Below are 229917 nucleotides of genomic sequence, written 5' to 3'. Positions count from 1 at the left end.
GCTCGAAGTCGGTCACGACGTTGGTACCCGCCGTCACCTTCGCGGAGCCGACCTGCGGGACGTACCCGTTGGCCGTCGCGATGATCTGCGCGGTGCGCTCCGACTTGTCGAACCAGTACTCGTACGTGCCGTCGGCCCCGGTGACCAGGGTGACCGCCGAGAAGCGGCCGTTGAGCTGGACCACCGCGTCCCCGAGCGACACGACGCCGTCGGGCGTGAAGCCGCCAACGGTGCCGGAGAGCTTGCCCCAGCTCTTCGGCGGGTTGATCTTCATGGACACGTCCACCGACGGGGCGTCGTAGGGCGTGGCGGCGTCGGCCACCAGCTTGCCGGTGAACGTGCCCGGCTGGGACACCACACCGTTCAGGGCCGCCGTGATGGTCTTGCTCTGGCCCGGTGCGAGCGTGAACTCGGCAGGAGTCGTCGTCACCCAGTCCATGCCGCCGCCGGCAGTGTCACCGGAGACGTTCATGACGATGTGCATGTCGGGCCAGCCGATGGAGTCCGTCGTCGCCGGCTCCGGAAGCGAGCAGTCGGTGGCGGAGAGGTACGACGGCGCGCTCTGCCCCGCACCGTTGGACCCGATGTAGAAGACGCCACCGTTCGCCTGCTGGTTGGCCGAGACGACCTCGACAACGAGCGTGGAGCCGGCCGGCACCTCGCCCGCCACCGGCACCGAGATCATCGTCAGGGTCGAGGCCGGGATGGCGACGTCGGCCGTCCCGATCTTGGTCAGGTTGGCGAACGTGAGGGCGCCGTCCAGGGTGTGGAGGTTGACGGTCAGGGTCTGCGCCGTCGCCTGCTCCACCCCGAAGGAGACCTCCGAGACGTCGAAATCACCGTCGATGCCGAAGTCGCTCAGCGTGAACGTCCGGAAGAAGTGGTTCTCCGTCGTCCCCGCCAGGCCACCGCACGAGGCCGAGCTGAGCTCGGCGATCTCCTGCGACGTCGAGTGGGTGATGGTCGTGGCGTTCGGCGACACCGGGATGGACTCCGGCGTCACGACCTTGCCCGTGGTCCCCTTGCCCGCGGCCTGGAGCCGCGTACCCGAGGCACCGAGCGACCCGCCGACCTTCGCCGACGGCTTCGTGGACCTGGCGACGGTCGCCTCGCCCTGCGGGTGCTGGATGACGGCGGCGCCCTCGGCCCCCAGGATGTCGAAGCCACCACCGGTGCCGACCAGCTCGACGTCGGCCGGCGCGGTGCCCTCGTTCTTCACCGTGAACCGCTTGGTCGTGGAGCTGCCCAGCGGGAGCGTGGTGCTGATCGAACCGGTGCTGACGGCGAGCTTGCCCGCGGCGAGCGCCGCGTCGAACGTGCCGGTGCCCTCCGGCTCGAGGGTGACGGTGCCGGACTCGGACTCGTAGTCCGGCGCCGTGACCTCCACGGTGTAGTCGCCGGGAAGGGCGATGGCCGAGTAGCTGCCGTCCTCGCTCGACGTGGCGGTCCGGGTCACGCCATCGGCGGTCGCCGTGACGGTGGCGCCCTCGACGGGGTCACCCGTGTTGAGGTCGGTGACGGTGCCCTCGAGGAACGCGAGGACGGGTGCCGTGTAGGTGATGCTCAGGCCCGCGGAGACCGCGGGAGTGTTGTTGGAGTACTGCATGCCGACGGTGCCGGACTCGTTCTCGATACCGATCGACGCCGAGCTGCCCTTGGCGGTGTCGGTGTCGGTGGTCTCGCCGTAGCCGTAGATCACCGTGCCGTCCTCGACGAGCGTGACGGAGAAGCTCAGCCGGTCGGTGGCCGGGCTGTACTTGCGCACGTTGCGCCACTCGACGACGTACGCGTCCTTGCCGTCGACGGTCGTCGTGCCGGTGTACAGGCCGGCGGCCGCGTCGAGGTTGAGGTCGTCCCAGAACGGGTACAGGGCGGCGTTCGGTGCCGCGCTGCTCGGGATGGCGCCGTTCGCGTAGCTCGTCGTGCCGGCCAGGAAGTTCAGGTGGCCGTTCGAGGTGACGAACGCGCTGTCGTAGCTCACGCCGTAGAAGGGGAAGCTGAACGGCAGGTCGAGCGAGGTCTGCACGTCGTCGCCGGTGAGGGTCGACTTGGTGTCGCCCTGCAGGTAGTCGCCGGTCGACGTGGCGCAGGAGTAGCCGAAGTCGTCGGTCACCGCGGTGATCTCGACGGGCACGTCCTTCGCGCCGTCGACCACGACGTCGGCCTCGTAGGTGGAGGCGCAGCCGCCCATCTCCACGGTCAGCGGGTAGGTGCCCTCCGGGACGTCGGCGAAGGCGAAGGTGCCGTCCGCGCCGGTGGTGGTGTCCTCGAAGTGGCTGCCGAGGCTGACCGGGGCGCCGGCTACCGGGTCGCCCGACCCGGCGAACGTGACGGTGCCCGTCACGGCGTGCGACGGGGCGGCCTCGAGCGTGATCGGCACGTCGACGGTGCCGTCCTCGGTGACGGCCGCGGGGGCCGGCGTCGAGGGCAGGAACCCGAAGGCGGATGCGGACACCGTGTAGTCGCCGGTGGCGACGCGCGCGCTGAAGGTGCCGTCCTCGTCGGTGCTGACGGTGCGGTCCCGCTCACCGTCGACCGTGACGTCGGCCCCGGCGATCGGGGCGCCTGCGGCATCGGTCACGGTGCCGTTGACGTACCCGGTGGCGCCGATCGGGGCTGCGTCGATGAGTGCGGCGACGTCGAGCTTGCCCTCGCCCCACACGTTGTTGTCGTCGGCGGTACCACCGCAGGTGGTGTCGTTCGTGTCGACGGCGGACTCGTTCAGCAGGGCCTGCGTGCCCTCGATGTCACCGATGAGGGCGGGGGCCGCGCTCCACAGCAGCGCCACCGCACCCGCGAGGTGCGGGGCCGCCATGGACGTGCCGTTGAAGGCGGCGTAACCGTCACCCGGGACCGAGGAGCGCACGTTCACGCCGGGGGCCGAGATGTTGGGCTTGACCAAGCCGTCCTCGCCGGCGCCGCGGGACGAGAAGCCGGCGATGGCGCCGTTCACGTCGAACGCGCCGACCGAGTAGGAGCCGGTGTTGGCGCCGGGGGACGACGTCGTCGTGCATCCGGGGCCGGAGTTGCCGGCGGACCAGGTGCCGAAGATGCCTGCGGCCTCCCAGGCCGCTGTGGTGTCGGTGTACCAGTCGTCGATGGCGCCCGCGGCGGTGAGGCCCCACGAGTTGTTGACGATGTTGGGTCGCTTCGACGGGTCGGGGTCGCTGCCGTCGGTCTTGGTCGGGGCGACGATCCACTGCCCGGACGAGAGCAGGGCGGCGTCCGAGCAGCTGTCACAGCCGTTCGTGGCGATCCAGTCGGCGCCGGGTGCGACACCGATCTGGTTGCCGTTGCCGTCGTCGCCGACCATGGTGCCGATGGTGTGCGTGCCGTGACCGTTGTCGTCGAACGGCAGCTCGGCCGAGCCGGAGGTGTCCTGCCAGTTGTAGTCGTTCACGACCGTGCCGTCGGCCTGCTTGCCGCGGTACTGGTCGGCCAGGGCCGGGTGGTCGTACTGCGCGCCGGTGTCGATGTTCGACACGGTGATGCCCTCGCCCGTGTAGCCCATCTCCCAGACCTCAGGGGCGTTGATGGCGTCAAGGCCCCACTCGACGGCAAGGGTGCCCTTGTCGCTGACGTCGGTCCGCTTGACCGGCTCGACCAGGTTCAGCTGCACCGTCTCGCTGATCCGCTGGACCTCGCCGCTCTTCGCGAGCTTGTCCGCCAGCGCCAGCGTGCCGTCCTGGACGAGGATCCGGTTGCTGATCCAATAGCTCTCGTAGTCGGCGCCTGCGGCCTCGAGCTGCTTGATCAGACTCGCCTGGGACGCCTCGGCGGTGCTGGTGAGAGCGTCGTAGACACGCTGCCCCCGCTCGTCCCAGTTCGTGACGCCCCGGGCGTCGGTCAGGTCTGCCTCGTCCGCCATCTCGACCCAGAAGTCGGCGGTCTTGCGCTCGGCCAGCATCTCCCTCGCGAAGTCGGTGAACTTGTCTTCGGGGTCGGCTGCCACGGCCTTCGTGGTTGTCGCCGCTGTGGCCGGGGACGTTCCTGCGAACGCCACCGGGGCGACGCTCAGCGCTGATGTCGCGACAAGCGCGAAAACCGCTGTGGCGGTTGTCGAGCGTTGTGCGAGAGCAGTTCGACGATGCATGAACCCTCCATTACCCGGCGCATCCACGACTCCGGATGCGCTTGCACGGACCACGGTCGTGGGCCATCCCCAACCGTCGTTCGCACAGGTCACGGCAACAAGGTCCGTTCACGGTCAGGTGACGGTCACTTCTCGGTCAAAACACGGTCGGGTGTGAGGTGGCCACTCGTGTCAACAACCCGGGCGGAACTTCACCCGTTTTCGGCCATAATTCACCCCTTACGGGTGATCTGTGGCGTAAAAATGCCAACCGGGCGGGAATGTGTCATTTCCGGCACGCAACGCGCAGGTAACGAAAAATTGACCTCATTGGTACGGGCCGAGGACAAACTGGCGCGCGCTGGCTGGTTTCACCCCGGTAAGTACCCGAACGGCCCCATCCACGGAGGGTGACGCACGTGACGCTCGACCCCGCACCAGGTTCCGCTCCCGGCCTCGTCGTCTGCGTTGGCCTTCCCTCGGACCAGATCATCGAGATCGCCCATCTTCTCCGTGGCCGGGCGACGGTGCTCGCCACACCCGACGCGGAAGGCGCTCGCGCCGTCCTCGGCAGCCAGGCGGCACCCCGGCGCCCGGCCGACGCAGGCCCGCGTGTCCTCGGCGCGCAGCCCGAGCGGTACGACAACCCCGGCCCGACGGAGGACCGGACCTACGGTCGGCAGCTCCCTGAGTACTCCACCGACCGGTTCCCCGAGAGCGACAACCTCACCGAGGCTCCGCTGCTCGCCGCGGCCGAGCGGACATCGACAGCGCTGTCCTCTGCCTCGCCCGCACCGGTGCCCGGCGTGGCCGACGCCGGGGCCGCTGGACGTCGCGGACGGTTCCGGCCGGCGTCGGGCAGCGTGCTGGCCCAGCCGGTGCTGCACACGACCGTCCCGACGTCGCTCCGGCCGGCGGCCGGGTACGCGGCAACCGCCACGACGGCCCGGGCCACCGCGCGAGGCGCCGGCTCGGTTCCCGAACCGGCCCTCGGCGGCGGTGCCGGTGTCGTGCGGGACCGGACCGGCAGCGTTCCCGCCGTCAGCCGATCGATCCCGATGACCGCCCCGCCGACGCTGGAACCGCTGGTGGCCGGGCCGCTGCTCGTGGACCTGGCCGGCCGGGAGGTCATCGCGCTGGGCCGTCGCGTGTATCTGTCGGCGCGGGAGTTCGACCTGCTCGCGACCCTCGCCCTGGAGGCGGGCCGGGTCTGGTCGTTCGCCGAGCTCACCGCACGTGTCTGGCAGCTGCCCTACCTCGGCGACTCCGACCCGGTGACGTCGGCGGTGAAGCGGCTGCGCAAGCGGCTGGCGCCGGTCCGCGACGTCGAGGTCGCCTCGGTGCGCGGCGTGGGCTACCGGCTCAGGGTGCGGGTCTGAGGTGCAGGCTCAGGGACGGCCGGGCCGGGCCGGGGCGCAGGATCACGCCCCGGTCACCAGCCAGCGGTCACCCCGCGCACGCCATCCCGTGGTGACGGCGCGCGCGGCCATGAACACGCCGGCGAACGCCAGCCAGAGCCAGGCGAGACCCCGTGCGCCATCGGGTGCCCAGGCGGAGACGGCGAGCGCGAACGGAACGTATACCACCAGCGTCGCCATGCCGGCCCAGGCGAGGTAGCGGCCGTCGCCCGCGCCGATGAGGACGCCGTCCAGCACGAAGACCCAGCCCGCCATCGGCATGAGCACGCCACAGACGGCAATGCCGAGGGCGATCGCGACGCGTACGTCGGGGTCGGGCGAGAACAGTGGCGCGATCAACCAGCCGGTCGCCGCCAGGACCAGGCCGATCGCTGCCCCGGCGCCGACGCCCCACTGCAGGCAGCGGCGCAGCACCAGGCGCACGTGCCCGACGTCGCCGGCGCCGAGCCCGTGGCCGACCAGGGCCTGCGCCGCGATCGCGAGCGCATCGAGCGCGAACGCGGCAAGGCCCCACAGGGAGCTCACGACCTGGTGCCCGGCCAGCGCGACCGCGCCGAGATCGGTCGCCACGACCACGGTGAGCAGGATCGCGGCGCGCAGGCTGAGGGTGCGGATCACCAGCGGCACGCCGGCCCGCGCACCCGAGAGGATGCCTGCCCGGTGCGGACGCAGGCTCGATCCGTGGGCCCGGGCGCCCCGCACCACTATCACCCCGAGCACCACCGCCATGAGGATCTGGGTGATGGCCGTCCCCAGGCCCGATCCGGCGATCCCCATCCCCGCGCCGTAGACGAGCGCGAGGTTCAGGCCCACGTTGAGCAGCGCGCCGGAAGCTGCGACGACCAGCGGGGTGCGCGTGTCGCGCAGCCCGCGGAGGACGCCGGTCGCGGCCTGGACCACGAGCATCCCGGCGAGGCCGGGCGCCGACCAGCGCAGGTAGGTCACGGCGTGCCGCGCGACGTCACCGTGCGCGCCGAGGGCGGTCACCGTGAGCGGGGCGGCGAGCAGCAGGACAGCGACGAGGACTGCGCCGATCCCGAGCGCGAGCCACATCCCGTCGATGCCGGACTGCAGCGCCTCCCGCTCCTTGCCCGCACCGGTGAGCCGGGCCACCGACGCGGTCGTCGTGTACGCGAGGAAGATGCACAGCCCGACGAGCGTCAGGAGCACGTTGCTCGCGAGCGAGAGACCAGCGAGCTGGGCCGTGCCGAGATGCCCTACGACCGCACTGTCCACAAGCACGAAGACGGGTTCGGCGACGAGCGCCCCGAGGGCAGGTACCGCGAGGGCGAGGATCTCCCGGTCGAAGGACCGCCGAAAACCCGGAGTGTGGCGCGGCTCGCCCAACTTTCTTTCCTCCACAGGCTGGGGGTGACGTTGATGCAGGTCAGAGGGGATGGTGATGTTTTACACAGGGGTTATCCACAACTGGGGACAGGGTTGTCCACCCACTGTGCACAGCCCTGGGCCACCTTTCCACATGGATGTGCACAGGCTCGTCCACAGGTCTCATTGCGTTCGGGTCCGCAGGGGCTTAGCGTCAGCGGGACCTACCACCCGGCCGACCGGGGCGAGGCTGTCGCACACGACACAAAGGCGTGTCGGCCCCGAAGTCCCGGGGCGTGTGGGTGGCGGGGAGTAGAACAGGTGTAGGACGTCGATCGAGCGCACGCGCAGCGTGCGCCCCGATGTCACGAGACGTGGAAAGCAGGAGGTGCGGATGTCGGTCGAGGAGCTGGAGTCGAGCTATTCGGGACGGCCGGGCCTCGATCGCACCCCGCCGCAGGACATCGCCGCGGAGATGAGCGTGCTGGGCGGCATGCTGCTGTCCAAGGACGCGATCGCCGACGTGATCGAGCAGATCCGCGGCAACGACTTCTACCGGCCGGCGCACGAGGCGATCTACGACGCGATCATCGACCTCTACGGTCGCGGCGAGCCGGCCGACGCCATCACGGTGCTCGCCGAGCTGCAGCGCCGCGGCGAGCACGCGCGCGTCGGTGGTGCTCCGTACCTGCACGACCTGATGGCCGGCGTGCCGACGGCGGCGAACGCGGGCTACTACGCACGGATCGTCCGCGAGCGCGCCATCATGCGCCGCCTCGTGGAGGCCGGCACACGCATCGTGCAGATGGGCTACGCCACCGACGGCGGCGAGGTCGACGACGTCGTCAACAACGCGCAGGCCGAGGTCTACGCGGTGACCGAGCGCCGGGCGTCGGAGGACTACCTGCCGCTGGCCGACATCATCGGGCCGACCTTCGACGAGATCGACGCCGCCCAGGGCCGCGGCGAGGGACTCACCGGTGTGCCGACCGGGTACTCGGACTTCGACCGCCTGACGAACGGCCTGCACGGCGGCCAGATGATCGTCGTGGCTGCCAGGCCGGCCGTGGGCAAGTCGGTGCTGGGAATCAACGTCGCCTCTCATGCGGCCATTCACCACAACCAGGCCTCCGTCATCTTCTCCCTGGAGATGAGCCGCAACGAGATCGTCATGCGTATGCTCGCGGCCGAGGCCCGGGTGCCGCTGACCAAGATGCGTAGCGGCAACATGGACGACGGCGACTGGCAGAAGCTCGCCGCCACCATGGGCAAGGTGTCGGACGCCCCGCTGTTCATCGACGACTCGCCGAACATGTCGCTGATGGAGATCCGCGCGAAGTGCCGGCGGCTCAAGCAGAAGCACGACCTCAAGCTCGTGGTCATCGACTACCTCCAGCTGATGTCGTCCGGCAAGCGTGTCGAGTCGCGTCAGCAGGAGGTCTCCGAGTTCTCGCGGTCGCTCAAGCTGCTCGCGAAGGAGCTCGAGGTGCCCGTCATCGCCATCTCGCAGCTGAACCGTGGCGCTGAGCAGCGCAGCGACAAGAAGCCGCAGATGTCGGACCTTCGTGAGTCGGGCTCGATCGAGCAGGACGCCGACGTCGTGATCCTGCTCCACCGTGAGGATGCCTACGAGAAGGAGTCACCACGCGCCGGCGAGGCGGACTTCATCGTCGCCAAGCACCGTAACGGCCCGACCGACGTGATCACCGTGGCGTTCCAGGGGCACTATCAGCGGTTCGTCGACATGCAGGTGTGACCGACCCTCGAACTCCTTCCGTCCCACCGCTTACTCGCACGCATCAGTCCGCGGCGGCGGGACGCGCGGCGTCCTGGTGCTCGAGGCCTTCACTCAGACCGGCGTCTCGGCGATCGTGGTCTCGTCCTTCTGGTCCGCGGCTCGCGCGCGCCGCCGGTCGAGCGCGGCCATGACGGGCGTCGCGCCGATGCCGTGGATGATGATCGAGCCGACGACCACCAGGCCTGCGATCCCCCAGATCCGGCCCTCGCCAGGAAACGTCGAGTGCTCAAGGGCGTACGCCACGTAGTACAGCGTGCCGATGCCGCGCACCCCGAAGAACGCGATGACCGCGCGGTCCCTCGAACCAGTCCTCCCCGGCGTGAGCGAGAGCCAGCCCGCGAGCGGCCGGACCACGAGCAGGAACACGAGCGCCAGCCCGACGTCGAACCACCCCACGTCGTCGAAGAGTCCTCGGGCCACGGCGCCGCCGAGCAGCACGACGACCGCGACGGTCAGCAGGCGCTCGATCTGCTCGACGAACTTGTGCAGCACCGCGTGATAGCTGTGCTCCCGCTCGACCGTCCGCACCGTGCATGCGCACACGAAGACCGCGACGAACCCGTACCCCTCGGCGAGCTCGGCCGCTCCGTAGGCGAGGGACGTCGCCGCGAGCGCCACGAATCCTTCGGCCTTCTCGGTCAGGCCCAGTCGATCACCGACCTTTGAGAAGAAGATGCGCCCGAGCAGCCAGCCGACGGCGATCCCGATGAGTACGCCCACGCCCAGCCGCCACGCGACATCGACCAGCAGCCACTCCGCGGCCCAGCCGCCCGGATGGATGCCGGCGGCGCTCACGGCGATGGCGAGGTAGGTGAACGGGAACGCCAGCCCGTCGTTCAGTCCGGCCTCGGAGGTCAGGGCGAACCTGACCTCGTCGTCCTCTGCCTCTGCCTCCGTGACGGGCTCACTCACCTGGACCTCGGACGCGAGCACAGGGTCGGTCGGTGCGAGGGCGGCCGCCAGCAGGAGCGCGCTCGCGGCACCCAGGCCGAGGGCCGCCCATCCGAGCAGCCCGACGGCGAGCATGGACAGCGGCATCGCGATGGCGAGCAGCCGCCACGTCGTCGACCACGAGCGCCACCCGAGTGGCCGGTTGAGCGCGAGGCCCGCCCCCATGAGCGAGACGATCACGCAGATCTCGGTGAGGTGCAGGGTGATGGTGCCGTGCTGGAGCGGATCAGGGTCCGGCAGACCGGGCAGCGCCAGGAAACCTACGAAACCGGCAAGGAGGAACACCATCGGCATCGAGATCGGTGCCCGACCGAGGACCCGCGGGAGCAGAGCGGCCGCAAGTGTGGCGAGGCCGAGCGCGACGAAGAGGCCCCCGGAGCTCTCGAACTCGATCATCTGTCGGAGCGTAGTGCGGGCTCAGCCACACGCACGTCGACGCTGCGCGAGCGCGCCTGGCCGGAGCAGCACCACCACGCCTGCAGGAACAGCGACTCGATGCCTGGTCAGTCGAAGTACGCGCAGTAGCCGAGAGCCTCACGCTCAACTCGGTTGAGCCCGTGAGGTGAGCTGCCGCAGGGCACGGAGCCGCTGGCGTCCTCCCCGTTCCACGAGGTGATGGTGAACTCGGCGGACTCGTCGCCGTCGAAGGTGACGGGCAGGCCCCCGCACCGCACGACGCCGGGCAGGCTCCGCAGCTCACTGGTCGTCCACCAGGCGTAACCGCTGGCCGGGAGGTTGCCTTGGGCCGTGGCGAAGCGGTCGTACCCGTCGTCGATCTGCTTGATGAACGTGAACGCTCGGTCGTGCTCAGCACGGGGCAGCAAGGCCCGTGCGACCTCGGGTCGCAGGAGTGGGGCGGTTACTCTGCCCTCGGGCAGGCCACCATCCTCGAACGTGCCTTCCTGCACGCCGTCATCAGTGCTCACGGACGCCACGAACAGCACGGCCACCGTCCGGGACGACTCCTCGCCCCACTCGATGGTCAGGTCCTCGGCCGGGCAGGCTGCGGGCTCGGTCTCCAGGCCGACCAGCCTGCGGATCTGCTCGCTGCCCGGCAGAGCCACCTTGCCTATCCCAGGCACGGGCACCGGGCCCGCGAGGGCGAGCACGAGGGCAACCGCCACCGCCGTCGTCCCTGCGGCCGCTGCCTGCCAGGAGCGTCGCCGCCGCAACGCGCGCCTGCTCCCCTCCAGCACCTCGTGCGTGTCGAAGTCCCGGCCCGTCATCGAATCGGCCCCAGCGCGCAGGCGAGCGACCACGTCGGTGTCGTTGATGCTCATCGCTCATCCTCCTGGAAGATCTCGCGCAGGCGGGCGATCCCGCGTGCGTTGGCTGACTTGACGGTGCCCAGGGCCACGCCGAGCTCGCGAGCCGTCTGTACCTCCGTGAGGTCGAGCAGGTGCCGCAGCACCACGACCCGGCGCTGTGAGAGAGGGAGCAGCGCCAACGCGCGCACCACCTCGTCGCGGACCACCACCCCGTCCGCGTGCCCAGGCACCGACCCGGCCGGGACGGCGTCGGACACCACCTCCCGGCGCGAGCGCCGCCACCTGTCCACGCGCAGGTTCAGCAGGATGCGCCGCGCGTAGGCGCGGGGCTCACCGGCACGGGCCTTGCGCCACGCACGGTACGTGCGCTCGAAGGTCTCCTGAACCAGCTCCTCGGCACGGTGCACGTCGCCGGCCAGGAGCAGGGCCGTCTTGTGGAGGTACGGGCCGGAGTCACGGACGAACGCCGTGAACTCCTGGTCCCGCGTGAGGGCCACCTCGACCCGGACCAGTGGGTCATCACTCAGCTGAGCTGACATGTCCACGTACCCTCCCTCGTCATGTCCCCCACCACGCACCACCGTGGTCAAAAGGTTCCACAGCACCGCGCTCTCGACACGCGGGCACGCCACCGCGCGACTCGATCCGGACCGCAATAGCGTCGGCACGTCCGGCGTCCGCCGGATCCTGCACAAGGAGGACAGGCGATGGGACTCTTCGGCCGCCGCACACCGCGCCCCACCCGCCCGGGCGTCGAGCCTCGACCACCGGCCGAGCACGCACCCGCGCCCGCGCCCGCCGAGAGCGGCGCGTCCCGGCTCTGGTCTGACGGCTTCGGTCGTGTCGGCACGCGGGCGTTGCAGATCCTCGCGGTCGTCGCGGTCATCGTCGTCTTCGGGTTCGTGGGCACGCGCCTGACGCTCGTGGTGATCCCCGTCCTGATCGCGCTCGTGCTGGCGGCGGCGATCTACCCGCTGGTCTCGCTGCTGCGCCGCCGCGGTCTGCCGTCGCTGCTCGCGACGTGGATCGCGCTCCTGGCCCTGGTCGCGCTGCTGTCGGCGATCGTGTGGCTCGTGGTCCTGGCCGTCGTGGACCAGTGGGACGAGCTGCAGAGCCAGGCACTCGACGGCTTCGACTCCCTGCAGTCGTACATCCAGAACCTGCCCTTCAACATCACCGAGGAGCAGATCGCGTCGGTGCGCGAGTCTGCCGTCGGCCTGCTGCAGTCGGACACCGTGGGCTCCGGTGCCATCGCGGGCGTCTCCCAGACCGCCGACTTCGTCGCCGGGTTCTTCATCATGATCGTCGTGCTGTTCTTCTTCCTGAAGGACGGCCCGGCGATGTGGGAGTTCCTGCTGCGGCCCTTCGAGGGCCACCGGTACGAGCGAGGGCAGCGCGTCGGGGCCGCGACCATCCGGACGCTCGGCGGCTACGTGCGCGGGACGGCGATCGTGGCGTTCGTCGACGCCGTCGGCATCGGGATCGGCCTCGCGATCGTGGGCGTCCCGCTCGTCATCCCGCTGTCCGTGCTCGTCTTCCTGCTCGCCTTCATCCCCCTGGTCGGCGCGACGGTGGCCGGTATCCTCGCGGCGCTGGTCGCGCTCGTGGCGGTCGGGCCGGTCCAGGCGCTCATCGTCGTCGCGATCGTCGTCGTCGTGAACCAGCTCGAGGGCGACTTCCTCCAGCCGGTCGTCATGGGCCGGACCCTGCGCCTGCACCCGCTCGTCATCCTGTTTGCGCTGACCGCGGGGACGGTGCTCGTCGGCATCACGGGCGCCGTCCTCGCCGTACCGATCGCCGCCTCGATCTGGCGCGCCATCCAGGTGTGGGACGGGCCCGACCTGCCTGCACGGTTCGCGCGGCAGAAGCGCTCCGAGACCGTCTGACCCGCGCCGGCCTCAGAGCTCACGGATGTAGCAGAGCATGCGGTAGTCCTCGCCGGGCTGGATGTTGGTGAAGCCGTGTCGCTCGTAGAACCGCCGCGTGTCCACGTCCACCTCGTCGACGTTGATGTGGATCTCGCCGCAGTGCCGCGACCGGACGAGGTCGACAGCGGCACGCAGCAGCGCCGTGCCGAGGCCTTGGTCGCGCAGGCGCGGCTTGACGTAGAGCTCTTCGAGCTGCGCGAGCGGCCCGTCGTAGTAGGGCGTCGGGCGCAGGGTGAGGAAGGCGAAGCCGGTCGGGTCGTCACGACTGCCGGTGAGCAGGACGACGACGTCGTCGCGGTCGAGCAGGTGCGTGAAACGGCCGGCGAACTCGTCCGCGCCCGGCCCGTCGACGGCGAACTCCTCGTTGAACTCCCACAGGAGCCTGCCCACGACCGCGGACTCGGCGGAGGTGGCGCGAAGAACTGGATCGCTCATCCGGCCAGTGTGCCGCCAAGAAGCTTCCAGTGGCCCTCGGACACGACCTCGACGGACCCGTCGGCCACCACGAGGGCGGTCTCGTCGTCGATCGCGTACGCCGGTCCGTCGATCCCGGCCGCCCACTTCTCGGCGGCGGCCATCGTGTTGTACGGCAGCATCGGGTGGTCGACGTGCGGAAAGATCGAGAAGTCGACGATCCCGAGCGTGGCGTCGTCGCCCGACGGCGAGGCCCACTCGACGAACCACTCCCCGATGCGCGGGGTCATCACCATGCTGCCTGCGCTCATCCCCACGTAGACCGTCTCGGTCAGCGACGGCAGGAGGTCCGCGAACCCGGACTCCCGCATCCAGTGGTTCAGGTAGAGGGCGTCGCCGCCCGCCACCAGGAGGACGTCCGCCTCCCGGACCTTGGGGACCCAGAGCCCCTCGTCGATCGAGGGCAGTGCGGTCAGCTCCAGCACGCCGACCGACTTCCAGCCGAGCCCGGTCATGTCGTCCGACTCTCCGGTGATGAAGTCCCTGGCGTTGCGCCCCGGGCCGACGGCCGGGTGCCCGTACAGCGCGGTCGGGATGCAGAGGGCGTCGCAGTCGGCGACCGGCCGGCCCAGCAGGTCGAGCAACGCGTCGTGGATGCTGGCGTTCCTGACGCCTGCGGAGGTGAGCAGCAGCCGCATGATTCTCCGGTTCGGGTGGGGAAGAGTTCGACGACCGGTAGACGGCGGGGCGCCGCGGGAATCATCGCTGCCGCGTACCCGACTCTGGTGCGCTAACCGTTTAACCTCCTTCGGCCCGTCCGACGTTTAACGATAAATTCGCCGCACCGTCGGGCTTTGTCCTGCGGACTCCGTCCCCGGCAGCGCGGCTGGGGACCCTGGTGAAGGGAGCGACACCATGCGACACCCCACTCCGTCCCGAGGCTGGCGGGCCCTGCTGGCGGCCTCGGCTGTCCTGCTCGCCCTCGGCGGGCTCAACGCACCCGCCTCCGCACTCCCCGAAGAAGCCGCTCCGGCGGCAGCCACCGCCGGCTGCGGCCAGCCAGCGGGTCTGGGCACCGGCAACCACACCGTCACCAGCGGCGGGCAGTCCCGCACGTTCCGCCTCGACGTACCCGCCGGGTACGACCCGAGCCGGCCGTACCGCCTCGTCGTGGGGCTGCACTGGTGGCACGGCACGTCGCAGGACGTGGTGAACCAGGGCTTCTACGGCCTGAAGCCGCTCGCGAGCAACAGCACGATCTTCGTGGCCCCGCAGGGCATCGACAACGCCTGGCCCAACACCAACGGCCGGGACGTCACGTTCGTGGACGATGTCCTGCGCACCCTCGACTCCGCGTTCTGCATCGACACGGGCCAGCGGTTCGCCACCGGGTTCAGCTACGGCGGCGGCATGAGCAACGCCCTGGCCTGCGCGCGGGCCGACGTGTTCCGCGCGGTGGCGGTCCTCAACGGCGCCCAGCTGTCCGGATGTGCCGGCGGCACCCAGCCCGTCGCCTACCTCGGCTCCCACGGTGTCACGGACAGCGTCCTGAACATCTCGCAGGGCCGTGCGCTGCGTGACCGCTTCCTGCGGAACAACGGGTGCCAGGCGCAGCAGGCACCGGAGCCCGCCGCGGGCAGCGGCACGCACACCAAGACCAGCTACACGTGCCGCGACGGCTACCCGGTCGTGTGGATCGCGAACGACAGCGACCACCAGTGGGACGCCCGGGACCGCGGGCAGTCGCAGTCGCACGTGCCGGGTGAGATCTGGCGGTTCTTCACCTCCCTGACGTCGACGACGCCGACGCCGACGCCCACCGGTGACTGCACGGCGACGTACCGCACCGTGAACTCCTGGCCCGGCGGCTTCCAGAGCGAGGTGACCGTCCGGGCCGGAGAGGCGCCGACGACGTCGTGGAGCGTCAGCTGGCGCTCGTCGGGTGAGCGCGTGGACCAGGTGTGGAACGGGACGGCGACGGCGCAGGGCGACCAGGTCGTCGTCCGGAACGCGGCCGAGAACGGCCGGCTTTCGGCCGGTGGCACCACGACCTTCGGCCTGCTCGGCAGCGGCACGCCGCCGACACCCGCGCTGACGTGCACGAGCTCCTGAGGGGCTGAGCCGGCCGCCGGCCCGCTCGTGGAGCGGGTCGGCGGCCATCAACCCTTGCGCGGTCCGCCCAAGAGCTCAGAGCCGCGCGAACCGGGCACGTGCGAAGGAGTAGAGACCGAACGCACCGATCCCCAGCCCGACCACGAGGAGGAGCGCCGTACCGAACGGCTGCTCGCGCATGGCGCGTAGTGCCTCGTCGAGCCCGCCCGCCCGAGACGCGTCCGTCGTCACCGCGGCAGCCACGATAAGCCCGCCCACGACGCCGAGCGCGATGCCCTTGGCGATGTAGCCCACCTGGCCCAGCCGCTCCACCACCGGTCCGACGGAGCCGCCGCCGGTCCCGGCGAGGTCGCGCAGGAACTTCTTCCGCCAGCCCTTGACAACGTGGTACACACCGACGCCGACGATGACAAGGCCTACGGCCCCCACCAGCCAGGGGCCGCCCGGCATGCGCAGGACATCGGCCGTCATGCTCTCCTCGCTGCTGCCACCACCGGAACCCTGTGCGTACCGGGCACTGCTGGCCGCCAGGACTCCGTAGAGCACACCCTTGGCCAGGCTCTTGAGCCGCGCGCCGGCCTGGTTCTCCGCACCCGGCACACCAAGGGCGGCCGTCGCGAGCTGCCACAGCGCGAGCGCGGCGAAACCCACGGCTACCGCCCAGAGCAGGAACTCACCGCCGGGCGCCTGGGCGATCGCGCTGAAGGCGCCCGACTCGTCCGCCTGGCCCGTGGGCTGGCCCAGCGCGAGCTGGACAGCCAGCCAGGCGACCAGCACGTGCAGCACACCCGAGGCGGCGTAGCCGCCGCGTGCCAGGGCGTGCAAGGCATCGCTGTTCTGAGCACGCCGAGCAGCGTTCGCCGGTGAGTTCTTGGGCACGCGCACACCTCCATTGGGCCGCACAGATCGCGACGTGGTACACCGTCGCGCATTTCACCGCAACTCGCACGTTGCGGAAACCAGGGCAGCGCCACCTGGGCCTCCTCGTACGGCCCGACAACCCCGCGTCAGCCCACCTGGTCCGCGTCGTCGTAGCCCATCCCGCTGCCGCACGCCGCCAAGACCTCACCGTCTGCGATCAGTCGCACGTCGGTCCACACCTGCGTCCCCAGGGCACCCAGATCGCCGTCGGATTCCTGAAGCTCGACGTCCGCGACATGGACGTCCCCGTCCGGCGAGATATTCCTGGTGTGCGTGTACGAACCGTCCGACGAGGGGTCGTCGTCGACGCCACCCGTCCCGACGTCCCAGGACCTGGAGATCATCGGCTCCCCGTCCTCCGACGACGGCCGGGCATCGATCTCGACGCGGTAGTGGACGTCGCGCACCGACGGGTCGCTCGCCCAGGTGACCGTCGCGCCCGGGTGTGCGGTGCGGGTCGCCTTGACGGTCCACATCCGGCGCTCCCAGTCCTCCCACACGGACCCGTCGAGGGCTATCTCCCCGGTGGTCAGATACGGGGCTCGGCCGTCCAGCTCGCACACCACGACGCTCTCCGGAGCCGACGAGGCGCCGCCGTGGATAGGAAAGCAGTACCCGAGCCCCAGGACGACGGCGACCAGGGCAGCCGAGTACACGGCGAGGCCCTGCTTCCGCGGGAGGTCGGGAAGCTGCTGCACCACGACGGTGCGGACGATACCGTCGGCGAAGGTCTGCCGCTTCCGGTGCCACAGCGGCCGCAGGTAGCCGATGAGCAGGACGGCATCGAGCAGGTGCAGCACCCAGCGCGCCACCGTCGTCCACAGGCCGGCCGGCGCGGAGGACTCCTCGCGGACCACCCTGATGCCGACCACCAGCTTGCCGGGCGTCCAGCCGGTCAGGGCCTGGAGCACCAGGAGAACCGCGACCGCACCGAGCGGTATCAGGATCCGCGGGTCCGAGGGCCAGCCCTCGTCGGCGTCCGCCCAGAGCACCGGGGTGAGCGTGGGCAGGAAGTACCCGCTACCGAACGCCAGCCAGGTGACTCCGGCCAACATCGCGTCGTCGAGGAGCGCCGCGACGACGCGCTGCCCCCAGGTCGCGTATGCGGGCGCGACGGCCGCATCGATCACAGGCTCGGCGTCCGGTACGAGGCCGGCCCTGGACACGCCGGCCTCGTCGGGCCGGGAGCCTTCGCTGGTGAGCATGGTCGGATCATGCCAGCGCGGGCGCCCGCGGCCCAGGAAAGACAGAGACAGCGAGCCGCCGTCGAGCTCCGGGTCAGCCTGCCGCGGTCGCATCGCCGACCGTCGCCCGCGCGAGGCTCGCCAGCAGCTCCGCCGCGGGGCGCGGCCGGACCAGCCACAGCAGGTGGCTGGACTCGAGGGTGTGCACGTCGTACCGGTTGTCGGGGGTGAGCGCGTCGGCCTCGCGGATCATCCGGTCCTGCATCGCGACCGGGATGCTCGTGTCGCCGCTGAGCCGCACGTAGGTCCTCGGGATCGTGCCCCAGGTCGCGGCCTGGACCCGGTCCGCAGAGGTGCCCGCGTCCAGGTTCTCGTCCGGCTGGAAGGTGTTGAGGAAGGTGAAGAACTCGTCGTCGGTACCGTCGGCGAGGAACGCCTCCTTGAGGCCCGCGAGCGCAGCCGGGTCCGCGGTGCGGAAGTTGGCGCGCAGCAGGCCGACGGCGGCCGGGTCGGCTGCCAGCACGCCGGCGAGGACCCCGGCGTCGACGGATGCCATCTCGGGTTCGGCGTAGTACTCGCCCACCCCGAGATCGACCGGCGCCCACGCGGAGACGTACACGATCCGGTCGATCAGGTCCGGACGGGCGTTGCCGACCGCGGTCAGCGTGGCGCCACCCCGGCTGTGACCGACCAGGATCACCGGGCCGTGCTCCTTGGCGCGCTCCAGTGCCTCGATGACCCGGGCCGCGTTGTCGGCGAGGGTGACACCCTTGATGCTGCCCGGCGCGGTCGCCAGGCCCGCGAGGTCCTGCGGTGCCTGGTACGCGGCCGGATAGGTCGCCGCGAAGCCGTGCCCGGGCAGGTCGACCGCGGCCGAGCGGTGGCCGAGCAAAGCGAGCTCCGCCTGGAGCGGCGCGAACGAGAACGAGTTGGCGAAGGCGCCGTGGACCAGGACGTACGTGGGGGACATGGGGCCAGATGTTACCGAGTCCGGCACCCTCGCCCGGCCTACCGGCCGAGCGCCGCCTCGAAGCCACCGCCGTCGGCGAGCCCGATGACGTTGCCCGCTGGATCGGTGAACCAGGCGCCGTCGCCTCCCTCCATGAACCCGCGCACGATGCCCTTCTCGTCCTGCTCGAACCCCTCGTAGCGTTCGAACTTCACGCCCTTGGCGGTGAGCTCGTCCACCACGGTGTCGACGTCGTCGACGGTGAGGTGCAGGACCGTGAACGACGCCGGCGTGTGGTTCTCCTTGGCGTACACGAACACCGAGGTACCCCCGTCGAGGTTGAGTGCAAGGCCCGCACCCTCGGGGAGGGCCGTCACCCGCAGCCCCAGCGTGTCCGCGTAGAACGCGCGGGCCGCGTCGATGTCGTTCGCCGAGAAGCTCGGGTACACGTTGCGCACAGTGACCATCGCTGTCTCACTCCCTCGTGACCGGCGGTGACCGCACCGCAGGGCGCGCCGCGGGGCGTCAGTCACTTCCAGAGTCCCACCGTGGGCCTCGACCGCAAGGCAGTCGGCCCCCCGCCGGCCAGACATCACCCTCGGAGCGCCACGCCGGTCACTGGCCGACGCGGCCGTCGATCCGCTCGCGCAGGATGTCGGCGTGGCCGCAGTGCCGGGCGTACTCGACGATCTGTCCCACGAGCGCATCGCGAAGCTGCAGGTCCGCGCCCTCCGGTCCGAAGTCGGACGCGCCGGCGTTCCACGTGCCGAGGTCGGGGACGCCGTCGAGGTAGCGGTCCGTTGCGTCCATCTCGGCGTGCCAGGTCCGCCAGGCGTCCTCGACGACCGCCGGGTCGGCGACCGCGCCGTTCCACTCCGCGTCGCGGTCCTCCTCGGTGCGGTACAGGTCGGGGGCGTCCTCGCCCGCCATCACGCGGCGCAGGTGCCGCTCGCCGTCGGCGAGGTGCCGCACCAGGCCGAGCAGGGACATGGTGGACGGCGGGGCCGACCGGCGGGCGATCTGCTCGGCGTCGAGACCCCCGCACTTCATCTCCAGGGTGAGCCGATAGTAGCGGAGGTAGTCGAGGAGCAGACCGCGCTCGTCGGACGGGGTCTCGGTCTCGCGCGGGTCGTCGTCGGGGTCGGCCCACATGTCGGGGAAGACTGTGGACTGCGTCCAGCGCGTCGTCAGGGCTTCTTCGGCCTGCTCCTGTGGGTCCATACGAGCATCGTGGACCCATGCCGGAGCAGACCGCCACGGAAAATCGGGCCCGTGCTGTCGCTCAGGCCTGGTAGCGGAACGCGTCCCACGCGCCGAGCAGGTACTGGATGCCGAGCGCTCGGTCGTAGAGGCCGTACCCGGGACGGGGCTTGTTCGTGGTGTTCTCGTCCCAGAGGTGGCGTCCGTGGTCGGGCCGGATGTAGCCCTGGTAGCCGGCCTCCGCGTACGCCTTCATGATCCCGGTGGTGTCGACGCTGCCCTCGACGGCGCGGTGGGCGACCTCGGTGAAGTCGCCGTTGTCGAAGTGCTTGATGTTGCGCACGTGCGAGAAGTGGATGCGGTCCATGAAGGTCCGCACGGCGTCGACGGCGTCGTGTTCCGGGTTGGCGGAGAAGCTGCCCAGGCACAGCGTCAGCCCGTTGTACGGGCTCGGGTTCAGGTCGAGCACCCGGGCCAGCCCTTCCTTGGTCGAGACGACGCGCGGCCACCCGAAGACGTCGAAGGGCGGGTCGTCCGGGTGCACACCGAGCTTCACGTCCGCCTCCTCGCAGGCGGGGATCACCGCGTCGAGGAAGTACTTGTAGTTCGCGTACATGTCCTCGTGGGTCACGCCCTCGTACGCCGCGTTGAGCTCGCTGAAGCTCGCCAGCCGCTCCGGCTCCCAGCCGGGCAGGGTCAGCCCGTGCGTGTTCGCCTCCATGTCGGCGATGAGGCTCTCGGGCGACATCTTGTCGACCACTGCCTTCTCGTAGTACAGCGCGGTCGAGCCGTCGGGCAGCGGGTGCCACAGGTCGGTGCGCAGCCAGTCGAAGACGGGCATGAAGTTGTAGCAGACGACCTTCACGCCGGCGCGGCCGAGCCGCTCGATGGTCGTGACGTAGTTCGCGATCGCCTCGTCACGGCTCATCCCGAGAACGGTCCGGCCGAGCTTGATCGACTCGTGGACGTTGACCGACTCGACCACCTCGGCGTCGAACGTCCGCGTCACGCCCTTGGCGCGGGCCTCGTCCGACAGGCCGGTGATGCGGGCGACCTCTGCGTCGATCTCCGCCTGCTCCCAGACCTCACCTGCCTGCTTGTGGTGCAGGCTCCACACGATGGTCTCCACGCCAGGGATCTGTCGCACATGATCCAGGGTCACTGTGTCGTTGCCCTCGCCGTACCAGCGGAAGCCCATCTTCACGGCCGCACTCCTCGTCGTCGTCCTTGTATGTCCAATCTTGTATACATCATGCCCGCCCCGCGGCGCGGGGCGGGCACGTGTTTCACAGGGTGGTGAAGCGCAGCCGCATCCGGACGGGCGCAGCGTGGAGCTGAGCGTTCGCCAGGACGCCCGGGCCGCACGCGGCGCTGCCGACGCCGTGCTGTGCCGCGTCGAGGTGCAGCCACAGCCTGCCGTCCGGCACGAGCTCGTGCGGGTGGGCCGCACGGTCCAGCGCCTCGTCGGACCAGGGGCGCAGCGACAGCTCGATCCCGAGCTGCGACCGGGCGCCCACCGTCACGTCCCCGGCGTCGATCCGCAGGCCGGTCCCGTCCGTGAAGGACAGGACGGCGCTCGTGACGCCCCGGCGCGCGCCGTTCTCCTGCGGGTGGGTGTACCGGGTCTGCCAGTCCGCGACGGTGTGCTGCCACGAGCCGCCGAGCGCCGCCTGCCTCGAGTCCGCGTACGACTCGTCCGGCCCGAGGCCCGTCCAGCGGACGCCGGTCTCGGCGGCCGCCAGCTCGTCGAGCGCGAGCACCACCCCGAGGCGAGCGACGTTCTCGGGCCAGCGGCCCTCCGGCCGGATGTCGACGAGCAGGTCGACCGCGTCCGGCGCGTCGGTGACGGGCTGCCAGCGGTAACGCGTGGCGAAGCCCGCACGGGTCGCCGGGCCGGCGATCCTGGCGTCGATCTCGAGCGCCCCGTCGGCGCTGACGCCGACGCCGTTCTTGCGCTCGGCGAGCAGGTGCAGGCCCGCGCCGCGCCACTTCTCCTCGTCGGCCGACCCCTGCCACTTCGCCGGACGGCGGTCGTTGTCGGTCGGCGCACGCCAGGCGTCGACCCGGAAGCCGTGCACCGTCCGGCCGGCGAGCTCACGGAGGTCACCGCGACCGTCGAACCGGGCAGGGCCGGCGCGGAACCCGCCGTCGGCCTCCGTGGACACCCGGCCCGCCGGAGCGGTGAGCGACGCCGGCTCGACGAGGAGCAGCTGGCCGGCGCCGAGCTCGAAGCCGGGCTCGAGCCACGCCTCCTCAAGCGCCTCCGCCTTGTGCTGGACGGCGCGCACGGTCCACCAGACCGGGGCCTCGCCCGGCTCGGGAAGCACGAGGTCGGACGGCGGCCGCACCACCGTCTGGGTCCCTGCCTCCAGCACCAGGTCGAGGGTGCCCGTCGCGAGCGCTTCCGCACCGCGGTGCAGCGTCCAGCCGATCTCCGCGTGGCTCGTGTCGCGGAACGCGTAACGGTTACGCACCAGGAGCGTGCCGTCCGGCTGCGCGTCGATGCGGATCGGCGCGAACACGGCCGCCGTCTCCAGCAGGCCGGGTGACGGCGTGCGGTCGGGCAGGAGCAGGCCGTCGGCGATGAAGGTCCCGTCGTGGAACCGCTCGCCGAAGTCGCCGCCGTACGCCGCGAACTCGACCCCGTCGGCGTCGGTGCGGGTCAGGCCGTGGTCGATCCACTCCCAGATGAACCCGCCGAGCAGGCGCGCGTGCCGGTCGAAGGCCGCGTCGTAGTCGGCGAGGCCGCCCGGGCCGTTGCCCATCGCGTGCGCGTACTCGCACAGCACGAACGGCATGGCCCGACGGCGGGCGTCGGCGTCGGCGCGCTCCAGCGGCGGCTCGATGCCCTGGCCGATCAGCTCGACCTCCGCGCTGTCGGCGTACATCCGCGAGTACACGTCCACGTGGTCGCTCGAGTAGTCGCCCTCGTAGTGGATCGGCCGGCTCGGGTCGAGCGCCCGGACGGCGTCGACCATCGCCGGGACGTTGCGCCCGCCGCCCGCCTCGTTGCCCAGCGACCACATGATGATGCTCGCGTGGTGCGCGTCGCGGCGCACTGTCCTGGTGACACGGTCGACCAGCACCTCGGTCCAGGCCGGGTCGTCGGTGGGGTTGCCGGCCCAGCTCTCGCCCAGGAACCCGTGCGTCTCGAGGTCGTTCTCGTCGATCACGTAGAGGCCGTACCGGTCGCACAGGTCGAGGAAGTGCGGGTGGGGCGGGTAGTGGCTCGTGCGGACGGCGTTGATGTGGTGCCGCTTCATGAGCAGCACGTCCTCGAGCATCCGCTCGGGCGTCACCGCACGGCCACGCAGCGGGTCGAACTCGTGCCGGTTGACACCGCGCAGCTTGATCGGCCGCCCGTTGACGAGGAACACGCCGTCCTCGATGGAGACGGTACGGAAGCCGACGGCGAGCGTCACCGTCTCGGTGTCCGTCGAGACGACGACGTCGTAGAGCCGCGGCTGCTCGGCGCTCCACGGCTCGACGGCGACCTGCAGCTCCTCGCCGGCCGCGCCCTCGATCCCGAGCTCCGGAACCGCCACCCGTGCCGCTACCGCCCCGGAGGAGGCCACCACCACCGCGGCGTCCACCCGCAGCGTGCCGACGCCGGTCGTGTGGTCGTAGCCGGCGTGCACGCGGACGTCGTCGAGCGCGCCGTCCGGCCGGTGCTCCAGCGTGACGCTGCGGAAGATCCCCGAGAGCCACCACTGGTCCTGGTCCTCGACGTACGACATGGCCGACCACTTGGTCACGCGGACCGCGAGCAGGTGCTCGCCGCCGTCACGCAGCTTGTCGGTCAGGTCCACCTCGGTGGGCAGGCGGGAGCCGTGCGACGTGGCCAGCAGCTCGCCGTCGAGCGCCACCTGGAACCAGGAGTCCACGCCCTCGAAGCGCAGGAGGGTGCGGCCACCGTCCGGCCAGTCCGCGGGCAGCCGGAACGTCGTGCGGTACTCGCCGGTCGGGTTGTCGTCGGGCACGTGCGGCGGGTCGACAGGGAACGGGTAGAGCACGTTGTTGTACTCGGGCACGCCGTAGGGCCACGCATGCGGAGCCTCGGCGAGCTGCCAGTGCCCCGGCACAACCAGCCGGTCCCACTCGTCGCCGCGCTCGGCGCGGTCCACCCCCGTCTCCGGATGCGGGAACAGGCGGAACCGCCACTCCCCGTCGAGCGACAGGGTCGCCGCGCTGGAGGCGCCGGCCGGCGGGCGGAATCGTGGGGCGACGACACCGTCCGGCGTTGCGACGGACTCGTGGGTGGTGGTCATGACTCCTCCAGGCGGAGAGGGTGGGGAAGCGGGCAAGCAAGAGCGCCGGTCGAGACGGTACCCCGCGCGGCCGTGCCAGCGGGCGCCCGGAGCCAGATGATGGACAGATGGCCAGTCTTCTGCATGCCGTCCGATCGGCGGTCGCCCCGCTGACGCGCACGCGCGCGTTCCGCGCCGTCGGCCCCGTGCTGCTTCCGCCTGCCGAACGGGCGCTCGCCTGGCTCTCCCGAGGGCGGCTGCAGGTCAGCGCCCTGCTGGTGCCATCGCTCGTGCTGCACACGACGGGTGCGCGGTCGGGAGAGCCGCGCGACACCTACCTCATGTACACGCCCGACGGTCCCGGGCGGGCGATCGTCGCCGGGTCGGCGTTCGCGCAGGGGCGACACCCGGCGTGGACGTACAACCTGCTCGCGCACCCGGAGGCGAGCATCAGCGTGGCCGGACGGCGGATCCCGGTCCGCGCGACCCTCATCGGCGACGACGAGCGGGATGCCACCTGGGCCCTCATCGAGTCGCAGTGGCCGGGCTACCGCGGGTACGAACGGGACTCCGGGCGGGTGGTGCGGCTGTTCCGGCTGCAGCTTGCCGACCCTGCGACGCGCGAGGAGCGCACCGCCCGGGGATGACGCGGCGGACATAGCCTCGGATCCATGGCATACGACCTCGCACTCGCGGACGAGATCCGGACCGTGCTGGACGGCGCGCCCGAGGTCACCGAGCGGCGCATGTTCGGCGGGCTCTCGTTCATGATCAACGGCAACCTCGCGGTGGCGGTGCGTGGCTCGGAAGGGATCCTGGTCCGTGTCGGACCCGAGGCCGCCGAGGAGCTGGAGCGCACCACCGCCGCGACACGTGCCGTGATGGGCGCGCGCGTCATGGCCGGCTGGCTGGCGATCGGGCCCGACGGCCTCGGAACCGAGGAGGAGCTGGCCGGCTGGGTGCGACGCGGCGTGGACCACGCCCGGTCGCTACCGCCGAAGTAGGTGCCGGTCGCCGTTGACCATGCACCTGCTGCCAAGAACGGGGTCCGTGTGGCAGCAGGTGCATGGTCAACGGCAGAAGGGCTCAGCCCTGCCGCTCCACCATCTCCCCGATGACCCGTGCGCCCTCCGGGAAGGCCCCGGGATTCGGCCCGGAATAGTTGAGTCGCAGATAGGCACCGGTCGGTTCGGCGGGAAACCACTCGTCGCCCGCGGCCACGATGACGCCGGCCGTCTCGCAGTCGCGGACCAGGCGTGCGACGTCGGTGGTGTCCGGGAGCCGCACCCACAGGTTCAGGCCGCCCTGCGGCACCACCTCTACCCGGGCGGTCGGCGCGTGCTCCCGGAGCGCGCCGAGCAGCAGGTCCCGCCGGGCCGCGAGCTGCTGGCGCAGGCCGCGCAGGTGGGTGCGCCAGGCGGGCTGGGTCACGACGTCCAGGGCCACGGACTGCAGCATGCCGCTCACGTACATGGCCTCTGCCTGCGCGTCCGCGAGGATGCGGTCGCGGGCCGGGCCTCTGGCGACGAGCCCCGCGACGCGCACTGCCGGCGAGACGCTCTTGGCCAGCGAGCGCAGGTACACCACGTGCCCGCCGTCGTCGCGGGCGGCGAGCGGGACGACGTCGTGGGTCATCCCGAAGTCGTGCGCCCAGTCGTCCTCGATCACGAAGGCGCCGTGCTCGCGGGCCAGGCGCAGCACCTCGTCGGACAGGCCGGGCGACCAGCGGGCGCCGGTCGGGTTGGCGTAGCTCGGCTGTGCGTAGAAGGCGCGCGCCCCGGTCCGGTCGAAGGCACGTGCGAGCTCGTCGGGGTCCGGGCCGTGCGGGCCGCTGGGCACCGGTACGAGCTGCACGCCTACCTGCTCGGCGGCGAGGATCGCGCCCCAGTAGGTCGGTGACTCGACGAGGAGCGGTCGGCCGGCGCCTGCCAGGGCGCGGAAGACCGTGCTGAGGCTGGACTGGCTCCCGGGGAAGACGACGACGTCGCTCGGCGTGGGCGGAGCGATCCCGGCGGGCGCCGCACTGCCCAGCTCCGCGGCGAACCACGCCTGCAGCTCGGGCAGCCCCGCGGCGGGCGAGCTGGTGACGGCGGCGTCGCTGCGGGCGGCCCGGGTGAACGCGGACCGCACGAGTCGTTCGGGCAGCAGCTCGCGGTCCGGATAGCCGGAGTGCAGCGCTATCACGTCGTTCGGGGCGGTGTGCAGGGCCCGGGAGAGCTGCTGGACGGGCCTGGTGCGTGGGCCGAGGGCCGCCGTCTGCCAGCCGTAGTCGTGGGGGCGCGGCACGCGCACCGCCCGGACGAACGTACCGACGCCCGGCCGCGTCTCCACCACACCCTGCGAAGCGAGGGTGTGCAGCGCCTTCTGCACCGTGACAGGGCTTGCCCCGTACTGCGTCACGAGTGCCCGGCTGGACGGCAGCCGGGCGCCCGGGACGGCGTTGGCGATCCACTCGTGCAGGCCGGCGACAATGCGAGCACTGCTATCGTCATACATGACAGCCAACAGTAGCGCTACTCTCGACACTGCACCGCCGCTATCCCCGGCGCGGGCCGGCCTCTGGTGGGGTCTCCTCGGCGTCGCGGCCTTCTCGCTCACCGTCCCCTTCACCCGCATGGTGGTCGACGGCGGGGGCATGTCACCGTTGTTCGTGTCCTGCGGCCGGGCCGTCGTCGCGGCGGCGCTCGCGGCGCTCGCCCTGGGGGTCACCAGGCAGCGCCTACCCCGGGGCAGGCAGTGGGCGCGGCTCGCGATCGTCGCGGGCGGCGTCGTGTTCGGCTTTCCCGTGCTCACCTCGTTCGCGCTCGCGACGGCGTCGGCGAGCCACAGCGTCGTCGTCATCGCGGTGCTGCCGGCTGTGACGGCGGTGCTGGTGGTGCTGCGTGTGCGCGAGCGTCCGCGGGCGTCGTTCTGGGTGACGGCGGCGCTGGGTGCGGTAGCGGCGGTCGGTTTCGCCGCCGTGCAGGGCGGCAGGCTCGGCGGGCTGCACGGGGCGGACCTGCTGCTGATCGGGGCGGTCGTCGCGTGCGCCATCGGCTACGCGGAGGGCGGGCTGCTCGCCCGCGAGCTCGGCGCCTGGCAGACCATCTCGTGGGCGCTCGTGCTCGCCGCCGCGCCGATGGCGTTGCTCACCGGCATCTCGCTGGTGCAGGACCCGCCGACGGGAACCCCGCTCGACTGGGCGCTGTTCGGCTACCTCGGGGTGGTCAGCATGTTCCTCGGCTTCTTCGCCTGGTACCGGGGGCTCGCGATCGGGCCGATGGCGCAGGTCAGCCAGGTCCAGCTGGTCCAGCCGGTGCTCAGCATCTGCTGGGCGGCGCTGCTCCTGCACGAGCAGGTCACGTGGGCGACCGTGCTCGGCGGGGCGGCGGTCATCGCCTGCGCGGGCACGGCTGTCCGGTCGCGTCTGCGATAGCCGAGCGGCGCCGAGCACCGCCCGGCGTCGGGCAGACTGAGGGCACCACCCGCCTCGCCTCCGGAAGGTTCCGCATGCCCGCGATGTCCCGTCTCGGCCGCCTGTTCGCCATCGTCGCCTGGATCGAGGCGTTCACCTGGGCCGGGCTCCTGGTCGGCATGTTCCTCAAGTACGTCACGGAGACCACCGAGGCAGGGGTATGGCTGTTCGGCCGCCTCCACGGCGGCGCGTTCGTGCTGTTCGTCGGGGTCACGCTGTTCGTGGCGGTCAAGCTGCGCTGGGGCTGGTTCCGCACGCTCGTGGCCCTCGCCGCCTCGGTCCCGCCGCTGACCACCCTGCTCGCGGAGTGGTGGCTCAAGCGGACCGGCTACCTCGCCGACCCGGCCGACCGCGAGGCGGCGACACCGACGGCGGCTGAGCTGCAGCCCACCAGCTAGTTCCCGGTCAACGTCGGTACGCGGCTCGCCCGAGATTCCGTACGGGCTTGAACCTCACGCCACGTGAGGGTCGACGCTGACGTCATGACCGATACATACCCCGCTTTCGACATGGGCCCCGTGCCCCTTCCCGCGCTGGACGCCGAACCTGCCGAGCTGTTCCGCGGCATCTACGGCATGCCGATGTTCGTGACCACGCCCACCCAGGACATGGCCGCCTCCGTCAAGTTCTGGACACACGGCCTCGGCTTCTTCGAGCTCTTCGCAGCTCCGGGCCGGGTCACCCATCTGCGCCGGTGGGCGTTCCAGGACGTCCTGCTCGTCCCGACGGAGATCCCGGCGGAGATCCCCGCGGAGATCCCGGCCGGCCCGCCGGCGGTGACGGTGACCTTCTCGTGCGTGCTGAGCCAGGTGGACCAGATCGCTGCGGCCTGCGAGGAGCTGGTGCCCGGGAGCACCACCGGTCCGCGTCAGACGCCGTGGAACACCATCGACCTGGAAGTGGTCACCCCCGAGAACGTGCGGGTGATCATGACCGCTGCCCGGCCCTACGACCCGGACAGCGCCGAGGCCCAGAGCCTGCGCGACGAGCTGGGCATCGAGGGACCCTCGGCGTGAGGCCGTCCCGGTGACCGCAGCGGCTGCGAGACTTGCCGTGATGACGCACCGGAGCACGACGGACGCGGTGCCGCCGGACGGCTTGACCGTCGGCGGCGCCGCGTCCGTCGTGGGCGTCACCGTCCGGACGCTGCACCACTGGGACGAAGTCGGGCTGGCCGGTCCGTCCCAGCGCACGTCCGGCGGGCACCGGCTCTACGACGCCGCCGACGTCGCCCGGCTCCACCGCGTCCGCCTCTACCGCGAGCTCGGTGTCCCCCTCGCCGAGATCGCGGAACTGCTCGACGCGCCGACCCAGGACGCGGAGGAGTCGTTGACGAGGCAGCGAGACCAGGTGCGCGAGCACATCGCGCGCCTGGAACGTTCGGCGGACGCCCTGGACCGGCTGATCGAGGCCCGCCGCTCCGGCATCCTGCTCCCGCACGACGAACAGGTGGCCATCTTCGGCAGCGCCTGGCAGCCGTCCCGGCAGCTCGAGGCCAGGGAACGCTGGGGCGACAGCGAGCAGTGGGCGCAATACGCCGAACGGGCAGCGGACCGGAGCCCCGAGGACTGGCGACGCATCATGGCGGACGTCGAGGTGCTGCACACCGACCTGGCCAAGGCTCTGCGCGACGGCGTGCTGCCGGGAAGCGAGCGAGCGAACGCCCTTGCCGAGCAGCACCGGGCGTCGATGGGGGCGTACTTCGACTGCACCCACTCGATGCACGTCTGCCTGGCCCGCTCCTACGCCGAGGACCCGGGCTTCCGTTCCTTCTACGACGACGTCGAGCGGGGTCTCGCCGAATGGCTCCGCGACGTCGTGAACGCCAACGCCCTGGCCCACGGCGTCGACCCGGAGACCGCGACCTGGGCGTGAGCCGGGTCCGCACGGGCGCCTACGCAGCGGAAGCGGTCCGTCCGCCTGTGGCAAAAAGCACGTGTACCGCGCGGGGTCCGTGTCGTAGCATCGACGGGTCGGCTGTGCGGCGATCTTGCCCGGCCGGACTCAGGGATCACACGAGGAGCGAGAGATGCGGGAATTCACCGCGGGATGCGGGGCGGCCGTCGCGGCCTGCTCGGGCAGTTCCCGAACCCGCGTCACCCCTCTCTGAATCACCTGCGACAGCACCGACCGCTTCGGCGGTCGTGTGCGCTGTCGCCGGACGCCGGAGGGCGGGCGCCGCGTCGTCCCCTGCCCTGCCGCCTGCCGGCCCGGTGACCGAACGAATCGGTGACCGAGGCGTTGTCGCGCTCCTCGCGACGGCCGATGCCCGGCCGGTGGCCTCCGAACGACCGGAAGCCGATACCCCATGAATCCTCTGACCGAGAAGCAGATCCGCGCGTCCTTCCTGAACGCGAGCAAGCGGGAGGCCGCCCAGGCCACCCTCCCCGACCTCGACACGCTCGACTGGGAGCGCCTCGACTACCTCGGGTGGCACGACCGCAAGGCGCCGCTGTCCGCCTACGTGGTGCTCGAGCTCGACGGCGAACCGACCGGCGTGCTGCTGCGCGCCGCCGAGGCCAAGTCGAGCAAGCGCACCAAGGGCGTGTGCGCCTGGTGCGAGGACGTCGTCGTCACCGACGACGTCTCCCTGTACGTCGCCCGCAGGGGCGGCGCCTCGGGACGCAACGGGAACACGATAGGCACGCTGATCTGCACCGAGTTCGGCTGCTCGCGCAACGTGCGGCGCATGCCGACGTTCACCGAGGCGGGCAACGACCCGGCCATGCGTGAGCTGATCACCGACCGGCGCATCCTGGGTCTGCGCGAGCGGGCCGCACGGTTCGTCGCAGAGGTCGGCAGCACGCGCTGACGAACACGTCGGGCGCACAGGTCCCGTAGGCCTGTGCGTCCGACATGCGCGGATGCGGACGGTCGGACGGCGCCGGGGCGCACCATCGCCGCTTCATGCGGCCGAACCGGCCCCGGTCCGCAGGCGCGCGGCGGCCGCGACCGCGGCCTCGCACCACACGACGGCCGGCCGGTCGACGGCCCCGTGCACCACTATCTGGCGGCACAGCTCGCCCAGGCCCTCGGTCGCCGCCCGCTCCGCGTCGACTCCCGGGTACATCCGGCGCACGGAGAAGACGACGGCCCGGCGATGCGCCGCCCACTCCGAGGGGTTCGAGGCGAGGCCGTAAATCCTGGTCCTGGTCTGCTTCATGCACTACAGACGCACCAGGGGCACGGATGTCACAGCACTTTACGGAGGAGTTGTCGGTGTCTCGCAGTAGCCTCACGGCGTGCCCCTCTCCGACCGCGAGCCACGCCTCGACACCGCCGACCCGGCCGCCCTGTTCACCGCCTACCTGGACTACTACCGGCACGCCGTGGACCGCAAGCTGCGCAGCCTGTCCGACGACGACCTGCGCGCCTCCCGGCTCCCTTCCGGCTGGTCGCCGCTCGATCTGCTGATCCATCTGGTGCACATGGAGCGGCGCTGGTTCCGGTGGGGCTTCCTGGCGGAGCCGGTGGACCGCCCGTGGGGTGACCACCCGGGTGAGGACCCGGACGGACCGTGGGCAGTTCCCGACGGCGTCGGCCTGGAGGAACTGCTCGAGGCACTGCACGCGGGCGGCACGGTGACCGGCGAGGTGCTCGCGACACACTCCCTGGACGAGCACGGCGCAGTCGGCGGCCGGTTCACCGAGGACCCGCCGACGCTCGCCTGGATCTGCTTCCACGTGCTGCAGGAGTACGCCCGCCACGCGGGCCACCTGGACGTCTCCGCCGAGCTGGCGGGCGGTGCGACCGGCGAATGAGCAGACGCAGTGCTCTATGGACGACGACGGCGGTCGTGACCGTGCTCGGCGTGCTCGGCGTGCTCGTGGCGAACGGCGTCGTCTGGCCCAACCGGATCCTCGCGGCCCGGTACGACGTGCGAGGGGTGGACGTCGCGCACTACCAGGGGGAGATCGACTGGGACGCGCTGGCCGCACAGGACCTCGACTTCGCGTGGATCAAGGCCACCGAGGGCGCCTCGCACACCGACCCGCGGTTCGCCGAGAACTGGGCGGCCGCGACACGGACCGACCTGCTCGTCGGGGCCTACCACTTCATGAGCTTCGAGAGCTCGGGGGCCGACCAGGCCGCACAGCTCGCCGCCGAGGTCCCGGCGACCCCCGGAACGCTCCCGCCCGTGATCGACCTGGAGTTCTACGGCTCGTACTTCCAGAACCACCCGACGCCGGAGGAGGTGCACGCGATCCTGGATCCGCTGGTCGCCGGGATCGAGGAGCACTACGGCGCCGCCCCGATCGTGTACGCGACGGGGGAGGCCTACGACCTCTACCTGGCGGGCCGCTACCCGGACCTGCCCGTATGGATCCGGTCGGTCGCGTGGGCGCCCGGGCTGTCCGACGGTCGCGAGTGGACGGTCTGGCAGTACTCGAACCGCGACCGGCTGCCCGGCTACGACGGCGTCGAGCCGTACATCGACATGAACGTGTTCGCGGGCACGCGCGCGGAGCTCGAGGCCCTCACCCTGGACTGACTCGCCGGCTCGGACGCGTCGGCCTCGGCGCGTCAGGGCAGGTCACCTCAGGGCAGCGAGATGGTGCCGACCAGGACACCGCCGCTGTCCACCACCTGGAAGCCGATGCGCTCCAGGGACTTCCGGACGATCGCCGACCGCGCGGTCGTCCGCGCCACCAGGCGCTTCGCATCCATGGTCTGGGCCGCGGCGAACGCCCAGTAGGCCACCTCGCCGGAGATGCCCTGACCGCGGTACGACCGACCGAGCCAGAGGCCGACCTCCCGTGCGGCCGGGTCGCCGTCGACCAGGGCCAGGCGGGCGGCGCCCACGATCCTGCCTCTGGCCTTGACCGCCCAGGTCACCTCGGGGACCGGGGAGTGCGGGTTCACGCGGCACCGCCGGTGGTACTCCCTGAACGCACCCTTGCGCAGGTCGGTCCAGGTCGTGCGGGGTTCGGTGGCCGACTCGCCCGAGGCGGGCGGCATGACCTCGCCGGGCAGGGCCTCGGCAACGGCCAGAGCAAGGAGGCCTTCGAGCACTTCCTCGTCCACGGGAACCAGGTCGACCATCATCTGCGACGTCACCTCGCGGATGATAGTCGCATTTCGGGCTTGCTGGGACTGGTGAAACTTTCAACCACCTGACTGCGGGTCAGGAGGGGCGCCATGGCTCCCTGGCGTAGTCGACCCGGCCCAGCCCCAGCCACGAGGCGAGCAGCTCCACCTCGGCATGCACCGCGTCCATGGTGGCCCCGTCGAACGGCAGGTCCTCGTGCACCGCGAACACGTTCAGCACGCCCGCCTTGCGGTCCGCCTTCGCGTCGAGCTTTCCCACGAACCGCTCACCGTGCAGGATCGGCAGCGCGAAGTAGCCCCAGCGGCGCTTGCCCTTCGGCTTGTACATCTCGAGCGCGTACTCGTAGCCGAAGAGGTCGAGGAGCCGCGGCCGGTCGGCGGCCATGGCGTCGAACGGGGACAGCAGCGCGGTCCGGGGCTCGAACTCGTCGTCCGCCCGCTCGAGCAGCTCGGGATCGGCGCGCCACTCGCCGTCGACCCCCTCGATCTCCACCGTCTCGCCGGGCATGTCCACCCACCAGCCGCCGTCGCTCGAACGACCCTGCACCCGCTTGCGGGAGATGCCCTCGGCCGCCAGGCGGCGCGCCACCCGTTCCTGGAGCGCCTCCTCCAGCGGCACGGCCTCGACCTGCGGATAGACCCGCTCCGCCAGGTCCCACAGGCGCTGCCTGCCCTGACGCCCCACCATCGCGAGCTTGCCCTGCATGTTCAGCGCTTCCAGCATCTCGGCCACGCTGCGGCGACTGCTCCATCCCTCGGCGCCCCAGGTGTACGGCACGCGGGCGGTGTCCGGCACGTCCTTGGCGAGCACCGGCCCGTCCGCCTCCACCAGCGCCAGCACCTCACGCTCGAACTCGGCGTTGTCGGCGAGCCACTGCCGCATGGTCTCGTGCTCGGGCCAGCGGGCCATCTGCTCCAGGTACAGGGGCAGGTCGACCATCGACCGCACGGTGCCACGCAGCTGGAACAGCATGCGGTCGGAGATTGCGTCGTCGACCGCGCCCTGCCAGTACTCGTTGCCGAGCCGCGACCAGGCGACGAGGTCCACGGCGGGCGCCACCGCCGACGTCGGGTCCACCGAGAGGAACGTCAGATCCTCCACGAGGTGCACCAGGTCCACCGGCCGACGGGCGTCGAGCAGCTGGGCACGCAGCGCGATGCGCCGCCCCTGCTGCGCGGTGAGCCGATGCGTAGCCATGCCGCGAGGATACGGAAGGGCACCGCCAGCCTCCAGAGCGGCCGGCTCAGCCTCTGGGGCCCGGCGTAGCCTGGGGCGCGTGGCCCATGCCTACCGCACCAGCGCCCGGGTGGAGGCGCCCGCCGACGTCGTCTGGCAGGTGCTGTCCGACGTCGAGCGCATGCCTACCTGGACCGGCTCCATGACCAGCGTGACGATCCTGGGGGCCGAGACGGCCATCGCCGTCGGCTCCCGTGTCGAGCTGACGCAGCCCGGACTGCCACCTGCGGTCTGGGAGGTGGACGGCCTCACCGAGGGCAGCGGCTTCTCCTGGTCGAGCAGCACCCCGGGTGTGCGGTCGGGGGTAGCCCACCGGATCACACCCGTGTCCGACGTCGTGTCCGAGGTCACGCTGGCGGTCGCGCAGAGCGGGATGCTCGCCGGGCTGACCAACCTCGCGCTCGGCTCGCGCGCACGGGAGCTCGTGGACACGGAGCTGGCCGACCTGAAGGCCGAGGCGGAGCGTCGCACCCTGGAAAAGGGCTGACCCACCACCGCTGATCGGCGTGTCGCATTGTTTCTCGGGCCGATCTTTCATGGCGCTCAAAGGCCATATTCGTCAAAAGAATGGCCCTTACGCTGGGAAAAGACGACTGTCAAAAAGTTACCCACATTTCGCACACCTTGGTACTTCACGACAAGTGTTATCTGATCGAGACAGAGTGGTGACCCGTATGTAGCGTCGGATCCGTTGTGCCACCGGAGGCACAACCGCGAGCCCCATTCCCCAGACCGGTACGGGCCCGCGAAACCGGCGACTTGGAGAACTTCGGTGAGTACCACCGTCCGACGCGGTCGACACCGCGCCGTTCACGCTCCTAGCACTCCCCTGATGACCGTGACCCGTACCGCCGCCCGCTCGGGTGCGCTGATCGCGGCATCGTCCGGACTTCTCGCGACGGCGTTCGCACCCAGCGCACACGCCGTCATGGGAGACGGTTCGAACCGGCTGGCAAGCAAAGAGCTGGCGGCAGCGCCGGCCGTGCAGGTCGCGACCGACGCGAAGCTCAACATCGAGAGCAAGGCCGTCAAGGTCACCCCCGCTCCCGAGCCAGAGCCCGTGGTGGAGACCGCCACGCAGCCCGAGCCCGAGCCCGAGGCGGTGACGGAGGCCGCGGCCGAGGAGGTAGAGCCGGCCACCCCGGACTACGCCTCTGACGGTTCCATCGGCGCGCAGGCCGTCGCGATCGCCATGCAGTACATCGGTATCGCCTACACGTACGGCGGCGAGTCACCGGGGTCGGGCTTCGACTGCTCCGGGCTGATCAAGTACGTGTACGCCCAGCTCGGCGTCGACCTGCCGCACTCGTCGTCGTCCATGGTGGCGGCGGGCTACCAGGTCGCGTCGCCCATCCCCGGCGACATCGTGTGGACCCAGGGCCACGTCTCCCTGTACGCGGGCGAGGGCATGGTCGTCGAGGCCGCCAACTACGGCACCCCGGTGCGCCACACGGCCCAGTGGCAGGACTACGCGGTCTACATCCGCCCCTACTGACCTGCTCAGCGCCTGTCCGGCTTCCGCACGGGGTAGACCGTGCGGAAGCCGGACAGGCGCTCTACCTCGCGGATCGGGTCAGTACGCGACCGCTGCGGCCGCGTCGACGATGCCGTACCCGTACAGCGGGGTCCACACACCGACGAGGCCCAGGAGCGGGTCGCGCGCGGTGCCGAGGATCGCGCTCTCGACCTCTGCCATCGTCCGGCCCTGGCCGTACAGCAGTGCCGCGACCCCTGCCACGTGCGGCGTCGCCATCGACGTGCCCGCGTAGGCGTCGTAGCTGCCGCCTGCGCACGTGTCCGAGCCGGTGCCAACGGGCACCGTGGACCAGACGTCGCCGTCGCACCCGTTCAGGCCGCCCGCCCCGCCGGGCGCCGAGACGCTCTTCAGGTCGAGCTTGATCGGGAGCTCCGAGTAGTAGGCATGGAGGCGGGCCGAGTCCGTTGCCCCCACGCAGATCGCCGAGCTGGTGAACGCCGGGTCGGTGCACAGCGGCGTCGACGAGTTGCCTGCCGCCGCGACCGTGAGCACCCCGCGCTCACGGGCGTACGCGATGGCGTCGCGCATCAGGGTGTCGACGCCGATGATCGTCAGCAGCTGCCCGCCAGGGGCGGAGCCCAGCGAGAGGTTGATGACGTCGGCGCCGTTGTCGGCGGCCCACCGGATGCCGTCCGCGATGTCCTGGGACGAGCCAGAGCCCCCCTCGAGGACCTTGACCGGGAGGACCTTGGCGCCGGGGGCCACACCCGCGACGCCTATGCCGTTGTCGGCCGCGGCGGCGACGATGCCTGCCACGTGCGTGCCGTGCTCGTCCCCGTCGTTCTGGCCGTCGGGGCCCCTGAAGTCCCCCTCACCGCACGGGCGCACGTCCGCACAGCCGGAGAAGGTGGCGCCCGGCAGGAGCTGGCCGGCGAGGTCCGGCTGGTCGAAGTCGACGCCTGTGTCGACGACGGCCACCACCGCGCCCTCGCCGGTACCGGCCGACCAGGCGGCCTCGGCGTTGATCTGGTCCAGGCCCCACTGCTTGTCCCGCAGGGGGTCGTTGGTGGCGGCCTGCGCACCGGGTGCCACGGCGACGAGCACCGCCACGACGAGTGCCGCGGAGGTGGCGACGCCGGCGAATGGCTTCCTGTTCATATGTGCCCCCGTTGTTCGCTCGTGGGCCGGATACCTACGAACTAGGACAAAACTATGGGGACCGGACAAGCGTCGAACAGGCCCTGCGACGCACGGCGGGTGAAATTTACATGATCGCAATCAGTGCGGGCTGCCGCCTCAGGCCCACGCCCCGGAGAGCTCACCCTCGTCCGCCGCTTGCCGGGAGAGCCGGAGCGCTGCGATCGCCGCACCGAGCAGCAGGGCGACCACCCAGGCGCCCAGCTGGTGCCTGTCGGGCACCATCGCCGCCGAGGCGAGCTCGTGCGCCACGATCGCCGCCGCGGACAGCGGGTCCTCCGTGAGCGCGGAGCCCGGCCAGATGTTCTCCTGCACGGCCAGGAGGGCCGGCCCGGCCGCTTGCAGCACCCACACGATGCCCGCGGTCGGCAGCCAGCCGAGCAGCTCGATCGGTCGGCTGTCCACCGCCAGGCCGAACGCGATACCGAGCGCCACGGCGAAGGTCCACCACGTGCCGGTGGGAGACACCAGGTTGCCCGGCACCAGACCCCACAGCCAGCCGTCCAGGAGCACGACAGGCAGGGCGAGCGCGGGCCCGCGCAGGGCGGCCGGGCCCAGGGCCGTCAGGAGGCCGGCGGCCAGCCCTACGACCCCGGCAGCCACCGTGACGACCAGCATCCCGAGCGGCGCCGCGTCACCCGGAGCACTGCCGCGAAGCGCGAGCAGGCACGAGGCACCGCCCGCCACGGACATGGCGAGCAAGGTGCCCGTCGTCGCGGCAGCCGCGCCCGCCCTCGCCGAGGCCGGGATGCCCGCCGTGAGACCACCGAGGAGCCCCCCGATCAGCGCCATGACGACCAGGCCGACCACCGCGTCGTCGGTGGTGATCGGGATGGGCAGGAATTCGGCAGAGCGCACCACCGAGGCCTCGGTAAGGCCTATGACCTCGTACAACGCCTGCAGGAGCCACGGCAGAAACCCGCACACCCACCAGACGACGGCACTGATGGGAAGCACCCACCAGGCGGAGACGCGATATGCGCTTTCACCCATGCCGCCGAACGGTAGCCGATGTATGTGATGTCGGTCATAGCCCATGAAGACCGGAACGGCGCAAATCTGCGCCTTCGGCGGGTGAGACCGGAATGCGTAACCCGATCGTGACTTTTCTGGGGAAGGTGTGTACTTTGACTTCTGCCCCACCACATCGGTGGGGCCGTGAGCCGGACGCCGAATCCTGTCACCGGTTCATGACCAGACGTTCGAGACAGGAGCGGGGGACCCACCTTCCCGGGCGACAGCACCATCGTCGCCCTCGGGGTGAAGCCGGACGGAACCCCCCAGTAGCCGTGCGGCCGGGTGTGTACTCCTACCCGAACCCGACAGCTGACCTCGCAGGCGGTACAGGAGACATTTAGGTGACGAACTCCCTTCGCGGACGGCATCGTGACAGCCGGCCGGCCATGACACCGCTGAGCATCCTCGCTCGTACCGCCACAGAGAACGCAGGCACCGTAGCCCGCCGAGGAGCCATCGCCGCAGCAGCCGGTGGCGTCCTGATCTCGACCATCGCGACCACGGCCCACGCGGCCCCCGCCATGGACCTGAAGACCGACGTGAAGTCCGCCAAGCTGAACACGGTCGACCTGCGCTCCCTCACCGCGGTGGCCAAGCAGGCAGTTGCCGGGGCCCCCACGGTCACCGTCCCGTCCGACGCGAAGATGCCGATCGAGATGGAAGCCCTTGGCACCTCCTCGGGCGCCGACGGCAAGAAGGGCGGCGGTCCCGCCGTTGTCTCTGTCGACGCGCCGGACCCCGTCCCGGTCGGCGAGCAGGCCATCAACGTCGCGTTCAACTACCTCGGCATCACGTACGTGCTGGGCGGTAACTCGCCGGCCGAGGGCATGGACTGCTCCGGCCTCATCCAGTACGTGTACGCGCAGCTCGGCGTGAACCTGCCGCACTCGTCCGGCGCGATGCTCAGCTCCGGCTACCAGGTCACCTACCCGGAGCCCGGCGACATCGTCTGGACGCCCGGCCACGTGGCCCTGTACGCGGGCGACGGCATGATCATCGAGGCGTGGGCCGCCGGCATGCCGGTGCGCTACACCGAGATGTGGCAGAACAGCCCGACGTTCATCCGCGTCGTCTGAGCCGAAGGTGCAGCGCAGGGTGCGGGCCGAGGAACGAGGCACGCGCCCGGAGCGGGAACGCAGGCTCAGGCGACACAGATAGAGCCTGAGCTATCGCAGCACATCGACCGCAGTACATCGTGAGGCGTCGCCTCCGCGCCGGGTTTCCGCCCGACGCCGGAGGCGGCGCCTCTCGCGTGTCCGGGGTCGCTCACTCCGGCCAGTCGCAGTAGTCCGCGACGAAGGAGAAGAAGTCGGAGCGTGCGGTGTCTGGCATCGGCACGTAGACAGGCTCCTGCGGGACGCCGCCGACGCGTGCGGACACCGGCAGGAACGTGCCCCGCTTGTCCTCGGCCACCGCATGGACGTCGCAGCGGGCGGGCACCACCGCCAGGACCACCTCGCCGGATCCTTGTCCCGCCAGGTCCTGGCCGGCCCAGCCCGAGACGTCGCCACCCGGGTCCGCACTGCTCATCAAGGTCGTCCCGGCGATCCGGTCGAGGGTGACCTCCGGACCGCCGTCGACCCGCTCGATCCGCAGGGTGACCAGGGCGATCAGCTCACCGTCGCGCGTCTCGACGGGGACGTCGGGATCAACGGTGAGGTCAGCGCCGGCCGCAACGGCCGCGGTCGAGCAGTCGACCGCGTGGTTCCGGGCGAGGTGTCCGACGGGATCGCTCACCTCGTCGACGAGGACGTCGGTCGTGGGACCCAGGTCGTCGCCCTCGCCGAGGGCGAGCGTGATCGTGGCGGACGGCGGGGCCGTCGCGGCGCCGTCCTCCGCCGCCGCCAGGTCTGCGCACCTCGCCTCGCCCAGCCCCACGTAGACGGCGCGCGTGGCGCCGGGCCGCAGCACGAGGGTGCGTCCCTCCTTCATGGGATGTGACGGCCCGAACTGCACGGCCCGCAGGGCCCCGGAGAGGAGGGTCAAGGTCTTGTCGGAGTCGTTGGTGACCTCGAGCCGGATCTCCCGCTCGGCGTACTGCTCGCGGCCCTGCGCCACCTCGACGCTCAGCTGAGAGGCGACGTCGTCGGGCACCGCTCCCCTCGCGGACGACGGCGCGCCACCGCCAGTACACGCGACCGCGGCCGCGCCGACCACCGCCGTCACGAGGACGAGGGTGGCGACGCGGCCGCGATGTACTGCGATCAAGCGGTCTTACGACGACCGAAGATGGCCTGGGCGATCAGGATCACGATGATCGCGCCGATCACCGAGAAGAGCCAGCTCTCCCAGGACCAGAACTCGTCCAGGCTGACGTTGAAGATGAGCCCACCGAGCCAGCCACCGAGCATGGCGCCGAGCACACCGAGGAGCAGGGTGACCCAGAAGCCGCCCGGCTGCTTGCCGGGGAGGATGATGCGTGCGATGACGCCCGCGATCAGCCCGAGGATGAGAAAAGCAAAGAAACCCATGGCGTGTTTCCTCCAGAGTGGTTGGCTTGCTTGCGCACTACCTCAGCACTGTTTGCGCCGACTTGCCAGCGGAACCTCCGAATCGGTCCCAAACCGGGACAATGCGCCCAACAAAGGCAACGTACACCTCCGCGCTACAGTTCGCGCGGGCAAGGGCCTGAGGCAGGACCGGAGCAAGGACTCCGGGCACGTGACAGCTAGGGAGACCGCATGAACCAGGCGATCGGCACACCGGCCGAGCCACGGATCGAACCACACACCTGGCGGGGGCGGCTCCGCGCGTTCCTCGACCAGAGGTGGTTCGTCAACCTCGTTCTCGTGGTGATCCTGGCGAACGCCCTGATCCTGGGCGCGGAGACCATGGTGAGCGGGGCTGCGCTCGAGATCCTGGTGATCATCGACCACACCATGCTCGGCTTCTTCGTGCTCGAGCTGCTCCTGCGGATCGTCGCCCACGGTCGCACGTTCTTCCGCGACCCGTGGAACCTGTTCGACCTCGCCGTCGTCGGCATCGCGGTACTCCCGGCCAGCGAGTCCCTGTCCGCCCTGCGTGCCCTGCGGGTGCTCCGCGTGCTGCGCGTGATCACGGTGGTGCCGTCGCTGCGCCGCGTCGTCGACGGCCTGCTACGGGCGGTGCCGGGCATGGGTGCCGTCGGCGCACTGCTGGTGCTGGTCATCTACGTGTCGGCGGTGATCGCGACGGGACTGTTCGGTGAGGCGGCACCCGAGTACTTCGGGCACCTCGGGACGTCCCTGTTCACGCTCTTCCAGGCCATGACGGGCGAGGCCTGGCCCGACATCGCACGCGCCGTCATGGAGACCCAGCCGTACGCGTGGATCTTCTTCGTGCTCTACATCCTGGTGGTCAGCTTCGCGGTGCTGAACCTGTTCATCGCCGTCATCGTCAACGGCATGGAGGAGATCTCCGAGGAGGAGCGCAAGGACGACGAGCAGAAGGACGAGCGCCTCGACAACCTGGCCGCGCAGAACCGCGAGATCCTCGCCGAGCTCCGCTCGCTGCGCGCGAAGCTCGACGAGGGCGGCACCGCCTAGGCCAGCACGACGTTGACCAGGTGCGGCGGTCGCACCACCACGCGCCGCACCGCCCGGTCACCCACTGCCCGGGTGACGGCCGGCCGGGCCAGGGCGGCCCGCTCCAGGTCCGCCGCCGCGACGTCGGCGGGCACCGGCAGCCGGTCGCGCACCTTGCCGTCCACCTGGACCACCGCCTCCACCTCCGTCGTCACCAGCAGAGCCGGGTCCACGGCCGGCCACGGCTGCGCCGCGACCGGCGTCGAGTGGCCCAGCCGTTCCCACAGCTCCTGGGCGGTGTGCGGGGCGAACAGGCTCAGCAGCACGGCCGCCGCCTCGACCGCCTCGCGGTAGGTCTCCGCGCGCTGGTCCGCCGCGCCGTCCGACGCCGCCCGCCGCACCTCGCCCACCAGCTCCATCAGCCGGGCGATCGCCACGTTGAACCGCCCGGCCTCGACCAGCCCGTCGATGTCGTGCACGGTGCGATGCACCGCCCTGCGCAGGCCCTCCGCCGGTCGGGCTTGTCCGTCCGCTGACCGAGCCTGTCGAGACCTGGGTGTCGCCAGGCTCGACCCACGATCCGGGACCAGGCGCAGCACGCGGGCCAGGAACTTCCGCATCGCCTCCGGCGAGACGTCGGCCCAGTCGACGTCGTCCTCCGGCGGGCCCGAGAACAGCATCGCCAGCCGGACGGCGTCCACCCCGTGCCGGTCCAGCTCCGTCGCCAGGTCCACGCCGTTGCCCAGCGACTTGCTCATCGCCTTGCCGTGGTTGACCACCTGGCCCTGGTTCATCAGGCGCGCGTACGGCTCGGGGGAGGGCACCAGGCCCATGTCGTACAGCACCTTGGTCACGAACCGCGCGTACAGCAGGTGCATCGTCGCGTGCTCCACCCCGCCCACGTACAGCGCGGCGGGCATCCAGCGCGCGGCGTCCTCGGGGCGGAACGGGCCGCCGTCGTACCCGGGCGACAGGTAGCGCAGGAAGTACCAGGACGAGTCCACGAACGTGTCCATCGTGTCGGTGTCCCGCTCGGCGGGGCCGCCGCACCGCGGGCACGTCGTCCGTACCCAGTCCCGGGCTCCGGCCAGCGGCGAGACGTCGCCGGGGACCAGCTGGTCGCCCTCCAGGTGGGGCAGCTCGACGGGCAGCTGGTCGTCCGGCACCACCACCTCGCCGCACTCCGCGCAGTGCACCACGGGGATCGGGGCGCCCCAGTAGCGCTGCCGGGACACCAGCCAGTCGTGCAGGCGGTAGGTGGTGCCGTCCGGGCCCTCCTCCCGGCCGATCCAGTTGCGCTGCATGGTCAGCACGTGCGGCGGCCAGCCCGGCTCCAGCAGCTCCATGTCGTCCAGCAGGCGGTCCGCGTAGGCAGTGATCCGGAAGAACCACTGCGTCAGGCTGCGGGCGACGACGGTGGTGCCGCACCGCTCGCACGCGCCGTCGACCACCTGCTCGTTGGCCAGCACCGTCCGGTCCTGCGGGCACCAGTTCACCTCCGCCGCCGCCCGGTAGGCCAGCCCCCGCTCGTGCAGCCGGGCGAACAGCCACTGGGTCCAGCGGTAGTAGTCGGGCTCATGGGTGTGCAGGCGGCGCGACCAGTCGAACGAGACGCCGTAGCGCCGGATCGACGCCGCCTGGGTGGCGATGTTCGTCTCTGTGTACGCGGCGGGGTGCTCGCCACGGCGGATCGCCGCGTTCTCGGCGGGCAGGCCGAACGAGTCCCAGCCGACGGGGTTGAGCACGTCGAAGCCCTTGGCCCGCCAGTGCCGCGCCACGACGTCCGTGATCGCGAACACCTCCGCGTGGCCCATGTGCAGGTCGCCCGATGGATAGGGGAACATCGTCAGCAGGTACCGGCGGGAGCGGGCACCGTCGTCGGACGCCTCGTACAGGCGGTCCAGCGCCGAACCTTCGTCGGCCGGTCGGGGGGTGGGGTACGTCGCGCTCATCGCTGTCGCTCTCCGGTGCGTCGATCGGGTCCGGGCACGAAAAAGCCCCTCACAAGGAGGGGCGGCCGCACCGGGTGTGCCCGATCGAGGGGCTGGTCCGGTGCGGCTAGGTAAGCAGCGAGCGTGCGTTGCGCATGCGTCAACGATACGTGCACCCGTCGAGCCGGGTAAAGGAGCCCTGTAGAGGGGCTTCGGGCAGGACGCCGCCCCCGGTCCCCCGAGGCACGAGCGCCGGGTCGGTCCGCCGCCAGCGAGGTCCGAGCCGGCGCTCGCGCCGTGGGGCGAGAGCCATGGTTCGGTGAGCGAGGGGTGCACTCCGAACCATGGCTCCCGTCCGACGCGCCGTAGCTCGGCCCGCCCCCAGCGAGGTCCGAACTTCGTCCGCGTCACAGCTAGGACGCGCGCACGCCCCGGAAGTCACAGCACTTCTCGATGCCATGTCATGTGGTCTGGATCACAGGCCGGCCGGACGGCGGTGCGTGGCGCGCGGACGGCCTGCCAGCTGCCGTTTCGGGCGTCCGATTCGACCCCAGACTGGGCCGAAACGGATGTCTCGGGAGAAATCGAAGAAAAATCCCGGAAGTGCTGTGACATCCCCGCGCTTCGAGCGTCTGGGCTGCATGGAACACACCGAGCACCCCGAACTCGTTCGTCTGGGCGCCCAATACCTGCGCGCGTATGCGGAGGGCGATGCCGTCAACCTCTACCGTCTCGCGGACGCGTGGGGGGCGAGCGACCTGATCGCCGCGACCTGCGAGGTCGCTCTGGCGGTCATCCACGCGACGTCGGGGCCGCAGGGCCTCGACGTCGTATCGACCACGTTCGCGACCAACCGGAGGTGAGCACCGATGAACAGGGCAGAGCCGGCGGCCGAAGAGCCCGAACACTTGCGCGGAAACAGAGTTGTGGTGCGATCATTGGCCAGCGCAACAAATCCGGACAGTATGCGCAGAGGGGGGCAAGACCGCGTGACCACGACTGGTGACCTGCGGATTGACGACTGGGTGGTGCATCGGCCCAACGTCGTACGCTCGGTCGCCGCGCGCGTGCCCGGCATCGACGCCGAAGAAGCCGCCAGCCGCGCCCTGGAAAAGATGGTCCGGATCGTGTCCACCGGCGGCACGATCGAGGACCCCGCACCGTACTGGCGACGCGCGGCGGTCAACGAAGCCATCTCGATGACCCGCGAGGCCGGTCGCGCCCACCCGGTCGAGGACGACACCCTCGACGGCCTGACGCCCCCCGTCGCCGGAGCGGAGCTCGACGCCGAACGCCACGCCGACGTCACCATGCTCCGCACCGCACTCTCCGACCTCGCCGACGACGACCGGCAGATCCTGCTCGAACGCCACGTCCACGACCGCGCGGTCGCCGACATCGCCACCCACCTCGGCGTACGGCCCCACGCGGTCACGATGCGGCTACGCCGCGCCGAAGAACGCCTCGCCGGCGCCTTCGCCGCAGCCCACGCCCAGGGCGTCAACGAACCCGAGTGCCGGACTACCCGCGCCGCCATGCACGACTACCTCAAAGGACGTCTCCTCCCCCGGCGCCAACGGCGCCTGGAGGTCCACATGGACGGCTGCGGCGAGTGCACCAGGGCGTTCGTCGACGTCCGCGAAGTGTCGTGGATGCTCCGCGACCTCGGACAACACCTCGTCGCAGGCGGCTGGGTCGGCGGTGCGGTCGTCGGCGCAGGGGCCGGCGCTGCCGGCGCCAGTGGTGCGCGCCCGCGCTCGTTCGGCAAGAAGGAGACCGCCGTCGCCGCCGGGGTCCTGGCCGCGCTGGTGATCGGCGGCGGCGCCGCGGCGATGATCGCCAGCCAGGCCGACAAGCCACCGATCCAGGCGATCGAGGATGCCGGAGCCGCCGCCGGTGGTGACGGTGCGGGCGGCGGCGGTGGCGGTGGCGGTGGCGGTGGCGGCGCGCCGAGCGCTCCTGAGGAAGCCACGCAGGAGCGACCGCCGTCGATCCCGCCCGCCGACCCTCAGCCGCGCCCTGCCACCACACCCAAGGAAGACACCGTCCCGGCACCGGCACCGGCACCCGAGCAGCAGGTTGCCGACCCCGCGCCTGCGGACAACCCGCCGGCACCCGAACCGGCGCCGAGCGGCGGCGCGGACCGGCCCGACCCGGTGAAGCCCCCGACCCAGCCCGAGCCGGAAGAGCCCACCGAACCACCGAGCCCGCCCGAGCCCACGGATCCGCCCGACCCTCCGGATCCGCCAGACCCGCCGGACCCCCCGGACCCGCCGGTGACCGCCGGCCCCGGCGAGGCGCTGGATGCCTTGCTCCTCAGCCTGGGTCTCTCCGACCTGCCCGGGATCGACCTTGCCACGACCACGCTGGACGAGATCTGGGCACTGTTCTTCGGCACGGTCGCAGGACAGGCCGTCGACGACGCTCAGTCAGCGGTAGGGAACTGATGGCGATGCGGGCCTCATACCTGGCCCGCATCCCCTCAGCGCTGTGCGAACGCACAGTATTGCTGGGCGACAGCCCAAGATCGACGGCCGACGCCGTCCACGCCTTCCCTGCGCGTGCGTTCTTTGCGAGCATGCACGACCGAGGTTTCGTGGAACGTGATGGCATGCGGCGCGCTGTCGTGTGCGGGAGGGAGTCGGCGTGACAGTCACCAGCGCGGACCTCAGCCAGTGGGCAGCGCACCGTCGTGCTGTCGTCTTCACGGTCTCGCGGCGGGTACCCGGTATCGACCCGGAGCTGGCGGCGAGCCGAGGGCTCGAGCTGCTGTGCGTAGAGCTCATGCGACAGGGCGGCATCTCCGACCCCGTCGCCTTCTGGAGCGCGGCGGCGGTGGACGCGGCGCAAGAGATGGCCCATGAGGACCCCTCGCCGGACGAGCAGACCTCGCGCGCGGAAGCCCTGAGCGCACCGGTCCGCCGCGCTCTGGACTTCGAGGTGCTGACCACGGCGATGGAGCGGCTGCCCGCCGGTGATCAACAGCTCCTGTGGGACCACCACGTGGGGTCCCGCCCGGTCGCCGCGATAGCCGACGAGATAGGCGTGCTGCCCTACGCCGCCAAGCGCCGCCTCCGCCGTGCGGAGAACCGGCTCGCGAGCAGCTTTGCCGAGACGCACTCCGGCGCGGCCGACAACGCCGAGTGCGAGTCCACCAGGGCCTCGATGCACGACTTCGTGCGGAACCGTCTCCTGCCGGGCCGTCGGCAGAAGGTCGAGGACCACATGGTCCAGTGCTCGGGATGCACCAGGGCCTTCGTCGACGTCCGCGAGTCGTACTGGATGCTGCGCGCCGCCGCACCCGTTCTCCTGCTCGGCGCAGCGGCCGCGGCGGAGACGGGCACCGTCTTCACGGCCGCGGGCGCGGGCGTGACCGGTGCCGGGCTGGGCGGCGGGCTCGCCACCCTTGGCACCCGTGTGGTCCTGACCGTCCGCAGCGCGCTGACCGATCCGGTGAGCCTGACGGCGACCGTGGCCAGCGGGCTCTTCCTCACCACTGCCGTCACGACGGGAGTCACCGGCGGCCTCGGGGGCATGCCCACATTCCTCGAGTCCGGGACCGTCTCCGTCTCGACGCCGGACGGTGTGGAAACGGCGGTCCGGGGCGCGACGCCGACCTCCCGGACATCGGACCCGACGAACCTTCCCGAGCCGACCCGCTCGGTGCTGCCGGGCCTGGCGGAGGGCGACGGCCTACCCCCGGGCCTCGCGAAGAAGGCCGAGTCGCCGCCAGGCCTCGCGAAGCAGGACGACGTACCGCCGGACCAGGCCGACGACACCGACGGCGCGGGCAGCCCCGACACGCCGGAGGCCACCACCCCACCGAGCGGGACCGAGAACGGGAAGACTCCGCCCGGCCTTGCGAAGAAGGGCGGAATCCCACCCGGCCAGGCCAAGAAGGACACGGTGCCGCCCGGCCAGGCCACGAAGGACACCGTCCCGCCAGGTCAGGCGAAGGACAAGACTCCACCCGGCCAGGCCAAGAAGGACACCGTCCCGCCGGGCCAGGCCAAGAAGAACGACGCCTCGCCGGACACCTCAGGCTCCGCGTCGAGCCTCGGATCCGCTGCCGCCGACACCCGGGCGAACCGGGGAGCAGATATCCCGCACCTGCTGTGGGACGCACCGGAACCGGGCACCGGGTGGATCGACGAACGAGACCGCCGGCCGGAAACGCCCGATCACACCCGTTCCAGGAGCACCAGCACCTCGTAGTGCGAGGTCTGCGGGAACATGTCGAGCAGGCGCGCCCGCACCGGCCGGAGCGACGGCATCGCGGCGAGGTCCTTGGCGAGCGTCGTCGCATTGCAGCTCGAGTACAGGACTCGCTCGATCCCCGAGGTCTCCAGCCACTGTGCCAGGTCCGCGCCGATACCTCGCCGCGGCGGGTTGACGATCACCATCTCGGGCAGCTCGGGGGCGTCCGGCCCGATCGCGAACGCCGTCGCGTCGCCCACGGCGAACGTGACGTCACGGAAGCGCGCCGCCCCCGCGCCGTCGCGCAGCTTGTCCACGGTGCCCGACGCCGCGGCCACGGCCTCCGCGCTGATCTCGATACCCGTGACGACGCGCCCCGGGGCGGCGCAGTGCAGCGCGAAGCCGCCCACACCGCAGTACAGATCCCAGACGCTGCTCGGGTCGAACTCGGAGACCCAGGCGCTGGCCTGCCGATAGAGCTCGGTCGCGACCGCGGTGTTGGTCTGGAAGAAGCTCTGCGGGCGTAGGTCGAGCGTGATGTCGTCGATGCGCATGGGGAGCGTGGTGCGCTCGGTGAGCGGGATCTCGAGGTCGCCCTCCAGCACCGCGGCGTGCGCCGGCTGGATGTTCGCCGAAGCCACGGCCAGTGCCGGAAGCTCCGCCTGCAGCGAGGCGAGGTGCTTGCGGATCCGCGCGATCGCCTCCTGGGAGCGCAGCACGAACCGGACCATGAGCTCGCCGTCGGGCGACAGGGTCACCAGCAGGTACTTGAGCTCGCCCCGCTGCTGCGCGCGCTTGCCGACGCCCGAGACCTGGTACGGCTCCAGGTTCGCACGCGTGACGAAGGCGGCCAGGGGAGCGAAGGAGGCTTGCAGGGCGTCCGGGTAGAGCCCGCAGTCCGTGAGGTCGACGCCCTGGCCGGCCCGGTCGAGGATGCCGAGGACGGGCTCCGCCACGGTACCGCTCACCACCATCTTCGCCTTGTTGCGGAAAGCCGACTCCGCGCTGCTGACAGGAGGCAGCCAGGTCAGTTCCGAACCTGTGGACAAGTCTGTGGATTTGTCTGCCGATCTGCCTGCCGAGATCGGAGCGAGGAGCGCGGCGACGTGCCGCTCCTTGTCGAGCACCTGGGTGGGGTAGTCGATCTCCAGGAGGGTGCAGGAGTGGCAGCGGCCGGCGTCGTAGTGGAGGCACTGCACACCTCCATTATCCAACCCGTACGCAAACGCCCTGATCAGCGCCGACGCACCGCCGTCAGCCCCCGTACTCGAAGTGCCACGGTTCCTCGCGGCCACCACCCGCACGCGCCCACTCCGGGTGGTGCCAGCCGACCTCGGGACCGTTGGCGGCGAGCCACGCGTACTCGGGCTGACCGAAGCGGAAGCCGTCGTCCACCGGCACGTCTACTGCCAGCGCCAAGCCGTGGTTCGAGGTCCCCGGCGCCGCCACCTGCCCGCTGCCGAACTCGTCGAGCGCCTGGAGCTGCCAGTCGTAGGGCCGGTAGCCGTACTCCACACGCAGCGGCTTGCCGAACTCCGCCTTGAACCGGGCGCCGAGCTTCTTCCAGGCCTCGGCCGCGTCGCAGCGCAGGTACTGGTCCTGCCCCTCGGGTCCGACCCCCACCTTGCACAGCTTGTCCACGTCGAGCCGACCGTTGGAGCCGTCGGCGACGGTCGCGCGCGCTTCCCACGCCGCCGCCTCGATCGCGGCCCGTGCTGCCTCGCGCCGCTGGACGACCGCCTGGACGGAGCGCAGGTCGTTCTGGTTCGTCCCGACCGCGAGCGCCGCCTGGCCCTCGGCTCGGTGGGTGGTGAGGACCTTGCGGACGGCGGCAGGTGCGCCCGCTTCGGCGGTCCAGCTCAGGGTGTACCCGGAGTCGCGCACCGAGATCTTGAGCTGTGCGGTGACCGCCGTCAGCGTGGCCTTGGCCGTCTTCAGCTGGGCGGCGGCCTTCTTCGTGCGTTCCGCCGCCGCGGTGGCCTTGGCCTTGGCGTCCTTGCGGGCCTGCTGCCACTGCCGGTTCGACGCCTGTACGTCCTCGATGGCCGCGACAAGAGTGGTCGCCGTGGTGCGCATGGTGGTCGCCCACTCGGTCGCCTCGGCCTCCAGGGCGTCGATGTCCTCGGTCGCGCCGAGGGCCGCGCTGCCGGGCTCGGGTATGGCCGGCGGCCGCATCGCGCCGAGCTCCTTGGCCGCAGCGATGTGTGCGACCAGGTCGACGCGGACGGCGGCGTCGACCACCTTGCCGTTGGAGGCGGCGAGGACCTGTTCCGCCGTCGCGATCTGCTGGGCCAGGCCTTCCTGGGCCGCGCGCCCTTCGTCGACTGCCTGCACGACGTCGGCGCGCGCGTCGGCCAGCTGCGCCCGCTCGCGCTCGTTGCCGACGTGGACGAGCGCGAACACGATGCTGACCACCAGCGCGACCGCCGCTGCGACCAGGAAGACCACGAGCGGCCGCATCGACCCGCCGTCCGACGGGGCACGGTCCCCGCCAGGCGTCATGCCTCGGTGCCGAGCCTCGTCCGGCATCTCGGCAGCTGTGCCCTGCGGCGGGTTCGACGCGACGGTGGTGGGGTCGAGTGGTCCGACGGGTGCGGGCGGCTCCGCGTTGAGGGGCATGGCCCGAAGTTTGGCGAATCTGCGGCCCGGACGCTAGTTGCCCGCGCGCTCCGCGAGGTTCTTGAGCTTGTCGACGTACAGCTCGACCTCGCTCTTCTCCCAGTCCGGGATGTTCGTGTTGTCGGCGTAGAGGCCCACGGACCTGTCGGTCAGCTCGCGCAGGATGTCGGCGTGGCCGGCGTGCCGGGCGAGCTCGTCGGTCACGTGGATGATGATGCGGAACAGCGTGACCTCGCTGTTCGTCCACCACGGCACCCGTCCCGGCGCGTCAAGGGGCAGCGTGTCGATGGTCTCGTCACCGAACGCCCAGGCCCGGCGGTAGAGGTCGGTGACGGACGCGACGGACTCGTCGGCGGTCGCGTACCAGTCAGCCTGCGGGTCCTCTTCCCATGCCTGTTCGGAGACGACCTCCTCCGGAGTGGGCCACTCCCTGCCGAAGGTCGGACCGAAGTAGCCGATCTCGATGTTGGCGCAGTGCTTCACCAGGCCAAGCAGGTTGTTCCCCGAGGGCACCAGGGGCCAGCGCGCCTGCTTCTCCGTGAGGCCCTCCAGCTTCCAGAGGAGGGCCTCACGGGTTTCCTGCAGGTACTTCTTCAGGACCTGCTTCTGCTCGAGTTCACCCGAGCCGGTCGTGCTGTCAGTCGTCGGTGCCATGGGCACAGTGTGTCCCCAGGCACTGACACTCACCGAACGTCTTGCGCCCGGCCGCGCTTCTTCGGCTTGCGGTGCAGCCACCACTCGGCGAACAGAAGGTTCGCGATGAACGACATCCAGGCCGATGCGATCGCGGCCCCCTCGATCTCGGGCGAGCCGAACCCGATGTTCGGGTCGGTCAGCGCACCAGGAACGTAGACGGCGATGAGAAAGGTGGACCAGAAGCGGTTGGTCACAATCGAGAAGGCCAACGCCGTGCTCCGGACCATCCACTCCCGGTGGTCGGCGAAGCGCCGCTGTCGTACCGCGCGGTAGCCGAGCAGGGTGAACGTCAGCAGCAGGACGCCCATCACCGTGTTCGCCACCTGCTGCGCCACGCCCGCACTCGGGAACTGTGCGACGACGAGCGCCGCGACGGCGGTCGGGATCGCTGACGCGACGTAGACCCTGCCGCTCCAGCGGTGCACGCGCGGGTGGTGCGCCCGCAGCCACGGCCAGAGCTGCAGCACGCCGGCGCTCAGCATGATCGACCCGGTGAAGATATGGGTCACGAGAGCCGGGTAGAACGCGGGGCCTCGATCCGTCGGGACGAGGGACTGCGCCGGGTCCAGGCCTACGTAGCGCGGCAGGGCGGTCGCGAGGAACACCGCCGTGATGATCGCCAGCGGTGCGATCCAGGGACGCCGCCACCAGCGGACCTTCCGTGGCGAGCGGGCCGGAGCCGGTGCGGTGGTCGTGTCGGTTGCCATGTCTTACCTGCTTTCGTCAGGTCGGAAGGTCGGGACGTGCGCCAGGTCAGCGCCGGGCACGGAACGCCAGGCCGGCGGCCACCGCGAAGAGCAGGCCGAGCCCCAGGCACCAGCCGACGGCGAGCAGCGCGACACCCGACGGGTCCGCCGTCGCCGAGGCACCACCCGAGAGCAGGTCGCGCACCGTCTCGATCACCGGCGTCACCGGCTGGTGCTCCGCGAAGCCGCGCAGCCAGGACGGCAGCGTGTCGACCGGCACGAAGGCGCTCGAGACGTAGGGCAGGAACATCACGAAGAACGAGAAGCCGCCGGCGGCGTCGGGTGACCGGACGAGCACGCCCACGAGGGCGGCGAGCCAGGTGATCCAGCCGACGAAGAGCAGGATCATGCCCACCGCGGCGAGCCACTCCAGCACGGAGGCCTCGGGCCGGAAGCCCAGCGCCATCGACACCCCGAACACGATGGCGGTCGTGGCCAGGTTCTTCACGAGGCTCGCGACCACGTGACCCGACAGGACCGTCCAGGCGGTCATGGGCATCGACCTGAGCCGGTCCACCATGCCGCTCGACATGTCGCGCTCGACGGCGAGCGCCGTGTTCGCCGCGCCGAACCCTGCCGCCAGCAGGATCACGCCCGGCGTCACGTAGTTGATGTACTCGGTGCCGATGTCGACGGCGCCGCCGAAGACGAGCACGAACATCAGCAGGATGATCACCGGCAGCACGACCGCCGTGATCATGGCGTCCACGTCCCGCGAGACGAGGCGCAGGCTGCGCGTCGCCATGGTGGAGACGTCGCTCATCAGGTGCGTCATGCCGCCACCCCCGCCGCTCGTGCGGAGCTCTCCGTGCCGACGTGCCCGGTCAGGGTGAGGAAGACGTCGTCGAGGCTGGGCACCCGCACCTCCCAGTGCTCCGGTGTCACTCCCGTGGCCTCGACCGCGGCGAGGACTGCCCGCACGTGCCCGACCGAGCCGTCGGTGGGCACGCGTACCCGCATGCCGTCGACGGTCGCGACCCCGAGCGTGGGTGCTACCCGGTCGACGTCGGAGAGGGTGGCGAACGTCAGCTCGACGCCCGCCTCGCCGACCTGGCTCTTGAGCTGAGCGGGGGTGCCGTCTGCGACGATCCGGCCGCCGTCGACGAGCGCCACCCGCTGCGCCAGCCGGTCCGCCTCCTCCAGGTACTGGGTGGTGAGGAACACGCTGGTGCCTTCGTCGACCACGTCGCGGACGACGTCCCACAGCGCCTGCCGTGACCTCGGGTCGAGGCCCGTGGTGGGTTCGTCGAGGAACATGACGCGGGGCCGGGTCAGCAGGCCCGCCGCCAGGTCGAGCCGACGGCGCATGCCGCCGGACCAGGTGCCGACCTGCCGGTGCGCCGCGTCCGACAGGTCGAACGCCGTGAGCAGCTCCGCCACGCGGTCCCGCACGACCCGGCGCGGAAGATGCGCGAGGCGGCCCATCATCGTGAGGTTCTCGGCGCCCGACTGCTTGTCGTCGACGGCCACCTGCTGTCCCGTGAGGCTGATGACCTCGCGGACCCGGCGCGCGTCCCGGACCACGTCGAACCCGGCGACCGTCGCGCGGCCCGCATCGGGTCGCAGCAGCGTCGCCAGGATGCGGACCGTGGTGGTCTTGCCCGCACCGTTGGGGCCCAGCAGCGCGAGTACCTGTCCCTCCTCGAGCTCCAGGTCGAGCCCGTCCAGCACGGGCGGGCTGGACGAACCTCGTCCGGCGAAGGACTTGTGCAGCCCCTCGGCCGTCACGATCACTGTCATCTTCTCTCTCCTCCTGGCGGCAACCAGTTACTGTATATGACCTACGCGTTTTAGTGTGGAGCGTAAACAGTATGTGGTCAAGAGAGTTTCGGATCGGCTCACGCGGCCGGTCAGGGCAGGATGGATCCGATGAGCACCGCCGACACCACGCCCGGACCCGCCGAGCAGCCACAGGTACCGCCCGGACAGCCGGACGGCACAGGCGCGACGCGTGAGCTGCCCGCCGTCGTACAGCGGCTGTGGGGCGCCGCGGCACCCCGTCGGCGCGGACCAAAACCCGCGCTGTCCGCCGCGCAGATCGTGCAGGCCGCACTGGACCTGGCCGACGCCGAGGGCCTCGCCGCCGTCTCGATGGCCCGGATCGCGGACGCCGTCGGCTATACGCCCATGGCCCTGTACCGGCACGTCTCCGGCAAGGAGGAGCTGCTGGTCCTGATGGCCGACGCCGTGGCCGCCGAGCTGCCCGACATCCCGGCCGGCATCGGCTGGCGCGCGGGGCTCGAGCGCTGGACCCGCGCCCAGATCGAGCTCGGGATCGCCCGCCCGTGGATGCTCGAGCTGCCGCTGTCCGCCGCGCCACCGGGGCCGAACCGGGTGCGCTGGATCGACCAGGCCTTCGGCGTCCTGCGCCCGGTCGAGCTCCCGGCCGACGCGAAGCTGGCGGTCATCGGGCTGCTCGCGCAGCACGTCCTCGGCGAGTCGCGCGTCCATATCGAGTCCCGGCGCGCGGCGGTCCAGCAGGTGCTCCGGGAGTCCGGGCTGCCCGACGGGACCCCGGAGTCCGACCTGAACCCCGCGGCGATCGACGCGGCCAACCCGTACGCCGACTTCGAGACCGTGCTCGCCACGTACGCCGACCCCACGATGTACCCGAACCTCTTCGAGTCGTTCGCGACCTGGCCGGACAACTCCCTGACCGCGCACTCCGAGGACGACATCACCTTCGGCATCTCCGTGGTGCTCGACGGTGTCGAGGCCTTCCTCCGGCGTCGCGGCGCTCTTCCCGACGACGGGTCATGAGCCCCCCCGCCCGGCGCCGCAACGGTTCTGGCACGACCACAGGCAGCGATTTTCGGACGTCATGCCCAGGTGAGCGGCCGCAACGGGTGGAGCGTCAGTGGCGTGCGTCAGAGTGGTGCCGTGACAAGTGATCCCATGACAGACGGCAAGACGGCGGCCCCGACGCCGGGCGCGGCCCCGCGGTGCTTCGGCGACGGCATCGCGCTCTACGAGGCCTACCACGACGAGGAGTGGGGCGTTCCCGTGCACGGCGAGTCGGCCCTGCTGGAGCGCATCGCCCTCGAGGGCTTCCAGTCGGGGCTCTCCTGGATCACCGTGCTGCGGAAGCGGCCGGCGTTCCGGGAGGTCTTCGAGGGCTTCGACCCGGAGCGGGTGGCGGCGTTCGGCTCGGACGACGTCGAGCGGCTGCTCGCCGACGCCCGCATCATCCGCAACCGCATGAAGATCGAGGCCACGATCGAGAACGCCCGGGCCGTCGTCGCGCTGCACGACTCCGGCCGCACGCTCGACGAGCTGTTCTGGTCCTTCGCCCCCGAACCGGTGGACCGCCCGCGCGCGGCGACCTTCGCGGACCTGCCGGCGTGGACCCCCGGGTCGAAGGCCATGAGCAAGGCGATGAAGAAGGAGGGCTTCCGGTTCATCGGGCCCACCACCGCCTACGCGGCGATGCAGGCCTGCGGCCTGGTGGACGACCATCTCGCCACCTGCCCTGTGGTGCTCGGTCGCTCCGGCGCGACCGAGCAGGGCACGGCTACCTGAGCGTCAGAGCTCGGCGCACGGCTCCACCACCGGCAGCACGGCGTCGCGGACCCACTCGGCGAGGGACGTGGCCGGCGGCCGCAGGATCACGGTGTCCACCCCGTGCCGGGCGAAGCCACGCATCTCCTCGACGAACGCCGCGGTGTCACCGGGGCCGATCGGCGCACCGCGGTGCAGCATCGTGACGCGGATGTCGGCGGGGTCGCGGCCGACGTCGTCGCAGTGCCGGTGCAGCACGTCCAGCAGGTGGCGGAGCCGCTCGGGCGTCTCGGCGAACAGGTTGCACGCGTCCGCGTACTGCGCGACGAGCCGGAGGGTCCGCTTCTCACCGGAACCGCCGATCATGATCTCCGGACCCGACAGCGGCGCCGGCGAGCACAGTGTCTCGGCGAGCTGGTAGTGCTTGCCCTCGAAGGGTCCGTCGTTGTCCAGGTCGTACATCTGGCGCGCGATCCGGACCGTCTCCTCGAGCATCTCGAAGCGGTCCTTGAGCGGCGGGAACGGGACGCCGAGGGCCGCGTGCTCCTTGTCGTACCAGGCAGCGCCGATGCCGAACGTGGCACGGCCGCCGGAGACCACGTCGAGCGACGCGACGATCTTGGCCAGCAGGCCCGGGTAGCGGTACGTCACGCCGGTCACCAGCGCACCGAGCTGCACCTTCTCGGTGACCCCGGCGAGGTAGCCCAGTGTCGTGTACGCCTCCAGCATGGGGTCCGACGCCGGAAAACCCTGGTGCTCCATCTGGAAGTAGTGGTCCATCACGGAGACCCACGTGACGCCGCCGTCGTCCGCGTACCGGGCGGCGTCCGCCAGCTCGGTGCGCATCCGGGCGGGCTCTATCGAGTCGAAACGCATGAAGTGGGTGCCGATTCGCATGTCTCGATCCTCCTACGCCGACGCGCGACGTCAAGCGCGGGAGCCGGTGAGCTCTCCGGCACGCCCGAGGATGCGGGCGACGAACCAGGTGATCGAGTCGGCGGTCCTGCGCGGTGTCGCCGTCGGCTGCATGACATGGCTCAGCGCGGACCGCACCACCATGTCGATGATCGCCGTGATCCGTTCCGGCTCCAGGTCGATCTCGTACTGGTCGACCCGGTCCTGCACCACGACCATCAGCGTGCCGAGCAGCGGCTCCGAGTGTGTGGTGAGCAATGGCAGCAGCTCGGTGTCCGCGCCGTGCGTCGCCGAGACCACCGCACGCAGCAACGCGTTCCCCTCGGCGAGCACCAGAGTGTTCTCCACGGCCGCGTGAATCGCTGACAGCAGGTCGTCCGGATGGTTCTCGAAGCCCTCGACGATCGTGAAGATGAACTTCGCCGACTCGGTGAGCACCATCGCCTCGGCCAGGTCCTCGCGGCTGCCGACAGCGTTGTACACGGTCTGCCTGCTCACTCCCGCCTCTCCCGCGAGACGGCCCATCGTCACCTTCGACCAGCCGTCGGCACAGGTGAGGCGCACCGCAGCGGCGATGATGCGACCCCGGCTGGAGATCGGATCCTCGTAGTCGGCGGTTCCCTCGGCCATGTGGTCGATAGTAGGGAACAAGCGGCTCCGGGACCTGGACAGCACCGCTCGACACGGCATATTTCACCCTTTCGCTCGGCGACCTGGAAACCCCCTAGAGTGGCGAGCATGGATCTCGAAGAACGCCTTGCAGTCTTCATCGACTACGAGAACCTGGCGCTGGGCGCCAGGGAGCACCTGGGCGGGATGCAGTTCGACTTCGGCCCGATCGCCGACGCCCTCGCCGTGCGCGGGCGCGTCGTCGCGCGCCGGGCCTACGCGGACTGGTCGTACTTCGACGAGGACCGCCGCATGCTGACGCGGCATCAGGTCGAGCTGATCGAGATGACGCAGCGGATGGGCGCCTCCCGCAAGAACGCAGCCGACATCAAGATGGTGGTCGACGCCATCGAGATGGCCTTCGAGCGCGACTACATCTCGACCTTCGTGATGTGCACGGGTGACAGCGACTTCTCGCCGCTCGTCCACAAGCTGCGTGAGCTGAACAAGCGCGTCATCGGCGTCGGCGTCGAGAAGTCGACGTCGCGGCTGCTGCCCGCCGCCTGCGACGAGTTCCTCTTCTACGACCGCCTCGAAGGCGTCGAGGTGCCGGACGAGGACCAGGGCGCCCCTGCCCCGAAGCGCGGTTCGCGCTCGCGCCGGCCGTCCGCCGCGCCGGACCGCGCCGCGGCTGCCACCGCCCCCGCCACCGCCCAGAAGGCCCCCACGACCTCGCGCCGCGCCAAGGCCGCGGAAGCGGTTGCCGAGGCCGTCGCCGAGCCTTCCGCACCCGACGTCGTCGTCGAGCCCGAGGCGAAGCCCGCCACCCGCCGCCGCAAGAAGGCCGACCCCGCGCCCGCGCCCGTCGAGGTCGCACCCGAGGCCGAGGTGGAGATCGACGTGAGCGAGCACGAGGAGGAGGTCCCGGCATCGAGTGACGCGCCCATGGAGGTACGTGTGGCGCAGACCCTCGCCGACCTGCAGTCCTCGACGAGCGGCGCCGTGACGGCGTCCGCCCTGAAGCGCACGCTGCTCCGCAAGGACCCGACGTTCAGCGAGTCGGACTACGGGTTCCGTACGTTCGGCGAGTTCCTGCGGTTCCTCGCCGACCGCGGGTTCGTCGAGCTCGCGACGGGCCCGTCGACGGGTGACCCAGAGGTCTCGCTGCCCGAGCAGGGCGACACCGATGCGGCCTTCGTGCTGCTGCGTGACGTGGTTCGGGAGTCGAGCGGCTCGGCCGCGCTGTCCGGGCTGAAGAACGCCGTGCGCAAGAAGCGCCCCGACTTCTCGGAGAAGGCGCTCGGTTTCCGCGGGTTCCTGCAGTTCGCGAAGGCCGCGGAGGCCGCAGGTGCCGTTTCCCTGGCCTGGGACGACGACGCGGACGACTACCTGGTCACCGCTTGATCTCGAGCACCCCGGGGATCGCGGCGAGCTGACGGGTCAGCTCGCCCCCGTCCCGCCCGTACACGGTCGGCACCGGACGCACCTCGAGGTCGGCGTCCGGGGTGCCGCCGTCCGGGATGTTCCCGGCGAGGACCTGCTGGCCGCCGGTGAGCTGCCGGATCGCCACCGCGCGCACGCGGTCGGGGCGGCGGTCCACGGCCTTCGCGTAGATCTGCGGGTCATGCTGACCGTCGTCGCCGATGAGCAGCCAGCGCACGTGCGGGAACCACGACATCAGGTGCTCAAGGCTCGCTTCCTTGTGCGCCGGCCCGCTGCGGAACCATCCGGTGAGGGTCGGTCCCCAGTCGGTCAGGAGCAGTGGTCCTCGCGGGTAGGAGTGCCGCGAGAGGAAGGCACGCAGCGTGTTCGCGGTGTTCCACGCGCCGGTCGACAGGTAGAAGAAGCCGGCGTCCGGGTGCGTCTCCTGCAGGTTCCGGTAGAGCTCGGGCATGCCAGGTACGGCTCGCCGCCCGCTGGAGTGGCGCACGAACGTGTTCCACGCCGCGAGCAGCGGCCGCGGCACCGCCGTCACCATGGTCGTGTCGTCCATGTCGCTGATGACGCCGAACTCGGTCCGCTCGTCGAGCACGCGGATCGATGCCTCGGCCTCCCACGGGTCGGCCTCGTCGAGCACCGTCAGGATCGCGGAGTGCCACCCGGCCGACAGCGGGGTGTCGGTGGGCAGCTCGACGTCGATGTACCCGGCGCGGTCGCTCGTCACGACCGAGGTGTGGTCACCGACCTGGAGCCGCACGCGGCAGTGCGGCACCGGCACGGTGAGGAAGTGGCGGAAGCCGCGCCGCCCGGCACGGAGCGCCTCGAGGTCCGGGGCCGCGGGGCGCGGCCGGGAGAGCAGCACGCGCGCGAGCACCCGCACCTGGTCCGGCGTGCCGTACCCGCTGTAGGTCTCGAGGCGGGGGTGCCAGCCGGCACGGCGGAGCGCCCACCCCGCCGCGGAGTAGAAGCGGTCTTCCACCGCCGCGGCGAGGTGCGGGCGCTGTGAGGGGTGCGGGGTAGGAGTAGCCACACCCGATTGTCGCCTGTTATTGCCCACCCATGCCCGTGGTCGCGACGCCCTGCACGATGCGGCGCTGGAAGAGCATGAACACGATGAGCAGCGGCAGCGCCGCGATCATCGCGGAGGCCATGTTCTGCGCGTACTGCACGCCGTAGGCGTCCTTCACCGTGGACAGGCCGACGGGCAGGGTCATGAACTGCGGATCGGTGGTGATGATGAAGGGCCACAGGAAGTTGTTCCACGCGCCGATGAACACGAAGATCGCCACCGCCACGAGGATCGACCGGGAGAGCGGCAGCACGATGGTCCAGAACAGCCGCCACGACCCCGCGCCGTCGATCCGGGCGGCGTCGAGCAGCTCCTGCGGGATCGCGTCGAAGAACCGCTTGAGGATGAACACCATCACGGGCGCGACCACCTGCGGCAGCACGATGCCTGCGACCGTGTCCACCAGCCCGAGGACCTGCATCTCCCGGAACAGCGGCACGATGAGGATCTGGCCGGGCATCATGATCGCCGCGAGGGTGAGCCACTGCATGAGCGCCCGGCCCTTGAACAGGGTCTGCGAGAACGCGAAGGCCGCCATCGCGGAGATGAGCACGGTGAGCGCCGTGACCAGCACGGCGACCACCAGGCTGTTCCACATCCACAGCAGCAGGTCGCTGTTGCCGAGCACCTTCTGATAGGCGTCGAGCGTCCAGCCCATGGTGGGAAACAACGACGCGGGGAGCGCTGCCTCGGCCTCGTGCTTGAAGCTGGTGACGGCACCCCAGACGATGGGCACGAGCCAGGCCCCGGCGAGCACGACGAGCGCTGCGAGCGCCCCGGCCCGCGCCCAGGGCGACGGGCCGATCGTCAGTCTGGTGAGGGCCCGGTTCTCGGCCCGCTCCTGCAGTGCCTTCGTCCGGCGGACCTCGGCGATGTCGGCGACGGCCATGTCAGGCCTCCTTCCGGGCCGGCAGCAGCCGCACCAGCGTGAACACGAGAATGAGGGCAAAGAACACGTAGGAGATCGCTGAGGCGTAGCCGAGCCGGTAGTTGGTGAAGCCGGTGTCGTAGATGTACTCCAGGATCGGCCGCGTGCTGCCGTTGGGCCCGCCCGCGGTGAGCATGTAGATCTGGTCGAACACCTTGAGGGAGGCGAGGAGCTGCAGCACCACGATGACGCCTGTGATGGTGCGGAGCTGCGGCAGCGTGATGGAGAACAGCCGTCGCCAGCCGCCCGCGCCGTCGATCGTCGCGGCCTCGTACTGCTGGGCGGGGATGCCCTGCAGCGCCGCCAGGTAGAGCAGGAAGTTGAAGCCGACGGTCCACCACACGGTGACCCCGGCGATGGAGAACATCGCGACGTTCTCGTCGGTGAGCCAGCCGAGGGGGTCCAGGCCCAGGCCCGTGATCCAGGTGTCCAGCAGGCCGATGTCGGGCTGGAACATCCAGTTGCTCAGATGCCAGACGACGGCGCTGGTCAGCAGGTACGGCGCGAAGAACGACATGCGCCAGACCCACTGGCCGGGCAGGCCTGTGTGCACGAGCAGCGCCATGACGAGGGCCACGAGCACCAGGGGCACGGTGCTGAGGATCGTGAACCACACGGTGTGCCACAGCGTCTGCCAGACCTGGGGGTCGCCGAACGCCTCCAGATAGTTGGCGAAGCCGATGAACTCGCTGCCGGCCCCGGTCAGACTCTGGTTCGTGAAGCTCATCCACAGGCCGTAGAGCGTCGGCACCACGAGAAAGAGGCCGGTGGCGACGGCGAACGGCGCGACGAACAGGTACCCGGACCTGTCCCGCTCGCGCATGGACCTGCGGGGCGCCCCTGCGGGCACGCCGGGGCGTCCGGCCGGGGTCCTCCGGTCAGGCAGAGCCGGCCCCGCGGGCGCGGTGACGCCGGTGTTCGAGACAGTCATCGTCGTCCTCTCGTTCAGGCGGGGTTGGGCAGGGCGAGGAACCGGTCCATCTCGCTCAGCATCCGGGTCACGGCCGTGCGGCCGGGAGCCTTGCCGGCGAGGGTGTCCGTCATCGCGTCGGCCATGCGGTTCTGGAAGTCGCTGCCGCCGCCGGTGAACCAGGCGTCGGGATCGAAGACCGCGATCTCCGCGGCCGGCGCGTAGTCGCGCTGCGGCGTGAGCTCCTGGTACGCGGGCTCCTCGACGATGGGCTGGAAGGCGGGGATGTGCCCGGCCGAGGCCCAGGTCAGACCCTCCTTGAGGAGACCGGCGAGGACGCGGTAGGTCGCCTCGCGCCCGGCAGGGTCCGGCTGTCCCTGCCGGGGCAGCACGAACGCGTGGGAGTCCGCATAGTTGGCCGGCGTGTCGAAGATCGCCGGGAACTGCGTGGCACCGACGTCGGGCAGCGCGTCGCGGAACATCGGCAGGTCCCACTCGCCGGCGAACATCATGCCCGTGCGCTGCGACATGAAGCGGGCGGCTGCGGCGTTGCCGTCCTGGTTCTTCGCGGCGACCGTGCCGTCGACCATCTCCTGCAGGAACTCGAAGACCTCCGCGGCGGCCTCCTCGTCGAGCGCCGCGGGGCGGCCCGGGGTGAGCTCGTACTCGCCGCCGTTCTGCGAGTACAAGCCCCAGAACATGCGCCAGCATCCTGCGGGGTCACGCTGGTAGCCCCAGCCGACGCCGGTCTCGCCGGTGACCTCGGCCATCGCGCGGCCGGCCGCGAGGAAGGCGTCCGCGCCGGAGACGGCGTCCAGGTCGAGCTTGCCGTCCGCCCGCGCGAGGCCCGCGTCCTTGACGATCGTCGGGTTGTGGAAGGTGATGTACGGGTGCGTGTCCAGCGGCAGCGCGTAGAGCTGGCCGTCGTACTGGGCCTTCTGCCAGACGGCGGGGGCGAAGTGCTCCTCACGCACCCCGAGCTGCGCAAGCGCGTCGAGGTCGAACGGCTCCAGGAGCCCGCCCGGTGCGTACCCGGCCAGCCGGGACATGTGCATGACGGCGGCCTCCGGCGGCCGCCCGCCCGACGACGCCATCGCCAGCTTGGTGTAGTACGGCGGCCCCCAGGCCAGCGTCGTCGACTCGACGGCGATGTCCGGGTTCGCCGACGCGACCGCGCCCACCATCTCCTGCATGAGCGCGCCGTCACCGCCCGAGAACAGGTCCCAGATCATGACCGGCGTCCTGCCCGCGCCGACGGCGCCCGGTGCGGCGCAGCCCGCGAGCGCCCCGCCCAGCGCGACTCCACCAGCGCCGACCAGCGCCGCGCGGAGCAGGTCACGGCGGCTCAGGCCGCCGGAACTCTCCGCACGACTGCGGGTTCTTGACGCGATCACAGGGCTTCCCTGCCCTGGGACGCCACGTCGTCGTAGCTCGGTCATCGTCGACCTCCAATGGTGCAACGTTGCGATCCAACGTTGGATCACGATGGACTAGGCCGAGCGTCCCGTCAAGGGGCAACGGGTCGGCAACGGGTGTGGAAGGAAGTGATGGGTTGTCGGAGCAAGTGGGTCGCCGCGTCGGTATCAAGGAGGTCGCAGCTGCTGCGGGTGTCTCCTGGAAAACAGTCTCCAACGTTGTGAACGACACGGGACGCGTCGGTGACGCGACCCGGGCACGGGTGGAGGCCGTGATCGCCGAGCTGGGCTACCGGCCCAACCTCGCCGGACGCCAGCTGCGGCGGGGCCGCACCAACACGCTCGCGCTCGCCGTGCCGTGGGTGCACGCGCCGTACTTCTCGGTGCTCGCCCACGAGGTGATCGAGGTCGGCAGCTCCCGCGGGTACCGCGTGCTCATCGAGGAGACGAGGTCCTCACGCGACACCGAGCTCGAGGTGGCCCGCGGCTTCGACGTCCAGGCGATCGACGGCATCATCTTCTCGCCGCTGGAGCTGCCCCCCGCCGAGATCGACGCGGTGCGCGGTCCCGTACCCCTCGTGCTCCTGGGTGAGCGGGCCGATCCGGACCCCACTCGCGCACGCCGGACGGACCACGTCAGCATCGACAACGTGGACGCCGCGGCGCAGGTCACGGCGCATCTGCTGGATTCGGGACGGCGCAGGCTCGGGTTCCTCGGCGCCGAGCCGCCCGGGGCCGGCCGCACGGGCGCGCAGCGCGTCCAGGGCTTCCTCGACGCCCACGCCACCGCCGGCATCGAGGTCGACGAGCGCTGGGTGCTCCAGTGCCCTCAGTTCTCGCGGCCGGCGGGCGCGGAGACCATCGAGCAGGTGCTGCCCCGGATCGGCCAGATCGACGGGCTGGTGTGCGCCAACGACGAGCTGGCCCTTGGCGCGCTCTATGCGTTGCGGCGCAACGGGGTGCGGGTGCCTGACGACCTCGCCGTGACGGGCTGGGACAACACCGAGGACGGGCGGTACTCGAACCCGTCGCTGACGACCGTGGCGCCGGACCTGCGCGCGATCGCGGAGACGGCAGTGGACCGGATCCTCGCGCAGCTCGAGAACGCCGCCGTCGAGCCGGTCGACGCGCTGGTGCCGCACCGTCTGCTGGTCCGGGAGAGCAGTCGCGGCTGAGCCCCGGGCGGTCCGCGCGTGGCCCGAACTCGGGCTGTGCGGAGGCCCGGCGTCGGCCGCTCAGTTGATACAACGTTGCATTTCGTTCGGATGCGGTGTTGAATCACCGCGCACCTGTCGTAGACGCAACGGAGCAGCTGATGACCTTCCTCGACCGCTTCTCGCCCGCCGGCGAACCAACGGCCACCGCCGTACCGCGCCCCGAGTACCCCCGCCCGCAGATGGCCCGCGACCGCTGGCTCAACCTCAACGGCGCCTGGCAGTTCGAGGTCGACCCGGGCGACTCCGGTCTGGAGCGCGGCCTCGTCGAGCGCCCGCTCCAGGGCGAGATCGTCGTGCCGTTCGCCCCCGAGTCGCAGCTCTCCGGCATCGAGAACACCGACTTCCTGGAGGCGGTCTGGTACCGCCGCGAGGTGACCGTCCCGGCGGAGTGGGCCGCCGTGGGTGACGACCCGCACGTCCTGCTGCACTTCGGCGCCGTGGACCACGACACCACCGTGTGGGTCGAGGGCACCGAGGTGGTGCGGCACCGCGGCGGGTTCACCCCGTTCACCGCCGACCTCCACGGCATCGCCGCCCCCGGCGACACGGTCACCGTCGTCGTGCGGGCCCGCGACACGCGGCACGGGCCGCAGGCCCGCGGCAAGCAGAGCAACCGGTACGCGAACTTCGAGTGCAACTACACCCGCACCACGGGCATCTGGCAGACGGTGTGGCTGGAGCCGGTCCCGGCCGCACACCTGCGTCGTCCGCGCATCACGCCCGACCTGGCCAGCACGGCGTTCGACGTCGTGGTGCCGCTCTCGGCGAACCGGCGCGGCCACACGGTCACGGTCACCGTCACGGACGCCGACGGCGAGGTCGCGTCCGCCACGGCGCGCGCCGACCTCGACCTGGCGCCCGCGCTGCGCGTCGTCGTCCCCGCGGACCGCGTGCGCACCTGGGGGCCGGGCGACCCCCACCTGTACGGGATCGACGTCGAGCTGCGCGACGCGGACGGCGCCCTCGTCGACTCCGTGCGCTCCTACGGCGGCCTGCGCTCCGTGTCGATCGACGGCCAGGCCGTGCGGATCAACGGCGAGGCCGTGTTCCAGCGGCTCGTGCTCGACCAGGGCTACTGGCCCGAGTCGCTCATGACCGCACCGTCGGACGCGGCGCTCGAGCGCGACATCGTGCTCGGTCTCGAGGCGGGCTTCAACGGCGCGCGGCTGCACCAGAAGGTGTTCGAGGAGCGCTACCTGTTCCACGCCGACCGGCTCGGCTACCTCGTGTGGGGCGAGTTCGGCGACTGGGGCGTCAGCGGCTACGGCACGCCCGCCGACGGTCAGCGGCCGACGACGTCGTTCGTCGCCGAGTGGATGGAGGCGCTGCAGCGCGACCACTCCCACCCGTCGATCATCGGCTGGTGCCCGCTCAACGAGACGCACCAGGACCTGCACGACCGCATGACACAGCTGGACGACGTCACCCGGGCCATGTGGCTCGCCACCAAGGTCGCCGACCCGTCGCGGCCGGTGCTGGACGCGAGCGGCTACTCGCACCGCGTCCTCGAGACCGACATCTGGGACTCGCACCTCTACGAGCAGGAGCCGGAGAAGTTCGCGGAGCTCGTGGGCGGGCTCGCCGACGGGCAGCCCTACGAGAACACGCGCGACAACGGCACCAAGATGTCGGTGCCGTACCGGGGTCAGCCGTACTTCGTCAGCGAGTACGGCGGCATCTGGTGGAACCCGGACGTCGCCGCCACCGCGTCGGGCAGCTCGCCCGACTCATGGGGCTACGGCCAGCGCGTGGCCGACGAGGAGGAGTTCCACGCCCGGTTCCGCGGGCTCACGGAGGCGCTGCTCGGCGACCCGCGCATGTTCGCCTACTGCTACACGCAGCTCACCGACGTGTTCCAGGAGGAGAACGGGATCTACCGGTTCGACCGCAGCGAGAAGCTCGACGTCGCCCGCGTGCGGGAGGTGCAGGTCCAGGTGGCTGCCGTGGAGGCGGCGGAGAACGCCGAGGCGACAGTCAGCTAGACGTGGTGGCCGGAGACGGGGTTCTTGTGGCTCTCTTTAGTCTTTTTCACCACATATCACCCAGTCCACAGGTTCGCTTGAGGGGTGCACAATAGGCCGGTGACGTACCGGTTCCTCAAGCTCATCCTCTCGCTCCTCGTGCTAGTGCTTCTGCGCCCGCGCGTCACTGGCCTGCAGAACATCCCGAAGCGCGGCGCCGTGATCCTGGCGAGCAACCACCTGTCGTTCATCGACTCGCTGCTCATCCCGATCATGGCGCCGCGCCACGTCGCCTTCCTGGCCAAGGCCGAGTACTGGACCGGCAAGGGGATCAAGGGGCGCTTCTCCCGCTGGTTCTTCACCAAGATGGGCGACATCCCGGTGCAGCGGGACGACCCGCGTGCCGGCCAGCGCTCCCTGGAGGACGCGCTCGCCGTGCTCCAGCGCGGCGGCGCGTTCGGCATCTACCCCGAGGGCACGCGCTCGCGCGACGGCAAGCTGCACAAGGGGCACACCGGCGTCGCCTGGCTGGCCCTGACCGGCAAGGCGCCCGTCGTGCCCGTGGCCCTGCTCGGGACGGACAAGGTGAAGCCCATCGGCAAGATGCCGCGGTTCGCCCGGGTCGAGCTGCACTTCGGCGTGCCCATCGACCCGTCCCGTCAGATCGCGGCGGGCACCAAGCCCGCCCAGGCCCGCCGCGAGCTGACGGAGCAGGTCATGCAGTCCATCCAGGCGATGAGCGGCCAGGAACGCGCGGACGACTGACTACAGGCGGGTGATGCGGATGGCGTCCGCGATCACGTACGCCGTGCCCTGCGTCCAGCGGCTGACGGCCACGACCTGACGAGTGCCCGCCGTCATGGCGTAGGTGCCGAGCGAGAGCCAGGCGCCGCCGCCCGACGACTGGTCCACCCGGATCGTCGACGAGCCGGTCCCGGTGTAGACGATGAACGGTGTAGTCGTGTTGTAGCCCTCGATGCCCGGGAACCACGCCTCCACCCGGTACGAACCGTTGGACGGGATGGTGGCAGAGAACGTCGCCAGGTCGCTCACCTCAGCAGGCGTCGCGTAGCGGTAGCTCGCGCCGTAGCGCTCGGCCGAGAAGGACGACGTCAGCCACGACCCACCCGCGGCGAATCCTGACGACGTGTTGTCGACGATGACCGACCAGCTGGAGCCCGCCAGGGCCGCCGCCACCTCCGACCGCAGCTGCGGCAGCATCGAGTACAGGACGTCGCCGGGACACGCCGTGGCCGTGTAGTCCCGGTGCCCGTAGATCTGCGTCGGCGCGATCCCGTACTGGTCGCAGATGTAGGCGCACAGCTCGACCAGGCGGCTCCACAGCTGGGCCGGCGGCGTGGCGCTCGTGTAGGTGCCCTGGTTCTCGATGCCGATGGCCTGGCTGTTCTGTCCCGGGGCGTGTGCGCCCACCACCGTTCCGCTGCCGCTCTGCAGCCGAGACAGCGAGCCGTGGCGACCCTCCATGACGTACCCGCCGCGGCTCACCGTGAGGTGCTGGCCGGTGTCGACCCAGCCGTTGTCGAAGTGCCACTGCTGGATGTCGCGGGCGATCTGGTAGCCGGCGGCCTGCGAGTAGTCGGTGACGTTCGCCGACGCCGTGTGGTGGATCAGGATCTTGTTCGGGTTGGTCGAGACCGTCTCGATGGTGCCCCGGGCCGCGGCCGCGCCCCAGGTGCCGCAGCCGGCGATGGTCGGAACGGCGACCTCCACCCCGGCCAGAGCACCCCGGGGAGCATCCGCCGGGGCCTCGGGATCCGGCGCGAGGGACGGCGGGACGTCCGCGGTCGGGGCTCGGCCGACGCCGGCCGGCGCCGCACCGGTGGGGGCAGCGCTAGCGGGTGCCGCGATCGTCGCGCCCGCGGCACCGATGCCGAGGACGACGGCGCTGCGCAACAGGTCGCGGCGGCCGAGCGAGGTCTGATCGGCAGAGCTGTGGTCGTGCGAGTGGTCGTGTGTGTGCACGGGTGTCCTCCACGAGCTGGTCAGGCTGGGATCCATCCAGGTCATGTGGAGTATCCGGCCCGGTGGCCACGCCTCGGTACATCACATCTGGGGTATGCCCGCGATGGGATGGGCCGCCGTCGAAGCCTCTGAAAAACCTCACCCGCTCTCCTTCTCATCGGTTTGCCCCCGCCGCCCGTACCTAGCGATGACGGACGCCGAACACGGCACCGAACAGCCAGCACGCAGGGGCGTGCAGCACAAGGGGAAGAAGAGATGTCGATCATCAGGAACGGACTCACCCGCAAGGCCCTCGCCGGCACCGCACTGGCGGCACTGCTGCTCGTCGGCGGCGCGGTCGCCGTCCCGACCGCGGCGACCGCCGCACCGGTGATCGTCACCGACGAGGTGAACGGCACCGTGTTCCGGGCCAAGGTCGAAGCCTTGGGCGACGTCCTCATCGGGAACACCAAGAAGCCCACGCAGATCGCCCCGTTCGACATCCGGTACTCCGTGGCGCTCGGCACCGAGGGCGGGATCGTGACCGACGTCAGCACGGCGCAGCTCACGCTCCAGCGGGTCGGTAGCACCAGCACGCGTCGCTACCCGGTGTCGTTCGACGACGGCCTCCGGATCTGGGGAGGCATCGAGCTCCCGCCGACCTCCGTCCCCGGAAAGTACGACGTCGGCCTGGAGGTTACCGCCACGGTGAAGCGCGGCAGCCAGGTCACCACGCACACGGTAGACGTGCCGAGGGTCAAGCAGGTGCTGCTGCGTCGCGACACCATCGTCAGGGCCGAGATCTCCAACCCGGACGACACCCACGGCGAGCCCGGCACGCTGACGGGCCAGGTCAAGCGGCTGCGGGTCCAGTACCCGACCGGCATCGGCAGCTACAACATGGCGGGCGGCGTCACCGTGCGGATCTACCACGCGACGGGCCCCTTCGACGGGGACAAGGCGACCTACGTCAAGTCCGTCAAGACGAATGGTGCCGGACAGTTCACCACCACCGTCCGCGCCAAGGCCGGCTACTGGAAGATCGTCCCGGTCGGGAACGACCAGTACGTCTGGGGCCACACGTTCGCCTCACAGGGTCCCACCTGCAGCTGCTGACCCTATTGCCGCTCACACCTCAGACCCACAGGCCACTCAGGTGGCCTGTGGGTCTGACGCGTACTGCAGGAACAGCCGAGCGCGCGACGGAGCCGTCCCGGGACCCTGGAAACCTCACCCGCTCCTGTCCTCATCGGTTCCCTCCCGCCGACCGTATTGAGCAATGACGGACGCCGAACCCGGCGCCGGACGGCCGGCACGCAGCGGCGTGCAGCACAAGGGGATGAAGAAATGTCGATCATCAGGAATGGCCTCACCCGCAAGGCCCTCGCGGGCACCACGTTGGCGGCGCTGCTGCTCGTCGGGGGCGCCGTCGCCGTCCCGACCGCAGCCACCGCCGCACCGGTCGTCATCAGCGACGAGGTGAACGGCACCGTGTTCCGGGCCAAGCTCGAGGCTTTGGGCGACGTCTTGATCGGGAACACCGAGAAGTCCACTCAGATCGCCCCGTTCGACATCAGGTACGCCGTGGCGCTCGGCACCGAGGGCGGGATCGTGACCGACGTCAGCGCCGCGCAGCTCACACTTCAGCGGGTCGGGAGCACCAGCACACGCCGCTACCCGGTGTCGTTCGACGACGGTCTCCGAATCTCGGGGGGCATCGAGCTCCCGCCGACCGCCGTCCCCGGAAAGTACGACGTCGGCCTGGAGGTCACCGCCACGGTGAAGCGAGGTAGCCAGGTCACCACGCACACGGTGGACGTGCCGAGGGTCAAGCAGGTGCTGCTGCGTCGCGACACCATCGTCTCGGCCAAGATCTCCAACCCGGAGGACACCAACTCCGAGCCCGGAACCTTTTCCGGCACGGTCAAGCGCCTGCGGGTCCACTACCCGACCGGTATCGGTAACTACCGCCTCGCAGGCGGCGTCACCGTGCGGATCTACCACACGATGAACCCCTTTGAGGGTGACGCGACGTACGTCAAGTCCGTCAAGACGAACGGTGCCGGGGAGTTCACCACCACCGTCCGCGCCAAGGCCGGCTACTGGAAGGCCGTCGCGGTCGGCAACGACCAGTACGTCTGGGAGCACGACTTCGCAGGACAGCACTCTGGCTGCGGCTGCTGATCCCCGCCCGACACGCCAGGCCCACAGGCCCACCCATGGACCTGTGGGCCCGGCGCATGCCGCGGCCCGGGTGCCGCGGCCGCGGCGTCAGGACTCGATGGTCTGCCGGCTCTCGGACGCACCCTGGCCGATCGACGTGGCACCAGAGGTGTGCGACACCTCGACCTTGCGCGGCTTCGCGTCCTCGCTGACCGGGATCGTCAGCGACAGCACGCCGTCGGCGTACGAGGCCGAGATGCTGTCGAGGGCGAGCCCGCGGCCCACCGTCAGCTGCCGTGCGAACGTCCCCGTGGGCCGCTCGCGGACCAGCCACTGGGCTTCACCGTCGGACCGCTGCGTGCGCTCGGCGCGGATCGTCAGCGTCCGGTCCTCTACCGACACGTCGATGGTGCCGGGGTCGACGCCGGGCAGGTCCATCGACAGGACGTAGTGGTCACCCGTGCGGAACAGGTCCATCGGCATGCCGCCGGACTGCCGTGCGTTGCCGGCGAACGTGCTGAACAACCGGTCCATCTCCTGGAACGGGTCCCAGTAGGTAGCCATCGCGCATCACCTCCTACAACGATGCGGCCCTGGCCCTTCCAGGGCCGCAGCGATCGACGACGGGGCTGGCCGCCGTCCGGCTACGCCTCAATTCTGGCACTCTCGCTCCGAGAGTGCCAACCCCCGGGACGCACCCGATCGCTCCTGGCGAACACGCCAGGAGGCGACCTCGGTCAGGCCGCCGCGCGGCCGATCAGCCCCGCGCGTTCGAGCAGGTCCAGAGCAGGCCGGTGCTTGTTGAAGGTGTACACGTGCACGCCGGGGGCACCGGCGTCGAGCACGTCGCGCGCGAGTGTCGTGGAGTACTCGAGGCCGCGCTCGTGCTGGGCCTCGGCGTCGACCTCGCCGCCGGGCCCCGTGAGCCGGTCGAGCTCTCGCAGCAGGTCGGCCGGCGCGGCGACGCCCGTGAGCTCCTCGACGCGGCGCAGGCGACGGGCCTCCGTGGCGGGCAGGATCCCGGCGAGGATCGGGATGGTCACGCCCGCCGAACGGGCCGACTCCACGAACCCTGTGTACGACTCGGCCCGGTAGAAGAACTGGGTGATCGCGAAGCTCGCACCCGCCTCCTGCTTCTCCAGGAGCCGCCGCACCTCCTGCTCGCGCGTGGTGCCGGCCCCGGGGTTGCCGTCCGGGAACGTCGCGACGGCGATGGTGAGCGGGCGCGCGGCGGACCGCAGGGCGGTGCTGGCGTCCGCCGCACAACGACGTTCGTCCACCTGCCGCAGCAGCCGGACCAGGTCGATGCTGGACCGCACGTCGTCGTCCGCGGGACGCCAGTCCGGCTCGTCGCGCGGCGGGTCCCCCCGCAGGGCGAGGAACGAGCGCACGCCGGCGTCGAGGAACTCGTCGATCACCTCGGACACGTCCTCGCGGGACGCACCCACACAGGTCAGGTGGGCCACGGGCAGCACGGGCGTGCCCCTGAGCAGCGTGGCGAGCACCTCGCGCGACGTCGCCCGGTCGCCGCCCGCGGCGCCGTACGTGACGGACACGAAGTCCGGGCGAGCCGCCACAAGGCGCTGCGCCGTCTCCCAGAAGTTCGGTGCGGCGTCGGGCCGACGTGGTGGCATGAGCTCGAACGACACCGTGGGGCGGTGCGGGTGTACCTCGGCGACCATGGCTGCTCCATCGAACCTGGCGTGAGCACCTTACGTCCTCACGCCACGGCCTCGAGGCAGGAAGTCGGCAGGTTGCTGCGGTGTCAGGGAGCCAGGACTCTCGACCGCTCTGGATGGGTTCGCCACCATGCTAAGCGAATGTCCACCACTGGGACAGATTTCGTCCGGCGGTCGAGACGACCTGGCTCACCGACGGCACGCGCCGAGCTCGCCTACTTCACCGACCCGGCCACCAGGCCGCCCACGAGCCGCTTCTCGATGGCCATGAACAGGATGACCACGGGCACGATCGCCACGATGGACACCCCGAACACGTAGTGCCACGACGTCTCGTACTGGCCCACGAACTTCGTCAGCGCCACGGACAGCGGCTGGTTGCCGGCCGTCGACAGCAGCACCAGCGACGCCGCGAACTCGTTCCAGGACGCGACAAACGTGAACACCACTGCCGTCACGATCCCGGGCCACACCAGTGGCAGGTTGATCTTCGTCAGGACGGTGAACGTGCCGGCGCCGTCGATCTGCGCGGCCTCGTCGACCTCCTTCGGGATGCTCGCGAAGAAGCTGTGCATGATCCAGACCGCGAACGACAGGTTGAACGCGGCATTGACCAGGATCATCGCGGCCCACGTATCGAGGATCCCGAGGGCGATGAACTGGCGGAACAGGCCCGACGTCAGCACCGCGGGCTGCACCATCTGGGTCACGATCACGAGGAACAGGAACACGAGCCGGCCGGGGAACCGGAACCGCGCCGTGTAGTACGCGGCGGGCAGCGCCACGGCGAGCACGAGCAGCGTGGCGCACAGCGAGATCACCAGGGTGGAGATCAGGTTCTGCAGCAGCGGCGTCTCGGGCGTGGCCCACATCGTGACGTAGTTCTCCCAGTGCCACTCCGTGGGGAAGTAGGTGGGGTCGACCGACCTGATCTCGGCCTTGGTCTTCACCGAGCCGAAGAACATGATCAGGTACGGCAGCATGAACACGGCCAGCACCACGAGGCCTGCGAACATGCGCAGCAGCAGGGACCCGATCGGCACCTGGTCCGCGGTGTACTTCCGCACGCGCTTCCGGTTGTCCGACGGCGGCCGGGTCGCCTTGCGCGGCGCGGTCGCCGAGGCGGTGGTCACGGTCATCAGACCTCCTCGAGGGGGCGGACGACCCGCACGTAGATGGCGACGATCCCGATGACCACAAGGAACGCGATGACGGACAGCGCGCTGGCCAGGTCGATCTGCCGCTGGTTCTGCATGTACTTGAAGATCATGGTCATGACGGTGTCGGCGTCGTAACCGGGGATGGACCCCGTCATGACGCGCAGGATCGGCAGCGAGTTGAACACGTTGATGATGTTGATCAGCACCGCCACCGACACCGCACCCCGCAGCTGCGGAAGCACCACGCTGAAGTAGGTCCGCAGCCCGCTGGCGCCGTCGATGCGCGCGGCCTCGACGGTCTCGCCGGGAACCGTCTGCAGGCCCGCCAGGATCGTGTAGGTCGTGAACGGCAGCGACACGAACACGGCCACCACTATCGCCCACGCGAACGCGGTCCCGGGGTGCCGGGTCCAGCCGTAGCCCTCCGGCGTGTCGATCAGACCGATGTCCACGAGGAACGAGTTGATGATGCCGAAGTACGGCTCCAGGCCGTAGTGCACCACCAGCGTGGTCATGACCACGCTGGCGGCCCACGGCACGATCACGGCCATGCGCACCAGGCGACGCCCGGGGAACGCCTTGTTCAGCAGCGCCGCGAGGGCGAGCGACCCGAGCAGGGTGCAGCCCACGACGACGACCACCCAGATGACGGTCCGCCCGAGGATCGGCCAGAAGTACTGGAAGCCGACCACCGTCGCGAAGTTCGCGAGGCCTACGCCCCCGTCGTCCACGCCGCTCTGACTGATGTCGCGGGTCGAGTTCCAGAACATCAGGCCTACCGGGAACAGGACCACGGCCGCAATGAGTGCGACCGCGGGCCCGATCCATGGCAGGGCCTTCAAAAGGTCCTTCACCAGGTTCCTCGTGCTTTCGGTTCAGCGCCGGGTGTCGTCGACGCGTGCTTGCTGGGAGCGGTCCACCCAGGCGTCAGCCGGCGTCGACCTGTCCCTGGATCTCGGCGAGCACGTCCTCGGCGGACTTGTCGCTGTCGAGCTGGCCGAAGTTGGCCTTGAACGCGGAGTCGGCCGTCTGCCAGTCCGGGTTGGTGCTCGGGTAGAACTGCGCGTCCGGCAGCACCTCGAGGAACGGGGCGAGCGCCTCGTCGTCGGCCAGCTGCTCGGAGCCCGACAAGGTGGTGGGCAGGAAGCCCTCGCCCTGGACCCACGGGACGTACACGTCGGCGGTGTAGAGGTAGTCGAAGAAGGCAGTGATGGCCTCCTGCTTGTCACCGTCGTTCTGGAACGCCATGAGGTGGTCGGCCACACCGAGCGTGAACGGGCTGCCGTCCTTGGTGGGGATGGGGTGGATCGAGTACTCGAGGTCCGGGTTGTCCGACTCGATCTGGCCCACGCTCGGCGGCAGACCGATCTGCATGCCGATCTTGCCCTGGACGAAGATGTCGAAGAGCGGGCTACGGTCGGTCGCACCGGCGTCGGCCTGCGTGGCACCAGCGGAGATCATCTTCTTGATGAACTCGGCGCCGGCCACGTTCTCCGGGGTGTCGATGGTGATGGCCTCGGAGTCACCGAAGGTTCCACCACCGCCCCAGAGCCAGACGGCCGCCTCTGCCTGCGCCTCCTCGGAACCGAGCGGCATGCCGTAGCCGGCCACACCGCCGCCGAGCTCGGAGACCTTCGTGGCGGACTCGAGCAGCTCGTCCCACGTGGCGGGGACCTCGGCGCCTGCCTCCTCGAGGAGGGCGTCGTTGACGAACAGCGCACGGGCCGAGGCGATCCAGGGCAGGCCGTACGCGGTGTCGCCCACCGTGGCGTTCTCCAGGAACGTGGGCTGGAAGTCGGCGTAGGTCTCGTCCGAGGTGACGTCCTCGACCGGGTACAGCAGCTCGTCCGCCGCGAAGCCGGCGAAGGGGCCGCCGTTGTAGATGTCCGGGGCCTCGCCACCCTGGATCTTGGTGGCGATCACGGACTCGAGGTTGTCCCACGACTCGACCTGCAGGTTCACGTCGATGTCCGGGTTGGTCTCCTCGAACCCGGCGATCACGTCCTCCCACAGGCCCTGGGACGCGTCGGAGTAGCTGGGGACGAGCAGGTCGAGGGTGGTCGCACCGTCTGTGCCGCCGCCCTCCGCTGACCCGCCGAACCCGCAGGCCGTCAGGCCGGTCGTCGTGGCGAGCGTGATCACGAGGATCCCGCCGAGCCTCCTGTACTGCGCCATTGCTACTCCTTGGGCTTGTCCTGCTCGTTCGTGGTGCAGGTCACGTTTTCACTTGCCCCTGAATCTGTCAAGGGTTCTAACAAACCTGTGACATACGGGTAACAGCGTGTCCCGAGGCGGCCTCCGAGGCCACCGGAGAAGCCAAAAGAAGGGCCGCAGCACGAGGCTGCGACCCTTCTCCAACACGCCGTGGGACTCGTGTCGTACGGCGTGCCTACCGCTCGGTGGCGCCGATCATCGGCAGCCCGAACGACAGGCCGACGGCAAGGATTCCGGCAACGAACAGGTAGGGCGCCGAGGGACCCTGGTCCGCGCCGCCGACAGCGATCAGCGCGAACCCGCCGAGGAAGAGCGCGAAGCACAAGATCGCGCGTACCAGCAGGGTCGCCGTGGGCTCCTGCTTCTGCCTACGGGCCACTTCGAAATCACTCATGAGCCAAATCTACCGCTCCGTCGGCCCGTCCTGACGGCTAGCTCGCGGATCGGCGCGGGGCTCGCTCGTTCCGGCGCCCGTCGTGGCCGATGACCACGGCGGCGCCGGCGCCATCGAGATCGAGGTGGGTGACATCTCCGGAAATTTCAACGGCCCGACCGACGCGCGGCGGAGCGCTCGCCCGGGGTTCCGGAGCCGCCGCCACGGCACTGTCGCGTGGCGTGTCCTGCGGTCGGAGAACGGTCCGGCTGCGGCGCCGGGTTCTGGGCCTCCCGGTAAGGCGCCGGCGATTTCGCAGGTCAGCGCGGTGGTCAGGATTCCGTGGGACACGGCCGACGACGACGCCGGCCCACCTCGTGGCATCCCGGGTCCTTCTCGGACCTCGGAGAGGGCGTTCGACGGGAGCCCTGCGCGTCGACCTCATGACCCGATGCAGGGCGTGTGCGGGGCGCCCGAACCCCCGCGGTGTTCGCTGAGCGCGAAACATGGGCGAGTTCAGGTGACACTACGATGCGTCCGTGGCAAACACGTCCCCCGCCTTCGACCAACGTCCTGCCCGTGTGCGCACGGACTGGGGCATCTCCGGCGCACTCGCCCTCACCGCCACGGATGCGCGCGCGTCGCTCGTGGTCGTCGTGGACGTGCTCTCCTTCTCCACCACCGTCACGGTCGCCTGCGAACAGGGCGCCGGGGTGTACCCGTTCCCGTACCACGATCCCGCGGGCGCGGCCAGGCTCGCGCGCACCATGCGCGCCGCCCTCGCCGGCCCCCGGTGGGAGGACGGCATCAGCATCTCCCCCGCGTCGCTCCAGGACCTTGACGCCGAACGCCTCGTCATCCCCTCGCCCAGCGCGGCGCAGATCTGCCACACCATCGCCAACCGGGGTGCCCTCATCGTCGCGGGCAGCCTGCGCAACGCGAAGGCGGTGGCGGGCCTCGCGGCCGCACACCTGGACGCGTCGGAGAAGCACGACGTCGTGCTCGTCCCCGTGGGCGAACGGTGGCCCGACGACACGCTGCGCCCCGCGCTCGAGGACTACCTCGCCGTCGGTGCCATCGCGACGCGGCTCACGACGATGCTGCCCAAGGTGAGCATCTCGCCCGAGACCGCGGCGACGATCACCCTCTGGAAGGGCACCAAGGACGTCATGGACACGGTGGGCGGGACCGCGAGCGGTCGCGAGCTGCTCGACTCCGGGTTCGCCGACGACGTCACGATCGCCACGGCGGTCGACGTCACCGATGTGGTGCCGGTGCTGATGGACGGCGCGTTCGTACCCCTCGGGCACCGGGTCGCGGCGGCTCGTAGCCGCAGGAACGTCTCAGCCGGCGCGCACTGACCCGTCCGGCCCGAGATGCCTGTGCAGGGCCGTCACGATCTGCACGTCCCCGTCCAGCCAGGGGACGTCGTCCAGCTCGGCCGCCGTCAGCCAGCGCAGCTCGTCGTGGTCCTCCAGCGGTTCGGGCGCGCCGTCCTGCAGCTGCGCGAACCAGACGCGCATGCGGTGCTTGCTGGTGATCGGCCACACCCCGCCGTCCGGCCCCGGGAGCTCGGCGCCGACGGCCACCGTCACACCGAGCTCCTCGTCGAGCTCACGGTGCAGCGCGGAGAGATGGTCCTCGCCCGGCTCCACCTTGCCACCGGGAAACTCCCAGCGACCGGCGAGCGCGACCGGCGCAGAACGACGGGCGGCGAGCAGCCGGGTGGGATGGTTCAGGTCGTCCACGATCGCTGCGGCGACCACGGTGATGAGGGGCTCCTGCATGCGGAGCAGTCTCCCACCCAAGAAGGCGTCGACGGGTCGTGCCGACCCGCCGACGGCTTCGCGGACAAAGTACGACGACGGCACCTCTGGGGAGTGGCGCCGTCGTCGGGTGTGCTGTGTGTCAGTCAGCGAGCTGGAACTCGTTCGCCTTGGCAATCGCCTCCGCACGCGAGGACACGCCGAGCTTGCGGTAGACGCTACGGACCTGCGTCTTCACCGTGTTACGGGTGACGTACAGGCGTCGAGCGATCTGCTCGAGTGTGGCGTCCTCGGTGAGGTTCGCCAGGATGACCCGCTCACGGCGGGTGAGGCTGGGCACACGGTGGTCAAGGGTCATTACGCTCATGATCGGTTTCCTCCACACAGCGGCCGGTTCTGGGGTTCCGGCCTACGGTTGCTGCTATGGGGTTAAGTGCTCTGCATGGAGTTCATGACGCGGTTCTGACGCTACTTTTCGACTGTTACCGTTCCGATACCGAAGCCGCCCCCCAGATGCGCGCAAGGGCGACCTGAGGGGCGGTTCGACGGCGGCCTCGACGGGCCGCGGAAGTCAGCTTCCGGTGTGTGCGGCGTACTCCGCGGCGGTGAGCAGCTCGCCCGCCCCGGTCACCTCGACCTTGAAGAGCCAGCCCTTGCCGTACGGGTCCTTGTTCACGATCTCGGGGTTCTCCACGGCCTCGGTGTTGACCTCGGTGATGGTGCCGCTGACCGGCGAGTACAGCTCGGACACGGACTTCGTGGACTCGATCTCGCCCACCACGGCGCCGGCCTCGACGGTGGCTCCCACCTCGGGCAGCTCCAGGTAGACGACGTCACCGAGCGCGTCGGCCGCGACGTCGGTCACGCCGATGACGGCGGGGGTGGAACCGTCGAGCCACTCGTGCTCGGTGGTGTACTTCAGGTTCTCGGGGAAGTCGGCCATGACAGCTCCTTGCGGGATCGGGGTTTCAGTTCTGAGGACGACGGTAGAACGGCATGGGCACGACCACGAACGGTTCGGCCCGCCCGCGGACGTCGACCGCGAGCTCAGTGCCCTCCGCCGACACCTCCGGCGTCACGTAGGCCATCGCGACCGGGTAGCCGAGCGTGGGCGACGGCGCCCCGGAGGTGACCTTGCCGACCACCGTTCCGGGGGTGGTGCCCTCGGCCCGCAGCACGACGTCGTAGTCGGCACGCGCCGGGCGCCTGCCCTCACCGCGGAGCCCGACGAGCACGCGGGCCGGCGCCGACTCCTTGCGTGCGGCCAGGGCGTCGCGGCCCACGAAGGGGAGCGGCGTACCGTCGTCGGACACCTTGTCGAGGCGCACCACGCGCCCCATCCCCGCCTCGAAGGGCGTGGTCGTGGTGTCGAGCTCGTGGCCGTAGAGCGGCATGCCGGCCTCCAGACGCAGCGAGTCACGCGCCGACAGGCCCGCCGGGACGAGGCCCAGCGGCTCGCCCGCCGCGAGCAGCGCGCGCCAGAGCGCGACGGCCTGGTCCGCCGGGACCCAGATCTCGAACCCGTCCTCGCCCGTGTACCCCGTGCGGCCCACGAGCACGGGCACGCCCTCGAAGCGCATGCGCATGCACGCGTAGTACTTGAGGTCGGCGAACGCGGTGCCGCCGGAGATCTCGGGGTCCTCGGCGAGGCCCGCCGTGGCGAGCATGATCTCGGCGGCCCGCGGACCCTGTACGGCGATCAGCGCCTGGCCCGCCTGGACGTCCTTGAGCGCCACGTCGAAGCCGGTGGTGCGCTCCTGCAGCTTCGCGAGGACGAGCTCCGCGTTGGACGCGTTCGCGATGACCGAGTACTCGCCGGGGGCGACGTGGTAGACGATCAGGTCGTCGAGCACGCTGCCGTCCTCGGCGCAGATCATCGAGTAGCGCGCACCCATCTCGCGGACCTTGGAGATGTACCCGACGAGCGCATGGTCGAGGAACGCGGCGGCGTCGGGACCGGTCACGTTGATGTTGCCCATGTGGGACAGGTCGAACAGACCTGCGGCCTCGCGCACTGCGCGGTGCTCGGCCAGGTCTGACGTGTACCGCAGCGGCATGAGCCAGCCGCCGAACGGCGTCATCGAGGCTCCGAGCGCTACGTGCTCGTGATGAAGCGGGGTGGTCTTGTCAGCCACGTTCACTCCTTGGTTGTCGGTCACTCGGCGTACGCCTCGACCGGCGGGCACGAGCAGACCAGGTTGCGGTCGCCCTTGGCACCGTCGATGCGGCGCACCGGCGGCCAGTACTTCCCGGCCCGCAGGCTCGCCACGGGGAACGCCGCGAGCTCGCGCGAGTACTGCTTGTCCCACACGTCGGTCATGAGCGACGCCGCGGTGTGCGGTGCCCCGCGCAGCGGCGAGTCCTCGGCGCTCCACCGGCCGGCCGCCACGGCGTCGATCTCGCCGCGGATGGCGATCATCGCGGCGATGAAGCGGTCCAGCTCCGCCAGGTCCTCCGACTCGGTGGGCTCCACCATCAGCGTGCCGGGCACCGGGAACGCCAGGGTGGGCGCGTGGAAGCCGTAGTCCATGAGCCGCTTCGAGACGTCCTCCGCGGTCACGCCGGTCTCGGCGGTGATCTTGCGCAGGTCGAGGATGCACTCGTGCGCCACCAGCCCGTTCGGGCCCGTGTACAGCACGGGGAAGTACGGGTTCAGTCGGCTCGCCACGTAGTTGGCGGTGAGGACGGCGGCCTTGGTCGCCTCGGTCAGCCCGTCCGGTCCCATGAGCGCCACGTAGGCGTACGAGATCGGGAGGATGCCCGCGGAGCCGTACCGCGTCGAGGCCACGGGGATGCCCGTCTCGCTGGTCGAGCTCGTCGAGATCCCAGGCGTCGGGTCGCCAGGAAGGAACGGCACCAGGTGCTCCGCCACGGCCACCGGCCCCACGCCCGGACCGCCGCCGCCGTGCGGGATGCAGAACGTCTTGTGCAGGTTCAGGTGCGAGACGTCGCCGCCGAACTCGCCCGGCCGGGCGAGCCCCACCAGCGCGTTGAGGTTGGCTCCGTCGATGTACACCTGGCCGCCGGCGTCGTGCACGAGGTCACAGACCTCGCGCACGTGCTCCTCGTACACGCCGTGCGTGGACGGGTAGGTGATCATGATGCCCGCCACCTGCGGGCCGTGCTGGTCCAGCTTGGCGCGCAGGTCGTCGAGCAGGATCTCGCCGTCGTCCGCCGTCGACACCACCACGACCCGCAGGCCCGCGAGCGCCGCCGAGGCGGCATTCGTGCCGTGGGCCGACGCCGGGATCAGCACGATGTCGCGACCCTCCTCGCCGCGCGACGCGTGGTAGCCCTTGATCGCGAGCAGGCCCGCGAACTCACCCTGGCTGCCCGCGTTGGGCTGGAGGGAGACGGCCGCGTAGCCGGTGATCTCGGCGAGCTGCTGCTCCAGCGCGGTGACCAGCTCCGTGTAGCCCTGGGTCTGGTCGACGGGCGCGTAGGGGTGGATGTCCGCGAAGCCGGGCCAGGAGATGGCCTCCATCTCGGCGGTGGCGTTGAGCTTCATGGTGCAGGAGCCCAGCGGGATCATCGTGCGGTCCAGCGCGAGGTCCTTGTCGGAGAGCTTGCGCAGGTACCGGAGCATCGAGGTCTCGGAGCGGTGCTGGTGGAAGATCGGGTGCTGCAGGAACGTGGTCGTCCGGGTTACCTCCGCGGGGAGGTCTGCCCCGGTGGTCGAGCCTGTCGAGACCCCACCCAGCAGCTGCGCCACGGCGGCGACGTCCTGAGCGGTCGTCGTCTCGTCGAAGCTGATCTGGAGGTGGTTCTCGTCCGGGACGAAGAGGTTGTAGCCCGCCTCGGCTGCGGCGCGCGCGAGCTCCTGGGCCTTGCCCGGGACGACCGCGCGGACCGTGTCGAAGAAGGTGTCGTGCTCGATCTCGACGCCCGCTGACCGCAGGGCCCCCGCCAGGGTGGCCGCGTGCTGATGGACGCGCTGGGCGATCGCCTTCAGGCCGTCCGGGCCGTGGTAGACCGCGTACATGCTGGCCACGATGGCCAGCAGGGCCTGGGCCGTGCAGATGTTGCTCGTGGCCTTCTCGCGGCGGATGTGCTGCTCGCGGGTGGCCAGGGCGAGGCGGTAGCCGGGGGCGCCGTCGACGTCGATCGAGACGCCGACGAGGCGGCCGGGGAGCTGGCGTTCCAGCCCCTTCTTGACCGCCATGTAGGCGGCGTGCGGGCCGCCGTAGAAGAGGGGGACGCCGAAGCGTTGCGCCGAGCCGACCGAGATGTCGGCGCCGAGCTCACCCGGGCTGACCAGGAGCGTGAGGGCGAGCAGGTCGGTCGCGACGGTCACGAGCGCGCCGGCCGCCTTGGCCTCGGCGATCACGCCGCGCGCGTCGAGCACGCGGCCCGATGCACCGGCCTGCTGCACCACGAGACCGACCAGCTGGCCCGGGGGGAGTTCCGCGGGGAGGCCTGCCTGCAAGCCCTGGGTCAGGTCCGCGACCACGACAGGGAGACCGATCGCCTCGGCGCGACCGCGGGCCACCGCGAGCGACTGCCCGAACAGGTCGGAGTCGAGGACCACGTACCCCTCCTTGGCCCGCGACGCGCGCCACATCAGGGCGACGGCCTCCGCGACGGCGCTGGCCTCGTCGAGCAGGGAGGCGTTCGCGATCTCCAGGCCGGTGAGGTCCTCGACGGCGGTCTGGAAGTTGAGGAGCGCCTCGAGCCGGCCTTGGCTGATCTCCGGCTGGTACGGCGTGTAGGCCGTGTACCAGGCGGGCGACTCGAGCACGTTGCGGCGGATGACGGCGGGCGTGTGCGTTCCGTAGAAGCCCTGGCCGATCATCTGGGTCTTCACCTGGTTCTTGCCGGCCAGCTCACGCAGGTGGGCGAGCACCTCGGGCTCCGTGCGGGCGGCCGGCAGGTTCAGCGGCACCTGGCTGCGGATCGCCTTGGGCACGGCCCGGTCGACGAGGGTGTCCATGGTGTCGATGCCCAGCTGCTCCAGCATGGTGCTGACCTCGCGGCCGCGAGGGCCGAGATGCCGGTCGGCAAAGACGTCGGGGTGGTAAGGCATGCTCACGGCGGGCTCCTGGCTGTCCGAGGGCGTGGGGACGACTGCGGTCCCTCCCCGCTCTGTCATCCGACACCCTGCCCACCCGGGGCGTGCGTCTACCTGAGAGTTTTGCCGGTCCGTCGTGCTCCGCCCGGAATGCGGGAGGAGGGCGGGACGCGCCGGCTTGCACCGTCGGTGGAGCCCCTCTGCCTGACGGCGGAGCGGCTCGCTTTCCAGAGTTGCCTCACCGTGGCGGTACGGGGGCCTGAGAGATTCCCGGGGAGGAAATTGCTCCTTCGGCGCCGGTTCTCCGGAGGCGCCCCTGCCCGACGGCGGAGGCGCCCGCCCGGCCGGACTCTCCCGTCACGGTTCTGGCGGCACGGTCCTGGTGATCGAGCTCGTCGAGGCCCGGGACCGTTGAAGATCTTCAGTTATGGGCTCATCGTAGCGGCGGGGACGACTCGTCGGGACCTACCCCAGGTCGATCTCGCGGGCCGCCGCGACCATCTCGTCCACGACCGCCCCTACCGCGGGTCCGGGCTCGTGCCGGTTCTGGCGGTGCCGCACCACCATGCGCCGCGAGCCGAGACCGGGGAGCGCCACCACGGCGACGCTGTCGGGTATCTCCTGCTGCAGGGCCAGCGCGGGCAGCATGGCGACGCCCTGGCCCGCGGCGACGAGCGAGATCGCCGTGTCGAAGTCGTTGTAGGCGTGCCGGGTCTCGAAGGCCGTGCCGAGCTGGGCGGCGAGACGACCCAGCGCGCGGTCCGCGGCCGATCCGGCCTGCGGGCCCACCCACATGAGCCCGGCGAGATCGTCTATGCGTTCCGGCGCGGGCAGGCTGGTCGGCACGACTATGCGCCAAGGTTCGTCGAGCAGCGGGACGTCATGGGCGCCGCGCGGGGCCGGGGCGTCGACGTCGACGTCGCGCTCCAGGACTATCGCGTCCAGGTCGCCGGCACGCAGGCGACGGGTCGCGTCCGGGGGGTCGTACTCCTGCACGTCCACCTCGATGTGCGGGTGGCGTTCGGCGAGCGAGACGAGCATCGGCGCGACGACCGTGCGGATGGCGGTCTGGATGGACCCCACGGACACCCGGCCCGTGAGCTCTCCGCCCAGGGCGGCGATGGCCTGGCGCGCCTGGACCATCTCTGCCTCGATGCTCTCCGCGGCATCCGCGAGCACGCGGCCGGCCGGTGTGAGAGTTACGCCACGGGGCCCACGGTCCAGCACGTCGATACCCTCCTCGGCCTCCAGGCGGGAGATCTGCTGCGAGACGGCAGAAGGCGTGACATGCAGCAGATCAGCGGCCGCGAGCACTCCGCCCGCACGGTGCACGGCGAGGAGAAAAGCGAGTCTTCGCGGGTCCGTCGGCATGTAGCAATGCTACATCCCGGAGTCACGAACGTTCGATTGTGCTGAAGGCAAATCTGGCTCATGCTTGGTCATGGCGGCGGTCGTGCTCAGCTCTCCCGGGCCCCGCGCCACACCCCCTGACGGATTCCGGCACTCCGGATCCCTCATGTTGTCGAATCGTTTCGATCCGCACGGATCCAAAGCTCCAGGAGTTCTTGCCATGACCCTCATGATGGTTGCCACCGCTCTCGGCTGGGTTGGCGCAGTTGCCGGCCTCGTGGCCTACGCCATGGTCAGCCGCGGGCGTTGGGACGCCGACTCTCTCGCGTTCCAGGGCACCAACATGCTGGCCGGCGTGACCATGCTGACGGTCGCGGCGACGAACGGCGTCTGGCCGTCCGCCGCCGCGAACATCGCCGCCATCCTGATCGGCGTGCACGCGGTGACGACCGTGCTCCGCGCGAAGAAGCGGAAGGCGCAGAGCACACCGACCCTCGCGGTCGTCGAGGACATCGCGCAGGATGACCGGGAGTCCGCGGCGCAGCCCGCCGTCAGCCACCGGGCGTACGCCGAGGCCGCCTGACGGTCCTTGTCTCCTGGAACCCTCACCGAGGTCCGGCGCCCCGCGCGCCGGGCCTCGTGACGTCTTGCGGGTGGCGCCACATGTGATGCGCTGTCGAGATGAAGCCACGAATCCGACAGGTGGTGCTCGACACCACCGACGCCCGTGCCCTCGCCGAGTTCTACCGGCAGCTGTTCGGGCTCTCGTACCGCCCCGGCGACGAGGCCCCGGCGAGCGGCGAACCGGACCCGAACGGCAAGGACTGGCTCGTCCTGCGGAACGACGACGGCGTGTCCCTCGCGTTCCAGCAGGTGGACGAGCTGCCGAGGTCGACGTGGCCGGAGTCCGACATCCCGCAGCAGCTCCACCTGGACACCACTGTGCCCGACGTCGCCACGCTCACCACGGCGCGTGATCACGCCCTCGCGCTCGGGGCCACCCTGCTCCTCGACCGGACGGACGACCCGGACGAACCGCTCTACGTCTTCGCGGACCCGATGGGCCACCCGTTCTGCGTCTTTGTCGGGTGACCGGACCGACCGCTACCCGGCCGGCGGTGCGAACGACAGGTCCACCAGGAGCGCCCGGTGATCCGAGACCCCGGTGTCCACCGCCCGGCCGACGGCTGCGGGCGGGCCGGCGTCCGCACCGCCGTCCCACAAGACGTGGTCGATCTGGAACCGGGGATCGTGGCGGGGGAAGGTGTCGTCGGTCGCGAGCGGGCGCCAGCCCGTGCGATCGGCCGGCACCGACCCGCGGAGATTGAAGTCCCCCAGCAGCACCAGCGGCCGGGGCAGCCCGGCGAGCCGACGCCGGAGGTGGTCGACCTGCCGTTCCGCGTGCAGTTCGCCGGGCGTACCGCGGCGGTACCCCGCCGTCCGCCGGACGATCCCGCCCGCCCAGGTGACCGTGGGGAACCGGTACACGCTGAGGTGGGTGCACACGACGGTGACCGGCCCCGACGGGGCGTCGATCTCGGCGGCGAGCGCCACCCTGGGCTCGTCGGTGCCGAGCTGGACCCGGCCCCACACCCACGGGGTGGCGGGCGGCAGGAGCACCGTGTGCCAGCTCCGCACGGGGTACCTGGAGAGCAGCGCGATGCCGTAGCCAGGAACGTCGGGCCGTTCCGCGCGGCGGGCCCGGCGCCGTACGCCGGGGTAGCGGAACGGTCCCGCCAGCGCCGCCCGGAACCGGTGGTCGGCCGCACCCATCGCCTCCGCACAGAGCCGCGCCTGGTCCGCGCCCCCGGACCGGGCCTGCCGCAGGTCGACCTCCTGCAGGCCGACGACGTCGGCGTCGAGCGCCGCTACCGCGTCGGCCAGTCGGTGGTTGTCGACACGGCCGTCGGGGCCGAGGCCGTGCTGGACGTTGAACGTGGCTATGCGCACGTCCCGATCTTGGGCCCAACCAGCTGGCTGCCGCTACCGCACCGCGGTCATGACACACCGGCCGACGTGCGTCAGAGATCCTCCGGCAGAACCGGTTTCTCGAGGAACCCGTCGATCGCCTCGCGGGTCGGGAACACCGTGACCCCAGGCCCCGAGAACAGGTGCACCAGCGAGTAGGCGATGTCCCGCACCGGGATGTTCGCCAGGTTCGAGGCCTGCCGCAGCAGGTCGAACGCGGCCTCCTCGTCGATGCCGTAGACCACCATGAGCACGCCCTTGGCCTGCTCGATGACCGCCCGTCGCTCGGCAGAGGCCTGGATGGAGGCCGTCGCGTCACGTGCCGCCGCCTCGCGGTGCGACTCGGTGACGTCGATGAAGTACCCGAACAGCTCGGTCACCCGGCCTGTCGCGGGGTCGCGCCGCCCCTGGCCCGTGACGGCCAGCGTGCGGGTCTTGCCATGGGCGTCACGGATGCGGTGCACCGAGCTGAACGGCTGCCCGGTCTCTGCGGCCCGGCGCAGCAGGCCGTCGACCCGCGCCCGGTCGTCAGGGTGCTTGTGGGAGAGCATGAGCGGCGTCGTCGGCACGATCTGGCCAGGCTCGAAACCGTGCATCACGTACACCTCGTCGGACCACGCCCACTGGCCGGTCGCCAGCTCCAACCGGTACCGGCCGACGGGCGGGCGGGCGCCCCCTGCGAGTACTTGCTCCAGCGTCTCATCGAGCGGGGGCTCGCTGGGAGTCGTTGGGGAGGTCACGACACTCCTTCCAGAACACAGGTACGCAGAACCGGTGCTCCGAGGGTACGGGATCTGCGACCCCTCAGCGCACGGGCGAGCGCGTCCTGGTCGCCCGTGACCGCGTCCTACGTCTCGGGGACGGTGCTCGGCGTGACAGGCGGCGAGCCGGTGTTCTGACCGGGTTCCAGGACCTCGACGGTGCCGCGTTCGCCGTCCACCCGGAGCCGGTCACCGGTACGCAGCCGCATGGTCGCGTTGCCGCACCCGACCACGGCCGGGATGCCCAGCTCGCGCGCGACGATCGCGGCGTGCGAGAGGGGCGCTCCGACGTCGGTCACGACGGCCGCCGCACGCGGGAAGAGCGGCGTCCAGCCGACGTTGGTGACCGACGTGACCAGCACCTCACCGGGCCGCAGCGCGTCGCCGTCGTCCACCGTGCGCACCACCCGGGCGAGCCCTTCGACGACGCCCGCGGCGCCGGGAAAGCCCCGGACCTGGTCGTCGGGCGCGGCCTCCTGGCCGTGCTCGTCGAACACGTCGGTCCGTCGTGCCGGGTCGGCCGCCCACCGGACCGGGTCGAACCGGCCCCGGATCACCACCGGATACGCGGGCAGGCCGCGGTACTGCTCGTAGGTCGCCCGGCGGACCGTCACGCGTCCCCGGATTGCCGAGGCCCCCGGCGTCCCCTGCCCTGCCGCGGGGTCGAGCACGCCGAGCAGCTCGTCGATGGTCAGGAAGAAGACGTCGTCGCCGAGGCCGGTGAGCTCGCCGGCGCGCACCGCGAAGGTCCGCAGCGCCCAGAACGTGCGTACCACCTCGGACCTGGCACGCTCCCGGTCCCGCGCGGTGCGGGCCCAGCGGTCGAGCTTTCCGCGGATGGCACGCGCCGTGCGCGGCGAGCGGGCCTCCAGCCGTTCCCACGCCTCCGCGCGAGCGCGCTCCTGCCTGGCGAGCAGCGCGTCGACGTCGGTCCCGGCCGCGGCGCCGAGCTGACGGGCGAGCCAGTCCGGGTCCTCTGCGGGACGGGGGACCGAGACCTCGAACTCGTCGGCGCACCGGTGCCCGTAGCGAGCCACGTACGTCTCCTCGTCGAGCTCCCCGAGCGCCACCTTGCGCAGCCCGACGAGCGTCTCCATGCTGGCCAGCCCCTGTGGGCCGGCGGACAGGCCCGACGCGAGGAGCTCGGTGTCCGCGTCACCGACGAGCTGCCTCAGGTCGCGGCGCAGCGTGAGCAGGCCGGTGCCGCCTCGCCGGCCCGCGCCGCGCAGCACCCGCGACGACTCGACCAGGTGCGGGCAGAGCTCCGCGCGCCAGAACGCCGCCAGGCGGCCGGTGTCGTCCACCGCGGCAGTGCGGTTCCGCAGCTGGATTCCCCGCTGCTCGGCCGTGCGGAGGAACCCCTCGACCGCCCGGACGTCCCGCACCAGCGAGCCGGCGTTGCGCGCGACCATGGGTAGCAGCCGCCGCATCAGCTCCCTGCGGCCCAGGGGAACCACCGGGATCTCCACCTGGCCGGGCGGTCGCCCGAAGACCTCCTGGTGTGCGGCGTCGACGGTCTTCTGGATCCCGAGCGCGCGAGCGACGGTCTCGGTGGCGCTGAGGTTCATGTAGAACCGGCCACCGATGTTGCCGTGCCCGGGGAACCCGAGGCCGGTGTCCGCCATCGCGTTGTCCATGAAGATCTGCACGAGGGTCCAGGTCAGCGGTGTCATCACGCTCGGCAGCGCCTCGCCGAGGTTCGCGTTCGTCCACAGGTAGTCCCCGAGCAGGCTGTCGTTCCACACCTCTGTGAGCGGCTGTCTGCCCGCGGCGCCCGTGACGGGCCGCGCCTGGAGGACGAACGGCCGGCCGTGGCTCACCGCCCACTCGACGTCCACCGGGGCCTCGTACAGCTCCTCGATGCGGACGCCGGTCGCGGCGAGGTGGGCGGCCTGCGCGTCGGTGAGTGACGGGCGACGCCGCAGCTCGGCGGGAACCGGCTCGTTCCGGGTCCCGTCGTCGGTCCGCACCGTGCGCACCTCCTTGGTGCTCACCGTGGCCCGGACGGCGTCGCCCACGCGGGCCACCAGGAAGGTGTCAGGGTTGACCTGACCGCCGACGACCGCCTCCCCCAGCCCCCACGCCGCGTTGATCACCACCCAGTCGCGCGAGCCGGTCATCGGGTCGACGGTGAACAGGATCCCCGCGGCGTCGGCGAGGACCATCTGCTGCACCACTACCGCGAGGCTCACCTCGTCGGCGGGGATGCCGTGCCTGGCGCGGTAGCCGATGGCGCGCGCCGTCCACAGGGAGGCCCAGCAGTCCCGGACCGCGCGCAGCAGCGCCTCCTCGCCGCGGATGTTGAGGTACGTGTCCTGCTGGCCCGCGAACGACATGCCCGGCAGGTCCTCCGCGGTCGCCGAGGAGCGCACGGCGACGGCCGGGTCGCTCGCGCCCAGGCGGCTCAGGGCCGCGGTGCGCAGGCTCGAGTACCCGGCACGGACGGCGTCGGCCACCTCCGTCGGGATCGCAAGGTCCGCGAACACCTCGGCGACACGGGCCGCTGCGGCCCCGTGGGTCTCGGGCCGGTCAGGGTCCACCTGCGCCGCGGCCTCGACGATCGCCCGCTGCGGGGCGCCCGCCACCGCCGCACGGTAGGCGTGGGTGGTGATGTGGAAGCCTTCGGGAACCGGCAGGCCGGCCGCGGCCAGGCGTGCCAGGGACGAGCCCTTGCCACCGGTCGTCGCGAGGTCGGTGGCCGCGGGATCCGCCAGGTCGAGCGCGAACGGCTGCGGGACATCAGTGCGCACGAGGTCGCCCTTCGTCGGGAGCGAGATCGCCACCGAGCGACTCCCGCAGCTTGGCCCGCGCGATCTCGTGCACCCGGTCCACGTACTCGCGGGTAGCGGTGGCCCCCGCCGCGAGCGCCGCGTCCGACGGCGTCCGCCCTGTCGCGACGACGCGCGCGACGGTATCGCCGAGCAGCTCGCCCTCCCGGTCGTCGGACACTCGCAGGCCCGGGGGCAGGAGCCGCGCGGAGGCGAGCGAGCCGCACAGGATGGTGGAGAGCACGGTCAGGTGGTCCTCTGCCGAGAGGTCGTCGCGCACCATGCCGTGCTCACGGAGCGTGGCGAGGTAGGTCCGGAACGACTCGATCGCCTGGGGTGCGGCACGTCCGCTCTGCTTGCGCTGCAGGAGCTTGCCGAGCACCTCGGAGTCCTGCGCCAGAACCGCCCGGAGCAGGGGACGGCGGTGGATCTGACGCACGAGATGAGCGAACAACCCCGGCAGGGTCGCGCTCGCCGGGTCGGCGTGGAGCTCAGAACGTACGGCGTCGACCATCTCCGCCCGGTCCCACCGCAGGAGTGCGGCGAACAGGTCCTCGCGGCTGCTCCAGTGCAGGTAGATGGTCCCCTTGGCGACACCGGCGCGCCGGGCGACGTCGTCGATGGTGGTCTTGTCGTAGCCCCAGCGGAGGACGAGGTCCCTCGCGGCCTCCAGGATCCGTTGCGCACGCTCGGTACGGCGGTGCGTGCTCCCATGGCGTCGGGTGGCGGCTGCGGTGGTCACTCTCGCCTCCTCGGGCTGCCTCCGTGAATGTGTGACCAGATTCGTCTATCTGGTCATGATTGGAGGCTAGCCTCGCGTACCGGAGCCGGTCAACCGTGGAGCGACAGCAAAAGGTCCGCCTCCACCAGGCCCTTCGCATGCTCTCTCGCGAGAACGCATGCCGGACGGCTTGGTGGAGGCGGACCCTTTCGTTCGACGGGCTAGTTGACCGTGACGGCCACCGTCGCCTGCGACGACGCCTGCAGGGTGGTGCCCGCGTACTTCGCGATCCACGTGCCAGAGGTGCTCGTCAGGGCCGTCGTCGAGTACGTCCCGTTCGCGCCGGTGACGACGGTCTTCACGAGGGTCGCCCCCGCCGATCCTGCCGGGTCGAAGTACAGACCCACCGACGTGTTGGGCGCCGGCTTGTCCGCGGCGCCGCCGCCGCTCACGAGCTGCACCTTGCGCACCTCACCGCTGAGCGTGATGGTCTTCGGTCCGGTGAACGACGTGTCCGAGGCCGCGAGGGTGGTGGTGCTCGCCCGCTTCACCACGATGGTCGTGACGGTGTCGTCCTGGACCAGGACGTCGTGCGTGCAGTTGCTGATGCCGCTGGCCGCGTCGTTCGCGTCCCAGTCCGGTGCGGAACAGGCCTTCATCGCGTCCCGGATGCCGATGTCGTAGATGCCGGCAGGCAGGGTCGGGTTGAAGACGAACGTCACGGCGCTCGTGCCGACACCGGCGTGCGTCATCTCGCGCTCGACGCGGTACCCGTTGGGGAAGCTGCCCTCACCACGACGGCTGTCGGCGCTGACGAAGCCCGACTTGCCGCCGACGGTGAAGCCGAGGCTGCCGACGTCGACCCGCCGCTGCACAGGGGCCAGGCCGACGACGACGTCGTGCGTCATCAGGTGGTCACCCGCGGTGTGGCCGTTCTGGGTAGCGGTGACCTGACCCTGGCGCAGCGTCGTGGTGCGCTCCCGCTCCGAGTAGGTGATCGTCCACACCGTCTTCGCGCCCGCATCGGTCATCGGCATCTCGGCCCGCCACTTGCCGGACCCGACCGGCTTCTGGCGCGTCGTGAAGAAGCCCCGCGAGTCGGTGGTGAGGGTGGCCCGCAGGGTCTCCGGTGCGTCGCCGGTCGGGTCGAAGTACACCTTGACCTCCTGACCGGTCGCCGGGTGGTAGTCGCCGGTTCCCAGGCTCCGCATGTTCGCGGCGCCCGAGACCGAGATCGTGGAGCCGGCGGGCGCGCTCGACGGGGACGTCCAGATCGCTGGAATGTTCCGCTGGGCCCGGAACGGCACCAGAGCCGGGTTCTCGGTGCGGATCGGCACGTTGACCACGCCGCTGGACGTGGTGACAGCGATCTCCGCCGCCACGCTGACCTGATAGATGCCCGACTTCGCGTCCGCGGACAGCGGCACCCTGGAGGTCCAGGTGTTCGCCGCGCTGGTGGCGGCGAACTGCGCGCCCACGAGGCTCCGGCCGTCCGGGTCGACCATCGTCATGCGCCCCGACCTCATCGCCGCGGACGTCCCGTTGTGCGTGATGCTGAGGGTCCCGAGGATGGAGCCCTGCACCTCCGAACCCGGCGGCAAGGAGATCTTGGCGGTGACGACGACGTCGGCCACCCGCATGGTCATGGACTGGCTCTGCCCTGCGGAAGGTCCGGGGGAAGCCGCACCGTCAGGTGTCACGGCCCCGCTCGATGCCGCGACGCCGGTCATCATCAGTGCCGCGCCGAGCGCCATGCTCAGCGGCACACGCATCTTGGTTCTCATCAGTCCACGCCCCTCATCCCGGGGACGCGGACGCGTCCCGCCCCAGCCGCATGTTCTCCCGGGTGAAACTTGAGGGCCACGGGAGACGGTGATGTGAGCGGGTGAAATTTCTTCATCCCCTCAGACGTACCCGACAGTTGCGACAATGAGGTCGTGGAAGCCGACGGACGCAAGGAAACACCGAACGAACGAGCTGATCGGAACTGGAACGAGCTGCTCCAGGAACTACGCGTGATGCAGACCGGCGTGCAGATCCTCACGGGGTTCCTGCTCACCCTTCCGTTCCAGCCGACGTTCGCCGAGCTCGACGACTACCAGCGCACGGTCTACCTGGCGCTGGTCGTGACCTCGGTGATCGCCACGGCGCTCATCGTGGCCCCGGTCAGCGTGCACCGGTCGCTGTTCCGCCAGCAGATGAAGCGCCACATCGTCACGCTGGCCGACCGTCTCACCCGGGTGGCGCTCGCCGTGCTCGCCCTCGTGATGACCGGCGCGAGCCTGCTGGTGTTCGACGTCGTCGTCGGGCGGACCGAGGGCATCGTCGTCGGCGCGAGCGTGCTCGTGGTGCTGGCGATCGTGTGGGTGGTGCTGCCGGAGGTGCTGCGCCGGCGCCAGTGACGCCCGCGGCGGCGCCGGGGACCTGGTCAGAGCGTCTTGTGCCAGGCGACTATCCGGTCCACCGCCCGGGTCACGGTGTCGAGCGACGATGCGAACGACAGCCGCACCCACTCGTGCCCGTGCACGCCGTCGAAGTCGGTGCCGGGCGTGATCGCCACGTCGGCCTCGGCGAGGAGCCGCGCGCAGTAGGTGACCGAGTCGAGGCCGAACTCGGCGACGTTGCCGTACAGGTAGAACGCGCCGTCGGCCGGTGCGACGGGTCGCCAGCCGAGCTCGCCCAGCCGCTCCAGGAGCAAGGTGCGCGACGCCGCGTACCGGGCCACGTTCTCCGCCGCGGCCTTGTACCCCTCGGGCGTGAACGCGGCGATACCGGCCTGCTGCGCGAGCGCGGGCGGTGAGAGCGCGACGTTGCCCGCGAGCGCGTCGACCGGACCGACCAGCTCGTCGGGCAGCACCAGCCAGCCGAGCCGCCAGCCGGTCATGGCCCAGTACTTCGAGAACGAGTTCACGACGATCGCGCCCTGGCCGACGAACGTCGCCGCCGTCGCCTGCGCGACCTCGTCCGAGTAGGCGATGCCGTGGTAGATCTCGTCGCTGATCAGCCGCACGTCGTGGTCGGCGCACCACTCGGCGATCGCGGCCAGCTCGGCCGGCGTGATCATCGTGCCCGTCGGGTTCGCGGGCGATGCGACCATGACGCCGTCGAGGCCCCCGCCGTAGTAGGCCTCGTTGAGCTGCGACACCGTGGGCTGGTAGCGGGTCTCTGGGCCGCAGTCGAGCTCCACGACCTCGCAGCCCAGTGCCGAGAGGATGTTCTTGTAGGCCGGGTATCCGGGCCGGGCGAGGGCCACCCGGTCACCGACGTCGAACGACGCGAGGAACGCGAGCACGAACCCGCCGCTCGAACCCGTGGTGACGGCGATCCGCGCGGGGTCGAGGTCGACGTCGTACCAGCGCTTGTAGTGGCCGGCGATCTCAGCGCGCAGGGCCGGGACGCCCATCGCCTCGGTGTAGCCGAGTGTGCCGTCCTTGAGGATCGCGATGGCGCGGTCGCGTACGACGTCGGACGCGCCGGTCGACGGCTCCCCCGCGCAGAGGTTGAGCACGTCGGCCCCGGTGGCACGCCGCGCGTTCGCGGCGGCGAGCACCTCCATGACGGCGAACGGGGGCACGTGAGACCGGTGAGAGACCTTCATGCGGCCATCATCGCCCATCACCAGCGCACGCGGCCGTACGTCATGGTCGCGGCACCGTCGTCGAACGCGGTCCAGACGATGCGGTCACCGTGGACCCCCACCGTCCCCTGCTCGCGGGCGAGCTGGAACACGCTTGGCGCACCGCCCCGGCTGACGAGCGCGTAGGCGGCGCCGTCCACCGTGGACCACACGACGGTCTCGCCGGACAGGTCGACGGCGGTGACAGCTGAGGCGCCACGCAGCTGGACGGCGGTGCGTGTAGCGACGTCCACCACGGTGAGCAGGTCGCCTCGGGCGAACACCAGCCGGCCGTCGGCGTAACCGACCGCGGTCACCGGTTCGAACCCGAGCTGCGGGGTCCCCACCGACAGGAGCGTCGTCTCCGCGTCGTCCGGGCTCGAGACCAGTGCGAACACGGTCGAGCCGCCGTCGCCCGCCCCGATACCCGGCCCTCCTTCGCCCTCCCGGTAGGCAAGCACAACGCCGTCCGGTGACGAGCCCAGAACACACACACGTCTCCGGACGTCCGTCCGGGTCGTCAGGGATCCCGCGAGGCCCGCCACGTGCAGGGTCCGGGTGCACACGGGCGTCGCGACGTTCAGCGCGGTGGTCCACCCGATCACGTCGTCCGCGAGCGCCACCTGACCGGCCTCGGCAACGGTCAGCACCGTCGAGTCGCTGACGGTCTTCACGCTGCCGTCGGCGTCCAGCATCCTCAGCGCCCACGGCAACGTCCCGGAGATCTGGGTGTTCGTCGTCTCGAACCAGGCCGCTCGATCTCCCTGCCGCACGAGGCCGATCCCGTACGACCAGTGATCGTCGACCCGTGCCGTGCGAGCGACCGGCGTGACCTCCCACCACCCTTTGCTCGGGATCTGCGCAACCAGCACGGACGGTCCCGTGAAGCGGTCGCCGTCGAACAAGAGCCCCTGGTCGGACCAGTCCAGCACGCTCTCGTGGGGCCCCAGCGTGCCGGCGTCGGCGTCGACCTGGAGGGTGCCCAGGACCAGCCGGTGGTCGACGATCACGTCGACGCAGGACTCGACAGCGTGCGCGTCCGCGAGGTCGATCACCTCGACGACGGTGACGTCGCCCAGCGCCACAGAGGTCGCCTCGCCCGGCGTCGTGGGCGCGTCGTCGTCGGGACGGGTGCAGACAGCCGTGTCCGCGTGATCAGACGACAGGCCGGCCAGCCCCCGGTGATCCAGACCGAGCACCGTGCGCAGCCAGTCACTCCCCGGCAGCACCACCGGACCGACGCCGGGAACACGGACCGGGCCGGCCAGCATCAGGCCGAGCACCACCACGAGCACGCTCGCGACGGCGACCGCACCCTGGGCCGCCCTCCGGCGCCGGGCCGCCACCTGTGCCTGGCGAAGGACCTGCTGACCGTCCGCACGGAACTCCGGCACTGCCTCGATCGCGGATGCGGTCAGGAGGGACCGCATCCGCGCCAGGCCGCGCGCATTGGTGGACTTCACCGTTCCGAGCGAGATGCCGAGCTCGTCGGCGACCCGGACCTCGGGCAGGTCGAGCAGGTGCCGCATCACCACGACACGACGCTGGCGAGCGGGAAGCGTGCGCAAGGCCCGGCCCAGCTCGTCCCGCACCGCGACGTCGGACGCATGATCCGGTGCCGGCGAGAGCGGGACGACTCCGTCGCCGGTCACCGATGACCGTCGCTCCTTGCGCCAGCCGTCGATCCGCAGGTTCATCAGGATGCGGCGCGCGTACGCGCGAGGCTCTCCCGTGCGTGCCTTCGACCAGGCGCGGTAGGTCCGCTCGAAGGTGGCCTGGACCAGCTCCTCCGCCTGGAGGGCGTCGCCGCAGAGCAGGTGCGCCGTCCGGTACAGGTACGGGCCCGCCTCCCCCACGAAGGCCACGAACTCCGCGTCCCGGTCCTCGGTGACCTGGACCTGGGCACGCTCCGGGTCGACGACTGGCTGCTCGGCAGTTTCCGCTTTCATGCCACCCACCACGGGCGAGGGGATACGAAGGTTGCTCGGCTCGGCCGGTGGCTCACCTGTCGATCATGCCGCAGTCGCCGTGACGACCCTTCCAGGCCGCTTGTGAAAGTTGTAACATGCTGTCATGGCGCCGGGATCGCGCAATGACGCAGACAACGACCCGCTCCGCAGGGTCGCGCAGTACCGCGTGGACCGGGAGGCCGGTGGTGCCGAGGAACCGGCAGGCTCCCCCGGCACCACCGACCCGGACGAGCGTGATGAGGCCAAGAAGTCGCCCGGCAGCATGACCGTCGAGGAACGCTCGCGCTACGTCGACACGGTGGTCGACCAGGCGATGCGCCGCGGGGAGTTCGACAACCTGCCTCTGCAGGGCAAGCCGATCCCCGGCCTGACCGGGACGCACGACCCCGACTGGTGGATCAAGGGCCTGATCGAGCGGGAGAACATCACGGGGGTCCTGCCGTCTGCCCAGCTGCGCAAGGACGACGCCGAGCTGGACGGCAGGCTGGACCTCGAGGCGATGGAGGCCCGGGTCCGGGAGATCGTCACGGACTTCAACGCGCGTGTCATCGACGCCCGGCGTCAGCTCCAGGGCGGGCCGCCCGTCGTCACGCCCACCCGGGACGTGGACGAGGAGGTCGCGCGGTGGCGGGACCGGCGCATGGCGCGGCGGACGGCCGCGTCCGGTCCACCGCCGGCTTCGCGACGCGATCCGACGACGTCGGAGGGTCGCCCGTGGTGGAGGTTCTGGTGACCGACCCGCTACCGGTCAGAAGCCGTACGCGGTCACGATGACCACCGCGGTCACCAGCCAGTAGGGCACGGAACCGGCCACGAAGCCCAGCCCTGCCGCCACTGCCATGCGCCCCCGGCGAGCGCCGAACCTGCCGAACAGGGCTCCGGCGGCCATGGCGAGACAGCCCACGATCGTCACCCCCTCGGCAGCTCCCTGCGAGATGAGCATCCCGAGGACCAGCGCAGCGATCCCGACGGCGGTCTCGCTGCGAACGAGATACGGCCCGCCCCGGCGAGCCCGGGGGTGGGTCTCCTGGTGCGTTGTCATGGCGCATCGCCCCTCGTGCCCGACGGCGGTGTATGGGCACCTGTCCTCCAGGATCCCACCATGGCTCCTGGTTCGCCAGATGCGGCCGGAACCGAACGAACAGGCGGCCTCGGCGTCAGTGCGGGGTGGCCACGTAGCCGCGGAACCAGCGCCGCGTCTGGCGCCAGACCTGGTCACGTACGGGCGCCGCGGAGAGGGTCACGTCGTGCAGGCCGCCGGCGATGCGGACGAGGGTGGTGAGGGAGCCGACGTCGGGCACCCGGCGGGCGATCCCCACCACGTCCAGGACCGAGTCCGTGCTCTTCATGTCCTCGCTCCACCGCGTCGGGATGGTGCTGCGCGTGCTGAGCAGCACCAGGACCGGCACCTCGATGCCGAGCCCACGCGCCACCTGGTCCTGGCCGCGGAAGATCGCCGCGAGCCAGGCCGGGGTGGCGCGCCAGCCGGCGTCGGGACGCCAGGCGACGTCGTACTCCCACTCCCCGTCGAACCGTGCGGAGATGGAGCGGGCGTACAGGCCGCGGTCCAGGTTGACGAGCTGGCTGCGCGGTACGAGCGCGGACTGCACCCGGATGCCGGGCTCCATGATCTTGCGCACCGCCTCGCGGGGCTGGAACTCCAGCCAGGGCGAGTTCAGCACGAGCCCGGCCACGCGCTCCTGGTTGTGCGCCGTCCACAGGCTGACCGTGAGGCCCCCGGTGGAGTGGCCCATGAGTACCAGCTTGCGCTCGGGCGCCGCGTCCCGGCCGTGCCCCATGGCGGTGAGCGCGGCCTCGATGTCCTCGTCATAGGTGGTCAGGCTGCGCACGTAGCCGGGGGTCTGGCCCTCGCGCAGGCTCCGCCCATAACGTCGCAGGTCAAGGGCATGAAACCGGACCCCGAGCGACTCCCAGAAGTCCGCGAGATGGGTCTGGAAGAAGTAGTCGAGCCAGCCGTGCACGTACAGCACGTCCACGCCGGCGTCGGGCACGGCGGCCTGTCGCTCGTCGGCGGCCGCTGAGGGCGCTTCGGGGTGTGTGCGTCCCGCGCCGCCCAGGTGGAGCCTCCGCCCCAGCTCGGACAGCTCGTCCCAGAGGCGCGCCACCTGCGGGTTGTCGGCGCCCACCCGGCGGATGCCCCGACGGTGCTCGTCCCCGTGCCCGTCCCCCGATGACTCCGACGCCGCCGGCGGGATGCGACGCACCAGCGTCGCCACGACCTCGGGCTCGTCCTCGTCAGGCTGCAGGGGCAACGTCAGGCGTTCGAAGCCCGGCAGCACGTCCGGCTCCCACGCCTGCTCGGGCGTCGTTCCGTCTTCCACACCCAGGGAGAGGCTCGTCATCTGACCGACGGTAATCGCAGGTGCGCCCACTCCGTCGGATAGTCGTCGAGCCACGCCTCGAGCGACCGTGCCTCCCGCCCCGCCAGGTGCCTGACGTCAAGGCTCACCGTCGCGAGGACGCCCGCCTCGATCGCCTGGCACTGCGAGATCCAGTCCTCCACCTCGCCGGCCGTCGACCGGTAGAACAGGGCACGCGCCTGGTCCACGGTCTGCGGCGCGTACCGGATCGCCCGGCCCGCGGCGCCCGACAGCACCGCGGCCACCTCGTCGAGGCGCAGCGCCTCAGGGCCCGTCACGTGGTAGATCCGGCCCGCGTGGCGGTTCCGGTCCTCGTCGAGAAGGACCGCGGTGGCGACGTCGGCCACGTCGTCGTGCGACACGGAGGCGACCCGGCCCTCTCCCGCCGGCGCCCGGAGCACCGTGTCCCGCGTCGATCCGTACGACTCGTCGTAGACCGCGAGGGTGAGAGTGCGGTGGAACATGGCGATCCGCAGCATCGTCCACCTGAGGTCCGTGCCGCGCAGGTACTCCTCGGTGAGCCAGTCGTCACGGGCGGCCGACGAGATGGCGTCCGGCCCCGCGCCCACGGAAGACACGTAGACCACGTGCCGCACCCCGGCGAGCACCGCCGCGTCGATCGCCGCGCGGTGCTTGCCGACCCGCCACGGACGCTCCTTGCCAGGCACCAGGAAGACCGCGTAGGCGCCGGCGAACGCGCTGGTCAGCGCCCTGTAATCGACGTCGGGCGGCACGGCGACGACCTCGGCCTCCGGCAACGGGGCGCCGTCGGGCAGGTGGGGCGCCGTACCCTCGCCGCTGACCAGCAGGCGCTGCCGCCCACCCGCCGCTGCCACGCGGAAGGCAAGCCTGGAACCCAGGCGGCCGTCGGCCCCGGTAAGGACCACCAGCCGGTCGGACGACGCGGAGGTCATCTCCTCACCGTAATCGGCAGACAGTCACCGGGCCGGGCGTGGTGGGGTGAAACGTCCGCCGGTCACGCGCCGGAGGACACACCGAGCTCCGCCCGGACGAAGTCGACGACGCCGTCCGCGGCCGCCTCGATCTGGGCGAGACAGACCTCGAAGTCGTGCGGACCGCCGTACCAGGGGTCGGCGATGTCGAGCTCGTTCTCGGGGAGCCCGTGGGCCGCCGGGTCGAACGAGCGGTACATCCGGATCACGGGGTCGCGCTGCCCGGCGAGATCCCGCAGGTCGCGCGCATGCCGGGTGGTCATGGCGAGCACCAGGTCCCGCGATGCGACGTCGGCGGCGGTCACCTGGCGCGCGTGGTGTCCGGCACCGGTGAGGTAGCCGTGCTCGGCCAGGACCGCGCGGGCCCGCCGGTCCACCGGGTTGCCGCGCTCCTCGTCGCTCACGCCGGAGGAGTCGACGACCACGGAGTCACCGAGGCCCGCGGCCTCGAAACGATCACGGAGCACGATCTCGGCCATCGGGGACCGGCAGATGTTTCCCGTGCAGACAGTCATCACGCGGTAGGCAGTCACGCGAGCATTCTCCCCGGCCGGAGGCGTGGGAAAGCCCGCGGGGTGACTTGCGTCAGCCGTGCTGGACGAGGGCACGGCACCCGCGGGCTCCGGTGGTCGCGAGAAATTCGCCACCTTGTCCCGTTGCGCCTGGCAGATCAGGAAGGCCCCGTGCTGAGCCACCCGACCGGCGTCGGCGCGAAACGCTTGCGCGTCACGCGACTAGCGCGCGACCACCTCATGGGTCCGATGTGAAATCACTGCTCGGATCACCTCCTTTTCTCATGTGCCCACGAACTTACGCCTCGGGGCGGCGGCCGCCCAGGTTTTTTCCTCGCGGCGAAATCCGGCGCGAGATCGATAGCCTCGAGCATCCGTCGGAGCGACGACTTTTGGGGCGCCGATCCGTCTGCCCTGTATGACGACCAGCACCGTCGACTCCTTCGCGACGTCGGCAGACGGCACCCGCATCGCGTACGACCTGACCGGACCCACCCCCGGTCTGGCGCCCGCGATAGTGGTGGTCGACGGTGTGCTCGCCCACCGCCTGCCCGTCACGCTCGCCGTGGCGTCCGCACTGGGCGACCGGGCGACGACGCTGCGCTATGACCGCCGCGGGCGCGGCGGGAGCGGGGACACACCCCCGTACAGCGTGGACCGGGAGATCGACGACATCGCCGCCCTGCTGGAGGTCACGGGCCCGGCCGCGCTGCTCGGCATCTCCACCGGCGCGTTCCTCGCACTGCGCGCGGCCGCCGACCTGGGGGCCGGCGTCACGAGCGTGCTCTGCTACGAGCCGACGTACGACATCGCGAGCGGCGAGCCGCCCACCGATCCCCGGATGATCGCCGGGGTCGAGATCTGCGTCGAGGTGGGTGACCCCGGCAGCGCCGTCGAGCTGTTCCTCGACGTGGTCGGCCTGCCGTGCGGACTCCTGCCGCGCATGCGGGAGTCACCCTCATGGGCCGGCCTCGAGGCGATCGCCCCGACCATCGCCTACGACGGCCGGATACTCGCGGGCGTCACCCTGGGCCACCGGGCCCTCATGGGCCGGTGGCACCAGATCACCCAGCGGGTCCTCGTGGCCGACGGCACCGCGAGCGCCGCGTCCGTCAAGCGCGCCGCGGAGTCGCTGGCGGCGGTGCTGCCGGCGGCACGTCGGGTCACCCTGCCCGGGCACGGGACGGACGTGCCACCGGAGGCGATGGCGGAGGCGGTGTCGAGCCTGCTCAGAACGGCCGGCGCGCCGTGACCAGGATGCGCGGGGCCTCGTCCACGAGCTGGTTGCCCGTCGCGAAGTGCATGTGCAGCGCGCGCAGTCCTGCCTCGTGCCGCGCGACGGCCGAAGGGCCGAGGCCCGCGAGGTCCGGGACCTGCCATGCCGCGCTCCGCAGGTACCAGAGCACGGAGGACAGGTCGGTGAACGTGCGGGTGCCGGGGTACTCCTTGGCCTCGACGATCTCCAGCCCGGAGGCGACGAGCCCGTCGGAGATCACGTCGACGGTGACGGCGTCCGGGTCCCAGCCGAGCGGCACGCCGAGTGCCCGGTTGAGGACGATGCCGTCGCGCGTGTCCACCTGCTCGGTGAGGAACGTACCGCCGGGCTCCAGCACGCGACCTACCTCGTCGGGGTCGATGGTGCTGAACCGGCTGAGCACCACGCTGTACTGGCCGTCGAAGAACGGCAGCAGCATGTCGCCGTTCCAGGACGGCTCCGCGCGGCGTACGTCGACGCCGAGCGGTTCCAGGCGGCGGCGGGCGGTGAGGAAGGCCGGGCCGGTCTCCGTGGCGGCCGAACCCCTCGGGAGCGGGCCGAGGCCCGCGAAGAAGTCGCCGTTGCCGGTGCCGATGTCGAGCGCGGCACCCCGGGACCTGAGCACGACCTCACGAGCGAGGGCGGGGTAGTCCCACTCCGGTGCGTCGATCGTGAGACGGTCGCCGACGGGGGTGTCTGCAAGCCCGTCGGTGAACAGCGCCGCGGGGGTCGAAGGAGTCGCAGGGGCGTTGCGCGCCCATTCGATGTGGTCCTCGAACGGCGCGTCCGGCGCCGGAGCTGGGGCGATCGAGACGTCAAGCATGGTGGAGATTGTGACGCAAAGTGGGACCAAGGGGCTAACACTGGCGTAAACCCGACCGGAGGAGTCGATCTGATGGTGGAGCCGTTGCCTGAAAACCAGTTTTCACCTGGGGATACATCGGCCGCGCTGCGCGTGGTCGGGCTCATGTCCGGCACGTCCCACGACGCGGTGGACGCCGCCGCGTGCGAGCTCCGGCTCGCCGGCGACACGCTGGTGGTCACGCCGCTCGGGCACCTCTCGGTGCCCTACCCGCCGGCCCTCCGGGCCGAGCTCGTGGCGGCGCTTCCGCCGGCCCGCACCACGCTGGAGACCGTGTGCAGGCTGGACACAGGGATCGGGCAGGCCTTCGCCGACGTCGCAGCGCGCGCCGTCGCCGACCTCTGCGCCGGTCGTGCCGACCTTGTCGTGTCGCACGGGCAGACCGTCTTCCATTGGACGCACGACGACGGTGGCGTGCTCGGCACCCTGCAGATCGGCGAGGCCGCCTGGATCGCCGAGGCGACCGGGCTGCCTGTGGTCTCGGGCCTCCGTACACGCGACGTCGCAGCGGGCGGGCAGGGCGCTCCCCTTGTCGGCTTGTTCGATGCGCTGTGGCTGGCGGGCCGCCCGGGTTCCCCGGTCGCGCTCAACCTGGGCGGCATAGCCAACGTGACGGTGGTGTCCCCGACTCCCCCGCCGGTCGAGCCAGTCGAGACCCACACCTTCGACACCGGCCCGGCCTGCGCCCTGCTCGATGCCGCAACACGACACGTCACGAACGGCCGCCTCTCCTTCGACGTCGACGGCGCGCTCGCCGCCCGCGGACAGGTGCTTCCCGATCTCCTCGCGCGGCTGCTCGACGAGCCCTACTACGCGCGCCCTGCGCCGAAGTCGACGGGCAAGGAGCTGTTCCACCTGGACTACCTGCTGGCTCGCCTCGGCCCCACACCGCCGACGCCGGAGGACCTGCTCGCCACCCTCGTCACGCTCACCGCCCGCACCGTGGCGGACGCCGTCCGGCACACCGCCACCGAGGTCGTCGCCTCGGGCGGAGGCACCCGCAACCCGGTTCTGATGGCCGCGCTCCGGGCGGAGCTGCCCGGCGTCGCCGTCCGGACGTCCGACGAGCTGGGCGTCCCGAGCCAGGCCAAGGAGGCGCTGGCGTTCGCGGTGCTGGGCTGGCACACCTGGCACGGCCTGCCCGGCGTGCTTCCCGGCGCTACGGGTGCGCGGCAGCCGAGCGTGCTGGGTTCGGTGACGCCGGGCGCGGACGGGCGCTTCCCGCCGGGCCGGGCCGTCGTCGGCGGGCCGCCCACGCGGCTGGAGATCTCCCGACCGGCCTGAGCCGCCCTCGAACCTGCCGACACCACCGGACATGACTGCGCGACGCCGGGTGAAAGAAGTGCGAGACGCCCGATTTGGGCGATATCGCAGCCGGGTGACCGAATAGAGTCACTCGACTTGTCGTTCCGCGCATGGTCCATGCGCCTCTTCTGCTGGAGCGCCCGATGCCGACCTCAGACTTTCGGCGGTTCCTTCCCTCGGCTCGACGGGCTTGTGCGTCGGTGGCGGCCTCCGGGCTGGTGCTCGGGCTCGCCACCACGACCGCCGGTGCCGCGCCCGCCCAGACCGCGCCGGCGAGCTCGGTAGCCGCTGCGGCCACCGAGTTCCTCGACCCGGCCTTTATCCAGGAGGGCACGGCGAGCGCACACGGTGGGCAGCTCGTCCTATGGGGTGATACCCGGCAGGCGTACAACGCAGCACCGGACTTCCCTGCCGCGCTGCCGGACGGGGTACTGGCCGTCGGGATGTCGACGAGCTACAGCACACTCCTCGTCCTTCGGAGCGACGGACTGGTCGACACCTACGGACAGGACCGGGTGGATGGTCCGAATCTCCCAGCGCCACCTGCAGGAACTGAGTACACCGCGGTGTCCGCTGAGGCTGGAAGGCTTCTCAGATCCGACGGCGTCGTCGTGACCACGTCTGGCCAGGCAGCGATGACGCCGCCGGCGGGCATGACGTACACGGCCATCTCCGGCTCCTACGCCGTACGTTCCGACGGGATGCTCGCCCCCACCGAAGGGCCGGCTGCTACGTGCCCGGAACTGCACGACCCGGGCTCCGGCCTGCGCTACACGGCGGTGTCTGCGGAGACGAGCGTCTACACCTGGGCTGCGCTGCGGAGCGACGGCGCGCTCGTGTACTGCGAGGAACTGATTGAGGGTTCCAGGTCCACGGTCGTCGAGCCGCCCGCCGGAACGACGTTCATCGGCGTGGACCTGGGCCGTGGCGAGGCCCTCGGTGCTACAGCCGACGGGCAAGTGGTCTCGTCGACGGGTGAACACCGAGCTGCCGCACCTGCCGGCCGGTCGATCGTGTCGCTTTCCGCCATGCATGACGAGCAGGGAGCCGCCGTGCTCGATGACGGCTCGATCCTTAGCTGGGGCCTCGACGGGCAGGCGGCCGATGCGCCGCAGGTGCCGGCCGACCGGGCAGTGTTTTCGGCGGTCAGCGATGACGACGGGTACCACTCCCACTGGGCGATCATGGTCGGCGATCCGGTCCCGATCGAGGTGACCGTGGAGCCAACGCTCCCAGCCGATCGCCCGTTACGGGTGACGGATGTCGTCCGGCTCGACGTGACTGCCACGCTCTCGGACGGAACCGCTGCCCCTGGCCAGGTGAGCACGAATGTGCAGGCCCCCGACGGACAGATACAGGTGCTCGCGCCCGAGCCCGCTTCGACCGGTACTGCCGAGCTGAGGCTGTGGAACCGGCATCACGAGCAGGTCGGCACCCACACGGCCGATGTCACGTTTTCCGGCTCGCCCTACGTGACGACAGTCGTCGAGACCCCGCTCGACTTCATCGGACCCAGCCCGGTCGCGCTTGTCACCTCAGGCCCGACGACCTGGCACCAGGGCGCTCCAAACACGCTCTGCTTCACGCTTGCCACTGACGACGGATCCCCTCTCTGGTGGACGAGAGACGGGCAGGCCATCGTCCGCGTGGATGGCGATCCCGACCAGGTCTACGAGGTGATCGAGCCCTCCTCGCCGGGTTCGTCGTCCACATGTGCGCGGTCCCTCGGGCTCCGACCGGGGACTTACACGGCCCACTTCGAATACGAGGGCTGGGGCGAGGCCGACTCGGCGTCGTGGACCGGTCAGGTTGTCGTATTGGCACCCGCGGTGACCCGGGTCGAGAGTGACCTACCGACGTCATGGCGCTACGGAGAGATGCCTGACGTCGTCTGGGCCGACGTGACATCCAACGGTGCCGTTCCGATCGGGAGCGCCTACCTCGAGGTTGACAACCTGCGTTTCGGCTCTGGTGCCCAGCTCGACGCGGCCGGGCGCGGCCGGCTCTGGATCGGGAGTTCGGCAGAACTTATTCCGGGCACCTACCTGATGGCCGTGGCGTACCAGGGCGGCTCAGGCTTCCGAGCGTCGCGCCTGGAACGGACGGTCACCGTCGAGCCCGGCGTCTTCACGACGACGACGCCGACGATCACCGGAACCGCGAAGGTCGGCTCGACGCTGACCGCGGTACCAGGCACCTGGTCGCCCACACCCACCAACTACCGCTACGTGTGGAAGATCGACGGCGTGGCCGTCACGGGCGCGACGTCGAGCACGTTCACCGTCCCGGCGTCAGCAGCGGGCAAGAGGATCACGGCGACGGTCACCGGCCTCAAGCAGTACTACGAGTCGTCAGCTACCAGCGGCCCCACGGCCACCATCGCACCCGGGACCTTCACGGCTCCGCAGCCGACCATCGGCGGTGTGCGGCAGGTCGGCAAGACGTTGACGGTGAACCGCGGGACGTGGGCCCCCACGCCGTCGTCGGTGACGTACGTGTGGAAGGCGAACGGGGCGACGATCTCGACCCGGACGACAAGCACGTTCGTCGTCCCGGCGTCCGCACTGGGCAAGCGGCTGACGGTCACGGTCACCGGGTCGCGAGCCGGCTACACGACGAAGTCGGTGGCGAGCGGTCAGACGGCGGCCATCGCTCCGGGGACGTTCACCGCCCCGCGCCCGACGATCTCCGGGACGACGCGGGTCGGTTCGACGCTGACGGTCACCCGTGGCACGTGGTCGCCCGCACCGTCGTCGGTCAACTACGTGTGGAAAGCGGACGGCGCGTACCTCGAGACGCGGAGGGACAACCGCTTCGTCATCCCGTCGCGGGCACGGGGCAAGCACCTGACGGTCACGGTCGTCGGTTCCCGGGCCGGTTACACGACGAAGTCGGTGGCGAGCTACCGGACGGCCGCGATCCGCTGATCGGCGGGCGTCACCGCCACGAATCTCCCGTCCGGATCGCCCCGGGCGGGAGATTCGGTCGTTCATGACGAACCGGCCCGGGGAGAAGTGCCCATGTCGGACGCCCGAAACAGCCCGGTCCGGACATGACGAAGGCCCCGACTCGATGAGCCGGGGCCTTTCGTAACAACGTGCGCGAGGGGGGAGTTGAACCCCCACGCCCTTTCGGGCACACGGACCTGAACCGTGCGCGTCTGCCTATTCCGCCACTCGCGCGCTGATGGATGAGAGGCTAGCACGGCACGGACGTCGTCTCCGAATCCAATAACCGTGAAGTGGTTCACGTCCTGCCGCAGGTCCGGTAGCGTGCGGATCCGCCCACGCCTCTCTTCACCGCGCCGCCTAAGGGAAGATCGGAGAAGATCCGCAGGACATCCACAGTAATGGAGTCTGCGGGGACCTACCGGTCTATACGATCTAGGTAGTCTGCCCGGCGCAGACCCGGAAGGAGGTGGCATGGGCGCCCTGGACCGCTTCGAGAAGAGCGTGGAGCGCATGATGAACAACGCGTTCGCCAAGGTGGGACGTGGCGAGGTGAAGCCCGTCGAACTGGCGAGCAGGCTTCGTCGCGAGCTGGACGACCGTGCCGCGGTCGTCGGACGTGACCGTACCGTTGCCCCGAACGAGTTCACCATCGAGCTCGCACCCGACGACTTCGCCCAGATCGAGGCGTGGGGCGCACAGACCCTCGCCGACGAGCTCGCGTCGAACATCACGGCGTACGCCGCGACGCAGCACTATGCGTTCGTCGGCCCCGTCAGCGTGACGTTCGACGAGCAGTACGAGCTGGTACCCGGCCGCTTCACCGTGCGGTCGCGCAGCGTGCAGGGAAGCGTCGCCCCGGCGACGTCCGGCGCACCTACCGGCCGGCACCCGCTGATCGACATCGATGGTCAGCGGTACCTGCTCACCGGACCGGTGACCGTCATCGGGCGTGACGCCGAGGCGGACATCGTCGTGGACGACCCGGGAGTCTCCCGCCGTCACCTCGAGATCCGCGTGACGCCGGACGGCGTCGTCGCGACCGACATGGGCTCGACGAACGGCCTGTACGTCGAGGGCCACCAGGTCCCGGCGGCGACCCTGCTCGATGGCAACACCATGACCATCGGCCGTACCCGCATCATGTTCTGGACCGGCAGTGCTTCCGGTGCAGACAACGAGGACTGGTGAAGAACCCGACATGAGCGAGCTGACGTTCACCCTGCTCCGGCTGGGCTACCTCGTGCTGCTGTGGGTGTTCGTGCTCTCCGCCGTCGCCGTGCTCCGGCGCGACCTGGCCGGACCACGTACGCCGAGCGGCCGACGGCGCCGGCCGGAGCTCGCGGGGCCGGCCCCGACGCCGACCCCGGCCGGTGGCGCGCCCCGCGCTCCTCAGCGCGGCGGTCCTTCGCGGCTCGTCGTGGTGGCAGGCCCGCTCACGGGGACCACCATCCCGCTCACCTCGTCCGGCGTGCTGATCGGACGCGCGCCGAGCTGCACGCTCGTGCTCGACGACGACTACTCGTCGTCCCGTCACGCACGGATCTTCCCCCAGGGCGGCCAGTGGTTCGTGGAGGACCTCGGCTCCACGAACGGCACGTACATCGGCGAGGAGCGGGTGCAGGGTGTCCTGCCGCTCGCCCCCGGTGTGGGTGTGCAGATCGGACAGTCCGTCGTCGAGCTCCAGGGATGACCATCACGTGACCGTGACCTTGCGGTATGCCGCGCGCTCCGACGTCGGCCTCGTCCGCTCCAACAACCAGGACTCCGCCTACGCGGGCCCCAACCTCCTCGTCGTGGCCGACGGGATGGGCGGGCACGCGGGCGGCGACGTCGCGTCCGCGCTGACCATCGCGGCCCTGGTGGCCCTCGACCGGCCCGACCACAGCTCCGACCAGTCGATGTCCGAGCTGGAACGCTCGATCGACCGCGCCAGGCAGGACCTCGTCGACGCGACGACTGCCGACCCGGACCTGGCCGGCATGGGCACCACCGTCACGGCGCTGCTGAAGTCCGGCAACACGCTGGCCATGGCACACCTCGGTGACTCGCGCGCGTACCTCCTGCGCGACGGCACCCTCGCCCAGGTCACGGTGGACCACACCTTCGTGCAGCACCTGGTCGACACCGGCCGCATCACGCCCGACGAGGCAGAGACCCACCCGCAGCGCAACGTGGTGATGCGGGTGCTGGGCGACTTCGACCTCGACCTCACGCCCGACCTCTCGATCCGCGAGGCGGTACCCGGCGACCGCTGGATGCTCTGCTCGGACGGCCTGTCCGGGTTCGTGCCCGACAGCGAGATCGCCGAGGTCCTCATCTCGGTCACCACCCCGCAGGACGCCGTCGAGCGGCTCATCTCGATGTCCATGCGCGCGGGCAGCACCGACAACATCACCGTCGTCGTGGCCGACGTCGTGGACGAGGGCGCTGCGGCCACCACCGCCGCCACCGTCACGCCGGAGATCGTCGGCTCGGCGGCACTCGCCGGCGTGACCGCGGCAGGCGACCCGGGTTCCCCCACTGCCCTGCCCGGACCGGGCTCCGGCATCGACGGCGACACCGTGACCAGCTTCACCCGCTCCACGGTCCCGTCGGGCGGCCAGCCCGCACCCTCACCGGTCTCCGTCGGCGTCCTGCCCGACGACGCGGCGCGCGACGGCCTCGCCGACACCCTCGAGCAGGCCATGATCGCCGGCGCCCCTGACGAGGAGCAGTACCAGCCGGACATCCAGCCCGACGAGGACGTCGAGGAAGCGGCCCGCGAGGACGAGATCCCGCCGAGGAAGCGGGTCTGGCTGACCGTGCTCGGCGCGCTGCTCCTGATCGTGGGCCTCGCCCTGGCGGGCTGGGGCGGCTACCGCTGGACCCAGACCCAGTACTACGTGGGAGAGGCGGACGGCCAGGTCGCCGTCTTCCGGGGCATTCCAGCGACGGCAGGCCCCCTGACCTTCTCGACCCCGGTCGAGCTCACCGGCACCCGCGTCGACGAGCTGCCCGGGTTCGTCGCCGACCGCGTGCAGGAGACCATCCGCGCCACCTCGCTCGAGGATGCCCGCGGACGCGCCGACCGCCTCATCGCGGACGCCGCAGAGGAGACCGAGCCGTCGCCGTCACCCAGCCCCTCGCCGAGCGACGAGCCGGGCGGGAGCTCCTCGTCGACGTCCCGGTCGACCACCACGAACGACTCCGACCAGGGGGCGAACGGATGAGCGGCCTCCAGCTCGAGGAGAAGGCACCCACCCGCATCGCGGAGGCGATGCTGCTCATCGTCGCGCTTGCCCTGGGCATGGGCGGCATGTGGATGGTCGGCTACGCGCTCGATGACGCTCTGCCCGAGGGTTTCTGGACGTACTCGATAGTCCTGGCCGCCCTGGCGTTCACCACGCACATCGTGCTGCGGCTGCGCGCACCGTACGCGGACCAGGTGATCCTGCCGGCCGTGGTGCTGCTGAACAGCGTCAGCATGGCCATGGTCCTGCGGCTGGACCTGGTGGACATGCGGGGCGCGAACGCCTCTCGCCACCTCATGTGGACCGCGCTGGGCGTCGTCGTCGCCTGCGCCGTCATCTTCCTGCTGCGGGACCACCGTGGCCTGCGGCGGCTGACCTACACGGCGATGGTCGTGGGTATCGTCCTCGTGATCCTGCCGCTGATCCCCGGACTGGGCGCGGAGATCAACGGTGCCCAGATCTGGATCTTCATCGGCCCGTTCTCGCTGCAGCCGGCCGAGTTCGCCAAGATCGCGTTCGCCGTGTTCTTCGCGGGCTACCTCGTCGCCAACCGCGACACCCTGGCGCTGGCCGGCAAGAAGTTCCTCGGCCTGCAGCTTCCCCGGCTGCGTGACCTCGGCCCCATCCTGATCGTCTGGGCGGTCTCACTGGCGGTCCTCATCGGCGAGAAGGACCTGGGGACGTCGCTCCTCTTCTTCGGCCTGTTCGTCGGCATGCTCTACCTGGCCACCGACCGGGTGGGCTGGATCGTCATCGGCCTCACCATGTTCGCCGGGGGCGCCGTCGCAGCCTGGACGATCTTCAGCCACGTGCAGGCCCGGGTCGACATCTGGCTCAATCCCCTCGACGCCGATCTGTACGAGCGCGAGTTCGGCGGTTCCTACCAGATCGTCCAGGGCCTGTTCGGCATGGCGTACGGCGGCATGTTCGGTGCCGGCTGGGGCGAGGGCTATCCGGACCGGGTGCCGTTCGCGTTCTCCGACTTCGTCTACGCCTCGCTCGGCGAGGAGCTCGGGCTCACCGGCCTGCTGGCGATCCTGCTGGTCTACCTGGTCATCGTCCAGCGGGGCCTGCGCCACGCGGTCGGTGTGCGCGACGGATTCGGCAAGCTGCTCGCGGGCGGCCTCGCGTTCGTCATGGCGCTGCAGCTCTTCGTGGTGGTGGGCGGCATCACCCGCATCATCCCGCTCACCGGCCTGACCCTGCCGTTCATGGCGCAGGGCGGATCCTCCCTGCTCGCGAACTGGATAGTCATCGCCCTCATGCTGCGCATCTCCGACGCCGCTCGACGCCCCTCGGCCCTGCCCACCCGCGGTGCGCTGGCCGACCCGGCGCCCGCACTGGTGGGCGCCGACGCCATCGAGGTGGGCGGCCCCGGCATGGGCCCGGTGCAGGCGGGTACCGAGGCAGGCGCCGGCCGGGGCGCTACGCCCGACGACGCGACCCAGATCGTCCGGGGGGTGGAGCGGTGAACACGACCCTGCGACGCCTCTCGACCGTCGTGATGGCCATGTTCCTGGCCCTCATGGTCTCGACGACCTGGATCCAGTTCGTCACGGCGAGCGACCTGAACGAGGATCCGCGCAACTTCCGGAACATCTACAGCGAGCTCGGCCGGGACCGCGGGCCGATCGTCGTCAAGGGTGGCGAGCCGATCGTGACGTCCGAACCGGTCGACGACGACTACAAGTACCAGCGCACCTACTCGGGCGGAGACGCGGGCGCCGCCAGCGTGTACGCGCCGCTGACCGGCTTCTTCGCGGTCACCGGTACCTACACGGGGCTCGAACGCTTCGCGAACGGGTACCTCGGCGGCGAGGACGACTCGCTCTGGCTCGACCGGCTGCAGAACCTCATCACCGGTGAGGAGGCGCAGGGCTCTTCCGTCGAGCTCACCATCGACCCCAAGGTCCAACAGGCTGCCTGGGATGCCCTCGGGGACTACACCGGCGCGGCCGTGGCCATGGACCCGAAGACCGGCGCCATCCTCGCGATGGTCTCCAAGCCGTCGTTCGACCCGAACTCCATCGCGGTGCACAACGCCGGGGACGCGACCGCGGCCTACAACACGCTCCTGAACCAGAAGCCGCGGGTCAACTCGGAGGACGGCGAGGTGCGGCTGAGCCCGTACGGGCCGACGATCAACCGCACCATCAACGCCACGTATCCGCCCGGCTCCGCGTTCAAGCTGCTCACCTCGGCCGCCGCCATCGAGTACGAAGGCGTGAACCCCGACACCGAGGTCCCCGCGCCCGACGTCTACCAGCTCCCCGGCACGACGGGCCCCACCGGTCAGGTGCAGAACTTCGACGGTGAGACCTGCGACCCCTCGGGCAAGATGACGCTCAAGAGGGCACTCGCCATCTCCTGCAACACCGCGTTCCTCGACCTGGCCAACGAGGTCGGCAAGGACGGGATGCAGCGGATGTTCCAGGACTTCGGGTTCAACGAGTCGCTGGACATCCCGATGTCGACCACGATCGGTGCCTACCCGGGCCTCATCGGCGGCGACGATGACGACGACTCGGCCGCCCGCATCGCGCTCTCCGGCATGGGCCAGGGCGACCTCCGGCTGACGCCGCTCCAGGTCGCCATGCTCTCGGCCGCCGTCGCGAACGACGGCGACCTCATGGAGCCGTACCTCATCCAGAGCGTGCGGGACAGCGACCTGGAGCTGGTCAGCCAGACCAAGCCGAGCCGCTACAAGAGCCCGTTCTCGTCGTCCACGGCGCAGGCGCTCACCGAGATGATGATCGAGGTCGTCAACGACGGCTCCGGCGAGGGTGCGCAGATCCAGGGCGTCCAGGTGGCGGGCAAGACCGGCACCGCCGAGGACAACCCGCGGTCGCCCACCCTGTGGTTCACGTCGTTCGCCCCGGCCGACGACCCGCAGGTCGCGGTAGCCGTCGTGCTGGAGAACGGAGGCCAGTCCACCAACGAGACCACCGGTGGCGCGCTGGCCGCACCCATCGCCCGACAGATCATGCAGGCGGCGATCTCGAGATGAGACCGGTCGAGGGTCTGACGCTCGGTGAGCGCTACACGCTCGTCCGGCGCATCGCCATGGGCGGCATGGGCGAGGTCTGGGTGGCGCGCGACGAGAAGCTCGCGCGCGAGATCGCCGTGAAGGTGCTCCGCGAGGAGTACACGGGCAACGAGGACTTTCTTCGTCGCCTGCGCACGGAGGCCCGGAACTCGTCGACCCTCGTTCACCCCAACATCGCGCAGATGTTCGACTACGGCGAGGAGAACGGCGCAGGCTACCTCGTCATGGAGCTTGTCCTGGGCGAGCCGCTCGCCGACCTGCTCGAACGCGAGCCGGTGCTCCCGCCGGCCCGGCTCCTGCCGATCCTGGCCCAGACGGCCCGCGGCCTGCACGCCGCCCACCTCGCGGGTGTGGTCCATCGCGACGTGAAACCGGGCAACATCCTGCTGGAGCATTCCGGCACCGTGAAGATCACCGACTTCGGTGTCTCCGTGGCGCAGAACCAGGTGCCCATGACCGCCACCGGCATGGTCATGGGCACCGCGCAGTATCTGTCGCCCGAGCAGGCGGTGGGGCAGTCGGCCACCGGAGCGTCCGACATCTACGCGCTCGGCGTGGTCGCCTACGAGGCCACGGCGGGCCGTCGCCCGTTCACCGGCAGGACCCCCGTCGACATCGCTATCGCGCACGTCAACGCGCCGGTTCCGCTCCTGCCGACGTCGGTCCACCCCGGGCTCTCCGAGACCATCACGCAGATGCTCGAGAAGGATCCGGCGCAGCGCATCTCGTCCGCCGACCAGCTCGCGCGGCACCTCGACGTGCTCGCCGCCGAGATCGCGGAGGACCCGTTCGGCAGCTCACGCTACGCGCGCCGGGCCCGCCGCGACGGGCAGCCTGCGGGCCCGCAGCGGTCGGGCAACGGCCGCAGCGGCGCAGGGGCGCAGCCCGGTCCGTCCCACGCGCGCAGGCAGACGCCGTTCGGCCAGACCAGCGGCGGTCGGCACACCACCGTCACGAATGCGCATTCCGCGCCGCCCAGCCCGGACCGTGGCACCCCGGCCGGCGGATACGGATCGGGCACGCCAGCGGGCGGGTACGGCTCAGGACCCTTCGGTTCGGGGGCCCACGGTTCCGACTCCGCCGGATACGGCACGACGTCGGGCACGCACGGGACCGACGCCTACGGCCGCCCTTACTCGCCCGCGCCGGGCACCCCTGCCGGCGCCCCGGGCTCGGGGCAGTACGGCACGGACTCGGCCGGCTACGGCGCGGACTCCGCGGGCTACGGCACGACGTCGGGCACCTATGGGACCGACGCCTACGGCAGGCCGCACGGTTCGGGCTACGTCCCGCCGCCGTCGATCGGCAACGGCCTGGGGAACGGGGGGCGGTCCTACCCGTCGCGCCGCGATCTGCACTCGACACGCCAGGACGGGCGGAGGGTCCCCCAGCAGGGACGGTCCGGGGGCCACCCTGGGAAGCGACGAAGTCTGTCGTCGGACATCCAGCGGTGGCTCGGCGGGATCGAGGATCGCATAGGGGTCCGCGTATCCTGGCCGCTCGTCGCGCTGGTCGCCCTGCTGCTGGTGGTCCTCATCATCACGCTGGTCTCCGGAGGCGGCGACAACAGCGCTCTGCAGGAGCCGTTGGGTTCCTCCGAAATCCACGGTGAAACGCTGAATCGCCCCGCAGCCGCGGCAGTCGCCGCTTCTGGGATGATGTTTTTCAACGAGTCGTACGCCCTGAGGCAGACGGCCATGACATCTAAGGACGTATGAGTGGTCGAGAACACGCCCCGCGTACTCGCCGGCCGTTACGAGGTCGGCGAGCTTGTCGGCCGTGGCGGCATGGCCGAGGTCCACATCGGCCACGACACCCGTCTCGGTCGTACCGTCGCGATCAAGGTGCTGCGTTCCGACCTCGCTCGTGACCCGTCCTTCCTGGTGCGCTTCCGGCGCGAGGCGCAGTCCGCCGCCGCGCTGAACCACCCCGCTGTCGTGGCCGTGTACGACACGGGCGAGGACATCCACCAGAACGCCGCCGGCGAGGACGTGCACGTCCCGTTCATCGTCATGGAGTACGTGGAGGGCCACACGGTCCGCGACATCCTCACCGACGGCGCCGCGGTGCCCATCGAGGAGGCCGTCGAGATCACCGTCGGCGTGCTGAGCGCGCTGGAGTACTCGCACCACGCGGGCATCGTGCACCGCGACATCAAGCCCGCCAACGTCATGATCACGCCCACGGGTGCGGTCAAGGTGATGGACTTCGGCATCGCGCGGGCCATGGCCGACTCCGCCGCGACCATGACGCAGACGAACGCCGTCATCGGCACCGCGCAGTACCTCTCCCCCGAGCAGGCCCGCGGTGAGCAGGTCGACACCCGCTCCGACCTGTACTCGACCGGCTGCATGCTGTTCGAGCTCCTCACCGGTCGTCCGCCGTTCCAGGGCGACTCGCCCGTGGCCGTCGCGTACCAGCACGTGGGCCAGGAGCCGCAGCGCCCGTCGGAGGTCGCGACGGACGTCCCCGACGTGCTGGACCGCATCACGCTCAAGGCACTGACGAAGGACCGCGAGCAGCGGTACAGCACCGCCGCCGAGTTCCGGCGCGACCTGGAGGCCGCCATGCGCGGCGGCCAGATCAGCGCGCCGATGGTGGGCGCCATGATGGGTGCGACGCAGGTCGCGGGCCAGCCCGCGTACGGCGCCACACAGGTCATGTCGCCGACCCCGAGCTGGGGACCGGCGACGGCGCAGCAGAGCCCGGTCACGCCCGGCGGGGGATACCCCGGCCAGCCGAACCGCGCCGACCAGGAGCCCGAGAAGAAGAGCAAGGCCCTCATGTGGTGGCTGCTCGGGATCGCCCTGGCGGCGGTAGCGGCCATCGGCATCGCGATGGCGGTGGAGAACGCGAACAACAACCGGGCGCCGACGGCGCTCTCCGTACCGAGGATCGCGGAGGGCCTCACCGCGGAAGCGGCCAGGGCTCAGATCGAGGCGGCCGGCCTGACGTTCGAGCAGGCCATCGACCAGGACTCCGAGCTCGACGAGGGGCTGACCACCGGCACGACCGACCCGGCAGCGGGCGAGGAGGTCGACCCGAACTCCACGGTCATCGTCTTCGTCGCCGGCGCGCCCGGCCAGGTCACGGTCCCCGACCTGAAGAACCTGTCCGAGGCCGACGCCCGGGCCGAGCTCGAGAAGCTCAACCTCACCGTCGGCACTTCCCAGACGGAGAACAGCCCGGACATCGCCGAGGGCATGGTGACGAAGAGCGAGCCCGGCGCCGGCCAGCCCGCGCAGGAAGGCGACGAGGTCACCCTCTACCTCTCGACGGGTAACACGACGCTCCCGAACGTCGTCGGCCAGTCCAAGGAAGGTGCCAGCGCGCAGCTGGCGAACCTCGGCCTCGGCACCATCGTGTACGACAACGAGGAGAGCGAAGAGGTGCCGCCGGGCACTGTGGTCCGCACCGACCCGGAGGCCGGTGACGTCCCGCAGGGCCAGTCCGTCACCGTCTATCTCGCGGTGGCGCCGGCTCCCACGGAGACGCAGGTACCCCACGATCTCGTCGGCAAGACGCTCGAGGAGGCCCAGGTCGCCTGTACCGGCGTGCGTATCACCTGCGACCAGACGGCCGAGGAGGCCTCGGACATCGTCGCGGCCGGGCAGGTCATCAGGTCGGACCCGCAGCCAGGTACCACCGTCGAGGAGGGCGCCTACATCGGCCTCGTGATCTCGACCGGCCCTGCTGACGGCGGCGGCGAGGGCGAAGGCGGCGAGGGCGAAGGCGGGGGCGGCGAGGGCGAGGGCGTCTTCCCGTAGCACGACTGCGCTGACCGGGCGGTACCGGTCAGCGCAGGGCAGGGTCAGCGCAGGACAGGCATGGCGTCGTCGGTCACGTGGTGACCAGCGGCGCCATTCCCTGTGCCCGCTCCACCGCGCCCTCGAGCCCGCAGGTCTCCAGCCAGTTCGCGAGCAGCCGGTGTCCGCCCTCGGTGAGGACCGACTCCGGGTGGAACTGCACGCCGTGCAGCGGCAGCTCCCGGTGCTGCAGTCCCATGACGATGCCCGACGCCGTCGTGCACGTCACCTCGAGCTCCGTCGGCACACTGTCGGGCGTCACGGCGAGCGAGTGGTACCGCGTTGCGGTGAACGGCATGGGCAGTCCGGCGAGGACGCCGTGGCCCGTGTGCTCGACGAGACTCGTCTTGCCGTGCATGAGCTCCGGGGCATGGGTCACCTTGCCGCCGTACACCTCCGCGAGGGCCTGGTGCCCGAGGCAGACCCCGAGCATCGGGGTGCGGGACCGGGCGCAGGCACGGATGACGTCCTCGGAGGCACCGGCCTCCGCGGGGGTGCCGGGTCCGGGGGACACGAGCACGCCGTCATAGGGCTCGCGGGAGCCGTCGCCGTCGTCGTACCAGTAGCGGCCGTCGGCGTCGGGGGAGGGTACGGCGTCGTTCCGGACCACCACGGTCCGGGCGCCGATCTGGTCGAGGTAGCCGACGATCGTGTAGACGAACGAGTCGTAGTTGTCGACGACGAGGATGCGCGTCATGGTCAAATGCTACGGCGAGGACCGCTACGCGCCGACCGTCGTGTCGTTGAACGGCATGTACTCGCTGAGCCACGGGAAGAACTCGGTGAAGCACACGGCGACCACGCCGAAGATGAGCACGAGGCACACCAGGAACTTGAACCAGCCGGGTCCGGGGATGGCTCGCCACAACAGCCCGTACATCAGCTCATCAGCTCCTTCGGCTTGCCTTCGCCCACAGGGGACCAGTAGTCGAGCTCGCCGTGCACGATGTACCGCTCGGTGGCGGAGAACATCGGGTGGCAGGACGTCAGCGTGATGAACCGCTTGGTCAGCTCCGGCATGGGCTGGTCCTTGGTCACCCCGGGCACCGGCGCGATCACCTCGACGTTCTGCGGGAGGACGATCTTCGACTCGGTCACCTTGTAGACGTACCAGGTCTCCTTGGTGCGGACCACGACGGCGTCACCCTTCTTGAGCTCCGCGATCTGGTTGAACGGCTTGCCGTAGGTGGTGCGGTGCGCGGCGACGGCGAAGTTCCCGAGGTCACCCGGCATCGCCGTGCCGTCGTAGTGCCCGATGCCGATGGTGTCGAGCACCGTCGCCTTGTCCGTGCCCTCGGCGACGGGCTTGATGTAGTCGTTCCCGAACCGGGGGATGAACATCTGCGCGAAGAGGGTCCCAGCCTCTGGCGGTTCCTTCATGACCGGCGGCGGGTCGCGATATTCGGTGGAGGTCGCCGGGCCGGTCTGGGTGCCCTCCCAGTCCATCTCGGCGATGATCTCGCTCTGTGCCCGCTCGCCCTCGACGTCGGTCCACCAGAGCTGCCACACGACGAAGAGACCGAGCACGACGCCGGCGGTCACCAGGAGCTCGCCCAGGACGCCGATCAGCCAGGCGACCGGCCGCATGGGCGCCGCCGGCCCGCTCGGGCGCCGCGCGTTGCGCGGACCCATGCCGGAGGGGCCGCGCTCATACGCGATGGGGAAGACCTCCTGTGGCAGCGGCACGTTGTGGCCGGCCTGCGCGTGGGTCATCCAAAGACCTCCGTACCGTCGGGAACCGTCGCATACTGCAGACCTCCGCCGTCGTACGCGGGGAGGTCGAGGTTGTCGCTGCGTCGCACGTCCCAGCCCAGGTGCACCCAGTCGACGTACTCGAGATACGTCTGCACACCCTCGGAACTCATCAGCGACGACTCCATCTTCGCCGGGTTGCCGACCGCCGTCACCTTGTAGGGGGGTGAGAACACCTTCCCGTGCAGCAACAGGATGTTTCCGGAGCAACGGAACGCTGAGGTCGAGGTCACACGCTCACCCTGCAGCGTCATGGCCTCCGCGCCACCGGCCCACAGCGCGTTGATCACGTGCTGCAGGTCCTGCTGGTGCACCACGAGGTCGTCGGGCTGCGGCTCCACCCCGCCGGGCCCCGCACCGACCGACGTCGAGGGCGCGTCGTCGAGCGTCACCGTGAGCCCGGCACCGCCGACGGGCTCGGAGCCGGACACCACGCCCTCCCGCTGGACCAGGTCGCCGTCCAGCCTGGGGACGGTGGCGCCGGCGCGGGCACTCAGCGTCTCGATCTCCCGGTCCAGCTCGCCTGCACGCTCGGTGAGGTCGGAGACCCTGCTCGTCTCGGCGCCCACCAGCTGGGCGAGGTCCTGCGGGTCACGGGTGTCGGCACCGCCGCCGTCAGCCAGCCGAGCGCTGGCACTGAACATGAGTCCGGCCAGCACGGCCACGGCGCCCACGCTCAACCAGGACCGCCATCCCGCATGCATCGAGGCGCGGAAAAAGCCCGTCGCACTGTCCTTCGCGGACGGCGCGGGGGTCGGTTCGGCTCCGGTCACCGCGTCCCTCCTGCAACAATCGACAAACCCACTGACGCGTCTGGTCACGCCTGCGGCCTGTGGAGCACTACGCTAGTCCAAGAGAAAGCAGACGTCGGCTCGGCACACCCGTCGGGCAGACCACCCCAGGACAGGAGCCCGCCTCGTGCCCGAGTCGAAGTCCCGCAACAAGAAGAAGGTCACGCCCAAGGCTGAGAAGTCCGAGGCGAAGGTCGCGCTGCCCGGAGAGGCGACCAACCCGCGCTGGCTCGCTCCGGTGATGCTGACCCTGATGATCCTCGGCCTCGTCTGGATCGTGACGTTCTACCTCACGAGCTCCGGCCTCGGCCTGCCGATCCCGCAGATCGGTCAGTGGAACCTCGCGGTCGGCTTCGGCCTGATCATCGTGGGTTTCGGCCTGACCACGCGCTGGAAGTGAGCGTTCCGCGGCCGCGCTGAGGCGGCCGCGGAACTGTATCCCTATTTATCCACAGCTGTGGGTAAAGCTGGGGAAAAGAGAGTGGTGACACACCGCCAGGTGCCGGGAACGGCCCAGTTGCTCGGTTCGGACGGGTGTCGAACCAGAGCCGGAGGCGTCGTCGCTCCGGTCACAGGAGACCCACCGAGCTGTACCGCATCACCGCCAGGCCGGTCAGGAGTGCGATGCCGGCAAGTGGCACCGCCCAGGCGACGACGGCGCGGCGTTCCTTCGGTGCGTAGGCGTACGCGGCGGCCACCAGCGCCCCCGTGACGAGCCCGCCCAGGTGCGCCTGCCAGGAGATGCCCGGCACGACAAAGCCGATGGCACCATTGATCACGAGCAGGACGATCACCTGGCCCATGCTCCGGCCCAGCCGCCGCATGACGGGAAGCATCGCGCCGAACAGCCCGAACACCATGCCGGATGCGCCGACCACCGGCGTCCCCCAGGCGTTCGACGTGAACGGGTCGCCCGCGAGGAGCAGCACGCCGACCGACCCGCCCACCGCGGAGAGCAGGCACAGGATCCCGAAGCGCAACCGCCCGAGCAACGGCTCGAGGAACTGCCCGGTTATCCACAGGGCATACATGTTGAACAGGATGTGCAGCGGTGACGTGGAGTGCAGGAACGAGGCCGTGAGGAAGCGCCACGGCTCAGCCGCACCACCTGCGGGCCAGAACCACAGCAGCCGCGTCCATTCGCCCGCCGTCACCAGCTGCAGCAGCCAGCTCGCGACGCAGATCCCGATGATCGTGAACGTCACGACCGGCCGGCCGTTAACCGCGGCACTGTCGGCGGAGCCGCCGAAGACGGTCCGGACGCGCGGCGCGGCGCGCTTCGCCTCCCGGACGCAGTCGACGCACTGCACGCCGACGGCCGCCGGCCGCTGACACTCGGGGCACGCGGGCCGACCGCACCGCTGGCAACGTACGTAGGCCACCCGGTCCGGGTGGCGCGGGCACACGGGAGCCTCGGCCTCGGTCGGCTCCTCGGCGGCCGGGTCGTTCATCGCGATACGTCCTCAGTCCCCTCGGTCCTCAAGTACTCGCTGGTCGTGCCTGGTCCCGCCGGAGCGGAGCGGTCGCCGCCGTCGCTCAGGGCTCGATGGTGACCGACGTGATCGTGATGTCGTCGACCGGGCGGTCGCCAGGACGCGTGCGGGTCTTGCCGACCTCGTCGACGACCGTGCGCGACGCGTCGTCCGCCACCTTGCCGAAGATGGTGTGCTTGCCGTTGAGCCACGGGGTCTCCGCGGTGGTGAGGAAGAACTGCGAACCGTTGGTGCCCTCGATCTCGCCCGTCACCGGGTTGCGACGCTTGCCGGCGTTGGCCATCGCGAGGATGTACTTCTCGTTGAACTGAAGCTCGGGGTGGATCTCGTCGTTGAACGTGTACCCGGGGCCGCCGGTTCCCGTCCCGAGCGGGCAGCCGCCCTGGATCATGAAGTCTTCGATGACGCGGTGGAAGATCAGGCCGTCGTAGAACGGGTCCTTGCGCTCCTCGCCCGTCCGCGGGTCCGTCCATGCCTTCTCGCCGGTCGCGAGGCCGACGAAGTTCTCGACAGTCTTGGGCGCGTGGTTCGGGAAGAGCTCGATACGGATGTCACCGGAGGTGGTGTGCAGGATTGCGAACATGTATCAATCCTCCCACGGAGCAGCCCGCTGGTGCTGCACCGACTCCGCCCGCTCTCGCCAGTGGGCCCGTGCGGTGGCAGAGTGTCATCTTGAGGACTATATGAACAGTTCGAGGGGAGCTTCATGACCCGCAAGAAGGTGACCGACTACGTGGACACGAGCAAGATCGACACCGAGAAGGTCAAGGAGAGGGCCGCGGAGGCGGCAGCTCTGCTTTCCGACGTCAGCTCCAAGGCCGCAACGCAGGCTGGGGCCGTCGCGGCCCAGGCCAAGGACCGGGCTTCGAACGCCAAGGACTGGGCTCAGCCTCGCGTGAACGACTTCATCGCGTGGCTGACGCCGCGTGCGGAGAAGGCGTGGCAGGACAGCCTCCAGGCTGCCGCCCCCCAGGTCGAGAAGGCCGCAGGCAAGGCAGCGCCACTCATCGACTCCGCGCACGACAAGCTCGTGGACGACCTGCTGCCGAAGATGGTCTCCGCGTTCAACGGCGCGGCTGCCAACGCGGCGACGGCACAGAACAAGGCCGCGCTCGCCGAATCCGTCGCCAAGGCGGCGGACGAGGCCAACAAGAAGGGCTCCAAGAAGGGTTGGTTCGTGGCACTGGCGGCCGGTGGCGCGGCCGTGGCCGGCTACGTGTTCTGGAAGCGTGCGCAGCCCCAGACCGACCCGTGGGCCGAACCCTGGGAGCAGGGCACGGGTGCCGACTACTCGAACGGCGCCGCGCGCCACTCGTCCGGCGTCGGTGCGGCGGCCGGTTCCGCCGTCGCCAAGGGCAAGGAGGCGGGGGCCAAGGCCGCACAGACGGCCAAGGACCTCGGCGCTCGGGCCTACTCGGCGGCGAGCCCCGCGTTCGAGGCGGCGAAGGAGAAGGCCGCACCGGTGCTGGAGAAGGCGGCACCTGTGCTGGACGCCGCCAAGGAGAAGGCCGCTCCGGTCCTGGACGCGGCCTGGGCGACGGCGCAGAAGGCGAGCACCGCCGCACAGAAGCGCGGCGGTAGCGACCCCGCAGCGGCGACGGCGGGGGAGTCGGACCTCGGTTCCAGCGACACGGCTGCACCCATCGAGAGCCCGATCTTCGACGAGGCCGTTCCGGCCGACTCCGCAGAGGACCTGCCCGTAGTGGACGAGGTTCCGCCCGCGAAGCCGAAGACCGCGGGGGAGGGCAAGCAGGAGGGCTGACCTCCGCTTCCCCGTGAGCATGACAGGAGGGCCTGGCCAGAGCGGCCAGGCCCTCCTGTCATGCCAGAGCCGATCCGGTCATCGGCCCACGTCCTCGGTCCAGGACCAGGGCATAAAAAATGACCTGCGGCGAGAGTATCGCCACAGGTCATCGGGGGTGGAGCCAGGGGGACTCGAACCCCCAACCCCCTGCTTGCAAAGCAGGTGCGCTACCAATTGCGCCATGGCCCCCTCTGCCGGCTGCTCAGTCGAGCGAGTCGGTGACCTCGGACCACAGGTCACGTCCCGCGGCGTCCTCGCTCAGCTTGCGCCAGAGAACGTAGCCGGCTCCAGCAGCGAGCAGCACTATCAGCAGCTTCTTCACGAGTTCCTCCTGGGGAGCCTCTGCAGGTCCGGGAGTGGGGCTAGGAGGACTTGAACCTCCGACCTCTTCCTTATCAGGGAAGCGCTCTAACCGTCTGAGCTATAGCCCCGGGCGAGCGTTCCGCACGCTGCCGCGACACTGGAGATTACCCCAGGTCGGGACGATGTCCCAAACCGAAAACGCGGTTCGCGGTGTGACGTGCATCGAGTCGTGCGCGGCAGCGCACGAGAACGCTCTGGGTGACGTCGGGGAGACGTCAGTCGTCGGTCAGCGTCATGTGCACGCCACCGACGAGTGCTGCAGTGATGTTGTAGAGGAAAGCCATGATCGTGGCGATCGCCGTCAACAGGACAATGTTACAGATGCTGATCAGGGTCGCCAGCGAGATGACACGGGGGAACTCCACGAACTGCGTAAGGTTCACGTCACTCTGCGGCCCGACGGCTTCCTTCACGAAGTCCTGGATGGTGGTGAACACGCCGAGGCTGTTCAGCACGGACCAGAACACCGCTGTGGCGACCACCGTCATGATCGCGATCGCCACGGCCAGCAGGAACGCCAGCTTCATGACGGACCACGGGTCCACACGAGAGATGGCGAGGCGTACCCGGCGCGGCCCGGCCGGAGCAGAGCGAGGTGCCTCCGGGGTCGGGGCCGAAGTCGGCTCCGACGGCGCCTGAGGCGTCGTACCCGCAGCCTGCGCAGCCGCCGGAGTGGCAGTTCCGCGCACTCCGCCCGCCGTGTAGTGCATCTCCGGCCGAGCCGGGGCGTCGTTCGCGGGTGTTGCCGACCGCGTATCGTCGTCGGGCATTATCGACGTCACTTTCTTGGCTGCACTGCGTGCCGCGTCGAGAGCGGCCTGGGCTGCCTTCATCGCGCCGGCTCGAACACCGTCCGTACCCTCCGACGTCGCGGTGGGAGGTGCCGGCGGGGTGTTCGGTGCCGGGACGCGGTTCCACGACTTCGCGGTGGCGTCGGACGCCGGAGCCGGGACGTCGGACCTGGCCGAGACGAGACCAGGCCCGGATACGGGCTGGCTGCTCGTCGGCGTGGCCGGCGTGGGTGGCGCCGGCGGGGTGGCCGGCTTGGGCGACGTGGCCGGCTTGGCCGAGCCCGAGACGGCCGGCTTGACCGGTGCCGCCGGAGTGGCAGGCGCGTCGGCCGCCGCGGGCGCGGCCGACTTGGAGTCCCTGCCTGGGCGGCCCGCCTCGTACGCGGAACGCCAGACCCCGCCCGTCGTAGGAATGCTCGACTCCCCCGGTGCCGGCGGCACGGGTGCCTCCGCGCCAGGCCTGGGGCGGGCCTGCGTCGTCGGCGGAGCGGGAACCGCGACCGGCCCGGACAGCAGGTCGGCGTTTCCGCTCGCCCCGCCGGAACCGCTCGTAGCGGCGCCTGACCCGTCGTCGGTCTTCGCCGACGCCGAGCTCTTGCTCGAGCTCGCCCCCGCCTGCTTCGAGTCAGGGGCGTCGGCCGCGGCCTGCTCCCCGTTTACCTCCTTGCGATCCCGGGTGATCTCCAGGTCCTCATCGAGCTCGGGCGACGCCGTGCGCACGGGCCCGCTCTTGTCACTCGTCATCAGCTGTCCTCGCGTCCGGTGCTGTCCTGCTCAGGGGTGCTCGGAACTTCATCAGGGGTCGGAATCTCTTCCACGGTAACCCGCTCCGCGGAGTCGCCGTCGGAGATCTCGTCCACAGCACCTGTCGCATCGCCCGCGTCCTCACGCTCCGCGTTGCGCGCGACGGCGATAATCCTGTCGCCCTTGTCCGGCTTTGCGAAGGTTACCCCCTGCGTGTTCCGGCCAGTGAGGTTAACTTCGGCAACCGCGGAACGCACGATCTTGCCGCGCTCCATGATGACGAGCACCTCGTCGTCGGCATACGTCACCAGCGCGCCCACGAGATCGCCGCGCGCCTCCACGAGGTTGGCGACCTTGATTCCGAGACCACCACGGCCCTGGACCCGGTACTCCGAGATGCGGGTGCGCTTCGCGAAACCGCCCTCGGTGACCACGAAGAGGTCCGCCCCGTCGATGACCACGGCCGCGGAGAGCAGCTCGTCGTCCTCCCGGAACTTCATCCCGGTGACGCCCGAGGTGGCGCGGCCCAGGGGGCGGATCGACTCGTCGTCCGCGTGGAAGCGGATCGACTGGCCCTTGCGCGAGACGAGGATGAGGTCGTCGTCGGCGTTCACGAGCCTGGCCGAGACCAGCTCGTCCGCGGCGCCGTCCTCGTCCTCGCGCAAGTTGATCGCGATGAGGCCGCCCGACCGCGGCGAGTTGTACTCGCTCAGCCGGGTCTTCTTGACGAGCCCGCGCCGTGTGGCCAGGACCAGGTACTCCGCCGCCTCGTAGTCGGGGATGTCGAGCACCTGGGCGATCTTCTCGCCGGGCTGGAAGGCCAGGAGGTTCGCGACGTGCTGACCCTTGGAGTCGCGGCCGCCCTCGGGTAGCTCGTACCCCTTGGCCCGGTAGACCCGGCCCAGGTTGGTGAAGAACAACATCCAGTGGTGGGTCGTCGTCGTGAAGAAGTGGTCCACGATGTCGTCCTCGCGCAGCTGCGCGCCGCGCACACCCTTGCCGCCGCGCTTCTGCGAGCGGTAGTTGTCCGTCCGGGTCCGCTTGGCGTAACCGCCACGCGTGATGGTGACGACCACGTCCTCCTCGGGGATGAGGTCCTCCATCGACATGTCGCCGTCGTACGGAAGGATCGTGGTGCGACGCTCGTCGCCCCAGCGCTCGGTCACCTCGGTGAGCTCGTCGCCCACGATGGCCCGCTGGCGGTCCGGCTTGGCGAGGATGTCCAGGTAGTCGTCGATCGCGATCCGCAGCTTGGCGTGCTCGTCGAGGATCTTCTGTCGCTCGAGCGCCGCCAGCCGACGCAGCTGAAGCGCCAGGATCGCGTTCGCCTGCAGCTCGTCGATCGTGAGCAGCTCCATCAGGCCCGTCCGCGCTTCGTCCGCGTCGGGGGAGCGGCGGATCAGCGCGATGACCTCGTCGAGCGCGTCGAGGGCCTTGAGGTAGCCCTCGTAGATGTGGATCTGGTCCTGCGCCTCCTTGAGGAGGTACTCGGTGCGCCGGCGCACGACCTCGATCTGGTGCGTGGTCCAGTGGCGCACGAACGCGTCGATGCTGAGCGTGCGGGGCACCTCGTCGACCAGCGCGAGCATGTTCGCGCTGAAGTTCTCCTGCAGCGGCGTGTGCTTGTAGAGGTTGTTCAGCACCACCTTCGCCACGGCGTCGCGCTTGAGGACGATCACGAGGCGCTGACCCGTGCGGCCGGACGTCTCGTCGCGGATGTCCGCGATGCCGTTGATCCGACCGTCGTTGACGAGGTCGGCGATCTTCGACGCCAGGTTGTCCGGGTTCACCATGTACGGCAGCTCGGTCACGACCAGGCAGATCCGGTTCTGGATCTCCTCGACGCTGACGACCGCACGCATCGTGATGGAGCCACGACCCGTGCGGTAGGCGTCCTCGATGCCCTTGTGTCCGAGGATCTGCGCGCCGGACGGGAAGTCCGGGCCCTTGATGCGCTCCAGGAGCGCCTCGAGCAGCTCCTCGCGGGTCGCGTCGGGGTTTGCGAGGTGCCACCGCACGCCCTCGACGACCTCGCGCAGGTTGTGCGGCGGGATGTTCGTCGCCATCCCGACGGCGATGCCGGCCGACCCGTTGACCAGGAGGTTCGGGATGCGTGACGGCAGGACCACGGGCTCCTGGGTCCGTCCGTCGTAGTTCGGCCGGAAGTCGACGGTGCCCTTCTCGATGTCCCGCACCATCTCCAGCGCGAGCGGCGCCATCTTGCACTCGGTGTACCGCGGGGCGGCCGCCGGGTCGTTGCCCGGCGAGCCGAAGTTGCCCTGGCCCGCGACCAGCGGGTAGCGCAGCACCCAGTCCTGGACCAGGCGCACCAGGGTGTCGTAGATGGAGGTGTCGCCGTGGGGGTGGTACTTGCCCATGACGTCGCCCACGACACGCGAGCACTTGGAGTACGCGCGGTCCGGCCGGTAGCCGCCGTCGTACATCGCATAGATGACGCGGCGGTGCACCGGCTTGAGGCCGTCCCGCACGTCGGGCAGGGCGCGGCCCACGATCACGCTCATCGCGTAGTCGAGGTACGACCGCTGCATCTCGAGCTGAAGGTCAACCTGCTCGACGCGGCCGTGGTGCACCGCTACTCGGGCGTCCTCCATCGGAATGCCGTCGTCGGAGTTCTCTACGCCGGGGGTCTCGTCCGTCACCGTCTGTACTTCCTTTCCACGCCGGTGGGCGTGTCACTTCGTCTCCTGGGCCGCCATGTCCGTGTCCGACGTCGCACGCCCTGGTGGGGCGGTCGCGCGGGGCGCGCGAGCCACCTGATGGGGCTCGCGCGCTCATTCCTCAGATGTCGAGGAAGCGCACATCCTTGGCATTGCGCTGGATGAACGTGCGGCGGGACTCGACGTCCTCGCCCATGAGCACCGAGAAGATCTCGTCGGCCGCAGCCGCGTCGTCCATGGTCACCTGCAGCAGCGTCCGGTGGTCCGGGTCCATCGTGGTGTCCCAGAGCTCGGAATAGTCCATCTCACCCAGGCCCTTGTAGCGCTGGATGCCGTTGTCCTTGGGGATCCGCTTGCCCTGCGCGGCGCCCGCCTCGAGGAACGCGTCGCGCTCCCGGTCCGAGTACACGTAGTCGTGCGGGGCGTTGCTCCACTTGATCCGGTACAACGGCGGCTGCGCGAGGTACACGTGGCCGTGCTCGATGAGCGGGCGCATGTAGCGGAACAGCAGGGTGAGCAGCAGGGTGCAGATGTGCTGGCCGTCGACGTCGGCGTCGGCCATGAGCACGATCTTGTGGTACTTGAGCTTCGAGATGTCGAAGTCCTCACCGATGCCCGTGCCGAACGAGGTGATGAGCGCCTGCACCTCGGCGTTGGACAGCGCCTTGTCGAGCCGCGCGCGCTCCACGTTCAGGATCTTGCCGCGCAGAGGGAGGATCGCCTGGTTGTGCGGGTTGCGCCCGCGCACCGCGGAACCGCCGGCCGAGTCACCCTCGACGACGTAGATCTCGCACTCGTCGGGGAAGCGCGACTGGCAGTCCCTGAGCTTGCCCGGCATGCCGCCGCCGTTCAGGACACCCTTGCGGCGGGTCGCCTCGCGCGCCTTGCGCGCCGCGATGCGGGCCTGCGAGGCAGAGATCGCCTTGCGGATGACGTCACGTGCCTCGTTCGGGTGAGCGTCGAACCAGTCGACGAGCTGCTCGCGCACCACGCGCTGCACGAAGGTCTTGGCCTCCGTGTTGCCGAGCTTCGTCTTGGTCTGCCCCTCGAACTGCGGCTCACCGAGCTTCACGGAGATGACGGCGGTGAGGCCCTCGCGGATGTCGTCACCCGTGAGGTTCTCGTCCTTCTCCTTGATGATGTTCTTGTCCCGCGCGTAGCTGTTGACCAGCGTGGTCATGGCTGCGCGGAAACCTTCCTCGTGCGTCCCGCCCTCGGTGGTCGAGATCGTGTTCGCGAACGTGTGCACCGACTCGCTGTAGGCGCTGGTCCACTGCAGTGCGATCTCGACGGCGATCTTGCGCTCCGTGTCCTCGCTCTCGAACCAGATCACGTCCGGGTGCACGAGCTCCACCCGCTTCGCGGAGTTGAGGTGGTGCACGTAGTCCATCAGGCCGTTCTCGTACTTGTACGTGACAGTGCGCCAGTCGTCCGACTCCGAGCCGGACTCCTGTCCGTCGGCCGACGGCCTGCTCTCGGCGGTGACCACGTCGTCCGCAGCGGCCTCGCGCTCGGCACCCGTCACCTCGTCGGTGGCGGAGGAGTGGCCAGCACGCTCGTCGGTGAGCGTGATCTTCAGGCCCTTGTTGAGGAACGCGTACTGCTGGAACCGGGCACGGAGCGTCTCGAAGTCGTACTCGGTGGTCTCGAAGATCGTCCCGTCGGCCCAGAAGGTCTGGGTGGTGCCGGTGCCCTCGTCGGGGCCGAGCGGCTCCAGCCGGTCGACGCCGGTGACCGGGTTGCCGCCGTCGGCGTACTCCTGACGCCAGTTGTACCCGTCGCGGCGTACCTCGGAGACGAAGCGGTAGCTCAGTGCGTTGACCACGGACATGCCGACACCGTGCAGCCCGCCGGAGACGGCGTAGCCGCCGCCACCGAACTTGCCGCCGGCGTGCAGGATCGTCATGACCACCTCGAGCGTGGGCTTGCCCTCGGTCGGGTGCATCGCGACCGGGATGCCTCGGCCGTCGTCGGTGACACGGACGCCGCCGTCGGCCAGGAGCCGCACGTCGATCTCTGTGGCATGGCCCGCAAGGGCTTCGTCCACAGCGTTATCCACAATCTCGTACACAAGGTGGTGGAGCCCACGCTCACCGGTCGATCCGATATACATGCCCGGTCGCTTACGAACGGCCTCGAGACCTTCCAGGACTGTGATGTTCCCGGCGTCGTAGCCGCCGTCGATTCGCTCTGTCACGGGCGGGGTTGCTCCTCGTCTTTCAGGCACACGATGTGCACGACGACGGACGTACCAGCGGCTGCACGAGCGGCTCGGACCCACAAGGGTTCATGCCGTGCTCGGGTGCTGACGTACGATCCGACGGCTCGTCGGTGCTCAGCGTTCCGGGCCTCAGGACGATCCTGGGACCCGGCGCGGTTGACCCCCTCATACTACCTTCTGAGCGGCGAAAACCCGGGATCCGAGGCCGTTTGTAGCCACTCCTCCACAACCTTTCTCCACAGGGTGATTTTTGCGCTCCTGGAAGGGTCCTGAGAGGGTCGCCGGACCCTTCGACGAGGCCTTGACCGACCCCTGGGCCGACGTCGACGGACTCGTCTCGACGGCGATTCGTACAGGTGTTCGCCATCGGCTGCCGTCGCCCTCCAGATCGTCCGCGAAGCGTCATGCCCGGGGCTGCCGAAGGTTAGACGATTTACCGACAGAGGGTGACATTTCGTTGATTTGCCGTTTTCTGCTCTAATAGCGCCGACCGGTCATTTGCGCAACTTGCGCCCAGTCTCTCTCGAAGGACTTCACAGTGAAGAAACTTCTCGCGGGCGGCGCCCTCGCCGCACTCACCCTCGGCGGCATCGTCGTCGGCGCGGCATCCGCGTCCGCTCACATTCCCGAAGCCGTAGCGGGCTGCGACGCCGCAGCCGGCGTCTCGTTCGTCTCTGCCACCGCCAAGATGTACCCCGCCGGTGCCTCCGTCGTCGTCACCATCGACGACGCCGAGGTCGAGTCCGGTACGTTCGAAGAGGTCGGCTTCAAGTCCGGCCAGAACCAGCCGCAGTACGAGTACAGCTACGAGAACAAGTGGGACACCCTCGACGCGACGGTGGCGCACACCTGGACCGTCTCGTACGACTCTCCTGACGGCCAGGGCGTCAAGGACTTCGGCGGGACCATCGAGCCGTGCGTCACGGCGGAGCCGACCCCGGAGCCCTCGCCGAGCGAGCCCCCCGTCACCGAGCCCGAGCCCTCGGAGGAGCCCTCCGTGGTCCCCACCGACGAGGCATCCGTCCCGCCGGCTCCCGTGCCGTCCGACGAGCCGTCGGCTTCGCCCAGCCCTGCCGCTGAGGAGCCCCCGGTGCTCGCCGCGACCGGTGCGACCGTCGGTGGCGCCATCGCGTTCGCCGCGCTGCTCGCTGCTGGTGGCGTCGCCCTGGTCTGGGCCCGCAAGCGTATGCAGAGCGCCTGATCTGGTAGCACCTGGCTGACGCCTCGGCGCAGCTGAGCAAAGAGGGCCCCCGGCTTCTGCCGGGGGCCCTTCCTGCATCCCCGAACGATCAGTTCCCGGACGAGCCATCCGGGCACCGCACGGGTCCGGACACGTACCGGCAGGGTCTGAAGTCAGCCCCAGGTGTCCCGCGGACCCGGGCCGCGTACGGAGCGCGGGCCCTTGCGGAACCCGGGGCCGGCCGGGCCGAGCACGGTGACCTCCTCGACCACACCCTCGCCGATCTCCTCGGCCATGCGCCTGCGCAGCGTGGGTACGAGCAGCCGGAGCTGAGTCGCCCACGCCGTTGAGTCCGCGCGAACCACGAGCACCTTGTCCTCGAAGGTCTCCGGTGTGCAGTGGTCGGCGATCTCGGGACCCACCACCTCGCGCCACCGGCCCATCACCCCGCCCACCGAGACGTCCTCGGTCCAGCCCTTCTCGCGCAGCAGCCGGCCGACGAGCGCGCCGAGCAGCTGGGGGTCGCGGGCACCCGGGCCCGATCCACTCGACCGCGGTTCGGCCAGGGGGGACCGGCGTGACGGCGACCCAGGCCGGAGACCGCGCGCTCGCGCCGCGGCCTTGGCTCGGTTCAGAGCGGCGCGCGCCACCTCGGAGGGGGGCGTCAAAGGGGGCTCAGAGTTATCCACAGGCCCCTGTGGAGAGTTGTCAGTCACGAGTCACCGTCCCGGGTTCCACGTGAAACCGTACGCCGTTGAGGGCAGGGGGAATGTCTTCGGCCACGGCTGCCGTCACCAGCACCTGGCGAGCCGGTAGCACCAGGTCGGCGAGCCGTTGCCTGCGCCTGACGTCGAGTTCGGCGAACACGTCGTCGAGGATCAGTACGGGATCAGCATCAGTGCCACGTTCCGGGTCCCAGAAAGCGGGTGAATCCGCCGAATTCTGCGGATCTCCGCCGAGGAGCCGGAATGATGCAAGGCGCAGCGCGAGCGCGAACGACCAGGACTCGCCGTGGCTCGCGTAGCCCTTGGCCGGCAACCCGCCGAGCGTCAGGACGAGGTCGTCACGGTGCGGGCCGACGAGGCTCACTCCTCGTTCCAGCTCCTGCGGTCGCGCCGTGACGAGAGCCTCCAGCAGCAGGTCCCGCAGCCGTCCCACGTCGGCGAAGTTATCCCCAGGACCTGTGGACAACTCCTGTGGATCGCCTGCCGAGAGGGCGGGGAGCGATGACCGATACGCGATCTCCGCATCCCCGTCGGCGTCGCTCACCTGCTCGTACGCGGCAGCGACCGCAGGACGCAGCACCTCGACCAGCTGGATCCGCAGCGACAGGATCTCCGCGCCGAGCTCGGCCAGCCGCGCATCCCAGACGTCGAGTGTCGCGAGCTCCGCCGCAGCGCTCTCCGCCCGCGACGAGCCACCAGACCTCCGTGATGACCGGGCCGACTTGAGCAGTGCGGAACGCTGCCTGAGCACCCGCTCATAGTCCGAGAGGACCGAGGACACCCTCGGCATCATCAGGACCAGCAGCTGGTCCATGAACCGCCGTCGGCCGTCGGGCTCACCCTTGACCAACGAGAGGTCCTCGGGTGCGAAGAGCACCGTCCGCAACACCCCCAGCACGTCCCGCGCACGCACCGCCTGACCACGGTTGATGCGTGCGCGGTTCGCCTTGCCCTGGGTGATCTCCAGCTCGACGGTGCTTGCCCGGTCCCCGCGGACGATCCGCGTCCGCACGACGGCGCGGTCGGCGCCCGACCGGATCAGCGGCGCGTCGGTGGCGACGCGGTGCGAGCCGAGCGTCGCGACATAACCGATCGCCTCGACGAGGTTGGTCTTGCCCCGGCCGTTGCGCCCTACGAACGCGTTGACCCCGGGTTCGAGCTCCACGTCGGCCGAGGCATACGACCGGAAGTCCAGCAGGGAGAGGTGGGAGACGTACATCGGTAGGAGATCGTACGTCCCGTGCGCTACTCGGCCGACTTCACCGCGTGCCCACCGAACTGCTGACGCAGCGCGGCCACCGCCTTCATGGCAGGCGACTGCTCCTGGCGGGAGGCGAAGCGGGCGAACAGCGCAGCGGAGATGACGGGCAGCGGAACTGCCATGTCGATTCCCTCGTCCACGGTCCACCGACCCTCGCCGGAGTCGTCGACCCAGTCGTCCAGCAGGGCGAGCTTCGGGTCCTGCTCCAGCGCCTTGACCATGAGGTCGAGAAGCCAGGAGCGCACGACGGTACCGCGGCTCCAGGCCTTCATCGTGCCGTGCACGTCGGTGATGACGTCGGACTTGGCCGCGAGCAGCTCATAACCCTCGGCGTACGCCTGCATGAGGCCGTACTCGATGCCGTTGTGGACCATCTTGGCGTAGTGGCCGGCGCCGACGCCGCCCGCGTGGACGAAGCCCTCCTCACGGGGCCCCTCCGGGCGCAGCGCGTCGAAGACCGGCATGACCGACTCGACGTCGGCGGCAGCGCCACCGACCATCAGGCCGTAGCCGTTCTCCAGCCCCCAGACACCACCGCTCACACCCACGTCGAGGTAGCCGATGCCGTTCTTGGCGAGCTCGGCGGCACGCTCCTGGTCCTCGACGTAGTGGGAGTTGCCGCCCTCGATCACGATGTCGCCCTCGTTGAGGATCTCGGCGAGCTGGTCGAGCACGCCGCGCGTCGGCTCGCCCGCGGGAACCATCACCCAGACAACCCGCTTCTCCTGCGGAAGGGCGGCCGCCAGGTCTGCGAGCGTCGGGACGTCCGAGACCTCCGGCCGCGGGTCGAACCCGGTGACCTCGATGCCGCCCTTGCGCAGGCGGGACCGCATGTTGTTGCCCATCTTGCCCAGGCCGACCAGGCCGATGTGGGTGACCATGTGCGTGCTTCCTCCAGGGTCGATCGACGGGCTCGCTCGTGGCGGCCGTCCTTGGTGCAGGCTGGCTGTCCAGACTGACGGTTGTGGGCTGTGGATACCGGGGCCCGTCCACTGGAGAGCCCCGAGCCGTCAGCCCGTGAAGCGGATCGGGACCAGCAGGTACCGGTAGGCGGAGTCGTCCTCGCCGTCCAGGCTGCCCTGACCGGTGAACTCGACCGGCTTGTTGGGGTGAGTGAACGAGAGCCGGACGAAGTCGGTGCCCAGCGCGCCGAGCCCGTCGAGCAGGAACTGCGGGTTGAACGCCACGGCGATGTCCTCGCCCACCAGCACTGCCTCCAGTGCCTCGGATGCTTGAGCATCGTCACCGTGACCGGCGTCGAGCACGACCTGGCCGTCACTGAACGAGAGACGGATCGGCGTGTTGCGCTCCGCGACCAGGCTCACGCGCTTGGCGGCCTCGATCAGGGGCGCCGTCGCGACCACCGCGTGGATGGGCGTGCTGTCCGGGAAGAGCCGGCGAACGGCCGGGTAGTCGCCCTCGACGAGCTGCGACGTCGTCTGGCGGCCGCCGGCCTCGAAACCCACAAGGTCGAGGCCCTGGCCTGTGGACAACCCGACGTTCACGAGCCCACCCGAGCCGAGCGACTTCGCGACGTCGTTCAGCGTGCGAGCGCGGATGAGGGCCACCGCGGAGAAGCCCGGGGTGGCCGGGGTCCAGGTGAGCTCACGAAGCGCGAGGCGGTAGCGGTCCGTGGAGAGCAGCGTGATGCGTTCGCCCTCGATCTCAACGCGCACGCCGGTCAGCAGCGGCAGGGTGTCGTCGCGGCTCGCCGCGACGGTCACCTGGGCGACGGCGTGGGTGAACGCGTCGCCTGAGACCGTCCCGCTGACCTCTGGGAGGCCGGGCAGCGCGGGGTACTCGTCCACAGGCATGGTGAGGAGCGTGAACCGGCTCGCGCCGCAGGTGACGACAACCTTGTTGCCCTCGAGTGCGACATCCACAGGCTTGTTGGGCAGTGCCCGGGAGATCTCTGCCAGGAGCCGGCCGGAGACCAGGACCGTGCCCGGTTCTGCGACCTCGGCGGGAATCTCGGACCGCGCGGACGTCTCGTAGTCAAAGCTCGCCAGGTTGATGACGCCCTGAGCGTCTGCCTCGATGCGGACGCCGGCAAGTACGGGAGCCGGCGGACGCGTGGGGAGCGTGCGAGCGGTCCACGTCACGGCATCGGCGAGGACGTCGCGCTCGACCCTGAACTTCATGCCGTTGCATCTCCTCTTGTTCCTGGACTGTCGAGGGAAACCCTACGCGAGTTGCCGACCACGTGGCACTCGAGCGGCACAGGTTGTGGATGGACTTCTTCCTCGGCTTAGTACTAATGTTCGAAGTGGTGTGCCGAACGCTCGAACCGCCTGATGAAGGCGTGTGGATTCCCTCTTAGAGATAGATGTCGTAGTAGTAGTAGGGGTTGTGGATACTGGGGATATCGGGTCTTCGTGCAGGTCAGGGCCACTTTTCTCCTGTGGAGGAGCTGTGGGCCCAACTGTGCATGAACTGGGGACACCTGTGGACGGCCAGTTTGTACACACAGGCTGTCCACCGATCCGGGTGTCCCCGCCCACAGAAAATGGCCCGTCGTCCACAGCCGTCCACAGGCTTGTCCCCAGGTGTGTATCGGCAGGTCAGCGTTGTAGGCCGGGTTCTGCACAGCTTGCGTGCACAGGGCTGGGGACGAGCCGAGGGAAACCGCAGCACCCCGCCGTTCTCCATGTGGATAGACCTGTGGAGGTGCGGATATGCAACACCCCCGTGCACCGGTTCGGCTGTGCACAGGGGTGGGGATAGGCGCGAAAAGTGGCGCGCCGTCCGTTTTCGGAACTCCGCGCGAGATTTCTTCGGATCAGCCGCGCTGCTGCTGCTTGATCCGGCTCGTGAGCTCGGTGACCTGGTTGTAGGTCGAGCGGCGCTCCGCCATCTGGCCCGCGATCTTCTTGTTCGCATGCATGACGGTGGTGTGGTCACGCCCGCCGAACTGCTGGCCGATCTTGGGCAGCGACAGGTCAGTGAGCTCTCGGCACAGGTACATGGCTATCTGCCGGGCGGTCACCAGCACACGGGACCGGGACGAGCCGCACAGGTCGTCGATGGTGAGACCGAAGTACGCGGCGGTCTGCGCGATGACGACGGCCGGCGTGATCTCCGTGGTGTCGTCATCGTCGGTGATCAGGTCCTTGAGGACTATCTCCGCGAGAGCCAGGTCGACCTGCTGCCGGTTGAGGTTCGCGAACGCGGTGACGCGGATCAGGGCGCCCTCGAGCTCACGGATGTTCGTCGAGATGCGCGATCCGATGTAGGAGAGGACGTCCGCCGGCACGTCCAGGTGCTCGCTCGCTGCCTTCTTCCGCATGATCGCGATGCGGGTCTCGAGGTCAGGGGGCTGGACATCGGTGATGAGGCCCCACTCGAAGCGGGAGCGCAGGCGGTCCTCGAAGCCGTTGAGCTGCTTCGGCGGGACGTCGGACGTGATCACTACCTGCTTGTTGGCGTTGTGCAGCGCGTTGAAGGTGTGGAAGAACTCCTCCATCGTCTGTTCCTTGCCCTGCAGGAACTGGATGTCGTCGATGAGGAGCACGTCGACGTCGCGGTACCGGCGCTGGAACGCGCCCGCCTTGCCCTCACCGATGCTGTTGATGAAGTCGTTGGTGAACTCCTCGGAGTTCACGTACCGCACCCGGATGTGCGGGTACAGGTTGTGGACGTAGTGCCCGATGGCGTGCATCAGGTGGGTCTTGCCCAGTCCCGAGTCGCCGTAGATGAAGAGCGGGTTGTACGCCTTGGCGGGTGCCTCGGCCACGGCGACGGCGGCCGCGTGGGCGAATCGGTTGGATGAACCGATGACGAACGTCTCGAAGATGTACTTCGGGTTCAGCCGGGTGGGCTCGGCCGAGGGCTTCGGCGCCGGCTGCGGAGCGATAGGCATCTGCGCCTGCTCGGGCTCCGGCGGCTCGTGCTCGAGCGAGAGGGCGGCCGGCCCTGAGATCTGCGAGGGTCCGGCGAGCGTACGGCTGCTCAGCTCGGGATCCACGGTGATGCCGAAGCGCACGTCCCTGCCGAGCACGGAAGACATCGCGGACACCAGGTCGTCGCGGACCGCGGTCTCCAGATAGGTACGCGTCTGCTCGTGGGGGACAGCGATGAACACCATGTCGTCCAGCACTGCCATCGGCTTGGCCAGGCGGATGAAGGCGAGCTGCCGGGGGCTCATATCGGGCCGGGCCTCGAGTGCCGTCAGGGTCTGTGCCCAGACGTCACCGATGTTCTCGTCCGGGTTGGCCACTGGCTTTCCTTCGTCTCGTGCGCGGGGTCCTGCGAGTGCTGGGGGTGTCTTGGAGTCTGCCATGATGGAGCACCGCCCACACAGTTGTCCACAGGTTGTGGATTGTCAGGATCGCCGCAGGACAGGTGGTACACGGGCAGGTCACAGAGCCACCCACGCGGCCCGCAGAGACGCCCGATGTGGCGCGTCCGACACGCATGATCTCGCCGTTCTGGTTTGACCCGGAGGGCATGGGCGGCGTAACGTCATATAGCCGTTCCTGGTACTTCTGCGCGCCCACATACGGATTCGGGTCACGTCCTTCGACGTCGACCACGACCAGTGGAGCAGGCCCCCGGGTCGGCGAGGCCGATCGCTGTATTGATCGGCCAACTTTCACTGCATCGTCGAGGACAGACGGTGTGCCTACCCCGACGTTCTTGGAGTACCTCGTGAGCAAGCGGACCTTCCAGCCGAACACCCGCCGGCGTGCAAAGACCCACGGTTTCCGGCTGCGCATGCGCACCCGCGCCGGCCGCGCCATCCTGGCGGACCGTCGCCGCAAGGGTCGCGCCGAGCTCTCAGCCTGAGCCGTGTTGCCCGCGGCGCACCGACTGCGCCGTTCCGTCGACTTTGAGCGGACGGTGCGCCGCGGCACGCGTGCAGGTCGATCGACCGTGGTGGTTCACCTCCTGGTACCGGACGAAAATGTCTCGGACCCAGGATCGGGAACTCCACAGGTCGGTTTTGTCGTTTCCAAGGCTGTGGGCAACTCTGTGCAGCGCAATCTGGTGAAGCGTCGGCTCCGCGCTGCCGCGGCCGAACAGCTCTCGGCCCTGCCGAGTACTGCCCGGGCCGTCGTGCGTGCTCTTCCGCCGTCGTCGGCCGCAACGTATGCGGATCTTGAACGGGACCTCGACTCCTGCTTGCGTCGTGCGGTTGCACGCGCCACGGGAGACGGGAAGAGATGACCACCGCCCCCGCACCCGAGGGTGAGGCACCGCTGCGCGAGCCCTCGTTGATCGGCAGGCTCCCGGTGACCCTCCTCGTGGGGATGGTGCGCTTCTACCAGGCGTTCATCAGCCCGATGAGCCCCCCGAGCTGTAAGTACTACCCGTCCTGCTCGCAGTACACCCTGATCGCCCTGCGGCGTCACGGTGTCGTGCGCGGGCTGGGTCTCGCGCTGTGGCGCCTGCTGCGGTGCAACCCGTGGAGTCTCGGTGGCGTCGACGACGTGCCGCCCGTGCGCGGCGCGCACACCCACGCCGAGGGCTGACTGCCCCGGCCTGTGTCGCCGGCACGACACCCGCAGCCACTGCAGACTTTGCGTCACCGACTCTGGAGCTTCTTGACCGATGGACTTCTTCGCTTTCCTCTACCCGATCGAATGGGTCGTGGCCTGGATCATCTACGGGTCGCACTGGCTCTTCACGACGCTCGGCATGTCGGCAGGTCCCGGTACGGCGTGGGTCCTGTCGATCGTCGCTCTGGTGATCGTCATCCGCATCGTGCTGATCCCGCTCTTCTTCAAGCAGATCAAGGCCTCGCGCGGGATGCAGATGATCCAGCCCGAGCTGCAGGCCGTGCAGAAGAAGTACAAGGGCAAGACCGACCCGGCGTCTCGCGAGAACATGACGCGAGAGACCATGGAGCTGTACCGGAAGCACGGGACCAACCCGTTCGCGTCCTGCATGCCGATCCTGCTGCAGTCGCCGATCTTCTTCGCGCTGTTCCGCGTGCTGAACGGTCTGAAGGCGATCTCAGAGGGCAACGCCGATCCCATCGGACCGATCACCCGGGACGTCGCTGGTGACATCGAGTCGTCGACGCTGTTCGGTGCACAGCTGAGCGACGTCTTCCTGCAGACCGACTCGATGGTCTCCCGCATCGTCGTCATCGCGCTGATCGTCGCGATGAGCGTCACGACCTTCACGACGCAGCGCCAGCTCACGATGAAGAACATGCCCCCGTCGGCCCTCGAGGGTCCGATGGCGCAGACGCAGAAGCTCATGCTCTACATGCTGCCGATCGTCTTCGCGATCTCGGGCGTGAACTTCCCGGTGGGTGTCCTCATCTACTGGACGGTGACGAACCTCTGGTCGATGGGGCAGCAGTACTACACGATCAAGCGCATGCCGACGCCCGGCTCCATCGCAGAGAAGCAGATGAAGGAGCGTCAGGCCGCGAAGGCCGCCAAGCGTGCCGCCAAGTCCGGCGCCGTCATCGAGGACGCCACCCCGGTGGTGGAGCAGCCCAAGAGCGGTCAGCGCGTGCAGCCCAAGCGCAAGGACCGGCAGAAGGGCGCGGTGCCCCCGCGTCCCGCCGTCGCGCAGTCGGCACCGCAGGACGCCACCCCCGAGACGGCGCCGGAGACGGCACCTGAGCCGGCCTCGGGGAAGCAGTCCAGCTCCAAGCCCAAGCCGACCGGCACGACGTCGGTGAAGCAGCCGGGCTCGAAGCCGAAGCCGTCCGGCACGGCGCCCGGGTCGACCCCGGCCGCGTCGAGCAAGCGCAAGCAGAAGAAGTAGGAGGAAGGCACGATGAACGCGAGCACAGGTACGGCTACACCCGATCCCGAGGCTCCGGTCGTGGATCCCGAGGACCGGACCAAGCGCCTCGAAGAAGAGGGCGAGATCGCAGCCGACTACCTCGAGGAGTTCCTCGACATCGCCGACCTCGACGGCGACATCGACCTCGACATCAAGCACGACCGTGCCGCGGTCGAGGTGGTGGCTGACGATCCCAAGTCGCTGGCGCACCTCATCGGTAGCGAGGGCGAGGTGCTCGACGCGATGCAGGAGCTCACGCGCCTGGCGGTGCAGACCCGCACGGGGGAGCGCAGCCGGCTGATGCTCGACATAGGTGGCTACCGGGCGGCTCGCCGCGTCGACCTCACGCGCATTGCGGAGGTTGCCGTGGAGCAGGTGCGGAGCTCTGGCGAGGAGGTCGAGCTCGAGCCGCTCAACGCGTTCGAGCGCAAGGTGGTGCACGATGCGGTAGCGGCGGCCGGGCTGGTCAGCGACTCGCGTGGAGTCGAGCCCGAGCGGTACGTGGTGGTCCAGCCGGCGGGGACGCCGGCAGCGGTCACCGACTGAGCTATCGGCCTCGACCGAGGGCCGGTGCGCGTCCCGAGGACGTGCACCGGCCCTCGGTGTGTTTGGCTACTTTCGACAGGGACTGGAGGACGAGACGTGGAGGGTTCGGACGTGGCGGCACAGGAGAGGCCTGGCGGGGACACCGCGGTGCCCGACGGCGACACGCTCGGCACGAGCGACAGCGTCAAGGCTTACCTGGGCGATGCGTACGACGGCGTCGCGCACTACGCCGAGATGCTGCGTGACCAGGGCGAGCTTCGTGGTCTGATCGGGCCGCGCGAGGTGCCGCGGATCTGGGAGCGGCACATCCTGAACTCCGCTGCGGTCGTTCCGTACCTTCCCGCGTCGGGATCGGTGGCCGACATCGGATCGGGTGCAGGCCTGCCCGGCGTGGTGCTGGCAGTGATGCGCCCGCAGCTCGAGGTGATCCTCGTCGAACCGATGGAGCGACGGACGACGTGGCTTTCCGAGGTGGTGGCCGAGCTCGAGTTGAAGAACGTCCAGGTGAAGCGCGGGCGGGCGGAGGAGTACCACGGCGCGTTCGAGGTCGACGCCGTGACGTCCCGGGCGGTGGCCGCCCTGTCCAAGCTGGTCCGGTTGAGCATGCCGCTCGTGCGGGTAGGCGGGGAGATGGTGATCCTCAAGGGCCGCAGCGTCGCGGAGGAGGTCGACCCGGCACGGAAGATCCTGCGGAAGTATGCGGCGGGCGACCCGGACATTATTGAGGGCTCTACCGTCGAGGGCGTTGAGTCCACGACGATCGTGCGGGTGCGTCGGGGGAAGTAGTCCTCGCGAGGAAGATGTTTCACGTGGAACGGGAGCGGCTGCCTCAGGGCGGACGCTCCCGTTCTGGTTAGGAGCGTGGGCGGATCCCTTCCATCCCGTTCGAGGACTGTCACGTGTGGGAGTCCATGCCCCCTCGGACAGTCGGTGGGACCACGCATGGAAAGCGCTGATCGAGGAAGGGCCGCGATGACGGTTCTGCCGAGTCGCGACCCCATCGAGCGGGCCTGCCCGTTTCACGTGAAACCGCCACGCAGCGGAGAGAGTGTGTTCCACGTGAAACGAGAGCCGCGCCGGATGTCGTATCGGCGGGGACTCTCGACAACTGGCTGATGCGGATCGTCAGGGCAGCTACAGGGAGAGACTCGAAGACCATTCTTCGGATGCAAGAAATCTGCGGCCGCGTGCCAGCGGCATCCACGACAGGGGAGACGGCGGCGCCTGGTCGGCGACGATGGCGGACCGTTCAGGGGACCGCCTCGGCGGGCTGTTTCACGTGAAACAAGACCGGGGGACTGTGTGCAGCGCTGGATCGGACTTGGGGCACCTTTCGGTCTTGAGGCGGCCGAAACGCATCGCCTAGCGCTGGGCGAGCCTGAACGTCGACAAAGAGTGGATCCGATCACCCTGAGGTCGGCGTTTCGACGGAGCTGAACAGGCTGCCGACCTTAGCGTTACTCGCGTGTGCTTCTTCAGACGAAAGTCCAAGCGAGTAGCGGCAGCCAAGTCCGTTGCGGCGTCGGCTGCCTTCACAACGGCGCCCGACTCGTCCGCTTCCGAACCGGCCTCCGTTCTGGAGGAGCCTGCGACAGAGGGCGCCCGGTCGGCAGCAAGGGCGTCATCGCCGGCGGTGAGCTCCACTGCGCTGACAGACCACCCGGAGTCGGATGACAGCGGCGGGCAGCACGAAGCCGTTCCAGTGAGCGACGGTTACCTGACCGATGTTCCGATGGAGGATGCGGCTCCCTCGAGATCTCCCGGATTCCCGGATGGCCTCCCGGCCCACGCCGACGGTGAATCAAAGATCGGCGCCGTAGACGTCGATGACGCCGTCGGCATTGCCGCTACCGAACCTGTCGCCACCGCTGAGCCCGTCGCCACCACCCGGCCTGAAGCCGGTACCGCAGACGTCAGCGCCGAGAGCCTCGGAGCGCCGGAGCCCGGTGCGGCCCGAACCGAACACGGCGAGCCGGAGGTGGACGAATCTCCGGTAGCGGCGACGGCGACCGCGGATGCCGAGATCCACGAGGTGAGGCCCATCTCGTCCGAGGACATGGCGCCACCTCAGCCCGAGATCGCAGTCGGCGTGCCGCGGGATCAGGTCTGGGGCCAGGACCGTCCTGGTGATGAGGGTAAGAGCGTCGCTGCGCTGAGCGAGCTGATCGAGTCCGTGACGATGCCCGCTTCCGGGACCGAAGATCAGGAACCAGACATGACCGCTGTGACGGAGTCCGCCGAACCGACCGAAGCGATGGAGCGTGCTGCGGACCCAGGTACGACCGAGTGGGGGCCTGAAGCGGCATCCAACGACGTCGATCCCGACCAGATGGAAGAGCTGCCGTCAGACCGGCCTGTCCCGGCAGACGCGATCCGCCGAGCGAGTGAAGCTCTCGACGCAGCGGTGAACGCCGCCCCTGCGGTCCTCGGACCGGTCACGCCGGTCGACGATGATGAGTCGGTGGTTCTCGTGGACGCGGAATTCACACATTTCGCCAGAGAAACAGAGCCGGAGTCCGAGCCAGAAGACGCAGCCAGCGATTACAGTGGCCGCGTGACGGATCCGATTCCTGTGCAGAGCCTCTCCGCTCCCGGTGTTTCACGTGAAACACCCGGGTCGGCGCAGACGCCCCATGGCACGCAGCAGCCCACGGGCGGCCCGCACGGTGGCGATGACGAGCGTCGGTCAGCCCTCATCGCAACCGTTCCGGCCGTTGACGATACGACGCCAGTCGCCGCCGAGCTCGCGATGGACGCTCGCCGACGTATTGAACTGCAAGGGCGCAAGTTCCCGCGCCCACCGAAGACGCGGATCATCACGGTGGCCAACCAGAAGGGCGGCGTCGGCAAGACGACGACCACGGTGAACGTCGCCGCAGGCCTGGCCCAGTCCGGTCTGAACGTGCTGGTCATCGACAACGACCCGCAGGGCAACGCCTCCACGGCGCTCGGCATCGAGCACCGCGCCGGGACGCCGTCGGTGTACGAGATCCTCGTGGAGGGAGAGTCGCTGGCCAGCACGATCCAGCAGTGCCCCGACGTCCCGAACCTCTGGGGCGTTCCGGCGACGATCGACCTCTCGGGTTCGGAGATCGAGCTCGTCTCGCTTGTTTCACGTGAAACGCGGCTCCGGAAGGCGATCGACAAGTACCTTGCCGATCGCATCGCTGCCGGCGAGGAGCGGATCGACTACGTCCTCATCGACTGCCCGCCGAGCCTGGGACTCCTCACGGTCAACGCGTTCGTGGCCGGCCGCGAGGTCTTCATCCCGATCCAGTGCGAGTACTACGCCCTGGAGGGCCTGAGCCAGTTGCTCAAGACCATCGACCTGATCCGCTCCCACCTCAACCCAGAGCTGCGCGTCTCGTCGATACTGCTGACCATGTACGACGGTCGCACCAACCTGGCGCAGCAGGTTGCGGGCGAGGTTCGTTCGCACTTCCCGGCGGAGACGTTCAAGACGACGATCCCGCGGTCGGTGCGTATCTCCGAGGCCCCGAGCTACGGCCAGACGGTGATGACCTACGACGCGACATCCACGGGTGCGCTGGCGTACCTTCAGGCATCCCGTGAACTGGCCGAGCGAGGTCAGGGCGGTTCGAGCCCGCGTCGTGCGATGCAGGCTGAGCCGGTCGGAGCGCAGGACTGATGGTGCGCAGTGAAGCACGGGACGCGACGCGGACCGTGGCGATGGAGAAGACGCCTGTCCGCGCTGGGCGCGAGACCGGAACCGACGAGGAGACACGATGAGTGCGAAGCGACGCGGGCTCGGGCGGGGCCTGGGCGCCCTGATCCCGACGGGTCCCGAGCCGGATGAGCTGGGTGCCGGAACTGGGCCGGGCGAGTCCGACGGCGCCGACTACGCACTGGGCGGTTCGGTCGCGACTGTCGTAGAAGAGCGCCCGTCACCGGCGCTGAGCGCGACGGACGAGGTGCCGGTGAGCACTATCTCCGTGGAGGCTTCCTCTGCGGACACCGTCTCAGCGGAGCCGTCGGCGGAGAAGAAGGCCGCCAAGAACAACGGCCCTCGTCCGAGCACCGTGAAGTGGGATTCCGCGATCGCCAGCGGCCGGCTCTCGGTCGCGAACGAAGCCGTGGAGGGCGGTAGTGCGTCCGCGCTCGACGACACGTTCTTCAGCCGCGAGGAGAGCGAGACGTCCTCTGTTTCACGTGAAACGGGGGACCTTCTCCCCGTGCCGGGCGCGCGTTTCGCCGAGCTGCCCGTCACGGCGATCCGACCGAACACCTGGCAGCCCCGCACTGTCTTCGACGAAGGCGACCTCGACGAGCTGGTCGAGTCGATCAGGGAGATCGGTGTCCTCCAGCCGATCGTTGTCCGTCCCGACAAGGAACACCCTGGTGAATACGAGCTCATCATGGGTGAGCGACGCTGGCGCGCGACGCAGGCGGCTCAGCTCGAGACGATCCCGGCGATCGTCCGGGAGACCGACGACGGCGACATGCTCCGCGACGCGCTCCTGGAGAACCTGCACCGCTCGGACCTGAACCCGCTCGAGGAGGCCGCGGCCTACCGGCAGCTGCTCGACGACTTCGGCTGCACGCACGAGGAGCTTGCGAACCGGATCGCGCGCAGCCGTCCCCAGATCTCGAACACGCTGCGTCTGCTCAGACTGCCTCCGCTGGTGCAGCGACGGGTCGCCGCAGGCGTGCTCTCGGCCGGACACGCTCGTGCACTGCTCGGCCTGAGCGACGGTGCGGAGATCGAACGACTCGCTCAGCGCATCGTGTCGGAAGGGCTCTCGGTACGTGCGACCGAGGAGATCGTCATGCTGACGGAGTCCGACGGCAGCGGCGGCAAGACCCGCAAGGCGCCGCGAGCCGGTACCCGCAGCGAAGCAGTGGACGAGCTGGCGACCCGACTGTCCGACCGGTTCGAGACCAGGGTCAAGGTGGCACTCGGCAAGACCAAGGGCCGTATGACCGTCGAGTTCGCCTCGGTCGAAGACCTCAACCGGATCCTCAATGTGATGGCTCCGGAGGAGCGCGGTCTTCTGAAGCCGCCCTCTGGCGCCTGACCCGCCGCAGCGGGACCCTGGAAGCGGTAGCAGCACACAAAGAAGCTGGGCCGGCATCTCCCTGTGGGAGATGCCGGCCCAGCGTCGTCTCAGCGGTCGGCGATGTTTGTCAGAGCGCCGGAGCCAGCGTCGTGTCGACGATCTTGCGGTACAGCGCCGCGACGTCACGACCGCTCGCTGCGATCGCCTGAGGCAGGACGGACATCTCTGTCATGCCCGGCGCGACGCTGACCTCGAGGATCTGGGCGGTGCCCGAGGCGTCGAGGATCAGGTCGGTGCGGGACAGGTGACGCAGGTGCAGGGCCTGGTGGGCACGCACCGCGACGTCGGACACCAGGGTGGTCTGGTCCGGCGTGAGGCGAGCGGGTGCGAAGAACTCGGCCTCGCCGGCGACGTAGCGAGCGGCGTAGTCGTAGCCGCCGTCGGCGACTATCTCCACGGCTGGCAGCGCCTCCGGCCCGCCGGGCCCGTCGATCACGGTGACGGCCAGCTCGATGCCGACGACGGCCTGCTCGATGAGCGCTGTCTCGCCGTAGGCGAAGCACTCCACCATCGCTCGCGGCAGGTCCTCCACCCGGGTCACGACGGTGACGCCGAGCGCGGAGCCGCCCTCTGTCGGCTTGACCACGAGGGGGAGCCCCAGGCGCTGCACCACCGTGTCGAGCACCGGCTGCGCCCCGAGGTCCCGGAAGAGACTCTGGGGGAGCGTCACGTAGTCGGGCGTCGAGAGGCCCGCGTCGAGCAGTGCTGCCTTCGAGATCGGCTTGTTCCAGGCCGCGCGGCTGGCGCGCGGGCCGGTGCCCACGTACGGCAGGCCGAGCATGTCGAGCACGTCGCGCACCGAGCCGTCCTCACCGGACGTGCCGTGCAGCAGCGGCCAGACGACGTCGGGTCGGGTGTCGCGGAGGAACGCCAGGAGGTCGGCGTCGACGTCGTGCAGCACGACCTCCAGGCCGGTGGAGCGCAGTGCCTCCGCGACCCGACGTCCTGACCGGAGCGAGACGTCCCGCTCGTGCGACAGTCCGCCGGCGAGGATGACCACCAGCGGAGCACTGTCCGTGGCATCGGGCACGCCACGGCGCTCGGGTAGGCCCACGGCGGCGCCGGCGGACGCCGGAGCGGACGGAGCAGGGGCGGAACTGGTCATCGAGAGACTCACTCGGTTGTGATCGACGGGTCAGCTGCCATCGTGCCAGACAGCCCGACCTTCGGGGCGGCCGGCACCTCCGACGTCGGGCGTGACGTCATGCCAGGTCCGGAGCGGGGGCTTCGACGTCGTCCGTGTCGGGGTCGGGACGCCCTGCGGTGCCGAAGATCTGCACCAGCTCGGCCTCACCGTTGACGACGCCCGCCAGCCGGCGCACACCCTCGCGGATACGCTCCGGCGTGGGGAAGCAGAACGACAGCCGCATGTGGTCGGAACCGCTCCCGTCGTAGTAGAACGCCGTGCCCGGGACGTACGCGACGCGCGCGGTGACGGCCCGAGGAAGCATGGCGCGGGAGTCGAGGCCCTCCGGCAGCCGCACCCACACGAAGAACCCGCCCTTCGGCACGTTCCACGACGCACTCGGGAGGTGTTCGCCGAGCGCGCCCACGAGAGCATCGCGCCGTTCGCGATACAGCTCGCGGTAGGCCTTGATCTGCGCCTTCCAGTCGCACGTCTCGAGGTAGGTCGCCACGGCGAGCTGCGAGGCATTGGAGGGAGACAGCACCGCCGACTCGCTCGCAAGGACCAGCTTGTCGCGCACGGCATGCGGTGCGATCACGAAACCGACCCGGTATCCCGGGGCGAACGTCTTGGAGAACGAACCGAGGTACAGCACGCCGTCGCTGTCGTAGGAGCGCAGCGCGGGCAGGGGCTCCTCGTCGAAGCCGAGCAGACCGTACGGGTTGTCCTCGACGACGAGGACGCCGTGCCGACGGCAGATCTCCAGCAGCTGCGGGCGACGCTCGGCGGAGAGTGAGACACCCGCAGGGTTCTGGAACGTCGGGACCGTGTAGAGGAACTTCACGCGGCGGCCCTCGGCCGCGAGGCGGGTCAGCGTCGCGTCCAGCTCCGCGGGGACGAGTCCGTCAGCATCGAGCGGCACTTGGACGACGTCCGCCTGGTAGGACCGGAACACGCCGAGCGCTCCGACGTAGGACGGCGCCTCGGCGATGACGACGTCACCCGGGTCGATGAAGATGCGGGTCACCAGGTCCAGCGCGGACTGCGAGCCAGTGGTGACGACCACGTCGTCAGGGTGGGCGGAGACGCCTTCGAGTGCGACGACCTGCGTGATGTGCTCACGCAGGCTCTCTTCGCCCTGACCGGAACCGTACTGCAGGGCAGTGGTTCCCTTCGTGGCTATGAGCCGCTGCATGGTGTCCGCGATGACGTCGAGGGGGAGACCCTCGAGGTAAGGCATGCCACCCGCGAGCGACACCACCTCGGGACGGTTCGCGACCGAGAAGAGTGCCCGGATCTCCGAGGCACGCATGCCGTGCGCCCGCGCCGCGTATGCGCCGAACCACGGGTCGAGGCGGTTACCGGCGGTCTCGGGAAGCTCGTTCACGCGGCCCAGTCTCGCACGGGGGTGGTGTGTGGCCGAGTGTCCGTTCGTGGCGAAACGGTGAGACTACGCGGACGGTGACGACAAAGAGCGCGTGTCCCGAGCCGCCCGATGACGTCGTCGGGCGAGACGGACACGCGCTCTTCGTCGCGGTGTGGTGCGAGGTCAGCCCGCGAGGACCTCGTCGATCTCCTCGGTCAGCGCGCGCTTCGGGCGTGCACCGATGATCGACTTGACGACCTCACCGCCCTTGTAGACGTTGAGCGTCGGGATCGACACGATGCCGTAGTCCATGGCGGTCTGGCGGTTCTCGTCGGTGTCGATCTTGACGATCTTGATCTTGCCCTCGTACTCCTCCGACAGCTCCTCGAGGATCGGCGCCACCATGCGACACGGGCCGCACCAGGTTGCCCAGAAGTCGACGAAGACAGGAATGTCAGAGTCGAGGACCTCGGTCTTGAAGGTGTCGTCGGTGACCTTGATGGTGCTCATCCAGCATCTCCTTGTTCATGGCCCCTGGGGGGCCGAGAGGGGCGGGGTCGGTGGGAACCGGCCGGGAGATCAGTCGTTCAGCGAGTCGAGGAAGGCCTGGGCGTCGAGCGCCGCGGAGCAGCCCGACCCGGCGGCCGTGATCGCCTGGCGGTAGGTGTGGTCGACGGCGTCGCCGCACGCGAAGACACCGGGAAGGTTGGTCCGTGTGCTCCGGCCCTCGACGAGGATGTAGCCGTTCTCGTCCAGGTCGACCTGACCCTTGACCAGGTCGGTGCGGGGCTCGTGGCCGATCGCGACGAACAGCCCGGTCGCGTCCAGGTCCCGGATCTCGCCGGTGACCGTGTCGCGCAGGCTGATGCCCGAGACCTTGCTGTCGCCGGAGATACCGGCGACCTCGCTGTTCCACGCGAACTCGATCTTCGGGTCCGCGAGGGCGCGCTCGGCCATGATCTTCGAGGCGCGCAGGTCGTCGCGACGGTGCACGACGGTGACCTTGGACGCGAACCGGGTGAGGAACGTGGCCTCCTCCATCGCGGAGTCACCACCGCCCACCACAGCGATGTCCTGGTCACGGAAGAAGAAGCCGTCGCAGGTCGCGCACCACGAGACGCCGCGTCCGGAGAGGCGCTTCTCGTCGGAGATGCCCAGCTCGCGGTACGCGGATCCGGTAGCGAGGATGACCGCGCGGGCGCGGTAGGTGTCGCCGCCGCCGGTCACGACGGTCTTGACGTCACCGGTCAGCTCGACCTGCTCGGCGTCGTCCCAGATGACCTTGGCGCCGAACTTCTCGGCCTGCTCGCGCATGGCCTCCATCATGTCGGGCCCCTGGATCCCGGCGGGAAAGCCCGGGAAGTTCTCGACCTCGGTGGTGTTCATGAGCGCGCCACCGGCAGTGACCGAGCCCGCGATGACGACGGGCGCAAAACCCGCGCGCGCCGCGTAGATGGCTGCGGTATATCCCGCGGGGCCGGACCCCACGATGACGACGTCGAGCACGGGGGCGTCGGTGGTCCCGGCAGCCGGAGCGGTGGTCTGTTCGGTCAAGGTGTTCTCCTCGAGTTCCATGGGCACACGCCATAACACGCGACCGTGCCCTAGTGTTCCAGGCCAGGTCACCTGTGGCGCCATCGCGAGCGTGAACCTCGCCACATAACATCGACATTCTTCGATGGACTATCGGATCCAGGTGCTCAGACGCCCAGAACGCCGGGGAAACGAACCATCGACATCATGTGTTCGTTCCCACCGGCGTTCTGGATTGCTCCTGCTGGCTGACGACAGGTCAGCTCAGCACCACCTCGTTGAGCTCCAGCCGGAAACCGTTCGACGCCTGCGGTAGCTCGGTCACCCAGATGGTGAACGAATCACTGACGACGGGTTCGGTCAGCTCGAACGTCGTGGTGTTGGAGAAGGTGCCCTCGGCGAGCACCTCACCACCCGCACCGCCCTTGAGGATCTGCACCTTGCCGCCCGGAGTGTTGGTCAGCAGCTCGACCTTGCTGACGGAGGCCGGCTCGCGCAGCTTGAGCTCCATGCCGAGCGAGTCCTTGTAACCACCGAACGCGGCCTGCTGGTACGTGGTCGTGTAGTAGAACGTGGCCGGGTCGGTGTCGTACGCGAGCTCGACCTTCTCGGGGTGGTCGATGGTCTCGCCGTTCCAGTCGAGCGTGCCGAGCAGTGCGGCCGAATCGATCACCGGTCGCGCCTCCGTCTGCGCCGGGGGAGTGGGCGGCGAGCTGCCCTCGCCCTCACCCTCACCGCCGGCGCCGCCGGCCGGGGAGCTTGCCACAGGCGACTGTGGAGCATCGGCGATCAGCTCCGGAGTCGGCGAGAGCACCGAGTTGATGGCCCAGATCAGCCCGGCCACCACGGCGACGCCGACCAGCCCGAGCACGATCGGCGTCGGGTTGACCCCGCCGCGCTTGGGGGCGGGCTGGGTGGCGAACCCGCCGTCCTGCCCGTAATAGCCGCCCTGGTCGTAACCGCCAGGCGCGTACTGCGGCGGGTACTGCTGAGGCGCACCCTCCTGCGCGTACTGCCCCTGGTCGTAACCAGGCGGGACCTGGCCGGCCGGCTGGCCGAACTGGTCGTAGCCCACCGGTACACCACCATCCGGAGGAGGCGGCGGTACAGGGGCGTGCCCCCCGAACGCCTGCGGCTCGTACGTGTAGTCGTTCTGCGGCTCGGGATAACCGGCGGGCACGTTGCCCGCTCCCGTCGCCATCGTCTCGTCGTTGCGTGCGATCCGGCCGGTGACTGGGCGTCGAACGGGCGGCGTGCCCTCGCCGCCGAAAGCGTCGGCGATTGACTGCCGTCGCGGCCCCTCCGGCTCGGGCTGCACAAATCCAGGCAGCGATGCCACTACGGAAACCTCTCCCCACGGCTGAAGAGCCGTGGTCACGTCGTCGGGGTTCATCGGTCCGTCGGTGCTGCCGGCCGCACCGAACGTGCGGCCCACCAGAGCATCGATGTCGGGGTCCACGTGGGGAACCAGCGTGGACAACGGCGCCACAGCGCCGGAAGCGTCGAGCAGCGCGGGCAGCGGGATCAGGGTGTCCTTGGCGATCCAGTCGGCCTCGAGATCCTGGCCCGGCCAGCGTGCCGTCATCGCGTAGTAGAGCAGGGCCACGAGCCCCTGAGCGTCGAGCTGCGCGGGCTGGACGTTGAGCGTCTCACCGGAAGCGAGACCGCCGTCGAGCCCCAGGCCGGTGATCCGGACCTGGTGGCCATCCACCCGCACGGCCTCGGGGCGCAGCGCGGTGTGGTGCACACCGCGTGCGTGCGCCACGCCGAGGGCGGCGGCGGCCTCACCTGCGATCGCCCGGGCCTGCTGCTCGTCCACCAGACCGCTCGAGACGATCTCGGTCAGCGTCGACCCGGTGTGCGGCTCCGTGACGACGTACTTGCGGCCGTCGGCATCGGACCCGGCGTCGAGGACCCGGACCAGCCGAGGGTCCGTGACGAGCGCGGCGCGTCGGGCGGAGTCCAGGGCATCACCGGCATAGGGCCCGGTCACGAGGGTCAAGCGGACCTCGCGGTCCAGGATCAGGTCGTGTGCCTCCCAGGCGGTCGCCGCGGCAAGGTCGGTCGACGCCTGCTGGCCAAGCCTGTATCTCTCGACCAGCACAATGCCTGGCTCGACGGTGCTCACGCGGACCTCCTCGCTCGCTCGGGGGACAGTAGCAGGTGCGCGACCGCAGGGGTCGGGCACCGTCGCCATGCTACGCGGAACCGCCGACAGCCCGTCGAAATGTCGCAGAGACGCAACGAAAGCGCAGATCAACGATCTGCGCTTCCGGTACGACGACGGAGCGGGTCAGCGCTTGAGCCGCGCGAGCAGCGGGCCGAGCAGGCGGTCGAGCTCCTTGACCCGGAGCAGCCGGAGCAGCACCACGTAGATGACGACCATGACCAGGCCGCACAGTGCCGACACCCACAGGCCGCTGAGCATCGTCAGCACCCAGCCGTTGCCGAACGAGAGCGCCTCGAACCCGCCGACCAGCCGGTACACCCCCCATCCGGCCAGTCCGGAGACAACGGCCGCGAGGAGCGTCTTGGCGTGGAGCGCGAGCACGCGGCCGCCGTCGAGCCGCCCGCCGAGCTTGGTCTTGAGCCCCCGGGTGCGCAGGAGCACGGTGATCCAGTTCGACAGGTCGTAGGCGCCGGCGGCGGCGATCACCCAGGTCTCGATCGGCAGCCAGATCTGTGCGGCGATCAGCCCGGCCACCAGCACGAGCGTGGACGGCACGGTGATCCAGAAGACGGAGCGCCCGTCCTCGTAGGCGTAGAAGACCCACTTCATGAGGGCCATCGCGCCGAGTGGCACCAGGCCGAACGAGAGCGCGACCAGCACCGGCGCGATGAGTGCGGTGCCCTCCTCGCCCGCCGTGGGGACGATGAACGCCGTGGCAGGGGCGGCCAGCACGGTCAGGGCGGCGGTGGCGAACACCGTGAAGACGCCGATCGTGCGCAGACCCATGGAGAGGTCGTCACGGACGCGGTCCGTGTCGCCCTCCTGTGCGGCCTTGCTGATGCCCGTGAACAGGGCGGTCGCGATGGAGACGGTGACGAGGGAGTGCGGCAGCAGGTAGATCAGGAGTGCCTGCGCATAGGAGCCGTTACCGGCGACCGCCACCAGAGGAGTGCTCGCCGCGCCCGCCTCGGACGAGACCCGGGTCAGGTACAGGACACCGGCCTGCTCCAGCACCACCGCGGCGAAGGTCCACAGGGCCACCGACCCGGCCGAGCGCAGCCCGATACCGCGCAGCCCCAGGCGGAAGTGCCAGCGGAAGCCCGAGCGGAGCAGGGGGACCAGCAGCACCAGCGCCTGCGTGGCGATACCGAGCGTGGCGGTACCCGCGAGCAGGATCGTGCGCGGGGTGTCCCATTCCGACAGGTCGTTGATGCCGAGCTCCGGCGCGGTGCCGAACACCACCAGGAAGATGCCGAACCCGATGACCGAGACGACGTTGTTGGCCACCGGCGCCCACATGAACGGACCGAACTGCTCGCGCGCGTTCAGCACCTGGCCCAGCAGGGTGTACAGGCCGTAGAAGAAGAGCTGCGGGATGCACCAGAAGGCGAACACGGTGCCCAGCGCGAGCCGCTCCGCCGTCCAGCCGTCCGTGTAGAGCATCACCACCCACGCCGATGCACCGGTGAGGATCGCAGTGATGGCGAGAATGCCCACCGCCGAGATGGTGAGCAGCTTGTCGATCCGTTCCTGCGGGTTGTGCGCACGGAACGCCTTGACGATCTGCGGCACCAGCACGGCGTTCAGCATGCCGCCCGCGAGGATCGCGAACATCACGTTGGGCAGCTTGTTCGCGACGTCGAACGCGTTGGCGACCGTGCCGACCGAGCCGACCGCGGCCACCAGCATCAGGTTCCGCACCAGCCCGCCGAGGCGGGAGGCAGCGGTGCCCGCTGCCATCACCATCGAGTTGCGGCCCAGGCCGCGGGCCGCCGGCGGTGGCGCGGTGGGCGCGCCCGGACCGCTCGCGGCCTCCGCGCTGGGGTCCGACGCGGGGTCGGTCGGTACGGTCACGGCTTTCTCCTGGGTCAAGCGACTACTCCCGTGGTCTGGGGCCTTGCCCGGTGCTGCGCGGCCGACGTGTGCGGCGGCCGAAACACTACTCTGCCCGGACGGCCACGGAGTCCGCCGCCGCCCCGGACATCGGCTCGGGCGCCTCGGCCGCCGTCGCCTCCTCGACATCCTCGCGGGTGGCGCGGTACGGCGAGCGTCCGCGGCGCACCGTACGCCAGATCCCGGCGAGGAACAGCAGCGCGACGAGGCCCGCCGCGATCCAGGTGCCGACCTCCTCCCAGCCCGCGCGGACACGGACCTGGAACGACGAGTCGTCGGTGATCTTCGCGCCGGTCGGCGTGAGGACCTGTGCGGTGACCTCGACGTCGCCGGAGCCGATGGCGCGCACGGGAACCTGTACGTCGATCTCCTGTCCGGCCGGCACCGTCTCGGCGGTACGGGCGCCGACCGTGAGGCGCGGGTGGTCCGGGCGGAGCACCACGGTCACCGTCGCGTCCATATCGAGTGAGTTGCGCACGCGCACCGGGATGTTTCCCACGTCGGTGATGAAGTTGATGTCCTGGCGGGGCACCACCGATATGGACTGCCGCGTGAGCTGGTTGCTCGCGTCCAGCGTCCGCCGGACGAGCAGCTCGCGGAGGCCTGGGTCCGCCCGCTGCGCGACGGCCAGCGGTGCGGTCAGGCGGGTCACGCCCGGCCGCCAGATCGTGCCAGGGTTCTCGACGGCGACCGAGGAGAACGTCACCACCGCGTCGCGTGTCTTCTCCAGCGCAGCGACGCTGGTGGTGGAGAGCTCGGCCTCCGCCACGCGGCGGTTCGGGAGAGGCGTGCGGACGACGTCCGGCGCATCGTGCGCGAACACCTTGTCCAGCGTGGTCGTCTCGATCCACTCGGCCTCGTCGAGCGCCTTCAGGATCGCGGTCGCGGCAGCGGCGTCAGGCGTCCAGGTGCGCGGCGCGACTATCGACATGGTCGGCGGTTCGGCCGGCGCCTGGCTGACGACAGCTGCCGTCTCCGCGAGGAGGCGTTGCGTCCCTTCCGCGGCCGTTGTGGTCGTACCCGCCGACTTCGTGTCAGCCGCGTTCTCGGTGCTCGTGGCCTCTGCCTGCGACAGGTCGGTCGCGGAGAGGAAGGCATGCGTGAGGGTGGAGTCCGTGACGGCGGCGTGCGCGGTACCCGACGAGGTGCGGACCTCGGCCCGGCCGGTCGCCGTGCCACCCTCCTTGACGCCCAGCCCACCGCTGACCACGACGTTCGGCCGGCCGGCGGAGACGGCGAGCCCGAGCGTCTGCACGTCCGGCACGAACCCGTCGGCGGGCCAGGCGAAGTTCGACCGCCAGCTCTCGGGAACGGGCCAGCTGCCCATCCGGGGTGCGCGGAGGAAGCTTCGCGGGCCGGTCGTACGGATGTTGGCGTGCGCCAGTGCGGCGAGGTCGGGGTCCCGGTCGGGGAGCGCGTAGGTGGTGGTGTTGCCCGCGACCTCGAGCAGGCGGTCCGACCAGGCGGCGAGCGCGGAGTCGTTGGACTTCACCGCCACGGCCACCACCGCTGGGTCCACCGCGAGCGACAGCATGCCGCCCTCCGCGACCTCCACCACGCCGTCCAGGCGCTGACCGGCAGCCGCCAGCTGCGCCAGCTCGATCTCCACCATGCTCCGGTCGGCGGGATCGGTCGCAGGCCCTGTCACACCGGCGAGCACACTGAGCCGCACGGGTGCGCGCTCAGCGCCGTCGGCGTCGTAGAGCAGGAACGAGCGCGCGATGCCGAGCCGGCCCGTGGCGTCGTCGACGCTGACCGCGAGCCGTCGAGGGCCGAAACCCAGGAACGTCTGGGCGCCCGGGTCGTAGGTGAAGGACACGTCCTTGGACGCACCCGGGCTCAGCCGCCCGAGCGGCTTCGTGGTGGGCTGTCCCTTGACCGGGTCCAGCAGGCCGGCGGACGCCCACTCGGAGACCTGGCTGCGGGACGTCAGCGCCGCGTAGTCGACGTACAGGCTCGCGTCCGCGCCCGAGACCGCGGCACCGGTGTGGTTGGTGACCTTGGCCCGGATGGTCACCTTGTCGCCCGGCTTCGCCGTCGGGTGCGAGACGGCGGTGATCGAGACGTCCAGCGTGCCCTGGGCCGACGGCGCGGCGTGGACACCCTCGGAGAGATCTGCGGCGACCGTGTCGGAGACAGGAGCCGGGGCCGTACCGGTGGGGGCACCTCCCGACGTCGGAAGGGTGGCGTTCGCCGGAACCATGGTGGACCCGGCAAGCAGCATGGCCGCCAGGAGCACGGCGCCTGTCTTGCCGGTGTGGCGGGCCGCCCGGCGGAGGGCGGAACTGTGTGCGAGGTCGGGGTGCTGCGTCATGGCAGGTCGGGGCGCTCCGTGGGGAAGGCGTCAGCACGCAGCGCGTCCCGGAGACTGCTCGACGACTCGAGAAGGTCCAGGGCGGCGACGGCCAGTCGCTGCTCGTTCGGGTACGACAGGCGCGCAGCGAGCTCGTCGACCCTGACCCAGAGAGCGTCCTCGGCTTCGCCGTCCGGATCGTCCTCCACGGTCAGGCGACCGCCCTCCGCGCGCAAGAGGTAATGGTGCACCACCTTGTGGACTCTCCGGTCCTCACCGGTGAACCAGTAGTCGATCACGCCGAGCTCCGCCTGGATCGAGCCGCGGATCCCGGTCTCCTCGCGGATCTCGCGGATCGCCGCCTCCTGGGGCGTCTCGCGGCCCTCGAGATGTCCCTTCGGCAGACACCACTCCAGGCGACCCGTTCGGTTCCGGCGCAGCAGCACTGCGGCGCTGAAGTCCTCGGGCCGTTCGGAGCCGCCTCTCAGCACCAGGCCGCCCGCGGAGGTCTCGTCGACGATCGGCAGGTGTGTCGGGCTGTTCGCCGCTGCGCGCCGGGCAGGATTCACCCGCAAGGGCGCTCCGCCGGGCGGCGGGGGCACCTCCGGGCGACCGTCAGGACGGTCGCTCGCCGGAACTGGGGTGGACATGCCCCAACACTACCGACTGAGCACCGTTGGTCTGGTCAGGAGCAGGGGCGCGGGCGGTTTCGGGCACTGGTTCGGACGTCAGGACCGCGTTTGCCGGTGCGGGTGATCTTGCGGTGAGTGTTGCCCGGCCGCGTCTGGGAGAATCTTGGGCTGTGTCTACCCCTGAGCAGGATCTGTTGCGGCGCGCGCTCGGCGTGCTGACCGAGATGGCGCCCGCCGCGCTCGAACTGGGCGACCAGTTCCGCGCCGCTGGGCACGAGCTCTCGCTGGTCGGTGGTCCGGTCCGGGACGCGTTCCTGGGTCGGGCGAGCAACGACCTGGACTTCGCGACGTCGGCCTCGCCGAACCAGACGCAGAAGATCCTCGCGCGCTGGGGCGACTCGAACTGGGACATCGGCCGGGAGTTCGGCACCATCGGCGCACGGCGCGGGGACGTCGTGGTCGAGGTGACGACGTACCGGACCGACAAGTACGACCCGGCGTCGCGCAAGCCGCTGGTCGAGTTCGGGGACTCGCTCGACGGCGACCTGTCGCGCCGCGACTTCACCGTGAACGCGATGGCCGTACGCGTGCCCGACCTGGCGTTCGTGGATCCGTTCAACGGCCTGAGCGACCTCGCGGCGGGGGTGCTGCGCACGCCCATCGCCCCCGAGCGCTCGTTCGACGACGACCCGCTGCGCATGATGCGCGCCGCCCGGTTCGCGGCCCAGCTCTCGTTTCACGTGGAACCAGGGACGCTCGCCGCGCTGGTCGCGATGGCTGAGCGGATCGAGATCGTGTCGTCAGAGCGCGTGCAGGCGGAGATCACCAAGCTGCTCCTGAGCGACAACCCGCGCGCGGGTCTCGAGGTCCTCGTCGACACCGGCCTTGCGGAGCAGGTGCTGCCCGAGCTGCCCGCGCTCCAGCTCGAGATCGACGAGCACCACCGGCACAAGGACGTCTACCAGCACTCGCTCACCGTGCTGGAGCAGGCGATCGCCCAGGAGACCGGCCCGGACGGCGCTGTGCCGGCACCGGATCTGGTGCTGCGCCTGGCCTCACTGCTGCACGACATCGGCAAGCCCGCCACACGCCGGTTCGAGCCCGGCGGTGGAGTCAGCTTTCACCACCACGAGGTGGTCGGGGCCAAGCTCACCGCCAAGCGGCTCAAGGCCCTCAAGTTCGAGAAGCAGGTGGTCAAGGACGTGTCGCGGCTCGTAGAACTGCACCTGAGGTTCCACGGGTACGGGGAGGGCGCATGGACGGACTCCGCCGTCCGCCGCTATGTGACCGACGCAGGCCCGCTCCTCGAGCGGCTGCACCGCCTCACCCGTGCCGACTCGACGACACGCAACAAGCGGAAGGCCAAGCGGCTGTCCGACGCGTACACGGACCTGGAGGACCGGATCTCCGCACTGCGCGAGCAGGAGGAGATCGACGCGATCCGCCCGGACCTGGACGGGACGCAGATCATGGCGATCCTCGGGATCTCGCCGTCGCGCGAGGTGGGCGAGGCGTACAAGTACCTGCTGAGCCTCCGTATGGAGCGCGGCCCGCTGGGCGAGGAAGCGGCGACGGAAGAACTGAAGAAGTGGTGGGCTGAGCGGTAGCTCCCCGAAGACCCCGGTGTCAGACGTGGGTCGGGTCGAAGAGGGCGCTGACCGACTCGCCGCTGTGGATGCGGCGTACCGCTTCGGCGAACGCCGGCGCGACGCTGATCACCGTCAGCTTGTCGTGCGCCAGCAGCCCGGTCGACGGCACCGTGTTGGTGGTGACGATCTCGACCACGTCGGGGTCGGCGGCGATGCGGTGGACCGCGTCGTTGGCGAAGATCCCGTGCGTGCAGGCGATCCGCACGCTGCGCGCGCCGTGCTCGCGCAGCAGGTCGAGGATGGCGATGATCGTGGACCCGTTGGCTATCTCGTCGTCGAGCACGATGATGTCGCGGCCGGTGACGTCGCCGATCAGGGACGTGATCTCGACCCGGTCGCCGTCGAACCGCTCCTTCGCGGCCGCCGCGACGGGAACACCGAGCATCTTGGCGAACGCCGACGCGCTCTTCGCGTTCCCGAGGTCGGGGGAGACCACGGTGGCCTTGGACAGGTCGCTCGGCAGAAAGTGCGCCGCGAGCTCGCGGAGCGCGTTGAGCTGATCGGTCGGAACCCGGAAGAACGCCTGCACCTGTGGTGCGTGCAGCGTCATCGTGAGGATGCGGTCCACGCCCGCCGTCTCCAGCAGGTCCGCGACGAGGCGGCCGCCGACCGAGATGCGCGGCGCATCCTTCTTGTCGGAGCGGGCATACGCGAAGTGCGGCATGACGGCGGTGATCCGAGCCGCCGACGCGCCCTTGGCGGCGTCGATCATCAGCAGGAGCTCCATCAGGTTCTCCTGGGTGGGGCGTGCCACGGGCTGCACCAGGTACACGTCGCGCTCGCGACAGTTCTCCAGGAGCTGGACCTGCAGGCAGTCGTTGGCGAAGCGCTGGATGTTGATCGGGCTCAGCGCGACGTCGAGATCAGCGCACATCTCGTGAGCGAAGCGCTGACCCCCGGTACCCGCGAAGACCCGTACCTCGGCCATGGCTGGAAGTCTACGGAACGTCGAGCCGACGTGCCCAGCAACGAGACGGCATCATGTGGTGGGTGAGCCTCACCGACTGGCAGACCTGGGAACCGTTCGTCGACGCGCTGCGTCGCTCCGCACCGCCCGGGGCGGACGTGAGCGAGTTCGTCGGCACCATCGGCCGCGGCGCGTGGCAGGGCACCTATCTGGACGACGGCGACGCCGACCTCCGCCGCGACCACTACCGCAAGCTCGCGCGCGAGGCCGCCCGGACCGGCGAACGTGGTCCGAAGGCAGATCTCGACGACGCACTGCGCGCGCTCGCCGAGCTCACGCCGGACGCCGAGCAACTCGTGCGGGTGGTTGCCGCCGGTCGCCCCGACGGAGATGCGGTAGAGCTCGTCGCGCTGCCGTCGGCCGTCGTCTCCGGACCGGGCACGCCGATCCTCGAGGTCGTGCTGGAGCCGGGAGCCCTCCCGGCGCAGTACCTCGCCACGATAGTGCCGCCGTCGGACACCGCCGTAGCGCCGTCCGCCGATCCGGATGCCGTGGCGCGCGTGATCACCGAGCGGATGCCCGACGCCGTCGGCGCGACACCCGACGAGATGGCCGCCGCCGAGGCGAACCTGCCCGCCGGCTCGCACCTGCCTGACGAGGTGCGTGCGCTGTATGCGTCGGCAGGATCGGGCAACCTGAAGCTCGCGCCCGAGGAGGACCGGTTCGGCGGGTTCGAGATAGTGCCGCTGAGCGGCAGCTTTCTCCGGGAGGCGTTCCTGCCTGCCGCACGCTTCAGCACCTGGACCGCCGACGTCGGTACGTTCGCCCCGGAGGATCCGTCGGGCAGGGTGCAGTCGGTGATCGGCTCGCCGCTCTGGTTCCCCGTGGGGACCGACGGCGCCGGGAACGTCTACGCCGCCGATCTCGCGCCGGGTGCGAACGGGCATGTAGGACAGATCCTGCTGCTCGACCACGAGATGCGCGCCGGTGCGGTATATCGGGCGGAGAGCCTGGCGGCGCTGCTCGTCGGGCGGACGGCGAGCCCGGCGGAACCGGGTCTCGACAAGCTCGACCAGCGGGGGCCCGAGCAGCCGGGGGTCGACGAGCCAGGGCCGGAGTTCCTGAACCTCGACCCGGCAGGCTGGGCCGAGCGCCTCGACGCCGGGACGGTGCCGGAAACGCTCAAGGCGGCAGGCCTCGTCCCCGACCCGGCCCGCCCGCCGGCCCTGACAGAGTCCGTCTCGACCGCGAACCGCCTGCTCGACCTGCGCGATCTGGAGCCCATCGAGGTCACTCGTGTGAACCGCCCCGAGCGGAAGGGCCTGCTCGACCGGCTCTTCGATCGGTAGGGCGCGGACCTGACCAGGACGCGAAGAGGGCGGGAACCCGGTACCGGATTCCCGCCCTCCGCAAGCCCGCGGCCCTTACCCTGCCGGGTCAGTGACCGCCGCTGAACTCGCCGTCCGACTCCGGGCGCTTGATCATCGTCGCCAGCCCGATGGTCACCGCCATCACGCCGGCGCCGATCCCGAAGGCCAGGCCTGCACCGCCGGCCATGCCCTCCGCTGCAGACGCGCCTGCCTCGGTCAGGGACGTGGAGTGGATGGTCATGATCGCGATGAACAGCGCGGTACCGGCGGCACCGGCCACCTGCTGCACCGTGTTGATCGTGGCCGAACCGTGTGAGTACTGGTGCGGCTTGAGCACCCCGAGCGCGGCGCTGAACAGCGGCGTGAACACGGAGGCCAGGCCGACCATCAGCAGGATGTGCGCGCCGAGGATGTAGAAGATCGACGTCGTGGGCGAGATGAACGCGAACGCGCCGATCGCGACGGTGACCAGGGCGGTGGCCGGGATCAGGATCGGCCGCGGGCCGAACTTGTCGTACCAGCGGCCGACGATCGGGCCGAGCACACCCATCGCGACGCCACCCGGCAGCATGATCAGGCCCACGGTCAGCGGCGCCAGGCTCAGGGCCTCCTGCAGCACGAGCGGCAGCACGATCAGTGTGCCGAACATCGCCATCATCGAGACCGCCATGATGGCGACCGCGACGCGGAAGTTCGACTCGAGGAACGTCCGCAGGTCGAGCAGCGCGGAGTCGGTGCGCTGCCTGGCGATCTGCCGCCAGATGAACAGGCCGAGCACAGCGAGGCCCACCCCGAGCGGGATCCACGGGTTGATCGGGGTGGCGTGCTGTGCCGCCTCGCCAAGGCCCGACAGGCCCCACACCATTCCGCCGAACGCGACCAGCGCGAGCAGCAGGGACAGCGGGTCGAGGTGATGCTCGTCCTTGTCGGACACGTCGCGGATCCAGAGGATGCCCGCCACGAGGGCGAGCGCCGAGATCGGCAGCACGACGCCGAAGACGCCGCGCCAGCCCAGTGGCTCCAGGACCGCACCCGACAGCGCCGGGCCGAGCGCCGGTGCCAGCGCGATGACCAGCGTGACGTTACCCATGATGCGTCCCCGCATGTGCGGCGGCACGATCGTCATGATCGTCGTCATGAGCAGCGGCATCATGATCGCGGTACCCGTCGCCTGGACGACGCGGCCGGTCACGAGGATCGCGAAGCCCGGCGCGATCATCGCCAGAGCGGTGCCCGCCGTGAACAGGGCCATCGCCAGCAGGTAGGCACCGCGCGTGCCGAGCCGGTTGATGAGGAACCCCGTCGCCGGGATGACCACTGCCATCGTCAGCATGAACGCGGTGGTGAGCCACTGGCCGGTCGTGGCCGTGATCCCGAGGTCCGCCATGATCGGCGGGAGCGCGACCGACATGGTGGTCTCGTTGAGGATCACCGTGAAGGCGCTCGCCATGAGCAGCGCGATGGCGCGGAAGTGGCCGGGAGCCAGCTTGTCGGCGCGGGCTGGTGCGACCTCGTCGACCGCGGCGGGCGACGTGGCAGGTGGTTCGTGCAGGTGGTCGGATGTGTCGAGGATGTCGGTACTCATAGGCTTGCCCTCTCGGTACGGTGCGCGCGGGCCGAGATCGAGAGCGACATTGCACGCGACCTACGTCTAAACGACGCCGGAACATCGTCGGGTATTCCCTCCGATGATCGCGACCTCTTTTTTACCGACGTCCGGGGTCAGCAGAACTCATCGGTTCTGCCGGCAGCTGTACTGGCTCGATCGCCGAGACGTCAGCTTCCCGCCGCGTCCGCGGGCTCCCCGGAGTCCGTCGCGTCTCCGGGAGATACCGACTCCGTGACCGGTGCGGCCACGCCGAGCGTCACGCCCTGTGCGGCCATGAACGGCTCGGGGTCCACCGCCTGGCCGTTGACCCGCACCTCGTAGTGCAGGTGGCAGCCCGACGACGTGCCCGCACCCGCCGGGTCGATGCGCGAGTCGCCGCCCATCGACGCGATCTGCTGCCCGGCCTGCACCGTCTCGCCGACCCGCACCAGGTTGGTGCCGGTGAGCAGGTGTCCGTACGTCGAGTCGAGGCCCAGGCCGTGCTCGATGCGGATCGTGTTGCCGGTGCCCCAACCGGTCGCTCCGGAGATCACCACACGACCCGCCGCGGCCGCGTACACCTGCGTACCGCAGGACGCCGCGATGTCCTGGCCCAGGTGGTAGGTCGACGCGCCGGCGATGCCCGTGCTGCGCGGCCCGAACCCCGACGCCTTGGAGCCGACTGCCGGGTTGGCCCAGCCGCCGGCGCCGACGACGGCGTGCCCGACCGAGCCGGACATGCACGGCGCGCCGGCCGCCGCGCCCTGGATGGACCGGGAGAGCGCCGCGAGATCCTGCTCGTCCGCCCCGCTGACGAGCTGGATCACCTGGAGCGCCTGGTCCCAGTACTTCTGGTAGTGGTACGGGTCGGCATTGCGCTGCGCCTTGTGCGCGGCAAGCGTCGGCTCCAGCGTCTCCCAGCCGGTGACGGCGAGCAGACGGTCGTAGAACCTGCCCGACGACTGCACGGGGTCGAGGCGCTCCTCGACGGTCCCGTACCACTTCTGCTCCTGGAACATGCCTATCGACGACGTGAGCGTCCCGTCGGGGTTGCGCACCCCGAACCGGTCGTCGCCGTAGGACAGGTTGCGCATGCCGGACTCGCCGAGCGCCGTCATCACCGCGATGGCCTGGGCGCGGGCAGGCACCCCGCGTTCCTGGCCCACCTGCAGGATCACCGTCGCGTTCTGCAGCTGCTCGCCCGTGAAGCCGCCGGCCGACGTCGCCTGACCGTCCGCCGGCACCACGGAGGCCGACATGCTGCAGCCGTTCTGGGACTGGTTCTCGCTCACCGCGCCGCCCACGAGCACGACCATCGCGATCACCGCGGCAGGCACCGCCATGACGGCGGCGACCAGCACGGCCAGCACCAGCACCGCACGCCTGGTCGGATCGTCCTTCTTCCTGCCTCTGCCAGGCCGTCCGCCGCCGGACCGGACCGCCTGTGACACCGCACGCGTCGCGATCCCCGCGGCGGCCTGCCCGTTCACGATCCCTCCGGCGGCCTGATCTGCTCGGCGAGCCAGGGGGCCGCGCCGTCGGCCCGGGTCAGGAGCACCGTGTAGGGGCCGATGTCCGTCGGTACCGCGACCTCTGCGAGCAGCGTCGACGTCTCGTCGGTGACCTCCGGGTCACCGGTCACCTCGGTGACGGGCACGAGCCGCGGGTCCACGTCCTGGTAGACGGGCCGGGCCTGCGGGGTGAGCAGCGGCTTCAGGTCTGCCCACCAGTCGTCCGCGCTCTGGTCGGTCGCCGCGAACGCGGTGATCGTCGCGAGCGCCGCTTCGCGTGCCGCCGTCCGGACGGTGTCGTCCCAGACCGCCTCGACCGGCTCGCTGGGCGCCGTCTCGTCGAACTCCGGTTCGGCGGTCACCTCGACAGCGGGGTCGCCGGCTGCCGGCTCGCCCTCGACCTCCTCGGTGGCGGCCACCTCGCCCGTGTCGTCCTCGGGGGAGCCCTCGGGATTCGCGAAGTCGTCCTGCCCCCTGGGCGTGACGACACCGTCACTCTCCTGCGCGGTCGGGTCGACGCCGCCCTCGCGCGGCCAGCCGATCCAGGTCCCGATCGCGAGAGCGACCACGGTGATCACCACGATGACTGCACGTTTCATCAGCGGCCCAGCCCTCGCATCTGACGGCGGCCGGGGTTGTGGACGATCGCCGACGGCTGCGGCCCGCCGGCCTGCGGCGCCCCACCCTGACGTGCCGCGTTGAGCGACTGGGCCAGCCGGGCGGCGCTCTTCGACCGCTCACCCCGCTTGCCGAGTCCGCGCGCTGCGCCGAGCGCCTGCTTGGCCTGACGGGCCCTCTGCACCACGCTGAGCGCCTTGGAGGCGCCGACGGCCGCGCTGGACGTGCCACCGCTCGCGACCATCGCCCCCGCCTGCAGCGCCACCGACGTCCCCGTGCGGCGCGCGCTGCCCAGCCGGTCGCTGAGGCGCTCGCCGGCCGTAGGCGGCAGGTGCGGGCTGGGCTCGTTCGACGGCTTCTCACCGGCGTTCGTCCCGTCCGGCAACGGCTCGGTGCCCGCACGCCCGCCGTCGGGCGAACCGTCCTGGACGGTACGTGCGGCACTGGTCCAGGCGTTGCCGCTGCCGTCCCCGTCGGCCGGGGTGCCGTCGGGCCCTACCGGTTGTCCAGCGGCGCCAACGGGGATGGGAACCGTGCGGTTGTCGTCGCCCGGCGCGCCGTTCGACACGCCCCCGCTGCCGCCCGCCGAGCTGCCGACCGGCCCACTGCCAGGAGTCCCGTCCATGGCGGACGGGCCGGCGGCCTGTATGTCGTTGCCGTCGATCTGGACGCCGTCACCGTTCGGTTTCACCGGGGCGGGCCCGATGCCGACGCCCGCCCACTCCTTCGCCTTGTTGTAGCGGTCGCGCCACTTCGCCGTGCCGTCCCACGGCATGGCAGCCGGCTCGCCCACCTGTGAGGGGACGCCTGCGGCCGCGAGCTTGTCCGCGAGGCCGCGCAGGGCCTGGCGAACGCTGGCACCCATGAGCACGTAGAAGACGGCGCCCGCGATGACCAGCGTGTTGAACAGGTACAGCCGGACCAGGAACGGCAGGCCGCTCGTGGCGTCGTAGAAGCCGAGCAGCATCCTCATCCACGCGACCAGGAACATCGTGGCCATGGCCACGAGGACCGCGCCGAACGCCACGCTCGCGAACGTGCGGAAGAGCTGGGCCCGCGTACCGCTGGAGACGACGCCGACAGGGAGCTGCCACAGCAGCTTGATCGCCGACCAGCCCAGCAGCAGCACCGCGAAGATGGTGCCGCCGACGATCACCACGGACAGCAGCAGGAACACGAAGCCGGTGGTGAGCAGGCTGAGCGTCGAGACGACGGTGCCTGCGTCGACGGTGGACGCCGCCTCCTGGTAGGCCTCGTCGCAGCCACCGATCGCCTCGACCGCGTTCTCCCGGCCGACGTTCTCGGTGTAGGTGTCCTCGCAGCCCGTGTTGTCGATGACCGTGCCGTAGTTGATGATCTGGTGCGGCGCGCGGAGCAGGGTGTCCACGAGCTGGCCCTTGAGGCCCTCGCGGATCACCACCGAGTCGCGCTCGAACGAGGCACCCTCCGTCGCGAAACCGGTGGCGATGTCCATGCCGGCGTTCCGCGACTGCATGATGACGCCCTGCTCACCGCCGATGGTCGCCATCGGGTTGGCGAGGAACCCCGTGGCCAGGGCGGCGATCAGGCAGCCGATCAAGAGCTCCATGAACCCGCCCGCGTACCGGCCCTTGAGCAGCCAGAAGCCCACCACGAACGCCAGGATGATCAGCATCAGGTTGAGCAGGCCGATCTGCGCGATCATGCCCTGGATGATGATGCTCAGCCCCGCGAGCGGCGCCAGGATGTAGCCGAGCCAGTCCATGCCGAGCACCCAGTCGAGCACCCAGATCTGCACGGCGACCATGTCCCGGTACCAGACCCAGAACATGCCGGCGAGGGTCGAGAAGATCTCGGAGTCGACGTTCAGCGGGTTCCACGGCGAACCCGTGTCCCACTGGAGCATGAACCGGTCGATGTTCACGCCCTGGGTGTCCTCCAGGTCGAGCCCACCGCCTGGATCAGCCGCTGCGGCGAGCGGCGCCAGCCGGATCATGACCCGATCACCGCGCCCGTGGAGCTCGTCGGTGTGGTCTTGACGGTCTGTGCGCGTGACTCGACCAGCGGCGCCATGACCTTGGCCCGGCCGTAGCGGGCCTGGAAGTCGCGGATGAGGCATTCGCCCCGCCGCTCCTCCGTCACGCCGACGGCGGCGTCGGTCACCGGGGCGGTGCCCTCGGTGACGAGCTTGACGAGTCCTTCGTCCACCGGGGCGCCAACGGGCAACCCGTGGAGCCAGCGCAGCCCGCGGCGCGCGAGGTTGGCGTCCCGGTGCCGCAGCAGCACGCGGAACGGGATCAACCCGCGGACCACCTCGTTGCCGAAGTCCTCCTCCGCGTCGTGGCTGCCGAGCAGGAGGGCGGCCTTGTGCTTGCGGCCGTCCCGGATGAACATGCCGATCTCCTCGGCCGCCTCGGGCGACGACATCGTCTTGGACGCCTCGTCGGCGGCGAAGATGTCGAGCCGGGAGCGGTCGGCGAAGCAGCGGTACCTGGCCAGCGCCGCGATCAGTGCGAACGTGGCACGGCCGAACACCTTCTCGGCCTTGAGCTCCGCGAACAGGTGCCCGTGCTCCATGTCGGCCTTCGAGGGCAGCTGCATCTTGTGGGTGTGCAGCACGATCGCCGGCGAGCTCAGGTCGAGCGGCGGCAGCGAGTCGTCGAAGAGGGCGCGGCCGAAGTCGAGCTCGGAGAAGATCCGCATCTCGTCGGCGAGCATCCGGGCGCCCGGGTACTCGCAGTCCTCCTCGAGGTGCCGGGCGAGCGAGCCGAGCGAGGTGATCTTGTGCCGCCACATGTACTCGGTCTGGAGCACCTTGGACAGCAGCACGTTCTGCTCGGACTTGGTCTGTACCGACAGCAGCACGGTGATGAAGGCACGGGCCACACGGGGCGCCTGGGCGGGTGGCAGGATCCGCAGCGGGTCCATGGAGACCGTGGCGTCCTCGGAGATCTCGACCACCTGTGAGCCCGGGATCTCCGAGACGGCGACACCCCACTCGCCCATCTCCGTGTGGTCCACCGCCATGAGCGTGGCCCCCATGTCGACGTTGTCCATGGCCACCGTCTTCATGCTGACCGACTTGCCCGCGCCCAGCTCGCCGACGAATCCCATCGCCAGCGCGACGTCGAGCTTGTCCGTCGCGCCCGCAAGGTTCACGAAGACCGGGTTCGGTCGTGCGGCTCCGTTCGAGATCTCCAGGGCGAACAGTGCGCCGGAGGTGTCCCCGAGCTCCGTCGTGGCGAACGGCACCGCGGCGGAGAACGCCCGTGCGGTAGTGATCTGCGAGTACTCCCGCACCGCCCGCGGCGTCGGCATGCCGGGCAGGGTGGCGTCGAACAGCGTCGGCTGGATCGTCGGGTCGGTGCGCAGCGAGAACTGCATGGCGGCGAAGTACTTGGTCAGGTCGCGGGCATCGTCGAGCGCCTGCTCCGGGGTGTGGCCCGACACCGTGAACATCGTGGTGGCGTCGACCTCTACCTCGAGCTCGTCCGCGTCCATCACCGCCTGGTACTCGCCGAGCGCGCGTGCGGTCGTGTCGAGGGAGGACCCGGCGCGCTCCTCCTCGGAGCGCTGGTCGAACTGGTCGTTCAGCGTGCGCACCGCGCGCCGGTTGCGGTTGGTCACCTCGTCGCGGGACCGCACGGTCATGCGGATCGCCCAGTCGCAGGGCACTCCCGACTCGTCGATCCGCCCTATCCACTCGCAGCCCGGGTACACGATCCCGCCCGACGGCGTGTCGCTCACCACGAGCGTCGTCTGGTACGAGGCGAGCTCGGGGTTGGTCGGGTCGATCACCTTGACGTAGGGCCGCTTCAGGATCTGCAGCGGGCCCAGCTTCTTCTCGGAGTCGGTCTGCCCGGCGGGGTCCACCAGCGCGGACGGCAGGACAGAGGGTCCGGACAGGTGCATCTCGGCGTCCAGGGACCCGTCGACGGGCACCGCGGTGTCGAGCCCCAGACCACGCTGCATCGCGTGGCCGAACATCCAGGCCATCTCGGCGACCGTCGCCGGCCGGGGGTCGAATGCCGAGGGCATCTCCTTGCGCAGCGCCTCCGCCTGCGCCGCTCGCTCGCCCACCGCATGCCTGCCGGGCACGGAGCGCGGCATCATCAGCGTGTCCTGGAGCGTGGTCCAGCTCGCGTGCAGCGGCTCCATGAACGCCTTCGCGCCCGGGTTGGCCAGGGGCGCGGCGATCCAGTGGACGCGCCGTCCGATCGGGATCTGCTCGAGGAAGTCGAGGGTGGCCTCGCACTCGGCGGCCCACGCCTCGCGCTCGGTCAGGTCGACGCCCTCGATCATCGAGAGCACCACCGACGCCGGGTCGGTGGCAGCGGTCAGGCCGAGGTGCAGGGACTCGCCGCGCAGCGCGCGGTAGAGCGCCGTGTGGTGCCGCCGGGCGGCGTGCTTCTTGTCGTCGGGCTGGAATGCGTAGGGCACAGGTGACACGCGCCAGACCGCCCACACGGTCCCGGTGCGGGTCCACATGAGGCCGTCGGTCAGGGCCGAGATGTGGCTCAGCATGGGGGCTCAGTCCTCTCGCGGGGTGGTGGGGGCGGTGCGGTCCGTGTCCTGCGGCTTGCCGGCGAGTAGCTGCCCGACGCCGGTGAGGTCGGCGGTCCGGCGTTCAGCGGCCGCGGCCGCTGCTGCCGCCCAGGGCCCTCGCCCGGTCAGCTCGGGCAGGAGCTCGGTCGGGATCGGCCGGGCCACGGCTGGGGGCTGTGGCTCGACCGTTGCGGCGCCCACCCCGGCCACCGGCCGGAACCGCTCGGCCGCCGTCTCGATGCGGGACGTGGTGACGGTCTGTCGCGGCAGCACGACCATCACCCGGTGGGTGATCAGCCGCGGCTTGGGCAGGGATACCTGTCCGCCCGCCAAGCGTCCCGGGGTGGTGGTCAGGTTCATCGCGTCCATGACGAACGCGATGGGGTTACGCCCGCTGCTCGGGAGCTTGCCTGTCGCCCAGACGACACCCACGACCACACCGACGGCGACCACTATGTTCATCAAGCCGCCCAGCCGCGCCCACAACGGGGCGGTCTGCCACAGCGCGAACGCCACCACGGCGCCCGCCCCCACCTGGGTGATCGTGTACGGGCCGCCCCAGATGCGCCCGCCGCTGGGTAGCTTCCCCACCAGCATGGGGATGCGTCGGGCCTTCGTGTAGAACTTCGCGGTCTCGGTCACCGGACACCCTCCTCACCACATGCCGGGCGCGCGAACGCGCCCACCTGACCAACCCTGTGTCGTGCCCTCAGCGTCCTGCCCATATGCCTGGCCCCGTCGGCCCCAGCGGCCGTCAGAGAGCTGTCTGCGTGTTCACGATCGCCGGAGCGGAGTCGAACTCGTCCCTGGCGAGGTCGGAGGTGACGTTGATGCCTCCGTTCACCAGCCACAGGACGATGCCGCCGACGATCGCGGACATCAGGATCGCCGCGATCGACATCTTGGTCTTCACCGCCGTGATGACGACCATGAGGATGACGACCACGAAGGTCACCGATTCGATAGCACTCTTGACCTCCTCGGACTTGACGGTGATGAGGTCGAGGAAACCGCCGGCCATAACAATCTCGTTGATCATGGTTCTCTCCTTCTAGTCCCCGGCGGTGCCGGAGTCGATCGTGCCGGATGGCGTCGTGTTGATACGGACGGCCGGCTCGAGGCCGGCCACCTCCCAGCGGCCGTCCCGCGCGACGAGCGTGAGGACGTACTGGGCGGTGGTCTTGTTGCCGTCGAGCCGGGTGAGCTCGGCGGTGATCAGGGCGTGCGTGCCGTCGTCGTCGGCGGGGTCGTCCGTGACCTCGTGCGTGCCCTTGATACCCGACACGGTCACAGCCGTGTAGGGGGCGGGCGTGATCGCGGAGATGGACGTGCCGGGTCGGAGGTAACGCGTGATCTCGCCGTCGCCGGCGATCATGGCCGCGAGGAAGCCGGCGGCCGACTGGCCGGCGGCGGACGTCGGAGAGATGGTCTCGGGGTAGTCGAGGTCCGGCGGCTCGGCGGCCGCGGCGGGCCCGGGGACGGGTGCGGGCAGCGCGAGGGCGGTCACCGCGAGGTTGGGGCCCGACCACTGGGTGTCCGTGCGGTCGACCAGGACCGGCACCTGGAAGTAGCGGCGCACCCATACGAGCGGCACCTCGGTCTCCTGCCCGGCCTTCGTCCCGTCGCCCGCGGGCGGCGGCGTCGAACCGGGCGCCGGCTCCGCGACGTCGACGCCGACGGTCACCGACCACACGTCGTCGTCCGCCGGCTCGATCTGTGCCACCGACGAGTCGCGGATGGTCAGGCCCGTCTGGGGAAGAGAGCCGACCGGGGCGTTCGTCAGGGAGGCAAGGAGCTGCTGGTCGTTGCTGTCGGCCCGCAGCCAGGTCTCCACGAGCTCGATCGCACGCTCGTTCGCTGCGGCCTCCTCGGCGGTGCTCGCCGCACCGGAAACCGCGGACACGGGGGCAGGCTGGGGGCGCAGCAGGGTCCATGCCAGGGCGGCGGGCCCGGCCAGGAGCGCGAGCGCGAGCACCGCGCCCCAGGCCTTGGTCACCAGGGCAGGCCCGTTGGACCACTCCACCACCTGGGGAGGGGGGTTCTCGCCGTCGCCTCCGTCGCCCGACGACGGGGGAGTCGCGGGCTGGTCGGGTCCTCCGGCCCAGGGCGAGCCGGTACTGGAGGCGTCGTCGGCCGGGGCAGGCAGCTCGGCCGGCTTGTCCGCCTTCTTGCCGCGCCGGCGCACGAGGAGCGAGCTCATCGCGTCCGCACCTCGTTCTGCAGGTCCGCGCGGATGCGCTCGCGAGCCTCGCGGGCGCTGCGTACGCGAGGGCTGTCGAGCGCCTCGGTCAGGCGGACGGTCGTGTCTTCCTCGCCGAGGGGGTCCTCGGAGAGGGATGCGATGAGGTCGCGCACCAGGGGTGCCACCTCACCTCGGGCTGCGTGCACCTCGGCGGTGTCGCGAAGCAACGACCACGTGTGGTCGAAGTCCGGTGCATCGGGATCCGCACTGCGGACGCCCGCACTGCCGAGGTCGGTGCTGCCGAGTCCGGCGCCGGGCGCCTGGTCGAGCTCGTCCTTGCTCATCTCGCCTCTCCCGTTTCTCCGTCTCCTACGTCTCTTGCGTCTGCTCAGCACAAATGGCAGGTCGGTAGTTCGTGTGACATCGGTGATGCCCAGGTTTTGGCCAACTGTGACGCAGGTCACACCTGCTCGGACGGAGCGGGCAACAGTGGCGGGCAACACCCCCTCGGTGGACTCAGGGCAGACGGAGGGGGGAATCGCCATGCCTGCACGAACACCTGCACCGGCATCAGGAACGCTGATGCGAGAGCTTGACCATGACTGGGCCGACCTGGTCCGTACGCGGTCGTTCGCGATGGAGATCGCGCGTCTCGTCGGACGCTTCCCGCAGCTTGCCGGATTGCGTACGGGCGGCACGGTGCAGCTCGCCCCCGACGACGCCGACAGGGTGCTGTACGCGCTCATCGTCGAGCACGCGGGTGGCAGCTTCGCCGCCGGCCGCGCGGTGCTGCAGTGCATGCTTCCCGCGGTCCGCACCATCGTGCGCCGGTCCCGCCGCCACTACCCGGACGTGCAGGACCTCGAGCAGGAGGCCGCCGCCGCGATGTGGGACGCGATCACCCACTACGACCTCGAGCGCAGCAGCCGGGTGGCGATGCGGCTGCAGGGGCACACCCTGACGCGTGTTGTCGGCGACCGGGCACCGCACGCGCAGGGCGGGCGGGCGAGCCGTGGTCCGCGGGTGGCGGAGATCCCTACCGATACGACCACGCTGACCGTCCTCGAGCGGCCGACGACGCCCGAGCCCGGGCCGGACGTCGTCTACTCGCTCGCGAGCATGTCGCTCGGCACCACCGGCGAGGTCCTCGACGTCATCGCGTGGGGCCTCGACAAGAGCGTCCTGACGCGGGACGAGTCAGCACTTCTGGCGCGGCTGTACGCGCCGGACCCCGATCTCCCGGAGTACGCCGAGCTCGGCTCGGGTCGCGGGAACTATCAGCGGCGGGTGGCCCACGAGCTGGGCATCTCGCACGCAGCCTTGCGCCAGCGGGCGAGTCGCGCAGTGCGACGGCTGGCGGAAGCCGTTCAGTCCGGTGGTCTGTCTGGGGGGCAGCCGGGCGAACGGGACGGTGAGGGACGACGACGGCCGACGGGCTGAGCACTGGGGGGTGCGTGAAGCCCTGAGGCTGTCGGAAGTTCATGTCATCGCGAGAGGGTCCCACCGCCAGCGGGGCCCTCTCGGTCTGTCCGAAAGTTCACCCCGGCCCGTTTTTGCGCACGCCGGGCGGTGGGGGACCCTCTTCTCATGGCCTGACCAGCCGAGTCAACACCACAGTCGTGGTATCGACCCGTAATCGGCAGATCGTTTCAAGGTCACTCAATATTCAAGCCATCTCCACAACTTTGAAGTCTCCTTGACCTAGCGGTCACCTGGAACGCTGATTAGCGTTCAACCTGCCGGGTCCGCCCGGGTAGTTGAGGATTACCTGCGGTGACACTCGCGTGACACCCGCAGGAGGCCCTCGACCAGCATGGGCAGGGAGCACGGTGGAGACAGGCGCACGGATGGGAACCTCGATGGGTCCCGCACCGGGGGAACCCGAGGCGGACTCCGCCGACGGGCTCGGAGGAGACGGCACGGTGAGCAGTAGCACGAAGGTCGCGAACCAGGACCAGCACGCCCGGTCTGCGACGAAACCCCAGCGACCCGCACCCCCGGGGCCGCTCAAACCGACGCGCGCCCGTCGTCGCCCGGCACTCATCGCGCTCGGGCTCGCGCTCGTGGCGCTGAGCGTGCTCGGGTCGGTGTACCTGGCCACCTCGCTCGGGCAGACCTACCAGGTCCTGGCAGTCACGAAGAACATCGAACGCGGTGCTCCGATCACACCGGCGGACCTCGGGGTCGCCGAACTGCCCGTGGGCTCGGGGGCCGCCTTGCTCAAGCCGGTCCGCGCGGACCAGCTCGACGAGATGACGACGGGCAAGGTAGCCACTGCCGACCTCAGGGCCGGCCAGCTCCTGACGGCCGACAGCGTCGCGACCCAGCTCGAGCCAGCGGCCGGGCAGTCCATCGTGGGTATCGCACTCGCTCCCAACCAGATGCCTACCCAGGACCTGAAGGCCGGCGACAGCGTGCGCGTGGTGGAGACCCCCGCGACCGGTGGTGAGCCGCCCGTCCGAGCGCCGTTCGCGATCGCCGCCACCGTGGTCGCCACCGCTCCGACACCCGTCGGCGACCAGACAGTCGTCGACGTGCAGGTCACCTCGTCCAACGCGGCAGCGCTCGCGGCCCGCGCCGCGACCGGCCGCGTGGCCATCGTGATCGACGCCGTCGGGGCCGGGTGATCGGTGTGGCCCTCATCGCCCTCGCCAGTGCGAAGGGCTCGCCGGGAACCACCACGGCAGCCCTCGTGCTGGCGCTCCAGTGGCCCCGGCCGGTGCTCCTCGTGGAGGCCGACCTGGCTGGATCCTCGATCCTCGCCGGATACTTCCGCGGCCAGCTGCCGCACGACCGCGGCCTGCAGCCGCTCGCGATCGCACACTCTCACGGCGACCTCGAAGCGTCCTTCTGGGGGCAGACGATTCCTCTCGTTCGAAACGATCCGGACAAGAAGCTGCTGCCCGGCATCGTCAGCCCGCACACCGCACCCGCCGTCGCCAACCTCTGGGGGCCGCTCGCCAACCAGCTGGTCGCGCTGGAACGTGGTGGCATCGACGTCCTGGTCGACCTGGGACGGCTCGGCACCGGTGGCATCGTGCGAGAGGACCGCGAACCGCTCGTCCGGCTCGCGGACCAGGTCCTGATCACCACGGGTTCGCGACTGCCCGACATCGCGGTGACGCGGGAGCTGGTCAAGTCCCGCACCTCGGTGGTGGACGCCGCCGCGCGGGAGCTCACCAACCTCACCGCCCTGACCGTCGGGCCCGGACGACCGTACGACGCGAACGAGATAGCGCGCACGCTCGGACTCGGAACCGTCGGCTCGATCGCGTGGGACCCGGTGCACGCCGAGGTGCTGTCCGTGGGGTCGCCCGCAGGACGCCGGTACCCGACCTCACCGCTCGTCCGGTCGGCAGGGCCGGTGATCTCGCGCCTCCAGGAGCGCATCGAGAAGCGGCGTGCCCGGTTCGCCACCGGTCCGCGCGACGGCGGCAGCGGGTCCGGCCCGCGCCGCCCGCCCGCGTACGCCGACGGCGGGAGGCACGTATGACCACGCCGGAGTTCCCCGACCTCTCCTCGCTGCCGATCTTCCACGAGGAGGACCGTGAGGCGGACCGCGAGGCCTCCGGCCTGCCCCGGCGCCCCCGCACCGGCGAGCGTGGTACCGGGCAGGCCCAGCACCAGGCTCCGCCGCTGTACCGGAACCCGCCCGTCGAGGCGGCAGGCGGCGCCCGTGCCACAGGGTCCGGAGCCTCCACCACGAACGGCGGCGCTCCGCACTCGTCCGGCGGCACCTCTCCCTGGGTCGGGGCGGTCGCCCGCGCGGGCCGGGAGTACCACGGCCAGCCCGGCAACCCGCGGCTGCGCGACTCCGAGTTCTGGCGCCAGGTCAACAGCCTGCGCGGCGAGGTCTCGGCACGGCTGACGACGGCGCTCGCGACACGTGAGCTGGACGAGGAGCAGCGCGAGGCCCTCGGCCAGGAGCTGATCCAGCAGGTGGTGCGTGACCACAACGACGCTCTGCTCTCCGGCGGCCAGCGCAACTGGACCCCGGAGTACCAGGTAGAGGTCACGCGTGCGCTGTTCGACGCCCTGTTCCGGCTCGGCCGGCTGCAGCCGCTCATCGACACGCCGGACGTGGAGAACATCGAGATCACGGGTACCGCGCCCGTCCTTATGCTGATGGGCGACGGCCGCCGTGCCTACGCGGAGCCCATCGCGGACTCCGACGCCGAGCTCATCGACTTCCTGCAGTTCCTCGCGGCGCGCGACCCCGCGAACGAGCGGTCGTTCACACGCGCCAACCCGTTCCTCAACCTGGACCTGCCCGGTCGTGTGCGGCTCGCCGCCGTCGGCTGGGTGGTGCCGTGGCCGCGTGTCACCATCCGACTGCAGCGACTGCAGTCGGTGGACCTGGAGCTGCTCCGCCGGAACAACACCGTGGACACGGTGCTTGCCGAGTTCCTGACGGCGGCGGTCCGGGCGCGCAAGTCGATAGTCGTCTCCGGACAGGGCCAGGGATCGGGCAAGACGACCCTGCTCCGAGCGCTCTGCGCCGGCCTGGACTCGTGGGAGTCCATCGCCACCATCGAGACCGACTACGAGCTCTACCTGCACCTCGAGCCCGAGAAGCACAAGCGCGTGGTGGCCCTGCGTACCCGCGAGGGCTCCGGCGAGATGAACACCTCGGGCCGTCGCGTGGGCGAGATCAACACGAACGTCAATGTGTACGAGTCACTGCGGCACAACATCTCGCGCATCATCGTGGGCGAGGTACGCGGACCCGAGATCGTGTCCATGTTCCAGGCGATGCAGATGGGTAACGGCTCGCTGTCGACGGTGCACGCCGACGGCGCGCGCGACGTCGTCGAACGCCTGGTCGGCATGGCCGTGCAGGACTCCACGCTGTCCGAGACGTACGCGTACCGGCAGGTGGCGCAGTCGGTCGACCTCATCGTCTTCCTCCGGGTCGACGTCGGGACCGACGGCCTCCGCCGTCGGTACGTCTCCGAGGTGATCGAGGTGACGCGCGGCGAGGCAGGCAACCCGGTGGCAATTACCGATGTCTTCGAGCCGGGCCCGAACGGCCGTGCCGTGCCCAAGACGACCCCGTCGTTCCTCGCCGACCTGGAGGCGGAAGGTTTCGACGCGGGCCTGCTGAACTACAGGGACGGTCTCTGGGGGAACCCATGACCACACTCATCGCGGTGGTGGTCGGCCTGGCCCTGGGCCTCGGGCTGTGGTTCGTCGCCGTCGGCGTGCAGAAGCACGAGGCGACGCCGAAGCCCGTCCGGACCACGCCGCCCTTCTACGGGCTGCTCCGGCTGTTCGGCCTGACCAAGGGCGGGCCGCTCTACGCGCAGCGCAGGCTGCTCGGCATCGGCGCGGTCGTGGGCCTCGTGATCGGGCTGGTGACCGGATGGTGGTCCCTCATCCTGATCGTGCCGGTGCTGATCGTGGGCCTGCCCTCGCTGTTCCGCACCACCACGCAGTCCAACGAGGTCGAGAAGCTGACCGACCTCACCGCCTGGGTGCGGTCGCTGATCGGTGTGCTGTCCGGTGGAGCCGTCGGGTTGGAGCAGGGAATCGCGGCAACCCTGCACAGCGCGGCGCCGTCCGTGCGGCCTTCGGTCGCCCGGCTCGTGGCGCGCCTGGAGGCACGTCAGCCCATCAAGCCCGCCCTCTACCGGTGGGCGGACGAGATGGACGACTACTCGGCGGACATGATCGCCTCGGCGATGATCCTGGAGTCGGACAACCGGACGGGCGCCGTGGCGCCGGCACTCCGGCAGCTTGCCGAGTCGCTCTCGGCGCAGGCCAAGGCGCGGCGCGAGATCGAGACGGAGCGCTCGACCGGACGCGCGACGGTGCGCTGGGTGACCATCGTGACCCTCGTGGTGCTCGGCTTCACGGCGATGTCCGGGTACCTCAGCGGGTACGACTCCGCGCTGGGCCAGGTCGTGGCGGTCATCCTGTTCTGCGCGTACGTGGCGTGCCTGCTGTGGATGCGCAAGATCAGCCTCGGGCAGCCGATCCCGAGGTTCCTGCCCGACGAGCGGGAGGCCTGACATGTGGCCATGGGCAGTGGGAAGCGGCGTGGTCGCCGGGCTCGGCCTGTTCCTCGTCGTGCGCGAGCTGTTGCCGTCGACGCCGCGGCTCCAGTCCGCGCTGGACCGGCTGAGCGGCGACGACAAGGTAGAGCCCATCACGGTGTCCGACGGTGGCGAGCTGACCACCACCCAGCGGTACACCCAGGTGTTCGGGGCATGGGCGCAGCGCAGGCTGCCCGTCGCGGTGCTCGGCCGCTGGGGGCCCACCCGTTCGGACCTCGACCTCATCGGCAAGACCGCTACGGACCACTACGGCGAGAAGGCGCTGGGCGCGGTCATCGTGCTGGTCGCGGTGCCATTCCTCGGGCTGTCCGTGAGTGTGCTGAGCCTGGGCATGCCGGTCGCGGTGCCGCTCGGGGTGACGCTTGTGTTCGCCCTCGGCGCCTGGTTCCTGCCCGATCTCGACGCCCGGAGCAAGGCGAAGCGTGCCCGGCAGGAGTTCTCCCGTGCGGTGTCGACCTATCTCGAGCTGCTCGCGATCGAGCGCATCTCGGGTGCGGGTGCGACGCAGGCCACGTTCGCCGCGGCGCAGGTAGCCGGTTCCTGGCCGTTCCGGCGGATCGCCGCCGCTCTCGAACGGAGCCGCTGGGAAGGGCAGGCGCCGTGGGTGGCGCTGCGCGAGCTCGGCGAGGAGGTCGAGGTGGACGCGCTCGGCGAGGTCGCCTCCATCGTGGAGCTCGCCGGTACGCAGGGTTCGGCGATCCACGACCAGCTGCAGTCCAAGGCAGCGGCGATGCGCGACGCCCAGCTCGACGTCGAGCAACAGCTTGCCCACGATGCGACCGTCCGGATGACCGTGCCGGGAACCATGACAGTTTTCGTGTACTTTTTGATGCTAATTTTCCCCATCGGGGTCACAATGTTTCAGACTGCGCCCTGACGCGGCTCGCCTCGGGAGCCACCCCGATGTCACACGAGCCATGTCTTACCCATTTGTTGAAGTCGACAGCACCCCCAGGAGTCAACATGAACCAGCACCTGAGCCAGGGCCGGTCGGTGGCGTCACGCGCCGCCGCACGGGCTTCGTTGCGCGCGGCCGCGGCGCGTGGTCGCGTCGACGCCCTGAACACCCGCTTCTCGGAGCGGTCGGCCGAGCTCCGTCGCCGGCTGGCTGCCGGCCGCGCGGGCGAGCCTGATGAGGCAGGGCTCGAGTCCATCGAGGTGGTCGTGCTGTCGGTGGTGGGCCTCGGCATCGCTGTCGGTCTCGGCTTCGCGATCGAGGGTCTGGTCGGTCGCTACATGGCGCAGCTCGGGGGGCCGTAAAGCATGAACGAGCGCGGTGCCGCCTCCATCCAGACCGTCCTGACGTACCCGATAGTCCTGATGCTCATCTTCGCGATGGTGCAGGGCATGCTCTACTTCCACGCGCAGAACACCGCCCAGTCGGTGGCCAACGGGGCCGTCCAGGCCACGCGCGTCGAGGGCGGCAGCGTCGAGTCGGGTTACGCGGAGGCTGCCGCGCGTCTCGTGCGCGGGGGCGACGCGTTCGCGTCGGTCAACGTGTCGGTGACACGTGGGGAAGAGATGGCGACCGCGACTGTGACGGGGCTGGCTCCGTCACTGGTGCCGGGATTCCGTGGCCTGCGGATCGAGCAGTCGGCCACCGGTCCGGTGGAGCGGTTCACCTCCGGAGCCGTGGGGCCATGAGTCCCGGGCACTCCGAGCACGGCAACGTCGCGATCAACACCGCCGTCGTCTTCCCGATGCTGCTGCTCATCGGGCTGCTGCTCGTGATGGCGGGGCGGCTGGTGCTGGCCGAGGGCGTGGTCCAGTCCGCGGCGAACGAGGCCGCGCGGGCGGCGTCGATCAGCCGGACGGAGGCCGTGGCCGGCGCGCAGGCGACGTCGACCGCGACGTCGACCCTGGTGAACTCCGGGGTGAGCTGTGCGAGGACGTCGGTCGTGCCTGCTACCGACGCGTTCGACCTGCCGCTCGGGACCGTCGGGACCATCACCGTGCGTGTGGAGTGCGTGGTGCCGCTGCGCGATCTCGGGCTGCCGGGCGCGCCCGGATCACGCACCATCAGTGCTACCGGGACATCGGTGCTGGACGCCTACCGGGGGCGGTCATGACCAAGGGGGTCGGGCGGATGTGGGTACGTCGCTTGCGGACCGAGCGGGGCGAGGTCAACATCCTCGCGGCCGGCATGGTGCCCGCGCTGATCATCGCGATCGGCCTGGTGGTGGACGGCGGCGGCCGGCTGCAGGCCGAGGACGAGGCGGAGTACGCCGCCGACCAGGCAGCACGAGCCGCGGCGCAGCAGATCCGGATCGACCGCGCTCAGATGGGCCTGCCCCCTGAGGTGGATCCGGCGCGCGCGACACAGGCCGCCGCCGACACACTTGCCGCCCTGGGCGTGCAGGGCGGCGTGACCGCCGTCAACGGTGCGACCGTCAGCGTCGGTACCCAGCTCACCTACGAGACCACGTTCCTCACGTTGATCGGAATCAGCTCGCTCAGTGTCACGGCCGATGCCGAGGCGCGAGCAGTCCGCGGGATAGGACAGGAGGAACCCTGATGAGCACCTCGACAGTCCAGGGTCGTGCGGTGACGGGCGAGCCCGGCGGACCGCGGTCGGGCACAGGCGCACGTGTGGTCAGAGGACTGGGCGCGGCGCTGCTGCTGATCGTGCTCGTCGTCGGGATCCCGGTCGGCCTGTGGGTACTCGGCGGGCCGGTGTGGACGGGACCGGTCAGCATCAACCGGATCATCTCGATGCTGTCCAGCCCCGACGTGACGGGCTCCGTGCTGATCGGGCTCGTCAAGATCGTGGGCTGGATCGCGTGGCTCACGTTCGCCCTCGCGGTGGTCGTCGAGGTGATCGCCGCGCTGCGTGGACGGCGTTCGCCGCACGTTCGCGGGCTCGGGACGCAGCAGCGTGCCGCGGCGGCGCTGGTCGGTGCCGTGATCACGATGCTCGTCGCGGCTCCGGCGGTCGCGCCCGCGATGGCTGCGACGACGCCGCTCGAGACGGGAGCGACCGGGACTGCCGTGTCCGCGCCGGTCTCGCCCGGTGCCGTGGCCGAGGTCGCTTCCGGCACTGCCGAGAACGTGGAGGGGCGTGTCCGGGCCGACGAGGCGCCGTCGGCCACCTATACGGTGCAGCCCGGTGACTCGCTGTGGCGGATCGCCGAGCTCACCCTCGGCGACGGCGCCCTGTTCAAGCAGATCGCCGACCTCAACTACGGCGTCCGCCAGGCTGATGGCAACGCGCTCGACGCCGGGAACTGGATCGAGCCGGGGTGGGTGCTGAAGCTCCCGGCCACTGTTGACGTAGGGGTCGCCGCGACCTCGGTCGGCCGGCCCGGCGACGGCGGTGACGTCGGTGGCAACGAGCCGGTCGGCATCGCGCCGTCGAAGAGCACTGCCGGCGACACCGCCGAACCGGCCGGGTCGGGCGACCCGGAAGACACCGTCGATGTGCGCAACCGTGGCGCCGAGGCCGTAGAGATCGTCGTCGAGCCGGGCGACACGCTCTGGGGCATCGCCGAGGAGGAGCTCGGCGACGGGACCAAGTACCCGGAGGTCTACGAGGCTTCCCGGGACACCGAGCAGCCAGGAGGGGCCCGGCTCACGGACCCCGACCTCATATATCCCGGCTGGACCGTCACGGTCCCGGGTGCGGGGGAGTCCACGAGGGACACCGGAACCGAGGGTGAGCGGGCCGACGACGCGGCACAGCCCTCGCCCGGTGCCGACGAGCAGGGGGACGAGCCGGCCGACAACGCTGAGCAGCCGACCGATCAGGGCACCGACGCTGGGGCGGACGAGCCGAGCGAGTCCGCCGGGCCTGCGGAGTCGGCGCCGGAGGACGCCGGCGCTGATGACTCGAGCAGCGATGAACCAGGCGTGGAGTCCGCGGCCGGCGCGGCCGGACGGGCGCAGAAGTCGGCCCCGCCCGCACCGGTGCAGCCCGAGCAGGAGGCGCCGAATACCGAGGTGACGCCCGAGGGCGCGGTGGAGGTCGAGCCGGAGGACATCCAGGAGCCGGGTGGCGCAGGGAACGACGTCGTGGAGCCGGGCGGGGAGCAGCCTGCCGACGAGCAGCCGGCCGGCGAGGCCCCTGCCGCCACGGAGCCGAACCGCGTCGGCCAGAACGCGGGACCCAAGGCGCCCAGCGCGGACCAGGAAGGTGCGGGGCAGGGCGGCGCGGACCAGAGTGGTTCGGAACGTACGGGCACGCCCGACCCCGCGGACACGGGGACCGGTGCCGCTGGTCTCGGTGGGCGCGAAACCAAAGAACCCGCTCCGGAGGAGACCGCGGAGGGGAACCTCGTCCCGCAGGCTCCGCCCGCAGGCGAGGAGACGACCGGGCCCCAGTTCGACGAGGTGACACCGGAGGACCTCCGGAACGACGACGTTCTCGAGCCCGACGAGTCGGCGCCGCAGAACCGCACGCCGGGGGACACTGCGCTCGGCGCAGGCCTGATCGCCGACGAGCTCATGCCGCAGGAGGCCCCGCCCGCCGCCGAGACGGCTTCCGGCGGCGACGCCACGGGCGGCGATCCGGCGCCGGACGACGAGCGGGTAGCCGAGACCGGCGTCGAAGGCCCGGTCGAAGAAGCCGCCCCCGTGCCGGACTCCGAGGTGAGCGAGACCTCGGTCGGTGATGCCGTCACCGAGGAGGTCCTGCCCGACGAGCTCGCCGGCGACGAACCCGTCGCCCGGGACTACGCACCCGAGGTCGCCGTGGAGACGTCGCCGCCGGTGTCCGCCTCGGCGACCGTTGACGTGGCCGGTGCCACCACCGCGCGGCCCACGGCGTCAGCCGGAGCAGCAGCCACCGTCACGGCCGACGGCACATCGCTGCTCGACTCGGCGTCCGACGTCGTGTCCGACGTCGTCGACGACATCGACGAATCCGTGGACATCCGCACGGTGGCAGGCGTCGGCGGGCTGCTCGCCGCAGGGCTCATCGCGCTCGTCGCCGTGAAGCGCCGCCGCGTGCACAAGGGCCGTGCGCCCGGGGAGGCCGTCGTCGTACCCGGGCCGGACACCCCGGCAGGCGCGCTCGAACGCGACCTCCGCACCGTCGAGGACCCGTTCGGGCGCAGCCAGGTCGACAGCGCGCTGCGCAGCCTCGCGCGGTGGCACCGCGAACGCGGCCTCCCGCTGCCGGGCGTACGCGTCGCACGGCTGAAGAGCGGCGAGTTCGTCGAGCTCCACCTCGATCGCGCCGCCGACCTGCCCGAACCCTGGGCCGGCACCACCGACCGGTTCGTCTGGCAGCTCGCGGCAGGCGACGCCGATGCTGCGGCACAGGTCGACTCGCGGGAACCGCGGGCCTCGACCACCGGAGCCGACGCCGGTGAGGCGCCCTACCCGGCACTCGTCACCGTCGGCCACGACGACGAGGACACGCATCTCATGCTCGACCTCGAGCACCTCGCATGCCTCGACATCCGCGGCACCGACGCCGCCGCACAGGCGACGCTCGCGGCGCTCGCGGTCGAGCTGGCGACGAGTCTCTGGGCCGACGACCTGCAGGTCACGGTGGTCGGCACTCTTGGTGAGCTGCCGGGTGTCGTCGACACGGGCCGCGTCCGGCACGTGCCCAGCCTCGCGGGCATCATCCGCGAGCTGGAGGCCCGCGCGGCCGACGTCGACCGGACGCTCGCCCAGGTGGGCGCAGGCTCTGTCGCCGAAGCGCGTGGTCGCGGGCTGGCGACGGATGCCTGGACGCCCGAGATCCTGCTGGTGGGGGAGCGGCTCGGCCTGGTCGAGCGCGCCAAGCTCGAGAGCCTGGTCGAACGAGTGCCTGGTGTGGGCATCGCGGCCGTGACGTCCAGCGCCGAGGTCGGCGACTGGGCGCTCGACCTCACGGGTGAGCTCACCAACGGCGACACCACCCGCGGCATCCTCATGCCTGTCTACATTGCGGTGCGCCCACAGCAGCTCGACGCCGCCACCTACGCACAAGCCCTGGCCTTGTTGGCCGACCCCGAGACCGCACCTGGCCCCACCTGGAGCCGTTCGATCGACCGCACCGAACCGACGTTGGAGGAGATCCCGATGGATGTTGTCCGCGCCGGTGCCGCGGATTCCGACGTCGCGGTCGGTGAGGTGGCCGGGCACGCTCCGACGCCCGCATTCGGGACGGGTGGCGGAGCGGGCGGGTCGGCGTCCGGGCAGCCGGAGAGGTACTCGCCGTGGGCGACGGCCGCCGTGAGCGTCGCGACGCCGCCGCTGGGTACGCCGGTCGTCTCGGATCCGCGGTCGCGGGTCGGGTCCGACTCGTTGGCCGAGCCTGGTTCGCTGGTCGAGCCTGATTCGTTGGTCGAGCCTGTCGAGACCCAGGTCCTCCAAGCCCCGGTCGTGCGAGTGCTCGGCAGCGTCGAGCTCGCAGGGACGACGGGCGTCGAGCTGCCGTCCAACCACCAGCGGCAGGCGACGGAGCTGATCGCGTTCCTGGCGTTCAACCCGGGTTCGCGCGGGTCGGACATCTCGAAGGCGCTGTGGCCCTCGCGTGAGCCCAACCTCGCAACCCGGCGCTCGGCGGTCTCGCGGGCGCGGCGCTGGCTCGGCACGGATGCCAACGGCTTCGAGTACCTGCCGCGTTACTGGTCCGCCGACGACGGCGGGCAGGCCGACCTCGAGTCCGCCGGCTACCGGCTGCGTGGGGTGAGGACTGACTGGCACTCCTTCTGCGACCTGGTCGGTCCAGACCTCACCCAGACCCCGACGCCGGACCTCCTGGCCGCTCTCGACCTGGTGCGCGGCCGGCCGTTCGAGGGCGTGGCGCTGCGCAAGTATGTGTGGGCGGAGCAGCTGATGCACACGATCTCGTCTGGCGTCGTGGACGTGTCGCACGAGGTCGCACGCCGCGCGCTGCTCGCCGGCGACGTGGCGATGGCACGGCACGCGTCGCAGGTGGGGCGGCTCGCCGACCCTGTGGACGAGCGGTCGTGGCGCAACGGGATCCGCGCGGAGATCGCCTCCGGACGACGGGACGCGGTGGGCCGGCTCGTCGACCGACTTCGCGACCACCTGGAGCAGCTCGCCATGGAGCCGGAGCCGGATACCGAGGAGCTGCTGGCACAGGTGGACGAGCAGGACCGCCGCCGGGAAGCTGACGCCGGCCGAAGCACCCGGGGCTAGCCCGCCGCCGCCGTTGGTCGAGCCTGTCGGGACCTCATCCCGACAGGCTCGACCTCGGTTATCCACAGCACCCACTTTCCGGATTCCGTGGGTCGGGCTAGCGTCATTCTCGGCTGTTGCGGATATGCAACGGCGGGGCGTGAGCGGTAGGGGGACGCGGATGGATGGCGTGGCGATGCGTATTGCGGGGCTGATCTTGGTGGCTGGGCTGGCCTTGTCTGCTTGCACGGGTGCAACCCCGGATCCTGAGGTGACTACCGGTCCAATCGGCGATCCGACGCCGACGGCATCCGCGAGCCCGTCTCCTTCTGCGGTGACCAAGCCGGAGCGCCCGGAAGCGATGGGGCGCGAGGACGCGAAGGGCGCTGCTGCTGCGGCGGAGTATTTCATCGAGCTCTACCCGTATGTGATGGCGACGGGGGATACCGAGGAGTTCGAGGCAATGTCGCACCGGGCTTGTGGGTTCTGTGACGACGCGCTGGAGCAGGTCAAGAGGATTCGCACACGCCATGAGACGTGGAGCGGCGGCGAGATTGACACGGTCCTTCTCGAATCCTATGTGAGGGACGAAATCACAGGGGTGTACCCACTGGACTTCGAGGTCGAGCAAGACGCCGCCCGAATCACAGATGCAGGAGGGTCCACAGTCTTCGAAGGAGAGGACGAGCGAGCGACGTATCGTGTGGAAGTTGGACGATCGAACGGCAACTGGGTTGTTGTGGAGATCGCGCCCGGACCGGCCCGATGAACCGCGCTATCGCTCGCGCTGGGACGACAACGGTTGTCCTCGTGCTATCCGTCGTAGTTGCTTCATCTTTGTTGGCCTTCGCGGACGACAACTACGAACAGTTCGGCGGAACTGCACACGGACAAACCATCTCTGTTGCTGCGGAGCGTGCGCCTAGGCTGGCGCAAGAGGGTCGCATGGCCGCAACGGCGAATAGATCTGCAGCACACCAGCCGCTGCCCGTCCGTCAATGGCGCGTTACACCTGCCATGTGCTTCCTCCGCGATCTCGGAGGTGCCACCGCATTTGCCGAATCTTGCGATGAGGGCCACCAGCTCGCTTACGCCGGGATTGAATGCGAGGACGACGAACAGGCGGTCGGCGCGCTGTTCGAGCAGCGACGGGAGGCTGACGGCTGGTCAGATGCTGCACTGGTCGAGGACGAGTCCTGCCTGGCTGAACGCCGTCAGCAGGTCGACATTCCGGCCGCAGCGGCGAAGGCGTTCCAGGAGATGCAGATTGCACCGTCCGAGGTGAACGTGCAGCCGCCGGACGGTTGGACCCTCGTCAACGTCGACACGATCGCCTTTACCGAGAGCCAACACCGCACAATGAGCACCAGCTTGTTCGGCATACCCGTGGAAATCCGGGCAGTGCCGAGCAACTACTCGTGGGATTTCGGTGATGGATCTGCTCCTTTGGTGACCAGTGATCCCGGCGCACCCTACCCGGCGCATACGGTCGCTCACGCCTACGCGAAGAAGGGCGAGGTAACGATCTCCCTTACCACCACGTGGCACGGACAGTTCCGACTGGCTGGCGAACCTACTTGGTACGACGTGGCGGGAGAGGGGACGACTGTGTCGTCGTCGGGCAGTTTGGAGATCCTTGAGGTGAGGGCGCGACTGGTGGAAGACCTGTACGGCGGCTGAGGCTTAGCGGAAGCTACAAGGTCGTCGCAAGTACTCAGGCTGTCGAGGGGCGGGATCCGGTCGTGTCGAGGCAGCGGTCGATGAGCGCGGTGAGCTCCACTGAAAGCGGGAGGTCGGCCTGTTCGGCGGCACCAACACCGTCGTAGAGCGTGATCGCGACAGGACCGGGCTGCTGGTCAGCCGCGGCATCGGTGCAGAGCAGGACGCCAACCGTGGGGGCGTGAACGTCGGGCACACGGACCAGGTCATCGACCAGTTCGAGGGCGTAACGAGTCCGCGCGACAAGGGCTGGATCGAAACGGCCGGCCTGGACCTGGATAGCGATGTAGCGCATCTGGGTCACGTGGAAGAGCAGCAGGTCGATCGTATAGTCCCGGTCATCCTCCGTGAGGCTCACATGGCGGTCGACCAGGCACATGTGACGATCTGGGGTGGCCAGCAGGTCCTCGAGGTGATCCACCACGATTCCAGTGAACGATCGTCGGATCGAGTCGACGAGCTCGCCCACCACGTCCTCGAACCCCTCAGGCTGGAAGTCCTCGGTGCGCTGGAAGAAGCTCATGAATCGCTCCCCTCGATCTCGTCGTCGTGATCGGGACGATGACCGGCATCGGGCCAGGTGAAATCGCTCATAGCCCAAGCCTGTAGAGGCATTCCAGCATCCGCCACCCGAGTTGCATATGTGCAACGAAGCCGTATGAGCCTGAGTACGAACCGAGGTGCTTCATGACGAGTTCCTGGGCTGCCCATGTCCTACGTTGGCCGGATGTTGTGAATTATCACGGACGCACCTTGCCGGGAAGACGGATATAGCGCACCCTTGCTACGGCCGTGTTCACTGAGTTCTGCCCGAAGTTGAGGGAGTTGCCGGATGGTCTCGTCCGCCATCACGCCTACGCGCACCATCGCCATCCTCATCGGAGTCGCAGTCATTGCGGTAGCCGGGTTCGCGGTCGTGCGCTCAGGAGTGTTCGAGCCAGAGACGGTCCAAGGTGCAATCCCTGGCCCGGGCTCGTCGTCGCCCTCGGTCTCGGCGTCACGGAGCCCATCGGCATCGCCGTCCCCGACGCTGACGGCTGCACCCGAGCCGACGACGCCGGCGCAGATCAAGGCGAAGAACATCGCAGACGCGAAGGCGCGGCTCGTCGAGTACTACGAGACGACGGCGTCGGTTGCGAACAACGGCTACAAGGACTGGGAGGTGGAACTCCCACCGTTCTGGGGGCACCCCGACTTTCACACGGCGATGCGACCGGTTTTTGATCAGTACGCAGACGAAGGTCGTTACACCGTTGGCGTCGCACACGTTGAGTCAATGAAGGTCACCAGCTATGCGCCTTCCTCGGTCCAGACCGAGGAGGTCGGCTTGGAGGCGTGCGTCGACTTTGGTGACGTTGAGACTTTCGAAAGAGACGGAACTGTAATCGCCAGAGATCGTGGTGTGCCGACCCGGTACCTGTTCCAGTACTTGATGCGAAATCAAGGCGCCACAGGGGAATGGACGGTCTACCGCGAGATTCCTGAATCGGAGCGAGCATGCTGACATTCATGGGTCGAAGCGAGAGCGGTGCGAAATCTATCTGGACGCTGATCCTTGCTCTCTCGATGCTCGGCTTCGCTTCAATGTCGTCCGCATCGGCGACCGAATGCATTCCCATCACCGGACCGGACGGGTCCGTCATCGTTCCGTGTAGTAATGAGCCTGATCCTGGAACATCCACCCCCCCCGGGAATGGAGATGGCGAAGGAAGCGGCGAGCAGACATGCCGCGATCGGGGTGACGAAATTCCGTGCTCAAATGAGTACGGGACTTGGACAGGAATCTGCTACGCGCGTGCGATGTCGCCGCAGCCCCCTCCGTCTGACCCGCGCTGGGAGGGAGCAGATCCCAGCGAGGATGTCATGATCGAATGCACGCCTAATTCATGTATCGAAAACGGCACTGTTGGCCAGGCATGTCGAGGGCTGATGATCTACCCGTCGGATTCCGCACCGACGGCACCCTCTCTTTCGGCCCGTGAGCTCGCCGAGCTCGCCGTCGCCTCAATGAATCTCACTACGGGCGAGATTGGCTCCACTCCGCCAACTTCAACCAACGACTCGAATGCTGTAGGCACAATCGGACTGCCGATTTGGCTGTGGATTGCCAACCGCGCGGAGAACACGATTGGCCCGATCGAACGCAGCGAGCGTGACGGCGGACTGGTTGTCAGCGCCCGGGGCACGCTCGACCGGGTCGAGTGGACCCTCACAGACTCGAATGGCACGACTGTAGGCGCCATTACGTGTGACGGTGCCAACGCGCCGGGCACGCCCTACGACGGCCGGGACAGCGCGGAGCCGTCGCCTACCTGCGGGTTCGGAGCCGATCTGAATAGCAGTCCGGGCAACCTGACGCTTACGGGAACGGCCTACTGGACAGTCGAGTGGCAGGGCGGTGACCAATCCGGTCAGATACCCGTTACGGCGGAGCCCAACAGCACCCAGATCCAGATCGGCGAACTCCAGGCGATCCTGCGGAACTGACAGCCTGCGGCTCACTGTCGCGCAACATTCGATGTCCAACCCCGATACCGCAGTGCGCAGACTTTGTGTGACCAGCGGTGCCCATGCTGTTCGAGGTTGGGACGTCTAGCGGAGCGCGCCGCAGAGCGACACGGTGTGGCGATGACGTCGATGGCACCAGCGACCGAGGCCTACGTCTTGGTTGCCGTTGCGGTTTGTCGGCTGAAGGTCATGAGTTCGATATGGCTGCGAGAGCGGTACTTCACTGAGCATTGCTCGGCATGGTGGAGCCAGTCGAAGTGGTCTCAAAAGGCGTGCCACCGATCCTCGACAGAAGATGGAGCCCATGGCGACTACGAGAACCATCATGCGCGGCATCGGCCAGGTGGCGCTCGGCGCCCTCCTTCTCACGGCCGGCGTCGGACACCTCACCAAAGCGCGTAAGGAATTCCAGGCGCAGGTTCCGACCTGGGTGCCCGTCGATCCCGACACTGTCGTGGTCGGGTCGGGAATCGTCGAGATCGGCCTCGGCACCGCGCTGGTGGCCACCTGGAAGCAGCCCTTCCGACGTCGGCTCGGGGCGTTGGCTGCCGCCTTCTTCGTTGCGGTGTTCCCGGGGAACATCGCTCAGCTCGTGGAGCATCGGGACGGGTTTGGCCTCGACACCGATCGCAAGCGCGCGCTCCGGCTTATCGGGCAGCCGGTTCTGGTCGCGTGGGCGTTGGCTGCGACGCGGAAGTAGGGGCCTCGACAAGCTCGGCCAACGCAACTGGGCTCGGCCTGCGGAGACGGGCTCGACCGCCGCGGTGGCATGACGTGCGGAGGTAGGTCCGATCAGCGGAAGCGGCTTGCCAGGCGCGTGACTCAGACCTGGTCGAGCAGTTTCAGGCTGCTCGCGAACTCCATCAGCTCGAACGTCGAGCCCGTCACCATGGTCGCACCAGCCGCCTGTGCGGTGACCGCGAACGGCCCGACGTTGCCGTAGAGCACGAACGGCGTAACCGGGTCGGTCATCCTGAATTTCGTCAGCAGACGCAGCCCGGCGTCCGGGACGTCGACACCCGACTCCTGACGGCCCATGTCCGAGATGATCAGGCCGTACGCGTGGCTCTCGAGCAGCTGCAGCGCCTCGCTGGTCGAGCGTGCGGTCTCCACGTGTGCGCCGTCGCGCCGCCAGGAGTCGGCGAGGACCGCGTTGTTCTCCGGGTGGTCGTCGACCCAGAGGATCGAGCGGGGCACGGGGCCGGTCGGCACCGAGATGCGGCGCTCCTGTTTCTCCAGCATCCAAGGGGTGTCGTCGGGCTCCCGCTCATCGCCTTCGGACTCCTCAGCGGTCTCCGCTTCGGAATCCGGCAAGGCGTAACCCGGCGGGGTTCCCTCTCCTGCCTGGGACCCAGGTCCCCAGGTACCACTGTCCGCGTGGTCCAGCCGTCGCTTCAGCGATGCCACCTCGCGCTGCAGGTCGGTGATCATGTCCGACTGCTGGTCGGTCGCCTGCTTGAAGTTGAGCCGCTGTCCGCCGATCTCGAGCGTCACGTCGTCGGAGTTTCTCAGCTTCGACAGGAGCTGCCTTCCGAAGACCAGCAGCACGACGATCACGAGCAGGGGCCACAGGAGGGCGGCGATAGCGCTGATCAGGTCGGCCACGGGGTAAAGGTACCGGTCGGAGGATGATGGGACGGGACAGACGCCCGCCACCCAGACGATGGAGGCCCATCGGTGACCGAGTCTCTCGATCGCGTCCGCGAGATCTGCCTCGCTCTGCCCGAGGTGACCGAGAAGCTGAGCCACGGCTCGCCCACGTGGTTCGTGAAGAAGACCTTTGTGAGCTTCTCCGATCATGGGCACGGAGGTCCGCTCGCGATCTGGTGTGCGGCTGCGCCCGGCGCTCAGGAAGAGGCGATAGAGAAGGAACCGGACCGGTTCTACCGGCCGCCGTACGTCGGGGTGCGTGGGTGGTTGGGAGTGCGGCTCGACGTCGATGTCGACTGGGACGAGATCGCAGCGATCATCGAGGAGGCGTATCGGCAGGTTGCGCCTCGACGGTTGGTGGCGGAGCTGGACGAGGGGCAGAGGCTCGGCTGACGGGGTCTCGACAAGCTCGACCAGCAGTGGGGGAGACGCGACCGACGGTGAGCGCGACCTGCGGTCAAGCCTCCAGCAGGCCCCGGATCTCCTCCGGGCCCAGCGAGCCCGCGAACGCCCCGGCATCATCGCTCAGCACCGCGTCAAAAAGCCGGGCCTTGCGTGCCTTGAGTGCCATCACCTTGTCCTCGATGGTGTTCTCCGACACCATCCGGAACACCATCACGTTCCGCGTCTGCCCGATCCGGTGCGTCCGGTCGATCGCCTGCGCCTCCGTCGCCGGGTTCCACCAGGGGTCGAGCAGATAGACGTAGTCGGCCTCGGTGAGGTTGAGCCCGAACCCGCCTGCCTTGAGGCTGATCAGGAACACGGGAGCAGTGCCGTCCTTGAACCGGTTGATCACCTCGGCGCGCTTCCGCGTGGACCCGTCGAGGTACTCATAGGGGATCCCCAGCGACGTACACACCTCCGCCGCCTTGGCCAGGAATGACGTGAACTGGGAGAACACCAGCGCGCGGTGTCCCTCAGCGGCGACCTCCGCGAGCTGGTCCGCGAGCAGGCTCAGCTTGGCCGACGGGACACCCTCGTACTCCGGGTCCACCAGTGAGGCGTCCAGCGCCATGCGGCGCAGCGTCGTCAGGGCGCGGAAGACCGCCACCCGGTTTTCGTCGAAACTCTCGAGCAGCCCCAGCAGCCGCGACCGTTCGCGCTGCAGGTGCGTGTCGTAGATCCTGCGGTGCTTCGGGTCCAGCGTCACGCGGAGCACCTGCTCCTGCCGCTCGGGCAGCTCGGGCGCCACCTGCTCCTTGGTACGGCGCAGCAGCAGCGGCCGGATCCGACGTCGGAGCCGGGCAAGCAGCGGCGTCGAGTCGCCCTCGCTCGAGATCGGCTTGACGTAGTCCTCGCGGAACTTGGTCGGTGACCCGTACAGTCCCGGCGCCACTATGGCGAGCATCGCCCACAGCTCCATGAGGTTGTTCTCCATGGGCGTGCCGGTGATCGCCAGCTTGAACGGCGCCTTGAGGCGGCGGGCGGACTCGTTGGCGCGCGTCTGGTGGTTCTTGGCGAACTGCGCCTCGTCCAGGATCAGACCGCTCCACCCGACGTCGGCGAACGCCTCGAAGTCCAGGCGGAAGATCGCGTACGACGTCACGACGATGTCGGCGTCGGCGGCCACCTGCGCGACGGTGGTCCGCGCCTTCGCGGCGGTGGTCGACAGCATCGCCACCTTCAGGTCCGGCGTGAACTTGGCGGCCTCGGCGGCCCAGTTGCTCACCACCGACGCAGGCGCGACCACCAGGAACGGTGCGTCGTCGTCGGGCCGCTCCTGCCTGGCCTGGGCGACGAAGGCGAGCGTCTGCACGGTCTTGCCGAGGCCCATGTCGTCGGCGAGGATCCCGCCGAGCCCGTGCCGCCAGAGGAAGGTGAGCCACTCGAAACCGTGCTGCTGGTACGGCCGCAGATCGGCCTTGAGCCCGACGGGCGGCGGCACGGTCTCCGGCCCGTCGACGCCGTCGGCGGTCAGCGATATCAGGTCGCTCACCGAGCGGCGCCACCGGTCGGACTGCTCGATGATGTCGGCCACCTGCTCCAGCTCTGCCCACAGGCCCGCGTTGAACCGGCTGATCCGCAGCTTGCCCGGCTGGTCGGAGAGCCGCTGCGCCTCCTCGATCAGTGCCCGGAGCTGCGCGAACACGGGCAGATCCGTCCGCAGCCAGGTGCCGTCGGTGAGCATGAACCGCTTCTTGCCCCGGGCGAGCGCATCGAACACCGGGCCGAACGGGATCTCGCGTCCGTTGATCGTGACCATGACACCCAGGTCGAACCAGTCCAGGTCGGTGCTGTCATCCGCACGCATGCTGACCACTGGTGTCGCCTCGAGGCCTTGGTACTCGGGCAGCTTCTCGCTCTCCACGCGGACGTCCGGCTGCTCCTCGAGCACGGGCAGCACGGTGGTGGCGAAGTCCATCGCCTGCAGCCCGCGGAACACCTCGGGTGCCACCCGGAAGTGACCGAAGCCCGGCACCTCGCGCACGGCGGCGATCACCCTGCCAAGGGTCGCGGCCTCCGCCGCGAGATCACGCAGGTCCGCACCCGGTTCCATGGCGGTGGTCAGCGGATATTCCTTGTCCGACGGCGGGTACGCCCACCGCCACCCCACTCTGATCTCCGCCGGCGAGACCGCCTCGACGGTGGCCACCAGCTCGGGCTGAGGCAGGTCCGGCAGCTCGACGTCGGGGTCTGCGTGCACCTGTACCTCCCGGCGCAGCAGAGGCAGGTAGTCCGCCAGGAACTCGTCGACCGCTTCTGCGGGGATCTTGAGATCGGCCAGATGGACCGCCGCGTGCTCCTGGTCGGTGAGGGGCGCCGCCGTCGGGCCGAGGGTGATGGTGCGCCCCGAGGGGGACTCCTCGATGGCGAACAGGCCGTGCCGGCCGAGCGCGCCGACCGAGGTCGCCAGGGTGACCGCGCCGTCGAAGGCGACGGTCCGCTCGAGGCGCGCGCCGCCGTCGGGCAGGGAGAGGTCGAGGGCGATGGACGCCTCGCCGGCCAGCCGCAACGTCTCCCGCTTCGACTTGCCGACGAGCTCGATGCCGAGGTCGGCGGCGTCGGCGAGATGGCGCCAGAACGGGCGGGGGAGCACGTCGTCCAGACTGATCCAGTCACCCGAGCTGATGTAGCCGTAGCCGCGCGGACTGGTGGCGCGCAGGGCGTCGAGCGTGGTGAACCACTCCCGGACGGCGGGATCGAGGCCACGCAGGAACCCGTTGCGGATGTAGTTCCACGACGCGGTGCCGCCCACCCACGAGCCCTTGTCGTTGCGCTGGACCGGCCGCATCGACAGGGAGAGGTTGTTGTCGATGGTCGTGCCGTCCACACGGAGCTGCAGCGCCAGCACGGGCCGGGGATCGGCAGTCGACGGGTGTGCCGGCGGAGCCTCGACCGGCGCCGTCAGCACGAGCTGCTGCACTGCCGCCTTCCACTCCGGTACCTGCGGCGTGCGCTTCAACGAGGACGCGGGCCGGACCATCGAGGCCAGGCCGTCCGAAGCCGACTCGATGAGTGTCGCGACGACGTGCTTGCAGGCGGACCCGACCGGGCACGTGCAGTCCGTGCCGACGACGACGGGCGGCCCGGGGCTGTTGGTCCTGAACTGGATGGAGCAGGAGTAGGTGCTACGGCCGCTGCCGCGCACCCACGAGATCAGCAGGAGGTCGTCCGGCAGCCATTCCCACGAGATGACCCGGCCCTGCTTCTGGTAGTCCTCGCCACGCAGGTATGCGCCACTGCCCACCAGGAGCTTGATCGCCGCGGGGTGGATGCGCGGGGCGGGGACGGTTGCGGGCACCCCTCCATGGTTCCACGCCCGGACCACTGGTCCGCGGAGTTATCCACAGCGTGCCTCCACCCCCCGGTGTGGGCGGTCTCTGAGAGAGTGTGCGCATGAAGAGCTTGCCCGACGCCGGTCGGCGGCCCGCCGCGCTCAGCGTCCTCGCTCTCGCGGTCGCCGTGTGGATGGCCGTACCGGTGCGCCTGCTGGTCCCCGGCACCGAGCTGAACCTCGGTTTCACGCTGGACAACGCCGTCTTCGTGATCGAGAACGCGGCGATGGCGGGAACCGTCGCGCTCGCGGTCGGAGCCACGGCACTCAGGGCTCGGCGGGTCCTGGTCGCGGCGATCGTCGTGACCGGGCTGCACCTCGTGCTCCAGCTCGGCACTGTCGTCGTGCAGCTGGTGAACGGCGCCCGGCCCGAACTGGTCCTCGACACCCTCCTCGCCGCGCTGGCGCTGACGGTGGTCCTCGGCGGTGCCGTGCTCGCCCGGGTCCTCCGCACGCCGGTGGCCGCGCGTCGTACCGGCGTGATCGTCGTGCTGGTCGGCGCGCTCATCCACAGCCTGTGGACAAACGTGCTGCTGCCCCTTGTCGCGCTCATGCCCTACGGCGGCCCGCCGCCAGGGTTGATCGGTGCTCTGGCCCTGAACGTGTCGATGAGCCTGCTCGTCGTCGCAGCGGCGGTGCTGTGCGGGTGGGCCTCTCCCACGTCCCGGCGGATCGGCGCACTGCTGGTCGCCGTCGTCGGCGTGTTCGGGCTCGTCTCGGTGCCCGGTCCGTTCAGTGCCTTCGATGTCAGCGACACGGCCTACGCGGCGGTGCGGGTCGTGAGGGGGCTCGTGATGCTCGCCGCGGTGGTGCTGGCCGTCGCTGCCGCGCGACGGCTGGTGGCGGCCGGACAGGCCACGAGCAGCGCGGATGTTCAGCCCCAGGCGTAGGCACCGCCCCCTGCAGAGGCTTGAGCCCGGGGCCAAACGTGAACGTGTACTACTACTTCGCGGAGCTGGCCCGGATCTCCTCGAGTGCGACTACCTCGAGGATCTGCTTCACGATGATGGGGCCGACCGATTCCCACGAGAGCATCTCGGCGATCACCATGTAGGACAGGTCGTCCCCGGTGAAGCAGCCGCCGCGGTGCAGCGCGTTGACGAGTCGGTGCTTGGGCCAGTCGAGCTCGTCGAGGCGCTCGACCCGCCGCACTGCGGGGAAGAGCCGGCCGACGGGCAACGACTTGAGGCGGGTCACGGCGGCCTCGGCGAGGCGGGCGGTACCGATGTCGGTCTTGCTGTCGACCTGACCGACGTACCAGGCGTCGTCCTCAGCCATGACCTCGCGGAACCATGGGAACACCTCGCCCCAGGTGGGTGTCGGGGTGACGGCGGGTGCGTCGGACATGAACGGATACCTCCAGTCCCTGTGTAGGTAAGTACGTCAATCCTTGCACCGTTCGGACGGCAAAACAGGCACGATCGGCTCTAGAGACCGGACCTCATCCACTAATTCACCCGTCCAGCGGTTGCCGAGGAAGGGAAGCCGTGCGAGAACCACGCATGCCGAACAGGATCGCGGTCGCCAGGTACCCGAGAGAGAGGGCGACGAAGAGCCCGGGCGACCATCCGGCGTCCGGCACGAGGAAGGCAGCGAGGGCTGCCGCACCCACGAAGGCCGCGTTGTAGAGGACGTCGTAGAAGGCGAACGCGCGGCCGCGGTAGGCGTCCTCGGAGTCGCGCTGCACGATCGTGTCGACCGCGATCTTCGCGCCCTGGGCGGCGAGCCCGAGCAGGGCGGCGGCACCGACCACGCTGACGAAGCCTGGCTCGGGCACCAGGATCAGCTGCGATATCCCGGCCACCACCAGCATCACGGCGATCCAGGACTGTGGGGCCATCCGCCGGGCCAGCACAGCGGTGAGCAGGATCGCGAGCCCACCGCCGACACCCGTCGCGCCGATCACCGTGGCGAAGGTGGTGAGACCGGCGGTGCGGTCGCCCGGCTCGGCGAGGAGATTGCGCGACATCAGGATGGCCGCGATGAACACCACCCCGTACAGGAAGCGGTGCAGCGCCATCACCAGCAGCGCCTGGCCGGGGGTGCGGCGTGCGGCGAGGTAGCGGGCGCCGTCGACCAGCCCGCTCGCCACCACCGCCAGCTCGTTCCGGATCGAGCCGACCGCGGGCTGCAGCGGTCCCAGCAGCGTGCGGGGCATCCGGAGCCCGAGCAGCGAGGCACAACCCATGACGACGCAGGCACAGGTCAAGGCGGCCGCGTCCTGGAGGCGGCCGGCCGGCACGGCCAGGCCGAGAACGAAGCCGATGCCGCCTCCCAGGAACGCGGCGCCGGCGCCGAGCGTCGGCGTCAGCGCATTCGCCGTGAGCAGCAGGTCGCCCTGGACCACGCGAGGCAGGCCCGCGGAGAGGCCGGCGAGGAGGAACCGGTTGACGCTCAGGGCAGCGAGCCCCAGCACGTAGATCGCGGGTGTGACGCCCTGCGTGAGCATGAGCACCGCCATCGTGCCGGTGATCAGCACGCGGACGGCGTTGCCGTACACCAGCACCTGCCGCCGCTGCCACCGGTCGAGGAACACGCCGGCGAACGGGCCCACGATCGTGAACGGCGCCAGCATGATCGCGAACGCCCCCGCGATGGCCGCCGCCGACCCCTGCGACGTCGGGCTGAAGAACAACAGGTTGGCGAGGCCCACCTGGAACATGCCGTCGCCTGCCTGGGACACGAGACGCACGGTGAACAGCTTGCGGAACCCGGGCAGGCGCAGCAGCGCGCGTAGTTCGGCAAGGACGGTCACCCGCTCACAGTAGTTGTCGGGCCTGCTGCGGCGACGGGCGACCGCGGTACGGCACGGGGGAGCGTGACCGGGCCCGCGGCCGAAGTTCATGCGGTGTCCATCTTGTCGACATCGCGGGTCGGCCCGGCTGCCACGGGCCGGCGCCAACCTGCCCGTGTGTCTCCTGATCGCCGCCACGCGGCATTCATCGCTTCCGGCGCCGTCCTCGCCATGGGACTGAGCGCGTTCCCGGCTTTCGCGGCTCCCATGACCGAGCGTGGTGGGGTCTCGACGAGCTCGACCAGGGGGCCGGGCGAGACCTTCCATCGGCTCGCCACCTACCCCGTCTTCCAGAACGCTCCCGCAGGCACCGACCCCGCCGAGGAGACGGTCGCCGAGATCTCCGCCGTCAGCGAGGACGGCAGGACCCTCGTCCACACGGATGCGGCCGCGCGCCGGATCGGGTTCGTCGACCTCAGCGACCCCGACTCGCCCCGAGGGCTCGGCTCGCTCTCCCTCGCGGAGCTCGGATCGGAGCACGACGAGCCGACGTCGGTCGCCGTGGTCGGTGACCACGTGCTCGTGGTTGTCGACAGCTCGACGTCGTTCACCGCGCCGTCGGGACGCCTCGACGTGGTCGACCTCGCGACCCGCACCCGCGTGCGCTCCATCGACCTGGGCGGCCAGCCCGACTCCATAGCCGTCACGCACGACGGCGCTCACGCCGTGATCGCCATGGAGAACCAGCGCGACGAGGACGCACTGCCCGACACCGGTGACGGCGAGGAGGGCGACCTTCCCCAGGCGCCCGCCGGGTTCCTGCAGTTCGTCGACCTCGCGGGTTCCGACCCCGCGGGCTGGCGGACCCGGCCCGTCGTGCTCGACGTCGCGGCGCTCGCGGCCGCCGGCCTGGACACCCCGCAGGATGCCGAGCCGGAGTACGTGTCGATCAACCCGTCCGACACCCGGGTCGCGGTGACGCTGCAGGAGAACAACGGCGTCGCGGTGCTCGACGTGGTGTCCGGCGAGCTCGAGAACGTGTTCTCCGCAGGTGACGTCGCGTTGGACGGTGTCGACGCCGACGACGACGGTGCCATCGACCAGACCGGCTCCGTCGAGGCGGCCCCGCGCGAGCCCGACGCGGTCGGCTGGGTCGACGACGAGCACGTCGCGACCGCGAACGAGGGCGACTGGAAGGGTGGCACGCGCGGCTGGACGGTCTTCGAGGCCGCGACGGGCGACGTCGTGTGGGACGCGGGGGCCGACCTCGAGGAGCTGGCCGTCCGCGTGGGCCTGCACAACGAGGACCGCGCAGGCAAGAAGGGCGTCGAGATCGAGGGCCTCGCGGTGGCCACTCTCGACGGTGTCCGCTACGCGTTCGTAGGTTCCGAACGCTCCAACTTCGTGGCTGTGTACGACGTGTCCGACCCGACTTCCCCGCGGTTCGTGCAGGTACTGGCCACGACCAACGGTCCGGAGGGCATCCTGCCGATCCCCTCCCGGAACCTGCTCGTGGTGTCCTCCGAGGAGGACTCGGCCGACGACGGCGTCCGCGCGTCGGTCTCGGTGTTCGGCAAGGGGCACCGCTACGGCCGTGACGCGGGTACGCCCGCGTTCCCGTCGCTGGTGTCCGCGGACGGGCGGACCGCGGCGGGCGCTGCCACGCCGATCGGGTGGACGGCGCTCGGCGCGCTCTCGGCCGACCCGGAGAAGCGCGATCGGCTGTGGACCGTGACCGACGCCGCGAAGTCGCCGACGTCGATCCTCTCCGTCTCGACCGCCGGCCAGCGTGGCAAGGGCGGCCCGGCGGTGATCGACCGCGAGATCGTCGTGACCGAGGGCGGCGAGGCGGTCGGTCTGGATGCCGAGGGCATCTGGGCCCGGCCGGCGGTCCGGGGCACGGCGGGCGGCTTCTGGCTCGGCGTCGAGGGGGCGACGGGTGCGGAGAACGCGCTGGTGCGCGTGTCGTCGTCGGGCCGCGTGGCGGAGCGCGTGAGCCTGCCCGCCGACGTCGCCGCGGGTCTCGGTAAGTGGGGCATCGAGGGGGTCACGGGCACCGTGGACCGGGCCGGCGAGCACCTGTTCGTGGCCCTGCAGCGCGGCCTGACCAGCGACGACGGCGTAGGTGGCTATGCCCGCATCGGACGGTACGACGTCGCGACCGGCGAATGGACCTGGTTCGGGTACCCGCTGTCCGCGGCGACGGCCGACGGCGACTGGGTGGGCCTGTCCGAGGTCACGGTGGTGGACCGCGACACGCTCGCCGTCATCGAGCGGGACAAGCTCAACGGCCCGGCGGCGGCGCTCAAGGCCGTCTACACGGTGGACCTGCCGAAGCGGGACCCGCGTCCGGGGACGGTCCCGATGCTGCGCAAGCGGCTCGCGATCGACGTCCTGCCTGCGCTGCGCGCCACCAACGGGTGGACGCAGGAGAAGCTGGAGGGCCTCACGATCGGTGGCGACGGTCACGTGTACGTGGTCACGGACAACGACGGCGTGCAGGACGCGACGGGCGAGACCGTCTTCCTGGATCTGGGCAAGGCTCGCAAGCTGTTCGGATGAGGCGAGCAGCCGGTCGCCGGGTGAGGTGACCATAGGTCTGCGGGGTCTGTTGCTCTGAGTAGACAGTGTCTACTCAGAGCAACAGACCCCGCGCTCGTACTAGTTCTCCCGGAGCCCTCGCTCAGCCCCGGGCGTTCACGTGGATCGCCAGCGCCCCGTACGCCGGGACCGTCGCGGTGAACCAGCCGTCGGCGTTGACGGTCCGCTTCACCGAGCAGTTCTGCGACGCGACGACGTCGCAGTACGTGCCCGCCGGGAGCGGCGTGTGGAACGAGCGCTGCACGGACGACGCCGTGTTGTTCAGCACCACGTACCCGCGACTGCCGCGGCCGTAGGTGATGAGGTTGCCGCCGTCGTCCCACCAGTTGGTGACCGCGGTGCCCGCCACCGCGTTGTGGAAGCCGACCATGCCGCGGATCTCGGTCCAGCGCTGCGTGCACGTCCATCGTCCGGCGCCGCAGGTCGCGTCGGGAACGGTGGTCTCGGCCGCGCCGGGCGCCCCCGAGTCGTTGTTCGAGAACTCGTAACCCGAGTACACGGTGGGCGACCCGTACGGCCAGGACAGCAGGAAGGTGTTGGCCAGCACGTACTTGGCGCCCCACTTGTAGCTCATCGACTCGCCGTTGCGCTCGGTGTCGTGGTTGTCCACGAACACGCCCGCCCGACCGGACTGCAGCTTGCCGTCGCCGATGAACCGAAGGTTCTTGATCTGCCCGTCGAAGTCGTGCTTGAGCTGGCGTGCGTAGTTGAACTCGTGCGAGTCGCCGCTGCCCAGGTACTCGGACGGCTGGATCGGTTCCCCGGCGGCGCCGATCACCTCGTGCACCCAGAAGACGTTCGGGTTCCGCATCCGCGACTTGACGGCCTCCAGGTCCGAGGCCGGCACGTGCTTCGACGCGTCGATCCGGAATCCGTCGACGCCGAGCGAGACCAGGTCGTCGAAGTACGCGGCGAGCCTGCCGCGAACGTAGTCGGAGCCGGTGCGCAGGTCCTGCAGCGCGACCAGGCGGCAGTTCTGCACCTGGTACCGGTTCGTGTAGTCCGAGATGTCGGTGCGGCAGTCGTTGAAGTCGGCGGCGCTGTACGTACCGGTGAAGTTGTCGTCCGAGTACGCGGTCCCCGCCACACCGGTTGCGGACCGGCCGGCACCCGCCATGTGGTTCACGACGGCGTCCGCGATCACGCCGACACCGGCGGCATCGCAAGCGGCGACCATGCTCGCGAACTCGGCGCGGGTGCCCAGCTTGGACTCGATCCGGTAGCTGACGGGCTGGTACGACGTCCACCACTGGGAGCCGCGGACGTGCTCCATGGGCGGGGAGACCTGCACGTAGCCGAACCCGGCCGGGCCGACGACGTTGGTGCACTCCGCGGCGACGGAGTCCCAGGTCCACTGGAACATGTTGAGGATGACGTCGCCGTCACCGTGCACGGGGGTCGCGGCCCGTGCAGGCTCGACGGCGGGGGTGGCCGTGGTCACGGCCAGGCCCAGGGTGAGTGCGGCGGCGAATGATGCCAGGGCGGCGAGCAATCGTCGGGGCGCGTTCGGACGGCGCGTCATTGCGGCTCCTTGCGGCGTGGTCCCGGGCTGAGGCACGTGCGGCGTTGCGCGGCCGTTTCCGGATCTTGCTGCAAGCGTTGCAGAGCATTCGGCGACACGCCAGAGGCCCGGGTGAAAGACCCGGGCCCGGCGTGTCGGAGGTGTGGACTCAGTCCTCGTTGGGCATGAGGATCCAGAACGCGATGTACGCGAGAAACTGCGGCCCCGGGATGAGGAACGAGGCGACGGTGAGGATCCGGACCAGCGTGGGATCCCAACCGAATCGGCGGGCGATACCGGCGCAGACGCCGGCGATCATGCGCCCCTGGCGCGGACGAGAGAGTGTCTGTGTGGTCATGTCAGGCCGCCTGGGGCTCGTTCGGGATGAAGATCCAGCCGATCACGTAGGCCAGGAACTGCGGTCCCGGGATGAGGCACGAGGCGACGGCGACGATGCGCACGGTCGTGGGATTCCAGCCGAATCGGCGGGCGATACCGGCGCAGACGCCGCCGATCATGCGGCCCTGACGAGGACGGAAGAGTGTCGGTGTGCTCATGTCATCGACGGTAGTTCCGCCGCGAGCCCAGGGCTATCCGGTAATCCCCCGGCCTGTCCCTGATCAAGCCAAGGAAAAAACCAGGGATGTGTGACCAAGGAAGCACGGTCGGGACGTCTGACCAGGCGCTGCTCGTGAAGAAGGGTGAATCGGCACCCCGTCTCCATCGGCCGGGTTCACCAACCGTTCGGTACGAGCACCTTGCGGATGCGTTTCTCGCTGACCGTGCCGTCCGTGCCCAGCTGCTGCGCGAAGAACGAGACCCGCAGCTCCTCCAGCATCCAGCGCACGTCCGCCAGCTCGGCGGCACGTGCGGCATCGGGGGAGCCTGCCGCGTAGGTCGCGAGCGCCTTCTCGTACGCCGCGGTCACATCGCCGATCCGCCAGGCGAGGTCGGAGTCGCGGGCCGGGTTCTCCGCCGCCTTCGTCAGGCGGTGCGAGTCCGCGCGCAGGTAACGGGCCAGGTGCGGCAGCCGTCGTGGCGGCGTCGCCGAGACGAACCCGTCGTGGATGAGGGTCGCGCGATGCTCGCGGAGGTCCTGCAGCGTGTTCAGCAGCGCGAGGCTGCCCGACGCGCGGATCTCTGCCTCGAGCGTCCGGCTCGCCGACAGCGCGGCCACCACGTGCCCGACGACGCGGTACACCTCGTCCTCCAGATGCCGACGCACGAACGCCAGCGCGTCGGCGTAGGCACCAGCAGACCGCACGGACGCAGCATCCGGCCCACCCGAAGGCGTGTCATACCGGGCCGAGTCAACGCCCGAGGTCAGCGACACAACAGCCGCCAGCTGCAGATCAGCCACCAGCGCCTCGGTATTCGGATACGGCGACGCCGCCATCGTCAGCGACTGCGTCCCGGTCCACCGCGATGTCACACGCCCGGTACCGAGCGCGGCCTCGGACACCAGCAACCGCCGAACCCCCGCGGCGTGCAGCACGTCCTGCCGTGTCTCGTCGGCCAGGATCCGCAGAGCAACCCCCACGGACCGCGCCTGCCCCTTCACCTTGGGAGCAGCCTCCTCCACCAGCGCGGGGAACCCCCGCACGACAACCCCGGCCCCGACCCCGGTAGACACGGAGATCGGCAACGATCCGCCGTCCGCCAACCCGGACGGCCAAGAGGTCAGCCCGCTCTGCTCCCCGACGACCGCACCAGCATCCCCGCCAACCACCCCACCACTGGAGCTGCGCGCCCCTACCTCGGAAGGTGACGGACCTACGGAGGGCGCGGAAGGCGAAGACCCTCCCGCGGACGTATTCCTTCCCGACGTGGAGGGCCCCTTGGGGCCCGCGAACGCGTCCGCGCGAGGGTCTTCGCGTTCCACGCCCGCCCCGGCAGAGCCAGCCGAACGACCCGAAGCGGCCCGAGCCTCAGCCAGAGCAGCCCCGACCGCACCCTTCACAGCCGACCGCACAGCAGCTTCAGCGCGACCTGCCAACTTCCGCTGCAGCAGCAGAAGGTCCTTCGACTCGTCCAGCACGATCGCCGACGCATCCCGCCCCCGCCCGCGCTCCTCGACGACCCGGAACGTCACCCGGAGATGCCCGGGAAGGCGTGAGATCCGCTCCTCGTCCCAGACCTCCGGCGGCACCAGCACATCGCGGAGCGCGCGGACCGCCCGCGTGAACGCGGAGACGTAGGACTCCGCCATGTCGCCGGCCCGGACGACGTCCTCCCAGGCCGGGCACTCCTCGCGGATCCACGCGACGACGTCGCGCGCGACGTCCGGCGCCGGGACCAGCTCGCGCCGCACCGCCTTGGGCAGCGACTTGATGGTCGCTACGGTCAGCTCCTCGAGGAGCCCGGGCACCATCCAGTCGAACCCGTCGGGCACGACGCGTGCGAGCACCGCGATGGGGATGTGCACGGTGACGCCGTCGGCGTCGGAGCCGGGCTGGAACTGGTAGGTGAGCGGCAGGGTGAGCTCGCCCTGGGGCCACCTCTCGGGGAACGCGGACGTATCGACCGACGCGTCGCCGACGAGCTGCTCCATCGTGAAGGTGAGCAGGTCCGGCGTCTCCTTGCGGGCGCGCGACCACCACCGGTCGAAGTGCGCGGCGGACACCACGGAGTCGGGGACACGCTCGTCGTAGAAGGCGAACAGGTCGTCCTCGTCCGCGACCAGGCCGCGCTGCCGGGAGCGGGCCTCGAGCTCGCCGGCCTCCTCCAGGAGCGCGCGGTTGTCGTGGAAGAACCGGTGGTGCGTGGTCCACTCGCCCTCGACGAGCGCATGCCGCACGAACATCTCGCGCGCCGCCTCGGGGTCGACCTTCGCGTAGAGCACGCGCCGGTCGGACACGATGGGCACCCCGTACAGCAGCACCTTCTCGGTGCACATCGCCGCACCCTGCTTGGAGGACCAGTGCGGCTCAGAGTAGGTGCGCTTCGCGAGGGGGCCGGCGAGGTCCTCCGCCCACTCGGGCTGGATGCGGGCGACGTCACGCGCCCACAGGCGGCTGGTCTCGACGAGCTCGCCCGCCATGATCCACCCGGGCGGCTTCTTCGACAGGGGAGACCCGGGGAAGATGGCGAACCGCGCCCCGCGTGCCCCCACGTACTCGTTCCGCGCCTGCTTCTTCGCCCGCTTCAGCGCGATCTCCCGCTGCGCCCCACGCAGGTGCGCGACGGCGGACGCCTTCACCTCCCCGCTGTCCTGCATGCCCAGCTGCGACAGCAGCCCGGCCAGCAGCGACTTGTGGATCGTGTCCTCGTCCCACATCTGCCGGTACGTGCTGTGGTCGGGTTCGCCGCCCTCCGCCTCTGCGGTCCGGTCGCCGCTGTTGTCGGTGACCTGGGGTGTGGTGGCAGGGCGGTGACGCGGCTGGAAGGACATCTCGATGCCCAGCGGCCGCGACATCTCGCGGAGCTGCGCGACGACGTCCTGCCACTCGCGGATGCGCAGGAAGTTCAGGTACTCCGACTTGCACAGGCGCCGGAATGCCGAGCTGCCCATCTGGTGCTGCTGCTCCCGGACGTACTCCCAGAGGTTCAGGTACGTGAGGAAGTCGGAGCGCGGGTCGGCGAACCGGGCGTGCAGCTGGTCGGCCTGCGCGCGCTGCTCCGCCGGGCGCTCGCGGGGGTCCTGGATCGACAGCGCGGCCGCGATGATCGCCACCTCGCGGGCCACGCCGTGCCGCGAGCCCTCGATGACCATGCGGGCCAGCCGCGGGTCCATCGGGAGCTGGGCGAGCGTGCGGCCCACCTCGGTGAGCCGCGTGACGTCGTCGACCTCCTCCAGCGCGCCGAGCTCCGTGAGCAGCTGGACGCCGTCGCGGATCGCGCGCGTGTCCGGGGGCTCGACGAAGGGGAAGCGGGCGACGTCGTCCGGCGTGCTGACCACGCCTACCGAGATCATCTGCAGCAGCACGGACGCCAGCGACGTGCGCAGGATCTCTGGCTCGGTGAACTCGGGGCGACCGTTGAAGTCCTCCTCCGAGTAGAGGCGGATCGCGATGCCGTCGGCGACACGGCCGGACCGGCCGCTGCGCTGGTTGGCCGAGGCCTGCGAGACCGGCTCGATCGGCAGCCGCTGCACCTTGGTCTGCTTGGAGTAGCGGCTGATCCGGGCCGTACCGGGGTCGACGACGTAGTGGATGCCGGGGACGGTCAGCGACGTCTCCGCGACGTTGGTCGCCAGCACGATGCGCCGCGACGCGTGCTGCTGGAAGACCCGGTGCTGCTCCGCGCTCGACAGCCGCGCGTACAGCGGCAGGATCTCGACGTGCTGCGGATGCTTCGGGTCCCGGACGCGTTCCTTGAGGTGGCCCGTGAGCCCGTCGGCGGTGTCGTGGATCTCGCGTTCACCCGAGAGGAACACGAGGATGTCGCCGTTGCCCTCGCGCAGCAGCTCGTCGCAGGCCTCGATGATGCCGGTGACGAGGTCCTTCTCCTCGCGCGCGTTCTTCGGTGCTCGGGCGTTGCCCCCCGGCCGGGCGCCACCCGCTGATCGAGCGCCCCGCGCGGGCTCGGCCCGCGAGGAGGAGCCATCGGCCGCCGCCGGGTCCTCGTCCGGCAACAGCGGCTGATAGCGGATCTCGACGGGGAACGTCCGGCCGGAGACCTCGACGATCGGCGCGAGCTCGGGGAGCACGTCGGTGACGTACGCGGGCGCGCCGCCCCGCTCGGCCAGGGCCGCGGGGGAGAAGTGCGCGGCGAACCGCTCCGAGTCGATCGTGGCCGACGTGATGATCAGCTTGAGGTCGGGCCGCTCGGGGAGCAGCCGCGACAGGTAGCCGAGCAGGAAGTCGATGTTCAGGGACCGCTCGTGCGCCTCGTCGATGATGATCGTGTCGTAGGCGAGCAGCTGCGGGTCGCGCTGGATCTGGGCGAGCAGGATGCCGTCGGTCATGACCTTGACCAGCGTGTCAGCGCTGGACTGGTCGGTGAACCGGACCTGGTAGCCGACCACGCCGCCGAGCTCCGTGCCGAGCTCCTCTGCGATGCGCTCGGCGACCGTACGAGCCGCGAGTCGCCGGGGCTGGGTGTGCCCGATCTGACCCTGCCGTCCGCGCCCGAGCTCGAGGGCGATCTTCGGGATCTGGGTGGTCTTGCCGGAGCCGGTCTCGCCGGCCACGATCACCACCTGGTTGTCGCGGATCGCCGCGGCGATGTCCTCGCGGCGCGCGGAGACGGGCAGCTGCGCGGGGTAGGTGATGGGCGGCACCTCGACGGCGGCGCGCTTGGCGGCCGCCGCTTCGAGCTGCGCGGTCGAGACGCGCTGCGGCCCGCCGCGGCGGGGTCGCCGGTTCTGCTTGTCCGCCTGCTTGCCCGGCCCACGGCGGCGGTTCCGGCCTCCGCCCGCGCGGCCGCGATCGCCGTCGGACACCGGGGTGGAAGAAGGCTCGGTACTCACAACCCCCCATTCTTCCAGGAACGGCAAGGTCATTTGCCACCGGGCGCCCGGTCGGTGGGCGCTTCCAGGGGATGACCCCTACACACTGCACGGAATCCTCGGCGTGTCCCGTGCGGTGCGTAGGGGTCGAGCTGCTGACTCTCCGGCCCCCGGGTCAGCTCGCCTGCGCCGCGTTGAGCAGGTCGAGCGCACCGTGCTGGCAGCCGTGTCCCGAGGTCACCGGGACCCGCGGGCCGTTCCAGTGCGGGCCGTACATGTGGAGCGAGTCCCGGTCGTTGGCGTACGCGGTATCGGCCTGCCGATCGAGGTAGGCGCTGTACGGCCGGTCGCCCAGTGCTGCGTTCAGCGTGCCCAGGCCGCGGACGTAGGCGCCCTTGAAGGAGGCGCCGTCGCTGTTGCAGTCGTCGCCCTCGTTCACCTCGCGCAGCACCCCACCCGGGTTCAGGTACGTGGACGACGTCGAGGCGTTCGCCAGGGTGCGTGCGGTGCTGAGCAGGGACGCGTCCCCGGTGGCCCGGTGCAGCTCGGCCAGGGCGCCCAGGATGACGCCCTGGTTGTACGTCCACGTCGGCTGACCGTTGTTGGCGCACGAGTCGTTCAACCCGTCGTTGACCAGGTTGCCGGAGTTGATCATGCCGCTGGCGCGGAACCAGCTCCAGCCCTCCCGGGCGCGCTGCAGGTAGGTGGTGTCGCCGGGGATGCGGTTGTGCAGTGCCGCATTGAGCTGGATGTACAGCTCGTTGGTGATGGCGTTCTTGTACGCGATGCCGGTGTTCCACTGGACGCCGCCGCCGCACTTCGACGTCCAGTAGGCGCGCATGTGGTCGGCGTCGGCCCTGGCTGTGTTCAGGTACCGGCTGTCGCCGGTCAGGTCGTAGGCGGCGATCCAGGCGAGACCCCACCAGCCGGTGTCGTCCAGGTACTCGTTGCGGAACTGGCCGTCACGCGCGTTGACGTTCTTGTCGTAGGTCTGCGCGATCACGTACCGGTAGCTGCCCATCCCGCTGATCCGGGCGTTGTCGATGACGGCGGTCAGCGCGTTCGCACCCGTCCACCAACCGTTGGTCTCGAACAGGCCGGTGTTGCGGTCCCACAGCATCATCAGCGCGGTGGCGGCCGCCGTCGAGCGGCTCCCGGCGTTGCGGTCGTTACGTGCCCAGCCGGTGCAGGCGATCTCCGGCCGGTCGCCCGCCTTGCCGCAGACGCGGAGGGCGCCTATCCCTAAGTTGTTCCAGTCGTCCACGTTGTACATCTGGGTGCGCCAGCCCGCGCTGCCCGCGGGGATCGTGGTGACGCCGAGCCTGCTGCCCGAGGCCCACGTCCGGCCGCCGTCGAACGACCGGTCGAGCCAGACCTCGTCGCCGGCCCGGCCGCCCTCGATGGAGCCCCAGCCCATGACGTCGGGGTCGGAGACGTGGAGCCGGAGCGTCCGGCCGTGGACGGCGGCGCTCACCGGCGTGCGGTCGCCCGCGGCGAGCCCAGGGTCCCGGGCGTCGCAGTAGATGTCGCAGATGACGGCGTCCGGCGCGGCCGGCGACTGCTGTACGGCGTCGGCCCGGGTGACCGGGGAGAGGGGTACGGCCAGGAGGCAGGCAAGGGCCAGGGCCGTCGCCGAGCCGATGGCGCGGCGGATGCCGACATGTCGGCGGGGATCGTCGGAGGGTACTGACAGCGATGTCATCGAAACTCCCTGTGCTCGTCCTTGCTTCGTCATTGGAGTGGTGGAGCGATGGAGCGATCAGACGCGGCACGACCCGAGTCGCGGCCCGACAAGATTCACCCGGAACGGACAACAGGTCAATAGCGTCGGCGGCCCGGATGGGGGACCGGCGCTCGCAGGATGGGGATGGCTCCCCATATCGCGACGGGCGTCGCCTCCGTAGGCTTTCGAGATTCCTGTGACGTGCACCGGGATGCCCGAGGGGAGCGGTAATGGCTGACAGGTTGACGGTCGATGAGGACGCGGTGCCCACGGCGCAGCGGGCAGTGCGTTCGGGCGCCCGGTTCGGAGGCGCGGAGGCATGAGCCCCGAGACCATCGCGCGCTCGGTGCAGCAGCTCAACGCGGCAGGTGTCACCTGGCCGACGACGCACCGGGTGGCCGTCACCGTCCGGCTGGCCGGGCTCGCCGACGTCATAGCACTGGGCGACGGGGTGCTCGAAGGGCCGGAGGCGGCGCGAGCAGCGTTCGGGCACGTGCTGCGCACCGCGGGAAGGGACGCCGACCCAGCCGCGGCGCTCCGCGAGATCTCCAAGGTTCAGCGCGTCCTGTCGGTGATGGAGCAGGCGGCGGCCGACGCGGCGGTGGAGCCGGGCGAGGCGCCGGCGTCCCGGACCCGAGCAGGCTCGACCCCGGCGCCCTCTACCCCCGACCCCACGGCGGCGTCGGGCCCACGTGCCCTGCCGGTCCGGCCCGTCCGGCGGGCAGCCACCGACGGGCCGGCATGACGCCCCGAGAGCTCGCCGCTCTGTGCGAGAGCCGGATCAACGGCCTGAGCCGTATCCGGCAGGCATTCGAGCACGGCGACGTGCCCGAGCACGTCCAGGGGCTGATCGACGACCTGCGGGTCACGGCGTCCGACTGGGACACGGCGGTGAGCCGTCCGCCGGACGGCGACCCCGTGGCGCTCCGGGTCGGCGCCCGGACCGTCCGGGACGGCGTGCCGGGTTTCGGGGCGGTGGCTGATGCGCTCGAGTCCTATGCCTCAGCCCTCGAGTCGGGGCAGGCAAGGCACGGTGCGGGGCTGGCGCAGCTCCGGGCAGCCCGGCAGCGCGCGGCAGACCTCACCGCGGCCGGTGACGCGGACGCGGCCACGGGCGCGGACGCCGGCCCTGAACGAACTGAGGCCGCTTCGTCTGCCGCGATAGCCGTGGTCGACGTCGCCTGCGCGGGCTACGCCGCCTGCCAGGACGCCTACGAGGCCGCGCGCGACGCCGAGGAGGCGCTCTACGCGGCGCTGTCCTACGTCCGCGTCAGACCCTCAGGTCACCGGAGCGACCTGAGCGTCTGACGGCGGACAGCGGCGGACGGGTCCGTTCAGGACGAGCAGGTGTTGAGCAGCGGCTGCAGCGCCGACTTCTCCGCGGCGTCCACGGTGAGGCTCCAGCGGTACTTCGTGCGGATCCACATCTTCGCGTAGGCGCAGTGCGAGCTGGTGAGCGGCGGGACCCACTCGGCGGGGTCGTTGTCGCTCTTCGAGACGTTCACGTTGTCCGTGACGGCGATCAGCTGCGGGCCGGTGAGGTCGTTCGCGAAGTCCTGCCGGCGGCTCGTCGTCCACCCGCTGGCGCCCGAGTGCCACGCCTCGGACAGGGCCACGACGTGGTCGATGTCGATGTCTCCCGGGGCTGTCTCCGTCTTGCCGTCCCACTCGCTGTACCAGCTACCCGACGTCGGGTAGCAGTCGCTGCCGACCACTACGCCGTCGCCGTCGCGCTGCAGGACGGTCTCGCGGGTGGTGCAGCCGTTGACGGTGATCCAGTGCGGGAACATCGTGCGGTCATACGGGGTGGGTGCGCCCTCCGCCCGCACGGTCAGCGCGTTGAGCTCGGACTGAGCCACCGCCTTGGTGGGCAGTCCCGGCGGATAGGCGCCTGCCTGCTGCGGGAACACCACCATCAGCAGTGCGACGAGCGCCAGCGCCGTGACCGCTGCGATCAGCCGGCGGGGGCGAAACTCTCGCCGAGGTTCGTGCTGGACGACGAGCTGCGACATGGGCAGACCTTTCGCGAGACCGATCAGGGCGCGTTCATCGTCGGCGTGGGCGGTGTCGTCCGAATGACCGTGATGTGACGGTTAGCGAAATTTCACCCGTTGTGTCCCATGGTCCGTCGTATCGCTCCGCGACGCAGGGTCCGCCTCCGCCCGGCCGCTCGCGGCGGGTCTGGGGAGACCGCACGAGGGGACCAGGTGGAGGCGGACCCTGAGGGGTCGAGCGGCTCAGGTTGCTCAGCCGGCGCTCAGCACGCCCAGGTAGTAGCCGAGGCCGACCAGGGCGAGGGCACCGAGCGTCTCGATGATGGCGAGCGCGAGGCCCCAGCGAGCGAGCCACAGGTCGAAGCCCTCCTTGCCGGCGCGGGCGACGGCTATCGCGTTCAGGATGACGCCGATGACCGGCAGGGCTGCCAGGAAGAAGGTGAGGAGGCTGAAGACCGCGGTCTGCGGGTCCTCTTCCTCGGCCGCGGCAGCCGGCGCGGCGACGGCGGTCTCGGCGGCCGCGGGGGTCGCGAGGGCCACAGCCGCCTCGGTGACGGCCTCGGCCGGAGACGTCGCGGCAGCGGTCTCGACGGGCGCACTCTCGGCTGCGGGTGCCTCGGCCTCTGCCTTCGCCTCGGACGTCGCCTCCGGCGCGGCGGGCTCGGTCTCCACGACCTCGGTGGCGGTGGCTGCCGCACTCTGGTCGGCAGCGGCCTCGGGAGTCGTGGTGTCGGGCGTGGTCATGTCGGTAGTGCTCCCCTGGTTGCAGGTTTTATGAAATGTCAGGCCATATTGTGGAGTATCCGAATGGTCTTGGATAGACCGGTATCAGCCATTCAAGCGGCAGAGGCCGCCGCTCCTCCGGAACGGCAGCCTCTGTGCTGCTGGTGACGCGTGGTTGCGCCGCCGGGCGCATCGCGGCGCCCGGGCGGTCTCGGCGGGTCAGGCCGCCTGGAGCGTGAGCGCCGCGTAGCCAGCGAGGCCGAACAGCACGAGGTACAGAACCGTGAAGACGATCGAGAGGCCCAGGCCCCACTTCGAGAGCTTGCTGTCGAGGCCCGCCTTGCCTGCCTTCGAGGCGGCGATCGCCGAGACGACGATCCCGATCGGGGGCGCGACGAACGCGAGGATGAAGCCCACGATCGCCAGGGTGTTGGCCTTCGGGTCCTGGGCCGTGCCCTGGTCGGCTGGTGCGCTCGTGGTCTCGCTCATGAGGGACTTTCCTTTCACGGCCACTGTTCCGGCCGTTCGGTTGCGGGCGCAGGTGCGCCCGTCGGGACGCGGGCCAGTGTGAAGCATCACGAGATGTCCACGAAAGGTTTCATTGCGCCGTACGCCCGAATCGTTACCCTTGGCGATCGGGGCGTCATCCGTGACAGGGGCCGGCTCCTCACCCGGGAGACCGGTTCACCCTGGGCGGCCGAAAATTACGCCGCTCGAGTTCACCTGGGCGTGATAGGCCTGTGCAAGGACCCACAACGCACGTACCGCACCACGAAGTGGCGCACCGACCGAGGGGGCGACGCGTGAACGACGAGGCGAAGAAGCCAAGTCCGCACAGTTCCCGCGCGGGTCTGCGCAAGTACTTCCGGACCGCCTGGACCGGTGCGGTCGCCACCGTCATCGCGGTGGGTGTGCTGTTCAGCGCCTCCGCGAGCGTCCCCGCCTCGCACCTCGCCGGCGGGAACGGCGGCGAGCTGCCCATCAGGCTCTACGGTCTGCTGCAGAGCGTCACGGTCGGCGAGACCAAGACCGCCCCCGACGGCGTCACGCTCGCCCAGATCGTCGCCGTCCTCGAGCGGGCCGAGGAGCAGGCGCGGGAACAGGGGCCCAGCTTCAGCCCCACGATCGCGCAGGCCGCCGCAGAGCTCGGCATGCTCTACACGACGTACCAGATGCAGCAGCTGGCCTTCGGCGAGAACAACAAGGGCCTCCGCCTCGAGGACGCGCCGGTGGCGCGCCACGCCCAGGAGGACGCAGAGGATCCGGCTGCGGATGCCGACAACGAGCAGGACAGCAACGAGCAGGACGGCGACGAGCAGGACGGCGACGAGCAGGACGGCAAGGAGCGTGAGCCCGAGGAGCGCGAGGCCCGCCCGGGGCCGCGGACCGACGACGACGCCCCGCCTGCCGTTCAGGTGTCGAACGAGCGCACCTCGGTGATCGACCCGCACGACGAGGACCCGACGGCCGGCTACATCACCTACGACGAGGTGGTGATCGCCGCGGTACGGCTCGCGAACATGCTCGACCCGTCGGTGCCCAACGCGCTCGTCGAGGTCGACGGGCCCGGACAGCGCCAGGGCTTCTCGCTGCGTGAGAGCCTGCTCGACATCGTGAGCACGTTCGGCGGGACCACCACCGGGTACGCGAACGGCCGCATCCCGGCCGACGTGCTGTGCCCCCTGGACTTCGCGTCCGGCCACATGCTGCGCTGTGACGCGGCCGAACGGCTGACGGCGCTCAGTGCGCTGTTCGAGCAGGAGTTCGGCTACCCGATCCCGATCACCGACTCCTACCGCTCCTACGAGGCCCAGGTCACCCTGGCCGGAATCAAGCCGCACCTCGCCGCGATCCCCGGTACGTCGAACCACGGGTGGGGCATCGCGGTCGACCTCGGCAACCCCATCGCAGGCGGCCGCTCACCGGAGTACGTCTGGCTGCGGTTGCACGGCCCGGACTACGGCTGGGACAACCCGTCGTGGGCCCAGCTCGACGGGTCGAAGCCGGAGCCGTGGCACTTCGAGTTCTTCGCTGCCGGGTCGATCCCCAACCGCGCGATCGACCCGTCCGACGTCGGGACCTGGGTGCCGTCGGACGACACGACCCCGCGCTACAAGCCCGCGCTCGACCCGAAGCCGAGCAACGGCTCCGACGACGGCGAGAGCAAGCCGCCGACCTCGAAGCCGTCCGACCGGCCGGGCGACAACCCGCCGTCGCAGAAGCCGCCGAAGCCCACGCCCAAGCCGACGCCGAAGCCGACACCCACGCCGTCGGCGACACCCACCCCGACGCCCACGCCGACTCCGACGGAACCGACCCCGTCGCCGTCTCCGTCCTCACCGAGCCCGTCACCGAGCCCGTCGCCGTCGGACCCCACGTGCCCGGGCGGCGAACCCGAACCGGAGCCGAGCGCCTCGCCCGAGCCGAGCGTCAGCCCAGAGCCGGCGCCCGCGCCGAGCACCGGGGCCGAGGAGCCGGCGGACGACCCGTGCGCGCCTGACGACGGCTCGGAGGCCGACAAGGCCGCCGAGACCACGGAGACCGCCGGGTCCGCGGACGCGAGCGGCGACGGGACGCCGGTCACGGTGACGTCGGCTGCCCTGTCGGCGATCCGTCCCGAGGAGCGCAGCCTGGTCAGGCGGCGAGGACTGATCGCTGCATGACGGCGGAGCAGGTTCCGAGCGACAGCGCCGCGGCGGCTCCCCCGGGAGGCGCTGCCGACGACCCGCGACGGTTCCTGCGGTCCGGGCGGCTCGAGTCGATGCCCCGGAGGTGGCGCGACAAGGTGGCGGTGACTCGCTACCTGGCGACGCAGGTGCTGCCCATCCTGCTGGAGCCGGTGACGGAACGTGACCTGACCGACCGGCTGCACGAGGTCGCGCACGACCCGGTGGGCATGCGGCGTGCGATGGTCGACCACGGTCTGGTGCAGCGCACCCGGGATGGGGCCGAGTACTGGCGTACCGAACGGACCGAGTACGACGTCTGAGTTGCCTGTGGGCGAAGTCTTGACCATATTTCGAGACAACAAAGACTTGTCTTTTCGGGATAGGAAATTTCATGAGCGAAGAACGTGCCGTCGCGGCGCTCGAGGCGGCCGGCATCCCGTTCGAGATGACGCGACACGGTCAGGTCGCTAGCCTCGCTGAGGCCGCCGCCGCGCGCGGTGTCGAGCCGGCGAAGCTGATCAAGACGATCGTGGTGCGCCGGGCGGACGAGGACTACCTCTTCGTGCTCGTCCCGGGTGACCGGCAGATCTCGTGGCCCAAGCTGCGTGCGCTGCTCGGCGTCTCCCGGCTGTCGATGCCGAGCAAGGACGTGGCTTTCGAGGTCACGGGCTATGAGAGGGGAACCATCACTCCGTTCGGGTCGTTCCACAGGTGGCCCGTCGTCGCGGACTCTCGGCTCAGCGAGCCGGGGCCGGTGTCGATCGGCGGAGGTGCTCACGGTGTGGGTGCCACGGTTGACGCCGTTGATCTCACGACGGCGCTCGACGCCACGGTTGCGGACGTGACCGACCCGCTCTGAGACGTTCTCGGGCCGGGATCGAGCAGGCCCGCGGGGGTGCGGAGGCCGGCAGTTCGCCTCCGTGCAACGCGACCGTAACGCCTGGGGGGTGGACGGAAGCCATGTGCCGGGTGAACACTCGCCCTAGGCAATTCTTGCCCCTCTCCATCAAGGAGCGGTCAGAGAGCACCAAGAAGAGTCCAAGTCGCGAGTGCAAGGTCGCCAGTGCAAGGTCGCCGTTGAAAGTCGGTTGGTAAGTCAGTGTCGAACGAAGTCGAGGCCCGACCAATGCAGGACGGAGCGAATGACCCCATGGACCCTCTCCCGTCAGACTCAGCGCAGGACATGGTTCCCGGTCGCCCGGGATCCGGTATCGCCTGCCGGAACACCTACGAGGGCACGGTGCTGACCCTCTGGGGTGACATCGACGCGCTGCTGCGCGAGAACGCGAGCGCGGCGATGGCCACGCTCGCAGCACGACCCGATCCCGACCCCGTCATCGTCGACGCGCGGGACGTCACGTTCATCGACTCCTCCGGGGTGGCCTTCATCCTGCAGGTGTTCGTGCTCGGTGAGGAGACGGGTTCGCCCGTGCTGCTCCGTGAGCCGTCCGCCGTGGTGATGGAGGTCCTGGACATGGTCGGCATCAGTCAGCGGATTCCGGTGGTCCGCAGCGCCGCGGCCAGCGCCTGAGCCGGAACCCGACCCCATCTGGTCGGTCGCGTCCGAACCGTCGGCGGAGTGGCACCCTTGTCCGGTGAAGAACTGGGCAGCGAACCTCACCTACTCCTCCGAGCGCATCGAACGCCCCAGGACCCTCGCGGAGCTCGCCGGCATCGTCGCCGGTGAGCCCCGCGTCCGGGCCCTCGGCTCGCGCCACTCGTTCTGCGACGTCGCCGACACGACGGGCGTGCACGTCCAGCTCGACCTGCTCGACGACGGCAGGCCGTCCCTCGAGGTGGACCCAGGGACGGGCGTCGCATCGGTCCGTGCGGGCCTGCGCTACGGCGAGGTCGCTTCCGGCCTGCACGCCGAGGGCCGGGCCCTGGGCGCCATGGCCTCACTGCCCCACATCTCGGTGGCCGGCGCCGTTGCCACGGGTACCCACGGCTCGGGTGACGGGACGCGCTCGCTCGCGGGCGACGTCGTCGGGGTGGAGCTCATGACCGCCTCCGGCGAGGTGCTGATCCTGCGCCGTGGCGACGCCGACTTCCCCGGCTCCGTGGTGGCGCTCGGCGCCCTCGGCATCGTGACGCGCGTGGAGCTGGCGACCGTGCCGACGTTCGACGTGCGCCAGGACGTCTTCACCGGTCTGCCCTGGGACGCGTTGTTCGAGAACCTCGACGCCGTCATGGGCAGCGCTTACTCCGTCAGCGTCTTCACGAGCTGGTTCGAGCCGGACGTCCGGATGGTCTGGTGCAAGTCGAAGGTCTCGGCCGGCGGCGAGGTGCCAACGCTCCTGGTCGAGCTGGGGGCCACTCCCGCGACCGAGCCCATGCACCCGCTGCCCGACGTCGCCGCCGTCGCGTGCACCGAGCAGGGCGGGGTGCCTGGACCCTGGTTCGAGCGGCTGCCGCACTTCCGGCTCGACTTCACGCCGTCGCTGGGCGAGGAGCTGCAGTCGGAGTACCTCCTGCCGCGTGCGGCGGGGCCCGACGCCGTCCGCGCGCTGCGGGCGCTGGGGGACCGGATCGGCCCGCTGCTGCTGACCTCGGAGATCCGCACCATCGCCGGGGACGACCAGTGGCTCAGCACCACACCGGAGGACAGCCTCGCGCTGCACTTCACCTGGCAGCAGGACTGGCCGGCGGTCCGGGCACTGCTTCCCGAGCTGGAGGCGGCGCTCCTGCCGCTGGGTGCGCGTCCGCACTGGGGCAAGCTGTTCACGGTTCCCGTGGCCGACCTGTCGGGCCTGTACCCGCGCTTCGAGGACTTCGCGGACCTGGCCGCGCGCCTCGATCCGACGGGCAAGTTCCGCGGCGGGTACGTCGAGGAGCTGCTCGCCCGATGAGCCCGATTTCGCGTTCGGGGTGATTTTCTCGGAGGATCAGGGCATGAGCGACGCGCAGAGAGCTACCGCGGAGCCCGAGAAGCGGGAGGAGTTCAGCGGACAGCTGGGATTCATCCTGTCCGCTGTCGGCTCCGCCGTCGGGCTGGGAAACATCTGGCGCTTTCCGGGGGTGGCGTACGAGAACGGTGGAGGCGCGTTCATCGTGCCCTACCTGATCGCGCTGCTGACGGCGGGCATCCCGATCCTGTTCCTGGACTACGCGATCGGGCACCGGTTCCGCGGCGGTGCGCCCCTGGCCCTGCGCAGGGTCAAGCGCTGGCTGGAAGGGCTGGGCTGGTTCCAGGTGGCGATCTGCTTCGTCATCTCCGTCTACTACGCGGTGATCATCGCCTGGGCGCTCAGCTTCTTCGTGTACTCCTTCGACCTGCGCTGGGGCGACGACACGGTGGGCTTCTTCACCGGTGACTACCTCAAGCTGGCCGACGTCGGCGGCGCCGACCCGTGGTTCACCCTGGACTTCGTGCCCGCGGTGCTGATCCCGCTGGCGATCGTGTGGGCGGCGACGATCGTGGTCCTCGCGGCCGGGGTCGCCAAGGGCCTGGAGAAGATCAACCTGGTGTTCATGCCCCTCCTCGTCCTCGCGTTCGGGACGCTCGTCGTCCGGGCGCTCACCCTGCCCGGCGCCGCCGATGGCCTGAACGCGCTGTTCACCCCGGACTGGGGCGCGATGGCCGACCTGAACGTATGGATCGCCGCCTACAGCCAGACCTTCTTCACGCTGTCCGTCGGGTTCGGCATCATGATCACGTACGCCTCCTACCGCCGCCGTCGCGCCAACCTGACGTCGCCCGGCCTGGTCGTCGCGTTCTCCAACTCCGCGTTCGAGGTGTTCGCGGGCATCGGCGTGTTCGCAGGGCTCGGCTTCCTCGCGCACCAGGAGGGGGTCGGCGTGGCAGACCTCGAGGGCATCACCGGGCCCACCCTCGCGTTCATGACATTCCCGGCCCTGGTCTCCCAGATGCCTGCGGGCCCGATCTTCGGGGCGCTGTTCTTCGGCTCGCTCGTCATGGCCGGGTTCATGTCGCTGCTCTCCATCGTGCAGGTCGTCTCGGCGGCGTTCCAGGAAAAGTTCGGCTGGACCCGTAGGCAGGCTTCCGTCCGCGTCGGCGTGCTGTCCGCGGTGCTCTCCGTGCTGGCGTTCTCCACCACCACCGGCCTGGTCGCGCTCGACACCGTCGACCAGTGGGCGAACAACATCGGCATCGTGGTCTCCGCCATCGCGATGTGCGTGCTGCTGGGCTGGGTGCTGCGCCGCACCGAGGAGATGCGCTTCCACCTCAACGCGGTGTCCACGATCCCGGTGGGCCGCTGGTGGTCGTTCTGCGTGGTCGTCCTCGGTCCCGTGGTGCTCGCCGCGATGCTGGTCTCACGGATCGTCAGCCTCGTCCAGGACGGCTACGAGGGGTACGCCGGGTGGTACCTGGTGGTCATGGGGTGGGGCACGGTGGCCCTGCTGTTCGTGTCGGCGTTCGTGCTCACCAAGATGCGGTGGCGCGTCGAGCCCGATGTCTACGACGTATGGCCCACGTTCGGAGGTAAGTCATGAGCACCGCAGCCATCGTCCTGATGGTCATCTCGCTCGTCGTCCTGTGGGGCGGCCTGGCCGCGAGCATCGTCGCCATCGTTCGCCGGCCCGACCGGACGGACTGGCCGAGCGGCGGGGAGGACGATCGGGGACCCGGCGACCGGCCGGAGAAGCCGGTGGAGCACGACACCTGAGCGGCACCCGGCAAGTCGGCCAGCGGCCGGCTTGCCGGGGCATTTACGCAGGCCAGACCGCATAGACGTGGATTAATCGTTAACGAGACGCGCAAAAGATCACAATGTGACATCGGTCTCGATTTTCCGGGTTTACGCCAGGAGGGCGTCACGGTTAGGTGAGACTCGCACACGAGGCGCCCAGTGCGCCGTCGGGTCCTCTGCTCCCCTGATGACGGAGATCTGCCGGGTCGTAGCGCCTCGTGACACACCAACGATCCGACCCAGGAGACCCCTGATGCGCAGGCTTCCCGCCTTCACTGCTGCCACGGCACTTACCGCTGCCGCCCTCGTCCTCACCGCGTGCACCGACGCGTCACAGCAGACCGCTGGTGGTACCGCGAGCGACGAGTCCACCGCCGAGGCATCGTTCGACCCGTCGGCCATCGAGGCCGATGCGGAGATCGCCGCGATGCTCCCGAAGGAGATCGCCGACAAGGGCACGCTGTCCGTCGGTTCCGACACGGCGTACGCGCCGGCGGAGTTCATCGACGTGGACGGCAAGACGCCTGTCGGCTTCGACATCGACACGGTGAGCGCCGTGGCCGCGGTGCTCGGCCTGGAGGCCGACGTCCAGACGGCGGCGTTCGACGGGATCATCCCCGCCATCGGCTCCAAGTACGACGTGGGCATCTCGGCGTTCACCATCACGGACGAGCGCACCGCCGAGGCCAACATGATCAGCTACGCCGTCGCCGGCTCGCAGTTCGGCGTCGCCGCGGACAACCCCGAGGGCTTCGACCCCGAGAATCTGTGCGGCAGCACCATCGGCGTCCAGACCTCGACCATCCAGGACGAGGAGCTCACCGAGGCCGCCAAGGACTGCGAGGACGACGGCGAGGAGCCACTCGACGTCGTGCGCTACGAGTCGCAGGCCGACGTCACCACCAACCTCGTGGGCGGCAAGCTCCAGGCCATGTACGCCGACTCGCCGATCACGGCCTACGCCGTCGAGCAGACCTCCGGCGAGGTCGAGACCATCGGCGAGATCAACGACGCGGCGCCGTACGGCATCGTCGTCGCACAGGACGACGACGAGCTGACCGAGGCCGTGCAGGCCGCGCTGCAGAAGCTCATCGACGACGGCACGCTCGAGGAGATCTTCGCCGGCTGGGGCAGCGAGGGCGTCGTCGTGGACGAGGCCGAGCTCAACCCCGCCGAGTGACCAGCGCCTCCGGACAGAGAAGAGGGGCGAGATGAGCTCCAGCAAGACTCCGGCACCGGGTCACGACCCGGTGCCCAACCGGATCCGTGCGCGACCGGTACCGCGACCCGGCCGCCTCGTCGCGGCGGTGATCGTGCTGGTGCTGGCCGCCATGGCGGCCAACGCCCTGATCACCAACGACAACTTCCGCTGGGATGTCGTCTGGCTCTACCTGCGTGACGTGGTCATCATCCGCGGCGTCCTGTGGACGCTGATCCTCACGTTCGGCTCCATGGTGATCGCCGTGGTGCTCGCGATCACGCTCGCGATGATGCGACGGTCGGACAACCCGGTGATGCGGTGGGTGAGCTGGCTCTGGATCTGGTTCTTCCGCGGCACGCCGATCTACACGCAGCTGATCTTCTGGGGCCTGCTGGCGGTGCTCTACCCGCGGCTGTCGCTGGGGATCCCGTTCGGTCCGGAGTTCTTCTCGTTCCGCACCGAAGATGTCCTCACCGTGTTCTGGCTGGCGCTGTTCGGTCTCGCGTTCAACGAGTCGGCCTACCTTGCCGAGATCATGCGTGCGGGCCTGACCTCCGTGGACCCGGGCCAGGCCGAGGCCGCGAAGGCACTCGGGATGAAGGACGGCAAGATCATGCGCCGCGTGATCCTGCCGCAGGCCATGCGCGTCATCGTGCCCCCGACGGGCAACGAGACGATCTCGATGCTGAAGACGACCTCCCTGGTGGTCGCCGTGCCGCTCACCCTCGAGCTGACGTACGCGACCTCCGCCATGGGCAACCGGCAGTTCCTGACCATCCCGTTCCTGGTCATCGCCGCGATCTGGTACCTGCTCATCACCTCGATCCTGATGGTGGGCCAGCACTACCTGGAGCAGTACTACGGGCGCGGGTTCGGCACCGCCACCGGGCGGCGCGGGCGTGGCAAGGGCCCCGGTGGCCGGCAGGCCGCCATCGCCGCTGCCGGGACCGTGAAAGAAGACGTGAACAGGGAGGTGACGCCATGAGCGTCGACACCGGCTCGACCGCCGCTCCGGCGGACACCACGAACATGGTCTCCGTACGTGCGGTGCACAAGGTGTTCGGCCACGGCCACGACGCCGTGCACGTCCTGAAGGGCGTCGACCTCGACGTCGCGCGGGGCGAGGTCACGGTGATCCTCGGCCCGTCCGGTTCCGGCAAGTCCACCCTCCTGCGCTGCATCAACGAGCTGGAGGAGATCACCGGCGGCTCCGTCGTCGTCGGCGGGGACCTCATGGGGTACCGCAAGGACGCCAAGGGGACCCTCCACAGGCTGCACCCGAAGGCGGTCGCGAAGCAGCGCTCGCGCATCGGGATGGTCTTCCAGCGGTTCCACCTGTTCCCGCACATGACGGCGCTCGAGAACATCATGGAAGCGCCCGTGCAGGTCCGGGGGATGTCGAAGAAGGCGGCGAAGCAGCGCGCGCTCGAGCTCATCGAGCGCGTGGGGCTGTCCGACCGGATGGAGCACTACCCGGCGCAGCTGTCCGGCGGCCAGCAGCAGCGGGTCGCCATCGCCCGGGCGCTCGCGATGGACCCGGAGCTCATGCTGTTCGACGAGCCGACGTCGGCCCTCGACCCCGAGCTGGTGGGCGAGGTGCTGTCGGTGATGCAGGACCTGGCGAAGTCGGGCATGACGATGATCGTGGTGACGCACGAGATCGGGTTCGCCCGTGAGGTGGCCGACCACGTCGTCTTCATGGACGACGGCGTGATCGTCGAGTCCGGCCCGCCGAGCGCGGTCCTGGACGACCCGCAGGAAGAACGCACGCAGAACTTCCTCTCCCACGTCCTCTGACCCCGCCGCTGAGTGCTGGGTACTTGCGGGTCTGAAGCGTTTCAGCCCACGAATACCCAGCACTCAACCAGCGGTGGGGAGGTGGAGGGCGAAGCGGCAGCCGCGCGGCGTGTTGCCGACCGACGCCGTACCGCCGTGGGCCTCGGCCACTCCACGAACTATGGAGAGGCCGAGGCCCGCGCCGCCTCCCGGTACGTTCTCCCGTTCCGGGGTGCGCGCCCCCGAGCTGCGCCAGCCCGCCTCGAAGACGCGGTCGAGGTCCGCCTCCGGGATACCGCCGCACTCGTCCTCGACGGTGATCGTCACGGTCCCCGCCGCCTCCGCGCTGCCGGCCGCGCTCTCCGCGCACGCCACGGCCACCCGGACCGTGCCGTCGGGCCCCGTGTGCCGGATCGCGTTCACCAGCAGGTTCTCCAGCGCGCGTCCGACCTGCTGCGCGTCGAGCGACGTCACCACCGGGTCGGCGACGTCCCACGCCAGCTTCACTCCTCCGGAGTCGGCGAGGGGCTGGGCGGCCGCTATCGCGTCGGAGGCGAGGTCGGCGACGGCCACCGGCTCACGCCGCAGCGTCGCCGTGGGGGACTGGAGCCGGGAGAGGGCGAGCAGGTCGTCGACCATCGCCGCCATCCGCCGGTTCTCGGCGAGGATCCGGGGCACGTGCTCGTGCACCGGGCCGACGCCGTCCTCCAGCGCCTCCGCCAGCGCCCGCACCGCCGCCAGGGGTGTGCGCAGGTCGTGCGACACCCAGGACACCATCTCCCGGCGGCGTACCTCGATCTCGCGATCGCGTTCGCTGGCCGCCTTCTCGGCGGCCGCCTCGGTGGTGACCCTGCGGATCCGCGCGGTCAGCACCAGGCCGACGCCGAGCGCCACCGGCACCGTCGCGAGCAGGAGCAGCAGGACGGTCGTCGAGTCGGCGTCGGACAGGAACATCGCCCGGGCGCTCGCGTAGACGCCCGCAGCCACGGAGCCCACGACGACGAGCGGCGCGAGGGTCGCCGCGAGCCCCACCCGGCGACGGGCCAGGGCGAACAGCGCGACGGCGCCCATCGCGCCGACCACCGCGGCCACGGAGACGGACAGGACGACGCCCTCGAGATCGTTCACGCGCCGTCCTCCCGTCCGGCGGCGGGCGGCGTGGCATCCCACCGGTAGCCGACGCCGAACACCGTCACGAGGCGCGTCGGCCTGGACGGATCGGCCTCGACCTTCTCGCGCAGTCGCCGCACGTGCACCGTCACGGTGGACCGGTCGCCGTACTCCCAGCCCCAGACGCCCCGCATGAGCGCCTCCCGGCCGTGCACCTGACCGGGATGGGTGAGGAACCAGCGCAGCAGCTCGAACTCGCGCACAGTCAGCTGCAGCTCGGACCCGGAGCGGAGGACGCGGTGCGCGGCCTGGTCGAGGCGCAGATCGCCGTCGTACAGGGCGCTGGGCGCCCCTTGGGCGGACGCCAGGCCCTCGACGGGAGGCAGGGACGCTCGTGTCCCCGAGGCGCCCGCCGCGGGCACGACGGCGGCCCCCGCGCGCCGGAGCAGCGACTGCACCCGCAGCACCAGCTCACGCGGGCTGAAGGGTTTGACCACGTAGTCGTCGGCGCCCGTCTCGAGACCGAGCACCCGGTCCTCCTCCTCGCCCCGCGCCGTCAGCATGAGCACCGGCAGGTCGGCTCGGGCGGCACGCAGGCGCCTGCACACCTCCAGGCCGTCGATGCCGGGCAGCATGAGGTCGAGCACCACCGCGTCGGGCGGGTTCTCGGCCGCGGCCGCCAGCGCGGCCGGGCCGTCGGCGGCGTGCTCGGCCACGACACCGGCGCGTTCGAGGTAGGCGACGACCACCTGTGCGACGGTGGCGTCGTCGTCGATCACGAGGACTCGGGCCACTCCTGAAGGGTACGGTCGGTCGACGTGCGGACCCGGGTTCTGGGGTCCTGGTCACCACCTCGGTCACGAACTCGTAAGAACCCGTTCCGAAAGGGCGCAACCCCGGTGGTCCCGGCCTGCGTCTATGGTGCATGACGCAGACGAAGCGACGCGGACGGCGCCGCACACCAGCGCCGGGGCAGGTTTCCGGACACGGCTCCGGGCGGTGCTCGGGATGAGCGAGGTAGCGGTGAGTCCTGGGGTGCAGCCGGGCACCGGCGAGATGGTCGTCGTCCGGAGCGGTGTGGACCCCGTCGTGGACTTCACGGCTTTCGCGCAGGCCAACACTCCTGCGCTGTACCGGATCGCGTATCTGCTCTGCGGTGACCAGCACCGCGCGCAGGACCTCGTGCAGCTCGCCCTCGAGCGGACGTTCAAGGCCTGGAAGAAGGTGGGCGACGGCGACCCGTTCGCCTATGCGCGCCGCGTGCTGGCCACCGCGCGCATCGACACCTGGCGCCGCACCCGTCGCGAGGTGCTCACCGACGACCCGACGAGCAGCACCCGGGTGCGGAGCGCACCGGCGTCGGACGCACAGCTGGCCGAGCGTGACCGTCTCGTCCGTGCGTTGATGTCACTGTCGGTCAAGCAGCGCAGGGTGGTGGTCCTGCGTTACCTCCTGGACCGTTCCGAGTCCGACACCGCGGCCGAGCTGGGCATCTCCACCGGCACGGTCAAGTCCACCGCCTCACGCGCCTTGGCGCGGCTGCGCACCCTCGTGGTGTCCGACGGCGAAGGGAGCCGATCATGAACGTGCACGACATCCACTCGAAGCAGGACGCAGCGATGATGGCCGGCCTCCGCGCGGCCGGCTCGACCATCGAGCCGCCCACCTCGCTGGACCCGACGACCATGGCGGTGCGTGCGGTGCGGAACGTCCGCCGACGCCGGATGGTGGTCGCGGCCACGGCGAGCGTGGCGGCGCTCGCGCTCACCGGCGCGGGCATCGGTGCGGTCGGCGCGATCTATGCCGACCGGCAGGGGCCGTTGCCCGGCACGGTCAAGACGACCGCCGAGTCGGCCCGGCCGACCGCGCCGCCGGCCAGCGCCAGCCCTTCGCCCAGCCCGAGCGGTGGGCCGGACCCCGCACCCACGGAGTACCTGGAGACCGGCGGCGGGACGCTGCCGGTGCTGCCGGGTGTGGAGCGCGGCGTCGTCGAGGAGGGCGGGCACGCCCCCTACATCCTCGGCGGCCTCTGGTACGAGGTGCCGCCGGGCGGCTGGTACGCGGTCGGCGACGTCAACGCGGGCGGCGTCGCCGGATGGCTGGACCCGGACCACCCGGAGGCCGCCGACTTCGGCGAGTCCGGGACGATCGACGACATGGACGCCACCATCGAGCTGCGGAACGTGTTCGACGTCGCCGGCTGGACCGTTCCGGCGAAGGACTCGGGCGCGACGACGCTCGACATCGAGGGCGCCGACCTCGTCGTCATCGAGGAGCACAAGAGGGAGGGCAAGGTCCGCCCGGTGACGATCAGGCTCCGCAGTGGTGACGAGGGCTGGGTGATCGAGACCCGCTTCGCGGCGGACGAGCAGGGCGACACCATGCTGCGGAACTTCGTGGGGAACCTCTGGCTCAAGGAGCAGGGCGCGCCCGACTGGTACCAGCCCGAGTTCTCGACCCCGGTCCTCGACGCCATCGAGCGCGGGGTACCTGCCGGCTGGGTGCGGACCGAGCACAACGGCCTGAAGTTCGCGGTGCCGAAGGGATGGGCCGACAAGAGGACGGACGGTGAGTTCTCACCGGGCGTCGAGTGGACCGGGCCGACGATCACGCACGTGGACCCGGGCGTCGACGCGGAGACCCTCGAGTCGTGGACGGACGCCTCCGAGAAGGAGAAGGCACGCGCGGCCGAGGAGATGGAGTGGCCCGAACGCGTCTACGTGCAGGGTGGCAAGCCCGGCGGCAACTGGTGGACCCGGAGCATGGACGCGCCCCAGTCCCAGATGATCGACGTCCCTGGCGCCGACTACGCGGAGGTTCTGCCGACCGCCCACAACGCGGGTGGTGAGGTCGACTACTACTGGCTGAACATCTACCTCCATCAGGAGGACCAGGGCGAGAACCTGTTCCTCGTCGTCGAGTTCGACGGTACCGAGCAGGGTCTGAAGGACCTCCATACCTTCCTGGGGACGCTCGACTTCCGGCGGTGACCTTCCGGCGGTGACGGCGCAGTGCGCGCGGACTCGGCTCGGGCTCAACTCGGGCTCGAAAAAGAAATCGTGGAACTGGATGGAACCTTCGGCCTCGCCGGCCCGTGTTCCGTTCGTGACAGTCACGAGTCCGCGCGCACTAGCGCCAGAGTCCCGGGTCCCCAAGCCCGTGACCCTGCATGTCGTGCGCGCCGACTCCAGCTCTGCGGACGACCTGGAGACCGTGACCACCGAGCAGAACACCCCAGACTCCCTATCCACGACGACGCCGGACCTGGTGTCGGGCGGCGCCCCCGTGAAGACCGATGCCGTGCAGACCGATACCGTTCCGGCCACCCGGCCGCTCACGGTGGTCCGAGGTGGGGCGGCGGACGTCGATGACGTAGCCTCGCTGCCCGTGCGGACAGACCGGCCCACGGCCACTCACGCGCGCAGGAACGCCCAGATCTCGAAGAACGAAGAGTTCACCGCGTTCATGCGAGAGGCAAGAGATCCCCTCCACCGGATGGCCTTCCTCCTGAGCGGTGATGCGCACCGCGCGGAGGAGCTCACCCAGCAGACCTTCGAGCGGTGCTACCGGCACTGGCACAAGGCAAGGGCGGGAGACCCGCTGGTCTATGCCCGGCGGGTCCTGGCCAACCTGCGCATCGACGCCTGGCGCCGCACCCGGCGCGAGGTGCTGACCGGCCCCGACGACCTGCCCCAGGACGACGTGCGCGTCGCCCGTGCGGCAGCCCGGATGCCGACACGCACGGTGGACGACCGCGACGCCGTCGTACGCGCCCTCCTGCGTCTACCCCTGAAGCAGCGCCGTGTCGTGGTGCTGCGTCACCTGCTGGACCTGTCGGAGTCCGAGGTGTCGAGCGAGCTCGGCATACCTCTCGGCACCGTGAAGTCCACCGCCTCGCGCGGCCTCGCCCACCTGCGCGCGATCCTCGACATCGATTCACTGGGCGGAACCCGATGAACATGAACTCCTCCCACGGCGCCCCCGACGACGACTTCGTCGCACGGGTCCGCGAGTCGGCGCACGCTGCGGTACCCGCGTCGACGCTGGACCTGAACAGCGTCCTGCGGTCGAGCCGTCGCAAGCAGGCCACACGGCGCGCGAGCGTGACGCTGGCGTCGACGCTGGCGCTCGCGACGGTGGGCGCGGGGGCAGCGGGTGCGCTCCCTGGCATCCCGGGTCTCTGGAGCAGTGAGCCGGTCCAGGTCGCGCCCAGCAGCGCGGGACCGACGGCCGAGGGAGAGGTGATGGTCGAGCCGCCCGCGCCGTCGCCCACCGACCTCCCGGCGCAGGATCCGGAGGCGAGGCTCGCCTACCTCGCGCCAGGCGTGCGCACGGTGGCAGCGCCCGCGGTGTACCCCGTCGACAGGAACACCGTGGTGCTCGACCTCGGTCTGGACGCGGGGGGTGGCGACCGTTATCTCGCGGTGGTGACCCTGGCGAAGATCGACGGGCACCACAGCGCCACCGATCTGGAGCTGCTCGCCGGTGGCGACACCGCCCTCCAGAACCTCCGCGCGGGGAACCTCGGTGGGACCTTGCTGTGGCGAGGCGTCACGTCCGACGCGATGGTCCTGCCGACCGACGGCGGACCGGCGCTCGTGTTCGGCTTCTCCGGCGCGGTGGAAGGGGACCAGTTCCTGGTCTTCGACGACGCGGCGACCGGTGGTGCCGCGGGCGCGCAGGGGGCGCCCGCGTCACCGGAGCCCGAGGATGCGGCGTCGGGCGCACCGGAAGCGGGCACGTCGCTCCGGGTCACGCCGTTCGACGTGCTCGGCGACGGCAGCGTGTGGATGCGGGTCCTGCAGGTCGACCGTTCGACGGCGGAGCCACGCGGGTTCGTCTACGCGAACCAGGACACGTGGAGCGCCTCGTGGTGCCACAGCACGTCTCCCGAGTGCGCGGTCATCCACGACGTGGCGGGCGAGTCCGTGGAGACGCCGAAGGCCGTCGCACCCGCGCCTATGGTCGCCAAGCTCGTCCCGCTGCTGGCCGAGGACGCCGCGGCGAACGAGGTCCTCGCGATGGAGACCTGCGTCGCGCAGCGCACCGGCAAGGGGTGGGCGGCGCCGCCACAGCTGACCGGCAAGTCGTTCGGTCAGGCGCCGAAGGGTGTGGACGCCGACGTCTGGCGGCTGTGCCTGATCGACATGAGCGAGGCACTGCAGGTCGCCTCGACGAGCGAGGCTCCGCCGCCCGGCGGCGTGACGCCGAGCCCGGCTCCGAGCAAGGAGCCGACACAAGCTCCCGAGGACGAGGATCCCCTCGGCCTCGGCGCACTCCTGGAGGGACTCTTCGGGGGTTAGGACTTCCCGGTCCACGTCTCGTCTGGGGAGATGGCGTGGGCCGGGAACACACGGGACGGGCCGAGGCAGAGTCTGGGGATCTGCCTCGGCCCGTTCCATTTCTCCGGCCGGTTTCGGCCCTGCCGCGTCCTCGGCCGGTGCGGGCCGGCCGTCAGCAGGCTTCGTCCGGCCTACTCGCCCTCCTCGCAGGCCGTGCCGTTGCCGTTGCCGTCGAGGTGGGGCATGTAGCCCGGCTGCCCGTTCTGGAGCGGTGCGGCGCCGGCCGCGCGGACCGCGTCGCAGTTCCAGTAGAAGACGGTGCCAGGGCCCCCTCCACCGTTCCCGTTGTTCTCCTGCTCTTCCTGCTGCTGTTCCTGTTCTTGCTGCTGCTGCTCCTGTTGCTGCTGTTGCTGCGTGAGCGCCTTCTCGCGCTCCTCGAGCTGCGCCTCGCGGTCGCCCAGCGCCTGCTCGCGCGCTGCCACCTCGTCACGCTGCCTGTCGATCTGGGCGCGCTGCTCCTCGATCTCGGCCTGGTTCGCCTCCATCTCCGAGCGGATGTTCTGGGCGTCGGCGATCGCCTGGTTCGCGTCAGCCTGCTGGCCGGCGGTGACGATCACGCCGATGATCACGCCGAGCGCGATACCGGCGATCGCGACGGCGATCATGATGCCGACACCTGGCGGACGCGGACCTCGACGTCCGGGCGCGCCGGGGCGCGGTCCAGCGGGCGCCGGCGCGACCGCGACGGGCGCTGACATCACCGTCCCGCCGGGTCCGGTGCGGTTCGCGTCGTCGATGCTCAGCGGGCCGGGGCCCGGTCGGGACGGGGGCGCCGACGGGCCGGCGGCCGCGGCGGAGCCCTTGCCACCCAGACCCTTGAGCGCGGCGAGCACGCCGGTCGTCGGGCCCTTCTTCGGCCCCTCCGGGGGTGGTGGCGGTGGCGCCATCCCGGGATGCGGCGGGTAGACGGGCTGCGGGCCGGAGCCGGGGCGGGGCGGGGCCACGGGAGCGCTGATCGGCGCCATGGTCATGGTCGAGCCCATCGCCTCCGCCGCCGACATGCCGGGCGCCGACGGCACTGCTGAGGCCGGGCGGGCCGGCGGCGCGCTGATCACCTGGATCGCGACGGTCCTCGTGTCACCGCCCGCGCCCGCGCCCGCGCCCGCGGGGACGACAGCCGGCGGGGTGGAGCCGGGAGAAACGGGGGGTGCGGGTGGCCCAGGTGGTGCGGGTGGCGCTGTTATGCGGGTCTCGGCGTCGGGCTGGGGGGCGTCGGGTCGGTCGACCCAGTAGTTCCAACCGGGCGGGGCCGGAGGCCACGACGGGTCGGGAGCCCAGGCGGAATCGGGCCGGAATCCCGGGGGCACCTGCCAACCCGGAGGCGGGTTGAAGCGCACGGGCATGGTTGCTCCTTCGATACGGTCGGCCCCACTATCGGCCATCCAGGCGGTTCGGCGCCAGAACCAGGCGCCACGACTAGGGGTCTAACCGGACATATCTACCGCCTGCGAGGGTGACAGTAGCGCGCTTGTGTCAGGGGTCACTGGTAGACCTGGGGGCATGTTCCTCCTGGAGCGAGACGACGCAGGCACTCTCGTGCACTCCGCAAGCGACCTGGTGATCGCCGGCGAGTGCGAGTTCCGCCTGCTGAGACGCCTTGACGAGCTCCTGGGTCGCAGCCCGCGCCGGCCGCGGGAGGAGGACGAGATGCTCGCCCGCACCGCGGCACTCGGTGAGGACCACGAACGGCGGGTTCTCGACGGTCACCTCCGCACCTTCGGCCCGGCCGACGCCGGACGCCCTGGCGGTGTCCTCGAGGTCCCGGCCGCGCGGCGTATGGCCCGCGACGAGCTGATCGAGGCGCACTCGCGCACGCTGGCCGCGATGGAGCATGGCGCCGACGTCGTCTACCAGGCCTCGTTCTTCGACGGCCGGTTCCACGGCCGCGCAGACTTCCTGGTACGCGACCCGCTCGGCGAGATGGTGGGCGGGGTCGGGGCACCTCAGCCGCGCTATGCGGTGCACGACTCGAAACTGGCGCGCCGCACCAAGGTGCGTGCCCTGCTCCAGCTCGCCGCGTACGCCGACCAGCTCATGGACGCGCGGATCGACCCGACCGACGAGGTCCACCTCGTGCTCGGTACGGGGGAGACGACGTCGCACCGGCTGGCCGACCTGCTGCCCGTCTTCCGCAAGCGGCGCACCCGGCTCGTCGAGGTCCTGGACTCCCACGTGGCCGACGACGCGCCGGTGACCTGGGACGACGGCCGCTACCTGGCCTGCGGCAAGCTCCGCAGCTGCCCGGACTGTGCAGAGGCAGCCACCCAGGCCCGCGACGTCCTGCTGGTCGGCGGGGTGTACGGCGTGCAGCGGTCGAGGCTGTCCGAGGCCGGTATCTCCACCATCGACGCCCTGGCGACCGCAGAGGCGCCGCCCGACGGCATGGCCGTCGCCCGCTTCGAGAACCTGCGCGCCCAGGCGCGCCTCCAGCTCGGGCTCGACGACGGCGACGGTTCGGTAGTGCTCGACCACCTGCCCGACGGTGTCGACCCGGACGGGCCCGACGCACGGCTCCGCTGGCAGCTCACCGCGACGGAGGCCATCGACCGGCTCCCGCCACCGAGCGCGGGTGACGTGTTCTTCGACTTCGAGGGCGACCCCCTGTGGGAGGAGGCCCGCCTGCCGGGGGACGACCAGGCACGGGCCATGGGGCTCGACTACCTGTTCGGCTGGGTCGAACGCCCCGGTCCGGACGACGGGACCCCGCCTTTCCACGGCCTCTGGGCCGACGACCTGGCGGGCGAGCGCGCTGCGCTGGTCCAGTTCGTCGACTATCTCGACGCGCGCCGCCAGACCTACCCTGACCTGCACGTCTACCACTATGCGCCCTACGAGAAGACGCATCTGCTCTCGATCGCGGCACGGCACGGGGTGTACGAGGACGAGGTGGACCAGCTCCTCCGCGACGGTGTGCTGGTCGACCTCTACGCGGTGGTCCGGTCGTGCCTGCGCATCTCGAACCGGTCGAAGTCGATCAAGAAGCTCGAACCGCTCTACATGCAGGACGACCCGGCGCGGGAGGGGGTCACGAGCGCGACCGCCTCGGTCACGGAGTATGCGGAGTACGCGAAGCTCGCCGCTGACGGGGCGGAGCGGGCGGTCGAGCTGAAGCAGCGGATCCTGGACTACAACGAGTACGACTGTCGGTCTACGTTGCGGCTCCTCCAGTGGTTGAGGGATGCACGGTCCTCCGTGGGCGGTTCCGTCGAGACCGGGTCCGCCGGGTCGGCCGTGGGGAGCGAGAACGCGCGCGCGGATGCGTTCACGGGCCCCAGGGGGCCCTCCACTTCGGGAAGGAATACATCCGCGCGCGCATTCTCGCTCCCCACGGCCTTCGTTGCTGACTCGCCTTCTGGGGATGGTGAGCCCGCGTCGGGTGCTGGTGCGGGTGGGGTGGCGGGGGTACCACCGTTGGTCGAGCCTGTCGGGACCTCCGGGGAGTCGGCTCGGGTTGTGGCTCGGCGGGAGGGGCGGGAGCGGCGGCTGGCGCTGGCTGCCGAGATCTCCGCTCGGGCGGGGGAGAACCGGGGGGAACGGTCGCTCGAGGTGCAGGCGCTCGCGTTGCTGGGAGCCGCCGTCGGGTACTACCAGCGGGAGGACAAGCCGTTCTGGCAGGAGCACTACGCGAGACTTGAGCTTCCGCTCGACGAATGGCCTGGCCGGAGGTCGACGTTCCACGTGGAACGTTCGACCGTGCTGCGCGACTGGGGTCTCGTGGGGCGCGATCGGCTGCCCTCACGGGAGATCGAGCTGGTGGGCCGCATGCTCGACGGTTCACGGGTCGACGGGTCCGATCTCGGCGTCGGGAACACGGTGCACGTGCTGTACGACCAGCCCGTGCCTGCCGTCGTCGGCGAGTTGGAGGCACGGGCCGTGCGGGGTGAGCATTCCGGCGGCTTGATCCAGGAGATTCGGGAACCCGCCGAGCGGGGCGACGTGCCTCGCGGACGCGACGTCGTCGTGCTGCGGGAGCGGCTGTCCGGGGGAGCGGAGCCGCACGAACAGGCACCTGTCGCCCTGGCGCCGCATTGCGGACCAGCGCGCGACGCGCAGGAGCGGGCGGTAGAGGAGGCCGCTCGGGCAGCACTCGCCGCGTGGGACACGGACCGGACGCTGCCCGACGGGGCCGCGGTCGATCTGCTGCGCAGACGGCAGCCACGGCTGGTCGGCGGGGCACTGCCCGAGCTTGGCGGCGAACGGGACGGCGGTCTCGATCTCGAGGCTGCGGTGCACGCGGCTGTCGAGCGGCTCGACCGTTCCTACCTCGCCGTGCAGGGCCCGCCCGGCACCGGCAAGACCCATGTCGGTTCGCACGTCATCGCCAAGCTGGTGGGCGCCGGCTGGCGGGTGGGCGTGGTGGCCCAGTCGCACGCGGCGGTCGAGAACATGCTGAGCGCCGTGGTCGACAAGGCGGACGTGCCTGCCGAGCTCGTGGCGAAGAAACAACGGGCGAAGGGCGCCGAGCAGGTCAGCGGTCAGCCGTGGCAGGAGCTGTCGAGCACCCAGCTCGCGGACTTCGCGGCGAACAGCTCGAGCGGTTGCGTGGTGGGCGGCACCGCGTGGGACTTCGCGCACGAGCGCTGGCCCGACGAAGGGCTCGACCTGCTCGTCATCGACGAGGCCGGCCAGTTCTCGCTCGCCGACACGATCGCCGTCGGCCGGTCCGCTCAGCGGCTCCTGCTGCTCGGCGACCCGCAACAGCTGCCGCAGGTCAGCCAGGGTAAGCACCCCGAACCCGTTGACGAGTCGGCGCTCGCCTGGCTCACGGCCGGCAGTGCCGTGCTTCCGGACGGGCTCGGCTACCTGCTGCCCGAGTCGTGGCGCATGCACCCCGCCGTCTGCGCCGCGGTGTCCCAGCTCTCGTACGCCGGACGCCTCTCGGCCCATCCGGTCACGACCACACGATCGCTCGACGGGGTGACGCCCGGAGTGCAGCACGTCCCGGTAGCGCACGAGGGGCGCTCGACGTCGTCCCCCGAGGAAGCCGCCGAGGTGGTGCACCAGGTGCGGAACGTGCTCGGGCGCACGTGGACGCCGGGCGGCGGCGGGCCGTCCCGCCCGCTCGGGGTCGACGACGTCGTGGTGGTCGCCGCGTACAACGCGCAGGTCAACCTGGTCCGCCAGGCGCTGCGCGACGCCGGTCTCGGCGGCGTACCGGTCGGCACCGTCGACATGTTCCAGGGACGGGAGGCGCCGGTGGCGATCCTGACGCTCGCCGCCTCGACGCCCGACGACGTCTCCCGGGGCATGGGCTTCCTGCTGTCGCGCAACCGCATCAACGTGGCGGTCTCGCGCGCGCAGTGGCACGCGGTGGTCATCTCGTCGCCCCGGCTCACCGACTACCTTCCGGGAGACCTGGAGGCCGACGGCGTCCGCCGCCTCATGGAGCTGGGCGGATTCCTGCGTCTCATCGGCGGCTGATCGCCGCCGGTCAAGACAGCAGTCCGGTGACCTCCCCGTCGGCGCCGGCCTGCGGGACGCGATAGTCGGCAACCGCGGCATCATCCTGGTGATCGGCTATGTGGCGGCCGTGG

General features: G+C 70.3%; 201 protein-coding genes, 3 tRNA genes and 2 riboswitches. Of the genes, 92 read left to right on the top strand and 112 right to left on the bottom strand.

Going from position 1 to position 229917, the window contains the following annotated elements; translation table 11 throughout:
• Positions 1–3952, bottom strand: a 3952-nt coding sequence (locus AB0I32_RS07125) for a carboxypeptidase regulatory-like domain-containing protein (protein WP_357504281.1), incomplete at its 3' end; no start/stop codon positions are given.
• Between the two features lie 539 nt (positions 3953–4491).
• On the opposite strand from AB0I32_RS07125, the gene AB0I32_RS07120 reads away from it, so the two are divergent.
• Positions 4492–5451, top strand: a complete 960-nt coding sequence (locus tag AB0I32_RS07120) for a winged helix-turn-helix domain-containing protein (RefSeq protein ID WP_357504279.1) — start codon at positions 4492–4494, stop codon at positions 5449–5451.
• A 42-nt stretch (positions 5452–5493) separates the two neighbouring features.
• On the opposite strand, the gene AB0I32_RS07115 is transcribed toward AB0I32_RS07120, so the two are convergent.
• Positions 5494–6837 (bottom strand): MATE family efflux transporter, encoded by a 1344-nt coding sequence (locus AB0I32_RS07115; protein ID WP_357504277.1) that lies wholly within the window; start codon positions 6835–6837, stop codon positions 5494–5496.
• 373 nt (positions 6838–7210) lie between these two features.
• Here AB0I32_RS07115 and dnaB point away from each other — a divergent pair, with 373 nt between their 5' ends.
• On the top strand, positions 7211–8572 hold the full coding sequence (dnaB, locus tag AB0I32_RS07110; protein WP_357504274.1) for a replicative DNA helicase: 1362 nt from the start codon (positions 7211–7213) through the stop codon (positions 8570–8572).
• A gap of 93 nt (positions 8573–8665) precedes the next feature.
• On the opposite strand, the gene AB0I32_RS07105 is transcribed toward dnaB, so the two are convergent.
• The 3 genes from AB0I32_RS07105 to AB0I32_RS07095 all read right to left on the bottom strand — a co-directional run bounded on the left by AB0I32_RS07105 (position 8666) and on the right by AB0I32_RS07095 (position 11372).
• Entirely contained in the window at positions 8666–9961 is a 1296-nt protein-coding gene (locus tag AB0I32_RS07105) for a cation:proton antiporter (RefSeq protein WP_357504272.1), read from the bottom strand.
• A gap of 107 nt (positions 9962–10068) precedes the next feature.
• The gene (locus tag AB0I32_RS07100) at positions 10069–10845 is read right to left on the bottom strand and encodes a hypothetical protein (protein ID WP_357504270.1); all 777 of its coding nucleotides are present in this window, start codon (positions 10843–10845) and stop codon (positions 10069–10071) included.
• Positions 10842–11372 carry a SigE family RNA polymerase sigma factor gene (locus AB0I32_RS07095; RefSeq protein WP_357504268.1) on the bottom strand — a complete coding sequence of 177 codons (531 nt, stop codon included), beginning with the start codon at positions 11370–11372 and terminating at the stop codon, positions 10842–10844. Before AB0I32_RS07095 ends, AB0I32_RS07100 begins: the two co-directional genes overlap by 4 nt.
• Positions 11373–11540: 168 nt before the next feature.
• Here AB0I32_RS07095 and AB0I32_RS07090 point away from each other — a divergent pair, with 168 nt between their 5' ends.
• A complete protein-coding gene (locus tag AB0I32_RS07090; RefSeq protein ID WP_357504266.1) occupies positions 11541–12719 on the top strand; it encodes an AI-2E family transporter in 1179 nt (392 codons plus the stop codon).
• Positions 12720–12731: 12 nt separating this feature from the next.
• On the opposite strand, the gene AB0I32_RS07085 is transcribed toward AB0I32_RS07090, so the two are convergent.
• On the bottom strand, positions 12732–13196 hold the full coding sequence (locus AB0I32_RS07085; RefSeq protein ID WP_357504264.1) for a GNAT family N-acetyltransferase: 465 nt from the start codon (positions 13194–13196) through the stop codon (positions 12732–12734).
• Positions 13193–13873, bottom strand: coding sequence for a Type 1 glutamine amidotransferase-like domain-containing protein (locus AB0I32_RS07080; protein ID WP_357504262.1), 681 nt, complete (start codon positions 13871–13873; stop codon positions 13193–13195). The genes AB0I32_RS07085 and AB0I32_RS07080 overlap by 4 nt, the downstream gene beginning before the upstream one ends.
• Before the next feature lie 217 nt (positions 13874–14090).
• Here AB0I32_RS07080 and AB0I32_RS07075 point away from each other — a divergent pair, with 217 nt between their 5' ends.
• Positions 14091–15287 carry a cellulose binding domain-containing protein gene (locus tag AB0I32_RS07075; protein ID WP_357504260.1) on the top strand — a complete coding sequence of 399 codons (1197 nt, stop codon included), beginning with the start codon at positions 14091–14093 and terminating at the stop codon, positions 15285–15287.
• Between the two features lie 75 nt (positions 15288–15362).
• Here the strand turns inward: AB0I32_RS07075 and AB0I32_RS07070 are convergent, their stop codons facing one another.
• The 7 genes from AB0I32_RS07070 to AB0I32_RS07040 all read right to left on the bottom strand — a co-directional run bounded on the left by AB0I32_RS07070 (position 15363) and on the right by AB0I32_RS07040 (position 23809).
• Entirely contained in the window at positions 15363–16166 is an 804-nt protein-coding gene (locus AB0I32_RS07070) for a DUF1206 domain-containing protein (RefSeq protein ID WP_357504258.1), read from the bottom strand.
• 128 nt (positions 16167–16294) lie between these two features.
• Positions 16295–17413: an RDD family protein gene (locus AB0I32_RS07065; RefSeq protein ID WP_357504256.1), complete on the bottom strand. Its 1119-nt coding sequence runs from the start codon at positions 17411–17413 to the stop codon at positions 16295–16297.
• A gap of 73 nt (positions 17414–17486) precedes the next feature.
• Positions 17487–18362: an alpha/beta fold hydrolase gene (locus AB0I32_RS07060; protein ID WP_357504254.1), complete on the bottom strand. Its 876-nt coding sequence runs from the start codon at positions 18360–18362 to the stop codon at positions 17487–17489.
• A gap of 38 nt (positions 18363–18400) precedes the next feature.
• On the bottom strand, positions 18401–18808 hold the full coding sequence (locus tag AB0I32_RS07055) for a VOC family protein (protein ID WP_357504252.1): 408 nt from the start codon (positions 18806–18808) through the stop codon (positions 18401–18403).
• A 148-nt stretch (positions 18809–18956) separates the two neighbouring features.
• The gene (locus tag AB0I32_RS07050; protein WP_357504250.1) at positions 18957–19562 is read right to left on the bottom strand and encodes a DinB family protein; all 606 of its coding nucleotides are present in this window, start codon (positions 19560–19562) and stop codon (positions 18957–18959) included.
• A gap of 61 nt (positions 19563–19623) precedes the next feature.
• On the bottom strand, positions 19624–20739 hold the full coding sequence (locus tag AB0I32_RS07045) for a mannonate dehydratase (RefSeq protein WP_357504294.1): 1116 nt from the start codon (positions 20737–20739) through the stop codon (positions 19624–19626).
• 88 nt (positions 20740–20827) lie between these two features.
• Complete coding sequence (locus AB0I32_RS07040) at positions 20828–23809, bottom strand: glycoside hydrolase family 2 TIM barrel-domain containing protein (RefSeq protein ID WP_357504248.1); 2982 nt, start codon at positions 23807–23809, stop codon at positions 20828–20830.
• A 107-nt stretch (positions 23810–23916) separates the two neighbouring features.
• Here AB0I32_RS07040 and AB0I32_RS07035 point away from each other — a divergent pair, with 107 nt between their 5' ends.
• Both AB0I32_RS07035 and AB0I32_RS07030 read left to right on the top strand, forming a co-directional pair.
• Positions 23917–24435, top strand: a complete 519-nt coding sequence (locus AB0I32_RS07035) for a nitroreductase family deazaflavin-dependent oxidoreductase (RefSeq protein WP_357504245.1) — start codon at positions 23917–23919, stop codon at positions 24433–24435.
• A gap of 24 nt (positions 24436–24459) precedes the next feature.
• Positions 24460–24792, top strand: a complete 333-nt coding sequence (locus AB0I32_RS07030; protein ID WP_357504243.1) for a TfoX/Sxy family protein — start codon at positions 24460–24462, stop codon at positions 24790–24792.
• Between the two features lie 82 nt (positions 24793–24874).
• On the opposite strand, the gene AB0I32_RS07025 is transcribed toward AB0I32_RS07030, so the two are convergent.
• Positions 24875–26284, bottom strand: a complete 1410-nt coding sequence (locus AB0I32_RS07025; RefSeq protein WP_357504240.1) for a PLP-dependent aminotransferase family protein — start codon at positions 26282–26284, stop codon at positions 24875–24877.
• Here AB0I32_RS07025 and AB0I32_RS07020 point away from each other — a divergent pair.
• From AB0I32_RS07020 to AB0I32_RS07000, 5 genes are all read left to right on the top strand, one after another.
• Positions 26283–27203, top strand: a complete 921-nt coding sequence (locus AB0I32_RS07020) for a DMT family transporter (protein WP_357504238.1) — start codon at positions 26283–26285, stop codon at positions 27201–27203. The genes AB0I32_RS07025 and AB0I32_RS07020 overlap by 2 nt on opposite strands.
• 74 nt (positions 27204–27277) lie before the next feature.
• Entirely contained in the window at positions 27278–27640 is a 363-nt protein-coding gene (locus tag AB0I32_RS07015; protein WP_357504236.1) for a DUF3817 domain-containing protein, read from the top strand.
• Between the two features lie 84 nt (positions 27641–27724).
• Entirely contained in the window at positions 27725–28258 is a 534-nt protein-coding gene (locus AB0I32_RS07010; protein WP_357504234.1) for a VOC family protein, read from the top strand.
• Between the two features lie 40 nt (positions 28259–28298).
• Complete coding sequence (locus AB0I32_RS07005; protein WP_357504232.1) at positions 28299–29117, top strand: MerR family transcriptional regulator; 819 nt, start codon at positions 28299–28301, stop codon at positions 29115–29117.
• Between the two features lie 433 nt (positions 29118–29550).
• A complete protein-coding gene (locus tag AB0I32_RS07000) occupies positions 29551–30054 on the top strand; it encodes an FBP domain-containing protein (protein ID WP_357504230.1) in 504 nt (167 codons plus the stop codon).
• Positions 30055–30147: 93 nt separating this feature from the next.
• On the opposite strand, the gene AB0I32_RS06995 is transcribed toward AB0I32_RS07000, so the two are convergent.
• On the bottom strand, positions 30148–30405 hold the full coding sequence (locus AB0I32_RS06995; protein WP_357504228.1) for a hypothetical protein: 258 nt from the start codon (positions 30403–30405) through the stop codon (positions 30148–30150).
• A gap of 79 nt (positions 30406–30484) precedes the next feature.
• Between AB0I32_RS06995 and AB0I32_RS06990 the strand changes: the two genes are divergently transcribed.
• Positions 30485–31003, top strand: a complete 519-nt coding sequence (locus AB0I32_RS06990) for a DUF664 domain-containing protein (protein ID WP_357504226.1) — start codon at positions 30485–30487, stop codon at positions 31001–31003.
• Complete coding sequence (locus tag AB0I32_RS06985) at positions 31000–31734, top strand: GH25 family lysozyme (RefSeq protein WP_357504224.1); 735 nt, start codon at positions 31000–31002, stop codon at positions 31732–31734. The genes AB0I32_RS06990 and AB0I32_RS06985 overlap by 4 nt, the downstream gene beginning before the upstream one ends.
• Before the next feature lie 47 nt (positions 31735–31781).
• Here AB0I32_RS06985 and AB0I32_RS06980 read toward each other — a convergent pair whose 3' ends face one another.
• Complete coding sequence (locus AB0I32_RS06980) at positions 31782–32300, bottom strand: GNAT family N-acetyltransferase (protein ID WP_357504221.1); 519 nt, start codon at positions 32298–32300, stop codon at positions 31782–31784.
• A 67-nt stretch (positions 32301–32367) separates the two neighbouring features.
• Positions 32368–33489 (bottom strand): crosslink repair DNA glycosylase YcaQ family protein, encoded by a 1122-nt coding sequence (locus AB0I32_RS06975; protein WP_357504219.1) that lies wholly within the window; start codon positions 33487–33489, stop codon positions 32368–32370.
• A gap of 79 nt (positions 33490–33568) precedes the next feature.
• On the opposite strand from AB0I32_RS06975, the gene AB0I32_RS06970 reads away from it, so the two are divergent.
• Positions 33569–34015 carry an SRPBCC family protein gene (locus tag AB0I32_RS06970; protein ID WP_357504217.1) on the top strand — a complete coding sequence of 149 codons (447 nt, stop codon included), beginning with the start codon at positions 33569–33571 and terminating at the stop codon, positions 34013–34015.
• 345 nt (positions 34016–34360) lie between these two features.
• On the top strand, positions 34361–35023 hold the full coding sequence (locus tag AB0I32_RS06965) for an NlpC/P60 family protein (RefSeq protein ID WP_357504215.1): 663 nt from the start codon (positions 34361–34363) through the stop codon (positions 35021–35023).
• 78 nt (positions 35024–35101) lie between these two features.
• Here AB0I32_RS06965 and AB0I32_RS06960 read toward each other — a convergent pair whose 3' ends face one another.
• Both AB0I32_RS06960 and AB0I32_RS06955 read right to left on the bottom strand, forming a co-directional pair.
• A complete protein-coding gene (locus AB0I32_RS06960; protein ID WP_357504213.1) occupies positions 35102–36163 on the bottom strand; it encodes a S8 family serine peptidase in 1062 nt (353 codons plus the stop codon).
• Between the two features lie 138 nt (positions 36164–36301).
• On the bottom strand, positions 36302–37195 hold the full coding sequence (locus tag AB0I32_RS06955) for a hypothetical protein (protein WP_357504211.1): 894 nt from the start codon (positions 37193–37195) through the stop codon (positions 36302–36304).
• A 165-nt stretch (positions 37196–37360) separates the two neighbouring features.
• Positions 37361–37558: riboswitch (cyclic di-AMP (ydaO/yuaA leader) on the top strand.
• 47 nt (positions 37559–37605) lie between these two features.
• Between AB0I32_RS06955 and AB0I32_RS06950 the strand changes: the two genes are divergently transcribed.
• A complete protein-coding gene (locus AB0I32_RS06950; RefSeq protein WP_357504209.1) occupies positions 37606–38295 on the top strand; it encodes a C40 family peptidase in 690 nt (229 codons plus the stop codon).
• A gap of 190 nt (positions 38296–38485) precedes the next feature.
• Here the strand turns inward: AB0I32_RS06950 and AB0I32_RS06945 are convergent, their stop codons facing one another.
• Together AB0I32_RS06945 and AB0I32_RS06940 are read right to left on the bottom strand one after the other, a co-directional pair.
• Positions 38486–39427, bottom strand: coding sequence for a hypothetical protein (locus tag AB0I32_RS06945; RefSeq protein ID WP_357504207.1), 942 nt, complete (start codon positions 39425–39427; stop codon positions 38486–38488).
• A complete protein-coding gene (locus AB0I32_RS06940) occupies positions 39424–39690 on the bottom strand; it encodes a GlsB/YeaQ/YmgE family stress response membrane protein (RefSeq protein WP_357504205.1) in 267 nt (88 codons plus the stop codon). The genes AB0I32_RS06945 and AB0I32_RS06940 overlap by 4 nt, the downstream gene beginning before the upstream one ends.
• A gap of 210 nt (positions 39691–39900) precedes the next feature.
• Here AB0I32_RS06940 and AB0I32_RS06935 point away from each other — a divergent pair, with 210 nt between their 5' ends.
• Positions 39901–40743 (top strand): ion transporter, encoded by an 843-nt coding sequence (locus tag AB0I32_RS06935; protein ID WP_357504203.1) that lies wholly within the window; start codon positions 39901–39903, stop codon positions 40741–40743.
• Here the strand turns inward: AB0I32_RS06935 and AB0I32_RS06930 are convergent.
• The gene (locus AB0I32_RS06930) at positions 40740–42674 is read right to left on the bottom strand and encodes a leucine--tRNA ligase (protein WP_357504201.1); all 1935 of its coding nucleotides are present in this window, start codon (positions 42672–42674) and stop codon (positions 40740–40742) included. The two genes, AB0I32_RS06935 and AB0I32_RS06930, sit on opposite strands and share 4 nt — an antisense overlap.
• A gap of 620 nt (positions 42675–43294) precedes the next feature.
• Here AB0I32_RS06930 and AB0I32_RS06925 point away from each other — a divergent pair.
• The 3 genes from AB0I32_RS06925 to AB0I32_RS06915 all read left to right on the top strand — a co-directional run bounded on the left by AB0I32_RS06925 (position 43295) and on the right by AB0I32_RS06915 (position 46868).
• The gene (locus AB0I32_RS06925) at positions 43295–43516 is read left to right on the top strand and encodes a hypothetical protein (RefSeq protein ID WP_116673088.1); all 222 of its coding nucleotides are present in this window, start codon (positions 43295–43297) and stop codon (positions 43514–43516) included.
• Between the two features lie 126 nt (positions 43517–43642).
• Positions 43643–45100: a sigma factor-like helix-turn-helix DNA-binding protein gene (locus AB0I32_RS06920; RefSeq protein ID WP_357504199.1), complete on the top strand. Its 1458-nt coding sequence runs from the start codon at positions 43643–43645 to the stop codon at positions 45098–45100.
• Between the two features lie 199 nt (positions 45101–45299).
• Positions 45300–46868, top strand: coding sequence for a hypothetical protein (locus AB0I32_RS06915; protein WP_357504197.1), 1569 nt, complete (start codon positions 45300–45302; stop codon positions 46866–46868).
• Here AB0I32_RS06915 and rlmC read toward each other — a convergent pair.
• The 6 genes from rlmC to AB0I32_RS06885 are packed head-to-tail and all read right to left on the bottom strand — an operon-like array spanning position 46835 to position 52651.
• On the bottom strand, positions 46835–48049 hold the full coding sequence (gene rlmC / locus AB0I32_RS06910) for a 23S rRNA (uracil(747)-C(5))-methyltransferase RlmC (protein ID WP_357504195.1): 1215 nt from the start codon (positions 48047–48049) through the stop codon (positions 46835–46837). The two genes, AB0I32_RS06915 and rlmC, sit on opposite strands and share 34 nt — an antisense overlap.
• 55 nt (positions 48050–48104) lie before the next feature.
• Positions 48105–49469 (bottom strand): M15 family metallopeptidase, encoded by a 1365-nt coding sequence (locus tag AB0I32_RS06905; RefSeq protein WP_357504193.1) that lies wholly within the window; start codon positions 49467–49469, stop codon positions 48105–48107.
• 33 nt (positions 49470–49502) lie between these two features.
• Positions 49503–50123, bottom strand: a complete 621-nt coding sequence (locus tag AB0I32_RS06900; protein ID WP_357504191.1) for a DinB family protein — start codon at positions 50121–50123, stop codon at positions 49503–49505.
• 29 nt (positions 50124–50152) lie between these two features.
• Positions 50153–50872, bottom strand: a complete 720-nt coding sequence (locus tag AB0I32_RS06895; protein ID WP_357504189.1) for a DUF2306 domain-containing protein — start codon at positions 50870–50872, stop codon at positions 50153–50155.
• A gap of 46 nt (positions 50873–50918) precedes the next feature.
• Positions 50919–51686 carry an ABC transporter permease gene (locus AB0I32_RS06890; RefSeq protein ID WP_357504187.1) on the bottom strand — a complete coding sequence of 256 codons (768 nt, stop codon included), beginning with the start codon at positions 51684–51686 and terminating at the stop codon, positions 50919–50921.
• A complete protein-coding gene (locus tag AB0I32_RS06885; protein ID WP_357504185.1) occupies positions 51683–52651 on the bottom strand; it encodes an ATP-binding cassette domain-containing protein in 969 nt (322 codons plus the stop codon). Before AB0I32_RS06885 ends, AB0I32_RS06890 begins: the two co-directional genes overlap by 4 nt.
• A gap of 129 nt (positions 52652–52780) precedes the next feature.
• On the opposite strand from AB0I32_RS06885, the gene AB0I32_RS06880 reads away from it, so the two are divergent.
• Both AB0I32_RS06880 and AB0I32_RS06875 read left to right on the top strand, forming a co-directional pair.
• Positions 52781–53671, top strand: coding sequence for a TetR/AcrR family transcriptional regulator (locus AB0I32_RS06880; protein ID WP_357504182.1), 891 nt, complete (start codon positions 52781–52783; stop codon positions 53669–53671).
• Between the two features lie 135 nt (positions 53672–53806).
• A complete protein-coding gene (locus AB0I32_RS06875) occupies positions 53807–54430 on the top strand; it encodes a DNA-3-methyladenine glycosylase I (RefSeq protein WP_357504292.1) in 624 nt (207 codons plus the stop codon).
• A gap of 3 nt (positions 54431–54433) precedes the next feature.
• Here AB0I32_RS06875 and AB0I32_RS06870 read toward each other — a convergent pair whose 3' ends face one another.
• A complete protein-coding gene (locus AB0I32_RS06870) occupies positions 54434–55306 on the bottom strand; it encodes an LLM class F420-dependent oxidoreductase (RefSeq protein ID WP_357504180.1) in 873 nt (290 codons plus the stop codon).
• Positions 55307–55336: 30 nt separating this feature from the next.
• Positions 55337–55954: a TetR family transcriptional regulator gene (locus AB0I32_RS06865; RefSeq protein WP_357504178.1), complete on the bottom strand. Its 618-nt coding sequence runs from the start codon at positions 55952–55954 to the stop codon at positions 55337–55339.
• Positions 55955–56062: 108 nt separating this feature from the next.
• Between AB0I32_RS06865 and AB0I32_RS06860 the strand changes: the two genes are divergently transcribed.
• Positions 56063–57337, top strand: coding sequence for an NYN domain-containing protein (locus tag AB0I32_RS06860; protein WP_357504176.1), 1275 nt, complete (start codon positions 56063–56065; stop codon positions 57335–57337).
• On the opposite strand, the gene AB0I32_RS06855 is transcribed toward AB0I32_RS06860, so the two are convergent.
• From AB0I32_RS06855 to AB0I32_RS06840, 4 genes are read right to left on the bottom strand one after another with little or no spacing between them, the layout of a single operon-like run.
• Entirely contained in the window at positions 57327–58403 is a 1077-nt protein-coding gene (locus AB0I32_RS06855; RefSeq protein ID WP_357504174.1) for a phosphatase domain-containing protein, read from the bottom strand. The two genes, AB0I32_RS06860 and AB0I32_RS06855, sit on opposite strands and share 11 nt — an antisense overlap.
• Before the next feature lie 16 nt (positions 58404–58419).
• A complete protein-coding gene (locus AB0I32_RS06850; RefSeq protein WP_357504172.1) occupies positions 58420–59331 on the bottom strand; it encodes a carbohydrate ABC transporter permease in 912 nt (303 codons plus the stop codon).
• Between the two features lies 1 nt (position 59332).
• On the bottom strand, positions 59333–60301 hold the full coding sequence (locus tag AB0I32_RS06845; RefSeq protein WP_357504170.1) for a sugar ABC transporter permease: 969 nt from the start codon (positions 60299–60301) through the stop codon (positions 59333–59335).
• A 14-nt stretch (positions 60302–60315) separates the two neighbouring features.
• Entirely contained in the window at positions 60316–61674 is a 1359-nt protein-coding gene (locus AB0I32_RS06840) for an extracellular solute-binding protein (protein ID WP_357504168.1), read from the bottom strand.
• Positions 61675–61814: 140 nt separating this feature from the next.
• On the opposite strand from AB0I32_RS06840, the gene AB0I32_RS06835 reads away from it, so the two are divergent.
• The 3 genes from AB0I32_RS06835 (at position 61815) to AB0I32_RS06825 (ending at position 65638) form a co-directional block, all read left to right on the top strand.
• Positions 61815–62870, top strand: coding sequence for a LacI family DNA-binding transcriptional regulator (locus AB0I32_RS06835; protein WP_357504166.1), 1056 nt, complete (start codon positions 61815–61817; stop codon positions 62868–62870).
• A gap of 140 nt (positions 62871–63010) precedes the next feature.
• Positions 63011–64894, top strand: coding sequence for a sugar-binding domain-containing protein (locus AB0I32_RS06830; protein ID WP_357504164.1), 1884 nt, complete (start codon positions 63011–63013; stop codon positions 64892–64894).
• A gap of 99 nt (positions 64895–64993) precedes the next feature.
• The gene (locus AB0I32_RS06825; RefSeq protein ID WP_357448262.1) at positions 64994–65638 is read left to right on the top strand and encodes a lysophospholipid acyltransferase family protein; all 645 of its coding nucleotides are present in this window, start codon (positions 64994–64996) and stop codon (positions 65636–65638) included.
• Here the strand turns inward: AB0I32_RS06825 and AB0I32_RS06820 are convergent, their stop codons facing one another.
• Entirely contained in the window at positions 65639–66856 is a 1218-nt protein-coding gene (locus AB0I32_RS06820; protein WP_357504161.1) for an N-acetylmuramoyl-L-alanine amidase, read from the bottom strand.
• A gap of 255 nt (positions 66857–67111) precedes the next feature.
• Between AB0I32_RS06820 and AB0I32_RS06815 the strand changes: the two genes are divergently transcribed.
• A complete protein-coding gene (locus tag AB0I32_RS06815; RefSeq protein WP_357504159.1) occupies positions 67112–67951 on the top strand; it encodes a hypothetical protein in 840 nt (279 codons plus the stop codon).
• A 231-nt stretch (positions 67952–68182) separates the two neighbouring features.
• On the top strand, positions 68183–69019 hold the full coding sequence (locus AB0I32_RS06810; protein WP_357504157.1) for a hypothetical protein: 837 nt from the start codon (positions 68183–68185) through the stop codon (positions 69017–69019).
• 87 nt (positions 69020–69106) lie between these two features.
• Here the strand turns inward: AB0I32_RS06810 and AB0I32_RS06805 are convergent, their stop codons facing one another.
• The 6 genes from AB0I32_RS06805 to AB0I32_RS06780 all read right to left on the bottom strand — a co-directional run bounded on the left by AB0I32_RS06805 (position 69107) and on the right by AB0I32_RS06780 (position 74445).
• Positions 69107–69562 carry an Hsp20/alpha crystallin family protein gene (locus tag AB0I32_RS06805; protein ID WP_357504155.1) on the bottom strand — a complete coding sequence of 152 codons (456 nt, stop codon included), beginning with the start codon at positions 69560–69562 and terminating at the stop codon, positions 69107–69109.
• Between the two features lie 173 nt (positions 69563–69735).
• Complete coding sequence (locus AB0I32_RS06800; protein ID WP_357504153.1) at positions 69736–70680, bottom strand: methylenetetrahydrofolate reductase; 945 nt, start codon at positions 70678–70680, stop codon at positions 69736–69738.
• A gap of 212 nt (positions 70681–70892) precedes the next feature.
• On the bottom strand, positions 70893–71816 hold the full coding sequence (locus AB0I32_RS06795; RefSeq protein ID WP_357504151.1) for a carbohydrate ABC transporter permease: 924 nt from the start codon (positions 71814–71816) through the stop codon (positions 70893–70895).
• Complete coding sequence (locus tag AB0I32_RS06790; protein WP_357504149.1) at positions 71816–72691, bottom strand: sugar ABC transporter permease; 876 nt, start codon at positions 72689–72691, stop codon at positions 71816–71818. Before AB0I32_RS06790 ends, AB0I32_RS06795 begins: the two co-directional genes overlap by 1 nt.
• Positions 72692–72764: 73 nt before the next feature.
• A complete protein-coding gene (locus AB0I32_RS06785; protein ID WP_357504147.1) occupies positions 72765–74012 on the bottom strand; it encodes an extracellular solute-binding protein in 1248 nt (415 codons plus the stop codon).
• Between the two features lie 214 nt (positions 74013–74226).
• Entirely contained in the window at positions 74227–74445 is a 219-nt protein-coding gene (locus AB0I32_RS06780) for a hypothetical protein (RefSeq protein ID WP_357504146.1), read from the bottom strand.
• 518 nt (positions 74446–74963) lie between these two features.
• Between AB0I32_RS06780 and AB0I32_RS06775 the strand changes: the two genes are divergently transcribed.
• Complete coding sequence (locus AB0I32_RS06775; RefSeq protein WP_357504144.1) at positions 74964–75785, top strand: 2-phosphosulfolactate phosphatase; 822 nt, start codon at positions 74964–74966, stop codon at positions 75783–75785.
• Here the strand turns inward: AB0I32_RS06775 and AB0I32_RS06770 are convergent.
• The 6 genes from AB0I32_RS06770 to AB0I32_RS06745 form a co-directional block, all read right to left on the bottom strand.
• Positions 75768–76211: a (deoxy)nucleoside triphosphate pyrophosphohydrolase gene (locus AB0I32_RS06770; protein ID WP_357504142.1), complete on the bottom strand. Its 444-nt coding sequence runs from the start codon at positions 76209–76211 to the stop codon at positions 75768–75770. The genes AB0I32_RS06775 and AB0I32_RS06770 overlap by 18 nt on opposite strands.
• Before the next feature lie 121 nt (positions 76212–76332).
• Positions 76333–76557 carry a helix-turn-helix transcriptional regulator gene (locus AB0I32_RS06765; protein WP_357448240.1) on the bottom strand — a complete coding sequence of 75 codons (225 nt, stop codon included), beginning with the start codon at positions 76555–76557 and terminating at the stop codon, positions 76333–76335.
• 204 nt (positions 76558–76761) lie between these two features.
• Entirely contained in the window at positions 76762–77133 is a 372-nt protein-coding gene (gene gcvH / locus AB0I32_RS06760) for a glycine cleavage system protein GcvH (RefSeq protein ID WP_357448238.1), read from the bottom strand.
• Between the two features lie 25 nt (positions 77134–77158).
• Positions 77159–78325: a glycine cleavage system aminomethyltransferase GcvT gene (gcvT, locus tag AB0I32_RS06755; RefSeq protein WP_357504140.1), complete on the bottom strand. Its 1167-nt coding sequence runs from the start codon at positions 78323–78325 to the stop codon at positions 77159–77161.
• A gap of 20 nt (positions 78326–78345) precedes the next feature.
• The gene (gene gcvP, locus AB0I32_RS06750; protein ID WP_357504290.1) at positions 78346–81213 is read right to left on the bottom strand and encodes an aminomethyl-transferring glycine dehydrogenase; all 2868 of its coding nucleotides are present in this window, start codon (positions 81211–81213) and stop codon (positions 78346–78348) included.
• Between the two features lie 222 nt (positions 81214–81435).
• Positions 81436–81565, bottom strand: a riboswitch (glycine riboswitch).
• 98 nt (positions 81566–81663) lie between these two features.
• Positions 81664–82569: a LysR family transcriptional regulator gene (locus tag AB0I32_RS06745; RefSeq protein WP_116673055.1), complete on the bottom strand. Its 906-nt coding sequence runs from the start codon at positions 82567–82569 to the stop codon at positions 81664–81666.
• A 199-nt stretch (positions 82570–82768) separates the two neighbouring features.
• On the opposite strand from AB0I32_RS06745, the gene AB0I32_RS06740 reads away from it, so the two are divergent.
• On the top strand, positions 82769–83131 hold the full coding sequence (locus AB0I32_RS06740; RefSeq protein ID WP_357504138.1) for a hypothetical protein: 363 nt from the start codon (positions 82769–82771) through the stop codon (positions 83129–83131).
• A gap of 98 nt (positions 83132–83229) precedes the next feature.
• Complete coding sequence (locus AB0I32_RS06735) at positions 83230–83640, top strand: VOC family protein (protein ID WP_357504136.1); 411 nt, start codon at positions 83230–83232, stop codon at positions 83638–83640.
• Positions 83641–83652: 12 nt separating this feature from the next.
• Here AB0I32_RS06735 and AB0I32_RS06730 read toward each other — a convergent pair whose 3' ends face one another.
• The 5 genes from AB0I32_RS06730 to AB0I32_RS06710 form a co-directional block, all read right to left on the bottom strand.
• On the bottom strand, positions 83653–84498 hold the full coding sequence (locus AB0I32_RS06730; protein WP_357504133.1) for an endonuclease/exonuclease/phosphatase family protein: 846 nt from the start codon (positions 84496–84498) through the stop codon (positions 83653–83655).
• Between the two features lie 71 nt (positions 84499–84569).
• Complete coding sequence (locus AB0I32_RS06725; RefSeq protein WP_357504131.1) at positions 84570–85256, bottom strand: PAS and ANTAR domain-containing protein; 687 nt, start codon at positions 85254–85256, stop codon at positions 84570–84572.
• A 107-nt stretch (positions 85257–85363) separates the two neighbouring features.
• Positions 85364–88060: a PEP/pyruvate-binding domain-containing protein gene (locus tag AB0I32_RS06720; protein ID WP_357504129.1), complete on the bottom strand. Its 2697-nt coding sequence runs from the start codon at positions 88058–88060 to the stop codon at positions 85364–85366.
• Positions 88017–88787, bottom strand: a complete 771-nt coding sequence (locus AB0I32_RS06715; protein ID WP_357504127.1) for a helix-turn-helix domain-containing protein — start codon at positions 88785–88787, stop codon at positions 88017–88019. The genes AB0I32_RS06720 and AB0I32_RS06715 overlap by 44 nt, the downstream gene beginning before the upstream one ends.
• A gap of 200 nt (positions 88788–88987) precedes the next feature.
• On the bottom strand, positions 88988–90550 hold the full coding sequence (locus AB0I32_RS06710; protein WP_357504125.1) for a hypothetical protein: 1563 nt from the start codon (positions 90548–90550) through the stop codon (positions 88988–88990).
• A 153-nt stretch (positions 90551–90703) separates the two neighbouring features.
• Here AB0I32_RS06710 and AB0I32_RS06705 point away from each other — a divergent pair, with 153 nt between their 5' ends.
• On the top strand, positions 90704–91168 hold the full coding sequence (locus AB0I32_RS06705; RefSeq protein WP_357504123.1) for a DUF6328 family protein: 465 nt from the start codon (positions 90704–90706) through the stop codon (positions 91166–91168).
• A 26-nt stretch (positions 91169–91194) separates the two neighbouring features.
• Here AB0I32_RS06705 and AB0I32_RS06700 read toward each other — a convergent pair whose 3' ends face one another.
• A complete protein-coding gene (locus AB0I32_RS06700) occupies positions 91195–92364 on the bottom strand; it encodes an aminotransferase class I/II-fold pyridoxal phosphate-dependent enzyme (RefSeq protein WP_357504121.1) in 1170 nt (389 codons plus the stop codon).
• A gap of 17 nt (positions 92365–92381) precedes the next feature.
• Positions 92382–94331, bottom strand: coding sequence for a SigE family RNA polymerase sigma factor (locus tag AB0I32_RS06695; RefSeq protein ID WP_357504119.1), 1950 nt, complete (start codon positions 94329–94331; stop codon positions 92382–92384).
• 124 nt (positions 94332–94455) lie between these two features.
• Here AB0I32_RS06695 and AB0I32_RS06690 point away from each other — a divergent pair, with 124 nt between their 5' ends.
• On the top strand, positions 94456–95085 hold the full coding sequence (locus tag AB0I32_RS06690; protein ID WP_357504117.1) for a DUF1992 domain-containing protein: 630 nt from the start codon (positions 94456–94458) through the stop codon (positions 95083–95085).
• A 15-nt stretch (positions 95086–95100) separates the two neighbouring features.
• On the opposite strand, the gene AB0I32_RS06685 is transcribed toward AB0I32_RS06690, so the two are convergent.
• The 4 genes from AB0I32_RS06685 to AB0I32_RS06670 form a co-directional block, all read right to left on the bottom strand.
• Positions 95101–95394, bottom strand: a complete 294-nt coding sequence (locus AB0I32_RS06685) for a hypothetical protein (RefSeq protein ID WP_357504115.1) — start codon at positions 95392–95394, stop codon at positions 95101–95103.
• Positions 95395–95509: 115 nt separating this feature from the next.
• Positions 95510–96715, bottom strand: a complete 1206-nt coding sequence (locus AB0I32_RS06680) for an alpha/beta hydrolase (RefSeq protein ID WP_357504113.1) — start codon at positions 96713–96715, stop codon at positions 95510–95512.
• Positions 96712–97647: an NAD(P)H-binding protein gene (locus AB0I32_RS06675; RefSeq protein ID WP_357504111.1), complete on the bottom strand. Its 936-nt coding sequence runs from the start codon at positions 97645–97647 to the stop codon at positions 96712–96714. Before AB0I32_RS06675 ends, AB0I32_RS06680 begins: the two co-directional genes overlap by 4 nt.
• A 62-nt stretch (positions 97648–97709) precedes the next feature.
• Positions 97710–98201 (bottom strand): low molecular weight protein-tyrosine-phosphatase, encoded by a 492-nt coding sequence (locus tag AB0I32_RS06670; protein WP_357504288.1) that lies wholly within the window; start codon positions 98199–98201, stop codon positions 97710–97712.
• 415 nt (positions 98202–98616) lie between these two features.
• Between AB0I32_RS06670 and AB0I32_RS06665 the strand changes: the two genes are divergently transcribed.
• Positions 98617–99450 carry an alpha/beta hydrolase gene (locus tag AB0I32_RS06665; protein ID WP_357504109.1) on the top strand — a complete coding sequence of 278 codons (834 nt, stop codon included), beginning with the start codon at positions 98617–98619 and terminating at the stop codon, positions 99448–99450.
• Here the strand turns inward: AB0I32_RS06665 and AB0I32_RS06660 are convergent.
• Positions 99428–100276 carry a class I SAM-dependent methyltransferase gene (locus AB0I32_RS06660; protein WP_357504107.1) on the bottom strand — a complete coding sequence of 283 codons (849 nt, stop codon included), beginning with the start codon at positions 100274–100276 and terminating at the stop codon, positions 99428–99430. The two genes, AB0I32_RS06665 and AB0I32_RS06660, sit on opposite strands and share 23 nt — an antisense overlap.
• A gap of 72 nt (positions 100277–100348) precedes the next feature.
• Here AB0I32_RS06660 and AB0I32_RS06655 point away from each other — a divergent pair, with 72 nt between their 5' ends.
• Both AB0I32_RS06655 and AB0I32_RS06650 read left to right on the top strand, forming a co-directional pair.
• Positions 100349–101599 (top strand): anhydro-N-acetylmuramic acid kinase, encoded by a 1251-nt coding sequence (locus AB0I32_RS06655; RefSeq protein ID WP_357504104.1) that lies wholly within the window; start codon positions 100349–100351, stop codon positions 101597–101599.
• 221 nt (positions 101600–101820) lie between these two features.
• Complete coding sequence (locus AB0I32_RS06650; protein WP_357504102.1) at positions 101821–104547, top strand: hypothetical protein; 2727 nt, start codon at positions 101821–101823, stop codon at positions 104545–104547.
• Between the two features lie 171 nt (positions 104548–104718).
• Here the strand turns inward: AB0I32_RS06650 and AB0I32_RS06645 are convergent.
• Positions 104719–104802 (bottom strand) — tRNA-Leu (locus AB0I32_RS06645).
• Between the two features lie 240 nt (positions 104803–105042).
• On the opposite strand from AB0I32_RS06645, the gene AB0I32_RS06640 reads away from it, so the two are divergent.
• Genes AB0I32_RS06640 through pknB form a run of 7 tightly spaced genes read left to right on the top strand, consistent with a single transcriptional unit; the run spans position 105043 to position 114614 of the window.
• Positions 105043–105759, top strand: coding sequence for a DUF3662 and FHA domain-containing protein (locus AB0I32_RS06640; RefSeq protein ID WP_020017306.1), 717 nt, complete (start codon positions 105043–105045; stop codon positions 105757–105759).
• Between the two features lie 10 nt (positions 105760–105769).
• A complete protein-coding gene (locus tag AB0I32_RS06635) occupies positions 105770–106261 on the top strand; it encodes an FHA domain-containing protein (protein WP_357448197.1) in 492 nt (163 codons plus the stop codon).
• Positions 106262–106268: 7 nt separating this feature from the next.
• Positions 106269–107780 (top strand): PP2C family serine/threonine-protein phosphatase, encoded by a 1512-nt coding sequence (locus AB0I32_RS06630; RefSeq protein ID WP_357504100.1) that lies wholly within the window; start codon positions 106269–106271, stop codon positions 107778–107780.
• Positions 107777–109273 carry an FtsW/RodA/SpoVE family cell cycle protein gene (locus tag AB0I32_RS06625; RefSeq protein ID WP_357504098.1) on the top strand — a complete coding sequence of 499 codons (1497 nt, stop codon included), beginning with the start codon at positions 107777–107779 and terminating at the stop codon, positions 109271–109273. Before AB0I32_RS06630 ends, AB0I32_RS06625 begins: the two co-directional genes overlap by 4 nt.
• A complete protein-coding gene (locus AB0I32_RS06620) occupies positions 109270–110808 on the top strand; it encodes a penicillin-binding transpeptidase domain-containing protein (protein ID WP_357504096.1) in 1539 nt (512 codons plus the stop codon). The genes AB0I32_RS06625 and AB0I32_RS06620 overlap by 4 nt, the downstream gene beginning before the upstream one ends.
• Positions 110805–112565 (top strand): protein kinase, encoded by a 1761-nt coding sequence (locus tag AB0I32_RS06615; RefSeq protein ID WP_357504094.1) that lies wholly within the window; start codon positions 110805–110807, stop codon positions 112563–112565. Before AB0I32_RS06620 ends, AB0I32_RS06615 begins: the two co-directional genes overlap by 4 nt.
• Positions 112566–114614, top strand: coding sequence for a Stk1 family PASTA domain-containing Ser/Thr kinase (pknB, locus tag AB0I32_RS06610; protein ID WP_357504092.1), 2049 nt, complete (start codon positions 112566–112568; stop codon positions 114612–114614).
• Between the two features lie 73 nt (positions 114615–114687).
• Here the strand turns inward: pknB and AB0I32_RS06605 are convergent, their stop codons facing one another.
• From AB0I32_RS06605 to AB0I32_RS06590, 4 genes are read right to left on the bottom strand one after another with little or no spacing between them, the layout of a single operon-like run.
• Positions 114688–115350, bottom strand: coding sequence for an aminodeoxychorismate/anthranilate synthase component II (locus tag AB0I32_RS06605; protein ID WP_357504090.1), 663 nt, complete (start codon positions 115348–115350; stop codon positions 114688–114690).
• Between the two features lie 24 nt (positions 115351–115374).
• Positions 115375–115533 (bottom strand): hypothetical protein, encoded by a 159-nt coding sequence (locus AB0I32_RS06600; RefSeq protein WP_357448182.1) that lies wholly within the window; start codon positions 115531–115533, stop codon positions 115375–115377.
• Positions 115533–116366: a class E sortase gene (locus tag AB0I32_RS06595; RefSeq protein WP_357504088.1), complete on the bottom strand. Its 834-nt coding sequence runs from the start codon at positions 116364–116366 to the stop codon at positions 115533–115535. The genes AB0I32_RS06600 and AB0I32_RS06595 overlap by 1 nt, the downstream gene beginning before the upstream one ends.
• Positions 116363–117178 carry a DUF881 domain-containing protein gene (locus AB0I32_RS06590; protein ID WP_357504085.1) on the bottom strand — a complete coding sequence of 272 codons (816 nt, stop codon included), beginning with the start codon at positions 117176–117178 and terminating at the stop codon, positions 116363–116365. Before AB0I32_RS06590 ends, AB0I32_RS06595 begins: the two co-directional genes overlap by 4 nt.
• A gap of 145 nt (positions 117179–117323) precedes the next feature.
• Here AB0I32_RS06590 and AB0I32_RS06585 point away from each other — a divergent pair, with 145 nt between their 5' ends.
• Positions 117324–117596, top strand: a complete 273-nt coding sequence (locus tag AB0I32_RS06585) for a cell division protein CrgA (RefSeq protein ID WP_116673029.1) — start codon at positions 117324–117326, stop codon at positions 117594–117596.
• 169 nt (positions 117597–117765) lie between these two features.
• On the opposite strand, the gene AB0I32_RS06580 is transcribed toward AB0I32_RS06585, so the two are convergent.
• Together AB0I32_RS06580 and AB0I32_RS06575 are read right to left on the bottom strand one after the other, a co-directional pair.
• The gene (locus AB0I32_RS06580) at positions 117766–118647 is read right to left on the bottom strand and encodes a rhomboid family intramembrane serine protease (protein WP_357504083.1); all 882 of its coding nucleotides are present in this window, start codon (positions 118645–118647) and stop codon (positions 117766–117768) included.
• An 85-nt stretch (positions 118648–118732) separates the two neighbouring features.
• Positions 118733–119272, bottom strand: a complete 540-nt coding sequence (locus AB0I32_RS06575; RefSeq protein ID WP_357448172.1) for a peptidylprolyl isomerase — start codon at positions 119270–119272, stop codon at positions 118733–118735.
• Positions 119273–119395: 123 nt separating this feature from the next.
• Here AB0I32_RS06575 and AB0I32_RS06570 point away from each other — a divergent pair, with 123 nt between their 5' ends.
• Positions 119396–120451, top strand: coding sequence for a hypothetical protein (locus AB0I32_RS06570; RefSeq protein ID WP_357504081.1), 1056 nt, complete (start codon positions 119396–119398; stop codon positions 120449–120451).
• A gap of 158 nt (positions 120452–120609) precedes the next feature.
• On the opposite strand, the gene AB0I32_RS06565 is transcribed toward AB0I32_RS06570, so the two are convergent.
• From AB0I32_RS06565 to gyrB, 6 genes are all read right to left on the bottom strand, one after another.
• Positions 120610–120682, bottom strand: a tRNA-Ala gene (locus AB0I32_RS06565).
• A 13-nt stretch (positions 120683–120695) separates the two neighbouring features.
• Positions 120696–120815 (bottom strand): DLW-39 family protein, encoded by a 120-nt coding sequence (locus tag AB0I32_RS06560; protein ID WP_274994665.1) that lies wholly within the window; start codon positions 120813–120815, stop codon positions 120696–120698.
• Positions 120816–120850: 35 nt separating this feature from the next.
• A tRNA-Ile gene (locus tag AB0I32_RS06555) sits at positions 120851–120924 on the bottom strand.
• 147 nt (positions 120925–121071) lie between these two features.
• Positions 121072–122391 (bottom strand): DUF3566 domain-containing protein, encoded by a 1320-nt coding sequence (locus AB0I32_RS06550; RefSeq protein WP_357504079.1) that lies wholly within the window; start codon positions 122389–122391, stop codon positions 121072–121074.
• Positions 122391–125003, bottom strand: a complete 2613-nt coding sequence (gyrA, locus tag AB0I32_RS06545; RefSeq protein ID WP_357504286.1) for a DNA gyrase subunit A — start codon at positions 125001–125003, stop codon at positions 122391–122393. The genes AB0I32_RS06550 and gyrA overlap by 1 nt, the downstream gene beginning before the upstream one ends.
• Positions 125004–125190: 187 nt before the next feature.
• Complete coding sequence (gene gyrB, locus AB0I32_RS06540) at positions 125191–127266, bottom strand: DNA topoisomerase (ATP-hydrolyzing) subunit B (protein WP_357504077.1); 2076 nt, start codon at positions 127264–127266, stop codon at positions 125191–125193.
• Positions 127267–127828: 562 nt separating this feature from the next.
• Between gyrB and AB0I32_RS06535 the strand changes: the two genes are divergently transcribed.
• A complete protein-coding gene (locus AB0I32_RS06535) occupies positions 127829–128491 on the top strand; it encodes a hypothetical protein (protein WP_357504075.1) in 663 nt (220 codons plus the stop codon).
• A 152-nt stretch (positions 128492–128643) separates the two neighbouring features.
• Here the strand turns inward: AB0I32_RS06535 and AB0I32_RS06530 are convergent, their stop codons facing one another.
• From AB0I32_RS06530 to dnaA, 5 genes are all read right to left on the bottom strand, one after another.
• The gene (locus tag AB0I32_RS06530) at positions 128644–129138 is read right to left on the bottom strand and encodes a DciA family protein (RefSeq protein WP_357448160.1); all 495 of its coding nucleotides are present in this window, start codon (positions 129136–129138) and stop codon (positions 128644–128646) included.
• 40 nt (positions 129139–129178) lie between these two features.
• Positions 129179–130414, bottom strand: coding sequence for a DNA replication/repair protein RecF (gene recF, locus AB0I32_RS06525; protein WP_357504073.1), 1236 nt, complete (start codon positions 130412–130414; stop codon positions 129179–129181).
• Positions 130415–130440: 26 nt separating this feature from the next.
• Positions 130441–131337, bottom strand: coding sequence for a phosphogluconate dehydrogenase (NAD(+)-dependent, decarboxylating) (gnd, locus tag AB0I32_RS06520; protein ID WP_357504071.1), 897 nt, complete (start codon positions 131335–131337; stop codon positions 130441–130443).
• A 129-nt stretch (positions 131338–131466) separates the two neighbouring features.
• Entirely contained in the window at positions 131467–132597 is a 1131-nt protein-coding gene (gene dnaN, locus AB0I32_RS06515; protein ID WP_116677406.1) for a DNA polymerase III subunit beta, read from the bottom strand.
• Positions 132598–133235: 638 nt separating this feature from the next.
• On the bottom strand, positions 133236–134672 hold the full coding sequence (gene dnaA / locus AB0I32_RS06510) for a chromosomal replication initiator protein DnaA (protein WP_116677405.1): 1437 nt from the start codon (positions 134670–134672) through the stop codon (positions 133236–133238).
• 431 nt (positions 134673–135103) lie between these two features.
• Here dnaA and rpmH point away from each other — a divergent pair, with 431 nt between their 5' ends.
• The 8 genes from rpmH (at position 135104) to AB0I32_RS06470 (ending at position 142782) form a co-directional block, all read left to right on the top strand.
• Complete coding sequence (gene rpmH, locus AB0I32_RS06505) at positions 135104–135241, top strand: 50S ribosomal protein L34 (RefSeq protein ID WP_108493057.1); 138 nt, start codon at positions 135104–135106, stop codon at positions 135239–135241.
• A gap of 3 nt (positions 135242–135244) precedes the next feature.
• Positions 135245–135622 (top strand): ribonuclease P protein component, encoded by a 378-nt coding sequence (gene rnpA, locus AB0I32_RS06500; RefSeq protein ID WP_357448150.1) that lies wholly within the window; start codon positions 135245–135247, stop codon positions 135620–135622.
• Positions 135619–135927: a membrane protein insertion efficiency factor YidD gene (gene yidD, locus AB0I32_RS06495; protein WP_357504068.1), complete on the top strand. Its 309-nt coding sequence runs from the start codon at positions 135619–135621 to the stop codon at positions 135925–135927. The genes rnpA and yidD overlap by 4 nt, the downstream gene beginning before the upstream one ends.
• Positions 135928–136006: 79 nt before the next feature.
• Entirely contained in the window at positions 136007–137179 is a 1173-nt protein-coding gene (yidC, locus tag AB0I32_RS06490) for a membrane protein insertase YidC (protein ID WP_357504066.1), read from the top strand.
• Positions 137180–137191: 12 nt separating this feature from the next.
• On the top strand, positions 137192–137746 hold the full coding sequence (locus AB0I32_RS06485) for a R3H domain-containing nucleic acid-binding protein (protein WP_357504064.1): 555 nt from the start codon (positions 137192–137194) through the stop codon (positions 137744–137746).
• Positions 137747–137857: 111 nt separating this feature from the next.
• A complete protein-coding gene (gene rsmG, locus AB0I32_RS06480) occupies positions 137858–138532 on the top strand; it encodes a 16S rRNA (guanine(527)-N(7))-methyltransferase RsmG (protein WP_357504062.1) in 675 nt (224 codons plus the stop codon).
• An 847-nt stretch (positions 138533–139379) separates the two neighbouring features.
• A complete protein-coding gene (locus AB0I32_RS06475) occupies positions 139380–141395 on the top strand; it encodes an AAA family ATPase (protein ID WP_357504060.1) in 2016 nt (671 codons plus the stop codon).
• Positions 141396–141492: 97 nt separating this feature from the next.
• The gene (locus AB0I32_RS06470; RefSeq protein WP_357504058.1) at positions 141493–142782 is read left to right on the top strand and encodes a ParB/RepB/Spo0J family partition protein; all 1290 of its coding nucleotides are present in this window, start codon (positions 141493–141495) and stop codon (positions 142780–142782) included.
• Between the two features lie 109 nt (positions 142783–142891).
• Here the strand turns inward: AB0I32_RS06470 and AB0I32_RS06465 are convergent, their stop codons facing one another.
• From AB0I32_RS06465 to AB0I32_RS06430, 8 genes are all read right to left on the bottom strand, one after another.
• On the bottom strand, positions 142892–143929 hold the full coding sequence (locus tag AB0I32_RS06465; RefSeq protein WP_357504056.1) for a D-alanine--D-alanine ligase: 1038 nt from the start codon (positions 143927–143929) through the stop codon (positions 142892–142894).
• Positions 143930–144026: 97 nt separating this feature from the next.
• Positions 144027–145262, bottom strand: a complete 1236-nt coding sequence (locus tag AB0I32_RS06460) for a PLP-dependent aminotransferase family protein (RefSeq protein ID WP_357504285.1) — start codon at positions 145260–145262, stop codon at positions 144027–144029.
• Positions 145263–145499: 237 nt separating this feature from the next.
• Complete coding sequence (gene trxA, locus AB0I32_RS06455) at positions 145500–145826, bottom strand: thioredoxin (RefSeq protein ID WP_357448134.1); 327 nt, start codon at positions 145824–145826, stop codon at positions 145500–145502.
• A gap of 69 nt (positions 145827–145895) precedes the next feature.
• The gene (gene trxB, locus AB0I32_RS06450; protein ID WP_357504054.1) at positions 145896–146891 is read right to left on the bottom strand and encodes a thioredoxin-disulfide reductase; all 996 of its coding nucleotides are present in this window, start codon (positions 146889–146891) and stop codon (positions 145896–145898) included.
• Between the two features lie 217 nt (positions 146892–147108).
• Positions 147109–148977, bottom strand: a complete 1869-nt coding sequence (locus AB0I32_RS06445) for a hypothetical protein (protein ID WP_357504051.1) — start codon at positions 148975–148977, stop codon at positions 147109–147111.
• A 165-nt stretch (positions 148978–149142) separates the two neighbouring features.
• Positions 149143–150873: a murein biosynthesis integral membrane protein MurJ gene (gene murJ, locus AB0I32_RS06440; protein ID WP_357504049.1), complete on the bottom strand. Its 1731-nt coding sequence runs from the start codon at positions 150871–150873 to the stop codon at positions 149143–149145.
• A gap of 85 nt (positions 150874–150958) precedes the next feature.
• A complete protein-coding gene (locus tag AB0I32_RS06435) occupies positions 150959–153226 on the bottom strand; it encodes a DUF6049 family protein (protein ID WP_357504047.1) in 2268 nt (755 codons plus the stop codon).
• On the bottom strand, positions 153223–153855 hold the full coding sequence (locus tag AB0I32_RS06430) for an NUDIX hydrolase (protein ID WP_357504045.1): 633 nt from the start codon (positions 153853–153855) through the stop codon (positions 153223–153225). Before AB0I32_RS06430 ends, AB0I32_RS06435 begins: the two co-directional genes overlap by 4 nt.
• A gap of 152 nt (positions 153856–154007) precedes the next feature.
• Between AB0I32_RS06430 and AB0I32_RS06425 the strand changes: the two genes are divergently transcribed.
• Positions 154008–155444, top strand: a complete 1437-nt coding sequence (locus AB0I32_RS06425; RefSeq protein ID WP_357504043.1) for a CCA tRNA nucleotidyltransferase — start codon at positions 154008–154010, stop codon at positions 155442–155444.
• Between the two features lie 19 nt (positions 155445–155463).
• Here the strand turns inward: AB0I32_RS06425 and AB0I32_RS06420 are convergent, their stop codons facing one another.
• The gene (locus AB0I32_RS06420; RefSeq protein WP_357504041.1) at positions 155464–156414 is read right to left on the bottom strand and encodes a ribose-phosphate diphosphokinase; all 951 of its coding nucleotides are present in this window, start codon (positions 156412–156414) and stop codon (positions 155464–155466) included.
• Between the two features lie 62 nt (positions 156415–156476).
• On the opposite strand from AB0I32_RS06420, the gene AB0I32_RS06415 reads away from it, so the two are divergent.
• Complete coding sequence (locus AB0I32_RS06415) at positions 156477–157742, top strand: SMI1/KNR4 family protein (protein ID WP_357504039.1); 1266 nt, start codon at positions 156477–156479, stop codon at positions 157740–157742.
• A gap of 88 nt (positions 157743–157830) precedes the next feature.
• Here the strand turns inward: AB0I32_RS06415 and AB0I32_RS06410 are convergent, their stop codons facing one another.
• From AB0I32_RS06410 to AB0I32_RS06370, 9 genes are all read right to left on the bottom strand, one after another.
• Positions 157831–159348: an MDR family MFS transporter gene (locus AB0I32_RS06410; RefSeq protein WP_357504037.1), complete on the bottom strand. Its 1518-nt coding sequence runs from the start codon at positions 159346–159348 to the stop codon at positions 157831–157833.
• Positions 159349–159539: 191 nt separating this feature from the next.
• Entirely contained in the window at positions 159540–160841 is a 1302-nt protein-coding gene (locus AB0I32_RS06405) for a M23 family metallopeptidase (RefSeq protein WP_357504035.1), read from the bottom strand.
• On the bottom strand, positions 160838–161461 hold the full coding sequence (locus AB0I32_RS06400) for a hypothetical protein (RefSeq protein WP_357504033.1): 624 nt from the start codon (positions 161459–161461) through the stop codon (positions 160838–160840). The genes AB0I32_RS06405 and AB0I32_RS06400 overlap by 4 nt, the downstream gene beginning before the upstream one ends.
• Positions 161461–163455: a hypothetical protein gene (locus AB0I32_RS06395; protein WP_357504031.1), complete on the bottom strand. Its 1995-nt coding sequence runs from the start codon at positions 163453–163455 to the stop codon at positions 161461–161463. Before AB0I32_RS06395 ends, AB0I32_RS06400 begins: the two co-directional genes overlap by 1 nt.
• Entirely contained in the window at positions 163452–165983 is a 2532-nt protein-coding gene (locus AB0I32_RS06390) for an ATP-binding protein (protein WP_357504029.1), read from the bottom strand. The genes AB0I32_RS06395 and AB0I32_RS06390 overlap by 4 nt, the downstream gene beginning before the upstream one ends.
• Before the next feature lie 6 nt (positions 165984–165989).
• Positions 165990–166646, bottom strand: a complete 657-nt coding sequence (locus tag AB0I32_RS06385) for a hypothetical protein (protein ID WP_357504027.1) — start codon at positions 166644–166646, stop codon at positions 165990–165992.
• A gap of 112 nt (positions 166647–166758) precedes the next feature.
• Positions 166759–167043, bottom strand: coding sequence for a hypothetical protein (locus AB0I32_RS06380; RefSeq protein WP_133249803.1), 285 nt, complete (start codon positions 167041–167043; stop codon positions 166759–166761).
• 12 nt (positions 167044–167055) lie between these two features.
• Positions 167056–168204 carry a conjugal transfer protein gene (locus AB0I32_RS06375; protein ID WP_357504025.1) on the bottom strand — a complete coding sequence of 383 codons (1149 nt, stop codon included), beginning with the start codon at positions 168202–168204 and terminating at the stop codon, positions 167056–167058.
• Positions 168201–168530, bottom strand: coding sequence for a hypothetical protein (locus tag AB0I32_RS06370; protein WP_165827347.1), 330 nt, complete (start codon positions 168528–168530; stop codon positions 168201–168203). Before AB0I32_RS06370 ends, AB0I32_RS06375 begins: the two co-directional genes overlap by 4 nt.
• Positions 168531–168768: 238 nt before the next feature.
• On the opposite strand from AB0I32_RS06370, the gene AB0I32_RS06365 reads away from it, so the two are divergent.
• The 13 genes from AB0I32_RS06365 (at position 168769) to AB0I32_RS06305 (ending at position 182996) form a co-directional block, all read left to right on the top strand.
• Positions 168769–169626 carry a hypothetical protein gene (locus AB0I32_RS06365; RefSeq protein ID WP_357504023.1) on the top strand — a complete coding sequence of 286 codons (858 nt, stop codon included), beginning with the start codon at positions 168769–168771 and terminating at the stop codon, positions 169624–169626.
• Positions 169627–170108: 482 nt separating this feature from the next.
• The gene (locus AB0I32_RS06360; protein ID WP_357504021.1) at positions 170109–170813 is read left to right on the top strand and encodes an SAF domain-containing protein; all 705 of its coding nucleotides are present in this window, start codon (positions 170109–170111) and stop codon (positions 170811–170813) included.
• Between the two features lie 5 nt (positions 170814–170818).
• On the top strand, positions 170819–171679 hold the full coding sequence (locus AB0I32_RS06355; RefSeq protein ID WP_357504019.1) for a hypothetical protein: 861 nt from the start codon (positions 170819–170821) through the stop codon (positions 171677–171679).
• Positions 171676–173322: a CpaF/VirB11 family protein gene (locus AB0I32_RS06350; protein ID WP_357504016.1), complete on the top strand. Its 1647-nt coding sequence runs from the start codon at positions 171676–171678 to the stop codon at positions 173320–173322. The genes AB0I32_RS06355 and AB0I32_RS06350 overlap by 4 nt, the downstream gene beginning before the upstream one ends.
• Positions 173319–174197, top strand: a complete 879-nt coding sequence (locus tag AB0I32_RS06345; RefSeq protein WP_357504014.1) for a type II secretion system F family protein — start codon at positions 173319–173321, stop codon at positions 174195–174197. The genes AB0I32_RS06350 and AB0I32_RS06345 overlap by 4 nt, the downstream gene beginning before the upstream one ends.
• 1 nt (position 174198) lies before the next feature.
• Positions 174199–175119, top strand: coding sequence for a hypothetical protein (locus AB0I32_RS06340; RefSeq protein WP_357504012.1), 921 nt, complete (start codon positions 174199–174201; stop codon positions 175117–175119).
• Between the two features lie 86 nt (positions 175120–175205).
• A complete protein-coding gene (locus AB0I32_RS06335) occupies positions 175206–175502 on the top strand; it encodes a hypothetical protein (protein ID WP_357504010.1) in 297 nt (98 codons plus the stop codon).
• 3 nt (positions 175503–175505) lie between these two features.
• Positions 175506–175886 carry a TadE family protein gene (locus AB0I32_RS06330; RefSeq protein ID WP_357504008.1) on the top strand — a complete coding sequence of 127 codons (381 nt, stop codon included), beginning with the start codon at positions 175506–175508 and terminating at the stop codon, positions 175884–175886.
• On the top strand, positions 175883–176311 hold the full coding sequence (locus tag AB0I32_RS06325; RefSeq protein WP_357504007.1) for a TadE/TadG family type IV pilus assembly protein: 429 nt from the start codon (positions 175883–175885) through the stop codon (positions 176309–176311). The genes AB0I32_RS06330 and AB0I32_RS06325 overlap by 4 nt, the downstream gene beginning before the upstream one ends.
• A complete protein-coding gene (locus AB0I32_RS06320; protein WP_357504005.1) occupies positions 176308–176757 on the top strand; it encodes a pilus assembly protein TadG-related protein in 450 nt (149 codons plus the stop codon). The genes AB0I32_RS06325 and AB0I32_RS06320 overlap by 4 nt, the downstream gene beginning before the upstream one ends.
• Positions 176757–181337, top strand: a complete 4581-nt coding sequence (locus AB0I32_RS06315) for a LysM peptidoglycan-binding domain-containing protein (protein ID WP_357504003.1) — start codon at positions 176757–176759, stop codon at positions 181335–181337. The genes AB0I32_RS06320 and AB0I32_RS06315 overlap by 1 nt, the downstream gene beginning before the upstream one ends.
• A 124-nt stretch (positions 181338–181461) precedes the next feature.
• Positions 181462–182085: a DUF6318 family protein gene (locus tag AB0I32_RS06310; RefSeq protein WP_357504001.1), complete on the top strand. Its 624-nt coding sequence runs from the start codon at positions 181462–181464 to the stop codon at positions 182083–182085.
• 176 nt (positions 182086–182261) lie between these two features.
• Positions 182262–182996, top strand: coding sequence for a PKD domain-containing protein (locus AB0I32_RS06305; protein WP_357503999.1), 735 nt, complete (start codon positions 182262–182264; stop codon positions 182994–182996).
• Between the two features lie 34 nt (positions 182997–183030).
• Here the strand turns inward: AB0I32_RS06305 and AB0I32_RS06300 are convergent, their stop codons facing one another.
• Positions 183031–183558, bottom strand: a complete 528-nt coding sequence (locus AB0I32_RS06300) for a PDDEXK nuclease domain-containing protein (protein ID WP_357503997.1) — start codon at positions 183556–183558, stop codon at positions 183031–183033.
• 309 nt (positions 183559–183867) lie between these two features.
• On the opposite strand from AB0I32_RS06300, the gene AB0I32_RS06295 reads away from it, so the two are divergent.
• The 3 genes from AB0I32_RS06295 (at position 183868) to AB0I32_RS06285 (ending at position 186243) form a co-directional block, all read left to right on the top strand.
• Positions 183868–184539 carry a hypothetical protein gene (locus tag AB0I32_RS06295; protein ID WP_357503995.1) on the top strand — a complete coding sequence of 224 codons (672 nt, stop codon included), beginning with the start codon at positions 183868–183870 and terminating at the stop codon, positions 184537–184539.
• Between the two features lie 359 nt (positions 184540–184898).
• Positions 184899–185522, top strand: a complete 624-nt coding sequence (locus tag AB0I32_RS06290; RefSeq protein ID WP_357503993.1) for a hypothetical protein — start codon at positions 184899–184901, stop codon at positions 185520–185522.
• 346 nt (positions 185523–185868) lie between these two features.
• Entirely contained in the window at positions 185869–186243 is a 375-nt protein-coding gene (locus tag AB0I32_RS06285; protein WP_357503991.1) for a hypothetical protein, read from the top strand.
• Between the two features lie 122 nt (positions 186244–186365).
• Here AB0I32_RS06285 and AB0I32_RS06280 read toward each other — a convergent pair whose 3' ends face one another.
• Positions 186366–187148, bottom strand: coding sequence for a response regulator (locus AB0I32_RS06280; protein ID WP_357503989.1), 783 nt, complete (start codon positions 187146–187148; stop codon positions 186366–186368).
• A gap of 72 nt (positions 187149–187220) precedes the next feature.
• On the opposite strand from AB0I32_RS06280, the gene AB0I32_RS06275 reads away from it, so the two are divergent.
• Positions 187221–187586 (top strand): MmcQ/YjbR family DNA-binding protein, encoded by a 366-nt coding sequence (locus AB0I32_RS06275; protein WP_357503987.1) that lies wholly within the window; start codon positions 187221–187223, stop codon positions 187584–187586.
• Between the two features lie 64 nt (positions 187587–187650).
• Here the strand turns inward: AB0I32_RS06275 and AB0I32_RS06270 are convergent, their stop codons facing one another.
• Complete coding sequence (locus AB0I32_RS06270; RefSeq protein ID WP_357503985.1) at positions 187651–190935, bottom strand: DEAD/DEAH box helicase; 3285 nt, start codon at positions 190933–190935, stop codon at positions 187651–187653.
• A 95-nt stretch (positions 190936–191030) separates the two neighbouring features.
• On the opposite strand from AB0I32_RS06270, the gene AB0I32_RS06265 reads away from it, so the two are divergent.
• A complete protein-coding gene (locus AB0I32_RS06265) occupies positions 191031–191858 on the top strand; it encodes a hypothetical protein (RefSeq protein ID WP_357503983.1) in 828 nt (275 codons plus the stop codon).
• A gap of 52 nt (positions 191859–191910) precedes the next feature.
• Here the strand turns inward: AB0I32_RS06265 and AB0I32_RS06260 are convergent, their stop codons facing one another.
• Positions 191911–192315 (bottom strand): hypothetical protein, encoded by a 405-nt coding sequence (locus AB0I32_RS06260; RefSeq protein ID WP_357503981.1) that lies wholly within the window; start codon positions 192313–192315, stop codon positions 191911–191913.
• A 106-nt stretch (positions 192316–192421) separates the two neighbouring features.
• Positions 192422–193723, bottom strand: a complete 1302-nt coding sequence (locus AB0I32_RS06255; protein WP_357503979.1) for an MFS transporter — start codon at positions 193721–193723, stop codon at positions 192422–192424.
• Between the two features lie 156 nt (positions 193724–193879).
• Between AB0I32_RS06255 and AB0I32_RS06250 the strand changes: the two genes are divergently transcribed.
• Complete coding sequence (locus tag AB0I32_RS06250; protein ID WP_357503977.1) at positions 193880–196264, top strand: esterase-like activity of phytase family protein; 2385 nt, start codon at positions 193880–193882, stop codon at positions 196262–196264.
• Between the two features lie 121 nt (positions 196265–196385).
• On the opposite strand, the gene AB0I32_RS06245 is transcribed toward AB0I32_RS06250, so the two are convergent.
• From AB0I32_RS06245 to AB0I32_RS06225, 5 genes are all read right to left on the bottom strand, one after another.
• A complete protein-coding gene (locus AB0I32_RS06245; RefSeq protein WP_357503975.1) occupies positions 196386–197825 on the bottom strand; it encodes an alpha-amylase family protein in 1440 nt (479 codons plus the stop codon).
• A gap of 148 nt (positions 197826–197973) precedes the next feature.
• Entirely contained in the window at positions 197974–198162 is a 189-nt protein-coding gene (locus AB0I32_RS06240; RefSeq protein WP_116677359.1) for a PspC domain-containing protein, read from the bottom strand.
• Between the two features lies 1 nt (position 198163).
• Positions 198164–198361: a PspC domain-containing protein gene (locus AB0I32_RS06235; protein ID WP_357503973.1), complete on the bottom strand. Its 198-nt coding sequence runs from the start codon at positions 198359–198361 to the stop codon at positions 198164–198166.
• A gap of 176 nt (positions 198362–198537) precedes the next feature.
• A complete protein-coding gene (locus AB0I32_RS06230) occupies positions 198538–203214 on the bottom strand; it encodes a DUF3418 domain-containing protein (protein WP_357503971.1) in 4677 nt (1558 codons plus the stop codon).
• A 154-nt stretch (positions 203215–203368) separates the two neighbouring features.
• Positions 203369–204895, bottom strand: a complete 1527-nt coding sequence (locus AB0I32_RS06225) for a glycoside hydrolase family 76 protein (RefSeq protein ID WP_357503969.1) — start codon at positions 204893–204895, stop codon at positions 203369–203371.
• A 340-nt stretch (positions 204896–205235) separates the two neighbouring features.
• Here AB0I32_RS06225 and AB0I32_RS06220 point away from each other — a divergent pair, with 340 nt between their 5' ends.
• Positions 205236–205661 carry a hypothetical protein gene (locus AB0I32_RS06220; RefSeq protein WP_357503967.1) on the top strand — a complete coding sequence of 142 codons (426 nt, stop codon included), beginning with the start codon at positions 205236–205238 and terminating at the stop codon, positions 205659–205661.
• Positions 205658–206224 carry a hypothetical protein gene (locus AB0I32_RS06215; RefSeq protein WP_357503965.1) on the top strand — a complete coding sequence of 189 codons (567 nt, stop codon included), beginning with the start codon at positions 205658–205660 and terminating at the stop codon, positions 206222–206224. Before AB0I32_RS06220 ends, AB0I32_RS06215 begins: the two co-directional genes overlap by 4 nt.
• A gap of 26 nt (positions 206225–206250) precedes the next feature.
• On the opposite strand, the gene AB0I32_RS06210 is transcribed toward AB0I32_RS06215, so the two are convergent.
• The 3 genes from AB0I32_RS06210 to AB0I32_RS06200 form a co-directional block, all read right to left on the bottom strand.
• On the bottom strand, positions 206251–206928 hold the full coding sequence (locus AB0I32_RS06210; protein WP_357503963.1) for an HNH endonuclease family protein: 678 nt from the start codon (positions 206926–206928) through the stop codon (positions 206251–206253).
• Between the two features lie 234 nt (positions 206929–207162).
• Positions 207163–207654 (bottom strand): hypothetical protein, encoded by a 492-nt coding sequence (locus tag AB0I32_RS06205; RefSeq protein ID WP_357503961.1) that lies wholly within the window; start codon positions 207652–207654, stop codon positions 207163–207165.
• 198 nt (positions 207655–207852) lie between these two features.
• Positions 207853–208122: a hypothetical protein gene (locus AB0I32_RS06200; RefSeq protein ID WP_357503959.1), complete on the bottom strand. Its 270-nt coding sequence runs from the start codon at positions 208120–208122 to the stop codon at positions 207853–207855.
• Between the two features lie 314 nt (positions 208123–208436).
• Between AB0I32_RS06200 and AB0I32_RS06195 the strand changes: the two genes are divergently transcribed.
• The 10 genes from AB0I32_RS06195 to AB0I32_RS06150 all read left to right on the top strand — a co-directional run bounded on the left by AB0I32_RS06195 (position 208437) and on the right by AB0I32_RS06150 (position 217952).
• Positions 208437–210296: a D-alanyl-D-alanine carboxypeptidase family protein gene (locus AB0I32_RS06195; protein ID WP_357503957.1), complete on the top strand. Its 1860-nt coding sequence runs from the start codon at positions 208437–208439 to the stop codon at positions 210294–210296.
• Positions 210293–210622, top strand: coding sequence for a DUF2087 domain-containing protein (locus AB0I32_RS06190; RefSeq protein ID WP_357503955.1), 330 nt, complete (start codon positions 210293–210295; stop codon positions 210620–210622). Before AB0I32_RS06195 ends, AB0I32_RS06190 begins: the two co-directional genes overlap by 4 nt.
• Positions 210623–210693: 71 nt before the next feature.
• Positions 210694–211161 (top strand): YbaK/EbsC family protein, encoded by a 468-nt coding sequence (locus AB0I32_RS06185; protein ID WP_357503953.1) that lies wholly within the window; start codon positions 210694–210696, stop codon positions 211159–211161.
• A 291-nt stretch (positions 211162–211452) separates the two neighbouring features.
• Positions 211453–211833, top strand: a complete 381-nt coding sequence (locus tag AB0I32_RS06180) for an STAS domain-containing protein (protein ID WP_357503951.1) — start codon at positions 211453–211455, stop codon at positions 211831–211833.
• 64 nt (positions 211834–211897) lie between these two features.
• Positions 211898–213151 carry a D-arabinono-1,4-lactone oxidase gene (locus tag AB0I32_RS06175; protein ID WP_357503949.1) on the top strand — a complete coding sequence of 418 codons (1254 nt, stop codon included), beginning with the start codon at positions 211898–211900 and terminating at the stop codon, positions 213149–213151.
• A gap of 43 nt (positions 213152–213194) precedes the next feature.
• Positions 213195–214757 carry a sodium-dependent transporter gene (locus AB0I32_RS06170; protein ID WP_357503947.1) on the top strand — a complete coding sequence of 521 codons (1563 nt, stop codon included), beginning with the start codon at positions 213195–213197 and terminating at the stop codon, positions 214755–214757.
• Positions 214754–214930 (top strand): methionine/alanine import family NSS transporter small subunit, encoded by a 177-nt coding sequence (locus AB0I32_RS06165; protein ID WP_357503945.1) that lies wholly within the window; start codon positions 214754–214756, stop codon positions 214928–214930. The genes AB0I32_RS06170 and AB0I32_RS06165 overlap by 4 nt, the downstream gene beginning before the upstream one ends.
• Before the next feature lie 277 nt (positions 214931–215207).
• On the top strand, positions 215208–216134 hold the full coding sequence (locus AB0I32_RS06160; RefSeq protein WP_357503943.1) for an ABC transporter substrate-binding protein: 927 nt from the start codon (positions 215208–215210) through the stop codon (positions 216132–216134).
• Between the two features lie 31 nt (positions 216135–216165).
• Entirely contained in the window at positions 216166–217140 is a 975-nt protein-coding gene (locus AB0I32_RS06155) for an amino acid ABC transporter permease (RefSeq protein WP_357503940.1), read from the top strand.
• A gap of 44 nt (positions 217141–217184) precedes the next feature.
• Positions 217185–217952 carry an amino acid ABC transporter ATP-binding protein gene (locus AB0I32_RS06150; RefSeq protein WP_357504283.1) on the top strand — a complete coding sequence of 256 codons (768 nt, stop codon included), beginning with the start codon at positions 217185–217187 and terminating at the stop codon, positions 217950–217952.
• A gap of 63 nt (positions 217953–218015) precedes the next feature.
• On the opposite strand, the gene AB0I32_RS06145 is transcribed toward AB0I32_RS06150, so the two are convergent.
• Positions 218016–219059 (bottom strand): HAMP domain-containing sensor histidine kinase, encoded by a 1044-nt coding sequence (locus AB0I32_RS06145; RefSeq protein WP_357503939.1) that lies wholly within the window; start codon positions 219057–219059, stop codon positions 218016–218018.
• Complete coding sequence (locus AB0I32_RS06140; RefSeq protein ID WP_357503937.1) at positions 219056–219835, bottom strand: response regulator transcription factor; 780 nt, start codon at positions 219833–219835, stop codon at positions 219056–219058. The genes AB0I32_RS06145 and AB0I32_RS06140 overlap by 4 nt, the downstream gene beginning before the upstream one ends.
• 214 nt (positions 219836–220049) lie before the next feature.
• On the opposite strand from AB0I32_RS06140, the gene AB0I32_RS06135 reads away from it, so the two are divergent.
• The 4 genes from AB0I32_RS06135 to AB0I32_RS06120 all read left to right on the top strand — a co-directional run bounded on the left by AB0I32_RS06135 (position 220050) and on the right by AB0I32_RS06120 (position 224344).
• Complete coding sequence (locus AB0I32_RS06135; protein ID WP_357503936.1) at positions 220050–220625, top strand: SigE family RNA polymerase sigma factor; 576 nt, start codon at positions 220050–220052, stop codon at positions 220623–220625.
• The gene (locus tag AB0I32_RS06130) at positions 220622–222031 is read left to right on the top strand and encodes a hypothetical protein (protein WP_357503934.1); all 1410 of its coding nucleotides are present in this window, start codon (positions 220622–220624) and stop codon (positions 222029–222031) included. Before AB0I32_RS06135 ends, AB0I32_RS06130 begins: the two co-directional genes overlap by 4 nt.
• A 184-nt stretch (positions 222032–222215) precedes the next feature.
• The gene (locus AB0I32_RS06125) at positions 222216–222998 is read left to right on the top strand and encodes a SigE family RNA polymerase sigma factor (RefSeq protein ID WP_357503932.1); all 783 of its coding nucleotides are present in this window, start codon (positions 222216–222218) and stop codon (positions 222996–222998) included.
• Positions 222999–223000: 2 nt separating this feature from the next.
• Complete coding sequence (locus tag AB0I32_RS06120) at positions 223001–224344, top strand: hypothetical protein (RefSeq protein ID WP_357503930.1); 1344 nt, start codon at positions 223001–223003, stop codon at positions 224342–224344.
• A 170-nt stretch (positions 224345–224514) separates the two neighbouring features.
• On the opposite strand, the gene AB0I32_RS06115 is transcribed toward AB0I32_RS06120, so the two are convergent.
• A complete protein-coding gene (locus AB0I32_RS06115; RefSeq protein WP_357503928.1) occupies positions 224515–225726 on the bottom strand; it encodes an excalibur calcium-binding domain-containing protein in 1212 nt (403 codons plus the stop codon).
• A 157-nt stretch (positions 225727–225883) separates the two neighbouring features.
• On the opposite strand from AB0I32_RS06115, the gene AB0I32_RS06110 reads away from it, so the two are divergent.
• Positions 225884–229804 (top strand): TM0106 family RecB-like putative nuclease, encoded by a 3921-nt coding sequence (locus AB0I32_RS06110; RefSeq protein WP_357503926.1) that lies wholly within the window; start codon positions 225884–225886, stop codon positions 229802–229804.
• Positions 229805–229917 lie beyond the last annotated feature (113 nt).

The organism is Promicromonospora sp. NPDC050249 (assembly GCF_040656015.1).
GTDB lineage: Bacteria > Actinomycetota > Actinomycetes > Actinomycetales > Cellulomonadaceae > Promicromonospora.
This window is presented reverse-complemented; position numbering and strand designations above follow the sequence as displayed.

Coding starts and splice junctions, on each gene's coding strand:
- AB0I32_RS06345 (WP_357504014.1), top strand. CDS start 173,319: ATGACCACACTCATCGCGGTGGTGGTCGGCCTGGCCCTGGGCCTCGGG.
- AB0I32_RS07030 (WP_357504243.1), top strand. CDS start 24,460: ATGGCATACGACCTCGCACTCGCGGACGAGATCCGGACCGTGCTGGAC.
- AB0I32_RS06485 (WP_357504064.1), top strand. CDS start 137,192: ATGAACGCGAGCACAGGTACGGCTACACCCGATCCCGAGGCTCCGGTC.
- AB0I32_RS07100 (WP_357504270.1), bottom strand. CDS start 10,845: ATGAGCATCAACGACACCGACGTGGTCGCTCGCCTGCGCGCTGGGGCC.
- AB0I32_RS07050 (WP_357504250.1), bottom strand. CDS start 19,562: ATGGACCCACAGGAGCAGGCCGAAGAAGCCCTGACGACGCGCTGGACG.
- AB0I32_RS06350 (WP_357504016.1), top strand. CDS start 171,676: ATGACCACGCCGGAGTTCCCCGACCTCTCCTCGCTGCCGATCTTCCAC.
- AB0I32_RS06885 (WP_357504185.1), bottom strand. CDS start 52,651: ATGACAGTGATCGTGACGGCCGAGGGGCTGCACAAGTCCTTCGCCGGA.
- AB0I32_RS06710 (WP_357504125.1), bottom strand. CDS start 90,550: ATGAGAACCAAGATGCGTGTGCCGCTGAGCATGGCGCTCGGCGCGGCA.
- AB0I32_RS06285 (WP_357503991.1), top strand. CDS start 185,869: ATGCGCGGCATCGGCCAGGTGGCGCTCGGCGCCCTCCTTCTCACGGCC.
- AB0I32_RS06965 (WP_357504215.1), top strand. CDS start 34,361: ATGACCGTGACCCGTACCGCCGCCCGCTCGGGTGCGCTGATCGCGGCA.
- AB0I32_RS06895 (WP_357504189.1), bottom strand. CDS start 50,872: ATGGCAACCGACACGACCACCGCACCGGCTCCGGCCCGCTCGCCACGG.
- AB0I32_RS06110 (WP_357503926.1), top strand. CDS start 225,884: ATGTTCCTCCTGGAGCGAGACGACGCAGGCACTCTCGTGCACTCCGCA.
- AB0I32_RS06995 (WP_357504228.1), bottom strand. CDS start 30,405: ATGAAGCAGACCAGGACCAGGATTTACGGCCTCGCCTCGAACCCCTCG.
- AB0I32_RS06400 (WP_357504033.1), bottom strand. CDS start 161,461: ATGAAACGTGCAGTCATCGTGGTGATCACCGTGGTCGCTCTCGCGATC.
- AB0I32_RS06905 (WP_357504193.1), bottom strand. CDS start 49,469: ATGCCCCTCAACGCGGAGCCGCCCGCACCCGTCGGACCACTCGACCCC.
- AB0I32_RS06190 (WP_357503955.1), top strand. CDS start 210,293: ATGACGGCGGAGCAGGTTCCGAGCGACAGCGCCGCGGCGGCTCCCCCG.
- AB0I32_RS06805 (WP_357504155.1), bottom strand. CDS start 69,562: ATGGCTACCTACTGGGACCCGTTCCAGGAGATGGACCGGTTGTTCAGC.
- AB0I32_RS06115 (WP_357503928.1), bottom strand. CDS start 225,726: ATGCCCGTGCGCTTCAACCCGCCTCCGGGTTGGCAGGTGCCCCCGGGA.
- AB0I32_RS06850 (WP_357504172.1), bottom strand. CDS start 59,331: ATGGCCGTCGCCGACATCGCCGAGGTCCGCCGGACGAAGGCACTGCAG.
- AB0I32_RS06170 (WP_357503947.1), top strand. CDS start 213,195: ATGAGCGACGCGCAGAGAGCTACCGCGGAGCCCGAGAAGCGGGAGGAG.
- AB0I32_RS06185 (WP_357503953.1), top strand. CDS start 210,694: ATGAGCGAAGAACGTGCCGTCGCGGCGCTCGAGGCGGCCGGCATCCCG.
- AB0I32_RS06370 (WP_165827347.1), bottom strand. CDS start 168,530: ATGAGCAAGGACGAGCTCGACCAGGCGCCCGGCGCCGGACTCGGCAGC.
- AB0I32_RS07085 (WP_357504264.1), bottom strand. CDS start 13,196: ATGAGCGATCCAGTTCTTCGCGCCACCTCCGCCGAGTCCGCGGTCGTG.
- trxA (WP_357448134.1), bottom strand. CDS start 145,826: ATGAGCACCATCAAGGTCACCGACGACACCTTCAAGACCGAGGTCCTC.
- AB0I32_RS06150 (WP_357504283.1), top strand. CDS start 217,185: ATGGTCTCCGTACGTGCGGTGCACAAGGTGTTCGGCCACGGCCACGAC.
- AB0I32_RS06320 (WP_357504005.1), top strand. CDS start 176,308: ATGACCAAGGGGGTCGGGCGGATGTGGGTACGTCGCTTGCGGACCGAG.
- AB0I32_RS06135 (WP_357503936.1), top strand. CDS start 220,050: ATGAGCGAGGTAGCGGTGAGTCCTGGGGTGCAGCCGGGCACCGGCGAG.
- AB0I32_RS07065 (WP_357504256.1), bottom strand. CDS start 17,413: ATGCTCACCAGCGAAGGCTCCCGGCCCGACGAGGCCGGCGTGTCCAGG.
- AB0I32_RS06925 (WP_116673088.1), top strand. CDS start 43,295: ATGGAACACACCGAGCACCCCGAACTCGTTCGTCTGGGCGCCCAATAC.
- yidD (WP_357504068.1), top strand. CDS start 135,619: ATGACCACCGCCCCCGCACCCGAGGGTGAGGCACCGCTGCGCGAGCCC.
- AB0I32_RS06200 (WP_357503959.1), bottom strand. CDS start 208,122: ATGAGCGAGACCACGAGCGCACCAGCCGACCAGGGCACGGCCCAGGAC.
- AB0I32_RS06365 (WP_357504023.1), top strand. CDS start 168,769: ATGCGAGAGCTTGACCATGACTGGGCCGACCTGGTCCGTACGCGGTCG.
- AB0I32_RS06955 (WP_357504211.1), bottom strand. CDS start 37,195: ATGGGTGAAAGCGCATATCGCGTCTCCGCCTGGTGGGTGCTTCCCATC.
- AB0I32_RS06700 (WP_357504121.1), bottom strand. CDS start 92,364: ATGAAGGTCTCTCACCGGTCTCACGTGCCCCCGTTCGCCGTCATGGAG.
- AB0I32_RS06420 (WP_357504041.1), bottom strand. CDS start 156,414: ATGGCCGAGGTACGGGTCTTCGCGGGTACCGGGGGTCAGCGCTTCGCT.
- AB0I32_RS06660 (WP_357504107.1), bottom strand. CDS start 100,276: ATGCTTGACGTCTCGATCGCCCCAGCTCCGGCGCCGGACGCGCCGTTC.
- AB0I32_RS06240 (WP_116677359.1), bottom strand. CDS start 198,162: ATGACCACACAGACACTCTCTCGTCCGCGCCAGGGGCGCATGATCGCC.
- AB0I32_RS06550 (WP_357504079.1), bottom strand. CDS start 122,391: ATGACGAGTGACAAGAGCGGGCCCGTGCGCACGGCGTCGCCCGAGCTC.
- AB0I32_RS07040 (WP_357504248.1), bottom strand. CDS start 23,809: ATGACCACCACCCACGAGTCCGTCGCAACGCCGGACGGTGTCGTCGCC.
- AB0I32_RS07075 (WP_357504260.1), top strand. CDS start 14,091: ATGCGACACCCCACTCCGTCCCGAGGCTGGCGGGCCCTGCTGGCGGCC.
- AB0I32_RS06410 (WP_357504037.1), bottom strand. CDS start 159,348: ATGAGTACCGACATCCTCGACACATCCGACCACCTGCACGAACCACCT.
- AB0I32_RS06950 (WP_357504209.1), top strand. CDS start 37,606: ATGACACCGCTGAGCATCCTCGCTCGTACCGCCACAGAGAACGCAGGC.
- AB0I32_RS06395 (WP_357504031.1), bottom strand. CDS start 163,455: ATGATCCGGCTGGCGCCGCTCGCCGCAGCGGCTGATCCAGGCGGTGGG.
- AB0I32_RS07105 (WP_357504272.1), bottom strand. CDS start 9,961: ATGATCGAGTTCGAGAGCTCCGGGGGCCTCTTCGTCGCGCTCGGCCTC.
- AB0I32_RS06295 (WP_357503995.1), top strand. CDS start 183,868: ATGGTCTCGTCCGCCATCACGCCTACGCGCACCATCGCCATCCTCATC.
- recF (WP_357504073.1), bottom strand. CDS start 130,414: ATGTACGTCTCCCACCTCTCCCTGCTGGACTTCCGGTCGTATGCCTCG.
- AB0I32_RS06235 (WP_357503973.1), bottom strand. CDS start 198,361: ATGAGCACACCGACACTCTTCCGTCCTCGTCAGGGCCGCATGATCGGC.
- AB0I32_RS06800 (WP_357504153.1), bottom strand. CDS start 70,680: ATGGTCGCCGAGGTACACCCGCACCGCCCCACGGTGTCGTTCGAGCTC.
- AB0I32_RS06315 (WP_357504003.1), top strand. CDS start 176,757: ATGAGCACCTCGACAGTCCAGGGTCGTGCGGTGACGGGCGAGCCCGGC.
- AB0I32_RS06380 (WP_133249803.1), bottom strand. CDS start 167,043: ATGATCAACGAGATTGTTATGGCCGGCGGTTTCCTCGACCTCATCACC.
- AB0I32_RS06745 (WP_116673055.1), bottom strand. CDS start 82,569: ATGCCGACGGACCCGCGAAGACTCGCTTTTCTCCTCGCCGTGCACCGT.
- AB0I32_RS06430 (WP_357504045.1), bottom strand. CDS start 153,855: ATGTCCACCCCAGTTCCGGCGAGCGACCGTCCTGACGGTCGCCCGGAG.
- AB0I32_RS06130 (WP_357503934.1), top strand. CDS start 220,622: ATGAACGTGCACGACATCCACTCGAAGCAGGACGCAGCGATGATGGCC.
- AB0I32_RS06830 (WP_357504164.1), top strand. CDS start 63,011: ATGACCTTCCTCGACCGCTTCTCGCCCGCCGGCGAACCAACGGCCACC.
- AB0I32_RS06470 (WP_357504058.1), top strand. CDS start 141,493: ATGAGTGCGAAGCGACGCGGGCTCGGGCGGGGCCTGGGCGCCCTGATC.
- AB0I32_RS06580 (WP_357504083.1), bottom strand. CDS start 118,647: ATGAACGACCCGGCCGCCGAGGAGCCGACCGAGGCCGAGGCTCCCGTG.
- AB0I32_RS06900 (WP_357504191.1), bottom strand. CDS start 50,123: ATGGCACCGACGACTGACAGCACGACCGGCTCGGGTGAACTCGAGCAG.
- AB0I32_RS06575 (WP_357448172.1), bottom strand. CDS start 119,272: ATGTTCGCAATCCTGCACACCACCTCCGGTGACATCCGTATCGAGCTC.
- AB0I32_RS06635 (WP_357448197.1), top strand. CDS start 105,770: ATGAGCGAGCTGACGTTCACCCTGCTCCGGCTGGGCTACCTCGTGCTG.
- AB0I32_RS06815 (WP_357504159.1), top strand. CDS start 67,112: ATGTCGATCATCAGGAACGGACTCACCCGCAAGGCCCTCGCCGGCACC.
- AB0I32_RS07080 (WP_357504262.1), bottom strand. CDS start 13,873: ATGCGGCTGCTGCTCACCTCCGCAGGCGTCAGGAACGCCAGCATCCAC.
- AB0I32_RS06695 (WP_357504119.1), bottom strand. CDS start 94,331: ATGAAAGCGGAAACTGCCGAGCAGCCAGTCGTCGACCCGGAGCGTGCC.
- gcvH (WP_357448238.1), bottom strand. CDS start 77,133: ATGGCCGACTTCCCCGAGAACCTGAAGTACACCACCGAGCACGAGTGG.
- AB0I32_RS06655 (WP_357504104.1), top strand. CDS start 100,349: ATGGTGGAGCCGTTGCCTGAAAACCAGTTTTCACCTGGGGATACATCG.
- AB0I32_RS06335 (WP_357504010.1), top strand. CDS start 175,206: ATGAACCAGCACCTGAGCCAGGGCCGGTCGGTGGCGTCACGCGCCGCC.
- AB0I32_RS06330 (WP_357504008.1), top strand. CDS start 175,506: ATGAACGAGCGCGGTGCCGCCTCCATCCAGACCGTCCTGACGTACCCG.
- AB0I32_RS06215 (WP_357503965.1), top strand. CDS start 205,658: ATGACGCCCCGAGAGCTCGCCGCTCTGTGCGAGAGCCGGATCAACGGC.
- AB0I32_RS06300 (WP_357503997.1), bottom strand. CDS start 183,558: ATGAGCTTCTTCCAGCGCACCGAGGACTTCCAGCCTGAGGGGTTCGAG.
- AB0I32_RS07060 (WP_357504254.1), bottom strand. CDS start 18,362: ATGTCCCCCACGTACGTCCTGGTCCACGGCGCCTTCGCCAACTCGTTC.
- AB0I32_RS06465 (WP_357504056.1), bottom strand. CDS start 143,929: ATGACCAGTTCCGCCCCTGCTCCGTCCGCTCCGGCGTCCGCCGGCGCC.
- dnaN (WP_116677406.1), bottom strand. CDS start 132,597: ATGAAGTTCAGGGTCGAGCGCGACGTCCTCGCCGATGCCGTGACGTGG.
- AB0I32_RS06605 (WP_357504090.1), bottom strand. CDS start 115,350: ATGACGCGCATCCTCGTCGTCGACAACTACGACTCGTTCGTCTACACG.
- AB0I32_RS06600 (WP_357448182.1), bottom strand. CDS start 115,533: ATGTACGGGCTGTTGTGGCGAGCCATCCCCGGACCCGGCTGGTTCAAG.
- AB0I32_RS06785 (WP_357504147.1), bottom strand. CDS start 74,012: ATGGCGCAGTACAGGAGGCTCGGCGGGATCCTCGTGATCACGCTCGCC.
- AB0I32_RS06680 (WP_357504113.1), bottom strand. CDS start 96,715: ATGACGAGCCTCTCCCTGGGTGTGGAAGACGGAACGACGCCCGAGCAG.
- AB0I32_RS06795 (WP_357504151.1), bottom strand. CDS start 71,816: ATGACCGTGACCACCGCCTCGGCGACCGCGCCGCGCAAGGCGACCCGG.
- AB0I32_RS06685 (WP_357504115.1), bottom strand. CDS start 95,394: ATGACAACGCACCAGGAGACCCACCCCCGGGCTCGCCGGGGCGGGCCG.
- AB0I32_RS07015 (WP_357504236.1), top strand. CDS start 27,278: ATGCCCGCGATGTCCCGTCTCGGCCGCCTGTTCGCCATCGTCGCCTGG.
- AB0I32_RS07095 (WP_357504268.1), bottom strand. CDS start 11,372: ATGTCAGCTCAGCTGAGTGATGACCCACTGGTCCGGGTCGAGGTGGCC.
- gcvP (WP_357504290.1), bottom strand. CDS start 81,213: ATGCCTTACCACCCCGACGTCTTTGCCGACCGGCATCTCGGCCCTCGC.
- AB0I32_RS06435 (WP_357504047.1), bottom strand. CDS start 153,226: ATGACGCAGCACCCCGACCTCGCACACAGTTCCGCCCTCCGCCGGGCG.
- AB0I32_RS06245 (WP_357503975.1), bottom strand. CDS start 197,825: ATGACGCGCCGTCCGAACGCGCCCCGACGATTGCTCGCCGCCCTGGCA.
- AB0I32_RS06690 (WP_357504117.1), top strand. CDS start 94,456: ATGGCGCCGGGATCGCGCAATGACGCAGACAACGACCCGCTCCGCAGG.
- AB0I32_RS06870 (WP_357504180.1), bottom strand. CDS start 55,306: ATGCGAATCGGCACCCACTTCATGCGTTTCGACTCGATAGAGCCCGCC.
- trxB (WP_357504054.1), bottom strand. CDS start 146,891: ATGGAACTCGAGGAGAACACCTTGACCGAACAGACCACCGCTCCGGCT.
- AB0I32_RS06265 (WP_357503983.1), top strand. CDS start 191,031: ATGAAGAGCTTGCCCGACGCCGGTCGGCGGCCCGCCGCGCTCAGCGTC.
- AB0I32_RS06155 (WP_357503940.1), top strand. CDS start 216,166: ATGAGCTCCAGCAAGACTCCGGCACCGGGTCACGACCCGGTGCCCAAC.
- AB0I32_RS06985 (WP_357504224.1), top strand. CDS start 31,000: ATGAGCAGACGCAGTGCTCTATGGACGACGACGGCGGTCGTGACCGTG.
- AB0I32_RS06890 (WP_357504187.1), bottom strand. CDS start 51,686: ATGACGCACCTGATGAGCGACGTCTCCACCATGGCGACGCGCAGCCTG.
- AB0I32_RS06325 (WP_357504007.1), top strand. CDS start 175,883: ATGAGTCCCGGGCACTCCGAGCACGGCAACGTCGCGATCAACACCGCC.
- AB0I32_RS07045 (WP_357504294.1), bottom strand. CDS start 20,739: ATGGGCTTCCGCTGGTACGGCGAGGGCAACGACACAGTGACCCTGGAT.
- AB0I32_RS06735 (WP_357504136.1), top strand. CDS start 83,230: ATGAAGCCACGAATCCGACAGGTGGTGCTCGACACCACCGACGCCCGT.
- AB0I32_RS06940 (WP_357504205.1), bottom strand. CDS start 39,690: ATGGGTTTCTTTGCTTTTCTCATCCTCGGGCTGATCGCGGGCGTCATC.
- AB0I32_RS06625 (WP_357504098.1), top strand. CDS start 107,777: ATGAGCGGCCTCCAGCTCGAGGAGAAGGCACCCACCCGCATCGCGGAG.
- AB0I32_RS07090 (WP_357504266.1), top strand. CDS start 11,541: ATGGGACTCTTCGGCCGCCGCACACCGCGCCCCACCCGCCCGGGCGTC.
- AB0I32_RS06160 (WP_357503943.1), top strand. CDS start 215,208: ATGCGCAGGCTTCCCGCCTTCACTGCTGCCACGGCACTTACCGCTGCC.
- AB0I32_RS06595 (WP_357504088.1), bottom strand. CDS start 116,366: ATGACCCACGCGCAGGCCGGCCACAACGTGCCGCTGCCACAGGAGGTC.
- AB0I32_RS06780 (WP_357504146.1), bottom strand. CDS start 74,445: ATGAGTGATTTCGAAGTGGCCCGTAGGCAGAAGCAGGAGCCCACGGCG.
- AB0I32_RS06865 (WP_357504178.1), bottom strand. CDS start 55,954: ATGGCCGAGGGAACCGCCGACTACGAGGATCCGATCTCCAGCCGGGGT.
- AB0I32_RS06765 (WP_357448240.1), bottom strand. CDS start 76,557: ATGAGCGTAATGACCCTTGACCACCGTGTGCCCAGCCTCACCCGCCGT.
- AB0I32_RS06960 (WP_357504213.1), bottom strand. CDS start 36,163: ATGAACAGGAAGCCATTCGCCGGCGTCGCCACCTCCGCGGCACTCGTC.
- AB0I32_RS06225 (WP_357503969.1), bottom strand. CDS start 204,895: ATGACATCGCTGTCAGTACCCTCCGACGATCCCCGCCGACATGTCGGC.
- AB0I32_RS07025 (WP_357504240.1), bottom strand. CDS start 26,284: ATGTATGACGATAGCAGTGCTCGCATTGTCGCCGGCCTGCACGAGTGG.
- yidC (WP_357504066.1), top strand. CDS start 136,007: ATGGACTTCTTCGCTTTCCTCTACCCGATCGAATGGGTCGTGGCCTGG.
- AB0I32_RS06570 (WP_357504081.1), top strand. CDS start 119,396: ATGACCCGCAAGAAGGTGACCGACTACGTGGACACGAGCAAGATCGAC.
- AB0I32_RS06675 (WP_357504111.1), bottom strand. CDS start 97,647: ATGACCTCCGCGTCGTCCGACCGGCTGGTGGTCCTTACCGGGGCCGAC.
- AB0I32_RS07000 (WP_357504230.1), top strand. CDS start 29,551: ATGAATCCTCTGACCGAGAAGCAGATCCGCGCGTCCTTCCTGAACGCG.
- AB0I32_RS06975 (WP_357504219.1), bottom strand. CDS start 33,489: ATGGCTACGCATCGGCTCACCGCGCAGCAGGGGCGGCGCATCGCGCTG.
- AB0I32_RS06460 (WP_357504285.1), bottom strand. CDS start 145,262: ATGCGTGCCTCGGAGATCCGGGCACTCTTCTCGGTCGCGAACCGTCCC.
- AB0I32_RS06340 (WP_357504012.1), top strand. CDS start 174,199: ATGTGGCCATGGGCAGTGGGAAGCGGCGTGGTCGCCGGGCTCGGCCTG.
- AB0I32_RS06670 (WP_357504288.1), bottom strand. CDS start 98,201: ATGACTGTCTGCACGGGAAACATCTGCCGGTCCCCGATGGCCGAGATC.
- AB0I32_RS06665 (WP_357504109.1), top strand. CDS start 98,617: ATGACGACCAGCACCGTCGACTCCTTCGCGACGTCGGCAGACGGCACC.
- AB0I32_RS06375 (WP_357504025.1), bottom strand. CDS start 168,204: ATGAGCTCGCTCCTCGTGCGCCGGCGCGGCAAGAAGGCGGACAAGCCG.
- AB0I32_RS07035 (WP_357504245.1), top strand. CDS start 23,917: ATGGCCAGTCTTCTGCATGCCGTCCGATCGGCGGTCGCCCCGCTGACG.
- AB0I32_RS06930 (WP_357504201.1), bottom strand. CDS start 42,674: ATGAGCGCGACGTACCCCACCCCCCGACCGGCCGACGAAGGTTCGGCG.
- AB0I32_RS06290 (WP_357503993.1), top strand. CDS start 184,899: ATGATCGAATGCACGCCTAATTCATGTATCGAAAACGGCACTGTTGGC.
- AB0I32_RS06305 (WP_357503999.1), top strand. CDS start 182,262: ATGGCCGCAACGGCGAATAGATCTGCAGCACACCAGCCGCTGCCCGTC.
- AB0I32_RS06220 (WP_357503967.1), top strand. CDS start 205,236: ATGAGCCCCGAGACCATCGCGCGCTCGGTGCAGCAGCTCAACGCGGCA.
- AB0I32_RS06880 (WP_357504182.1), top strand. CDS start 52,781: ATGAGCACCGCCGACACCACGCCCGGACCCGCCGAGCAGCCACAGGTA.
- AB0I32_RS06770 (WP_357504142.1), bottom strand. CDS start 76,211: ATGCAGGAGCCCCTCATCACCGTGGTCGCCGCAGCGATCGTGGACGAC.
- gyrA (WP_357504286.1), bottom strand. CDS start 125,003: ATGGAGGACGCCCGAGTAGCGGTGCACCACGGCCGCGTCGAGCAGGTT.
- AB0I32_RS06120 (WP_357503930.1), top strand. CDS start 223,001: ATGAACTCCTCCCACGGCGCCCCCGACGACGACTTCGTCGCACGGGTC.
- AB0I32_RS06260 (WP_357503981.1), bottom strand. CDS start 192,315: ATGTCCGACGCACCCGCCGTCACCCCGACACCCACCTGGGGCGAGGTG.
- AB0I32_RS07005 (WP_357504232.1), top strand. CDS start 28,299: ATGACGCACCGGAGCACGACGGACGCGGTGCCGCCGGACGGCTTGACC.
- gnd (WP_357504071.1), bottom strand. CDS start 131,337: ATGGTCACCCACATCGGCCTGGTCGGCCTGGGCAAGATGGGCAACAAC.
- AB0I32_RS06310 (WP_357504001.1), top strand. CDS start 181,462: ATGCAACGGCGGGGCGTGAGCGGTAGGGGGACGCGGATGGATGGCGTG.
- AB0I32_RS06935 (WP_357504203.1), top strand. CDS start 39,901: ATGAACCAGGCGATCGGCACACCGGCCGAGCCACGGATCGAACCACAC.
- AB0I32_RS07055 (WP_357504252.1), bottom strand. CDS start 18,808: ATGGTCACTGTGCGCAACGTGTACCCGAGCTTCTCGGCGAACGACATC.
- AB0I32_RS06740 (WP_357504138.1), top strand. CDS start 82,769: ATGACCCTCATGATGGTTGCCACCGCTCTCGGCTGGGTTGGCGCAGTT.
- AB0I32_RS06210 (WP_357503963.1), bottom strand. CDS start 206,928: ATGTCGCAGCTCGTCGTCCAGCACGAACCTCGGCGAGAGTTTCGCCCC.
- AB0I32_RS06180 (WP_357503951.1), top strand. CDS start 211,453: ATGGACCCTCTCCCGTCAGACTCAGCGCAGGACATGGTTCCCGGTCGC.
- AB0I32_RS06165 (WP_357503945.1), top strand. CDS start 214,754: ATGAGCACCGCAGCCATCGTCCTGATGGTCATCTCGCTCGTCGTCCTG.
- AB0I32_RS06860 (WP_357504176.1), top strand. CDS start 56,063: ATGGATCTCGAAGAACGCCTTGCAGTCTTCATCGACTACGAGAACCTG.
- AB0I32_RS06810 (WP_357504157.1), top strand. CDS start 68,183: ATGTCGATCATCAGGAATGGCCTCACCCGCAAGGCCCTCGCGGGCACC.
- AB0I32_RS07020 (WP_357504238.1), top strand. CDS start 26,283: ATGACAGCCAACAGTAGCGCTACTCTCGACACTGCACCGCCGCTATCC.
- AB0I32_RS06390 (WP_357504029.1), bottom strand. CDS start 165,983: ATGCTGAGCCACATCTCGGCCCTGACCGACGGCCTCATGTGGACCCGC.
- AB0I32_RS07010 (WP_357504234.1), top strand. CDS start 27,725: ATGACCGATACATACCCCGCTTTCGACATGGGCCCCGTGCCCCTTCCC.
- AB0I32_RS06640 (WP_020017306.1), top strand. CDS start 105,043: ATGGGCGCCCTGGACCGCTTCGAGAAGAGCGTGGAGCGCATGATGAAC.
- AB0I32_RS06615 (WP_357504094.1), top strand. CDS start 110,805: ATGAGACCGGTCGAGGGTCTGACGCTCGGTGAGCGCTACACGCTCGTC.
- AB0I32_RS06875 (WP_357504292.1), top strand. CDS start 53,807: ATGACAGACGGCAAGACGGCGGCCCCGACGCCGGGCGCGGCCCCGCGG.
- dnaB (WP_357504274.1), top strand. CDS start 7,211: ATGTCGGTCGAGGAGCTGGAGTCGAGCTATTCGGGACGGCCGGGCCTC.
- AB0I32_RS06845 (WP_357504170.1), bottom strand. CDS start 60,301: ATGACTGTCTCGAACACCGGCGTCACCGCGCCCGCGGGGCCGGCTCTG.
- AB0I32_RS06205 (WP_357503961.1), bottom strand. CDS start 207,654: ATGACCACGCCCGACACCACGACTCCCGAGGCCGCTGCCGACCAGAGT.